This window comes from Pararhizobium sp. LjRoot255, from assembly GCF_964252905.1.
Classification (GTDB): Bacteria; Pseudomonadota; Alphaproteobacteria; order Rhizobiales; family Rhizobiaceae; genus Pararhizobium.
On record NZ_CAXUPQ020000001.1, the window covers coordinates 2,129,046 to 2,350,295 of the forward strand.

Below are 221,250 nucleotides of genomic sequence, written 5' to 3' on the forward strand. Positions count from 1 at the left end.
GAGGACAAGGTGCTGCGCCCCTGCATCCTCTGGAACGATACGCGCAGCTTTAAGCAGGCGGCGGCCCTGGATGCCGATCCCCAGTTCCGCGCCCTGACCGGCAATATCGTCTTTCCCGGGTTCACCGCGCCGAAGCTCGTCTGGGTCGCTGAAAACGAACCGGACATCTTTGCCAAGGTCGGTTGGGTACTCCTGCCCAAGGATTACCTGCGTCTGTGGCTGACAGGCGAGCATATCTCGGAAATGTCCGATTCCGCCGGGACCTCGTGGCTGGATACCGGCAAGCGCGCCTGGTCGGAAAGCCTGCTTTCCGCTACCGGCCTCAAGGAGCGGCAGATGCCGAGCCTCATCGAGGGCACCGAGGCGGGCGGCACGCTGAAAAGCGATCTCGCCGCCAGGTGGGGTATGGGCTCGGGTGTCGTCGTTGCCGGCGGTGCCGGCGACAATGCGGCGTCCGCCTGCGGCATGGGCACGGTCGGCGAGGGCAATGCCTTCGTTTCGCTCGGCACGTCCGGCGTTCTCTTCGCTGCCAATTCCAGCTATCTGCCAAATCCGGCCAGCGCCGTTCATGCCTTCTGCCATGCACTGCCCAGCACCTGGCATCAGATGGGCGTCATCCTGTCGGCGACCGATGCGCTCAACTGGCATTCGGGCGTTACCGGCAAAAGTGCCAGCGAGCTAACGGGGGAACTCGGAGACACGCTCAAGGCGCCCTCCGGGTTGACCTTCCTGCCTTATCTTTCCGGTGAGCGCACGCCGCACAACGATGCCGCCATCCGCGGCGTCTTCGCCGGGCTCGGCCATGAAAGCAGCCGCGTCGTCCTGACCCAGGCTGTGCTCGAAGGTGTGTCCTTTGCGCTCCGCGACAGCCTGGAAGCTCTCAAGGCCGCCGGCACCGCTCTGTCCCGCGTTACCGCCATCGGCGGCGGTTCGCGTTCACGCTACTGGCTGAAGTCGATCGCGACCGCGCTCGGCATCCCTGTCGATATTCCGGCGGACGGCGACTTCGGTGCGGCCTTTGGTGCTGCCCGCCTCGGCCTCGTCGCCGCGACCAAAGCCGATCCATTGTCGGTTTTCACCGCCCCCGTCACCGCCGAAACCGTTCAGCCCGACGCATCGCTGCGGGCGGCGTACGAAGATGCCTATCAGCGCTATCGCCGGCTCTATCCGGCGATCAAGTCCGCAGCATTCTGACGATGGTCGCCGGCCCCTCATCCGCCCTGTCGGGCACCTTCTCCCCGTTCTGACGGGGAGAAGGGACAAGCGGCAAACTCGGTTGTCCCCTCTCCCCGCGTGCGGGGAGAGGGTCAGGGTGAGGGGCAGGCCGCGCCTAGACGATCAATTGAGACAACAACCAAGGAGACAACACCATGAGCACCGGTTTCTTCGGCGATATCGCCCAGATTAAATATGAAGGCCCCGACAGCACCAACCCGCTGGCCTTCCGCCACTACCAGCCGGACGAGATCGTCCTCGGCAAACGCATGGAAGATCATCTGCGCTTTGCCGTCGCCTACTGGCACACCTTCACCTGGCCGGGCGGAGACCCCTTCGGCGGCCAGACCTTCCTGCGTCCGTGGTTCGAAGACACGATGCAGGCCGCCAAGTTGAAGGCCGATGTGGCCTTCGAATTCTTCTCGCTGCTCGGCGCGCCCTACTATTGCTTCCACGATGCCGACGTGCGTCCGGAAGGCAAGAACTTTGCCGAGAACACCAGGAACCTCAACGAGATCGTCGATTATTTCGCCGAGAAGCAGGCCGCGACCGGCGTCAAGCTGCTCTGGGGCACGGCGAACCTTTTTTCCAACCGCCGCTTCATGTCGGGTGCCGCGACCAATCCCGATCCGGACGTCTTCGCCTTCTCGGCTGCGACGGTGAAGACCTGCATGGATGCAACGCAGAAGCTCGGTGGCGAGAACTACGTTCTCTGGGGCGGCCGCGAAGGCTATGAAACCTTGCTCAACACCGACCTGAAGCGCGAGCTGGATCAGCTCGGCCGCTTCCTCAACCTCGTCGTCGAGTACAAGCACAAGATCGGCTTCAAGGGCACGATCCTGATCGAGCCGAAGCCGCAGGAGCCGACCAAGCACCAGTACGACTACGACGTCGCGACGGTTTACGGCTTCCTCAAGAAGAACGGTCTCGAAAACGAGGTGAAGGTCAATATCGAGCAGGGCCATGCGATCCTGGCCGGCCATTCCTTCGAGCATGAGCTGGCGCTCGCCAACGCGCTCGGCATCTTCGGCTCGATCGACATGAACCGCAACGACTACCAGTCCGGCTGGGATACCGACCAGTTTCCGAACAACGTTCCGGAAATGGCGCTCGCCTACTACCACGTGCTGGCAGGCGGCGGTTTCAAGACCGGCGGCACCAACTTCGACGCCAAGCTCCGCCGCCAGTCGCTCGATCCGGCGGACCTTTTGATCGGCCATATCGGCGGCATGGATTGCTGCGCCCGCGGCCTGAGGGCGGCAGCGAAGATGATCGAGGACAAGGCGCTGTCCCAGCCGCTCGCCGAACGCTACGCCGGCTGGGATTCTGCCGAAAGCCAGAAGATGCTGCGCGGCGAATATTCGCTGGAAGAGATCGCCCACCACGTCGAGACCAGGGACATCAACCCGCAGCCGAAATCCGGCAAGCAGGAACTCCTGGAAAACGTCGTCAACCGCTACGTCTGATGCAGCCTTGATTTCAGGGAGAGAGCCGGGAGCGAGAGCTTCCCGGCTCTTTTTTCGACCTGATGTGGCGATGCTGCGGGCTAGGTTGCGAGAGGGCTGCGGCAGCTGTGTGCCGGACGCGGACGCTCTGGAAAGGAATTGCCGCACGCCGCGATGATGCCTTAACCGCGCCGAGCCGCTTCGATTACCCCCACGTCGATCTTCCTCATTGTCATCATCGCATCAAAGGCGCGCTTTGCTTGATCACCGCCTGCCGCGAGCGCTTCGGTCAGTACGCGTGGCGTGATCTGCCAGGACACCCCCCACTTGTCTTTGCACCAGCCGCATTCACTTTCCTGGCCGCCATTGCCGACGATCGCGTTCCAGTAGCGGTCGGTTTCCTCCTGATCGTCAGTTGCGATCTGAAACGAGAAGGCTTCGTTGTGTTTGAACGCGGAACCGCCGTTCAATCCGATACAAGGAATACCCGCGACAGTGAATTCTACGACCAATACGTCTCCCTCTTTACCGTCGGGATAATTTCCAGGTGCACGAATGACAGCCCCCACGGCACTGTCGGGAAATGTTTCGGCGTAGAAGCGGGCGGCGGCTTCTGCGTCTTTGTCGTACCATAGGCAGATCGTGTTCTTCGTCATTGTGTGTTCCTCCGTATTTAAAGCCTGATTTTCGCCTTGCCATCTGCGCGCGGGGCGTTCCGTCCAACCCAAATTCGTAGATTGAATGCGCGCGTGCGCCGAACGTTCCTGCGGCAGCGCATGAAAGGTTGTGCCGCTTCGCGACCGAATGCAAGCGTGCCGAAGTCCGGCGACGGCGGCTCACCGTCTCCCGGGCGACTGCCTGAATGACCGGCTGGAAACCGAAATGGAATTTCCGCACGGATCCTTGGCGTTGGCGAACACGTAGCTGTCGGCTCGGTGCAGCGATCCGAATTCAAGTCCATCGCCGGCGCATTTGGTACAGAAAGCTTCGACATCCTCGACGTCGAAGACCAGTTTCACCAACGATTGGCCCATCTTCTGGGCCTGGCCCGCCGGATGAATCATCAGATTGGCGCCGCCATCCGATGCAACGAGCTCGATGATCCGGTCGTTCGCCTGCCGGAGTGGCTTGAACGCGAAATGCTTTTCATAGAAGCCGACCATGGCCTCCACGTCCCGCGCATAAAGAACAAGTCGGCCCAGTCGCAAAGCCGCGCTCCCTATCGCCATATGCGCGACGGTGCCGAAACCGAATTGCGCACGACGAGATCGGGACGCAGCAGGATTTCCGTTTCGGCTGGGCGCCCGTCGGACAGCAGTTCCAACAAAAGCGCCATTGCGTGCTTGCCGATCAACGTGCGCGGCTGGCGGATGGTCGTGAGGGCAGGGCTCATGAAGACCGCCTGCGGCACATCGTCGAAGCCCGTCACTGAAAAGTCCCGCGGGATATCGTAGCCGCGCGCCTTGAGGCCGATCATCACGCCGATGGCGGTCTGGTCGTTGACGCACATGAAGGCGGTCGGCAGCGTGTCGCGCATGAAAAGCTGCTCGACCGCCAGCCTTCCGCTTTCGATCGTGCCGTCGCCTTCGAGCACGATGCGCAGATCGGCACTGACCCCGGCTGCGTCCAGCCCTGCCTCATAGCCCATGCGCCGCCGGCTGTAGGCAAGGCGGGTACGGGAATCGCCGATGAAGGCGATCTTGCTGTGACCCTCGGCAAGCAGAAGGTCGACCGCCTTGCGGGCACCTTCGATATCATCGACGCCGACATAGGGTATGCCGCCGTTGAACACCGGTTCGAAGACGCCGACGCTGGGCGGCAGGCGCGCGGTCATGGCCTGGTGGCCGAAGGGCAGAATGCCGGTGAACAGGATGAGCCCGGCCGCCTGGTTGGAATTGAGAAACTTCAGATATTCCAGCCCGCGCTGGGCGTCGTTCTGCGTGTGGCCGATCAGCACGCCGTAGCCATGCGATCGCGCCTCGTTCTCGAGCCCGACCAGAATGTTGGAGAAGTTCGGGTCACCGATGTCGGGAGCCACGACGAGGATCATGTTCGACCGGCCCAGCCTCAGGCTGCGCGCCATGGCATTGGTCGTGTAGCCGGTAACGGCAATTGCCTGGTTTACCTTGAGCCGCGTCGAGTTCGCCACCTTCTCCGGCATGTGGATTGCCCGCGAGACCGTCGCGATCGAAACCTCGGCGATGCGGGCGACGTCCTCGATTGTTGCCGGCGTGGAATTCGACACTGCGTTCTGCCCTGGGTTCAGTCTCGGCGGGACACTACACAGACTTGTCCGGTGGTCAAAGCCCGCCTGGAGAAATTCTCTGTTATGTCCAGATGTAAACCTTTACATGATCTATGTAAAGGTTTACACAACATCCAAGCGGATGGGAGCCGCAGGGAGGGACGTGATGGGTTCGGAGACCGTCGACGCCGGCACGGTGGTGCTGTCCGCGAGGCGAATAAGCAAGTCGTTCAGTGGCGTGCAGGTGCTCTTCAGCGTCAATTTCGACCTGCGTGCCGGCGAAATCCACGCACTGATGGGCGAGAACGGCGCCGGCAAGTCGACGCTCGTCAAGATCCTGTCCGGTTTCGAACAGCCGACCTCCGGCGAAATCATTCTCGATGGCAATCCGGTCAAGTTGCCGCCCAACGGCGCGGCCGAAGCGCTCGGCATCGTCATCATTCACCAGGAACTCAACCTCGCCGAACACCTGACCGTCACCGAGAGCCTGTTCCTCGGCCGCGAAGTCACCCGTTTCGGCGTGCTCGATCGCAAGTACATGCGCTCTGAGGCGCGCCGCGTCCTTGATCTTCTCGGCTCGCATGTCGATGAAAACGCGCTGATCAGCACGCTTTCGATCGCCGACAAGCAGATGGTCGAGATTGCCAAGGCCATCAGCCGTGATGCGCGGGTGGTGTTCATGGACGAGCCAACCGCCGTCCTGTCGCGCGCGGAGACCAATTTCCTGTTCAGGCAGGTGCGCAAGCTGCGCGATCAGGGCACGAGCTTCGTTTTCGTGTCCCACAAGCTCGACGAGGTCATGGAACTGACGGACCGGGTGACGGTCCTGCGCGACGGCCAGTGGATCAAGACGTCGCCGACGGCGATGCTCGACGGAGAATCGATCGCCCAGCTGATGGTCGGCCGCGAGCTGTCCAAGCTCTATCCGGCCAAGCGCGAGCCGGATGTCGACGAAGAGGTCATGCTCAGCGTCAACGCGCTTTCGACCGGCTATGTCCGCGATGCGAGCTTCGACGTGCGCAAGGGCGAGATCCTCGGCTTCTCCGGCATGATCGGCTCGGGCCGCACGGAGTTGATGGAGGCGGTTGCCGGGCTCAGGTCTCGCGCTTCCGGCGAGGTGGTCATCAAGGGGGAAGCGGTGCCGTCAGGCGATGTGCACGCGGCAAACCGTTGCGGCCTCGCCTACATGACCAAGGATCGCAAATCCAAGGGACTGCTCCTCAATTCGCGCATGACCGCCAATCTGACACTGCAGTCGCTGGAGAGGCACGGCAAGCTCGGTTATCTCAGCCCCGCCAGCGAGGCATCTGCACTGGAGCGGGCGCGCCGGCGCTTCGACATCCGCGTGCGCGACGGCAATGTGGTCGCCGGCCGCATGTCGGGCGGCAACCAGCAGAAGCTGCTTCTCGCCAAGGTCATGGAGATCGAGCCCGATATCATCATCATCGACGAGCCGACCCGTGGCATCGATGTCGGCACCAAGCAGCAGATCTATCACTTCATCTCGGCGCTCGCCCGCGACGGCCGCTCGATCATCGTCGTCTCGTCGGAAATGCCTGAGGTGATCGGGCTTTGCACGCGCGTCGCCGTCATGCGCGAAGGCCGGATCGTCGGCATGCTGGAGGGGGACGAAATTTCCGAACAGGAGATCATGCGTTACGCGGCGGGATTGAAGAAGAAGGCGGTAGCCTGACTGCGCGGAAAGACGCACGGGGCCCTTGAAGCGAATTCCCATGGATCATGGGACGGGAGGTTGATTTGGATATGAGCGTGAATGAGGAAACCCGGGAAATCCGGCGCCGGACCTGGCGGGATATCGATCTTCGGGCTGTCGCGCCCTTTGCAGCATTGGTGCTGCTCCTGATCCTCGGGGCGATCGTCAACCCGAATTTCATCGGCATCACCAACCTCGCCAACGTCGCGACCCGCAGCGCCTTCATCGCCATCATCGCCGTTGGCGCGACCTTCGTGATCTCCTCGGGCGATCTTGATCTGTCCGTCGGTTCGATGGTTGCCTTCGTCGCGAGCCTGATGATCCTGTTCATGAATTCGGGCGTCATCGCCGATCCCGCCCTGATGCTGACCGCAGCCGTTCTCTTCACGGTCATTGCGGGCGCCCTCTGCGGCCTTGCGAACGGTCTGATCACCACAGTCGGCCGGATCGAGCCATTTATTGCGACGCTGGGCACGATGGGCATCTATCGCGGCCTGACCACCTGGCTGTCGCAGGGCGGGGCGATCACGCTGCGCGAGCCGGAACTCCAGGAAATGTATCGGCCGGCCTATTTCGGCTCAATCCTCGGCATGCCGGTTCCGATCGCGGTGATCCTCGCCGTCACCGGCGTTGCGGCCTTCGTCCTTTACCGCACGCGCTATGGGCGGCATGTCGTGGCGGTCGGCTCCAACAGCGACGTCGCCCGCTATTCCGGCATCCCCGTCAATCGTGTCCGCACCATCGCCTTCGTGATCCAGGGCCTTTGCGTGGCGATCGCGGTTCTCCTCTACGTACCGCGCCTCGGCTCGACCTCGGCAACGACGGGTATCCTCTGGGAGCTTCAGGCCATCACCGCCGTCGTCGTCGGCGGCACCGCGCTCAAAGGCGGGGCGGGACGTGTCTGGGGCACGATCTGCGGCGCCTTCATCCTCGAGCTTGTCGGTAACATCATGCTGCTTTCCAACTTCATCAGCGAATATCTGATCGGTGCCATCCAGGGCGCGATCATCATCATCGCCATGCTCGTTCAGCGCTCGCTGGTGCGGAAATCGTGAATAACCGGGTTCATGGGTCGCCCGGTCTCAAGAAAAAAGACCCGCATTTACCAGGGAGAGAGAAACATGCGTAAAGGACTAATGGGCGTTGCAGCCGTCGCCATGATGGCGCTGACCGGCGTGGCCCACGCGCAGGAGGAAAAGAAGGTCACGATCGGCGTTTCGATCCCGGCCGCCGACCATGGCTGGACGGCAGGTGTCGTCTTTCACGCCGAGCGTGTCGCCAAGCTCCTGATGGAGCAGCATCCGGGCCTCAACGTCATCGTCAAGACGTCGCCGGATCCGGCAAGCCAGGCGAATGCCGTGCAGGATCTCGAGACCCAGGGCATCGACGCGCTCGTCATCCTGCCGTCCGATCCGGATCCGCTCGTCAACGCCATCAAGGAGGTCAAGGGCAAGGGCACGTTCGTCGCGCTCGTCGACCGCGCGCCGAGCGTCAATGACAACACGGTCCGCGACCTCTATGTTGCCGGAAACAACCCGGCACTCGGCCAGACGGCTGGCGAATATATCAAGGCAACGACGCCGGATGCCGAAGTCGTCGTCATCCGCGGTCTGCCGATCCCGATCGACCAGCAGCGCCAGGACGGTTTCGACAAGGGCATCGAAGGCTCCAATGTAAAGGTTCTCGACCGCCAGTTCGGCAACTGGAATCGCGACGACGCCTTCAAGGTCATGCAGGACTATCTGACCAAATACCCGAAGATCGACGTTGTCTGGTGCCAGGACGACGACATGGCCGTCGGCGTGTTGCAGGCAATCGATCAGGCCAAGCGCACGGACATCCAGTATGTGGTGGCCGGCGCCGGCTCGAAGGATATGGTCAAGAAGGTCATGGAGGGTGACAAGATGATCCCGGTCGATGTGCTCTATCCGCCGGCAATGGTCGGTACGGCGCTCGAGATGACGGCTGCCCATTTCTACGGTCAGGTTCCCGTTCGCGGCGTCTACACGATCGACGCGACGCTGATCACCAAGGATAATGCGAAGGATTTCTACTTCCCGGATTCACCCTTCTGATCCGGATTTGACACTTGAGCTGCCTGTCGCGCGATGCGGCGGGCAGCTTTTCATTTTCACGGCAGTTTCTCAAAAACTTGCGATGAAACGGTTGCCCGGCGGGCCAGACATGATAGCTTCCCGGCCGTCCTGCAACGTTTCAGGTCAGGCCGTTGCTCCTGTATCGGTGCGCGACGGAGAGGTATTTCAAGCTTTGACCGATGTGGCCGGGGTGAGCGGCCCTTCTTTTGACGGAGGAGACGACAGATGAAGACTATCAAGGGCCCCGCGCTCTTTCTCGCACAATTCGCCGGTGACGCCGCCCCGTTCAATTCCTGGGGAGAGATCACCAAATGGGCCGCCGATTGCGGTTACAAGGGCGTGCAGGTGCCGAGCTGGGACGGACGCCTGATCGACCTGAGACAAGCCGCTGAATCCAAGGCCTACTGCGACGAGTTCACTGGGACGGCGCGCGACAACGGCATCGAGGTCACCGAACTTTCTACCCATCTGCAGGGCCAGCTCGTTGCCGTGCATCCAGCCTATGACGAAGCCTTCGACGGCTTTGCCGCGCCCGAAGTCCGCGGCAACCCGAAGGCGCGGCAGGCATGGGCGGTCGAGCAGGTCAAGCTCGCATTGACGGCGTCGAAAAATCTCGGCCTCGACGCGATGGCGAGCTTTTCCGGCGCGCTTGCCTGGCCCTTCGTCTATCCCTGGCCACAGCGCCCGGCCGGCCTCGTCGAGACCGCCTTCGATGAACTTGCCCGACGCTGGAAGCCGATCCTCGACCACGCCGAAGATTGCGGCGTCGATGTCTGCTACGAGATCCACCCCGGCGAAGACCTGCATGACGGCATCACCTACGAGATGTTCCTGGAGCGCACCGGCAACCACGCGCGCGCCAACATGCTCTACGACCCCTCGCACTACGTGCTGCAGTGCCTCGACTATCTGGAAAACATCGACATCTACAAGGATCGCATCCGGATGTTCCACGTCAAGGACGCGGAGTTCAATCCGACCGGTCGGCAGGGCGTCTATGGTGGCTATCAGGGCTGGGTCAACCGGGCCGGCCGTTTCCGTTCTCTGGGCGACGGCCAGGTCGATTTCGGCGCGATCTTCTCGAAGATGGCGGCCAACGATTTTGCCGGTTGGGCCGTGGTCGAATGGGAATGCGCCCTGAAGCATCCGGAAGACGGCGCGCGGGAAGGCGCTGAATTCGTCAAGCATCACATCATCCGCGTCACCGAAAAGGCCTTCGACGACTTCGCCGACAGCGGCACCGACGAGGCGGCCAACCGGCGCCTGCTGGGGCTTTGAGAGTTTTGCCCCTCACCCTAACCCTCTCCCCGCGAGCGGGGAGAGGGGACGTGCCCTAATTTGGCTGAGGAGCCTGCGGGACCGTCCTTCTCCCCGCTTGCGGGGAGAAGGTGCCCGATAGGGCGGATGAGGGGCCCATCGACATCAATTGATTTTCAGGAGCAAAACATGGCAATTGAAGGAACCACAGAGGTTCGCGAAAAGCGTATCCGGCTCGGCATGGTCGGCGGCGGTTCCGGTGCGTTCATCGGCGCGGTCCACCGCATGGCAGCCCGTCTCGACGATCATTTCGAGCTGGTCGCCGGCGCGCTGTCGTCCACGCCGGAAAAGGCCAAGGCCTCCGGCGCCGAACTCGGTCTTGACCCCACGCGCAGCTATTCGGATTTCAAGGAAATGGCGATCCGCGAGGCAAAGCTGAAGAACGGTATCGAGGCCGTCGCCATCGTCACGCCGAACCATGTGCACTATGAGGCTGCCAAGGAATTCCTGAAGCGCGGCATCCACGTGATCTGCGACAAGCCGCTGACTTCGACGCTATCGGACGCAAGGAAACTGAAGAAGCTGGCCGACGAGAGCGATGCCCTCTTCGTGCTGACGCACAATTACACCGGCTATCCGATGGTGCGGCAGGCTCGCTCGATGGTCGCGAACGGCGATATTGGTGCGGTCCGGCTGGTGCAGATGGAATATCCGCAGGACTGGCTGACGGAAAACATTGAGCAGTCTGGCCAGAAGCAGGCCGCCTGGCGCACCGATCCGTCCAAGTCCGGCGCCGGCGGCTCGACCGGCGATATCGGCACCCATGCCTATAATCTCGGCGCCTTCGTCTCGGGCCTCGAACTGGAAGAGCTTGCAGCCGATCTCGACAGCTTCGTCAAGGGCCGCGCGCTCGACGACAATGCCCATGTGATGATGCGCTTCAAGGAAAGGGACGGCCAGCGCGCCAAGGGCATGCTCTGGTGCAGCCAGGTTGCCCCCGGCCACGAGAACGGCCTGATGGTCCGCGTCTACGGCACCAAGGGCGGTCTCGAATGGACGCAGAAGGACCCGAACTACCTCTGGTACACGCCGTTCGGCGAGCCGAAGCGCCTGATCACCCGCGCCGGCGCCGGTTCCGGCCCCTCCGCCGCCCGCGTCTCGCGCATCCCGTCGGGCCATCCGGAAGGCTATCTCGAAGGCTTCGCCAACATATATACCGAGGCCGCCCGCGCCATCTATGCCCGGCGCGTGGGCAAGGCCGTCGATCCGGCGGTCCTCTATCCGACGATCGATGATGGCATGAAGGGCATGGTTTTCGTCGATGCCTGCGTGCAGTCGTCCAAGCGTAACGGCGCCTGGGTGAAGGTCTGATCATTTTTGATCGTATCAGGCGCTGTCGCGGACATTTCGCGGTAGCGCCAGTTTCGTGGTGCTTCGTTTTGGCCTGGGCGCCGCTGTGTGGGCGCGAACCGCCCAGTAGGAGAGCATATAGGCGTCTTCCATGACCTCGGCCGGCACTTCATAATAGCTTGTGACCGTCACCTTTTCCGAACTGCTCGAATATTGAAAGGGCAACGCGCCCATTGCTTCGAAGGTTGCCCTCCCTTCGCCGTCCACTCTCAGATAGAGAGAGCCCTTCATGACGAAACCGAACTGAACACCGTCCGCCTTCAGCGCAACCCCGCCGAAAAACCGCGATGTCGAAACCGGTCCGACGCCGTGAATGCGATCTGCAAAGTCGCGGGCCAAATCAAACGCGGAGGCGATGCTCACGCTTGGACGCCTTGCTCCGCAGGATAGAAGAAGCCGCTGATATGATGCAGGCGGCCATCGTCTGTCAGCGTTGCAAAGCTCGTGCCTGTCTGCAGTATGCCACCATCGGGTCCGTGCAGCGCCCAGTTGGCGAGTGACCGGCCGTGATGGTGGTGGACCGATCGAATCTGGAAGTGTCCACCCGGCGCGCTCTGCCGGAAATGACCCATATATGTCGAAAGTTCTGCCGGTCCGTGGATGAGGCCATTCGGATCGCAATAGGTCGCGTCGCCGGCGAGGCAGGTGGCAAGCTCCGTTTCGCGCCCGTCGCCCTCCATCGACCAAACCGCCGCATATCGTTTCCACAGTGCTTCAGATGTCATGGTGAGCCTCCAATTGGTGAAATTCCGCGGCCACGAGCCGCTCAAGCGTCTGTTTGTCCTGGCCCGCGCGGACGAGGACCAAAAGGCCCTGATAAAGGGCGAGCAACTTCGTGGCTGCCAGGACGGGATCGGTGCCGGCGCGCAGGGTGCCATCCTGTTGTGCTGCGAGCAGCCGCTCGGCGAAAACCTTCAAAAGCATCTCCATGCCGAAGCGCACGTGACGGTAGGCGTTCTCGTCGCGGCCAAGTTCCACCGCGGAATTGGTGATCAGGCAGCCGTAGCTTTCGCCGTTCGGCTCATGCATGAGCGACATGAAAAGGTCACGCAGACCAGTAGTGCCGGCGGCAGCCGGGGCAAACCGGTCGATCCGACCGCCAAGGACGGTCTTGTTGTAGTGCTCGAAGGCGGCATCGAACAATCCAGCCTTGTCGCCGAAGCTGTTGTATATGCTGCCAGCCTTGAGACCGGTCGCATCTTCGAGATCCCGAATCGAGACCCCCTGATATCCATCGCGACGGAAAGCATGCATGGCGCCATTCAGCACGGACGATTGGTCGTAGGAGCGGGGACGAGACACGAAGGACCTCTTTTTTGAATGGCTATTCTAGAATAGAAATTCAAAAATAATCTGTCAATCCATTATTTGCTCGGCACGTATTTGTCCGGAGCGCCGGCGAGACGGCTCCCGAGGCAAAAATGGACGTGTCCGACATAAATCTGTAACGTTACAGACTTGCCATATACGCTCTGTACAAGGCCAGTTCACTTGGCTAAACCCGCTGCCGAATGCGGGCGCTGCAGCCCTGACGAATGTAGATCGGAGATTTTCATGATCGATCCAAAAACCCTTGCCGCGCGTTTCCCGGGCGATTTCATCTTCGGTGTGGCGACTGCCTCCTTCCAGATCGAGGGCGCCACCAAGGCCGATGGCCGCAAGCCCTCTATCTGGGACGCCTTTGCCAACATGCCGGGCCGGGTCTATCAGGGTCACAACGGCGATGTCGCCTGCGATCACTATAACCGGCTCGATGAAGACCTCGACCTGATCAAAAGCCTTGGCGTCGAAGCCTATCGCTTTTCCATCGCCTGGCCGCGCATCATTCCGGAGGGCACCGGCCCGGTTAACGAAAAGGGTCTCGATTTCTACGACCGCCTCGTCGATGGTCTGAAGGCGCGCAACATCAAGGCCTTCGCGACGCTCTATCACTGGGACCTGCCGCTGGCACTGATGGGCGACGGCGGCTGGACGGCGCGTTCGACGGCCTATGCCTACCAGCGCTATGCCAAGACGGTGATCTCACGCCTCGGCGATCGGCTGGATGCCGTCGCGACCTTCAACGAACCCTGGTGTTCGGTCTGGCTCAGCCATCTCTGGGGCATTCATGCGCCGGGCGAGCGCAACATGGTTGCAGCACTTCGCGCGCTGCATTTCACCAATCTCGCCCATGGCCTCGGCGTTGCCGCTGTGCGCGAGGCGCAGCCGAAACTGCCAGTCGGCATCGTCATCAATCCCATGCATGTCTATGCCGGCAGCGACAGCGCCGAAGACAAGGCTGCGGCCGAACGCGCCTTCGATTTCCACAACGGTGTCTTTTTCGGCCCCATCTTCAAGGGCGAGTATCCGGAACGGTTCCTTTCTGCGCTCGGCAGCCGCATGCCGGCGATCGAGGATGGCGACATGGCGACGATCAACCAGAAGACCGACTGGTGGGGTGTCAACTACTACACGCCGATGCGTGTCAGCCACGATCCGGCGAAAGGCGCCGAATTCCCGGCAACGGTCATCGCCAAGCCGGTCAGCGACGTCAAGACCGATATCGGCTGGGAAGTCTTCCCGCAGGCACTCGGCGACCTGATCCGCACGGTGAATGCGCGTTACGAACTGCCGGATTGCTACATCACCGAGAACGGTGCCTGCTACAATATGGGCGTCGAAAACGGCGCGGTCGACGACCAGCCGCGCCTCGACTATATCGCCGACCACCTATCCGTCACGGCCGACCTGATCGCCGAAGGCTATCCGATGAAGGGCTATTTCGCCTGGAGCCTGATGGACAATTTCGAATGGGCGGAAGGCTACAGGATGCGTTTCGGCATCGTCCATGTCGACTACGAAACGCAGGTCCGCACCATCAAGAAGAGTGGTCACTGGTACAAGGAACTGGCAGGGCAGTTTCCGAAAGGCAATCACAAGGCCGGGTGACAGCGCCGCGCCAAACTGCATCATGGCCGGGCTTGATTCTATAGCGGAGAACAGGATGCCCGGCCCATTGGTCCTATACGCGCTCTGCGGAAGCCTGCGAAAGGTTTCGACGAATCGTGCCCTGCTGGAAGCACTGCGCGATATTGCTCCGCCGGACCTCAGCATCGAAATCTGCGACCTGATCGGCGATCTCCCGATCTTCAATCCGGACCGCGAGGCCGATGACATGCCGGCCTCGGTGCTGGCGCTGGCTGCCAAAATCCGCGCCGCCGATGGGCTGATCATCGCCTCGCCGGAATATGCTCATGGCATTCCCGGCGGGTTGAAGAATGCGCTCGACTGGCTGGTCTCCCGCGATGAAATTCCGCATAAACCCGTGATGCTGGTGCACGCCTCCCATCGGGGCGATGATGCGCTGGAGGCGCTGACGGAAGTGCTGAAGACCATGTCCGTTCGGCGGGTCGAAGCGGCTTTCTTCCGGATCAATCTTCTTGGCAAAACGCCGGAACAGCGTGAGGAGATTTTGGCGGATTCCGGAACTCAAGCTATCCTTGGCGAACATCTGCAACGGTTCGTGCGGGAGATCGTTCACGCGGAGGTTGGGCAGGTGCACTCTGTCGAGTCGGTGACCGCCGCACTTGACGAGAGCCGCTCGCGCTAGGCGGTGTCCGGTGCATTGGCCACCCTGAAAAGCCAGACGAGGGCTGCTTAAACCGATTGCGGACGGAAAAACGCTTCGCCCTGGATTTGCTCTAACTTCCGAGGTGCCGCTCGCCGCGCTTCTTGGCGAGCTCGATCTGCTGCTGGCGCTGGCGGTAGCGCATGCGGTCTTCCTCAGTGCGCGTGTCGTAGCAGTGCACGCAGGAAACGCCCTCTTCGTGGTGCGGCGACGTCAGCTCTTCTGGCGTCAACGGCTGGCGGCAGGCGTGGCAGAGGGTGTGCTCGCCCTCTTTCAAACCATGCGTCACCGAGACCCGGTCGTCGAAGACGAAGCAGGCGCCGTCCCATAGGCTCTCCTCCTGCGGCATCTCTTCCAGATATTTCAGTATGCCGCCCTTGAGGTGGTAGACCTCCTCGAAGCCCTGCTCCTTCATGAAGGCGGTGGCTTTCTCGCAGCGGATTCCGCCGGTGCAGTACATGGCGATCTTCGGCTTGTTGTGCAGGCCGGTATTGTTCTTCACCCACTCGGGAAAATCGCGAAAACTCTTGGTTTTCGGATCGACAGCACCGCGAAAGATGCCGATCGCCGTCTCGTAGTCATTGCGGGTGTCGATCACCAGGGTGTCCGGATCGGAAATCAGCGCGTTCCAGTCCTTCGGCGCGACATAGGTGCCGACCACCTTGTTGGGGTCGATATCCTCGACACCCATGGTGACGATCTCCTTCTTCAGCCGCACCTTCATGCGCAGGAAGGGCATGGAGGATGCCCAGCTTTCCTTGTGCTCGAGAGTTTTGAATTCCGGCTGGCTGCGAAGAAAGGCGAGAACGGCCTTTATGCCGTCCGGTGGCCCGGCGATCGTGCCGTTGATGCCTTCGTGAGCGATCAGCAGCGTGCCCTTCACCTGATTGTCGTCGCACGTCTTCTGCAGCGGCTGCCGAAAGTCGGCGAACCGTTCGAAGGAAACGAAATGATAAAGCGCCGCCACCAGAAACTGGCCGTCGGCTTCCAGGAAGGCGGTTTCCGGGCGCGGGGTTTGGAGTATGTCTGTCATGCGGCGTGAAATACAGCTTTCGGCTCTTTCGCGCAATCCGCATCGCGGCCCAGCGGTTCAGGCCGGGCCGCGGCATTTCGTGTCAGATGCCTTCAGGCGTGAAGACGCGTAGGCGGTGGCCGTCCGGGTCGGCGCCGGTGAAGGTATAGCCGAAGTCCATCGCCACCGGTTCCTGCAGGATGGTGATGCCTTTTTTGCTCCATTCGGCATGCAGCGCATCGACCCGCTCGCGGTCGTCGACGGAGATTGCCAGTTCGCTGCCGCCGGCATCGACGACGACCTTGGGTTCGATGGTCTTTCTGGACCAGAGGCCGAGCTTTGTGCTTTCGTTCATCTTGAAGAGTGCGAAGGTCGGCGAAAGCTCTATGGGCGTCGTGCCGAGAACGACCTGATAGAAATTGGCGCTCTCGGCCGGGCTGTCGACGGCGAGCAGGACATAATCGGCTTTCATGATGGTCTCCTTGGTGGTTTGCGGAGACCTTTCTATTTGGGCCTGCTGTCAGTTTCTGGCAGTAGGATCACATGTCGCTTTTCACGTTATGAACCCGGCGCCATTCCGCCAGCAAATGCTGTCGCGTCTGCGGAACGCGGATATCGGTTACGATCATCGATGCAATGCGTTCGGCCCGAAAATGGCGGAAATCCTCACGCAGTTCGCACCAGGCAGCGAGAACCCGGGTTTCCTCGAAATAACCCAGCGCAAACGGCCAGATGCGCCGGTTCGTGGATCGGCCGTTTATGTCCGCATAGCCGATATCGAGCTTGAAGCCCTGCCGGATGGCTTCGCGGACCGCCGCCAAATCCGTGCAGCCCACGATGGGTTTTCTGGCCGAGGAGACAAGCAGGGAATTCGTCTCCAGCTCGCGCCTAAGGTCGGCCGGCAGCACGGCGGCGATCTTGGCCAGCGCATTGCGGGCGGCGTCTTTCAGTTCGTCATCGGTTCGCGCCGCCACCCAGCGCGCGCCCAGCACAAGCGCCTCGATCTCCTCTTCGCTGAGCATCATCGGCGGCATCAGGAAACCGGGCTTCAGCACATAGCCGAAGCCGGGCGCGCCCTGGATGTCGGCGCCTTGCGCCTGCAGCGTGGCGATGTCGCGGTAGAGCGTACGGATGCTGATGCCGAGGCGCTGCGCGAGTGCTGCGCCGCTCACCGGGCGGCGGTAGGTGCGCAGAAGCTGGATGAGGTCGAACAGGCGGGTCGAGCGGGACATGCCGGACCGTACTGCCACGCGATGGCAGCATCAATCCCAAAACGAATGGGCGCCGTCAGGCGGCATCACGCCACAACAGCTTGATTTTCCGGCTTTCGGCCATCGGCTTTTCGCGAAAAACCTGCCCCGCGGCGTCAAGGCTTGCTTTCCGCAGCGCCTCCTGCCGTGAGATCACCGCCGAAAGTAGATGGGCCAGATCCTCGCTCTTGCCGAAAAGGTCCGGCTGCTCGTTGACGAGGGAGGAGAGGAGCGCAAGGTCGTTGTGATGGCCGAGCAGATCGACCAGCTCAGTTGCCTCGACCCTCTTTGCATGCAAGGCCGACGGCCAAAGCGGCTGCAAGAGATCGAGGTAGTAGCGGTAGTCCTGGCAGCGCTTGCGCAGCTCGTGAAACAGATGCGCGTCCGTCGTGTCCTTGCAGGCGTCGCGTGCCGCAGCCGCACGCTTCAGCATCCGGCGCCAGCCCTTGGCGAGGTGTTTGGCGCTCTTGTTGCCACCATCCTCGAACGTGAGATGCGACAGCGCTTCCACCGCTTGGCCGCAAGTCGCAATCGCTTTCGCCACGCTTTCTTCGAGTGGCTGCTCGTCGGCCGCTAGCCTATCGCGTCGGACCGTCAGGATCTTGCCGATCCGTTTCAATGCTGCGCGCTCCTCGTTGTTTTCGGCATGACCCTGCACATATTCGCTGACCTCGACGAGCGCCGTCGCGTCGCGAAACGTCGAAAGCGTTTTTGCCATGTCGCGTATGCGCGCGTTTTCGGCCTGTCTGAATGCCGGCGCATCGGTGGCGGCGAGGCGGTAGAGGGAGCGCAGTCGCTTGAAATGTTTGCGCGCTTCATGGACCGCTTCCAGCAGTCCGTCTGGTCGCTCGGTCAGGGCCGCGATGGCAAGCTCCAACTGCTCGCTGCCAACCGCCCGGAATTCCTGCGTGAAGTTCTCAGAAGGGTGAATATGATAGCTCATGGTCGTTCCTCGAAGCCAACGGGTTGGTGGCCAGAAACTGGTTCGAATAGCGCGGGTCGCCGGTTACCTCGGTGCCAAGCCAGGCCGGAAGCTCCGGCGTATCGCCTTCGGCGCTCAGTTCGACTTCGGCGATGACGAGGCCTTCATGCGCGCCGCGGTAGACATCGACTTCCCAGACAAAGCCGCCATGGATCACTTCATAGCGCGTCTTCTCGATGACGAGGCCGATCGCCTTCGACATCAGTTCTTTCGCATCATCGACCGGGATATCATATTCGAATTCGTCTCGCGTCATGGAGCCGTTGCCGATCTTGATCGTCAGCTTGGCCCGCGCATCGTCCATCAGCCGCACACGGGCGGAGCGATCGTCCATCGTGACGATATAGGCCTGCAGCAGGTTAGTGCCGCCATCCGCCTCTTCGCGCCATCCATCGGAGGCCACCAGAAACTTGCGCTCTATTTCCTTGGCCATCGCATCGCCTCGGTTGATTTCGTGTAGACTACAGATTTGTGGCACGGGAACAAGCAAGCACTTCGGGCTAGGGGCGGGTATCGCCGGGCGCCGCGGCGCCCGTGTCAAGCCTGTGTCACCATGCTCGAATAAGCTCGAAAACGCCCGTTTGGTCTCGACAAAAGCAGACGGGAAGAGTATTCGAACAGCGATTTCAATCGTTTTAAAGCAAAGGCGGCCGGCATGAGCAAGAAAACCGACACACTTCTTTCCGTCCTGAAATTGCAGCCGGTGGTGCCGGTGCTGATCATCGACGACGTCGCAACCGCAGTGCCTTTGGCGCGGGCGCTCGTTGCCGGCGGCTTGAAGGCGATCGAGATAACGCTGCGCACGACGGCCGCGCTCGAAGCGATCCGCGCCGTCGCCAATGAAGTCGAAGGCGCTGTCGCCGGCGCCGGCACCATCCTCAATGCGGCCCAGTATCAGGCGGCGGTCGAGGCCGGCTCTCAGTTCATCGTCAGCCCCGGCACGACGCAGGAGCTGATCGACGCCGCCAATGATTCCGACATCCCCCTCTTGCCCGGCGCCGCCACCGCCAGCGAAGTCATGGGCTTGCGCGAAGAAGGCTACGAGGTCATGAAATTCTTCCCGGCCGAACAGGCCGGCGGCGCGGCTTACCTGAAGGCGCTGTCCTCGCCGCTTGCCGGCACGCTGTTCTGCCCGACCGGGGGCATCTCGTTGTCGAATGCCAAGGATTACCTGTCGCTGCCGAACGTCGTCTGTGTCGGCGGCTCCTGGGTCGCACCGAAGGACCTCGTCGCCAAGGGCGACTGGGCCGGCATCACCAGGCTTGCCGCCGAGGCTTTTGCCCTGAAGGGCTGATTGCCGCGCATGGACGCACTGGAGAGGCCGCTCCCTTGGGTGCGGCCTTTTTCGTCTTCGCGTTTGTATTCTTTTCGTCGCATTCCTATGTCTCAATCCGGGTTCAATCGGCCAAGGGAGTGCGACCGAATGTTTGACGCGAAGAAATTGCTGGATCAGTTCCTGGGCTCGCAAATCCCGGGTGCGGGCGGCACGGTGCGCGATCGCGCGGGACAAGTGACGCAGATGGCCAAGGACAATCCGCTTGCCGCCGGCGCCATCGCCGCCGTGTTGCTTGGTACGGGAACCGGCCGCGAAGTCACGGGTGCTGCGCTGAAGCTCGGCGGTCTCGCCGCGATCGCCGGCCTCGGCTATCAGGCCTACAAGAATTATCAGGCCGGCAAGGAGCCGGCCGCGCAGCCCGAAGCGCAGCCGCAGCCCGAGCTCCTGCCGCCGCCGGCCGATTCCGGCTTCAGCACGGAACCCGCCGTCGTCCGCAACGATTTCGTGCTCGTCCTTGTCCGTGCCATGATCGCCGCCGCCCGCGCCGATGGTCATATCGACGATGCCGAGCGCGCCCACATCATGGACAAGGTCAGGCTCTCCGGCCTCGATTCCGAAGCCAAACAGTTCCTCGATGACGAGCTGAGCAATCCGGTCGATCTCGACGCCATCGTCGCAGCCGCAAGGACGGAAGAGGAACGTGTCGAACTCTACACCGCGTCGCGCCTCGCCATCGAGCCGGACGGCCGCGCCGAACGCGGTTACCTCGATCTTCTCGCCGGACGCCTCGGCCTTGCCGATGCACTGGTCGATCATATCGAGGCGACGGTCTTGGCCGCCAAGACGCCCGCTGCCGAGCCAAGAACGTCGGTTCCCCAGACGGGCGAACCGCCGATCAAATCGCCGTGGTGATCCATCCATCACCACTTTGCATTTGTGCGGATGCCTGAGCTGTCCTATGCCAGCGTCAAAGTTTCGGGATCGGTCCCGGGGATCCCGGGCCGATCCCAAGCTGGTGGTTTGGTCTCTCTGGAGAACAGCAGATGCGCGATTTGACGAACTGGACCGGTTGCCCGGCCCCGAAGCCGGTAACCCTCGAAGGCCGCTATGTCCGCATCGAGCCTTACGACCGGGCAAGGCATCTGCAGGCCCTGTGGCAGGCCTTTGGCGGGCTCGATATCAATGGACGCCTCCAGTATTTCTCGCAGGATGATTTCCGCGCCATCGAGGATTTCGATGCATGGCTGACCGCGGTACAGAAATCCGGCTGGATCACCGAAGTGTTCTATGACAAGGCCACCGGCGATGTGGTGGGCATGGCCAACTACATGCGCCCCGATCCGGCAAACGGGGTGGTCGAAGTCGGCGGCGTCGCGCATTCCCTCGCGATGGCCCGCTCGCCGCTCTCGACCGAAGTGCACTACCTGATGGCCAAACATGTCTTCGAGGATCTCGGTTATCGCCGCTACGAGTGGAAATGCGATAACCGCAACGAGGCAAGCAAGAGGACGGCGGGCCGCCTTGGCTTCACCTTCGAAGGCGTCTTTCGCCAGCATATGATTTCCAAGCGGGCGAACCGGGATACGGCCTGGTTTTCGATGATCGACGGCGAATGGCCGTTGCTCAATGCAGCCTTCGAGGCCTGGCTATCGCCGGACAATTTTTCAGGCGATGGAACACAGAAACGCAAACTCGACGATATTCGCGCGGCACTCGCGCAGAAGGAGACGGCATGACCGCGCCGGAAAAGAACGACCGCTCGCCGGCCATTGCCGCTGCCATCATCCTCGCCGTCGTCGGGTTCGGCTTCTTCATCCTGCCGAAGATCATGCTTTCCCTCGGTGATATCTCGCCATGGCTGGCAGCCGTCGTCGGCACCCTGTTCGTGCTCGGTTTTTTCCTGATCTTCTGGCTGCGTGCCCGCCATCAGCGCCGACGCGGGCTTTAGAGCAATTCCAGGAAAAGTGTGAAACGGTTTTCCGTCCGGAATTGCGTCAAAACAAAGCGATGCCTAGCCCTGCAGCGACGCCCCGAGCAGCACGACGCCCAGTACCAGCACCAGCAATGCGCCCGAGATTTCGATGCCGTTGCTGATCCGCATCGCCGCGTTTCCGCTTGAGGCATAGCGCACGGCCAGATCCTTGGCGGTTACGGCCAGCGTTGCCAGCGCCGAGACGGTGATGGCGGTGCCGATCGACATGGCGAAGACCGAGAGCACGCCGCCGAGATAAAGCCCGTTCAAAAGCGCGAAGCTCAGGACGATCAGTGCGCCGGAGCAGGGCCGCAGGCCGACCGCGATGACGGCCGACCAGGCCTCCCGCAGCGCGAAGCGATCGCCCTTGAGCATCGACGGATCGGGCGCGTGCGCATGGCCGCAGGTGTCGCAGACCTCGCCCGGCCCATGGCTGTGGCCGTGGGATTGATGTGCGTGGTCATGGTGGCCATGATCGTGCTCGTGAGCGCTGTGATGGGCATCTTGCGCCAATGCCGGCGCCAGCCGGCGCTGCCGCAGACCGCGCAGCTTGCGAAACAGCAGCCAGCCGCCGAACGCCGCGATCAGGGCGTAGCTCACCACTTCAAGAAAATGCGTCGCCTGCGTCATCGAGATCGAGGACCCGCGCAGCACGAGGTAGGCAGCGCCGACGAGCAGGATGGCGACCCCGCCCTGCATCATCGAGGAGAGAAACGAGAGCAGCACGCCGCGCTTCAGCTCGGTCTCATTGGCAATCATGTAGGAGGAGATCACCGCCTTGCCGTGGCCGGGACCGGCCGCGTGGAAAACGCCATAGGCGAAGGACAGCCCGATCAGCGACCAGAGCTGCCAGGGGTTCTCCCGCATGCCTTTGATCGCCGCCGTCAGCGTGTGATAGAAACGCTGCTGCTCCATGTTCACCCAGGCAAAGAAACCGCCGAAGATGCCTGTCGTCTTGAAGGCCGGCTCGGCGGTGCCGATGCCGAGCGGCGACTGGGCATGCGCCACGGCGATGCCTGCGATGGTCAGCATCAGCGCAAGCCCCACCAGGCGGCCGCTGTTCCGTGACATCAGCATTTGAACTCGATCCTCGTCGCAAACATCTTCGACATGTCGGTCCCTGTCGGGTCGTTGAAGAAGGCGTCGGTCAGGGTCGCCTGATTCTGAGCCAGCACTTCGTCCGGATCGGGCCGCACGACCTTGTGCTCACAAGCCTTCAGCTGATCACCGACCGGAACCAGGTCCTCATCGGTTGGGAAATCCATCGCCGTATACATGGTCGGATCGTAGACGCCGAACGCCAAGCTGCCCTTGAGCGGCATCACCTCGGCCGGTTTGACGGCAAACATCAGAAGCAGCTGGCCGTCCTTGTAGTCGGCCGTGATCGCATCGGGCTTGTTGACCTTGATGGTTTTGCCGTTGTCGGTGATCGTCGTGTAATAATTGTACTCTGCGAGCGAATCGAGAACGGTCTGGCCGACCTCCTGCAACTCGTCCGGATCGAGCTGGGCATTCGAATTCTTGTCGAAATCCATCACGACACTGGATGAAAACAGCTCGTCGAACCGCCAGACATTGCGCAGTTCGGTGATCTGGTTCGATCCATCCGCAACGATTTCGAGGCGCGCTTCGGCAAAGATATGCGGATGCGCGAGCGCGGCTGAAGGGGCAAGACATGCCGCGACCGCCAGGATCAGGGACAATGGTTTCATGACGTCGTGCTTTCCTTCGCTATATCGGCGCAGCCGATATATTCGGCCCAGTATTTTCTGCCCAATATATTCTGCAATGTATGTCAAATGGGACGGAATTGGGACTTTGCACCTGCGGCAAAGTCGTCAATTTCACGTGTTCTTGCGGAACCAGTTGTAGAGGAAATCGACGAAAGTCCGCACTTTCGTCGGCAGGTAGCGCCGATGCGGATAGATCGCATAGATGCCGCGGTCCTTGGGAAGATAGGTCTCCAGGATCGGAACCAGCGTGCCGGCAGCAATCTTCGGCCGGGCGATGAATTCCGGAACACCGGATATCCCGATGCCCGATTCCGCCGCACGCACGGCGGCAAGCGGGCTGTTGACCTCGATCGGCCCGCCGACAGGGACGCTGAAATGGGTTCCATCCGGCTCGACAAAGCGCCAGTTGCTGTAGGAGCGGCCATTGGTGTCGATGATGCAGGCATGCCGGGATAGTTCGGAAGGATGGTTGATTGGTCCGGTTCTTTCGAGAAACTCGGGCGAGGCGCAGATCTGGACCTGGAAATCGTCCAGCTTGCGGGCGATCAGCGTCGAATCCTCGAGTTTCGTGATGCGGATCGCGACGTCAAAACCTTCCTCGACCAAATCGACGAAGCGGTCGTCGGAGACGATTTCCAGCGACAGTTCCGGATGCGCCTTGCCGAAATCGATCAGCGACTGGCCGATCTCCGCATCGACGAATGTGCGCGGTGCGGAAATGCGCAAGCGGCCCTTGAGGTCCGAGTTGCTGGCGCGGACGAGATCGGCGAGGTTGTCGATCTCCTTGAGGATTTCCGACGCCGTCCGGTAATAGGTGTGCCCGGCCTCCGTCAGCGAAAATTGCCGGGTGGTGCGGTTGAGCAGCAGCGCGCCGAGTTCGTCCTCGAGTTCGCGCACGTACTTGGAAAGCAGCGCCTTCGAGCGCCCGACACGGCGGGCAGCAGCGGAGAAGCCCTCGGCATCGACCACATCGATAAAGGCGCGAATGCGAGTGAGAGTATCCATCGGTCCATCATTCCCTCTGCATCTGCGATCGCGACTTACGTGCTCGATTCGCGCCCTCGGTTGGCCGACCGCATTGCACCATCCAGACGCACGTCTTTTGCGCTCTCGATACCTCTTATCGCGATTGGCGAAAAGGGCATTAATTTTCTGAAAGGAAATCGATTGGAATCAACGACTTGACCAATCCTAATCGAAGCCTCTCATTGTTCATTAAATGTGAACGAAATGATTGTTTCCGTCTCAGATAAAAATTCAACAGCGAAATCGAAAAAACGCTTGATTACGACAGGGTTTTTTCTTATCTCCCACTCAGCCCAAAGTCGCACGTGCCCATGGGTGTCCGCCGAACCCTCGAATTGGTGAGGAAATCGGTAAGGTACCTGGAATTAACCCCTCCAGTCGCTATTCCGGCCAACCGGAAAATGCGAGGACATCTGAAGCAACGACGGTGCGGGCCTTTTTGTTCTCTTCCGGCTTTCCATCAGCCGGGGTTACTGAAGAGGCACACCTTCATTGCCGGAAGTGCGGTAGGGTTCTCCTTCCAATCAATGGCAGACAAAGCCGAACAAAGCTCTTGGCGGGGCGTTGTTCACCATCCGCGCATCGTGCGCATGTCTGGTTCCGGGGTCTCCACCGGCTGGTGCCAGGACGTGTTCGCATATGCCCTTTGTCCTCCGGTTTTCCGGAGCATACTGATTGGGGAATGAACCATGACGACTGCACGTATCATCGACTTCCTGAACACCCGACGTCCCGAAGGCCCTTGCCTCGTGGTCGATCTCGAAGTCGTGCGCGACAATTTCAAGGCTTTCCGTCATGCCCTGCCGGACAGCTCCATCTACTATGCCGTCAAGGCCAACCCGGCGCCGGAAATCCTGCGTCTGCTCGCCAGCATGGGCTCCAACTTCGATTGCGCGTCCGTCGCTGAAATCGAAATGGCGCTCGACGCCGGTGCGACCGCTTCGCGCATCTCCTTCGGCAATACCATCAAGAAGGAACGCGACATCGCCAAGGCGCATGCGCTCGGCGTTTCGCTCTTTGCCGTCGATAGCCACGAGGAAGTCGAAAAGATTTCTCGTGCCGCTCCGGGCGCGCGGGTGTTCTGCCGCGTCCTGACCGATGGCGAAGGCGCCGAATGGCCGCTGTCGCGCAAGTTCGGCTGCGTCCCGCAGATGGCCGTCGACGTTCTCGTCTACGCCCATCAGCTCGGCCTGACCTCCTATGGCGTCTCGTTCCATGTCGGTTCGCAGATGACCAAGGTCGATGCCTGGGATTCGGCCCTTGCCGATGCCAAGCGCGTCTTTGTGCAGCTGGCGAAGCAGGGCATCGAGCTCAAGATGGTCAACATGGGCGGTGGTTTCCCGACCAAGTACCTGCGCGACGTGCCCTCCGCCGAAGCCTATGGCAAGGCGATCTTCGGTGCGCTGCGCAAGCACTTCGGCAACAACTTGCCCGAAACCATCATCGAGCCGGGCCGCGGCATGGTCGGCAATGCCGGCGTGATCAAGTCGGAAGTCGTCCTGATTTCGAAGAAGTCGGACAACGACAACCACCGCTGGGTGTTCCTCGACATCGGCAAGTTCGGTGGTCTCGCCGAAACCATGGACGAGGCGATCCGCTACCCGATCCGCACCGCGCATGACGCCGACGAAATGGAGCCTTGCGTTCTCGCCGGCCCGACCTGCGATTCGGCCGATGTGATGTACGAGAAGAACATGTATCCGCTGCCGATTTCGCTGACGATCGGCGACGAAGTTCTGATCGAGGGCACGGGCGCCTACACGACGACCTATTCGGCCGTCGCCTTCAACGGTTTCGAGCCGCTGAAGTCCTACGTCATCTAAGGCACGCTCCGGCTTTGGCCGGAGCGGCCACTCACAATTTGTTATAACCACCGCTGATAACGGTATTGGGTACGGGAGGCCAGGATGGCCGCTGTTCTTGATTCTGTCCGCGCGTTCTTCGCGCAGAATGCCTTCACCATCGACGCCGAGAATCCCGGCGACGTCGTCGCGCGGGAAAGCCTGCTCGATCGCGCCATGGGGCCGAACCGTCGCCGCAAGTCGTCGGAAGCGCTGCGCCTCGGCCGCGTGCCGGCCGAAGGCCTGGCGCTGGTTGCCCGCGATCCGCACGGCCATGTCATCGGCACGGTGCGCCTGTGGAACATCGAAGCCGGCGTCAGTCGCGATGGAACGCCGGTCGATGCCCTGTTGCTCGGTCCGCTCGCGGTCGATGCTGCCCATGAGGGCAAGGGCATCGGCGGCGCCCTGATGCGGGCTGCGATCGGCGCGGCGAAGAGCCGCGGCCACGGCGCCATCCTGCTCGTCGGCGATGCACCCTACTACGAGCGCTTCGGCTTCTTCGCCGTGAAGGCGCAGCATCTCGTCATGCCCGGCCCGTTCGAGCGCAACCGCTTCCTGGGCCTGGAACTGAAAGAGGGCTGGCTGGATGGTGCAGCCGGCATGCTGGTCGCCAGCGGCCGCAAGCTCGCCATGCCGAAACTGCGCCGGGCCGCCTGAATTTTTCCCCGCTGATCCCCGCCCTGAAAAACCGTGTCATTCTTTGACTGTCTTCAGGGCGGGAAACCGGGTTCGCGAACCGGCCTTGCCACCCGGCGCGGTCCGGTCCTGAAGGCGGTATCGGGAGTAGGGTAAATGCCCGAAATTCCGGTACCGGCAGGCAGCAAAGCCTGACACGTCTACCAAACCGATACCGCTGCCTGCCTTTTCCTGAAGCAGCGCCGCTCCGGAGTCCCGACTGGCTCCTGAGCGGGGTTTCGGCGCACCTGAAATTTGACAGCGCCGCCGGGATGAACTACACGCCATGGCAACGGGTGAGAGCCCCGGCCGTCCGCAAGCTTCCAAGCTTTTGGTGAAGTCTCTCTTTCCCATTCCGGTCGTCCATGATTGTGGCGTGCGAACGGTGGCAATGCGGGCTCCCTCCGAAAGACTGCACGCTCCATGTCGGAGACCACTCATGCGCGGATCAGTCCCGCTTCCATCCCTCGATGCCCTGAAGGATCAGGCGAAACGGCTGCGTGCCGGCCTCGCCGCCGAAGGTCAGGACATCACCCACTCGAAATCTCTCGAACTTCTGGCCAAGCAATACGGCTTTCGCGACTGGAACACGCTTCACGCGGTCGCCGGTAATCGCCCGCCGCTCGATCCCTGGATACTCGGATCCCGCGTCAAGGGCCATTATCTCGGCCAGCCCTTCGAGGCGAAAATCCTCGGCGTCCAGGCGGTCACCGCACAGCCCGGCCGCTATCGGCTGACCCTCGATCTCGACGAGGCCGTCGATGTCGTCAGCTTCGACAGCTTCTCGGCTTTTCGAAAGCGCGTCCATTGCACTATCGACGAAACGGGCCGGACGATTGAGAAAACCTCGAACGGCCGGCCGCATGTGGAATTGATGTGGTGAAGGGGAGCGAGAAATCTGTGGCGCGCTGATCTGCGCCACAGATTGAATGGCCTCAGCCTGCAATATCGACCACGCCGCAATCGCCCGCTTCACTACCGAAGGCCAATTGCCGGCCGTTCCTGCTCCAGGCCATGGCGGTGATCGCGCCTTTGCCGGGGCGGCGCAAAAGCACTTCCTTGGCATCGGCGAAGCGAACGACAAGGATCATGCCGTCGGCATAGCCGATCGCCGCGATCTCCTCGATCGGATGGCAGGAGACCTGGGTGACCATGATATTGGCGCGGGTGCCGAGTTCGAGCGGCGCCTTGCCCATCGGCCCGTCCTTGGCCTGGAAGGGCCAGACGATGGCGGCCGGTGCGCCGGAGGAGGCAAGCCATTTGCCCTTGGCCGACCAGGATATGGATTTCACCTTGGCCGGATAGCCGGTCATGCGCATGTGGCGTGTTTCAGCGCCGGGCTTGGTGTCGAGCTTCCACCCGTGCAGGGCATTTTCCTGCATGCTGGTGACGACGAAGCGGCCGTCGGGCGAGAAGGTCACGCCGGTATGGGCGCCTTTCCATTCGAGGTCCACCGGCTGTCCGGCCATTGCGACCCAGTGCAGCGAGACGCCGTTGTAACGGGCAAGCGCGATGCGCATGCCCTTCGGCGCGAAGGCGATGCCTTCGACGGTGCGTTCCTCGGTGAATTCCTTGACGGTCCCGTCGGTAAGCCGGACATGCGCGGTCTTGCCATAGGCATAGCCGACTGCGCCCTGCGGGCCGGCGGCGACCTGCGAGATCCATTTGCGGGGAACATTGGCGATTTCAGTGATCGTCCCGTCCAGCTGAACGCGCAGCACCCTGCCGTCCTCGCCGCCGGTCAGCAGCGTGTCGGTCGCTTCGTCGCGCACGCAGGAGAGCAGGCCCTCATGCGCTCCAACAGTCTTGTGGCCGTGATCAAGACGGTGGACCAGGCCGGATGATTCGGCAAAGAACGGCACGTCACCCAAAAAGGCCACGCCTGCCACATGGCCTTCGAGATCAAGAGGAGCGACTGTCGGCATCAGTGTGCTGCGGCCTCGGCGGGAGCGGCCTCGCAGGCCTTGAAGGTGCGCTCCAGCTTTTCGCGGTCAAGCTCGCGGCCGATGAAGACGAGGCGGCTTTCGTGCTTCTCGCCGTCCTTCCACGGACGCTGGTGATCGCCTTCGATAATCATGTGCACCCCCTGGACGACATAACGTTCCTCGTCGCCCTTGAAGGCGATGATGCCCTTGAGCCGCAGGATGTTGGGGCCTTCCGTCTGGGTGATCTTCTGGATCCAGGGGAAGAAGCGGTCCGGGTTCATCTCGCCGCCGCGCAGCGAAACCGACTGCACCGTGACGTCATGGATCGGCGAGGGGGCGTGGTCGTGGTGATGGTGGTCATGATCGTGATGGTCGTGATCATGGTGGTGGTGATCATGGTTGCAATCCGGGCCACATTCATGATCATGGTCGTGATCATCCTGATCGAGGAAATGTGGATCGTTTTCCAGCGCCCGTTCCAGATTGAAGGCGCCCTGGTTCAGAACGTTCGCCAGGTCGATCTCGGAGCGCACGGTCCGGTGGATGCGGGCGGACGGGTTAATGACGCGGACGGTCGCTTCGATCCTCGCCAGCTCTTCCGACGTCACCAGGTCGGTCTTGTTCAAGAGAACGACATCGGCAAAGGCGATCTGGTCTTCGGCTTCGCGACTGTCCTTCAAGCGCAGCGGCAGGTGCTTGGCGTCGACCAGGGCGACGACGGCGTCGAGCTCGGTCTTGGCGCGCACGTCGTCATCCATGAAGAAGGTCTGGGCGACGGGCACCGGGTCGGCAAGACCGGTGGTTTCGACGATGATCGCATCGAAACGGCCGGGGCGGCGCATAAGCCCCTCGACGACGCGGATCAGGTCGCCGCGCACGGTGCAACAGACACAGCCATTGTTCATCTCGTAGATTTCTTCGTCGGATTCGACGATCAGGTCGTTGTCGATGCCGATCTCGCCGAATTCGTTGACGATGACGGCATACTTCCGGCCATGATTCTCGGAAAGAATGCGATTGAGCAGCGTCGTCTTGCCGGCGCCGAGATAGCCGGTGAGCACGGTAACGGGAATGGGCTTGGCTGTGGTTTCGGTCATGGGAAAACCTCGAGAAATCGGATGCGTTCGGCATCGGGGTGGTGTTGATATAGGAGATGGAACGCGCCAGCGCAAATGCCAGGCCCGGATTCTTCACGCTGTTTTGCCGGTGCCGATCATGCGTGTCGAACCGACGCCCGGCACTACCGCAGGCTAGATGGATCGAAGGCCGCGACATCCTCCAACAGCTCGATAATCCCCGAAACGGCATGAGCAATCAATTGCTCGCCCCGCTCGGCCGTTGCCACGGAAGCATCGCCGGCCACGCCCTTTTCGTTGAGGTCCGACATCTTCCAGCCAAAGGCGTGCGGGCCATAGGCGCGCAGGTGCTTGTAGCGTACGGCAAAATCGCTCTGGCGGGAGCCGAAGCGCGCCGCTTTCGCCATATCCACCTTGTCGGGATGAAGCGCCAGCATCACCGACGTCTCGATATCGCCGCCGTGGATGTCGATCGCCTTGTCTTGCGGCTTGATCCAGCCGTCCGGCTGCCCAAAGCGCGTCCAGCTCGTGGCGACCGCCAGCATGCTGAACCGCACCCGGGCTTCCGTCGCAACGATCGTCATCAAAGGCGAATTGCCGCCATGGGCATTCAGCATGACGAATTTGCGGATGCCCATTTGGTGCAGTTGCTGCGCCATCCCGAGCCACTGTCCTACCGCCTCGTCGTAGGCGAGCGATCGGGTGCCGGCCACGTCCATGTGCTCGATCGAATAGCCGACCGGTTCCGCCGGCAGGAAGGTCACGGGCAAAACGGGTGGCAATCGCGGGATCAACCGCTCGACCAGTCCTTCGGCGATCAGCGTGTCGGTGTCAAAGGGCAGGTGCGGTCCATGCTGCTCGGTCGCGCCCAGTGGAAGCACGGCAATCCACTCTTCCCGGGCAGCAGGCGGAAGATCGGAAACATTGTCTTTCCAACGGGGTGCCGGGAATGCCATGCTTGCTTCAGTCCTTCGCTTGTACTTGCGGCCGGGGTGTTAATCGAGTCATACAGTGCAAGAGTGGCCGTGCAAGAAATTTGGTGGAGGACCGATGGGAAAGAAGAGCAAGGCCGAGAAAAAAGCCAAGGGCAACAAGAAGAAGAACCACGACGTTGCCGTCGAGGCTCAGGATCTTGCCTCCGTGCTGGTGCAGGCGGCGCGCTCAATGCGCACCGTGCTGTCGCGTAATCTGATCGAAAGCGGTCTTTATGCCGGTCAGGACGGCGTGATGCTGGCGCTCGCCGAAACCGACGGGCTGACGGCAGGCGTGCTGGCCATGAAGCTTGGCGTCAAGGCGCCGACCATGACCCGCACGATCGGCCGCATGGAAGCCCAGGGTTTTCTGGAACGGCGGGCTGACGACGAGGATGCCCGTCTGACGAAAGTCTATCTCACCACGCTCGGCCGCACTCGGCTCCAGACGATTGCCGCCGCAGGCAAGACCTCGGAGGAAATTGCCACCAGGGGGCTGAGCGAAAAGCAGATCAAGACGTTGATGAAGCTGCTGCGCGCCGTCGACGGCAATCTCCAGAGTACGGACGCTGCGGAATGATTCTGGAAAATCGCCTGTAATTTGGCGATTGCAGCGTCAATTTAAACAGTTTAAAGAGGATTTAAAAATACGGGTGCCAAGCCGGCCGAATTGATGGGGGAAACGTGGCGCAGAAGATCAAGCTCTCAACCATTGCCGAAACGCTTGGGGTGTCGACGGCGACCGTATCACTGGCATTGCGCGACAGCCCGCTCGTTGCTGCCATGACCCGGGACAAGATCAAGGACCAGGCGCGGGCGCTTGGTTATATCTACAACCGCCGTGCCGCCAGCCTGCGCACATCCCGCTCCGGCATCATCGGCGTCGTCGTGCACGACATCATGAACCCCTTCTACGGCGAAATCCTCAAGGCCATCGAGGCAGAACTCGATCGCGACCGGCAGACGTTCATTCTTTCCAATCACTATGATTCCGTCGAAAAGCAGCGCGCCTTCATCGAGACCCTGCTGCAACTGGGCGGCGACGGCGTCATCATGTCGCCGGCCATCGGCACGCCGCCGGAAGATATCCGGCTTGCCGAAGACAACGGCATGCCGGCGGTGCTGATCGCCCGCTCGATCGATGGGCTGGACGTACCGATCTTCCGCGGTGACGACGCCTACGGCATTTCGCTCGCCACCAATCACCTGATCAGCCTCGGGCACCGCGTGATTGCCATGGTCGGCGGCACGGACCTGACATCGACCGGTCGCGACCGCTATCAGGGCTACGTCAATGCGCTGCGCAAGGCCAATATCGATGTCGATCCCGACCTGCGCATTCCGGGTCCCCGCTCCATGCAGGGCGGTTTCGAGGCGGCGGTGCATCTGCTTTCCCTGCCGCAGAAGCCGACCGCGGTCGTCTGCTGGAACGATCTCGTCGCCATCGGCATGATGAACGGCATTGCCCGAGCGGGTCTTGTTCCCGGCCGCGACGTGTCGGTCACCGGTTACGATGATCTCGAGGAAGCGTCGATCTCCACGCCCGCATTGACCACCGTCTGGAACGGACAGTCGGACGTGGGCCGCAGTGCTGCGCGCGCGCTGCTCGACAAGCTCAACGGCAGCCACGAGCCGGACGGTATCCATCTGATCAAGCCCGAAATGCGGATTCGCCAGTCGACCGGCCCGCTGCGGCCCAATTCATCCGAATAAGGCGATCCAATCCCGGAAGGAGCGAAAGATGCCGCATGGCCGTCCCCGTATTCTTGTGCCCGGAAGGATGAGCAAGCGTGTGCTCGATCGTCTGCCGGATCACTTTGCGCCGGTCTTTGTCGCTGCCGCCGATCCCGCGCTGATTACCGCTGGCATGGCTTCCAGTGTCTCGGGTGTTGCGGTGCAGGGTAAACTCCCCGCCGATTTCATGGATGCGTTCCCCAGCCTCGAAATCATTGCCAATTTCGGCGTTGGCTATGACGGCGTCGATGCCGCACATGCGGCGAAACGCGGTGTCGTCGTCACCAACACGCCGGATGTGCTGACGGAAGAGGTGGCGGATACGGCGATCGGCCTGCTCATCAATACGGTGCGTCAGCTTCCCGCCGCCGAGCAGTGGCTGCGGCAGGGGCGCTGGGCTAAGGAGGGCGCCTTTGCCCTGTCGCCGCTGACACTGCGCGGCCGCACGGTCGGCCTCTACGGGCTCGGCCGTATCGGGCTGGCAATCGCCAGGCGCCTCGAGAGCTTCGGACTTTCCATCGCCTACCATACCCGCACGCCGCGCCCGGGCCTCTTTTACCGGCATTTTTCGACGCTGAAGGCAATGGCAGAGGCGGTGGACACGATCATCGTGATCGTGCCGGGCACCGAAGCCACCCGCAGAACCGTCAATGCGGAGGTTCTGCAGGCGCTCGGACCGCAAGGCGTGCTGATCAATGTCGGGCGTGGCACGACCGTCGATGAGGCGGCGCTTGCCGATGCGCTGCAGCGTGGTGTCATCGCCGCTGCCGGCCTCGACGTGTTCGAAAATGAGCCTTATGTGCCGGACGCTCTTCTGGCGCTGCCGACCGTTTCGTTGCTGCCGCATGTCGGATCGGCCTCGCAGGCCACGCGCAACGCCATGGCTGACCTCGTCGTCGACAATCTGATCGCCTGGTTCGAGACGGGCGCTGCGCTGACGCCGGTCGACGAGACACCGTTCACCCGCAAGACGGCCTAAAAGGACCGTGCGTCAGGCCGTAACCTTCGAGGCCGCATAGGCGCGAACCGCGTCGCCGAAAGCCTGAAACAGGGTCGATGAGGGGCGGTCCTGGCCAACCCAGTATTCCGGGTGCCATTGCACGCCGACGGCAAAGGCCTTTGCATCGATCACCGACACGGCCTCGATCGTCCCGTCTTCTGCGACGGCCTCGACGGCGAGACGCGGCGCTGCCTCGGAGATCGCCTGCCGGTGCAGCGAATTCACCTGCACCTCGCCGGTGCCGAGGACGGAAGCAAGGCAGCTTCCTTCCTTGACGATGACCTTCTGGCGGATGCCGTAGGCGATATCGAGCTCCTGCACGTCCGGCTTGCGGTGATCCCACATGCCGGGCCTGTCCTGGATTTCGCTCGCCAGCGTGCCGCCAAGCGCGACGTTGAGCTCCTGTATGCCGCGGCAGATGGCGAGCAACGGCACGCCGCGCTCAAGCGCCCGCCGGATCAGCGGAAGGCTCGTCGCATCGCGGCCCGGATCGAAGGGCCCGTCCGTTTCGGTTGCCTGCTTGCCGTAGAGCGACGGATGCACATTGCTGCGCGAGCCGCTGACGAGCACGCCGTCCACGCGGTCCAGAATTTCATCTGCGTCGTTGCCCGTCTCGAGTGCCGGCACCAGGAAGGTCATCACGCCGGAGCCTTCGACGGCAGCGCGGACATACTGATGTGGCGTGGCATGCCAGACGTTGCCGTCGAAGGTCCTGAAATCGGCCGGTATGGCAACAACAGGTTTGGGCATTGCGGGTCTCCAGCTGCGGCTTCAGTCACGTGGTCTCGCCGACTCGAAGCCTTGTTTCGCGTCATATTGCCATTGCTCTCAGGCGCGGGGCAAAGTCAACTCTCCTCGTCACCAGGAGGTTTCCGCCCCTCGTGCAGAGACGGGTCAGATTTGGCCTTGCTGTCCCCCCTGTCCTTATGAGCAGGGTCTGCTTGCCAACTCTCCGGCGTTTCCGTGACCCTCGCTTGTGTTCCTTATGTCGCAGGCGTCCCTCCCGGTTTTCGTTGCGCTTAGCCGTCACATTGTGTAAGGGCAGCTATGCGCAATTGGCAGCTTGCGGCGCGTGGACGCGCATGCAATGAATTTTGAGACGAGGCATGGTGTGCGTGAGCCTGGTAGGCGCGGCGTCATGGTATTTCAGGGAGACATGCATCATGGCTGAACATCATTCAGGACCACTCGAAACGGGCGCTCCGATGGATTATTCCGAACACGAGAAGACCTACAACTTCTTCCTCGAAGCGACGAAGTTCGGAACGCTTTTCTGCGTGGCACTGCTGGTCGCCATGGCAGCCGCTTTCTTCACGACTGCCGGCTTCTTTACCGCGCTCGTGCTGTTCATTCTCCTCAACGTTGCCGGCTTCGTGCTTCTGCGCTGATCGGCTTTCCAAAGTTTTGACGAAGACGGGCACCTGGGAGTGAGGTGCCGGTTTTTCCGTGGCCCGGCAGTTCGGGCCTGGAAGAGCATGCGCGCTACCGCCATTGACGGCTTTGCGCGACTATCGAATGTGCGGGTTGAGAGGCTGGCGATTGCCCGGTACCTGAAACCCTCTCGGGGAGGCACCTGTGGCAGAGACCGTATTCATACCGCTGGAAAACGTGGGGGACGAGAGCCGTGTGGCCGCGTCGCCCGAAAGCGTCAAGAAGCTCAAGACACTCGGTTTCGACGTCGTTGTCGAGGCGGGCGCCGGGTTGCTGTCGCGTATACCTGACGGCGAGTTCGAGAAGGCCGGTGCGCGGATCGGCTCTGCCGCGGATGCGGCGAGCGCCGATGTGGTGCTGAAGGTACGCCGGCCGTCGTCGTCCGAGGTCGCCTCCTACAAGTCCGGCGCCATCGTGCTGGCGATCATGGATCCCTACGGTAACGGTGAGGCGCTGGATGCCATGGCCAGGGCCAATGTTTCCGCCTTCGCGATGGAACTGATGCCGCGCATCACCAGGGCGCAGTCGATGGACGTCTTGTCGAGCCAGGCGAACCTAGCCGGCTACCAGGCGGTGATCGACGCGGCCTCGGAATTCGACCGGGCAATGCCGATGATGATGACGGCGGCAGGCACGGTGCCGGCGGCCAAGGTGTTCGTCATGGGCGCCGGCGTTGCCGGCCTGCAGGCGATCGCCACGGCACGACGTCTCGGCGCCGTCGTCTCCGCCACCGATGTGCGTCCGGCCTCGAAGGAACAGGTCGCCTCGCTCGGCGCCAAGTTCATCGCCGTCGAGGACGAGGAATTCAAGGCAGCCGAAACCGCCGGTGGCTACGCCAAGGAAATGTCGGCTGAATACAAGGCCAAGCAGGCAGCGCTGACGGCCGAGCACCTGGCCAAGCAGGACATCGTCATCACCACCGCGCTGATCCCCGGCCGGCCGGCGCCGCGGCTGATCACGCGCGAGATGCTTAAAAGCATGAAGCCCGGCTCGGTCGCCGTCGATCTCGCCGTCGAGCGCGGCGGCAATATCGAGGGCGCGGTCGCCGATCAGGTGGTCGAGGTCGAGGGCGTCAAGGTCGTCGGTTACTTGAACGTGCCCGGCCGCATCGCCGCCTCGGCCTCGTCACTCTACGCCAGGAACCTCGTCACCTTCCTCGAGACGATGGTGAGCAAGGAAACCAAGGCGCTCGCGCTCAACGCCGAGGACGAACTCGTCAAGGCGACGATGCTGACGCATGGCGGCGCGGTCGTGCATCCGAATTTCGCGCCGGCCCCGGCCGCAGTCACCGCTTGAAAATTGGAAAGGGCGGTTCCGGCGCTTCGGGGGAAGTGCTGCCGTCCAAGGGAGATGTTTGATGGCCAATGACCTTCTCGACAAGGCGATCGGCGAGCTCGACCGGGCGGTCGAAGCGGTGCGCACGGCAGCCGAATATGTGCCGGATGCGGCGGGCGTCGCCGCCCACGGGCTGACCAGTGGGGCGATCGACCCCTTCGTCTTCCAGCTGGCGATCTTCGTGCTGGCGATCTTCGTCGGCTATTACGTCGTCTGGTCGGTGACGCCTGCCTTGCACACCCCCTTGATGGCCGTCACCAATGCGATCTCCTCGGTCATCGTCGTCGGCGCACTTCTGGCGGTCGGCATCTCGGCCTCGGGCCTTGCCACCGGCTTCGGCTTCGTCGCGCTGGTCCTCGCCTCGGTCAACATCTTCGGCGGTTTCCTCGTCACCCAGCGCATGCTCGCCATGTACAGACGCAAAGACAAGTGAGGGCCTGAGCTGATGTCACCCAATATCGCAGCCTTCCTCTACCTCGTCTCCGGCGTGCTGTTCATCATGGCGCTGCGCGGCCTGTCGCACCCGACCACCTCGCGCCGCGGCAACATCCTCGGCATGACCGGCATGGGCATCGCCATCGTCACGACGCTGCTTCTGGCGACGCCGTCGTTTGGCGGGTTTGTCCTGATCGTCGTCGGCCTTGCGATCGGCGGCGGTGCGGGCGCCTATATCGCCCGCTCGATCGCCATGACCTCGATGCCGCAGCTGGTCGCCGGCTTCCACTCGCTGGTGGGCCTTGCCGCCGTTCTGGTAGCAGCCTCGGCGCTCTATACGCCGTCCTCCTTCGGCATCGGCGAGATCGGTTCGATCCATGCCCAGGCTCTGGTCGAGATGGCGCTCGGCGTCGCCATCGGCGCCATCACCTTCACCGGCTCGATCATCGCCTTCCTGAAGCTCGACGGGCGCATGTCGGGCAAGCCGATCATGCTGCCGTTCCGGCATCTCATCAACATCGCGCTCGTGCTGCTGATCGTCTTCTTCATCACCGGCCTCGCCGTCTCGGAAAGCCATTTCGACTTCTGGGCGATCGTCGCCCTGTCGCTGGCGCTGGGCGTGCTGTTGATCGTGCCCATCGGCGGCGCCGATATGCCGGTTGTTGTCTCGATGCTGAATTCCTATTCCGGCTGGGCCGCCGCCGGCATCGGCTTCACGCTCGGCAATCTGGCGCTGATCGTCACCGGCGCGCTGGTCGGCTCGTCCGGTGCGATCCTCTCCTACATCATGTGCAAGGGCATGAACCGCTCGTTCATCTCGGTCATCCTTGGCGGCTTCGGCGGCGACAACGGCGCTGTTGCCGGCGATGATGGCGTCCAACGCACGGTCAAGCAGGGCTCGGCCGACGATGCCGCCTTCCTGATGGCCAATGCCTCCAAGGTGATCATCGTGCCGGGCTACGGCATGGCGGTTGCCCAGGCGCAGCACGCGGTGCGCGAGCTTGCCGATGCGCTGAAGAAGAACGGCGTCGAGGTGACATACGCCATCCATCCGGTCGCCGGCCGTATGCCCGGCCACATGAACGTGCTGCTCGCCGAAGCGAACGTGCCCTATGACGAGGTGTTCGAGCTGGAGGACATCAACTCGCAATTCGCCCAGGCCGACGTCGCCTATGTCATCGGCGCCAACGACGTCACCAACCCGGCGGCGCGCGACGACAAGACCTCGCCGATCTACGGCATGCCGATCCTCGACGTCGACAAGGCCAAGACCTGCCTGTTCGTCAAGCGCTCGCTCGGCTCCGGCTATGCCGGCATCGACAACACGCTGTTCTACAAGGACGGTACGATGATGCTGCTTGGCGACGCCAAGAAAATGACCGACGATATCGTCAAGGCGATGAACCACTGAGCTGGCGACGGCCATCAAAGGTAAAATGCCCGCCGGCGAGGCGGGCATTTTTGTGACTGGAGATCAACAAGATCAGATCGCAGCTGGGGCCAGCGTCATCTTTTCGACGCCGATGGCGATGTTGAGTCCTTCCTGGACCTGAATATTGACCGGCTGCAGAACGAAATTCTTGTTCAGCCCGCCGCCGAGCACCTTGGCTCCGGCGCCGACGGCAAAGCTCGCATCGGCGCCGATGCCGTAATATTCACCGCTCAGCGGAAATTCGGCGTCGCTTACACCCGTCTTGGCGAGCACTTCCCAGATCATGACACTCTTGCCGGTCTGGCCGACGTCGATGCCAAATTTCTCGATTTTGCCGTCATAGATTGCGGCAGGACCGCCGGCGGCTGGCGTATAGGTGCACCTTAATGCCTTTTCGGAACTGATGATCATGCCCACTCCGCCTTGCGACTCGCAGACCAGCCGGCCGAGGGTCATATAGTTGGCGGCGCTGACTGGCACGGCCAACAGGGAGGCGAGGGCAGCGGCGATGATTGCTCGTTTCAACATGATCTTTACTCCTGTTCGAGCGGCGACCCGCCCGTCTGGGTGGGCCGGCAAAATCTCGACTTTGGGTGCTGCGCATGCCCACGCCTTTGAGGGGCGTGGCCAGAGGCATGCGGCAAATGACGACCCGTTAACGGCCGGGATCGGCGATGGTTCCGCGTTGCGGCAAATGCGCGGCAACAAAAAACCCGCCGGTGGCAGCGGGTTTCGTTCGATCCGTCGGTGATTGACGCGTGCGCGGAAGGGGTTTCTTCCGTTACGCACCGGCCTTGACGCGGGCGAGGCCTGTGCGGGCAAGCTCGTATTTCGGGTCGAGCTTGAGGGCATAGGAGTAGGATTTCGCAGCCTTCGCCTTGTCGCCGCGGCGCTCATAGACGAGTGCCTGGTTTGCCCAGGATTCGGCAATCTTGCCGTTCAGGGTGATCGCCGTGTTGAAGTCCGAAAACGCATTGTCGTCGTCGTTCATGGCAACATAGGAGATGCCGCGGCCGTTATAGGGCTCGGGCGAATTCGGCGCCAGCGAGATGGCGGTCGAGAAGTCTTCGATCGCCTGCGTGTGCTGTTTGCGCGCCTGATAGATCAGGCCGCGATTGTGATAGGCGCGCGGGTCGGTGGTGTCGAGTTCGATCGCCTTGTTGAAATCGTTGAAGGCCTGATCGAGCTGGCCGGCCTGGCGGTAGAGGTTGCCGCGACCGATGAAGGCGACGTCGTATCGCGGATTGAGCTGCAGGGCCATGTTGTAGTCGGCCTGCGCGGCTGCCTGGTCGCCCATGTTGCGCTCGACCAGCGCCCGGTTGGCGTAGGCCTGGTAGAAGCGCGGATTGAGCTCGATCGCCTTGTTGAAGTCGGCAAGCGCCCGGCGGAATTCGCCGGCGCGGCCGTAAGCCGAGCCGCGGACATTGTAACCTTCCGGATCGCTCGGATTGGCCGAGATCACGCCGGAGAGGGAGGCAATGTTTTGCTCGGACCCTTGAGCCCGCTCGACGCGCATCATGTCGCTCGACGTTTCCGCCGTCGTGCAGCCGGAAAGCGTCAGTGCCGCGGCGACCGCCAGCAGGGAGACAAGAGCAAAACCGCTCCGTTTGGCACGCGCGGCGCAAAGGCCGGAATGATCGGAAAAATCCGCAGTCTTGGCAGTTAATGTCAAGATTGGTCCCTCAATAAAGCGAAGCCTCGGGCGCATGCCCTAAACCTCAAGAGGCGCATCGGGCGAATATGCGCAGTTTCAAACTCGAGGAGCAACTCATAGCATCGCCGTCGATGCCAGCTCCTTGTCCGCAGACATTGCGGCACGCCAGGCGCACCATCCGCATGCGTCCGAATGTTCATCCGGCCACACAAGGTTTGAGCCGGCCTGAAGCGGCGGGTTCAAACAGAAACGGCGGCGGCGACCATGTCGCCCCCGCCGGGACTTACGCGTGTTATGTGCGGGAAGCGCGGATCAGCGTGCCGGAGCCGCAGTGCGGCCGCCCGAAACCAGACCTTCGCGCTGTGCGCGCTTGCGAGCCAGCTTGCGAACGCGGCGAACGGCTTCAGCCTTTTCGCGGGCGCGCTTCTGGGACGGCTTCTCGTAGTAATCGCGCATCTTCATTTCGCGGAAAATGCCCTCGCGCTGCATCTTCTTCTTGAGTGCGCGAAGCGCTTGATCGACGTTGTTGTCGCGGACTAGTACCTGCACGTTAATCCCGTTCCTTTGGTTTCGAGTGATCGCCTCATGAAGTCAGGTCAACGAGGCAATAAAATAGGTTCGCAGAGCCAGAAGCCCTACGATTGAAAAGAGCGGATACCAGATCGATCCGCCAAAGTCCAGACACGACTTGCGCAGGCCCATGAATTTTGCGGGGCAGCCGTGGTTTTCCGGCGAAACCCGGTCTTTGGTCATGACGGTGCCATATGGCGCGTGTCAGGTCCGGTTCGTTCGAGCGACAGATCGTGATCGAAAATCAATAGGCGGCATGTCGCAACTCGTGCGACTCGCGCCGTCTCGCGTCGCAAAAGAAACGTTGCGGAAGTTCGGGATTTGCGATTTCTAGCGTCGACCAAGGAAATTCACCGGCCTTACGGCGGGACCTACGGAGTGTGAAGGCGGATGCGCAAATATTCGGTTTTTGCTGTCGCTCGCGAAGCGATGCGCGGCCACAGGGGATGGGAGGCGCAGTGGACGTCGCCCGAGCCGCGCAAGGAGTATGATGTCATCATCATCGGCGCCGGCGGCCATGGCCTCGGCACTGCCTATTACCTCGCCAAGGAGCACGGCATCACCAACATTGCCGTCCTGGAAAAAGGCTGGCTCGGCGGCGGCAATACCGGCCGCAACACCACCATCATCCGCTCCAACTATCTCTATGACGAAAGCGCCGGGATCTACGACCATGCGCTGAAGCTCTGGGACGGCCTGAGCCAGGACCTGAACTACAACGTCATGTATTCGGCGCGCGGCGTCATGATGCTGTCGCACAACATCCATGACCAGCAGGTGTTCAAGCGTCATATCCATGCCAACCGGTTGAACGGCATCGATAATGAATGGCTGACGCCGGAACAGGCCAAGGAGTTCTGTCCGCCGCTCGATATTTCCCGCACCGCCCGCTACCCGATCAACGGTGCTGCCCTGCAGCGGCGCGGCGGCACGGCCCGCCACGATGCCGTCGCCTGGGGTTATGCCCGCGCTGCCGCCGACCGCGGCGTGCACATCATCCAGAACTGTGAGGTCACCGGCCTTCGCCGCAACGCCAACGGCTCGATCGCCGGGGTCGAGACCAACCGCGGTTACATCGGCGCGAAGAAGGTCGGCGTCGTCGCCGCCGGCCATACGTCGGTGCTGATGGAAATGGCCGATGTGCGCATGCCGCTGGTCAGCTATCCGCTGCAGGCGCTGGTGTCGGAGCCGGTCAAGCCGATCTTCCCCTGCGTCGTCATGTCGAACACGGTGCACGCCTACATCTCCCAGTCCGACAAGGGCGAACTCGTCATCGGCGCCGGCACCGACCAGTATTCCTCCTATTCCCAGACCGGCGGCCTGCAGATCATCACCCATACTTTAGACGCGATCTGCGAGCTCTTCCCGATCTTCCGCCGGATGAAGATGATGCGCTCCTGGGGCGGCATCGTCGACGTGACGCCGGACCGTTCGCCGATCCTGGCCAAGACCCCGGTTCCCGGTCTTTACGTCAATTGCGGCTGGGGCACCGGCGGCTTCAAGGCAACGCCGGGCTCGGCCAATGTCTTTGCCCACACCATCGCCAACGACGCGCCGCACAAGATCAACGCGCCGTTCACGCTGGAACGCTTCCGCACCGGCCGCCTGATCGACGAAGCGGCCGCCGCCGCTGTTGCGCACTAAGGGGAAAACACCATGCTTCTGATCTATTGCCCCTATTGCGAGGAAGAGCGCTCCGAGCTCGAATTCCGCCAGGCAGGCGACGCCCACATCGCCCGTCCCACAAACATGACCGAGATGACCGACGAGGAATTCGAGGCGTTCTTCTTCCTGCGCGACAACGTCAAGGGCCTGACCTACGAGCGCTGGCGGCACCTGAACGGCTGCGGCCGTTTCTTCAACGCAGCCCGCGACACGGTCAGCGACAAGTTCGTGACGACCTACAAGGCCGGCCTGCCGAAGCCCGATATCAGCACGCTACGCCCGGCCACGGAAGCGACAGTCGAAACCTATGAAGCCACGGAGTCCAGTGCGAAATGAGCGGCGCCAATCGTATCCCCGGTGCAGGCCGTCTCACCCCTGCAAAGACTGCGCGTTTCTTCTTCGATGGCAAGAGCTATGCGGCGCTTGAAGGCGATACGGTCGCCTCGGCGCTTCTCGCCAACGGCGTCCATCTCGTTGGCCGCTCCTTCAAGTACCATCGCCCGCGCGGCATCGTCTCGGCAGGGGTCGAGGAGCCGAATGCCCTGATCGGCGTGGAGCGTGATGCTGCCCGCAAGCAGCCGAACGTGCGCGCCACGGTTCAGGAAGTCTTCGACGGCATGAAGGCGATTTCGCAGAACCGCTGGCCGTCGCTCGCCTTCGATGTCGGCGCGGTCAACAACCTGTTGTCGCCCTTCTTTGCGGCCGGTTTCTACTACAAGACCTTCATGTGGCCGAAGCAGGCCTGGAAGCACGTCTATGAGCCGCAGATCCGCGCCGCCGCCGGTCTCGGCGTCTCGCCGACCGAGGACGATACCGACCATTATTCCAGCCGCTACGCCCATTGCGACGTGCTGGTGATCGGCGCCGGTGTCGCCGGCCTTTCGGCAGCGCTTGCCGCCGCCAGGACCGGTGCGCGCGTCATCATCTGCGACGAGCAGGGGCAAGTCGGCGGTGCGCTGCATTTCGACAAGAGCGTCACCGTCAACGGGCTCGAGGGCTATACCTGGGCTCAGGCGACTGCTGCCGAACTGGCGCAGATGGAAAACGTCACCGTCCTGCCGCGCACGACCGCCTTCGGCTACTACGCCCAGAACTTCGTCGGCCTGACGGAGCGCGTCACTGAACATCTGGCCAAGCCCGACAGGAAGCTGCCGCGCGAACGTCTCTGGCAGGTCCGGGCCAAGCGCGTCATCATCGCCACCGGCGCCATCGAGCGTCACATGGTGTTCGCCAATAACGATCGTCCCGGCATCATGCTGGCGTCTGCCGCCCGTACCTTCCTCAATCATTTCGGTGTCGCCGTCGGCAAGAAGATCGGCGTCTATACGGCCAACGATTCTGCCTATGAAGCCGCCTTCGACCTCAAGCGCGCCGGCATCACGGTTGCGGCGATCGTCGACAGCCGCGAGAAGCCGGGTGAGGCGGTTCTGGCCGAGGCGCGCAAGCTCGGCATCGAAGTTCTCGCCGGCCATGCCGTCGTCGATACCGCCGGCAAGCTGCGCGTCTCGTCGATGTCCGTTGCCCGCAACGGCGGCGGCCGTGCCCGTTCGATCGCCATAGACGCCCTCTTGGTTTCGGCCGGCTGGACGCCTTCCGTCCACATGTTCTCGCAGTCACGCGGCAAGGTCGCCTACGATTTCGAAAGCCAGCGCTTCCTGCCCGGCACCTACGCGCAGGATTGCCTGTCCGTCGGCGCCTGCAACGGCACCAACGACCTGCAGGCAACCATCGAGGAATCGCTGGCGGCCGGCGAACTGATGGCGAATGCGTCAGGCTTTGCCGCATCACAGAAGATCGAGGTTCACGGCAGCAACGCCTTTGCCTGGACCGGCGGCATGGCGGGGGCCGCCGAAGGGGCCGGACCGGACACGACCGTCAAGGCCTTCATCGACTTCCAGAACGACGTCTGCGCCAAGGACATCCGCCTTGCCGTGCGCGAAGGCATGCACTCGATCGAGCACATCAAGCGCTTCACCACCAACGGCATGGCGACGGACCAGGGCAAGCTGTCCAACATCCATGGCCTGGCGATCGCTGCCGAAACGCTCGGCCGCGAAATCCCGAAGGTCGGTCTCACCACCTTCCGTGCGCCCTATACGCCGGTGACCTTCGGTGCGCTGATCAACCATTCGCGCGGCGAACTGTTCGACCCGACCCGCAAGACGCCGATGCACGCTTTGGAAGAAGCCCAGGGCGCGATGTTCGAGGATGTCGGCCAGTGGAAGCGCGCCTGGTACTACCCGCGCGCCGGCGAAGACATGCATCAGGCGGTCAACCGCGAATGCAAGACCGTGCGCGACGTTGCCGGCGTCTTCGATGCGTCGACGCTCGGCAAGATCGAAGTGGTCGGCCCGGATGCCGCTCAGTTCCTCAACCTGATCTACACCAACAGCTGGGATACGCTGAAGCCCGGTCGTTGCCGCTACGGCATCATGCTGCGCGAAGACGGCTTCATCTATGACGACGGCGTCGTCGGCCGCATGGCCGAGGACCGCTTCCACGTGACGACGACGACGGGCGGCGCTGCCCGCGTCATGAACCACATGGAAGACTATCTCCAGACGGAGTTCCCGCATCTCAACGTCTGGCTGACATCGGCCACCGAGCAGTGGGCCGTCATCGCGGTGCAGGGTCCGAAGGCGCGCGAGATCATCGCGCCGCTGGTGGAAGGCATCGATCTTTCCAACGAAGCCTTCCCGCATATGAGCGTTCGTGAGGGCAAGATCTGCGGCGTGCCGACCCGGCTGTTCCGTATGTCGTTCACCGGCGAAACCGGCTTCGAAGTCAACGTGCCTGCCGACTTCGGCCCGGCCGTCTGGGCTGCGATCTGGGAGCGGGCGGAACCGATGGGCGCCTGCGCTTACGGCACCGAGACGATGCACATCCTGCGCGCCGAGAAGGGCTACATCATCGTCGGACAGGACACCGACGGCACGGTGACCCCGGACGATGCGTCGCTCAACTGGGCGGTCGGCAAGAAGAAGCCGGACTTCGTCGGCATCCGCGGCCTGCGCCGCCCCGATCTGGTGGCAGATGGCCGCAAGCAGCTCGTCGGCCTGCTGACCAAGGACCCGAAGGTGGTGCTCGAGGAGGGCGCACAGATCGTCGCCGATCCGAACCAGGCGCTGCCGATGACGATGATCGGGCATGTCACCTCGTCCTACTGGTCGGAGAATTGCGGCCGGTCGATCGCGCTGGCGCTGGTTGCCGGCGGCAAGGCGATGCTCGGCCAGACGCTCTACGTGCCGATGCCGGACCGGACGATCGCCGTCGAGGTGAGCGACATGGTGTTCTTTGACAAGGAAGGAGGCCGCATCAATGGCTGATCTGATTGGGGCTGATCTGGCAACCCGTACCCTGCCGCTCGCAGGCTTCCATGGCGGCTCCGGCGCTGCAACACTTTCGGCTGCAGCCCCGGCTACCCGCCTGTCGTTGCGGGCCAAGCCGGACGCCGTTTCGGCGCTTTCCCTCGCGCTTGGCCTGTCGTTGCCGATGAAGGCCAAGAGTTCGGCCTCTGCGCATGGCCGCCACGCGCTGTGGCTCGGTCCTGACGAGTGGCTGATCATCGACGAGAACGGGGCAGACCTGATGACAGCGGTCGCATCGAGCGGCGTGCTCCATTCGGCGACCGATATCTCCCACAGGAACACCGCCGTCATCGTCAAGGGGCCGGGCGCGGAAGTCGCGGTCAATGGCGGCTGCCCACAGGATCTGTCGCTGGCGGTCTTCCCGGTCGGCGCCTGCTCGCGCACCGTTCTCGGAAAGGCGGAAGTCGTGCTTTTCCGCACCGCCGAGGATACGTTCCGGGTCGAGTGCTGGCGGTCGTTCTCGCCTTACGTTTCCGGGCTTCTCAGCGAAGCCGCCGAGGATGCGGGCAACTGATACGTCATGCCGGGCTCATACGGGTTCCGGTTAGATTGCTGCAACACGGCCTAAACAGCGAGCCCCTCATCCGCCCTGTCGGGCACCTTCTCCCCGTAAACGGGGCGAAGGGACAAGCGGCGAACACTGTTATCCCCTCTCCCCGCTTGCGGGGAGAGGGTTAGGGTGAGGGGCATGGCATTGGCCACGATATCGGAGCCGATCAGTCTCACTGCAGGCAGGGCCAGCCGATCCATTCCACCCAACGGCCATGAAAATCGGCGCGGCCGATCGGGTGTTTTTCGCCTGACGGCCAGACTTGCAGGCTGAGCGCCGCGCTGTGTTTCTGATCGTCCGCCTCCATCTGCAGCCGCGCAAGCGGCGCACTCTCAGTTGCGCGCGCTCCGGCGGCAGCGATCAGCGCCTCGCCTTTTTCCTGCAATGGTTTCGGCAGATATTGCCACGCGATCGTGTGGTAGATCACATGAACCTGATCCTCGTGAACGGGCTGGAGCCGCCGCGCCAGCCAATCCACCGCATCGGCGCACTCCACGATCTGGCGGTTTGCGGCGGCGATCGCCAGGGCAAGGCGCGTGCGTTCCAGCCGGTCGGTCTGGTCTGCCCAGAGATAGGCGAGAAGCCGCAGGGCGTCGTCCTCGCGTGCCGGGTTTAGCGGGTTGAGATCGCAGCCGGCGCGGCTGGCGATCTCAACGGGGACGTTGGGCGGCGTCGGACCGGTCCACTCAGGCGCAATCAGGACCGGCGACGGCTGTAAGGCCCAGGACATGTCACCCAACCGGTAGGCATAGTGGTCCCAATACAGATTGAGCCCGGCGCTGGCGCCTACTTCCGACAGCACCAGCGGTTTGCGGAACAGGCTGGAGATCGTCAGGAAGCCGGGAAGCAGGGCTGCGGAGCGGCGCACCTCGTTTGTCTGCGGCGCCGATTTCAGGCGATCGAGGATGAAGGCGACATGCGTGCGGCAGGCATGTTCTACGGCGTTCCAGAGATCGTCCGGCGCTGCGGCATTGGGCGGATAGACAGCCGCGAGCTGCGGGTCGGCGCCGGCCAGCACCAGCGCATGCAGTGCGCCGGCGAGGCGAAGCGGCACGGAATCGCCGTAGGGAGAGGGATCACCAAGCCACGAAAGGATTTTTTCGCCGACTGGATGGGCGGCCGTCAACCGCTCGGCGGCGAGCGTGCATAGGGCTGCAGTGAAGGGCGAACCGAGGCCCCGGCAGGAACTTGCCTGCTTGACGAAAGCGAGACGGACCGTTTGCTCTGTCGTCTGGGCGTCAGGCATCGTGCGGCCGGTCCTTCGGGTCGAACTGGATGATCGTCAGCCAGTTGGCGGTCAGTGCAGGTTTGCGTTCGCCCTCGATGTCGACGGTGACGTCATAGGTGACCATCAGCATGCCGGCGCCGCGGAAGCGGGCTTCAGCCATGGTGAAGCGGCCGCGCACCTTCGCGCCGCACTTCACCGGCGTCATGAAACGCACCTTGTCGAAGCCGTAATTGATGCCCATGGTCTGCTCGCGCACCGTGGGCAGGCAATTGTAGTTCATCGCCGACAAGAGCGAGAGCGACAGGAATCCATGCGCGATCGTGCCGCCAAAAGACGTTTCGGCTGCTGCCCGCACCGGGTCGGTGTGGATGAACTGGTGGTCGTCGGTGGCGTCGGCAAAACCGTCGATGGTCTTCTGCGTTACCGTGATCCAGTCGGAGACCCCGATCTCCTTGCCGACCAGATCCGTGACGTCAGACAGTGAAATTTCTCGCGGCATTCTCTTTCCCGATCAAAAACATCCCCGCGCTTCTATATGCCGCTCTTTTGAAAAACGGCAATCAGGCGCGCGGTATAGGTTCATAAAATTTCGACGTGGAAACCGACGCTGCGCGCCGCGATCATGCCGAGACCGGCGCCGGCCGAAGGTAGAAGGCTTTGCCACCAGGCACCTTGCCGTACCGGCAGCTGGAAGGGATGCGGGGCGTGGCTGCGGTTGATCACGACGGCAAGGCGGGTGCTTCGGTTCTGCACGGCGTCGCGGGTCACAAGCACCATCATCAGGTTATCGGTCGCGGGGCTTTCCCAATCGCCGATGGTAATCGGCTGACCGTCGAGCCTGAGCCATTCGACATCACCGTTTCCGGTGAAGAAGGCGGTGGCGCGGAAAACGTCGAAGCGCCGGCGGATCTGTGCTAGGGCAGCGGTGTGGGTAATCAGGTCCTCGTCCAGCGCCGTCCAGTCGACCCACGTGATCTGATTGTCCTGGCAATAGGCATTGTTGTTGCCGTGCTGGCTGCGGCCGGCCTCGTCGCCCGCCGTCAGCATGACCGTGCCGCGCGTGGCAAACAGTGTCGAGAGCAAGCCCATGACGTCGCGGCGGCGGAAATCGAGGACCTGCGGATCGTCCGTCGGCCCCTCGGCGCCGTTGTTCCAGGAGTGATTTTCGTTGTGGCCGTCGCGATTGTACTCGCCGTTTGCCTCGTTGTGCTTTCCGGCATAGGAGACGAGATCCATCAGCGTGAAGCCGTCATGGGCGGCGATGAAGTTGACGCTGCGCGTCTCGGTGCCGTTGCGCGAGAAGATGCTCGAGGAGCCGGCAAGCGCCGTTGCCAGATCTCCGATGACGTGCCGGTCGCCGCGCCAGGTGCGGCGCAGGTCGTCGCGGGCGCGGTCGTTCCATTCGAGGAAGGGGGCCGGGAAATTGCCGAGCTGATAGCCGCCGGGGCCGATGTCCCAAGGCTCGGCGATCAGCACGCGGTCCTTGAGGAGCGGATCGGCCAGCATTTCCGTCAAAAGCGCGGCATCGCTGCGGAAGCCGTTCAGGTCGCGGCCGAGGATGGAGCCGAGATCGAAGCGGAAACCGTCGACGCCGGCGGAGAGGACGAAGTGGCGCAGGCTGTCGAGGATGAGGCGGCGCACGATGGGGTGGTCGCAGGCGATGGTGTTGCCGCAGCCGGTATCGTTGACCAGTTCGCCGGGCTGGCCGCTGGCGTGGCGATAATAGGTGTGATTATCGAGGCCGCGCATGGAGAGCGTCGCACCCAGCCGGTCGCTTTCGCCGGAATGGTTGAAGACGAGGTCGAGGATAACGCCGATACCTTCCGCATGCAGGACTGCCACCGCGTCCCGAAGCTCCGCCATACCGCCGGGCACCAGGCGCGGATCGAGCGCCATGAGGGCGATCGGATTGTAACCCCAGCCGTTGGTGAGGCCGAGCGGCGGCAGATGCCGTTCGTCGATCCAGGCGGTGATCGGCATGAGCTCGACGGCCGAGACGCCGATCCGTTTCAGGTGGGTGATGATGGACGGATGCGCCAGCGCGCCGATCGTGCCGCGCAGGTTCTCGGGAATCTCGGGGTGCAGAATGGTGAAGGGGCGGACGGCGACCTCGTAGATCAGGCCGCCGGCCTGGAAAAGCGGCGCGGCTATTTGGGCCGTCACCGGCTTGGTCACGATCGCTTTCGGCACAAGATCGGCGGTGTCTTCGCCGAAGACCGACAGGCGCGGATCGTGGCGGAAGGGGCGGTCGAGTTGGCGGGCGTAAGGGTCGACAAGCAATTTAGCGGGATCGAACCAGAGGCCCTGGTCCGGCGCGTAGGTTCCCCAGGCGCGGAAGCCATAACGCGTGCCGGCGGCTGCGTCGGCGACGGTCAGGCTGTGAACGCCGTCCTCGTTGCGTTGCATCGGCAGGCGGCGCAACTCGATGTCTCCTGTTGCATCGAAGAGGCAGAGCTCGATGCCTGCAGCAGAAGTGGACCAGACTGCGAAGGTCGTGCCGTCATCTCCGATCGTGGCGCCGAGGGGCGAGGGGGCGGGCGGGTTCGGCATCGGGGTCACCTTGGGACTGCTGGCGGGAACGAAGATTGGATATCAGCTTGGTTTGACAGCGATTTGCCCCTGCTTTGAGCCGGGTTGCAAGCGGATTGTTGACATTCCTCTCAAGGGGGAGGTGGATCTCCCTCTTCTCCCCGGCGGGGAGAAGTGCCGAGCGCAAGCGAGGCCATAAGGGGGGCGGCAGGCGGGGGAGCAAGCGGCTCTTGCTCATCCGGCGCCTTGCGCCACCTTCTCCCCGCTGGGGAGAAGAGGGAGCAAGCAAACACGTTCGCCACGTCCGAGAAATCCGTCGTGGTAGGCGGCTACACCAGCCGAGGAGATAAATAATGCTACGCGGTAGACGAAACGGGGGCTGCCTTGGTTTCGCGCAGGGCTTTCATGACCTCCCTGAGGCCGCGCGTGAGATGCTTGTCGCGACGAACGACGATGCCGAGGCGGCGCACGAGCTTCGGGCGCACCGGGCGGGCCTCCAGAAAATCCGTGCGATCCCGCTTCAGGGACAGTCCGGGCAGGATAGACCATCCGAGCCCGGCCGCGACGAGTTCCTTGATCGCCTCGACGCTGCCGAATTCCATGGCGGGCTTCAGCCGCACACCGCCGGCGGACATCCATTCCTCGATGCTCCGACGCGTATTGCCGCCTTCATAAACGAGGAGCGTCTTTTCGCTCATGAATGCCGCATCCGGTCCCGCTGCGGGCATCTCGGCCCCTTTCGGCGCGACCGCCATAAGTTCGTCCTCGTAGAACGCCTCGACCTCGAGCGATCGTCCCGATGCCGGCATCGTTACCACCGCAAGATCGAGCGAATTTGCCTCCAGATCGCGCAGGATGTCATCGGCATTTCCGATGCGAACCGTGATATCCAGCCCCGGCATTCTGGCCTTGGCCTTTGAAATGGCCAGGGGCAGGAGGTGGATGAAGGCCGTGGCGCCGCTTCCGATCCGGACGCGTCCGGCGACGCCGCTCCTGTGGGGTACCATCGACTCCTCTGCATCGGCCAATTCCTGGATGATTCTCCTCGCGTGGGTGAGGAGCTCAAGGCCCGCCGGGGTCGGCTGCGCGCGCCTGCCGACACGCTCGATCAAACGGACGCCAAGCCGCTGTTCCAGAAGCTTTATCTGCAGGCTGACGGCGGGCTGGGTGAGCGCGGCCTTTTCGGCGGCGGCGGTGAAGCTTCCGAGTTCGGCAACATGAACGAAGGACTGAAGCTGGTCGAGGTTCACCAAAGAAATCCTTATGAGATGCATAAAGATCATAAGCTTCTTTAAGGATCAAATCCAGTGCATCGTGAGGAGGATCGAACGGAGATTGACCGAGATGACGATAAACATACCCAATCACGCAACGGAGTTGCTGGCGCCGGATCGCGTCCGGTCACGCTGGATATTGATGCCAAGCCGAGGGCTGGCTTTCCTGTCGCTCGCGGCGCGTTACTTCGAAAAGCGCAGCAGCCGGCTTGCGCTTTCGGAACTCAGCGACGAGCAACTTCACGATATCGGCGTGACGCGCTCAGAAGCCAGAAGCGAGGTCTCAAAGTCATGGTTCCTGGTGTGAGGCTGCCGGAACCGCGGGCGCGCCAGTCCCACCTCACGCCTGGCAGCATGTCCGATGGCGGCCGTGGCAGGTCGAGCTTGTGTAGCCGTGACAGGCAGCTCCGACGTCCGACGTCACCCTGACTGCATGGTCATTCCGGTGGAGTTTCATGCGGAGGTGGCGTGACCCGGGACCGGTGGCAATTCGGGCGCATCCAGCCCTTTGAAAGGATCGCGCCAGGCGTCGATTGCTTCGAGCTGACGATACCAGCGGCCGACAGACGGGTAATCCTCGAGCGGCAATCCGGCGACATCGTTGAAGGGAAGAAAGGCTGCCATGCGGAAGTCGGCATAGGAAACCGAATTTTCAACCAGCCATCCTCGCTCGGAAAGCTCGGCCTCAAGGATCGCCGCGGCCGTGCGGAAGCGTCTCAACCCCTCCTCAACCCGGTCCTGATCAATCGGGCCAAGCCCGTACCGCTGTTTTGTCCCGCGTTCGAAATGGACGATGTCACAAGCTCTTGCGAAGTTCTCCTTGCCCCAACTGAGCCATCGGATCATCTCGGGTTCGTCGTCGCCGGTGCGCCAGAAATCAGAATGGGCGTCGCGTGAAAGCCGGCAGGCTATGGCGTCGGCCTCCCAGAGGCTTTTTCCCGAGCCTGTGAGTATCGGCAATGACAGGTTTGGATTGAGCGGGCGATATCGCTCAGCCTGTCCCTTAGCGAAGGGCGAGGCATATTCAAACTCGACGTCCGCGTCGAGATGGCGTGCCACCGCGACCGCGAGGCGAGGATTGGGATTGCGGCTGAAGAACAGTTTCATTCCATGCCAGTCCTTAAATGATACCGGTTCGACTTTCGCACAGACACGGATACCGTTCGGCCTGTGCGTTGCCGGGATGTCGGCCAGAGGCGCCAGACGCGTCACCGTCCGAACAGGATCCAGGGGCTTGTGTCCGACGCCACCTTGCCGGAGAGCTTCCGTGTACCCTGCCACCCCCAAGGGGACGACGTCGCGGAGTTGCCGTTTCGTCCCCTCTGTCCGTGGCTTACGTAATGACCGTCGGTTCCGTCCGGCCCGTGCGGCTCTTGATGCCTGCGATCTCGTCGGCAACGGCGATCAGGTCGGCGAGCGCTTCCTGGGTGTCGAAGTTGTGGCGGGAGGCGTCGGGTTCGTAGCGTTCGATATAGACGCGCAACGTGGCGCCGGAGGTGCCGGTGCCGGAGAGACGGAAGACGACGCGGGAGCCGCCTTCGAACAGGATGCGGATGCCCTGGTTGCTGCTCACCGACTTGTCGACCGGGTCGTTGTAGGAGAAGTCGTCGGCTGTGGCGACCTTGAGCTTGCCGAAGGTCTTGCCGGGCAGGATGGAGAGCTGGTCGCGCAGTGCGCTCACCAGGCCGTTTGCGGCGTCGGTATCGACTTCTTCGTAGTCATGACGCGAATAGTAGTTGCGGCCGTAGGTGGTCCAGTGCTGGCTGGCGATATCGGCGACGCTTTCCATGCGCACGGAAAGAATGTTGAGCCAGAGCAGCACCGCCCAGAGCCCGTCCTTCTCGCGGACGTGGCTGGAGCCGGTGCCCGCACTTTCCTCGCCGCAGATCGTGACCATGCCGGCATCCATCAGGTTGCCGAAGAATTTCCAGCCGGTCGGGGTCTCGTAGATGCCGATGCCGAGCTTTTCGGCGACCCGGTCGGCCGCAGCACTGGTCGGCATGGAACGGGCGATGCCGGCGAGCCCCTTCGAATAGCCGGGGGCAAGTGTGGCATTGGCGGCAAGGATGGCGAGGCTGTCGGACGGGGTGATGAAGATGCCCTTGCCGATGATCAGGTTGCGGTCGCCGTCGCCGTCGGAGGCGGCGCCGAAGTCGGGGGCGTCCTCGCCCATCATCTCCTCATAGAGGGCGCGGGCATGGACGAGGTTCGGGTCCGGGTGATGGCCGCCGAAATCGGGCAGCGGGATGAAGTTCAAGACCGAGCCCTTGGCGGCGCCGAGGCGGTTTTCGAGGATTTCCTTGGCATAGGGGCCGGTGACGGCGCTCATGGCATCGAAGACGATGCGGAAGCCGCCCGACAGCAGGCGGCGGATCGCCGGGAAGTCGAACAGCTCTTCCATCAGTTCGGCATAGTCGGCGACCGGGTTGATCACCACGACTTCCATGCCGTCCACGTCCTGGCTGCCTTCGATGTCGAGATTGACGTCCGGAACGTCGGCGATCTTGTACTGGTCGATGGTCCTGGTGCGGGCAAAGATGGCGTCGGTGACCTTTTCCGGGGCCGGACCGCCATTGCCGATATTGTACTTGATGCCGAAATCCTCGGTCGGGCCGCCGGGATTGTGGCTGGCCGACAGAACGATGCCGCCGAAGGCCTTGTATTTGCGGATGACGTTGGAGGCGGCGGGGGTCGACAGGATGCCGCCGCGGCCAACCAGCACGCGGCCGAAGCCGTTGGCGGCCGCCATCTTGATGGCGATCTGGATGACCTCGCGGTTGTAGTAGCGGCCGTCGCCGCCGATCACCAGGGTATCGCCACTGAAGCCTTCGAGCGAGTCGAAGATCGACTGGATGAAATTCTCGGCATAGTTCTTCTGCTGGAAGACTGGCACCTTCTTGCGAAGGCCGGAGGTTCCCGGCTTCTGGTCCAGATAGGGCGTTGTCTGCACGATTTTGGTCATAGGTCTTAGCCTTTCGCAAGAAGACTGGAATAGAGATCGGCATAGCGATGCGCGCTCAAATCCCAGGAAACGTCTGATTTCATGCCCTGGGCCTGGAGGCGGGCCCAGACTTTCGGTTGCCGGTAGGCGGCAAACGCGCGCCGAAGCGCCTGGCGCAGGCTCGCAGCAGAAACGGGCGAGAATTGGAAGCCGGTGGCGACGCGTGCCGCAAGTGCCGCTTCATTGGCGTCGATGATCGTGTCTGCAAGGCCGCCGGTATGGGCGACGATCGGCACGCAGCCGTAGCGCAAGCCGTAGAGCTGGGTCAGGCCGCAGGGCTCGAAGCGCGAGGGGATGATGATCGCATCGGCACCGGCCTGCATCAGGTGCGACAGCGGCTCGTTATAGCCGGTGACCATGCCGACCCGGCCGGGATGGCGGGCGGCGGCGGTCAGGAAGGCGCTTTCGAGCGACGGATCGCCGGAGCCGAGCACGGCAAGCTTGCCGCCATTGTCGACGATGTCGTCGATCACCTCGGCGAGCACGTCCATGCCCTTCTGCCAGGTGAGCCGGCTGACGACGCAGAAGATCGGGCCGGGCGCATTGTCGAAGCCGAAATGCTCCGACAGGGCCTTGCGGTTGATCTCGCGCTTCTTCAGCGTCGTGGGGCCGTAGTTCGCGGCGATATGCGTGTCGGTCTGCGGGTTCCAGACATCGGCGTCGATGCCGTTGACGATGCCGCTGAGATGGGAGAGCCGCGCCGTCAGCAGGCCCTCGAAGCCCATGCCGAACTCGGGGGTAAGGATTTCCTGGGCATAGGAGGGGCTGACGGTGGTGATGGCGTTCGCCGTCTGCAGGCCGCCCTTGAGGAAGCCGACATCCCCGAAATATTCGACGAAGCTGATGGAAAAGGCCTCCGGCGGCAGCGCAAGCTCGGGAAACACGTCAGAGCCAAACTGGCCCTGAAAGGCGATGTTGTGGATGGTGAGCACCACCGGCATGCCATGGGCCGGGCCAAAGCGCATATAGACCGGGGTCAGCGCCGCCTGCCAGTCGTGCACGTGAACGAGCTCCGGCTTCCAGCTCGGCAACAGCCCCCCTGCGATCTCGGCGGCTGCCAGCGAAAGCGCTGCGAAACGGCGGAAATTGTCGATGTAGTCCAGGCCCTGCCGGTCGACATAGGGGCCGCCATCGCGATCGAACAGTTCCGGCGCGTCGAGGATGAGAAGATCGAGGCCCTCGTGATTGACAGCGAGGATCGAGGCGGGATGGCCGAAGAGATCGTCGAAGCCGCCGACCTTCTGCGGCTTCTTGAGCTTGTGCATGACGATCGGATAGCCTGGCATCAATGTGCGCATGCGGACACCGTGCGGTTTCAGGGCCGCCGGCAGGGCGCCCGCCACGTCGGCGAGACCCCCTGTCTTGATCAGCGGAAAGACTTCCGAGGCGACGGAAAGAACCTCCATGCCTTACATGTCCAGCTTGTCGATCATCGCCTGGGTGATCAGGCAGATGCCGTTTTCCGAGCGGCGGAAGCGCTTGGCGTCGAATTCCGGATCGTCGCCGACGACGAGGCCTTCGGGGATGACGACGCGGCTGTCGATGACGACGTTCTTCAAATTCGCATGCCGGCCGATCCTGACGTTCGGCAGGATCACCGCACCGTCGAGGCGCGAGAACGAATTCACCCGGACGCCGGTGAACAGCATGCTGCGGTTCAGCGATGCGCCGGAAATGATGCAGTCGCCGGAGACCAGCGACGAGGTTGCCGAGCCGCGGCGGTTCTCGTCGTCATGGACGAATTTTGCCGGCGGCTTGATTTCCGCGAAGGTCCAGATCGGCCAGGTGCTGTCGTAGATGTCGAGTTCCGGCGTGACGTGGGTGAGGTCGATATTGGCCTGCCAGTAGGCGTCGATCGTGCCGACGTCGCGCCAATAGGCCTCGCGCTCGAAATCGGAGCGGACGCAGGACTGGTTGAAGCGGTGGGCGACGGCTTTGCCGTTCTGGACGATATAGGGGATGATGTCCTTGCCGAAATCGCGCGAGGAGGAGGGGTCGGCCGCATCGCGGCGCAGGACGTCCATCAGGAACTTGGTGTGGAAGACATAGATGCCCATCGAGGCGAGCGCCATCTCCGGATTGCCGGGAATGCCCGGCGGATCAGCCGGCTTTTCGACGAAGGCGATGATCTGGTCCTTGTCATCGACGTGCATGACGCCGAAGCCGGTCGCTTCCATGCGCGGCACTTCCAGGCAGCCGATGGTGACGTCGGCGCCGGAATCGACATGCTGCTGCAGCATCAGTTCGTAGTCCATCTTGTAGATATGGTCGCCGGCAAGGATGACCATGTATTCGACGCCGTGATCCTCGATGATGTCGATGTTCTGGTAGACGGCGTCGGCGGTGCCTTCGTACCACTGCGTTTCGGACACACGCTGCGACGCCGGCAGGATGTCGAAGCTTTCGTTTCGTTCGGGGCGGAAGAAGTTCCAGCCGCGCTGCAGGTGGCGGATCAGCGAATGCGCCTTGTATTGCGTCGCGACGCCGATGCGGCGGATACCGGAATTGAGCGCATTCGACAGCGCAAAATCGATGATGCGGGCCTTGCCGCCGAAATAGACCGCGGGCTTGGCGCGGCGATCGGTCAGTTCCTTCAGGCGGCTGCCGCGGCCGCCGGCAAGGACATAGGCCATGGCGTCACGGGCAAGGGGCTGGCTGCGTTTTTCCATTGATTTTTCCTCCCGATAGTATGGTTCCCGGAGAGGTCTGCCGTAGACCGGCATATTCTCCAAATATTCTTCCTCTCACACCGCCCCGACAGGCCTCATGAGCCCGCCTTGCCGTGCGTTAATCCTGCTCCAGCATCAGTGTCGCCAGAGGCGGCAAGGTGATGGTGGCCGTTGTGACGCCTGCGCTGTTTTTCGTTGCCTGGACGGCTCCTCCGTTGCCTTTCCCGCTGCCGCCATAGATTTCGGCGTCGCTGTTGAGGATTTCCTTCCACCGCCCCTCCACGGGCAGCGGTATGGTGTAGCTCTCCCGGTAGACCGGGGTCAGGTTGGCAACGACGGCGATCAGTTTTTCGCCAGGCGCCTTGCGCAGCCACGCAAAGACCGAGTTGTCGCGGTCGTCGGCGATCAGCCATTCGAAGCCGTCACCCTCGCAATCGCGTCCGTGAAGAGAGGCTTTGCTGCGATAGGTGCCGTTCAAGTCGCGCACCAGCCGGCGCATGCCCTCGTGCAGCGGATATTCGAGCAGGTTCCAGTCGAGCGCGCGATCTTCCGACCACTCGCGCCACTGCGCGAATTCCTGTCCCATGAACAAAAGCTTCTTGCCCGGATAGCCCCACATGAAGGTGTAGTAGGCGCGCAGATTGGCGAACTTCTGCCAGTCGTCGCCGGCCATCTTGGCGATCAGCGCGCCCTTGCCGTGCACCACCTCGTCGTGAGAGAGCGGCAGCACGAAATTCTCGCTGAAGGCATAGAGCAGGCCGAAGGTCAGGTCGTTGTGGTGAAACTTGCGGTGCACCGGCTCGCGCTGGAAATATTGCAGCGTGTCGTGCATGAAGCCCATGTTCCACTTGAAGCCGAAACCGAGACCCCCGGTATGAACCGGATGCGAGACCTTGGGCCAGGAGGTGGATTCCTCGGCAATGGTGATGATGCCGGGGTGGCTGCCATAGACTTGTTTGTTCATGGTCTGCAGGAAGCGTACGGCATCGAGATTCTCGTTGCCGCCGTATTCGTTCGGCACCCACTCGCCATGCTTGCGAGAATAGTCGAGGTAAAGCATCGAGGCGACGGCATCGACCCGCAGTCCATCGAGGTGGAATTTCTCGGCCCAATAGAGCGCATTGTTGACGAGGTAGGAGAACACCTCGGCGCGGCCGAAATTGTAGATCGCGGTGTTCCAGTCAGGGTGGTAGCCCTGACGCGGGTCCTCATGCTCGTAAAGTGCGGTGCCGTCGAACCAGCGCAGGCCATGGGCGTCTGTCGGGAAATGCGCCGGCACCCAGTCGAGGATGACGCCGATGCCGACCTTGTGGGCGCCGTTGACGAAGCGGGCAAAACCCTCCGGTTCGCCGAAGCGGGCGGTCGGCGAATAAAGGCCGGTCGTCTGGTAGCCCCAGGAGGGATCGAAGGGATATTCGGTGACGGGCAAGAACTCGATATGGGTGAAGCCCATGTCGATGCAATAGGGGATCAGCCGGTCGGCGAGCTCGTCCCAGGAGAGCATCTCGCCGTTATCACCGCGCTGCCAGGAGGCGGCGTGAACCTCGTAGATCGAGATCGGCTGGCGGCGGGCGTCGACGCTTGCCCAGTGCCGCCGGTGTGCCTCGTCTTCCCAGGCCTGGTCGATTTCGCCTGTTGTCATCGAGGCGTTCTTCGGGCGCAGTTCCGAGCGGCGAGCGAAGGGATCAGCCTTCAGCGGCAGGACTTCGCCATTCTTGCCGACAATCTCGTATTTGTAGATCGCGCCTGCCTGGATATCCGGCACGAAGATTTCCCAGATGCCGGTGTCCTGGCGCAGCCGCATGACGTGGCGCCGGCCATCCCAATTGTTGAAATCACCAACGACGGAGACACGTCTGGCATTCGGCGCCCATACGGCGAAGTGAAAGCCGTCCGCACCCTCATGCTTCAGCGGATGTGCGCCCATCTTGTCGAAAAGACGCAGATGCGAACCTTCGCGGATGTAATAGTCATCCATCGGCCCGAGCACCGGGCCGAAGCTGTAGGGATCCGTGACGGTCCATTCGCCGCCCTCGTTACGGGCGCGGTAGCGGACCGGCTGGATCTTCTTGAGGGCGACGGGGCCTTCGAAGAAGCCGGCATCGTTGCGATGGGCAAGCGCACCGATCTCCTTGCCGGCCAATGTTTCCACGGTCACCGTTTCGGCGCCCGGGATGAAGCAGCGAGCGACGAACTCCTTGCCCACCGGATGCACGCCGAGAACGGCAAAAGGATTGTTGTGCGTGCCGGCGAGGATCGCCGCAATCTCCTCCGCCGACAGACTGGCTGGCGAAACGGCAGGCGTGGCGTCGTTCGGCACTACTGTCATCCGGCTCTCCAGATTTCCCCGGCATATTGCCGGATTGTGCGGTCGGAGGAGAACCAGCCCATGCGCGCGGTGTTGCGAATGGTCTTGGAATACCAGCCGGCCGTGTCGGTCCAGATCGCATCCACCTCACGCTGGGCCTTGGCATAGGCGTCGAAATCGGCCGCCACCATGAACCAGTCGTGATTGTAGATGCCGTCGATCAGGCTGGAGAAGCGGTTGCGGTCGTCGGGCGAGAAAACCCCCGAGGCGATCGCCTGCAATGCCTGGGAGAGTTCGCGCGATTGCTCGATGATAGCGCGGGGATTGTGACCCTCGGCGCGGACGTTGGCGACCTCTTCCGCTGTCATCCCGAAGATCTTGATATTCTCTTCGCCAACCCAGTCGCGCATTTCGACATTGGCGCCATCCAGCGTGCCAATGGTCAGCGCACCGTTCAGCGCGAACTTCATGTTCCCGGTTCCGGACGCTTCCATGCCGGCCGTCGAGATCTGCTCCGACAGGTCGGCGGCGGGGACCATGATCTCGGCGAGCGAGACGTTGTAGTTGGGGATGAAGACGACCTTCAAAAGGCCGCGCACGGCGGGGTCGTTGTTGATCACGCGGGCGACGTCATTGGCGAGCTTGATGATCAGCTTGGCATTGTGATAGCTCGGCGCCGCCTTGCCGGCGAACAGTTTCACCCGCGGCACCCAGTCCTTTTCCGGATGCGAGCGGATCTGGTCGTAGAGCGAGATCGCCTCGACGATGTTGAGCAGCTGGCGCTTGTATTCGTGGATGCGCTTGATCTGGATGTCGAACATCGCCGACGGATCGAGGCGGATGCCCATGCGGCTCTGGACGAGCTGCGCAAGCCTCACCTTGTTGGAACGCTTGATCCTTGCGAATTTCTCCTGGAAATCCGGCTTGTCGGCGAAAGAATCGAGCGCCTTCAGGGCCTCGGCATCGTCCACGAATTCGTCGCCGATCGCCTCGCGGATGAGACCGAACAGCTCCGGATTGCACTGCATCAGCCAGCGGCGCGGCGTAATGCCGTTGGTCTTGTTATTGATGCGCTCCGGGTAGAGCCGGTGCAGGTCGGCAAAGACGGTTTGCTTCATCAGTTCGGTATGCAGGGCCGAGACGCCATTGATCGAGTGCGAGCCGACAAAGGCGAGATTGCCCATGCGCACGCGGCGGTCGCCGCTCTCGTCGATCAGGGAAATATTGCGGACTTCCTGATCGCTGTGGGCTTTCTGCTTGCGGGCCTCGAGCAGGATCTTGGCGTTGATGGCATAGACGATCTGCATGTGGCGCGGCAAAAGCCGCTCGAACAGCGGCACCGGCCAGGTTTCGAGCGCTTCGGGCAGCAACGTGTGGTTGGTATAGGAGAAGGTGTGGCGGGCGATGTCCCAGGCCGCTTCGAAGTCCATGCCGTGGACGTCGGTCAGCAGGCGAACGAGCTCGGCGACCGACACGGCCGGGTGGGTATCGTTGAGCTGGATGGCGACCTTGTCCGGCAGCGACGTGAAGTCGGGATATTGCTGAAGATGGCGGCGCAGGATGTCCTGCAGCGAGGCGGAGGAGAAGAAGAACTCCTGGCGCAGGCGCAGCTCCTGGCCGGCAGGGGTGGCATCGGCCGGATAGAGCACGCGGGCGAGACTTTCCGCCTTGTTGCTTTCGCGCAGCGCGCCGATGTGATCGCCGGCGTTGAAGGCGTCGAGCAGGATCGGGTCGATCGGATGGGCGGTCCACAGGCGCAGCGTGTTGACGCGCTTGGCACGCCAGCCGACCACCGGCGTGTCGCAGGCGGTGGCGATGACGCGCTCGGCCGGCTTCCAGACGTAGCGGGTCACTTCCTCATCGACATTGACGGTCTCGACCGAGCCGCCGAAGCCGATTTCGTAGGAACTTTCGCGGCGCTCGAACTCCCAGGGATTGCCGTGGGCAAGCCAGGTTTCCGGCAGTTCCACCTGCCAGCCATCGGCCATCTGCTGGCGGAAGAGGCCATGCACATAGCGGATGCCGTAGCCATAGGCCGGGATATCGACGGTCGCCATCGATTCCATGAAACAGGCAGCGAGACGGCCAAGACCACCATTGCCGAGCGCTGCATCCGGCTCCAGCGTGGCGATGACGTCGAGATCGACGCCGAAGGAGGCGAGCGCATCGCGCAGCTCATCCATCAGGCCGATATTGGTGACGGCGTCGCGCATCAGGCGGCCGATGAGGAATTCCAGCGATAGATAATAGACGCGCTTGGCATTGGAGGCATAGGTCTTGCGCGTCGATTCCATCCAGTTGTCGGTGATGCGGTCGCGCACAACCAGGATCGCGGCGGTCAACCAGTCGTGTGGTTTGGCGACTTTCGGGTCCTTGCCGATACGGTAGGTCAGGCGCTCGATGATTTCCTGGGCAAGGACTTCGGAGTTCGATTCCCTGGGGGCGGCGCTCGGAATCTTTTCGTTGTGCAAACGATCGATCATGAAAAAGGTTTAACCTCTGCTTGCGGTTTGGGAGACCGGAGGCGAACACCAACGGGGCATGGGAGCGATTTATGCACCGATACGAAGCGCTTGCAATAGCGTTTTCAATAAGATGAAAATTGGATGGGGGCGACTTACCAAACGGCTTGCAAATACTTGCAGGCATTGCGGAAAACGCCAGGGCCGGCCGCGATTCTTCAGGACGGGCCTTTTGGCAGGACTGTTGAACGGCCTTATTTCGTCAAGCGTATCGTTATCGCCGCGGCCTTCTCGCCGATATATTTGACAGTGGCGTTCAGCTGTTTGGCATTCCCGGCGGCAAAAAAATGATCGCTGGATTCAGCAATCCGGCCGTCAAACCGTAAACGCGGCCCGGGGCCGTGGGTGGGCTGTGCAAAAGGAAGACGCCGGGCGTTGCCGTTCGGATCACTGCAACGGAATGACGTCCACGGCCTGCTCCGTCTTGTGCGATCCGTAGCTTTTCAGCACGCCAATGACGGGTGCCACGTCGCTATAGTCGCGGCCGTGGCCGACGACGATGTGGTCCATTCCGGCAAGAATATTGTTGGTCGGATCAAGCTCCAGCCACCCGATGGTGGTTCCGCACCAGAAACGCACCCAGGCATGCATGGCATCGGCCCCTTCGAGACGTTCCTTGCCCGGCGGCGGGATGGTTCTGAGGAAGCCGCTGACATATCCTGCGGGTATGCCAAGGCTGCGCAGCGCGGTGATCATCACATGGGTGAAATCCTGGCAGACGCCGCGCTTCAGCTTGAAGGCCTCGCGCGGCGTCGTATCGACGGTCGTCGCCTTCGGGTCGTAGGTGAAATCCTGGTGGATCTGAGCACAGATGGCGGTTGCGATCTGGCGGATGGTCATGCCCGGCTTGGCGATGCCACGCGCATAGGAGGCAATGGCGGTATCTTCGGGAAGGCGGGGGCTGGCCCCGAGGAAATGATGCGGCGAGTTGGCGTCCAGCGACCAGACGGTGGCGATTTCGGCGGGAAAGGCTGCAAGGTCCGGTGAGAAATCGGCGGTAAGCGGCTGCGGCTCGAGCTGGACGCGGGCCTGCATGCGGATCACCAGTTTTTCATGCTGCTTGCGAAACAGGATCGAGGTCGACGGATTGGCGAAGAAATCGATGCTGTCCCTGCGTTCCTCCGGGCCCGGAGTGCAGGTGACGGTGCCTGCCACCAGCCGCTGGCGATCGGGCAGCGAGACGGGCAGCACGCGCACGACATGCCTGCCGCCGGAAACCGGGACTTCGTAGGTATAGGTGATCCGCAGATTGATGTCGTAGAGCATGGAACTCTCAGTTTCGGCGCAGCAGGTCAGTCATATCCTATCCGAGATAGGTTTGCGCGAGGATATCGGAGAAGCGCCCCAGTTCCTGTTCGAGGCGATTGTAGACCAGGGCGTTCATCGCTTCCGGCGTCATGACCGCAAGGCCGGCGTGGAGGCGCATGGCTTCGCGGTAAAACGGCGACATCTGGCCGTTCGAGAAGGCGTTCGGCAGTTGTTCGACCTCGGTCTTGATCTCGTTCAACTGGTAGAGGATCGAGCGCGGGTTGAGCGGATCGAGGGCAAGAAGGTCTGTTACCGTGAGCGCCGCGGTGTTGACGTTGTAGCGGCGACGGTGGGTCATGACGCTGTCGCCGATTTCAAGCAGCATGTCATAGGCGCCGTCCGGCGCATCCTCGCCGGACATATGGCCGAGCAGCCGGGTCATGTGCAGGCCGCGCTCGAGATAGCGGCCGATCGACAGGAAGCGCCAGCCGGTGAAGCGGTACATGTTTTCATGGACGAGACCGGCAAAGCCCGCAAGCTTGCGCAACAGTATCGTCATCGCATGCGTGGCGTCGTCCCCCGCCTGCACCGTCGCCTGGAATTTGCGGGCGGTTTTGGCGAGATCGTTGAGCGCCAGCCAGCCATCGGCCGAGAAGCGGTCGCGGATGTTGCTGGCCGAAAACAGCGCGCTGTTGATATTGATGACCAGGCTTTCGGGCACCGCCTGCCTGGTGTCGATATCGAGACCGGCCAGATAGTCGGTGATGTCCTTCAGGAGTGGCATTTCGGTATCGGCGGTTTCGGCAAACCGCCCGTGCCAGGCGCGCAGGATGCGCAATGCGCCTTCCGCCCGCTCGATATAGCGGCCGAGCCAGAAGAGGTTGTCGGCCGCGCGGCTCGGCAGACTGCCGGGCAGGATGCGGATGAAGCTCTCCTCGGCCGGCAGCAGCGTCATGAGCTCCACCGGTTTCTGGCTGACGATCCAGACATCGGCCGCCGAACCGCCCGCCTGCATGGCGATCGCCGCCGCATCGGCGCCCGAGCCGATGCGGGCAAAGCCACCCGGCATGACCTGCCAGCCATCGCGGGTGCGGGCAACGTAGACGCGCAGGCTCATCGGCCGCGGCGTCAGCTTGCCGTTGACCCAGGCAGGCGCCGTCGACAGCGTCACGACTTCCTGGCCGACGAGCTGCGTACCGTCGCTCTGCAGCCATTCCGAAACGGAGACCTTGGCGGTATCGCGCAGCGACGAGCCCAGAACAGAGCGGCCATTGTCGTCGAAGAAGGGCCTGGTGGAATAGGCGGGGCCGATCACCATCTTTTCGATGTTCCCTGCCACCTGATCGCGCTCCGGCTGCTGGCCGCACCACCAGGTGGCGATGCTCGGCAGGATCTGGTCTTCGCCGAGCAGATGGCGACAGATTTTCGGAAGGAAGGCAAGGAAGGCGCGGGTTTCGAGGATGCCGGAACCGAGTGAGTTGACGATCGAGACCGAGCCGGAGCGCAGCGCCTCGACCATGCCCGGCGTGCCGATATGCGAGTTCTGGTTCAGCTCGAGCGGATCGGCGAAGGCGGCGTCGAGGCGGCGCCAGAGCACGCCGACGGGCTTCAGGCCGGCGACGGTGCGCACCATCACGCGGCCGTCGATGACGGTCAGGTCCTCGCCCTCGAGCAGCATGAAGCCGAGGTAGCGGGCGATATAGGCGTGCTCGAAATAGGTCTCGTTGGCGACGCCGGGGGTCAAGACGGCGATGCGGTCGTCCGGGTGCTTCTTGCGCAACTGCAGCGCATCGCGGAAAGCGCCGAAGAAGCCGGCAAGGCGATGGACGTGCGTTTCGGCGTAGAGATCGGAGAAGGCGCGGGTGGTCGCCACCCGGTTTTCAAGCGCGAAGCCCGCGCCCGAGGGGGCCTCGGTGCGGTCCGACAGCACCCACCAATTGCCGTCCGGTCCGCGGCCGATCTCGAAGGAACAGAAATGCAGGAAATGGCCGTCGGCGGGAAGCACGCCGACCATCGGGCGCAGGAATTCCGGATTGCCGGCGACCAATGACGGCGGCAGGAAGCCTTCGGCGACGAGCCGGTTGGGACCGTAGATATCGGCTGCGACGCGCTCCAGCAGTTCGGCGCGCTGAACAAGCCCCTTCGAAACGGCCTGCCATTCGGCATCGTCGATCAGGACCGGAACGTGGGACAGCGGCCAGCTCCGCTCCGAATTCTCCTTGGTGCCATAGGCCCGGTAAAAGACGCCGGCGTCACGCAGATAACGGTCGGCGCGGGCGAAGCGGTTGGCAAGCTCCGTCTCGTCCATACGGCCGATGGTGGAAAGAAGATGCCGCCAGACCGGCCGGACATTGCCATGCGTATCGAGCATTTCATCGGCAATGCCGGGAAGCGCGCGATAGCCGAAAACCGGATCGTTTTCGTCCCGGTTCTCTGCACGTATCGCTTCTGCCGTCTGCTTCTTTGACATAAAGTCCCTAGGCTCCTGCCGGACGCCGCAAATCCAGCGTCAGGGGAAATTCTGCTGATGGGGTTTCCGGCACGAGGGCGTAAGCGCCGGCTGTGTGACCCCACGGCTCGAAGCGTGCCAGCCTGCGGGCTTCCGCCTCGTTGCCATTCACCGGGAACGTCTCGTAACTGCGTCCGCCCGGGTGGGCAACATGATAAATGCAGCCACCGATCGAACGTCCTGACCATGTATCATAAATGTCGAATGTAAGCGGCGTATTAACCGGCAAAGTCGGGTGCAAACCCGACGCCGGCTGCCAGGCCTTGTAGCGCACGCCGGCAACGGAGACACCGTTTATTCCTGTCCTGGTAAGTGGCAGCGCACGGCGGTTGCAGGCGACGGTATAGCGTTCCGGATTGGCCGTCTCCAGTCTGACCTGCAGGCGCTCGACCGAACTGTCGACATAACGCGCGGTGCCGCCAACGGCGCCCTGTTCGCCCGTCACATGCCACGGCTCCAGCGCCTGTCGCAATTCGAGCCTGGCGCCCTCGTATTCGACCTCGCCGCAGAAGGGGAAGCGGAATTCGAGCTGCGCCTCGAACCATTCCGGTCTGAGATCGAAGCCGTTGGAACGGAGGTCGGCAAGTACGTCGAGGAAATCCTGCCAGACGTGGTGCGGCAGCATGAAGCGGTCATGCAGCGTGGTGCCCCAGCGGACGAGCTTGCCTTCGGCCGGATTCTGCCAGAAGCGGGCGATGAGGGCGCGCACCAGCAATTGCTGGGCAAGGCTCATGCGGGCGTTAGGCGGCATTTCAAAGCCGCGGAATTCGACGAGGCCGAGGCGGCCGGTCGGACCATCCGGCGAGAACAGCTTGTCGATGCAGATTTCCGAGCGGTGGGTGTTGCCGGTGACGTCGGTCAGGAGATTGCGGAACAGGCGATCGACCACCCAGGGCAAAGGCCGCGGGGCCAAACCGGGCATCGGCACCTGCGACATGGCGATCTCCATCTCGTAGAGCGTGTCGTGGCGCGCTTCATCGATGCGCGGCGCCTGGCTGGTCGGGCCGATGAACATGCCGGAGAAGAGATAGGACAGCGACGGATGCCGCTGCCAATGCAGGATGAGGCTTTTCAACAGGTCCGGCCGACGCAGGAAGGGACTATTGTTCGGATTGTCGCCGCCGACAACCACATGATTGCCGCCGCCGGTGCCGGTGTGGCGGCCGTCGATCATGAACTTGTCGGCGCCGAGCCGCGTCTGGCGGGCCTCTTCGTAGATCGCCGTCGTGATGGCGACGCAATCGGCCCAGTTGGATGCCGGATGGATATTGACCTCGATGACGCCCGGATCGGGCGCAACGCGCATGACGTTGATGCGCTCGTCCTGAGGCGGCGAATAGCCCTCGATATGGATCGGCAGGCCGAGATCGGACGCGGCCTTTTCGGCCGCCGCGATCAGGTCGAGATAGTCCTCGATGCGCTCGACCGGCGGCATGAACACGCAGAGCCGGCCGTCGCGCGGCTCGACGCTGAGCGCGGTGCGGACAGCGCCGCGGATGTCGCCCGTCGATCCGGCGATGTTCTGCTCGTTGCGGCCCTGGCTCGGCTCGCTCGCCGTGCGGGACGCTTCCGCCAAGGCCCGTGCAGGGGCGCTGTAGTCGGGCAGCGGACCGCGCGGGACCGATGGATCGGCCTGGTGGATGTAGGGATATTGCGACGGCGGCACGTAGGGCAAGGTTCCGAGCGGCATGCGAAAGCCGATGGGCGAATCGCCGGGGATCAGGAAAATCTTGCCGCGGCGGGTACGCCATCTTTCGCTCACCCACCGGCGTCCCTCGGCCTTGGCATTCCAGGCCTGGACGGGGAGGATATAGCCGGTCGGGGTCGTCAGTCCGCGCTCGAAGACCTTGGCGATGCGAGCGCGTTCTTCCGGGCTTTCGAGCCTGGAATTGGACGGGTCGACGTTTTCCGGCAGGCTGCCTTCCTTGATGATCCATTCCGCCGGGTCCTCAAAGGCCGGGATGATCATGTCGGGCTCGATCTCAAGCTCGGCGGCGATGCCGGTCAGGAGTGCTTCGGCCTCCTTGTCGCTCACCTGAGTGTCCTGGCCTTCGGCTGCGATGAGCTTTGGATCATGCCAGATCGGCTTGCCGTCCTTGCGCCAGTAGAGCGAGAAGGTCCAGCGCGGCAGGCTTTCGCCCGGATACCACTTGCCCTGACCGTAATGCAGGAAACCGCCGGGGGCGAAGCGTTCGCGCAACCTGCGGATCAACTGGTCGGCCTTGTCGCGCTTGGTCGGACCGACGGCGCCGGTGTTCCATTCCTCCGATTCGAAATCGTCGATCGAGACGAAGGTCGGCTCTCCGCCCATGGTGAGGCGCACGTCGCTGGCATTCAGCACCCCGTCGACATGCTTGCCGAGCGCATTCAGCGCCTGCCAGCTTTCCTCGGAGAAGGGCTTGGTGATGCGTGGATGTTCGGCGACGCGCGCCACCTTCATGTCGAATTCGAACGTCGTGTTGGCGTCGCCATAGAGGCCGCCGGAGATTGGCGCGGCGTTGCGATAATGCGGCGTGGCGGAAAGGGGAATATGGCTTTCGCCGGTCAGCAGACCGGAGGTCGGATCGAGACCGACCCAGCCGGCGCCCGGGATATAGACTTCGCACCAGGCGTGCAGGTCGGTGAAATCGACCTCGGTACCGGACGGGCCATCGAGCGCCTTGAGATCGGGGGCCAGCTGGATGAGATAGCCGGAGACGAACCGGGCGGCGAGGCCGAGATGGCGCAGGATCTGCACGAGCAGCCAGCTCGAATCGCGGCAGGAGCCGAGCGCCAGCTGCAACGTCTGTTCCGGGGTCTGGACACCGGGTTCCATGCGGATCACGTAGTTGACGGTCTGCTGCAGGCGGGCGTTGAGGCCGACGATGAAATCGATGGTTCGCAGCGGCGTCAGGTCGATGGACGCGACGTAGTCGGCCAGCGCCGGGGTTATCGGCTCCGGCTGCATGTAGATCTTCAGATCGTCGCGAATATCCTCGGGGTACTGGAAGGGGAATGTCTCGGCCTCTTCCTCGATGAAAAAGTCGAACGGATTGTAGACCGTCATGTCGGCGATCAGATCGACCTCGATCTTCAGCTCGGTCACCGGATCGGGAAAGACATAGCGGGACAGGTAGTTGCCGTAGGGGTCCTGCTGCAGCGTGACGAAATGATTGGACGGCGAGACCTTGAGGGAGTGGCTGATGACCTTGGTCTTGGAATGCGGCGCCGGCTTCAGCCGGATGATCTGGGGCCCGAGCCGAACCGGCTTGTCGTATTTGTAATGCGTCAGGTGATGAATGCTTGCTTTGATCGCCATGCGGATTTTTATCCCCTTGATGGTGGGTCTTTGCCACCATTAAAGCGACTTTGTGCAATGCGAAGAAAGATTGCAAGGCTGAATTCTTCCAGGGAAGGTTCATTTCCCCCGAGGGTATTTAATGCGACGATGCGAGGGCCGGGGCGACGGCGCGGCAGGTCAGTGTCCAAGGCTGTCAACGGCGGCGATGATCTCTGCCGCGGCCGGGAAGGTGCCGAGGCCGCTCGGCCCGTCGCGCGCCTCGATTTGCGCCCAGCCGATAACGCCGGCCGTATCGACCAGGAAGTGCCCGACGAGCTGCGTACCGTGTTTCGCAAAGATCGCCTGGTCCGCTTCGTCAAGCTCGAAGCCGTCCTTGGCGTTGAGGACGACGTTGGCTTCCATCGGCTGCAGAGGTTCAGGCAGCTCGCCGGTAGGATTGATGCGTGCCGCCCCGAATTGCTCCATGGTTGTGCGAGTGGGCCATTCGGGGTGCTCGCTGCTGTCCTTGGGCAGGAACTCGGCGCGTGGCACGCCGAAGGCGCGGTGCGTGTGGCAATCGGGGTCGCATAGAAGCATGACCGGCGTCGGCTGGTAGCGGAAATACAGGCGGGCGCGCTCGACCGGCGTGTTGATCACGGCAAGGATCTCCACCCCGGCGGCGCGCAGGGTCGGCTGCAGGCCGGCAAGCTGCCCAAGCTGCCGCCGGCAGAACGGGCAGTGCAGGCCGCGAAAGAAGCCGATCAGGAACGCGCGGCCACGCAAGCTCTCGAGAGTGACCAATCCTTCGAAATTGGCCGCGGGAAGGGCGAATGACGGCGCGGGCTCTCCAGGTTGCAGCGGGCGTATCTGGTCTCCCATGGAATATTTCCTTTTTGCGCTGTGAACGACGGAAATTCGACCATATCACGTCTCGCGAAATGGCACCGTGCTCGATGTCGTCGCCGCGAATGTGGCTCGGCGCTACGCACTCCCGGGCGACATGGGTTCGCCGGTGCCCGAGCGGCTGCGATGGCCGGCAGTTATCGTAGCGGCAGCCGCGAACCAACGGCGCGAGGACGCGCAGGCAGGGATCTGCCGGCGCGTCCTCCTCCTGCGGAAGCGACGTTTCAGCGCTTCATCGATACCAGGCTGAAGTGGGCGCCCTGCGGATCGACGGCGCCGATCACCCAGGCGCCTCCGGGCACTTCCATCGGCCCCATGACGACCTTGGCGCCTCGCGAGGTTGCCCGCTCGACTGCAGCGTCGAGAGCGTCGACGTTGAAGTAGTATCCCCAATAGGGGGAGGGGATTTCGGCCGGTTTCGTCATCATGCCGCCGATCTGCGCGCCGTTGTGGGTGAATAACTGGTAGACACCCATCGCGCCCATATCCATCGCCTCGTCCTTCCCCCAGCCGAACATCTTCTGGTAGAAGGGGAATTCGACGGAAAGGTCACCGGCCATCAGCTCGTGCCAGCCGACATTGCCATTGGCATTCCGGGCGAGTTCGGGCATTTCGCCATCGCCGGTGCCCTTGAACAGGGCAAAAACCGCGCCATGCGGGTCGGCGACGACGGCGAAGCGGCCGATGGTCGGAATATCGTCCGGCTCGCGATGAACCTTGCCGCCCAGTTCGGCGACCCTCTTTGCCGCGGCATCGACGTCATCGACGCCGATATAGCCGATCCAGGCCGGCGGCGCTTTCATCTGCACGGCGCCTTCGGGGATTGTCATCAGGCCGGCAACGCGCACACCGTTCGCCAGGAAAAGCGTATAGCCGGCGTCCGGCATGCCAGAATCCTCGGACGTCCAGCCGACGACATCGTTGTAGAACCCTTCGGCCGCCTTGGTGTCGGTGGTCATCAGCTCGTACCAGACGAACGCTCCATGTTTGTCGCTCATTGCATCCTCCCTTTGATGTTTGCAGGCTCTAAGCCCGAAAAGGCAGAGTATCAGACTGCGGAAATGCGTTTGTAGTCGGAAGACATGACAGACTTCCAAGTACCGTCGGCATTTTGTCTTCGGGACGAGAAATTTCTCGTGTTCTCGTCCTTGATCGTAATGATGTCCTGATACCGCGCGGTTCCGCCGGTATTCTCGAAATCGGGGCCCTCGCAGTCGAGCGTCAGCACCTTGCCAGTCTCGTCGAGCGACCCTTCGTAGACCCAGAGATAGGTCATCGCCGAACTGATGAAAGAGCCGACATACCGTTTTTTGGCGGGATCATAGCCGAGTGTCATGATGTTCGTCGCGATGCTGCCGTCCGGCATGATGCCGGTCGTCTCGGAGACGATCCAGGTGCCGCCCAGCGAGCGGGTTTCCTCAATCCATGCTCCCTCGGATGCCGGTTCACCGATGCCAGCGGGCATGTCGAAGGTCACGCGCCACTTGCCCGTGAGCTGCTCCAGCCAACGGTGTTCTTCCAGAATTTCAGCTTTCATCACATCGTTCTCCTTGTCGGCGCGATTGACCCGGTCAGACCGGGTCAGGCGCAGCAGGATTGCGCCCCGGACGAATCCTCATATTCGTCATGGCGCTTCACGAAGCTCAATGTTGACGTCTCATTGCGGCCTTTTGGTGCCCGGTCGAGGATCATCAGCGTGGTCAGGATCTCCTCGCCGCCACGGGCATAGTCGGAATAGGTGTGGTAGACATTGCCGGCGTCGTCGCGGGCAAAGGCGCTCATCCCCGGAAGCTCGTCATTGGCCTGGTCGCTGGATACTTCGCGGAAGTTGTAAAAGACCTTACCGCTTTCCAATTCTTCCTTGGTGAAGGAGACGTGGAAATCGAAGTTGAAATCGCTGCCGAAGGACGAGACCCAAGGGAATTTCCAGCCCATGCGCTTCTTGTAGGCCTCGATCTTGGCAAGCGGCGCACGCGAAACGACGACGAAGGTCACGTCGTGGTTATTGAGATGGGCAAGCGTGCCGTCGATATGGTCGGCGAGGAAGGAGCAGCCGGGGCAGCCGGCCTCCCAGTCGGGACCGAACATGAAGTGGTAGATCATCAGCTGGCTGCGGCCGTCGAACAGGTCGGCAAGCGTCTTCTTTCCCGTCGGCGTGTCGAAGGTATAGGTCTTGCCGATCTTGACCCAGGGCAGGTTCTGGCGTGCTGCACGGATCTTGTCGCGCCGGCGCGTTTCTTCCTTTTCCTGCAAGAGCAGCGCCCTGCGGGCTTCGAGCCATTCCTCGCGGGATACAATCGGATTCGTCAACATCGTTCATTCCTCCTCAAGAATTCGTGTTTCATTCCGCTTGACTAAATACGTTGATATCAACATTATTATGCCATGTCAAAGCCTGTCGCCATTCCTTTCGAGACCACCCTTCATGTGCGCGACACATGCCTGTGCCTTCATGTGCAAAGAGCGGCGCGGGCGCTGGCGCGGAAATTCGACGAGGCGCTGCGGCCGCTTGACCTGACCAATGGGCAGTTTTCGCTGCTGATGTCGCTCAACCGGCCGGAGCCGCCCGGCATGGGCCCCGTCGCCCATCTGCTCGCCATGGACCGGACGACGCTGACGGCGGCGTTGAAGCCGCTGGAGAAGCGGGGGCTTTTGGAAACGATGACCGACAACAAGGACCGGCGCCTGCGCCGGATGAAGTTGACGCCGGCAGGGTATGCCCTACTTTTGAGGGCGGTGCCGATCTGGACGAAAACGCATGCCGAGGTCGATGACGCGCTGGGCGAAGGCCGGCCGGACCGGTTGCGTGCGGACCTTCTGGCGCTCGCCTGAGCGTTTTTTTCTTCCGCTGAGAAGGCGGACAATCCCCACAACCAAATAGGAGACTGTCAATGAGGATGATTTTCGTGAACCTGCCGGTCAAAGACGTTTCGCGTTCAAAAGCATTTTTCAGCGGGCTCGGTTTCAGTTTCAACCCGGAATATTCGAACGACGATACGCTCTGCATGATCGTCGAGGAAAACATCTTCGTCATGCTGATGCATGAGGCACGCTTCAGGGAATTCATTATCGACGAGATCAGCGATACGAGTAAAGTGACGGAAGTGCTGACCGCACTCTCCGCCGGCAGCCGCCAGGAAGTGGACGAGACGCTGGCCAAGGCGCTGTCGCTGGGCGGCAAGGAATGGCGGCCGGTGATGGACTACGGCTTCATGTATGGCTGCAGCTTCCAGGACCCCGACGGCCATGTCTGGGAACTGGCCTATATGGAGCCGCAGCAGACGAACTGAAGCGTGACATGCGGCTATCGAGGGCGCCGGCACTAACTGGCGCCCTTATTGTTTTGCCGGCAGTGCTTCCCTTGCGAGCAGCTGCTGGTTTACCTGCAGGCCGGCACCTTAGCGGCTTGCCTTCCCCTTCGGACGGGCGAGGCCGTCCAGCACCCGGGCAAGGAGTTCCGTCGCGGTGCGTAGATCCCCGGTTCCAAATTCGGCGCCGAGCGCATCCGCCCAGACGGCCTGCCTGATCTGGATGTCGTGCAGCGTCGCCTCTCCTTCTGGCGTCAGCACCAGCAGCTTGGCGCGCCGGTGTACCGGATTTTCCTCGTAACGCACCAGCCCCTCGGCCTCCAGGATATCGGCGATCCGCTGGACCCCCTGACGGGCGAGCCCGAGAATGCGGCCGATCTCCGCAACCGACATGGTGGCGTGGCCGGCTGCCGCCAGCACCTGCCAGCGGGCGCTGGTCTGGCCTGAGGGTTTTGCGAGCGCATCGCCCTCGCTGCCCAGATGGGCGGCAAGGCGGATGACGGAAATCGAAAAAGCGGCGAAGGCGTCGCCGGCTGCGGTACGGTCAGGTTTTTTCATATTGACAACATATTGTCACTCTGTAGGATGTGAGTATGACAATAAGTTGTCATATCGTGATGCATCACGCAAGGGAGAGCCGGGATGAAAATGACCTACAAGGGAAGCTGCCACTGCGGCAAGGTGCGTTTCGAGGCTGATATCGATCTCGATGCGGGAACGGGCAAGTGCAACTGCTCGATCTGCACCAAGCGGCGCGCTTGGGGTGCATTGATCAGGCCGGAGGATTTCCGTTTGCTGGCGGGGGCGGATGACCTGTCGGACTACCAGTTCGGCACGATGAGCGGCCATCACCGCTTCTGCCGGACCTGCGGCGTCGCGCCCTTCAGCGACGGCTATGTCGAGCAGATCGGCGGCGCCTTTGTCTCGATCAATCTCGCCTGCCTCGACGATACCGATCCCTCCGTGCTGGCCGAGGCGCCGGTGAAATATTCCGACGGCCGCAACAATGTCTGGTGGAACACGCCGGCGGAGACGCGGCATTTGTGAGGGGCGGGGTTGCGCATTTTCCGTCATTCCTGTGCCTGTCACAGGAATCCAGTCACCGACGGACGCCGCACCGCAGACGCGGCGCTGCTGGATCCCCGCCACAACGGCGAGGATGACGGAGAAAAATCGATGCCCCGTGATCTCGGGTCTGCCGCACGTCTTTGAACCGGGCCAGCATTCCCAACAAAATCAAGGGGCTCCCGGAGGAGCCCCCTTATCCCTCAGTCTTCGCCCAAATCACGCACCGCTCCGCGGTCGGCGGAGGTGGCGAAGGCGGCGTAGGCTTTCAGCGCCGTCGTGACCTTGCGCTTGCGCTGCTCGACCGGCTTCCAGCCCTTGGCGTCCTGTTCGGTGCGGCGGGCGGCGATTTCGGCGTCGTCGACGCGCAGCGAGATCGTTCGGTTCGGGATGTCGATGTCGATCATGTCGCCTTCGCGGACGATGCCGATCAGGCCGCCATTGGCGGCTTCCGGCGAGACGTGGCCGATGGAAAGACCCGAGGTGCCGCCGGAGAAGCGGCCGTCGGTGATCAGCGCGCAGGCCTTGCCGAGGCCCTTCGATTTCAGGTAGCTGGTCGGATAGAGCATTTCCTGCATGCCGGGACCGCCCTTCGGGCCTTCATAGCGGATGACGACGACGTCGCCGGCCTTGACCTCGTTGGCAAGGATCGCCTTGACGGAAGAATCCTGGCTTTCGAAGACGCGGGCGGGGCCGGAGAATTTCAGGATCGATTCATCGACGCCGGCGGTCTTCACGATGCAGCCGTTGAGGGCGATGTTGCCCTTGAGAACGGCGAGGCCCCCGTCCTTCGAGAATGGATGCTGGGCGTCGCGGATAACGCCCTTTTCGCGGTCGAGATCGAGTTCCTTCCAGCGAGCGCTCTGGCTGAAGGCGACCTGCGTCGGTACGCCGCCCGGAGCTGCGCTGAACAGTTCGAGCGCTGCGGGATTGTCGGTGACGGCGATATCCCATTTGGACAGGGCATCGCCCAGCGTCTTTTCGTGGACTGTCGGCAGGTCGGCGTTCAACAGGCCTGCCCGGTTGAGTTCGCCGAGGATCGCCATGATGCCGCCGGCGCGGTGCACGTCTTCCATGTGGACGTCGGCCTTGGCCGGTGCCACTTTCGACAGGCACGGCACCTTGCGCGAGAGACGGTCGATGTCGTCCATGGTGAAATCGACTTCGCCTTCGTGAGCGGCGGCCAGGATATGCAGGACAGTGTTGGTCGAGCCGCCCATGGCAATGTCGAGCGCCATGGCGTTTTCGAACGCGCCTTTGCTCGCGATCGTGCGGGGAAGGGCGGTGACGTCTTCCGCTTCGTAATAGCGCTTGGCGAGCGAGACGATCTCCCGGCCGGCGCGCAGGAACAGCTTCTCGCGGTCGGAATGGGTGGCAAGCGTCGAGCCGTTGCCGGGCAGCGACAGGCCGAGCGCCTCGGTCAGACAGTTCATCGAATTGGCGGTGAACATGCCCGAGCAGGAGCCACAGGTCGGGCAGGCGGAGCGCTCGATGATCTTGACGTCCTCGTCCGAGACCTTGTCGTCGGCAGCCGCGACCATGGCGTCGACCAGGTCGAGCGCGTGGATCTTGCCGTCGGAGAGCACGACCTTGCCGGCCTCCATCGGGCCGCCGGAGACGAAGATCGTCGGAATGTTGAGGCGCAGCGACGCCATCAGCATGCCGGGGGTGATCTTGTCGCAGTTGGAAATGCAGACCATGGCGTCGGCGCAGTGCGCGTTGACCATGTATTCGACCGAGTCGGCGATCAGTTCGCGCGACGGCAGCGAATAGAGCATGCCGTCATGGCCCATGGCGATGCCGTCATCGACGGCGATGGTGTTGAATTCCTTGGCGACACCGCCGTTCGCTTCGATCTCGCGCGCGACCAGCTGGCCAAGGTCCTTCAAGTGGACGTGGCCAGGCACGAACTGCGTGAACGAGTTCACGACGGCGATGATCGGCTTGCCGAAATCGCTGTCCTTCATGCCCGTTGCACGCCACAAGCCGCGAGCGCCGGCCATGTTGCGGCCGTGGGTGGTGGTGCGGGAGCGATAGGCGGGCATGGACGTCTTCCTTGAACGTTAAGCCTGGGTAAGGGCGGATATGGGGAGCAGGGCTTACAATTGCAGCGGTTCCTATCGCAAAACTGCGCCCGCGTCACGATTTTCGTAACAATCTTTCGTGTTTTTTCAGCGACGCAGCATCGAGCCGGTCCTGGGAGAAGGCACTCGACAAATATAGCTGCTGCCGGACGGTTGCACCGGCAGTTTCCTACGCAAACATTCTTCCCGGCCGCTCTCCGGCAACGGGGACGGCTTTTTCATTTTAGACCAGCGGGCTTTCGCGGCCGGCGAGGTAATCCCTGTTCAGCGCGTTGGCAATGTCTCTCGCATCGTCATGTTCAAGGCCGGTCAGATCACGCCCGTCCGACGCTGCCGGCAGGCGGGTGATAATGTCGACCACGGTCCATGTACCGTCCGTCTCCTGGCGCAGGCTGTAGCGGGGTTCGTTCATCGGCTGATGTCCTACTGCATTTGTCCTTAAATCGTAGCCGATTTAAGGACAAAAACATGCAGCAATTCAAAGTGCTACAGCGTCCTTTGTGCGTCTGAAAAGACGCACGGCGCTGTAGTGGCGCCGTGTTATTGAGGACTGGTTTCAACTGCGATGGCAACACTACATGGTATGATCCGCCGGGAAACGGCAAAGTCAATTGGCGGCGACGGCACGTCTGGAAGCGGCTCTTGAAAATCCAGGCAAGATCATCAGCGGAGGTGAAATGCAGTCGCACCCATGCTGCCGGCCCGCATGCTGGCGCCACAGGTTCTGCGGATGACGGCGAGCCGGGTCGCGCGATGCCGGTGTCGCATGAAATAGCTTTCCCCGCCGGCCGCATATCCGGCGGGGCCGGTTCGATCGCCCTGATCGTCAGGTGAGACCGCCGCTCGGCTTATAGCCCCACAATCGAACGGCCGCGCCTAGCCCTGCTCTGAGCTGAGTGCGTGATGATCCCGCGTGGGCGGTATTCGCTGATGATATCCATAACCCTAAGGGGCTATTTTTGCTTGCGCTCAGAGCGACGACTGTCTTCTCCGCCGAATTTTCAGTGTAGTCTCAAAAATCATTTTGTTGCGATAAGTAAGAAAAGGCGCCGGGGCATTTCGAAGGGCGGCTTCCATGAGTTTTTTTCTCATATAATGAACTGCCGCCTCCAATTCTTCAGTCCCGACGCTTGGATCTGCGGCTAATTTCTTGGCCACGGTTTTGGGCATCATGCTCTCCATCAAGCCGCATCATGCGGCCAGCGGAGACTATAGATCGCACAAAATTGATGGGAAGAGTCAAGAATGGCGGAAAAATGATTGTCGTTACCAAAGGATAAATCATGCTCCAGAAGGAGGCAGTTATCGATCGTCGAGGGTTCGCTTTTGGCTTTCCAACGGCGATCGCAGCGCGACGACGCTTGCCACCTCTCGCTGAGGAGTTTCAAGTTCCTCAACGATCAGGCGAAGTTTGTCGCGTCTGCGCCATCCGCCGTTGCTGCTCGTCAGGTGCCGCAATCGGATTCGGAGTGACCAAGTGCAGTGAACGACGGCACATTTGTCGGCGGCAGGCCGCGCGCGCAGGGAAACCCATGCTTGCCCCTTCGGTTGCCCCTTGCATCAGATGCTGCCGGTCATGCGGCTTCATCTGCACCATCCAGTTCGGTGAACATGCGGGAAAGGTTGAGGAAACAGATCATTCCGCTGTCGTGCGTGATAATGCCTTCGGCAACGCTCCTGTCGAAGGACGCGGTGATTTCGGGAACGGGCTGAACCTGATCGGCGCGGATCGTCAGAATGTCCGAGACGCCATCGACGACCAGACCGACAACCGTGTTGTGCACTTCTGCAACGACGATTGCACTGCGTTCGGTGGCTTCCGTGCTCGTCATGCCGAGTTTGTAGGCCAGATCAATGATCGGGATCACCGATCCCCTGAGGTTCATCACCCCGATGACGTCCGCCGGTGAATGCGGCACCGGGGTCGAGGGAGCCCACCCGCGGATCTCGCGGATGGTGGTCGTCCTGACACAGAATTCCTGATCACGGATCCGGAAGGCGATGATTTCGAAGCTTTCGCTGCCGGTTGCGCCGTGCAGCTGGACGGGGCCAGGCATCAAAACTCCTCCCACGAGCTTTCGGCCAGAGCGGCATTGCCATGCGTTGCGTAGGCTTTGGCGAGCTTGCCCCGGAGTTCGCGCGCGGGGGAGCTTTGCGGCTTGGATGAACCGCGCGTCTGCCGTTGCGGCGCGCGGGACGCCGATGCCTTGCCGATATTGAATTCGCTCAGCATCTGCGCGATCCGGCTGACTTCCTGAACGAGCGCATGGCTGGCGGCGGTGGATTCCTCCACCATGGCGGCATTCTGCTGCGTGCCCTGGTCCATGGTGTTGACGGACGTGTTGATTTCCTGAAGCGCTATCGATTGTTCACGGGCGGCATCGACAATGGCATTGATGTGCCGGTCGATCTCCTTGACCTCGTCGACGATGATCGTCAGCGCGCTACCGGTTTCTCCGACGAGAGCAACGCCGCTTCTGACCTGTTCTCCGGAATTGTTGATCAGTTCCTTGATTTCCTTTGCCGCCTTGGCGGAACGCTGGGCAAGCTCGCGGACCTCCTGTGCGACGACGGCGAAGCCCTTGCCGGCATCTCCGGCGCGTGCCGCTTCAACGCCGGCGTTCAGCGCCAAAAGGTTCGTTTGGAAGGCGATTTCATCGATCACACCGATGATGTTCGAGATCTCGCGCGACGAGGTGTCGATCGCGCTCATGGCCGCCACCGCCTGCTGGACGATCTCTCCGGATTTCTCCGCGCCGACCTTGGCCTTGGCGACCAGCAGGCCGGCTTCTTCCGCCCGCCTGCTGGAATCCTTGACGGTCGTCGTGATCTCTTCCAGCGCTGCCGCGGTCTCTTCGATCGACGCGGCCTGCTGTTCGGTGCGTTTGGACAGATCGTCGGCTGCGACACGGATTTCCTCGGCGCCGGCATGGATCTGCGAGGCGCCGGCATCGATCTGCTGAATGGTGGCGGACAGCTGCTCCAGCGCATTGTTGAAATCGTCGCGCAGGCGATGATAGGCCTCCGGCAGGTCATCGTCGATGCGGTAGCTGACATCCTTTTCGACGATGGCTGCCATGGCCTTGCCGAAACAATCGCATACCAGCTTCTGCTCGGCCGCGATCGCTTCTGCCTGCGCCTTCTGCTTGGTAATCTCGGCCTCGTCGATGTAGACGGAAATGGCCAGATCCATGTCGAGCATTGCGGCTTTGACCAGACCGGCGAGCGCCTTGCCGAACTCCGCCGGCTTCATCGTCTTCTTTGAGAACATCCCGCCCTTGGGAAAGATTTCCTCGACAGCGCTGTTGATCAGGTGATCGAGAATGATCGCATAGCCGCCGATGTACCATTGCGGCTCAAGGCCGATGCGCGCATGAACCGAGCCGATCGTGCGAACCTTGTTGACATAGTCTTCATTGAAATTGCCGTCGGAGATATTGACCCAATGGCCCTGCTGCGCCCCCTTGGCCCGGGCGATATGGTCGTCGGAGGAGAAGAACCGCTTGACCTCCGGGCTCTTGCGAAGCGGGGCATAGAATTTGTCGAGACCGTGCGGCAGTTCGCGCTCGACCAGTGCTTTTAGCGAGCGGATGCTGGCTCTACCCTGCGCGTCGAGCTGCATGAACTCCAGGCGGCGCTCGATGTTCTGGCTTTTCGATGAGGCGCCGCTCGATCCAGCGGTTGAACCGTGGTGAGCGTGATGGCCGGTATGCGCATGGGAAGAGTTCGACATTATATTCTCTGAAAAGGGGGCTTCGGAAGTTGTGACGCGCGGCAATGCACCGCCCCGAACCCCGCCGTCATGGCGGTAAGAGATGCAGACCGCACCCCATCGGACGCCCCAAAATTTGGGGCCGGATGGTTTAGAAAGTGTAAATATTTTAGCAACATCGCATTTGTTCAGCGCTTTTCGGATAGGCATGCGCATTTTGGTCCCAAAAATTGCGCCCTGCTGCCGGCCGAGACTATAAGAGCGGGCGCGGCGCAGCCGGAAGCCCGCCACGCCGGTTCCGCGGTTCTCGTTGCGGCGCCGCACGCAGCACCGGCTCGCCATCGGGAAGAGTAATTCGGGCCATGCGGGAATTGGGGCGTATCCGCGTGTTCCCGTTTGCTGCCTACAATGCGCTTACTGGCAATTCCGACAAAAACAAAGGGCTCGCCAATCTCTTGGCAAGCCCTTTGTTCTGGTAGGCAATTGGATGGTGGGCGTGACAGGGATTGAACCTGTGACCCCTACGATGTCAACGTAGTGCTCTCCCGCTGAGCTACACGCCCATCCGATGTCGGCGCATAGATCACAAAACCTCTTGTGGCGTCAATAGGCTTTTATCGGCTTTTTGACAGGAAGTTTTGCGACCTGGGGACGCCTTGCAAACCGGGCTCAGGCGGCCAGCATCTTGTTCACTTCGTCGACGAGATCGCGCAGGTGGAACGGCTTGGACAGCACCTTGGCGTCCTTCGGAGCCTTCGAATCGGGGTTCAGTGCGACGGCGGCGAAGCCGGTGATGAACATCACTTTCAGATCCGGATCGAGTTCGGTCGCCCGGCGGGCAAGCTCGATGCCGTCCATTTCGGGCATGACGATGTCGGTCAGAAGGAGCGAGAACGGTTCTTCGCGCAGGCGGTCGTAGGCGCTTGCGCCATTGTCGAAGGACAACACCTTGTAGCCGGCCTTTTCCAGGGCTTTTACCAGGAAGCGGCGCATGTCGTTATCGTCTTCGGCGAGGAGAATTTTTGGACTCATGGATAAAGCCGTTGCACCTTACGTGTCGATGTCGGGAATTGCGGTGACGTCAATGAAACCGCATGCGAGTAAATATCCGGTGAAGACAAGAGATCAAGCTCCGTTCGCTGGCAGGAAACGACTATGGACATGAATGCTGCCTGCTGGCAACATACACGAAGCACCAAGATTGTGACATGGTAAAAAAGGGCTGCGATGGCGCAGAACGTCAGCGAAACCGAACAGTTCGAAGTTCGCGAGCCGGAGATGCAGCGCATTCCCTTTGTGTTCAATTCGCCCCATAGCGGCCGGATTTATACCCAGTCCTTTCTCGAGCAGTCACGTCTGGACGACCTGTCGATCCGCCGCTCGGAGGATCATTTCGTCGATGAGCTGTTCCACTCGGTGACGGATCTCGGCGCGCCGCTGCTTCTGGCGCATTTCCCGCGTGCCTTTCTCGACGTCAACCGCGAGCCTTATGAACTCGACCCGCGCATGTTCGATGGCGCCCTGCCGCCGCATGCCAATATCAGTTCGATGCGGGTGGCCGGCGGGCTCGGGACGGTGCCGCGGCTGGTGGCGGAAAACATGGAAATCTACCGTGGCCGCTTTCCTGTCGCCGAGGCGCTGGAGCGGATCGAAACCATCTACAAGCCTTATCATGCCTGCCTGCGGCGGCTGATCGCCCGCACCCACGTCCAGTTCGGGCTGGCGGTGCTGATCGACTGCCATTCGATGCCGGGCAATATCCGGTTGGCAGGCACCGGACAGCGGCCGGATTTCATCATCGGCGACCGCTACGGCACCAGCGCCGCTGCCGACCTGTCGCGCACGGCCGTCTCGCTCCTCGAGGATCTCGGCTTTTCCGTCGCCCGCAATAAGCCCTATGCCGGCGGCTTCATCACCGAGCATTACGGCCGTCCCGCGCGCGGGTTGCACGCCCTGCAGATCGAGATCAATCGCGGTCTCTATGTCGATGAGGCGACGCTGCAGAAGAAGAAGGACTTTCCGATGCTGGCTCAGGCCATAGGCATCTTCCTTGGCGGCCTTGCGGCGCATGTGGAAAAATACGCCGGAAATTCTTCGCTCGCGGCCGAGTAGCGCCGCTGCCCTTTCCCCCCAAAAAACGGGCCCCAAAAAACGGGCAAAAAAAACCGCGCTTGTGGCGCGGCTAAGTCTAGGGAGGAAACACCCAAGGAGGGTATTTACAGCCACAAGTGACTGTAGGGAAAGGTTAATATTGCAGTGCACAATTGTCAAGGCGAAATCTTGGTTGGTTTGCTGCGGTGCGCCATATGCGGATCGCAGGAAATTGGCAAAATGGCGCGATTTCGAAGCGCTTTGGGCATTTTGATGTACGTTCTTCGGATTTCTGACGAAATGTTGCTTTCTCGCGGGCGAATCCGCCGCATTTTTCCTAATTTTCGGGGACAGGCTTCTTTTTTAAAAAAATCTGCAATAAGCACGTTAAGCATCCCTTTTCCTCGATTTTCGTGAGGCTTCATGCTGCCGGACCGTGAATTTTTCGATCGCCTCGCCGACGCGGCCAAGGCGGAAACCCTGCCGCGATTCCGCACCGGCATCAGCGTTGCCAACAAGGAAGCGGCCGGCTTCGATCCGGTGACGGAAGGCGACCGTGCCGCCGAAGCGGCGATCCGCAACCTGATCGAAAGCCATTTTCCCGATCATGGCATTCTCGGCGAGGAGTTCGGCAATGTCGGGCTTGACCGGGATTACGTCTGGGTCATCGACCCGATCGACGGCACCCGCGCCTTCATCTCCGGCCTGCCGGTCTGGGGTACGCTGATCGGCCTTTACCATAAGGGCGAGGCGGTGATGGGGCTGATGGACCAGCCCTTTACCGAGGAACGCTACTTCGCCGACGGCAAGGATGCGTTTTATCGCGGCCGGGACGGCAACAGGAAGATCGCCACACGCCCCTGCGCCGACCTCGGCCAGGCGATCCTGTTCACCACGTCGCCGCATCTCTATACCGGCGACATCAAGACCCGCTTCGAAGCCGTTCAGAGCAAGGTGCAGCTCGCCCGCTACGGCTGCGATTGCTATGCCTTCGCGCTGCTCGCCTCCGGCCATATCGACCTGGTCATCGAATGCGGCCTGAAGCCCTATGATGTCGGCGGGCTCATCCCGCTGATCGAACAGGCCGGCGGCATCGTCACCGACTGGAACGGAGGGCCCGCGGAAATGGGCGGCGAAATCATCGCCGCCGGCAGCGCCGAGGTTCACCAACAGGCGCTGGCGATCCTAAAGGGCTGAGTGCTCGACGCTCTCGCCGGATGGCTCGTCCACGTCCGTCATCGCCATATCGGCGCTGCTGCCGGGAATGAAGGCTTCGATGGCAGCGATGGCCTGGGCGCGGTAGTAATCTGCCTCCTGCAGCAGTTCGTGGCGGGCACCATCAATGGGAATCATGTGGCCGGCGCGGAAGTTGCGGGCGAGGTTCTCGACGGCAAGGTGCGGCACGAGCTGGTCCCGCGTCGGGGCAAGGATGATGGTGGGCACGCGGATCTGCGTCAGGTGCTCGCGGCTGGTAGTGCGCTTGATCGCCTTGAAGGTTTCATGCAGCCAGCGGGCGGTCGGCGGCCCCAGTGCCAGTTCGGGATGCGTGTCTGTCAGCGCCTTGTTGCGGGCAAAGCGCCGGGCATCCGACGTCAGCGGGTTTTCCGAAAACGGTAGTGAACCATTGTCGCGCATCAACGGCAGGAAGCCGAGCCCGCACAAGCTGAAGGCGGCTGCGAGACAACTGATCGTGCCGTGTCCCAGCTTCTGGCCGCCAAGCGCAACGAAGGGCGCCAGGATCGCCAGGCGATCGATGCGGCTGGCGAGCAGCGGCGCCTGCGACAGGGCGATCAGCGCGCCCATGGAATGGGCAAGCATGAAGAAGGGCAGGCGTGTATCGGGCAGCACGATCTTGTCGAGGAAAATGGTGAGGTCGCGCTCGTAGTCTGAAAAGCGGCGGACATGGCCGCGGCGGGGCGTCCTCAGCAGGCGTTCCGAACCCGCCTGGCCGCGCCAATCGAAGGTCGCGACCCAGAGGCCCCGCGCCGTCAATTCGCTGATGGTCTCGGCATATTTCTCGATCGACTCGTTGCGGCCCTGGAGAAGCACGACAGTGCCCTTGGCAACCGGCGCATCGCATTTAAAAATCGCGTAGCGGATTTTCTTGGCCCCGATGCCTTCGAAGAAGCCTACGGTGTGATTGCCGGGGATCGGATTGTCCGGGGTGGAATGAAGGGTGGGCGTCATGGGCAAGATCGGTCCGGCGGGTCTCCGCAAGGTGTGCGCTGATAACAGACCCCATCCTTGGGGGATTCCGATTAAGGAAGGGTGCAGGTCACAGCATTGGCACCAAGGGATAGGCGAGCAGGCGCCGGCCGTCAAAGAAAAAGGGCCGGAAACGGGGGGGGATTGATTTACCGTTCCCGGCCAGAGACAGTCGGTCGGCTGAAAGCGGGCAGCGTGCGGGAGAAGGGACGTTCACCGTGCTGCCTGCCTTGTCTTCCGATAATGCCAAATTAGCGCATGGAAGCTGAATGCCGCCGGAACCATCCGTTCATCCTGCGTTTATCGAAAAGGCCGCGTTTTCCGGCGGCGGAACCTGATTTCAGGGTCTTGAAGGCCGGAAAAACAATTCCCATCTCATCCATGCGGGCGCCGAAGACGGGCCCGTTTAACCGGCTTTGCCCTCGCCGCTTTCGGGATGACAAAGCCATGATCGCTAACAGTTGCTCTCAAGAGGACATCATGCGTCACGTTGATTTTTCCCCCCTCTACCGTTCCACGGTCGGCTTCGACCGTCTCTTCACCATGCTTGACAGCCTCGGCCAGCCGGACCAGTCGCAGACCTATCCGCCCTACAATATCGAGCGGACCGGTGAAGACACCTACCGGATCACGATGGCCGTCGCCGGTTTCGACGAAAGCGAGCTTTCGATCGAAGCGCGCGAGCACACGCTGACCGTCAAGGGCGAGAAAGGCGAAGAAAAGGCACCGGAAAACCAGTTCCTGTATCGCGGCATCGCCAAGCGCGCCTTCGAGCGCCGCTTCCAGCTCGCCGATCACGTGGAAATCCAGTCCGCTTCGCTGAAGAACGGCCTGCTTCACATCGATCTCCTGCGCGAGATCCCGGAAGCTGCCAAGCCGCGCAAGATCGGTATCACCGTTGCGCAGTCGCAGCCGAAGCAGATCGAAACGACCCAGGTCGAAACCGCTGAGATCGAAGCCGCTGCCAAGTAAGCGCTCAAGCACCGATCAAGAGATGGAGAAACGGCGTCCGGGAGGGCGCCGTTTTTTATTTGGGCTGCCGCAGGCAGGGCTTAGCAAGCCGCGATAAATCGCTCCACGTCCTCTTTGGTCGTCGCGAAGCTGGTGACCAGACGATAAAGGCCTTCGTCGGCCGCGATCGATCCTGCCAATGTGTGTGGCACGGGCCAGTCGTAGAAGACGGCGCCCTTTTCTTCCAGCTTTTTCGCCGTGTCCTTCTTCAGGATTACGAAGAGTTCATTGGAACCGCTCGGCCAGGCAAGCCGTGCGCCCCGCGATGCTTCGATACCTTCGGCCAGCCGGTTCGCCATGCCGTTTGCGTGCCGGGCGAGGTCGAGCCAGAGGCCACCTTCGAGATAGGCATCGAACTGGGCGGCGATGAAGCGGGACTTGGAGAAGAGCTGACCGGAGCGCTTGCGCAGATAATGCATCTGACCGGCCTTTGCGGTGTCGAACAGGATGAGCGCCTCGGCGCACCAGCAGCCGTTCTTCGTGCCGCCGAACGAGAGCAGGTCGATGCCGCGTTTCCAGGTCATTTCAGCCGGGCTGACGTCAAGCGTCACCAGCGCATTGGCAAAGCGCGCGCCGTCCATGTGGAGAGGCAGTTTGAATTTCCTTGCGATGTGCGCGATCGTGTCGATCTCATCGAGACTGTAAACCGTGCCGGCCTCGGTGGCCTGCGTCATCGTGATTGCCATCGGCTGTCCGCCATGGACGAAGCCGGGCGGGAAGCGCTTGATCTCGGCCTCCAGTCTCACGGGATCGATCTTGCCGAGCGGGCCATCGACCGGGGTCAGGCGGCTTCCATGAGAGAAAAATTCCGGCGCGCCGCATTCATCGACATTCACATGCGCTTCGCGATGGCAGAAGATGTGGCCGCCCGGGCGGTTGACGCTGGAAAATGCCAGCGAATTGGCTGCCGTTCCGGTCGCGACGAAGAAGACGGCGACGTCGCGTTCGAATACGTCGGAAAGTGTCTTCTCCACCTTTTTATCGAGGTCGCTGGTGCCGTAGGCGGAGGCGAAGCCGCCGGCCGCCTTGACCAGGCTTTCGGCAATCACGGGATGGGCGCCCGCCCAATTGTCGGAGGAGAAGATCATCGATGTGTTCCTGTGGTTTCCGGGCGCAAGCTCCGGCGGAATTGGGTGGCGTCGACCATAAAGATGCTGGAGCGGCAATCAATCCGGAACTGCCGAGATAAGGACAATGTCAGACCAGTTTGAAACCAAATCGAAGAAAATGGCGGGTTGGCGAAAGAAAATTACAAAAATGCGAAATTAACCGCAATGTTCAGCAAAATCGCCCAGAATATTTTATATTGGTACCCTTGCGGTCTGGGGAGCTTTCTGGCATAGAGCCTATGAAATAGGACAGCAAGACTGTCCTATTTCGGTCTCAAGACCGGAAAGACGCCGGTAAGCCCGCACAAAGCGGTGGCCGGCTGACGATTGTCAACCGCGCCGGACGCTCGATTGTCCGGGCTGACGTGGCAATTGCGATGGTCGCGAGCACTCTTTGCCTGATGCAGTAAATGCTTCATTTGCGACCGGATCAGGATCATGCAACGATAATGCCGGCGCCGGCCTGGAACGGGTAACCTGCCCGCAAAAGCCTGCCTCGACTGCGGAAAATCCGGTCTCAAGCCGGGTCAACAGGAGGAAGACGATGACGGACTTTACGCCATCCACCGAAACTGGACTCAACACTGTGCGCCAAACGGCGACGGTTGAGAAAAACGCCGCATTCCCGTCCGGCCTGCCGAAAAAACAGGGCCTTTACGACCCGAAGAACGAACATGACGCCTGCGGTGTCGGCTTCGTCGCGCATATGAAGGGTCAGAAGTCGCACCAGATCGTCAAGGATGGCCTGTTCATCCTGGAGAACCTGACGCATCGCGGCGCCGTCGGGGCCGATCCGCTGATGGGCGACGGCGCAGGCATTCTGGTACAGATCCCCGACCGCTTCTTCCGCGAGGAAATGGCTCTTCAAGGTGTCACGCTGCCGAAGGCCGGTGATTATGCTGTCGGCTACCTGTTCATGCCGCAGGACGAGGCCCAGATTGTCCATTTCAAGCAGGTGATCGCCGACGTCGTCGCCGAAGAGGGGCAGACGCTGCTCGGCTTCCGCGAAGTGCCGGTCGACAATTCCTCTCTCTCCAAGGCGCCGGAAATCGCCGGAACCGAGCCGCATCACCTGCAGGTGTTCATCGGCGCCGGCCGCCATGCGGCGACCAATGCCGAGTTCGAACGGCGCCTTTTCACGCTGCGCAAGGTGATCTCCAACCGTATTTATGATGCCTTCCATGGCGCCGAGACCGGCTTCTATCCGGTGTCGCTGTCGTCGAAGACCATCGTCTACAAGGGCATGTTCCTCGCCTATCAGGTGGCTGCCTATTTCAAGGATCTGGCCGACCCGCGCTTCGAATCGGCAGTGGCGCTGGTGCACCAGCGGTTCTCAACCAACACCTTCCCCTCCTGGAAGCTGGCGCATCCGTACCGCATGGTCGCCCATAATGGCGAAATCAACACGCTGCGCGCCAACGTCAACTGGATGGCCGCGCGGCAGGCATCGGTGTCCTCGCCTTTGTTCGGCGACGACATCTCCAAGCTCTGGCCGATCTCCTATGAGGGCCAGTCGGATACGGCCTGTTTCGACAACGCGCTCGAATTCCTCGTGCAGGGTGGCTATCCGCTGTCGCACGCTGTCATGATGCTGATCCCGGAAGCATGGGCCGGCAACCAGCTAATGGCGCCGGCACGCAAGGCCTTCTACGAATATCATGCCGCCCTGATGGAGCCGTGGGACGGTCCGGCTGCTGTCTGCTTCACCGACGGCAGCCAAATCGGCGCGACACTCGACCGCAACGGTCTGCGCCCAGCCCGTTATCTCGTGACCGACGACGACCGCGTCATCCTGGCGTCCGAAGCCGGCACCTTGCCGGTGAAGGAAGAAAGCATCGTCAAGAAGTGGCGCCTGCAGCCGGGCAAAATGCTGCTGATCGACATGGAGGAAGGTCGCATCATCTCCGACGAGGAGGTGAAGTCGAACCTTGCCAACGCGCATCCCTACCGTCAGTGGCTGGACAACACCCAGCTCATTCTGGAGGATCTGAAGCCTGTCGAGCCGCGGGCGCTGCGCCGCGACGTGTCGCTGCTCGACCGCCAGCAGGCGTTCGGCTACAGCCAGGAAGACACCAAGATCCTGATGTCGCCGATGGCGACGACCGGCCAGGAGGCGATCGGCTCGATGGGTACCGACACGCCGATCTCTGCTATGTCGGACAAGGCGAAGCTGCTCTACACCTATTTCAAGCAGAATTTCGCGCAGGTCACCAACCCGCCGATCGATCCGATCCGCGAGGAACTGGTGATGAGCCTCGTCTCCTTCATCGGTCCGCGCCCGAATATTCTCGATCATGCCGGCATGTCGCATGCCAAGCGGCTGGAAGTGCGCCAGCCGATCCTGACCAATGGCGACCTGGAAAAGATCCGCTCGATCGGCCACACCGAAGACCGGTTCGACACCAAGACGCTCGACTTCACCTATGACGTCGCGCGTGGCGCCGAAGGCATGCCGGAAATTCTCGACCGGCTCTGCGAGCGGGCGGAAGCGGCCGTCCTGGGCGGTTACAACATCATCGTGCTCTCCGACCGCCAGATCGGCCCGGACCGCATCGCGATCCCGGCGCTTCTCGCGACCGCCGCCGTGCACCATCACCTGATCCGCAAGGGGCTGCGCACCTCCGTCGGTCTTGTCGTCGAGAGCGGCGAGCCGCGCGAAGTGCACCATTTCTGCCTGCTGGCGGGCTACGGCGCCGAAGCGATCAACCCCTATCTCGCCTTCGACACGCTCACCGACATGCATAAGCGCGGCGAGTTTCCGAAGGAAGTCGATGGCGGCGAAATCGTTTATCGCTACATCAAGGCGGTCGGGAAGGGCATTCTCAAGGTCATGTCCAAGATGGGCATCTCGACCTACCAGTCCTATTGCGGCGGCCAGATCTTCGACGCCATCGGCCTCTCGTCGGAGCTCGTCGACCGCTATTTCTTCGGTACCGCGACGCAGATCGAGGGCATCGGCCTTACGGAGATCGCGAGCGAAACCTTCAACCGTCACAAGGCGGCTTTCGGTTCCGATCCGATCCTTGCCAACACGCTCGATATCGGCGGCGAATACGCCTACCGGATGCGCGGCGAAGGCCATGCCTGGTCGCCGGACGCCGTTGCCTCGCTGCAGCACGCCGTTCGCGGCAATGCCGTCGACCGCTACCGCGAATTTGCCGAGATGGTGAACGGCGAAGCACTGCGGATGAACACCATTCGCGGCCTGTTCTCGGTCAGGCAAGCCGACGCCATCGGCCGTAAGCCGATCTCCATCGATGAGGTGGAGCCGGCCGTCAACATCGTCAAGCGCTTCTCGACCGGGGCGATGTCCTTCGGCTCGATCAGCCGCGAGGCCCATACGACGCTGGCGATCGCCATGAACAGCATCGGCGGCAAGTCCAACACCGGCGAAGGCGGCGAGGAAGCCGATCGCTACTTCCCGCTGTATGACGGCTCGCCGAACCCCGAGCGTTCCGCCATCAAGCAGGTGGCGTCCGGTCGTTTCGGCGTCACGACCGAATATCTGGTCAATGCCGACATGCTGCAGATCAAGGTGGCGCAAGGGGCAAAGCCCGGCGAGGGCGGCCAGCTGCCCGGCCACAAGGTCGATGCGACGGTTGCCAAGACCCGACATTCGACGCCGGGCGTTGGTCTGATCTCGCCACCGCCGCACCATGACATCTACTCTATCGAGGATCTGGCGCAGCTGATCTACGACCTGAAGAACGTCAACCCGGAAGCGGACGTTTCGGTGAAGCTCGTTTCCGAAGTCGGGGTCGGTACGGTTGCGGCCGGCGTTGCCAAGGCGCGCGCCGATCACATCACCATCTCCGGCTATGACGGCGGCACCGGTGCCTCGCCGCTGACCTCGCTGAAGCATGCCGGCTCTCCCTGGGAAATCGGCCTTGCCGAGACCCATCAGACGCTGGTGCTGAACGGGCTTCGCTCGCGTATCGCCCTGCAGGTCGATGGGGGTCTCAAGACCGGCCGCGACGTTATCATCGGTGCGCTGCTGGGTGCCGACGAGTTCGGCTTCTCGACGGCGCCGCTGATTGCCGCCGGCTGCATCATGATGCGCAAGTGCCACCTCAACACCTGTCCGGTGGGAGTGGCGACGCAGGACCCGGTCCTGCGCAAGCGCTTCAAGGGTGCGCCCGAGCACGTGGTCAACTACTTCTTCTTCGTCGCCGAAGAAGTGCGCGAAATCCTCGCCTCGCTCGGCTTTGCCAAGTTCGACGACATCATCGGCCTTTCCGAACTGCTCGAGAAGGACGCGATGATCTCGCACTGGAAGGCCAATGGTCTCGACTTCTCCCGCATCTTCCACAAGGTCGATGCGCCGAAGGAAAAGACCTACTGGACCGAGAAGCAGAACCATCCGATCCACGACATCCTCGACCGCAAGCTGATTGCGGCCGCGCAGCCGGCGCTGGAATCAAAGACCCCGGTCTCGATCGAGGTCGACATCAGGAACGTCGACCGTTCGGCTGGCGCCATGCTGTCGGGCGAAGTCGCCAAGCGCTATCGCCACAAGGGGCTCAAGGACGACACGATCTCGGTGAAGCTGCGCGGCACGGCCGGCCAGTCCTTCGCGGCCTTCCTGGCGCGCGGCATTACCTTCGAGCTGATCGGCGACGGCAACGACTATGTCGGCAAGGGCCTCTCGGGTGGCCGCATCGTCGTGCGCCCGCCGGAAACCTCGAAGATCGTCGCAGCCAAGTCGATCATCGTCGGCAACACGGTGCTCTATGGCGCCATCTCCGGTGAATGCTACTTCAACGGTGTGGCCGGCGAACGCTTCGCGGTGCGCAACTCCGGTGCCATTGCGGTCGTCGAAGGCGTCGGTGATCACGGCTGCGAATACATGACCGGCGGTGTGGTCGTGGTTCTCGGCGAGACGGGCCGCAACTTCGCGGCCGGCATGTCGGGCGGTGTCGCCTATGTGCTGGACGAGAGCGAGGATTTCGCCATGCGCTGCAACATGGCCATGGTCGAGCTTGAGCCGGTTCCGGAAGAGGATGACATGCTGGAGAAACTGCATCATCACGGCGGCGATCTCATGCACAAGGGCAGGGTGGACATATCCGGCGACATGACGCGCCATGACGACGAGCGGCTCTATCAGCTGATCTCGAACCATCTGCACTACACGGGTTCGCTGCGCGCCAAGGAGATTCTCGACCACTGGGTCGAGTTCCGGCCGAAATTCCGCAAGGTCATGCCGGTCGAATACCGGCGTGCGCTGGAGGAAATGGAGCGCATGCGGATGGGCATCGCGGCGGAGTAATGCCGCGCGGCGCTGCCATTCATTGGGTGATTTCGACGGGTGTCGCGATCGCTGTTCCAGCGGTTGCGTTCATGGTGAACGGCGAAATCAATATGGAATTTATCGTGCTGGGGGCGCTGATCGGCTTCGCCTACTGGTACTGGGGTCCCGCGTGGCCTCCTCTATGATATAAGGGACGAAACATGGGTAAGGTTACAGGTTTCATGGAAATCGACCGGCAACTGGCGAAGTACCAGCCGGCGTCGGACCGCATTCGGCATTTCCGCGAATTCACAATCCCGATGTCGGACCCGGAAGTGCAGAAGCAGGCCGCACGCTGCATGGACTGTGGCATCCCCTATTGCCATGGCCCGACCGGCTGCCCGGTGCACAACCAGATCCCCGACTGGAACGATCTCGTCTACAACGGCAACTGGGACGAGGCGATCCGCAACCTGCACTCGACCAACAATTTTCCGGAGTTCACCGGCCGCATCTGCCCCGCACCCTGCGAGGAAGCCTGCACGCTCAACCTCGAGGACGCGCCGGTCGCGATCAAGACCGTCGAGCAGGCGATCGCCGACAAGGCCTACGAGATGGGTTACATCGTGCCGCAGCCGGCCGTGACGAAGACCGGCAGGAAGGTTGCGATCATCGGTTCCGGCCCGGCCGGCATGGCGTCGGCGCAGCAGCTCGCCCGCGCCGGCCATGAGGTTCATGTCTATGAGCGCGAAAGCAAGCCCGGCGGCCTGCTGCGTTACGGCATCCCCGACTTCAAGATGGAAAAGAATTTCATCGACCGGCGCGTCGACCAGATGCGCGGCGAGGGCGTGACCTTCCATTGCGGCGTCAATGTCGGCGTCGACCGCACCGTCGACAGCCTGATCGAGGAGCATGATGCCGTGCTTTATTGCGGCGGTTCGGAAACACCGCGCAACGCCGGCATTCCGGGTGTCGATTTTGCCGGCGTACATGACGCGATGCCTTATCTCGTCCAGCAGAACCGCCGCGTCGGCCGCGAAAACATCGACAGCGTCGGCTGGCCGTCCGATCCGATCCTGGCCGGCGGCAAGCATGTCGTCGTCGTCGGCGGCGGCGATACCGCGTCGGACTGCGTCGGCACCGCTTTCCGCCAGGGCGCCGTCAAGGTCACCCAGCTCGACATTCGGCCGATGCCGCCGGAAAAGGAAGACAAGCTTGCCGTCTGGCCGTTCTGGGCAACGAAGATGCGCACCTCCTCCTCCCAGGCCGAAGGCGCCGTGCGCGAGTTCCAGGTGGCAACGCTCGAATTCGTCGGCGAAGACGGCATGCTGACGGGCGTCAAGTGCTGTCAGGTCGATGAGCGCCGCAAGCCGATCGCCGGCACGGAATTCGTCATCAAGGCCGATCTTGCCTTCATCGCCATCGGCTTCAGCGGCCCGTTCACCGACAGCGTGCTGAACGATCTCGGCGACAAGCTGACGATCAACACCGACCGCCGCGGCTCGACCAATGTCGTTGCCAATGACAAGGACTACCGCACTTCGCTCGACAAGCTCTGGGTGGCCGGCGACGTGCGCCGCGGTCAGTCGCTGGTCGTCTGGGCGATCCGCGAAGGCCGCCAGGCGGCCCGCGCCATCGATGAGGCGCTGATGGGCTCGACGGTGCTGCCGCGGTAGGGTAAGGCGTTGTAAGGGAACGACTGAGGTAACTCGATCAACGGCATGCGGTGCTCCCACGAGAAGCGCCGCATGTTCATGTTCGCGATAGGGTTCGCGTGTTTTCCTGCCACGATCAAGCGAAGCCTAAGAACAGAGCCATCGACCGATTGACGGCAATCATTGTTTCGTCGTCGATCCGGCCGAACGCCTCTCCAAGTCGGTCGCGCTTTACGGTCATGATCTTGTCGATCATGACCTGTGACGTCTTGCGGAGGCCATTTTCAAGTGTTGGTTCGGTGGTCAACCGGATCAAGGGCGCGTCAACCAGCGTGCCGGAGACCAGCAGGACGGTGACGGTAGCGTTCCTGTCGAATTGATCCGACTGAATGACAAGGGCGGGACGGGGCTTACCAAAATCGCCGGGCATCGCGACTGTGACAAGGTCGCCCCGCCTCATGCGTTGTCGCTATCCAGATCGGCAAGGGCCGCATCCATGAAGTCCTGTAACTCTTGATCGATCGCATCGGCCTTCGCGACCAACAGCGATTGACGGCGGCATTCCTCGGCGAATCCTGGTCGCCGTGTGTCGGGAACCCATATCTGCAAAGGCCGCAGTCCTGCCGCGCGCAGACTCTCCCGGCGCTTTTGGACTCGCTGATTGACAGGTGTCGGCATGGCTCACAGTCCTTCGGATTTCGTTACATGTAACGAAATCCGGCGCCTTTGTCAAGTCAACAACCCCGGTTGCGGGGTTCGCGGCACGCCACGAGGTCTCCTCAGTTCCTCATCACCGGATTGCTGATCACAGTCTCCGGTTTTGCCAGCCGGAAATCGTCCACCCGCCCGACCGGAGCATCGGCGATCTCGCCCTTTTCGACCAGGCGGTCGCGCGGGCTCTTGCCGCTGGTGAGCGGTGCCGTGCCGCCGAGAAGGGTCGCGCCGCCATCGAGATCGGGATCATCGAGGCTGATCGGCTGGGTCTGGAGGATGTCTTCGTTGGCGGTGGGGGCAGCCACGACGAGGTCTTTCAGCCCGTCGGCACCCGGAACGTCCTGCGTCGAGGCGGCCGCGTCGCCGAGCAGTTTGCGGATATCCTTCTCGACGTAGAAGGCAAGCTTGCGCTTGCCGGCCTTGGTCAGGTTGATACCGTCCGAGCCGCGCAGGCGAACCTGCTGGCCGTTGATGTCCGACCCGGTCATGACGAATTTGCCGCCCTCATCGACAAAACCGTCCCAGATATCGATGAAGGTGCCGCCGACTTTTTCAGTTTCCGCACGAAAGATGCCGTTCAGGGTGACCATGTCGGCGGTCATCGCGGTGGACTGGAAGGGCGGCATGCCGACCCAGAGCAGGGGGATATTCTCGCTGCGGGCGAGTGCTGCGAAGGCGCCGGTACGGCGCGTGTATTCGGCAAGCCAGCGGTCGGTACGGAATTTTTCCTTTTCCCCGCCGATCGACATCTGCTGGCGTTCGTTGGCACCGAGGCTGACGATGATGATCGATGGGGTCACCTCGGCGACATAAACCGGCAGGTTTTCCGGCCAGTTGAAATAATCCTCGCGAACCAGGCCGGAGGAGCCGTTGGCGCGTGTTTCGATGACGACACCGGGCGTCGTCTCGAAGGCAACTTTCAACCCGTCACCGAGACTGCCGGCCATGAAATCGCCGACGACCAGAACCTTCTTGGCATTTTCCAGTTTTTCAACCACGACGGGGGCGGGCTCGACCGGAGCGGGCTTGGCCTTCTGCTTTATTTTTCGTGGCTTCTGGCGCTGTTGCGGCTGCCTCTGCCGGGGCTCGTAGATCGGAACGTCTTCATAGACGGGCGGTGGCCGCCGCCGGCCGAAACCGAACAACATGTCGATGATCGATCGGCGCTCCTGGGCACCGGCCTGTCGCGGTGGCTCCATCACCAATGCCGTGGCGCCGACCGCGATGACGATCAGGCCATTGAGCAGCCAATTCACGCCGCGTCTGAATGCCGTTTTCGTGCTCATGAAACTGTCCAGGGCGTCTTTCGCGCTAAAGCCAATGCGCACCGGCATGGGCATTGGCTGCCTTCTGTATCCGCCGATCGTGGCGCAGGAATGCGCCGCAATTGAGGGCTAGTTCCGCAGAGCCTTCAACAGATGTTGCGTCGGTTCGCCGTCCGGTGCGAGACCGTTGCGGCTCTGGAAGGCCTGGATGGCGGCCTTTGAACCGGAGCCGAAATTGCCGTCGACTTCGCCGTCATAATAGCCGAGTGATTTCAGGCGGGACTGCAACTCGAACTTCTGCTTGATGTCGAGCGAACCGTCCGGGCGGCTCCAGGCCTGCAGCATGCCGCCGTAACCGGCGATTTCGTCGGCAAGCAGGCCGACGCCGAGCGCATAGGAATCCGACGCATTGTAGCGCTTGATGACGAAGAAGTTCTTGGTCATCAGGAAGCCGGGACTGCCGGCGCCACCGGGCATTTTCAGCTCCGCGCGCTGGTCGCCGTTGCGGAAGCCCTTGCCGTTCGGGCGGGTGAAGCCGAGGGCGGCCCATTGCGCCAGCGTCTTCGTCTGGCCGGCATATTTGCCGGCTTTCTGCGATGGCGCCACCTCATAGCCCCAGGTCTGGCCCGGCTGCCAGCCGTTCTTCCTCAACAGATTGGCAGCGGTTGCCAGCGCATCCGGCACGGAGTTCCAGATGTCCTTGTGGCCGTTGCCGTCGGCGTCGATGGCGTAGAGCAGATAGCTGGTCGGGATGAACTGCGTGTGGCCCATGGCGCCTGCCCAGGAGCCGTTGAGTTCGCGCGGGCTGATGTCGCCGTTCTGCAGGATCTTCAATGCGGCAATCAACTGGGTCTTGGCATATTTGGCCCGTTTCGGATCGGCATAGGCAAGGGTCGCCAAGGCGCGCGGAACATAATGGAGGCGCTCGTCCTTTGCCAAGACCGCTCCATAGTTGGATTCCATCGACCAGATCGCCAGAAGGATGGTCTTGTCGACGCCGAAGTGGCGCTCCAGGGCGGCGAGCGTTCGGCCATGCTTGACCGCCATCTCCTGTCCGATCTTGCGTGTATAGGGGTTTACGCGGCTATCGATATATTCCCAGATCTTGTGCTTGAATTCGGGCTGATAGCGTGCTTTCTCAAGCACGTCCGGATCGGGCGTCTTGATACCTGCGAAAGCCTGGCGATAGGTGGCCTTGGTGATCCCGCTCTTTGCCGCGGTGGCATAGAAGCTGTTGATCCAGGTCTCGAAACCGGCATCCGCCGAGGCGGGCGACGAGGCAAACAGGGCTGTGGCTGTGATGAACGCGGCTGCGGCACGGCAGAGGAGATTTTTTCGGGTCTTTGTCATCAGCTGTCGGTTCCGTTGGTCGGCGCTCCGCATAAGATCGGATTGATGGCGGTGCGCAAATTTACAGTCTTAGAGCCAGCTTCACGCATAGGTTACATGCATGTGGTTCCATTTTCGGGCCGTTCAGCCAAAAGCCAACCGCCAGAGTGGGGATCTTACGAAAATGAAGTCAACAAATTCTTTACCATGAATGGTTGGTGCCGTCTTCCTTCGCAAAAAAATAGCAATTTGCCGCTTAATCCCTATTGATAACAATTTGACCCGTTTTAAATCGCAATGGCGTGATTCTGGAGATGTCAATGACTGACAAGCGTAAAGTTCGTAAGGCCGTTTTCCCCGTGGCCGGTCTTGGAACAAGATTTCTGCCGGCGACCAAGGCCGTTCCCAAGGAAATGCTGACGGTCGTCGACAAGCCCATCATCCAGTATGTCGTCGACGAGGCGCTTGAGGCAGGCATTGAACATTTCGTTTTTGTCACAGGCCGCAACAAGCATGTGATCGAGGACTATTTCGACATTCATTTCGAGCTTGAGCAGACGCTGCGCGAGCGCAGCAAGAAGGCCGAGATGACGCTTCTGGCCCAGCAACTGCCGAAGGCGGGCTCGGTAAGCTTTACGCGCCAGCAGGAGCCGTTGGGGCTCGGTCACGCCGTCTGGTGTGCCCGTGAGATCGTCGGCAACGAACCCTTCGCGCTGCTTTTGCCCGACATGATCATGCGTGGCGAGCCGGGCTGCATGAAGGGGATGATCGACCTCTATTCCGAGAGCGGCGGCAACATCATCGCGGTGGAGGAGTGCGAACCGGACCAGGCGCACAAATACGGCATCGTCGGCGTTGGCGAGAAGATCGGCGATGGCTTCCGCATCACCGGTATGGTCGAAAAACCGGCCAAGGGCACGGCGCCGTCAAACTTCTTCATCAACGGCCGCTACATCCTGCAGCCGGAAATCTTCTCCATCCTGGAAAACCAGGAGCGCGGCGCAGGCAATGAAATCCAGCTCACGGACGGCATGCTGAAGCTGCTCAACTCCCAGGATTTCGCCGGTTATGTCTTCCGCGGCGACACCTACGACTGTGGTGCCAAGGATGGCTTCATTCTTGCCAACGTTGCTTTTGCGCTTGAGCGCGCCGACATACGCCCGGCCGTCGAAGCACAGTTCAAGGCGCTTGTTTCGAAGCTGCAGTAAGTTCGGGCCGAATGGGGGAGCCCCGCTTGCAGCAAGGCAGGCGGGGTTTTACGTGTTTAACGTCGCAGCGTAAGGCCGACACCTACGCGTGCGACATTGGTCGCGGCGCCGGTATCCTGCGTGGTGCGCTCGTAGCCGACATCGCCGGTCAGGGCGAGATAGCGGTTCAGGTCCCAGGTAAGGCCAGCGCCGGCGAGCCAGACCCTCTGGTCCTGCGAGACGCTGCCGGACGGATAGTTGCGGAAAGTCAGGCTGTTCGACAGGCGGGCCACCAGGTTCGAGCGGAGCTCATGCGTCGCTTTGCTGCTCAGCGCATAGGCGAGCGCACCGCTGTCGCCGGGCGTGGTCGAAGGTTCGATGCCGGTCGAAATGCCGTAGGTTATGTTGGTGCCGCGCTGGGGCGACCAGTTGAGCAGGCCGTCGATGGTGAAGCCGCTCAGATTATCGAGGCGATTGTCGTCGAAACGGTAGGTCTCGTAGCCGAGCGCGATTTCGCCGCTGAGCTTTTCGCCGAGATCAACCTCGACGCCGGCCCGGCCGCCGTAGCTGTCATAGGAGCGCTCGAAACCGGACGTGTCTGTTCGCAGATCGTAGATCGATTTTCCGGCGGACGCCTCGATGAACGGGACGAGTGCCGGGGACAGCTCGTAGCCCGCCCGCAGGGTCACCGCACCGGCATGGCGGTTCCGGTCCTCCTGCGACAATGTCGAGCCGTCGCTGAGATCCACATCGCCATAGACGTAGCGATCGTAATCAACCTTGGCGGAGCCGCGCAGGATGCCGAAGTCATGTGCAATGCCGGCGCCGAGCGTATATTGGTTGACGCCCGATTGCGTACTCGCACCGCTGATCGCGTTAGGATCCGTCGCATCCTCGCGTTCGAAATGGTAGCCGGCCTTCAGCGTTCCCGTTGTGTTGTTGCCGATGTCGAGGCGAAGGGCAGCCTCGAGGTCGGCGGTCGGTTCGGTCTCGCCGGAGCCGGAGAGGTTGCGCTGCCAGGTGCCTTCGCCGGTCACGGACAGCTGGTGACGCGACCAGTCGGAGGTCAACGTGCCTTTCAAACCGGTTTCGAGATAGCTGCGGCTTTCCTTCGAACTGCCGGTCCTGGTGCTTTCGAAGTTGAAGCTCTGGCCGAGGGTCGGCTTCAGGATGAAGCTGCCGAGCCGGATGCCGGGCGCGTCGTTGCGTTCGAGATCGAGCTGCGACCGCAGGCCATCGACGGTGTTTTCGCGCAGATTGGTGCGGGCCATATCCTCATCGATTATCGGATCGTTGAGCAGCGGTTCGCCTGCATCGGTGCTGATCGAGCCGGTGGTGAGGGCATCCTGGCCGGTCGCGGTTCCAGCGGCTGCGGCAGCGTTCGCATTCGTCGTGCCGGGTGTGGTCGTTTCAGGGTCATCGCTGGAAGCCGTTGTGCCGGTACCGGAGGATGCTGGAACAAGAGCTTGAGCGGAAACGATGCAGGGCGAGAGCATCGCGCAGCCGGCAACGAGCCAGGCGGCGGCCGCCGGGCGCAGGACGCAAGTCCTCTTCGTGCGTGGAAAGAATGGCGTCATATGCCCGGAAATCCGTTTACCAGTATTTAGCAACGGTAAACGGATGTAGTTAACCGTTCCTTTCCGAAACGGCTTTTCGGCTTTAATTTCAGGCGCTTTCCACGGTCAGTTGGCCGCCGCTGCTGCCGGTCACCTTGACGCGGGCGCCGGCGGGCAAGTCCGGCCCGCTGACGGTCCATGTCGTGTCGTCGAGCCGGATCCGGCCGCGGCCTTCTGTGATTGGTTTTTCAAGCACGGCTGTGCGGCCGATCAGGCGGGCACCGCGCTGGTTGAGGAGCGGTTCGTCAGACGTATCGGCGGAGCGGGCAAGGAGGCGCCGCCCGGCGAAAACCGCGGCGACAGAGAGAAGGGCGAAGAACACCAGTTGTGCCTGCCACACCCAGACGCTGGTTTCCCAGAGCAGCAGGGAGACGGCACCGGTCAGGATGGCAGCAATGCCGATCCAGACGAGGAACATGCCGGGCGCGACGATTTCGGCTGCCAGCAGCATGAGACCCAGCGCCCACCAGCCCCAGGGGCCGAGTTCAAGGATGATGCGCTCGATCATGGATCAGCTTTCCTGTTGGGGTGTTGCAAAGGGATTGCGGACGGGCGCCGTGCGTGGCGTCGTCTGCCGCACGGGGGCCAGCGAATTGCCGCCATCGCCGAACACGTCCCTGGCAATCGCGCCGATACCGCCGAGCGAGCCGATCAGCGAGGAGGCTTCCATCGGCATCAGGACGATCTTCGAATTCGGGGCGGTGCCGATCGCCGCCATGGCTTCCGTGTATTTCTGCGCGACGAAATAGTTGATCGCCTGCACGTCGCCGGCGGCGATCGCCTCCGACACCATCTTGGTGGCCTTGGCTTCGGCTTCCGCCAGGCGTTCACGCGCTTCGGCGTCGCGGAACGCTGCCTCGCGCTGGCCTTCGGCCTGCAGGATCGCCGATTGCTTGGCGCCCTCGGCGCGCAGGATCTGCGCGTTGCGCGAGCCTTCGGCTTCGAGCACCTGGGCGCGTTTCTCGCGCTCCGCCTTCATCTGCCGCGCCATGGCATCGACCAGATCCTTGGGCGGCTGGATATCCTTGATCTCGACGCGGGTGACCTTGATACCCCAGGGGCCGACAGCCTCATCGACGACGCGCAGCAGCTTGTCGTTGATCGTGTCGCGGTTGGACAGGAGCTCGTCGAGGTCCATCGAGCCCATGACGGAGCGGATGTTGGTCATCGTGAGGTTCAAAATGGCGGTCTGCAGGTCGGAGACCTGATAGGCGGCCTCGGCGGCGTTCAGCACCTGGTAGAAGGCGACGGCGTCGGCCGACACGCTCGCATTGTCGCGGGTGATGACCTCCTGCGTCGGCACGTCGAGCACCTGCTCCATCACGTTCATCCTGGCGCCGATGCCGTCGATGAAGGGAATGATGATATTGAGGCCCGGCTCAAGCGTCTTCGTATATCGGCCGAACCGCTCGACCGTGTAGCGATAGCCTTGCGGGACTGTTTTGACCCCTTTGAAAATGAGAAGAACGGCGAGCACCACAAGTACAACAACGGCAATATCCAGTCCGGCCAGTGGCATTAGGTGTTCTCCTGTTGGGTGCGTGCATCCTGTTGTTGAACGCACTTTAGGATAAGACGTGGCAGTTGGCTGCCCTATTTGCAAGGATTGCGAGAATTTCGTGCGGCGATGTTCTGGTTTCGCTCCACCTCCCCCTCAAGGGGAGGGTGGTCAGTCAAGCCCAGCCCATCAATTCCCGGCGCACCACATCCTCCAGCACCCTCATGCCGCCCGGGCTGTCGTTGAGGCAGGGGATATGGGTGAACTTCTCGCCGCCGTTGTGATGGAAGCTCTCGGCGGCCTGTTCGGCGATTTCCTCCAGCGTCTCCAGGCAATCCGAAACGAAGCCGGGATTGATGACGGCGATCCGCCTAGTGCCTTCCTGAGCCAGTTTCTCGACCGTCTTGTCGGTATAGGGCTGCAGCCATTCCTCGGGCCCGAAGCGGGACTGGAAGGTGACCTGCAGTTTTTCCTTCGGCCAGCCGAGCCTTTCGCGCAGCAGACGCGCGGTCTTCTGACACTGAAGGTAATAGGGATCGCCCTTGTCGAAATAGGATTGCGGGATGCCGTGGAAGGAGGCAAGCACCACCTCCGGCTCCCAGTCGAGCGTGGCAAGGTGGCTCGTGATCGAATTGGCCAAAGCGTCGATATAGACGGGATCGTCGTGATAGGGTGCTGCGGTGCGCAAAGCCGGCTGCCAACGCATTTTCAGGAGCGCCTTGAAGGCTTCGTCATTGACGGTCGCCGTGGTCGCTGCCGCATATTGCGGATAGAGCGGGAAGACGAGGATTTTTTCGCAGCCGTCCTTCTGCAGTTCCTCCATCTTCGACCGGATCGACGGCTGGCCGTAGCGCATCGCCCAGTCGACCCGCACGTTCGGAAGGTCGGCGAAGGATTTCGCCATCCGTTCCGCCTGGTTGCGGGTATAGGTACGCAGGTAGCTCTCATTGAGGTCCTTGTTCCAGATCGTCTCGTAGGCCTTGCCGACCTTGGCGGGACGCGTGTTGAGGACGATGCCGAAGAGGATCGGGTACCAGAAGAACGGCGACCATTCGATAACGCGCCGGTCCATCAGGAATTCCTTGAGGTAGCGCCGCATCGAGGTCTTGTCGGTGCCGTCCGGCGTGCCGAGATTGACCAGCAAAACGCCCACTTTTCCAAATTTGACGGGCGGATGGTTCGGAGCGGTGATGTCGGTCGCGGTCATTCGGGTATCCTGCGGGGTAAGATGAGCGTGCCTCTTATACGGCAAGGCGGCCCTGCGGTGCATGCCGTTCTTAAAAAGAAAAACCGGCCCGGGAAAGCCCGGACCGGTTGTTCGACAAGAGACATATTGTCTTACTTGGCGGGAATCTGCAGTTCCTTGCCGATTTCCAGCTTTTCCGGAACCGGATTGCCGTTGGCCGCGGCGATCGTTTTCCAGAGTTCGCCATTGCCGTAGATGGCCTTGGCCAGATCCCAGAGCGTATCGCCCTGGACGACGACGTGCTTGGTCTCGGCCGCTGCCGCGGTTTCTGCCGCAGGTTTGGCTTCCGGCGTCGTGGTTTCCGTTTTGGTCTGCTCGGCCGGCTTCGCGTCGGGGGTCACTGTCTTTGCGGCCGTGTCGGTGCTTGCCTGCGCCGAGGGCTGGGTCTCGGTGGCAGCGGCGATTTCGGTGATGCGGCCGTCGGTCATCGGTTTGTAGGGATTGTGCGCCGCGAGGTAGTCGGCGAGAACCGTCTCGAGGCCCGGGCCGTAGTCATAGGCGTTTTCGGCCTTGGTCTTGAAGACGCTATAGCCGTCGCCGCCATTGCGCATGTAGTTGTTGGAGACGACATTGTAGGTCTTGACCGGATCAAGCGGCGCGTAGGCTTCGCCCTCCTTGACCTCGACCTTCGAAACGCGGCTGCCGACCGGCTCGGACTTGTCGAAGGAAAACGTCATACCCGCCACCTGCGGGAAGCGGCCGCCGCCTTCCTCGATCTGGCTCAGGCCGTTTTCGAGTGCCGCCGTGATGTCGGCGCCCTTCAACTGGAATGTCGCAACCGTGTTCTGGAACGGCAGGACGGTGATCACTTCGCCCATCGAGACGTCGCCGGCGTCGATCGAGGCTCTGAGGCCGCCACCGTTGGTGATGGCGATGGTGACGCCCTGACCCCTGACGCGGTCAAGCATGGCGTCGGTCACGAGGTCGCCCATCTCGCATTCGCGGGCGCGGCAGGTTTCGCGGCTTCCATCGATCGGCGCGTCGGTCTTGCCGATGATCTTGGTCTTCAGTCCCTCGATCGGCTTTGCCAGTTCCTTGATGCGGGCAAGGATCGTCTCGTCCGGCTTGATCTTGGAATCGATCAGGATCGGATCGCCCTTGGCCGACTTGACGACGCCGCTGTCATCGAAGGTGACGACGAGATCGCCGAGATACTTGCTGTAGGACCCGGCCTGAACGACAGGTACCTTGTAGCCGCCGGGATTGTCGACCATCGTCGGATATGGACCTTCGGCCTTCTCGTCCGTGTTGGACAACAGGCTGTGCGAGTGGCCGCCGACAACCACGTCGACATCGGGGATTTTTGCGATCACGGCAAGGTCGCGCGGATAGCCGACATGGGTGAGCGCGATGATCTTGTCGACGCCCTGCTTCTTCAATTCCTGTACAGCTGTGGTGATCGTATCGACGTCGAGCCCGATCAGCACATTGTCGCCGGGCGAGGAGATTTCGGCCGTGTCGTTGGCAACCGCGCCGACGATGCCGACCTTCTGGCCGCCGACATCAAGCACCAGCGACGGCTTGATACGATCGATCAGCTTCGACTTGTAGCCGGCCAGCACGTTGGAGGAGAGAACCGGGAAAGTGACCTTATCGAGGAAGGTCGCCAGCCCGTCTTCGCCTTCATCGAATTCATGGTTGCCGATGGTCATGGCGTCGAACTTCATCAGGTTGAGAAATTCGGCTTCGGCCGCACCCTTGTAGGTCGTGAAGAACAGCGAACCCTGGAAGTTGTCGCCGGCATTCAGAAGCACCACATTCTTGCCGGTCAAGTCCTGGCGCTTCTGGTCGATCGCCACCTGCAGCCGGGCCGCGCCGCCGAAGCATTCGTTCTTGCCTTCTTCCTCGGCCGTGCAGGTGGAATCGAACTTGTTGATCGATTCGATGCGGGAGTGGAAATCGTTGATGTGCAGGATGTTCAATTCATAATCGGCGAAGGCGGCACTGGTTGAAAGCGCAAGGACCGAGGCCGTCATCAGCCCGGTTCGCAAATGTCTTATCATATATGTCTCCTGTTTCTCACGAAGTGTCCTGTCGCGCCGTCACAGGAATGGACTGAGATTGCCATCACCACGTGACGATTGTGCTGCCCGCGATGGTTTCATCAGATGCCGCAGACATCAAGCGGCAAAAGTCAACTTATTGCGCCCACTTTCCAGCAGGGTTAAAAACCAGCGGTTGAAACAAAAAAAGCCTCCGCGGAGGGAGGCTTGTTGTCTTGTCCCCCCTCACTCAGCTCCTGCGGACAAGCGAGAACTGGGCGCCGGAATCGGTGGTGCAGTTGAGCTGCGTCTGGCTGACCATGGCGCAGTTGACCTTGGACTGGGTGTTGCGGACCATCGAGGTCATGTTGATTTCGACCAACGTGGGCGAGAGATTGACATAGTTGCCGGAGGCCAGGACCTGATTGGTGTCGGTGGTCCGTGTCGTGAAGGTGCCGCCCGCGAAGGTTGAGACGATGCCGTTCGGATCGGCCCACGCGCCTTCAACACCTGCCGGCGCCATCTGAGCGGGCGGCATTTGGCGCACTTCGCGCGGGCCCATGCAGGAGGCCAGCGCCGCCGCTGCGGACAGAAGGGTCAGGATGGCGATCGGCTTCATATATGTCTCCCGGATTGCTGCGCGGAAAGCTGTCTTTCAGTTGAAAAAACCATGCCGTGATCAGGAGTTGAATGCAAGAGTGGGGCACGAGCACGGCGGGATTATTCGCAGGTCGACGAAAAACGCCCGGGGATCGTTCCCCGGGCGTCGAATTTTAAAGCCTAATCAGACAGTTCAGCGAAACAGGATGTTCTTGAACTGCCACGGATCCTTGGTGTCGAGTTCTTCCGGGAACAGGCCCGGACGGCCGTCGAGCGGGGTCCAGTCGGTGTAGTGGCCTTCAACCGGTCCGAGATAGGGCATCTGCACTTCGAGGCAGCGCTTGTAATCGATCTCGTCGGCTTCGACGATGCCGGCTTGCGGGTTTTCCAGTGCCCAGACCATGCCGGCGAGGACGGCGGAGGTCACCTGCAGGCCGGTCGCGTTCTGGTAGGGGGCGATGCGGCGGGTTTCCTCCAGCGACAGGCGCGAGCCGTACCAATAGGCGTTCTTGTCGTGGCCGTAGAGCAGCACGCCAAGTTCGTCGATGCCGTCCTCAAGCTCGTTTTCGTCGAGCACGTGGTGGATCGGCTGCGCGTTGCCGCCATTGCCGAACATTTCATGCAGCGACAGCACGGCGTCGTTGGCCGGATGATAGGCATAGTGGCAGGTCGGACGGTAGGTCACGTCGCCATCCTTGCCGCGCACGGTGAAGTAGTCGGCGATCGAGATGGATTCGTTGTGGGTGACGAGGAAGCCGTACTGCGGACCAGGCGTCGGGCACCAGGTGCGAACGCGGGTGTTGGCGCCCGGCTGCTCGAGATAGATGGCCGCCTGGCAGCCCTTCTTGTGCTTTTTGGCGTTCTTCGGCATCCAGTTTTCGTGTGTGCCCCAGCCGAGTTCAGCCGGCTGCAGACCTTCGGAGATGAAACCCTCGACCGACCAGGTGTTCCAGAAGACGTTGAGCGGCTTCGGTTTCTTGGTGAGCTGCGTGTCGCGTTCGGCGATGTGGATACCCTTGACGCCGACCTTCTTCATCAGCTTGGCCCAGCCTTCGCGATCATGCTGATCCGGCTCGTCGAACTTCACGTCGAGATCGTTGGCGAGGTTGAGCAGCGCCTGCTTGACGAACCAGGAGACCATGCCCGGATTGGCGCCGCAGGTGGAAACGGCGGTCGCGCCGCCCGAGTTCTTCGCCTTTTCCTTGCGCATGGTTTCGCGCAGCGCATAGTTGGTGCGGTCGGCATTGCTCATGGTTTTGTCGAAATAGAAACCGAGCCAGGGCTCGACGACCGTGTCGATGTAGAGGACGTCGAGTTTGCGGCAGAGCTTCATCAGGTCGACCGACCCGGTATCGACGGAAAGATTGACGCAGAAACCCTGGCCGCCGCCTTCAGTCAGAAGCGGCTTCAGGAGCTCTTTGTAGTTGTCCTTGGTGACATGCGACTTGATGTGCCTGACGCCGTGCTTTGCCATAATTTCGGTGTGGTCTGCGTCGTCGCGCGGGTCGATGACAACCATCCGGCTCTTGTCGAATTTGAAGTGGCGCTCGATCAGGGGCAGGGTGCCGCGGCCGATGGAGCCGAAGCCGATCATCACGATCGGCCCGGTGATTTCGCCGTAAACCGGGTAGGTTGTTTCTGTCATTTTGCTTTCTCTCCTGGAGACGGGTTCTTTTGACTGTTTAACGGGCGGATTTCGCCCTGTCATGCCTCGAATGGCCCTAGAGCATAGATTTCTGTCACAATAAAGAGGCCGGAAAGCGCGCGCGGGCGAGATCGCGAAGCGGCCAGCAGGAGTTGCTGGGGGCCGCGCGACGCCGTTCGCAGGCGTTGTGCCGTTTCACGGACCTCGAGTGATTGAAGGAGAATAAAGAGGCGTCAATACAACGCGCTACGCGTTCGGCGCGTTCTGGTGGCGCAGGATGCCGCAGGCGCTACTGCGCAATCATGTTTTCGCGCCCGGGTCAACCGGGACCGTTTCCCAGTTCTGGCCGGCAAAGACCACGCAGCTGCGACCGCTGACGTTGGTCACCAGCATCGTCCAGCTGCCGCTTGCGGCGACATAGACCTCAAGGATGGCGCCCTCGTTGATCAGGCCGACGGCCACGAGTGTCTCGGAATAATGCGAGCCGAGGAATTCGACGACCTTGGAATGTTCGGCGCAATTAAACATCTGCTGCGCCGCCGCCGGATGCGCCATCGCCGCAAGTGCCATAAGTGCGGTCCCGGTAAGGATGCGGATCAGTTTGCGTGCCATGACGCACCTCCTTTCGCCGGTAGTCTGGCGGAAAAGGAGATTGGTTCGACCTATCCTGCCGGGCCGGCATTCCTATGGTCGGAACCTAACGCGACACGCGTAAATGGTGCCGCCACACGTGGATTATGGCAGAAATTTCATGATTTTTCAAAATATTATTGGAGACCGGCAGGGCGGCCGACATTGAAGCTTTCCCCGTGCGGGGCAATCGCATGTGGTGATCAACGGCCGCTAACGCGGTTTGGCATTCGAGATCGCGACTTGATCCGGATGCGCGCGCGCAAATGCCGGAAGACGCTCGCATTTCTCCGCGATCGCCATGGTACGCGGGCAGGCGGAAAGATCGGCGGTCCACCGGCGGGCATTGTAGACTTGCGGTACGAGGCAGAGATCGGCCATCGTTGGTTGGTCGCCGTGGCAGAATTCGCCGGTTCCGGGGTTGTCCAGCATCCGTTCGAAGGCGCCCAGACCCTCGCCGATGAATTTGCGCATCCATGCAGATCGCGCCGTGTCGGGGTCTTGTGATTGCTGCATGACATGGAAGACGACGCCGAGATTGCAGATCGGATGGATATCCATGGCAATCGCGTAGGACAGCGCCCTGACGCGCTGGCGGGCCACTGGATCGGAGGGCAGCAGGCTGGAACCGGGCCGCGTCTCTGAAAGATATTCGATGATCGCCAGCGACTGCGTGAGTATTTGCCCATCGATTTCAAGCGCGGGAACCAGGCCTTGGGGATTGCGGGCGAGATGCTCCTGCTGTTTGTGTTCTCCAGCCAGGAGATCGACGGCTACGGACCGGTAGGGGATTGCCAGCATGTTGAGCGCGATCCGCACGCGGTAGCTGGCCGATGAGCGCCAGTAGTCGAACAGAACCGTTTCGCCCATGAAAGCCACCTCAATCTCTTTCATACTTCGTCACGGTCTGTTCGATCGCCCCGAAGATCGAGTGTCCTGCCTCGTCCTTCATCTCGATACGAACGGTGTCGCCGAACCGCATGAACGGCGTGATCGGACCGCCTGTTTCGATGGTTTCGATCATGCGGATTTCGGCGATGCAGGAATAGCCGGCGCCGCCTTGCGCGACCGGCTTTCCCGGTCCGTCTTCGAGCTTGTTGGAAACCGTGCCCGAGCCGATGATGGTGCCGGCGCAGAGCGGCCGGGTCTTGGCCGCGTGCGCAATGAGTTCGCCGAAATCGAAGGTCATGTCGACGCCGGCATTGGCGCGGCCGAAAGGCTTGCCGTTGAGATCGACATGGAGCGGCAGGTGCAGCTTGCCGCTGTCCCAGGCACTGTCAAGTTCATCCGGCGTCACCGCAACGGGCGAGAAGGCAGAGGATGGTTTGGACTGGAAGAAGCCGAAACCCTTGGCGAGTTCGGCTGGGATCAACCCGCGCAGGGAGACGTCGTTGACGAGCATCACCAGTCGGATCGCCGCGCGGGCCTCCTCGATCGTCGCTCCCATCGGCACATCGTCAACGATGACGGCGATCTCAGCCTCCATGTCGATGCCGAAGGATTCGTCGGCCATGACAATCGGATCGCGGGGGCCGATAAAGCTGTCCGAGCCGCCCTGATACATCAGCGGGTCGGTCCAGAACGTCACCGGCATTTCGGCGTTGCGGGCCTTGCGCACCAGTTCGACGTGATTGACATAGGCCGAGCCGTCCGCCCACTGATAGGCACGCGGCAGCGGCGAGGCGGTGTCGTGTTCATGAAACCGCATCGACGGCTGGGCGCCGGCCTCCAGCCCTTCAGCCACCGCGGCGAGACGTGGCGCCACATGCTCCCAGTCATCCAGCGCAGCCTGCAAGGTGCGAGCGATGTGGCCGACCTCGGAGCAGCGGGTCAGATCCCGGGAGACGACGACGAGCCGGCCGTCCCGGGTGCTATCCTTGAGGGTTGCAAGTTTCATGGTTCTCTATCTCGCTTTTCGAGTAATCGATTGGCCTCAGTTGTCGCGCCCGACGTCACTTGATGCCGGGCGTGCCGTCGAACCTGCGCTCCAGCCCGTCCCAGCATTCGAGATAGTCGTCCTGCAGCGTCTCAAGTTCAGCGGCGTAGCGTGTCAGTTGCTGCGGGTAGCGGGTCTCGAACATGAAGGCCATGGTGTGGTCGAGTTTCATCGGTTTCAGCTCGACATTGGAGGCCTTTTCGAAACCCATCGCATCCGGGCCGTGCGGCAACATCATGTTGTGCAGGCTGATGCCACCCGGCACGAAGCCTTCTTCCTTGGCATCGTATTGACCATGGATCAGGCCCATGAACTCGCTCATGATGTTGCGGTGGTACCACGGCGGGCGGAAGGTGTGTTCGGCGACCAGCCAGCGCGGCGGGAAGATGACGAAATCGACATTGGCGGTGCCCGATTCCTCGGTCGGCGCCGTCAGCACGGTGAAGATCGACGGATCGGGATGATCGAACAGGATGGCGCCGACCGGCGAGAAGGTCCTCAGGTCGTATTTGAATGGCGCGTAATTGCCGTGCCAGGCGACGACGTCGAGCGGCGAATGGCCGATCTCGGTGACGTAGAACTTGCCGCACCATTTGACATGCACGCGGCACGGCGTTTCCTTGTCTTCATAAGCGGCAACCGGCGTCTTGAAATCGCGCGGATTGGCGAGGCAATTGGCACCGATCGGGCCGCGATCCGGCAGCGTGAACTTGGCGCCGTAGTTCTCGCAGATATAGCCACGCCACTCGGGCCCCTCGCCGAGGCGCGAGACCTTGAACATCATGCCGCGCGGGATGAGGCAGATCTCGGATGGTTCGACATCGATGATGCCCATTTCGGTAAAGACGCGCATGGCGCCGAGCTGCGGCACGACCAGCAGTTCGCCATCGGCATTGAAGAAATAGTCGTCGACCATGTCGTCGTTGAAGGCGTAGACATGCGCCGCCATGCCGACCTGGGTCATCACGTCGCCCGCGGCCGTCATCGTGCGGATGCCGGCGAGGAAGTTGAGCTTTTCTGTTGGCGCCTGGATCGGGCTCCAGCGCAGCTGGCCGAGCGGCAGGGAGTGATCGTCCAGGCATGGGGCCGATCTCCAGAAGGGATAGCCCGCATTGGAAAACCGGCGGGTGTGCCGCACGCTCGGGCGGATGCGGTAGAGCCACGAGCGCTCGTTGGTGCCGCGCGGTGCCGTGAAGGGGGAGCCGGACAGTTGCTCGGCATAAAGCCCGTAATTGCATTTCTGCGGACTGTTCTGGCCTTGCGGGAGGGCTTCGGGCAGGGATTCGGTCTCGAAGTCGTTGCCGAAGCCCGGCATGTATTGCGGGCTGTTCGCCACGGCATCGACCGCGGTATTTCGGGTTTTCTCCAGCATGGCTTGCACCTCCTCAGCAGATATGGTTACAAATGTAACTGTCAATTTTGTAACTATCAAGGAAGTCATGGACCCCAAGAATGTCATAGGCGACTTCGATCTCGAACAGTTCTTGCCGTTTCGCCTCAATCGCGCCGCGGAGTTCATCGCCTTGCGCTTCGCCGCCGCCTACAAGGCGGAATATGGCCTGACGCGGCCGGAGTGGCGGACACTGGCGGCACTTGGGAGCTCGGGGCGCATGACGGCGACCGAGGTCGGCGTTCATTCGACCATGCACAAGACGAAGGTCAGCCGCGCCGTCTTCGCACTGGAGGAACGCCGGTGGCTGAAGCGGACGCAGCATGAGGAAGACCGTCGCGTCGAACATCTGGAACTGACGGCTGCAGGGACCAAAGCCTATCGGGAGCTGACACGGCTTGCGCGCGACTATTCGGCGGAGTTGGAAACGCTCCTGGGGACGGATGGCCTGCAGGCCCTGTCATCCGGGCTGGCCGCTGTTGAAAACGCCATGGCGAAACGGCGCAGCTGAGGCACGCTCAGTATTTACCGCGCTGGCGGACCGGCAACCCCTGAAAGTCCTTCAACGTCGCCAGCACGATCGAGGTCTTTACATGTTGCACGCTGTCATGCGGCAGGAGCACGTCGTTGACGAAGTGCGATAGCCCGGCCAGATCATAGGTCACGACCTTGAGGTGATAGTCCATCTCGCCGGTTAGCGCGTAGCATTCCAGCACCTCCGGCAGATCGGCTATCAGGGCTGCGAAACGCTTGGCATTGTCGCGGTTATGGGTGGCAAGGGTGACGGCGATCACGACCATCAGGTCGAGCCCAAGCCGGCCGCGATCGAGCACGGCGCGGTAGCCAAGAATGAAGCCGTCAGCCTCCAAACGTGACCGGCGGCGCGAACATTGAGACGGCGACAGGGCGATCAATTCCGACAGTTCGTTGTTGGTCAGCCGGCCGTCGCCTTGCAATTCGGCAAGGATCTTCAGGTCGTAACCATCCATCTGTTCCATTCGTGCATACCTTCGTCAAATTTCGCACAGATCATGCATTGATCTGGTTATATCACGCAAGAATGCAAGCACAATGCATGGGATTTGCGCCATGATCGCCTCAACATTCGAGGAGTTCAGAGGAGAGAACCATGGGACCCTTCCCGCACGATGCACCCCCGTCCGGCATCACCGCCGAAAACCCGGCAGGGACGGACGGTTTCGAGTTTGTCGAGTTTTCTCACCCCGAGCCGGAAAAGCTGAGAGAACTTTTCACGCGCATGGGCTACACCTGCGTTGCCAAGCACCGCACGAAGGACATCACCGTCTGGCGCCAGGGCGATATCAACTATCTGCTCAATGCCGAACCGGGCAGCCATGCCATGCGCTTCGTCGCCGCTCACGGCCCCTGCGCGCCGTCCATGGCTTGGCGCGTCGTCGATGCCAAGCACGCTTTCGAGCACGCCGTGTCGAAGGGCGCGACGCCCTATGAAGGCAAGGACAAGGCACTCGACGTTCCGGCCATCGTCGGTATCGGCGGGTCGCTGCTTTATTTCATCGAGATCTACGGCAAGAAGGGCTCGCCCTATGAGGCCGAGTTCGAATGGTCGGGCGAGCGCGACCCGAAGCCGGAGGGTGTCGGCTTCTATTATCTCGATCACCTGACCCATAACGTCTATCGCGGCAACATGGACAAGTGGTGGGACTTCTATCGCGAGCTCTTCGGTTTCAAGCAGATCCACTTCTTCAACATCGACGGCCGCATCACGGGTCTGACAAGCCGGGCGATCACCTCGCCCTGCGGCAAGATCCGCATTCCACTGAACGAATCCAAGGACGATACCAGCCAGATCGAGGAATATCTGCGCAAGTACAAGGGCGAAGGCATCCAGCACATCGCGGTCGGAACGGAAGGCATCTACGACGCCACCGACAAGCTCGCCGCCAACGGCCTGAAATTCATGCCGGGCCCGCCGGATACCTATTACGAACTCTCCCATGAACGCGTGCATGGGCACGACGAGCCGATCGAGAGGATGAAACAGCATGGCATCCTGATCGACGGCGAAGGCGTGGTGGATGGCGGCACGACCCGCATTCTCCTGCAGATCTTCTCGAAGACGGTGATCGGCCCGATCTTCTTCGAATTCATCCAGCGCAAGGGCGATGAAGGGTTCGGGGAAGGCAACTTCCGTGCCCTCTTCGAATCGATCGAGGCAGACCAGATCCGCCGCGGCGTGCTGCACCCGACGGCTGCGGAATAACGGGAAATCTTCGCAGTTTTGCCAAGCCCCGCCGGTTTCGCGCCGGCGGGGCCATTTTTTACCTAGACCAGCTCCGCCCTGATCAACCCACGGAGTGAATTGCCCACATAAAGTGTGCCGTTTTGTAGATCTTCGAGAGAAAGGCGCTGCACGCGGGCGCGGCGGGCGCAAATCAGTTCGGTCCTGAGCACGCCTGCGAGCAGACCGCAGGATATCGGCGGCGTCTTCAACATGCCCGAACCATCATCGAGGAAGAGCGACGTGATCGTGCCCTCGCAGGGCTCGCCCTTCTCGTTGAGCAGCAGGACTTCGTCGGCAGCGGCAGCTGGATATTCGCCCCGCGCCGCCTCGTAGATCTCGCGCCGGGTGGTCTTGTGGCGCAGGAGCTTGTTGGCCGAATCGAGGCGGGCAGCCGCGACCGCGACGCGCCAGATGGTGTTTTCGGGAAGCGGTGTGAACGGCGCGGTGGTGACGGCGATCCTGCCGGAGGGACTGAGCGTCAGGCGAACGCGGAGGGAAGCTTTTGCAGCGTTTGCGGTTTCACCCCCCTCTGCCCTGTCGGGCATCTCCCCCTCAAGGGGGGAGATTGGACCTGCGGCTGCCTCGATGGTGCGTTGTTGGGGTGTGGTCGCGCCAGCCTGATCTCCCCCCTTGAGGGGGAGATGTCCCGAAGGGACAGAGGGGGGTACCGCTCCAAGTATTTCAGCCAGACGTGCCTCTGCTTTGTCTGCCCCGGCAAATCCCAGCCGCCCGGCCGAGCGCTTCAGGCGGGCGAGGTGCAACCGCAGGCGGACGATGCCGGTGCCCGGTTCCCATCGCATCGTTTCGATCAGCGAAAACTCCGTCATCGCTCGATCCAGGCGTCGCCGACGGCGAAGCGCGCTTTCAGCAGGCATTCCTCATATTCCGCTTCGGCGGTCGAATCGAAAACGATGCCGCCGCCGACGTTGAAGATGGCTTCGCCATCCGGAAAGAGCGACAGCGTGCGGATGGCGACGTTGAAACGCATGATACCATCAGGCGCGATGAAGCCGATCGAGCCGCAATAGGCGTCGCGCGGGCCGGCTTCCAGATCATGCAGGATTTCCATTGCCCGCATTTTTGGCGCGCCGGTGACCGAACCGCACGGGAACAGCGCTTCGAAAATTCGGCTGATTCCGACGTCCGGCAGCAGTTTGGCCCGCACGTGGCTCACCATTTGGTGCACCGTCGGGTAGGTCTCGATGTCGAAAAGGCGCGGGACTTCGAGCGTGCCAACCTCGGTGATGCGGGAGATGTCGTTGCGCAGCAGATCGACGATCATCCTGTTTTCGGCCTGCGATTTCGGATCGGCACGCATCTCGCGGATGATTTCCTGATCCTCCGCCGCGCTTGCGCCGCGCCGGGCGGTGCCCTTCATCGGGTGTGTCTCGATCCAGCCTTCCTTGTCGACCTTGAAAAAAAGTTCCGGCGAGCGCGACAACAAGGTCGGGCCGTCGAGCGAGACGAGCGCGCCGTATTTCACCGGCTGCCGCTCGATCAGCGACCAGAAGGCGGCGAGCGGATCGCCGTTCCAGCGGGCAGCGACCGGCATGGTGAGGTTCGCCTGGTAACAATCGCCCTGTCGCAGGTGCTGGTGCAGGCGGTCGAAGCGCTGCCTGTAGGCATCAAAGTTCCAGTTTGCGCGGGGCTCGGTGATGAACGGCTCATTTTCCATGCGGCGCCGGGGCTCGGAAAGCGGATGTGCCTCGGCCGGTCCGTCGAAGACACCGAAGGACATGAGCGGCGTGCGGCGGTTTTCCTCGGCAAAGGGAGCGAGCTTCTGCTCGAAGAGATGGCCCGCCTCATAGCTCATGAAGCCCGCAAGCCATTTTCCGGCGCTGTGCGCGGCTTCCATGTCCTCGAGCCCGCGCCAGAACTCGGCCTTCGTCCGCGCCGTGATCACATGCGAAGGCTCGGCGAAGACGGTCGTCCTGTCTTCGCTGTCGTCGCGGAAAAGGACAAAGGGGCCGGTGTCGGTCATGCTGCTCACGTCGGTGTCCGCATGGATCCTCGGGTTAAGCCCGAGGATGACGGGAATGGGGTTACCTAATCAATGCTGGTAGCGGCTTTTCAGTGAGCCAGATCCCCAGATTTGTCATCCTCGGGCCTGACCCGAGGATCCATGCCGAGATCCAGGAAACTTGCTTCCATCCCGTACCCGCCGAAAATTAAGCCTGCCTATCAAGCGCCTCAAGTTCGTCGATCAGCCCCTCCAGCATCGACAGGCCCTGTGCCCAGAACGACGGATCGGTGGCGTCGAGGCCGAAGGGGGCGAGCAGTTCGGCGTGATGCTTGGTGCCGCCGGCCTTGAGCATCTCGAAATACTTCTGCTGGAAGCCGGTTTCGGCCTTCTGGTAAACGGCGTACAGCGAGTTTACCAGGCAATCTCCGAAGGCATAGGCGTAGACATAGAAGGGTGAATGGATGAAGTGGGGGATATAGGCCCAGTAGGTCTCGTAGCCCTCGGAAATGCGGATAGCCGGCCCAAGGCTCTCCCTCTGAACCGACAGCCATAGTTCACCGATGTCGTCGGCGGTCAGTTCGCCATTTTTGCGGGCGGTGTGGATCTTGCGCTCGAATTCGTAGAAGGCGATCTGGCGCACGACCGTGTTGATCATGTCCTCGACCTTCTGGGCGAGCATGGCCTTGCGCTCGCGCTTGTCCTTCGTCTTGTCGAGAAGGGCGCGGAAGGTCAGCATTTCGCCGAAGACGGAGGCGGTTTCAGCAAGCGTCAACGGCGTCGAAGCCATCAGCGCACCCTGCGCGCCGGCGAGAACCTGATGCACGCCGTGCCCGAGTTCATGGGCGAGCGTCATCACGTCCCGCGGCTTGCCCATGTAGTTGACCAGCACATACGGATGCGCCGAAGGCACGGTCGGATGTGCGAAGGCGCCGGGCGCCTTGCCCGGGCGAACCGGCGCATCGATCCAGCCGCCGTCGAAGAAGCGGCCGGCGATATCCGCCATTTCCGGTTCAAAACTGCGATAGGCGGACAGCACGGTTTCCTTGGCATCAGCCCAGGGGATGAGCGAGGTCGGCGTTTCCGGCAGCGGTGCGTTGCGATCCCAGAATTCCATCTGTTCCATGCCGAGCCACTTTGCCTTCATCGCGTAGTAGCGATGCGACAGGCGCGGATAGGCGTCCTTCACGGCGGCGGCCAGTGCGTCGACGACGTCGCGCTCGACCCGGTTGGCCAGATGGCGGCTGTCGGCGATATCTTTGAAACCGCGCCAGCGATCGGAGATTTCCTTGTCCTTGGCGAGCGTGTTGGTGATCAGCGTGAAGGTGCGGATGTTGGCCTTGAAGGTCTTGGTCAATGCCTCGGCTGCCTTTTTCCGGACGGCCGGGTCGGCCTCCTGGAGCATGCTGAGTGTCACTTCGAGTGGCCGGTCCTCACCGTCGATATTGAATGTCAGCGACGCCATCGTCTCGTCGAACAGCCGGTTGAAGGCGCTGGCGCCGGTCATCGATTTTTCGAGGAAGAGCTGTTCCAGCTTGTCGTCGAGCTGATAGGGCTTGTCCATGCGCAGATCGACGATCCACGGCTTGTAATGGCCCGCCAGCGCATCGCTTTCGAGCGCGGCATCGATGACGGCATCGTCGATCCGGTTCATTTCCAGCGAGAAGAACAGGAGATGGCTCGCCATATCCGTCAGTTTCGACTGGGCATCACCGTAGAGCTTGCCGTGGGCCGGATTGGACGTGTCGGAGAAGTAGGTGAGGCCGGCAAAGGAGCCGATCTTGCCCATCAGGTCTTCCAGCGCCTCATACTCGCGCACAGCCGCGCCGATGCCGTCGCCACCGGTCCGCGTGGCAGCATCGGCCAGCTTGCCCTTCCATTTTTCTTCGAAAGCCTTCGCCGCGGCCTCGGCCTTGTCCAGGTCGCCGAGATATTCCTGCGACGTTGCCGATGGGTACAGATCCTCCAGTTTCCAGGACGGCAGGTCGCCAAGCTGCGCTGCTTCCGCAGCGCCTGAAGCAGCGGCATGGGCGATGCGGGAAGATGTCCGGAAGGATGGAAGATGGTGCATGAGCGTTCACTCTTTTCAACGGGTGCGGCCCGGATTCGGGTGGCGAAGCAAAGGGCGGATATGGGGCCATGACCTAACGTCGGCAATGGTTAAAATGCAAGCATTTCTCAAAAGAGGATTTTCAGGCCTTTGTGGGACGAATGCTTCTCACGACGCGGCACATGAGGTGTCGTTTTGGTTCTATCAGAGAGCAGGAGGCCTTCATGACATCCCAAATTCTCGTCATCGACGATGATCCGGTCCAGCGCCGCCTGCTGACGAACATGATCGAACGTCTTGGCCATGTCGCTCATCTGGCCGACAACGGTCGCAGCGGTCTGGATCTGCTGGAGCGCAAGCGCGGTCTGATCAGCGTCATTCTGCTCGATCTGATGATGCCGGAAATGAACGGTCATGGGTTCCTCGAAGCGATCGCCGAGCGCGGCATCGATACGCCAGTGATCGTGCAGACGGGACAGGGCGGCATCGAGACCGTCGTTCTCGCCATGCAGGCCGGCGCCTTCGATTTCGTCGTCAAGCCGGTTTCGCCCGAACGCCTCAGCGTTGCGATCACCAACGCGCTCAAGATGGACCACCGCGAAAATCGCGGCCGCGCCACGAAGCGATCGCGCAGCGGTGCCGTTGGTTTCGATGATGTGGTTTCGGCAAGCCCTGCCATGATCCGGGTGCTCGATCTCGCGCGCCGTGCCGCGCAGTCGAATATCCCGATCGTGCTGGAAGGTGAATCCGGTGTCGGCAAGGAAATGGTCGCCCGCGCCATCCAGCACGCCAGCGAGCGCGCCAGCAAGCCCTTCGTCACCGTCAATTGCGGCGCCATCCCGCACAATCTGGTCGAAAGCATCCTCTTCGGCCATGAAAAGGGCGCGTTTACCGGCGCCACGGAAAAACACTCCGGCAAGTTCGCCGACGCCGATGGCGGCACGCTGTTCCTCGACGAGATCGGCGACCTGCCTGTCGAGGTCCAGGTGAAGCTCTTGCGCGCGGTGCAGCAGGGCGAGATCGAGACGATCGGCGCGCGCCATCCGCAGAAGGTCAACGTCCGGCTGATTTCCGCGACCAACAAGGACCTGATCAACGAAGTGCGCGAAGGCCGCTTCCGCGAAGACCTGTATTACCGGCTGAACGTCTTCCCCATCGCCATGCCGGCACTGCGCAAGCGCAAGGAAGACATCCCGGTTCTGGTGCGCACCTTTGTCGAGCGTTTTTCGCTGGAACAGCGGCTTGCGGCGCCGCTGACGGTTTCAAGCGGTGCGTTGGCATTGCTGACCGCCTATGACTGGCCCGGCAACATCCGCCAGTTGGAAAACGCCATCTTCCGGGCGGTCGTGCTTGCCGAAGGGGCGGAACTGACGGTCAAGGATTTCCCGCAGATCGCCACGCAAATCCCCGGCTATGTCGTTGCCGAGAAATCGGGTTTCAGCTGGGAAGAGACCGGGCCTTCGAAAATTCAGGTGACCGACGCCAGTCACCTGCCGCCGGTCTATCCGCATTTCGGCTCAGCCGAGAGGGCGGAAGTGCGAAATGCGGTTGCGGATACGCAGCCTGAAAATGCGATTGCGAGCGTCGATGATGGCGGAAATGTGCGCAAGCTGGCCGAAGTGGAAGAGGAACTGATTCGTTTTGCGCTCAAGTTCTACCGCGGGCAAATGAGCCAGGTGGCCCGAAAACTGGGAATCGGAAGGTCGACATTGTACCGTAAACTCAAGGATTATGGCATTAATCCGGACGATCCGTTCAGTGAGGCCGCATAAAACGAGGGATAACAAAGCTTAACGATCCGTCGTATTTGGCTGTTGTCGTTTAGACCTTGTTAGTGAACCATTCACTATATTATAAGGATAACCGATGACTGTGGCATATTTGCCATGCTGTCACCGCAATTGACAGTCATCTGAGCAGCCACGGGACGCATTGTCCGTCGGACGGGGATTGAGTTTGCAAAATTTGTTCGGATTCAAGAAGCCTGACGGCTCCGTGATAACCCGCTTTTGCGCTGCAGTGGCCCACAAGATGCCGCGTGTCCTCGCATCGCTCCTGATCGCGGCCGCAATGGTCACGCCCGGCATGGCTCCGCCGGTGGAGGCCGCAGGCCAGACCCGCACGCTCAAACTCTATTTCGTTCACACCCGGGAAAAGGCGTCGATCACGTTCAAGCGCAATGGTCGCTACGATGCCAAGGGCCTGCAGCAGGTCAATCGTTTCCTGCGCGACTGGCGCCGCAACGAACCGACGAAGATGGACCCGCGCCTTCTCGATCTTGTCTGGGAAGTCTACCAGAAGAGCGGCTCGCGCGACTATATCCACGTGGTTTCCGCCTACCGCTCGCCGGCCACCAACGGCATGCTGCGGTCGCGTTCCAAGGGTGTGGCCAAGAAGAGCCAGCACATGCTCGGCAAGGCGATGGATTTCTACCTGCCCGACGTCAGGCTGAAGAATCTGCGCGAAATCGGCATGAAGTTCCAGGTCGGCGGCGTTGGCTATTACCCGACCTCCGGTTCGCCTTTCGTGCACATGGATGTCGGCGGCGTTCGCGCCTGGCCGCGCATGAGCCGCGGCGAACTTGCGCGCCTCTTCCCCGACGGCAAGACCATGCACGTGCCGGCTGACGGCAAGCCGCTGCCGGGTTATGAACTGGCCGTGGCCGATTACAAGCGCCGGGTCGGCACCAGCGCCATTGAAGTGGCTGGCGGCGGCGCCAAGGGACCGGGCGACAAGGATACGAAACGCAAGGGCAACCTCTTCGCCATGCTGTTTGGCGGTGGTGATGAGGATGAAGAACCGAATGCAATTGCCAGCGGCGAGCTGGAAGGTGCGGACGAGCAGCCGGCTGCCAGGGCCAAGGTCACGGAAGTTGCTGTTGCCGAGGCTCAGCAGGCTCTTCCCGGCGTCGATGGCTCGGAACAGGCCCCGGAGAAAGAAGTGGCCGCGCCGGTGCCAGGCGCAAGACCGGCCTTCAAGGATGTACCGGCAGACGCGGGCGTACAGATGGCGCTCGTTGCTCCGACCAAGGAAGCGGCCCAGGATGCCTGGACCGCGGCTCTGCCTGAACCGGCCGCAACCGAAGGCGAATATGCCGATCTGAACGGCTACAAGATTCCCGTGCCGCAGATGCTTGGTAAGCGCGGCTTGAACGGCGATGCCGGCAGCGACACGCTGATGGCCTCGACCGATCCGAATGCCGCGGTGCTGGGTGAGGAGGTCGCAGCGCTTGGTTTTGTGCCTGTGCCGGCCATGCGCCCGGCAGACGAAGCCTCCCTGATGGCCGTGGCCGACGCCAATGTCGTGGTGCCGTCCTTTGCCGAACGGGTTGAGCAGCCGCAGGCAGTGGCCGAGGCGGAGCAACCGGTTGAAGCTGTTGCCGAGGCACAGACACGTGTGGCGCTTGCACAGCCGACGCCGCAGGAGCGGCCGATTGAGCTGGCGGCCTACGTGCCGCCGTCGAGCGCCGAAACGCGCGCTGCGATCTTCGAGGACGTTTTCGATGCGACTGCAGAGGCACCCGCCAAGGGCAAGCGTCCAAACAAGCAGGAGGCCGATGCGGCGACCCGTTCATCGGTCCGCACCGAACCGAAGCTGACCCAGCAGATCATTTCCACCTGGGCGCTGTCGAACGGCCGCATGGCGACCTTGTCCAAGCCGGTGAAGGCGCCGCGCTTCGTCAGCAAGACGTTGCGGGCTTCGCCGACTACGGTCTATTCGGCCGGTTTCTCGAACGAAGCCGGTTCCGTAGACACGGCACGGTTCAGCGGAAGTGCGGTCAATTTCCTGGAAGTGAAGAAGTTCAGCACGAACTGATCAGATCCATCACGGATGCGTCACGAAAAAACCCGCCGGAATGGCGGGTTTTTTGTTGGTTGCGGGCGCCGTTTATTCGGCTGCCGGCGCGTCGATCATGCCGAGCGCTGCGAGGTAGGTGTCGAGGATGGCTTCCTGCTCCATGCGCTCGTCCTTGTCCTGCTTGCGGATGGCGATGACTTTTTTCAGGATCTTCGTATCGAAGCCGGTTCCCTTCGCCTCGCCATACACATCCTTGATGTCGTCGGCGATGGTCTTTTTTTCTTCTTCCAGCCGCTCGATCCGCTCGATGAAAGAGCGAAGCTGATCGCGGGCGACGCCGTGGGCATCCGACATGGTTTTCTCCTTGTTGGGGGACTGAATTTGCGAGGCTGTGACCTGCCGCGAAGTCGCTTCAAGGTCAAGTGACATTGCGTAACGCCGCACCGATTTCGCGGCTGCTTTCAGCAGCGTCTGCTATTCCTTGGGCTTGTTCACCTCGAAGGCGGCCTTCTGTTCGCTGGCCGCCTCCTTCTGGTAAAGCGACCGCCATTCGTCATAAGGCATGCCGTAGACGATCTCACGGGACTGGTCTTTATCCATCGGCACGCCAGCGGTAATGGCGGCATCGCGATACCAGTTGGACAGGCAGTTGCGGCAGAAACCGGCAAGGTTCATCAGGTCGATGTTCTGGACATCGGTGCGTTCGCGCAGATGGGTGATGAGGCGGCGGAAGGCGGCTGCCTCGAATTCCAGCTGCTGCTGTGGCGTCAAATCGGTCATCGTCGTTTCTTTCAGCCGTTTTTTAGAATGCATAAGGCCCGGTGCGGGAAGGATATCGCCTGAATTCGTGCAATTCAGGGCGTTCGTTCAGGCTGGCGAGGATCGGTCCAAGCCGCTCATCCCATTCCGCCACGCCGATATCGTCTCCAATCAGGTCCTGTCGAACCTCGATCAGTGCGTGGGCGAGGCCGGGTTCCATGCAGTGACGGAACATCGTATCGCCACGCAGGGCGCCGTCGTAGGGCTCGTTGTTGCCGACAAGGACATCGCCCGAAGCCTCCAGCGCTTCGATCAGCGGGCTGACCGCGCGCGGATCGCTGTCCCAGAGGACGGCGGCATGCCAGGGGCGGGGCACGCCCTTCCAGGCGGGCGTGTAGGAATGAAGGGAAATCACCAGCGGTGCCGTGCCGCTTGTCGAGCCGACCGCAGCGATGGTTTCCGAGACGGCGCGATGATAGGGCCGGTGAAAGCGGTTGAGACGGCGTTCCCATTCGTCCGATGAGATGGGATGATTGCCGGGAACGATAGCGCCGTCCGATATCTTCATGATCAGCGTCGGATCGTCCTCGCCGCGGTTCGGATCGATCAAAAGCCGCGAAAAGCAGCTGAGGACGGCGGGAACGTCAAGCCGGGCAGCGAGCCGGCGGACCAGAGCCTCGACGCCGATATCGTAGGCGATGTGCCGTTCGAAGGCACTTTCGGGAAGGCCAAGCCTGCCATATTCCGGCGGCAGCCGGTTGGTGGCATGATCCGCCAGGAGCACCAGCCCAGCGGCATTGTTACCCTCAATGATCTCGAACGGTGATGTTTCCCGCATGCAGTATCAACTCGATTCATGAATGACGAAATTTGATGGCATGCTGCGGCGCTTATCGCAAGGTGAAGGGCATTTTGTGACATTTCGGTCAACAGAAAGCCTAATATAATCGATTAGAGTCGCGTTGACTTTCCCGGCCTACCGTCGCAAGAAAGTGCACGACAAATCACAATGGAGACCCATTGGAAACCGTGTCCAGATATCCTCTTTCCAGGCTGAACGTCCGGAACTGGTCCTTGAGTGCCGGTATTGTTTTCATTCTGGCGGCGTTCTCGCCGGTTCTGATGGCGAGCGAAGCGCGGGCCGAGTTCCGGGTCTGCAACGGCACCCAGAATCTTGTAGGTGTGGCCATCGGCTACCGGGCCAAGGAAGGCTGGATCACGGAAGGCTGGTGGCAGGTTCCTGCGACCACCTGCGCCACCCTGATTCAGGGTGAACTTCTATCACGGTACTATTACCTCTACGCTGAGGATGCGGCCCGCGGCGGTCGTTGGACGGGCGGCGTCAACATGTGCGTCGCCGAAAACGAGTTCAAGATCACCGGCGTGCAGGATTGCTTCGCGCGCGGTTTCCAGCGGATGGGGTTCAAGGAATACGACACGGGGCGTCAGGGGAGCTGGATGGTTCAGTTGTCCGATACTCCAGGGACCCAGGAAAGCCACAACTGATGAAGCGGAATAGAAAAGTCAAAATCCTCGCGACGCTTGGACCTGCATCCAACGAAGAAGAGATGATCCAGAAGCTGCATGAGGCGGGCGCCGATCTTTTCCGGATCAACATGAGCCATGCCAGCCATGACATGATGCGCACGCTGATCAAGCGTATCCGCAATGTCGAGCAGCGCTGCGGCCGCCCGATCGGAATTCTTGCCGACCTTCAGGGCCCGAAGCTGCGCGTCGGCAAGTTTGCGGATGGCAAGGTCGATCTCGTTCCGGGCCAGACTTTCACGCTCGACAACAAGGACGAACCGGGTGACAACACGCGTGTCTTCCTGCCGCATCCGGAAATTCTCGAAGCCGTCAAGCCGGGTCACCGTCTGCTGATCGATGACGGCAAGCTGCATCTGCGCGCCGACAAGTCTGACGGCAAGAGCATCGTCTGCACCGTTGTCGCCGGCACCAAGATTTCCGACCGCAAGGGCGTCAGCCTGCCCGATACGCTGCTCGGCGTCGGTGCACTGACCGAGAAGGACAGGGCCGATCTGGATGCCGTGCTCGAGACGGACGAAGTCGACTGGGTTGCCCTGTCGTTCATTCAGCGTCCGGAAGATCTCTCCGAAGTCCGCAAGGTCTCGCGCGGTCGCGTCGGCCTGATGTCGAAGATCGAGAAGCCGCAGGCGATCGAGCGGATCGACGAGATTATCGAACTCTCCGACGCCCTGATGGTTGCGCGCGGCGACCTTGGTGTCGAAATGCCGCTGGAAGCGGTCCCGGGCCTGCAGAAGCAGTTGATCCGCGCCTGCCGCCGTGCCGGCAAGCCGGTCGTTGTTGCAACGCAGATGCTGGAATCGATGATCTCGGCGCCGGTCCCGACCCGCGCCGAAGTGTCGGACGTTGCGACCGCCGTCTTCGAAGGCGCCGATGCCGTCATGCTGTCAGCCGAATCCGCCTCCGGCGAATATCCGGTCGAAGCCGTGTCGACCATGGCGTCGATCGCCAGCAAGGTCGAACTCGACCCGCACTATCCGGGTATCATCTACGCGCAGCGCACGCCGCCGGAAGCGACCGGCGCGGACGCGATTTCGCTTGCCGCCCACCAGATCGCCGAGACGCTGAAACTGTCGGCGATCGTCTGTTACACCTCCTCGGGCAATACGGGTCTGCGCACGGCGCGCGAGCGTCCGCAGGTTCCGGTGATCGCGCTTTCGCCGGTCATTCAGACCGCCCGCCGTCTTTCCGTCGTCTGGGGCCTGCACAGCGTCGTCACCAATGACGCGACCGATCTTGACGACATGGTCAACCGCGCCTGCCGCATCGTCGCGACCGAAGGCTTCGGCAAGCCGGGCGACCGCATCATCATCTCGGCGGGCGTGCCGTTGGGGACGCCGGGCGCGACCAATATGCTGCGCATCGCCTATATCGGCTCGGATGGCCTGAGCGGCGTCTGAATCTGACAGCATGCCTTCTTGGGACGCCGCGCTTCCAGCCGGAAGCGCGGCGTCTTTCATTCGGCCTTGTCGCCGGCTATCCGCGCCGCCCGGGCCGCCAGTTAAACCATCACTCAATCTCAGCGCGGTTTGTGCGCATGCGCAACTGATCTGACAGTTCAATACCGTCCGATACGAGAAAGAGCGACCGGCGGTTTCGCCGGCGCAGACTTATGTGCGATTGCCGGCGAGCTTTTCTTCGAGGTTGCCGAGCTGCTCCTGCGCCTGACGATCGGCAGGGTAGATCTCGAGAAACTGCTCCCACGCCCTCAGCCCCAGTTCGTCCTTGCCGGCTGCGGTGAGGATAGACGCCATGCCGGCGAGTGCGCCGAAATGCCGGGGCTCGATCGCCAGCACCTGGTTGATGTCGGACATGGACTTCCGATAGTTGCCCATCCGGTAGTGCAGCGTCGCGCGCTGGTTCCAGCCCTCGACATATTGTGGCGAGAGATAAATGACCTGATCGAAGATATCGAGCGCGGTTGCCTTACGATCAGCCTCGAGCGCTTTTGTCGCCCATTGCATCAGGAGATTGACGGAGGCGCTGCCGGAATCCTGCCATTCGACACGGATGCGATCGGAGATTTCACGCGCCTTTTCGGGGTCGCGTTCCCGTTTCAGATCGGCAAAAAGCGCGTCCAGCCGCTGCTTCGGCGTCGTCAGTTCCGATGTCGCCGAAGCCGGTGCGGTGTCCGCTGCGAGAAGAGAGGGTGCGCCAGTGACCGACGCCGAAAGCGCGATCACGAGAGTCAGACTAGAAGACATAAGTTTAACCATGGCAGATAAGGTAGTCCGCCATGGCCGAAGATCAAAATCAAATTTGAGGTATCAATTCGATGAACCGTCCGAGCCCGTTTCTCAGAAGAGGAAGGCTCAAGCGCTTTCATTCCATTCATGAACGGGCCGGAAACGTCCGTTTCCGGTTCGCAGAATGGATCAGCCCTGACGGGCCTTGAAGCGCGGGTTCAGCTTGTTGATGATGTAGACGCGGCCCTTGCGGCGCACCAGACGGTTTTCGCGATGGCGAGCCTTCAGCGACTTGAGCGAATTTTTGATCTTCATTTTTCTGATCCGCAGTTTTGGCGAATCCGAATTCGCCGGTCTTTAACAATCAAAAGCGCGCTTGCAGACCGTTCGGGCCGAGCGCGCTCTTAGGGTGGCAGGCAAATAACCCGGCATCGCAAACGTGTCAACCACAGAGAGCCGGTTTTAACGCCGGCTTTCGGCTTTTCTGTGGGTTAACCCCTTATCGAAGCCAGGTGACATGGCCCATCTTGCGGCCGGGCCGGGCTTCGGACTTGCCATAGAGATGGACCAGAGCGTTCGGCTTGGCGAGCCAGCCCGGAACGTCGTTGATGTCGTCGCCGATCAAGTTCCGCATCACGCAATCGGAATGCCGGGCGCCGTCCGATAATGCCAGGCCGGTGACCGCGCGGATATGCTGCTCGAACTGCGAAACCACGCAGGCGGCTTCCGTCCAGTGGCCGGAATTGTGGACGCGGGGTGCGATTTCGTTGACGATTGGCGTTCCATCGGCGAGCACGAAGAATTCCACGCCGATGACGCCGACATAGCTGAGCGCCTCAAGGATGGCGCCGGCTGCGGTGCGGGCCGCCGCTGCGGTTGTTTCACCGACTGAGGCTGGGACCGTTGAGGTATGAAGGATGCCGTTGCGGTGGATGTTCTCCGCCGGGTCGAAGCAGGCGATCGAGCCATCGGTGCCGCGCGCGGCAATGATCGAAATCTCCCGTTCGAAGGCAACGAAGCTTTCGAGGATGAGCGGCACGTCGCCGAGCGCCATGTAGGCGCCAGTTGCAGTGTCGCTCGCGCCGCGGAAGACGCGCTGGCCCTTGCCGTCATAGCCGAGACGGCGAGTCTTCAGAACACCAATGCCGGAAAAATCGGCAAGCGCCCGTTCGAGCTCATCCTGGCTGTCGATGGCGTGAAACCGGGCGGTCGTGATGCCACAGCCGTTGAGGAACTGTTTTTCCGCTACCCGGTCCTGCGACACTTCCAGTGCTCTGGGCGGGGGGTAAACCGGCAGCGAGCGCGCAAGCAGTTCTGCTGCGGCGACCGGGACATTCTCGAATTCATAGGTGACGAGGTCGCAGGCTTCCGCGAGTTTCGCCAGTGCCGCCTCGTCGTCATAATTGGCGATGATCTGGCCGTTGGCCACCTGGGCGGCGGGACAGTCGGGCTGCGGCTCGAGGATGATGGTGCGAAAGTTGAGCCGGGCTGCCGCCATGGCGAGCATGCGGCCGAGCTGGCCGCCGCCGATGATGCCGATCGTTCTCATGCCTGATCCACGGGGTATTCGGCTACCGCGGCGCTCTGCTGTTCGCGCCAGTCGTCGAGACGGTCGGCCAGATCCGGATCGCTGAGCGCCAGGACGGCCGCGGCAAGAAGGGCTGCATTGACGGCGCCGGCGCGACCGATCGCCAGCGTACCGACAGGGATCCCGGCCGGCATCTGGACGATCGAAAGAAGGCTGTCCTGGCCGGAGAGCGCCTTGGACTGGACGGGAACACCGAATACCGGAAGCGGCGTCATCGCCGCCGTCATTCCGGGCAGATGAGCAGCACCGCCGGCACCGGCGATGATCACCTTGAAGCCTTCGTCCCGGGCGCCCCGGGCAAAATTGATCAACCGGTCCACCGTGCGATGTGCCGAGACGATCCGGGCATCATAGGCGATGTCGAGGGCGTCGAGCGTATCGGCGGCATTCTTCATCGTCTCCCAGTCGGACTGGCTTCCCATGATGATGGCGACGGGCGGAGGAGATGTTTTCGTCACGGTGTTCGTTCCGCTTTGTTGCAGGGCCGAAATTCTCTGCCGGCGCGATCGATTCGAGCGCGGCGCCGGCTCAGGCGATAATGTCTGGAATGATCTGATCCTCGATCTTGGTGATCTTGTCCTTGATGATCAGTTTCTTCTTCTTCATCCGCTGTATGCGCAGGGCATCGCAGCCTGTCTGGATCATTGCGTTGATCGCGACATCGTAATCTTCATGTTCCTGTCTCAACCGCGCTACGCTTAGTCTGAGTTCGGCCTGATCCTGATCTGGCATGCACTGTTCCCCGTCGGCGCCGGCAGCATGGTTCTGCTATCCGCATAAATCGAGCGTCGCTCTAGCACAGAATTGTCGGTAACGGGAAGTTATCCTTCGCCACGATTTCGCCTTCGACAAATGAAAAATAGAGTGGCACACTCACTCGGTTAACGTGGAACATCCGGCTTTGCCCGCCGGGTGCAAGCAAAAGGAAGGGACTGCCACATGACAATTGAGGCTCATCTTGCAACGCTTGAGAAAAAACATGGTGTTCTGGAGCAGGAGCTCCATACGGCTCTTCTGCAACCCTCCGCCCAAGACCAGCACATCGCGGACATCAAGCGTCGGAAGTTGCGCTTGAAGGACGAAATCGAAAAGATTCGTTCCTCAACTCACTGATTAGATAAACAATCTCATTCATCGGGAGGCTCTCGTTCCAGCGCAGAAATTGATGTCCGGACAATCAGGACGAACTTGAAGACCGCGCTGTTGATAAGCGGATTTTGGCGCAAACATGATGTTTGCCAAAGTGCTGCAGGTAATGAGTTTCCCGATGTCTGGCCCCTCAGGGCCGGCACATCCTCAAGACCAGAACTGATCCAGCCACAGATTGACCCGGTCGAAGCCCGGCTTGTTGATCGCGTAAATCCGTCTCGTGCCGCTAGCGGAAACGGAGACGAGGTCGGAGTCCAGCAGGGCCTTCAGATGCTGCGATACAGCCGGGCGGCTGATGGGCAGCCCCTCGGCGAGTTCATTCACCGTCCGCGGCGCGCGCCGCAGTTCCTCCAGCAGATAGCGCCGGTTCGGATCCGAGATTGCATCAAAGGGATCAGCGTTTGACATGCGTAAAAGCTAGGAGAATTCAAAGCGCTCGGCAAGCAAATTGTGCAATGCGGCATAAGAATTTTGCTTTGCGGGATGCAAGCGCGGCGTGTAACCGTGTTTCGACTTGAACGTAAGCCGCCATCGCGCGTGACAGGCACGCCTTACGATCCGGCGGCAAGCACCACCAGGCCATCATACGCAAGTTTCAGGCCGGCGAGGAAAGCCATCGTGTACATGAACGGATAAAAGACCTGCGGCTGCATCCGCCGAACGACCCAGGCGCCGGCCATGGTTGCCAGCATCGCCAGCGGAAAAAGCGTCAGCGATGTCGTCAGATTGCTGAGATCCAGTTGTCCGAGTGCAAAATATGGAATGAGCTTGACGGCATTGAGGATGGCGAAAAAGCGCACCATGGTGCCGGTATATTCGCGCGGCGGGAGCTTCAGCGGCAGGGCGTAGATCTGGAAGGGCGGGCCACCTGCATGCGCGACGAAGCTGCCATAACCTGCAAAGGAACCGAGAAAGCTCGCCTGTAGCGGCCGGTGTGGCTTTGCCGGAATGATGATGCCGCGCCGGGTGCGCCAGACGTTGTAGACGTAACGCAGCACGAAGAGGATGGTGATGACGCCGATGATCAGCCGCAGCCCATCGCGGGGCACATAGGCGGAAGTCGCCCAGCCGATGGCGATGCCGGCAAGCGCACCGGGCAGAAGGATCGTCAGCGTCTTCGTGTCGCCGTGCTGGCGCCACATCCACAGCGAGACGAGGTCCATGGCGATCAGGATCGGCAATAGCAGTGCTGCCGCCTGCACCGGAGAAACGGCGAGCGACAAGAGGGGCACACCCATCAGGGACAGCGCTTCGCCCATGCCTCCCTTGCTGAAGCCGACGAGCACAACGGCGGGAATGGCGATGGCATAGAACTGAAAATCGGGAAGCATGGGTATCGGTTGATCCTTTTGCCCACAGGGTCTATCGCTTTTGCGGATCGAAATCGAGTAGGGGTGGCGCACGACGCGCATTTCACCGGAAACAGAGACATTATGAGCAATACAGACAACCGCTGCCGCCTTGTCCTCATCGCGCCTGATATCGCCGATGTCGAAAGCCGCGTGCAAATCCTCGGCGATGCGTTGCGCGGCGGCGACGTGGCGTCAGTCATCGTGCCGCAATACGGACTGGACGATCATGCATTTCAGAGGCACGCCGAGGCGCTTGTTCCAATCATTCAGAAAGCGGGTGCTGCGGCGCTGCTGGCTGGCGATACCCGGGTTGCCGGCCGCGCCAAGGCCGATGGCCTGCACGTGACCGGCAATGCGGCGGAACTTGCCGAGGCGGTCGAGAAATTTTCACCGAAACTCATCGTTGGCGGCGGCAATGCCACCGACCGGCACCACGCGCTGGAAATGGGCGAGATCCGCCCGGATTATGTCTTCTTCGGCAAGCTCGACGGCGACATCAAGCCGGAGGCGCATCCGAAGAACGTTGCGCTTGCCGAGTGGTGGGCCTCGATGATCGAAATTCCCTGCATCGTCATGGGCGGCACGGATCCGCAATCGGCGCTCGCCGCTGCTGAGAGTGGCGCGGAGTTCGTTGCGCTGCGCCTTGCCGTGTTTGCCCAGGCGGACCAGGCGGCGGTCATTGTTGGGCAGGTCAACGCACTTCTTGACGAAAAAGCGCCACGGTTTGAAGATTAAGACATTTCCATGTTGATCCGTCCTTTCCCATTGCGGCATAGCCTTCCGCTTCTCCTGATGTGCGCCATGTTCCTTGGCGCGCCCGTCTGCCTGCGTGCGGAAGATGCTTTGCCCGGCGTGAACTCGGCCACGCCGGCACAGGAGGCTGCGACGCCGGCGGCGCAAGGCGAGATCGACGAGGGCGCTGTCGCCAAACGTGGCCGGATCACGCCCTTCAACGGTGCGGCCCTGCCGGAAGGCGAAATACCGAAGCTGCAATCTCCGGACGAGGCCAAGGAGACGGATGCAAGAACGCTTGAGCCGTCGAGCGGCGTCAATGTGCTGGACCGGATGGGCGCGGAACTGCCGGCCCTGCCGCAGGAAAAGGCATTCGCCGGCAAGGCTGACGATGCCTATGGCGCATTTCAGCGCGGCTACTATCTGACCGCGATGGAACTGGCCCTGCCGCGGGCGCAGCTCGGCGATGCGGCGGCGCAGACGCTGGTCGCGGAAATCTTCGCGCAGGGGCTCGGCGTTGCACGCAACACCAAGGATGCGGCTTTCTGGTATGGCCAGGCGGCCAATGCCGGCGATCCCGGCGCCATGTTCAAATACGCACTTCTCTTGATGGAAGGGCGCGATGTTCCGCGCGACAAGAAACGGTCGGAAGAGCTGATGAAGAAGGCTGCCAACCTCGGCAATCCTTCCGCCCAGTTCAACTACGGCCAGTTGCTGGTCGCCGACATGCCGGGCGAAAGGGGTCTGAAGGCAGCGCTGCCCTATTATGAGAAGTCGGCCGAGCAGGGCATCGCCGATGCGCAATATGCGCTGTCGCAGATTTATTTGAACGTCGACGGCATCGATGAGAACAAGCGGGCAAAGGCGCGTGACTGGCTGTTGCGCGCTGCCCGTGCCGGTTTTGATACCGCGCAGCTCGACCTTGCCATCTGGCTGGTTGACGGCATCGGTGGCGATCGCAATCTCGACGAAGGCTTCAAGTGGATGCGGCGCGCTGCCGAGGGGGGCAATGTCGTCGCGCAGAACAAACTGTCGCATCTCTATATCAATGCGATCGGCACGCGTCCCGATCCGGTCGAGGCTGCCAAATGGTACGTGCTGTCGCGCCGGGCCGGATTGAAGGATCTCGCGCTGGAGGATTTCTATCTCGGGCTGACCGAAGAACAGCAGAAGGCGGCGTTGAGCGCTGCCAACAAATACCGGACGTCCTGAGCGAGTTTTCAGCGCAAGGCTTGAACTTTCGGGGGTTTTGTGGTCTTGAAGCGCCGGATTGGCTGGCCGATGGGCGCGGCCCGGACTTCTTTAGGACATGCTTCCCATGAAAATCAGCGGCAGCGAAATTCGCCCTGGCAGCGTCATCGAGCACAATGGCGGCCTTTGGGCTGCGGTCAAGAGCGTCACGGTGAAGCCGGGCAAGGGCGGCGCCTTCAACCAGGTCGAGCTCAAGAACCTGATCGACGGCACCAAGCTCAACGAACGTTTCCGTTCGTCCGAAACCGTTGAACTGGTCACCCTCGATCTCAAGGACTTCCAGTTCCTTTATGAAGAGGGCGATGCTCTGGTATTCATGGATGTCGAGAGCTATGAACAGCTGGAACTGCAGAAGGACTTCGTCGGCGATCGCGCCACCTTCCTGCAGGACGGCATGATGGTCTCTGTCAGGCTGTACGACGAGAAGCCGATCGGCATTTCGCTGCCGGATCAGGTGGTCCTGACCATCGCGGAGGCCGATCCGGTGGTGAGGGGGCAGACGGCCGCGTCGTCCTACAAGCCGGCGATCCTGGAAAATGGCGTGCGCGTCATGGTTCCTCCGTTCGTCGAGGCTGGCGAGCGCATTCTGGTCGATACCAATGAAATCGCCTATCTCCGCCGCGCGGACTGATCCGCAGCGGCACGTTTAAATTTCTCCGGCCGTTGCCGCGGCCGGTTTTCTGTTTCGAAGGAAAGCCAAAATGGCACGCTCAGCACTTCTCAATGTCATGGTTCAGGCCGCTTTCAAGGCCGGCAAGTCGCTGGCGCGTGATTTCGGCGAAGTCCAGAATCTGCAGGTCTCGCTGAAGGGACCGGGGGACTACGTTTCGCAGGCCGATCGCAAGGCCGAAAAGCTGGTCCGGGAAGAGCTTCTGAAGGCGCGTCCGACCTATGGCTTCCTTGGTGAGGAGAGCGAAGAGATTATCGGCACTGACGGCGCCCATCGCTGGATCGTCGACCCGCTGGATGGCACGACGAACTTCCTGCACGGCCTGCCGCATTTCGCGATTTCGATCGCACTCGAGCGTCAGGGCGAGATCGTTGCCGCCGTTGTCCTGAACCCGGCGACCGACGAGCTTTTCACGGCAGAACGGGGTGGTGGCGCCTTCCTCAATGATCGCCGTCTGCGTGTCGCTGCCCGCAAGAACCTGTCGGATGCCGTCATCGGCACCGGCACCCCACATCTGGGCGTTGCCAACCACGGCACCTATCTCGTCGAGCTGCGCCATGTAATGGGCGAAGTCGCCGGTGTGCGCCGCATGGGTGCCGCCTCGCTCGACCTCGCCTATGTCGCCGCCGGCCGTTTTGACGGCTTCTGGGAGCGCGGTCTGTTTCCTTGGGACCTTGCAGCCGGAATCCTGCTGATTCGCGAAGCCGGCGGGTGGGTCGCCGATATCGACGGCGGCAACAAGCCGATGGACGATGGCTCGATCGTTGCCGGCAATGAATATATCCGCAAGGCGCTGCATGAGGTTCTGCACCGCCCCATTCCGGGAAAATAAGCCGGAAAGCCTGAACAGGCGGCTGTTTCATCCTGTTGATGTTGCCCGTTGTTTCCCCTTCAATTTGGCACAAACTTCCTCTAGTCTCCGGCGCAAGCATAGCTTTGTCCGCGTGTGCGGGCAGGCTGCAGCACGTGAAAACCGGAGAATAACCCCATGGCGAAATTGGAACTGTCGGGATGGGATACCGGCGGAGCTTTGAGTGAGGGTTATAATCCCAACAAGCTGACGAGCCCGATGGTTTTCTTCTGGACGATGGTGATCTTCCTCATCATCGTCGGGTTTGTCGCTGCCATCCTGTTTCGCCAGGCGCACGCCGCCTTTGCGAGCAATCCGGGACTGAACGGCCTTATTCTCGGCGTTCTGCTGATCGGCATTCTCTTGGTTTTCAATCATGTCCTCAGGTTGCGCCCCGAGGTTCGCTGGTTCAATTCCTTCCGCGCCGCCGGAAGCGCCGAGAAGGTTGGCCGCGACCCGGTCCTCCTGGCGCCGATGCGCGCCCTCATCGGCCAGCGCCACTCGATGGCGATCTCGACGACGGCGCTGCGGTCCATCCTCGACTCGATCGCCACACGCCTCGACGAATCGCGCGACACCTCACGGTATCTGACCGGACTTCTGGTCTTCCTCGGCCTGCTCGGCACCTTCTGGGGCCTGCTCGGCACCATCGGGTCGATCAATACGGTCATTCAATCGCTCGATGCCGGGACGGGAAGCACGCAGGATATTCTGGCCGCTTTGAAGACCGGCCTGTCGGCGCCGCTGTCGGGCATGGGGACGGCCTTCTCGACTTCGCTTTTCGGCCTCTCCGGTTCGCTGATCCTCGGCTTTCTCGACCTACAGGCTGGGCGGGCACAGAATCGTTTTTACACCGAACTTGAAAACTGGTTGTCATCGGTGACGGATGTAAGTTCCGATGTCACAGTGACCCCCGGCAAGCCGGCGGTAGCGCCTGTCGAAGAGCTTCGTCAACTCACCGAGCAACTTGCCCGCCTCAATCACGATGGCGGCATGAACCAGCGCACGACCGCCGCCATGGCGAGCCTTGCCGAGGGCATTCAGGGGCTGGTGAAGAACATGCGCGGCGAGCAGCAGATGCTGCGCGACTGGATCGAGGCGCAACAGGATGAAGCAAAATCGATGCGCAAGACGCTGGACAAGCTTTCGGCGCGTATCGGTCACACGGACAAGATTCCCGTTCATCCGGAAAGACCGCACAAACTCGCGCGCATCGAAGACGCCGGGGGGGAGTGACAGATGGCACTTGCGCGCAAGGGCCGGACACAGAGAACCGTTGATTACTGGCCGGGTTTCGTCGATGCCCTTTCGACGTTGCTCCTGGCCATCATGTTCCTGCTCTCCGTTTTCGTGCTGGCGCAGTTCCTGCTCAGCCGCGAAATCAGCGGCAAGGAAGATGTGCTCAACCGGCTGAACAGCCAGATCAACGAACTGACCCAGCTTTTGGCGCTGGAAAAGGGCGGCAAGCAGGATCTGGAGGATTCGCTTGCCAACCTGCAGGCGTCCCTGGCCTCGTCGGAGGGCGAGCGCTCGCGGCTGCAGGCGCTGCTCGACCAGGGGGCCGGCAGTTCCGATGTCGCCAACCGGCAGATCGGTGATCTCACGGGAAAGCTGGATGAGGAAAAGCAGATCAGCGCCCGGGCGATGAGCCAGATCGATCTTCTGAACCAGCAGATCGCTGCACTGCGCAGCCAGATTGCTGCGATCGAGGGAGCGTTGCAGGCCTCCGAGGCCAAGGACGACGCGTCGCAGACGAAGATCGCCGATCTTGGCCGGCGGCTGAACGTGGCGCTGGCGCAACGCGTGCAGGAACTTAACCGTTACCGTTCCGATTTCTTCGGGCGGCTGCGCGAAATCCTGTCCGATCGCGAAAATATTCGTATTGTCGGCGACCGCTTCGTCTTCCAGTCGGAAGTGCTGTTTCCGTCTGGTGGCAATGAATTAAACCCGGAAGGACAGGCCGAAATGGCCAAGCTCGCCTCAGCGGTGCTCGACCTTGCCAAGGAAATTCCCTCGGAGATCAACTGGGTGCTCCGGGTGGACGGGCACACGGACAATGTTCCGCTTTCCGGGACAGGGCGTTACGCCGACAACTGGGAGCTTTCCTCGTCCCGCGCGACATCCGTCGTCAAGTTCCTGATCTCCAGGGGCGTTCCGGCGTCTCGACTCGCCGCGGCGGGGTTTGGCGAATTCCAGCCCATTGCCGAGGGCGACAGTCCGGCCGCGCGCTCGCAGAACCGCCGCATCGAACTGAAGCTGACCGAAAAATAACCGGTTCGGCGCAGGTCCGAATCGGCATTTCTTCCGCATAAACCGGTGTTTTGTCGGCCAGTTTCTCCATTGCCCTGACGTTTACGTATGCGTAATGTCGGGCAGGGTGGAGTTGCTGGAGGACAGGCATGGATTGTGATGTTCTGGTGATCGGGGCGGGGCTTGCCGGCCTCGTCGCGGCGGTGGAAGCTGCCGACCGGGGGCTCAGGGTCATCATTCTTGATCAGGAAGGCGAGCAGAATTTGGGCGGACAGGCCTTCTGGTCGCTCGGTGGCTTGCTGTTTATCGATAGCCCGGAGCAGCGGCGCATGCGCATCCGTGACAGCCTCGACCTGGCGCGGCAGGACTGGATCGGGTCGGCGCAGTTCGACCGGCCCGAAGATTATTGGCCGCGCCGCTGGGCCGACGCCTATCTCGATTTTGCCGCTGGCGAAAAGCGCACCTGGCTGCATGGCCAGGGCATGCGCTGGTTTCCGGTTGTCGGCTGGGCAGAGCGCGGAGGTGGTCTTGCGCACGGCCATGGAAATTCGGTGCCGCGCTTTCACGTGACGTGGGGCACAGGTCCAGGCGTGCTGGCGCCGTTCATCGCGCGGGCGCGGGCAGCCGAAAGCAGGGGGCGTATCCGTTTCCGCTTCCGTCATCGGGTGGACGAACTGATCATGGCGAATGGTGCCGTGACAGGCGCAAGGGGATCGGTTCTGAAGAGCGACGGCGTGCCGCGCGGCGGGCGCAGTTCGCGCGAGGTCGTCGACGAGTTCTGGTTCGAGGCCGGCGCCGTCGTCGTCTCGTCCGGTGGCATCGGCGGCAATCATGATCTGGTGCGTAAGCAATGGCCGGTCGACCGGCTCGGCCCGCCACCGAACTTTATGGTCAGCGGCGTGCCGGATTATGTCGATGGGCGCATGGTCGAGATTGCCGAACAGGCGCGCGGTTCCGTCATCAACAAGGATCGCATGTGGCATTACACCGAGGGCCTGCGGAACTTCGATCCGATCTGGCCGAACCATGGCATCCGCATCCTGCCCGGGCCGTCCTCCTTCTGGTGCGATGCCGACGGCAACCGTTTTGCCGCGCCCGCCATGCCGGGCTTCGATACGCTCGGCACCTTGAAGGCGATCCGCAGGACGGGCGCTGACTACAGCTGGTTCATCCTGACCAAGGCGATCATCAGACGAGAATTCGCGCTCTCCGGTTCCGAGCAGAATCCCGACCTTACCGGCAAGGATATCCCGCTGCTTCTGAAACGCCTCGGCAAAAATCCGCCGGGCCCGGTACAGGCCTTCATGGACAGGGGCGAAGACTTCGTCATCCGTGATCGGCTGGAAGAGCTGGTCGAGGGCATGAATGCGCTCACCGGCGAGGGGCGCCTTTCGCTCGCGCATCTGCGCCACCAGATCGAGGCGCGCGATCGCGAGATCGACAATCCATTTTCGAAGGACGCGCAAGTCACTGCCATCCGCGGCGCCCGCAATTATCTCGGCGACAAGTTGATGCGAACGGCCAGGCCGCACCGGCTGCTCGATCCCAAGGCCGGGCCGCTGATTGCCGTGCGGCTCAATATCCTGACGCGAAAGACGCTGGGCGGCCTGCAGACCGATCTCAGCGGCCGTGTGCTCGAGCTCTCCGGCGAACCTGTGCCCGGCCTTTATGCGGCGGGCGAAGTTGCGGGTTTCGGCGGTGGCGGCATGCATGGCTACAACGCGCTGGAAGGTACGTTCCTGGGTGGCTGCATCTTTTCCGGGCGTGTTGTGGGCCGCAGCATCGGCGCTTGATGCTCGGCCGAAAAAGCTCTCCGGGCAACCCGGAGAGCTTGGGGATATCAATCCATCTGAACGTTGGCGTTCTTGACGATGGGACCCCATTTCGCCAGTTCGGCTTTGACATGCGCGGCAAGCTCATCCGGCGTCGAGGCAACGATGGTGGCGCTGAAGCCCTTCATCTTCTCGGCTACGGCCGGGTCCGCCAAGGCCTTCCTGGCGGAAGCATTGAGCCGATCGATCACTTCCTTCGGCGTGCCTGCCGGGGCAAACAGTGCGTTCCAGGTATAGGTCTCATACCCGGGAATGGTTTCGGCGATCGTCGGCACATCCGGGAAAGAGGACGCGCGCTCCTTCGTCGTTACGGCCAAAGCCCTGAGCGTGCCGGATTTGATATGACCGGAGGATGAGGGCAGGTTGTCGAACATGATCGGCACCTGGTTGCCGATGACATCGTTCAGCGCGGGACCTGATCCCTTGTAGGGCACATGCTGCATGCTGACGCCGGCCATGTTCTTGAACAACTCGCCGGAGAGATGCAGCGGCGTGCCGTTGCCGGAGGATGCGTAGGAATATTGGTCGGGCGCCGCCTTCAGAAGCGCCAGAAGCTCGGCGACATTCTTTGCCGGAAGCTCCGGATTGACCACGAGCACGTTGGGCACGAGCACCAGCAGCGAGACCGGGGCGAAGTCCTTTTCCGGGTCGTAGGGCTTTGTCTTCAGGATCAGCGGATTGAGCGCGTGGGTCGCTACCGTTCCCATCAGGATCGTATAGCCGTCCGGCTCGGCCCGCGCCACCCGATCGGCGCCGAGATTGCCGCCGGCGCCGGCGACGTTTTCCACCACCACCTGCTGGCCGAGATCGTCGGACATCTTCTGTCCGATGATGCGCGCAACCACGTCGGTCGAGCCGCCGGCTGCAAAGGGGACGACCAGCGTTACCGGGCGATCGGGAAACTCCTGCGCCTTCGCTTCACCGCCGAAAACCAGCGCCGATGTCGCCATCAACACGAGGCCAAGTGCCATGCGCCGCTTCAATAAGGATAATGCCATTCAACTCTCCTCCCAGGACGTGCCAGTCAACAAAACAGCAGAACGCCGTTTCCGCGGCAACAATAGCGTCGCCGCATCGAAGGGCAACCTCGGGAAAAGGACAACGGTTGTCCTCAATCGATTTTATTTAGAGGGCGTCTCACCCAAGTGTCACGACATTGCCTGCTTCGGGACTGTCATAGTCGAATTGCAGCCGCGCCAGCTTGGCATAGAGCCCGCCTTGGCGAACGAGCGACGCATGCGTGCCTTCCTCGACGATCCTGCCCTGGTCCATGACCAGGATGCGGTCGGCCTTGAGCACGGTGGCCAGCCTGTGGGCGATAACGAGCGTCGTGCGCTCCCGCATCAGCCCGTCGAGTGCCTTCTGTACCAGCGTTTCGCTCTCCGCGTCGAGTGCCGAGGTCGCTTCGTCGAGCAGGAGCACCGGGGCATCTTTCAGGATCGCACGCGCGATGGCGATGCGCTGGCGCTGGCCGCCGGACAGCGTGATACCGCGCTCGCCGACCTGCGTATCGTAACCCTGATCGAGCCTTGCAACGAATTCGTCAGCCTGGGCGGCAATGGCAGCGGCACGCACCATGTCGCGCGATGCGTTGGGCAGGCCGAAGGCGATGTTGTCGTGGATCGACGCGGCAAAAATGGTGACGTCCTGTGGAACGATGGCGATACGGCCGCGCAAGGCTTCAGGATCGACCAAGCGGATGTCGACGCCATCGACGCGGACTGTGCCCTTGGCCGGGTCGTAGAACCGCAAGAGCAACGAGAAGACGGTGCTCTTGCCGGCGCCGGAAGGGCCGACGATGGCTACCGTCTCGCCCGGCTTGACGGCAAAGCTCAGGCCCTTGACGCTCTTGTAGCCCGGACGCGAGGGATAGGCGAAATGGACGTCGTCGAAGGCCACTGCTCCTTGCGGCGGTTCCGGCATGGCGACCGGATTGGCGGGGGCGGTGATGTCGGGCTGCTCGGCCAGCAATTCGCTCAAACGCTCGGCTGCGCCTGCGGCCTGCGAGAGTTCGCCCCAGACCTCCGACAACGCGCCGAGGCTGCCGGCGGCGAAGACCGAGTACAAGAGAAACTGGCCGAGCGTGCCGGCCGACAGCGTGCCGGACAGAACATCCTGCGCACCGAACCATAGGACCGCGACGACACTGCCGAAGATCATGGTGATGGCAAAGGCGGTGAGGATGGAACGGGCCTTGATGGCGGCGCGCGCTGCCTCATAGGCATTTTCGACGGCGCTGCCATAGCGTGCCTGTGCCGCTGCCTCCCCGTTGAAGGCCTGGACGGTGCGGGAAGCGGAGATGGCTTCGCCGGCATAGGCCGACGCGGTGGCCAGCCTATCCTGTGACTCGCGTGACCGCCGCCGCACCGAGCGGCCGAAGCCGACGAGCGGAAAGACGATGACCGGAATTGCGGCGATCACGAGGCTCGACAGCTTCGGGCTGGTATAGACCATCATGCCGATGGCGCCGAGACATAGAATGGTGTTGCGCAGCGCGACCGAGGCGGTGGCGCCGACGGCGGATTTGATCTGCGTCGTATCGGCGGTCAGCCGCGAGACGATCTCGCCGGACTGGTTCACATCGAAGAAGGACGGGGAAAGCCGAGTGACATGATCGAAAACCTCGCGGCGCAGATCCGAGACGATGCGTTCACCGAGCGTGATGACGAAGTAGTAGCGGGTCGCACTGGCCACCGCGAGCACGATCGCCAGAACCATCAGCATCGAAAAATAGGTATTGATGAAGCCGGAATCGGAGGCGGAAAAACCGTGGTCGATCATCCGGCGCACGGCCATCGGCAGCGTCAGCGTCGTGACGGCTGCAACGACGAGCGAAATGCCGGCACCGATAACGAGATTGCGGTAGCGCCGGACATACGGCAACAGCTTTGCCAGCGGGCGCACGGACCTGCGCCCCACCGGTTGAACGACCTCATTCGACACATGACCTCCAATACCGGAAGAAGCGGCAAAACTCGCACAAGTCTTCTCCGGCGGTACTTGTTATCCAGACGACCATCATGTATAGGCACGGCATCAAATTGGGAAGCCGTGGTCCCTTGAGTGGTCTGCGGCTTCATTTACGTGTTCGGTCCCCATGCCGCAATGGCCCGCAAATGGCTTGCGACAATTGGACCCTTGAACTTGCAGGAAGATAGTTATGAAGGCTGATATCCATCCCGCTTACCACATGATCAAAGTTGTCATGACTGACGGCACCGAATACGAAACCCGCTCGACCTGGGGTTCGGAAGGCCAGACCATGAACCTCGAAATCGACCCGAAGTCGCACCCGGCGTGGACCGGCGGCAACCAGCAGCTCATGGACCGCGGCGGCCGCGTCTCCAAGTTCAAGAAGCGCTTCGAAGGCCTCGGCCTCTAAGTTTCCATTGCTGGATCGTGATTTTGGGAAAGCCCGGTTCGTCCGGGCTTTTTTGCGTTTTGGGGTTCCGGGCGAGGCGACACCGTGATTGTCGGTCCGGGCGGGGAGTCTAGCTTCCTTCGAAAAAAAAGATTAGTGTTGACTTATCAATTAGTATCGACTATTTGATTCTCCATGAACGAAGCCGCAAATATCACCACCGTCCTACGCACACTCGCCGACCCGACGCGGCGCGCCGTGTTCGAACGGGTCGTCCAGTCCGACGAGATTACCGTGGTCGAGCTGACGCGCGGGAGCGGCGTGACGCAGGGCGCCATCTCCCAGCATCTCAAGTCATTGAAGCAGGCCGGTCTGGTTGCCGAGCGCCCGGAGGGTCGCAACGTCTATTATCGCGCTGAGCCCGAGGGTCTCGCCCCGCTCGTCGATTGGATGAGCCATTACGGCGTCTTCTGGCGCGAACGCTTCGCAAATCTCAGAACCTTGCTCAAGGAGATCGATCCATGACCGACGCCGCTTTGAAGTCCGACACGCAAGATATCGTGGTCGACGAGGTCTTCCCGCATGCGCCGGAGACGATCTGGGCGGCGCTGACATCCGGCGAACTTATGGCTCGCTGGATAATGGCGCCGACAGGATTCGAGGCCGTGGAGGGCAAGCAGTTCACGTTCCAGACGACGGCGGCCGGCGCCTGGGACGGTGTCATTCGCTGCCAGGTGCTGGAAGTGATACCTTACGAGCGCTTCGTCTATGCCTGGAAAGGCGGACACGAGGGCAACGTCGGATATGGCTCACGGCTGGACACCGTCGTCACGTTCATCCTTTCCAGGGTTGAAAGTGGGACGCGTCTTCGCCTCATCCACTCCGGTTTCGTGCTGCCGAAGAACGACACTGCCTTCAGGAGCATGAGCGAAGGTTGGAAGAAGGTTGTCCGAAACCTCGACGCCGTCGCTGCGGAACAGGCAACCTCGAAGCTACGGCACTGACGCGGGTCTGCGAAAGCGAGTTCTATAGGCGCCCGGCAGTTCGACCGGAATGGACCGCCTCCATGCAACAAGCATTTCGACAAACAGGAGGAAACCATGCAGCATCAAGTCGTTTCTCGCGATGAGTGGCTGGCGGCCCGCGTCGCACTGCTCAAGGAGGAGAAGGATCTGACGCGGCGCAGCGACGCGCTCGCGCGGCGACGGCAGGAGTTGCCGTGGGTCCGGATCGACAAGGAGTATCGTTTCGAGACTGCCGAGGGGAACGCCTCGCTGTCAGATCTCTTCAGAGGGCGCTCGCAGCTCCTCGTCTATCACTTCATGTTGGGGCCTGACTACAAGGCTGGATGTCCGTCTTGTTCGGCGATCGCGGACGGGTTCAACGGCTTCGTCGTCCACCTGGAGAATCATGACGTCGCGTTTTCTGCGGTATCGCGGGCGCCGCTCGCGAAGCTCCAGGCCTACAAGCAGCGGATGGGGTGGACGTTTCCCTGGGTGTCCTCGTTCGGCAGCGACTTCAACTACGACTTCAACGTGTCGTTCACCGAGCAGCAACAGCGCGACGGGACAGTCGAATACAACTACCGGCGCGAGCCGGCGTCGCAACGCAGCGGCGGTGAGGCGCCTGAGATACCGTCCCGTTCGACACCCGACGGGCCTGCGACCGCAGCGGCCATGAGCGGAACCGACGCAGCCACGTTCACGCGCGAGAGGCCGGGCATGAGCGCCTTCGTTGTCGAAGACGGTGTCGTCTATCACACCTATTCCGCCTATGCGCGCGGACTGGATGGCCTCTGGGGCATGTACCAATGGCTCGACCGCGCGCCCAAGGGGCGCAACGAAGAGGGCATGTGGTGGCGCCGCCACGACGAGTACGACAAAGGCTGAGCGAGCGGATATCGTGGCGTGATCGATTGGGTCTGCCTGCAATGCATTTAGGCCAAGGGCGGCTTGGTCGCCCTAAGCGAGTGCTAACGCGTGGCCAGATGGTTCTGCCGAAACCGCTCCATACCTTCGGAACATTCCAACAGCACTTTATAGGAGAGACGATATGAGCAGAGCTTATACGGGCGGATGCGCCTGCGGTGCGATCCGCTATGAAATTTCGGCCGAACCGTTGGTGATGAACGATTGCCAGTGCCGCGACTGTCAGCGCAAGAGCGGCACCGGGCACGGATCCTACCTGACCTTTGCGGACAAGAGGAACGTGAAACTCGAAGGCGAAGCGAAGCATTGGGACATCGTTAGCGACAGCGGTAACGTCAAGACACGCGCGTTCTGCCCCAGCTGTGGGTCACCGGTGTATTTGACGTTCTCAGCGACGCCAGACCTTTTCACCGTGCACGCCGGGAGTCTCGACGACCCAAGCCAATACAAGCCGCAGCTGGTGACGTATAACGTGCGCGGCTACGCATGGGACCACGTCGATCCAACCCTGCGGAAATTCGACAGGATGCCGTCGGCGTGAAAAGCGTGATCCTGCTCGCACCAAGTCGGCCGGACCGGGCAACGCTTCACTGCTGTTGGTCTGTCTTGCGCCGCTTGAGCCAAAAACACAAAAAACCCGGCACGATGGCCGGGTTTGAAGCATTCGGCTGCCTGACAGGCTCCGATCAATTGGTCCCAAATGCGGTCTGCAGCAGGGTGAGTTGCGCCTTGACGCCGTTCTGGTTGTCGGGCGTGAAGTTCTGGGCTTCCTGCGGGCGGTAGATTTCGCGATCGAGCAGGGCGACGCGGTTCTGCAGGCGTAGCGAGCGGTCGATCAGATCGCGGAAACCTTCCGGCAGGTCGTTCCAGCCCGGCGCCGTGCGATCGACGTTGAAACTATCAAGACGGACCTTGTTCTTTTCCGACAGGACCTGCTCGCGGTTCATCTCGCCATTGTTGACGGCGCGCTGCAAGAGCAGCCAGGATGCCATCTGCATCAGGCGGGTGGTGAGGCGCATCGATTCCGCTGCGTAGAGAACTGATGCCATGCGCGGCAGAACTTTGGAGGCGGCGCGACCGGGGCCGTCGAGATAGCTCGCGGTTTCTTCAACCAGACCCATGCCTTCCGCGTAGAGAGCCTTGAACTGCGCCGAAGACGCAGCGTGCCCCGCGAAGCTCACAGTATTCAATCCCCGTTCGGACATGGTGTGCTTTCCCTGGTTAAACGCATCAACTCAGTCAGGTAACGAGCGGGTCAACAGGAAGTTTCCGGCCGCTCGTTCTATTGTTGGAACATGAGCCCATAGCGCATTTCGCGCAAGCCTATTCTTAATAAAGGGTTAATCTCCACAATTCTTTGACGGTTAGGAAAAAAAGGCAAAAAAAAGAGCCGCAAACGCGGCTCTCAAGGTAAAACAGGGAGAAAAATCAGACCATTCGCCAAACCTGGAAATTGTCTGAGTCCAGAGCGATCTGGATGCGTTAGTAATAGCTTATAATGCTTAATGAAGCGTTACGGCTGCCGGATTCACGACGATATATCATCCTGTTACCGGCAATCGGATTGGACTTCATATCAGCCAAGCCGGGGCTCACGAACGAAAGAAACCTTCGGCCGCCGATTTACTTGCCGACTTGTTTGCTCTTTCCTTCTCAAGCCGCTCGATCTCCTGTTTCAGCGCGTCGATGCGCGCTGAAAGTTCGTCGGCCGAAAGAAGCGAGAGGTCACAGCCGATCTCGTGGGTCGGCTGTTTCTTGGGACCGTCGTCGTCAAACAGGCTCATGCGGACCTCCGTTCGCGCTCGTCGTCGCTTCTTTCCTCGAGAGGGGCTGCCCGCGGCGACAGTTGCAGGCTTTCCGGCGTCGTCAGGGTGCCGGGGTTGATGGTCGAGTAGGCGTCGCGTTCCGATGCCGGCACTGCGGCACGCATGCGGCTGCGGAAGATCGCGTAAGCCGTGATCAGCACATGGGCGCAGGCCGTGATCATGAACAGGCCGTAGGGGCCGGTGACGGTCATGATCGGGCCGCCGATCGTCGGGCCGATGATGGTGCCGATGCCATAGAGCAAGAGCAGGCCGCCGGAAATCTTGACGAAGTCCTCCGGCGTGGCGAAGTCGTTGGCATGCGAGACGGCGATCGGATAGAGCGCATTGGCGGTTGCGCCATAGACGCCGACCAGCGCGATCAGGAGTACGACGCCGGTCGGCTCGACCAGGAAGATCAGTGCGCCGGCAAGCGCGGCGACGGCGGCAAGCGCGGCCAGCACGTAGCGGCGGTCGATCATGTCCGAGAGGCGCCCGGCGGGGAACTGCATCACGGCGCCCGCGAAGATGGTCGTACTCATCATCAGCGCGACGTTGCCATCGGTAAGTCCCACCTGACGGCCGAAGACAGCGCCGAGCGTACCGTAAGCACCGTTGGCGATGCCGACGAGCAGGATGCCGAGAAAGGAGATCGGCGAGTTTCGATAGAGCGCCGGCAGGTCGAGGCTGACCTGCTTCAGCGGTTGCGGCAAGGCGGCAGTCGACAGAAGCGTCGGCAGCATGGCCAGGCAATAGACGATGCCGGCGCACATGAAGAACAGCGTCGTCGATGTATCGCCGAAGGGGATCATCAGCTGGCCGCCGACGACACCCATCAGGGTAATGGCGATGTAGAGCGAGAAGATCGCGCCGCGGCTTTCGTTGGTGGCGCGCTCGTTCAGCCAGCTTTCGATGATCATCGAGGTTCCGGCCGTCGAGAAGCCGGTGAAGGCGCGTAGCACCACCCACCAGATCGGATCGACGAGAATGCCTGTCAAAAGCGCGATGATCGCCAGGATGGAGGCAAAGCAACTGAAGGCGCGCACATGGCCGGCGCGCTTGACGATGGTCGGCGCGAGCAGGCAGCCGAGCACGAAGCCGCTTGCCCAGGAGGTGCCGAGCAGGCCGAGCAGCGTCGTCGAATACCCTTCCGTCGTGCCGCGAACCGGCAGCAACAGGCTGTGCAATCCATTTCCAAGGAAGAGAAACAGCGTCCCAAGCAGAAGAGAGGTGACGGGAAGAAGGTTTTTTCTCATGTGAAATCCGCTGGTTCCGGGTTGCGCCGAAAGGTAGGGCGATGCCACCACAATTGCCAGCCGGAAATTTTTGTTGAGTGAGATTGGAAAAGACGTTCTAACCCTGTTCGCGCGCAAAAGTGACGCGCGTGTGACGGCTTGAAGTCCTGCCGAGTTCTTTTCCACAAATGAGAAAAAACGATGTCGAAAGTGTTAACGGTGCTCTTGCTTCTGGCCATGGTGATCCAGTTGCTGAAGCCGCTCAACCTGCCGGGACTGCGCCAGCGTCGCGACTTCTGGAAGATCGCTGTTTTCGCGATCGGGGTAATGATGGTAACGGTGCTCGTCCGCCCCTAAAGGCTGAGGTTGCCGCGCATGACTGCCACGCAGCGCCCGGCCATCCGAACGCTGCGAACCAACCCGTCCGATTTATGCACGTTCAATTCTATCAGGCTCCGGCGTCCCATTTCGACGCCCTGCTCGACAGTGATGTCGATGTCGACGTCGCTGGCCGGCTGCAGCGAGGCGAGAAGCGCGCCCAGGGCCCCAGAGGCGCTTCCGGTCGCCGGATCCTCGATGACGTTGTCGAGCGGCGCAAACATCCGGGCGCGCAGGTGCCACGGAGTGTCGGGCAGGCGCGTATAGAGAAACAGCGCGAACTGCTCGCCCTCGCGCGAGAATCGCCGGTCGGCCTCGGCAAAGGCAGCGGTGTTGGGGCAGGCGCGCGCGAGCGTTTCCAGGTCTGAGACCTCGGCGAACGCGAATGGCAGGCCGACGGAGGCGATGACGGGGGCATGAGTCTCCGTGCGAATCTCGCCGGCGCTGATGGAGGCGCAGCGGGCGACGGTGTCGCTGTCGATTTGCCGCCCCACCGATAGCGGCTGCGGCGCGAGAATGCTGGCACCGGCGACGCGTCCGTCGTCGCGAAGTAGCGCCGCCTCGACGATACCCGCCTTTTCTTCGAAACGAAGGACATCCCCAAACGCCTTTCCGAAAACATCCGTCTGGCCGCCGAGCACGAAGGCGGTACCGACATTGGGATGGCCGGCGAAGGGGATTTCCATCGTCGGTGTGTAAATCCTCACCCGCGCCGTGTTGGCGGGATCTTCCGGCGGAAGCACAAAGGTAACTTCGGAATAACGGAATTCAGCGGCGATCTGCTGCATCTGCGTATCGGACAGCCCGCGCGCATCGGGGATCACCGCAAGCTGGTTTCCGCAAAACCGTTCACCGGCGAAAACATCGACGGTTACATAGTTGATGCTGTCCATGGCTGCCTGCTCCCGTTCCGGCTGAGACCAGTTCAAGGAGATAAAGCAGAGCGAAAGCCGGGCGAAGCGCGTTCTTGTCACCCGGACAATTGAGGTTCGCGTTCGTTGAAGGACGGCGCGGAGACGATCAAGTGCTATCAGAAAGCACCGGCAGATGCCGATAAAGAAAGCCCGGCCGCTTGCACGGACCGGGCCTTCTCCCCTCCCTGTAACTTTAAATCAGGCGGCCCGTTCGAATTCCTTCTTCCAGCCGCCCGTTGCAGCAAGGCCGCACATCTTTGCGCGGTGCGTAAAAGCGCGCTGGCCGGCAGCGACGTTTTCCGGCTTGCCGCTCCAGGCCGTCAGAGCCTCGGTCTGCAATGCACGGCCATAGGAGAAGGTCATGCCCCAGGGCAGGTCGGAGCCGGCCTTCATGGCGGAGAGATGCGCCGTGGCCTCTTCCGTCGACTGGCCACCGGAGAGGAAGGCGATGCCGGGAACGGCGGCGGGAACGGTGCGCTTCAGGACTTTCAACGTGCGCTCGGCGACCTCGGCGACCGATGCCTGCCGCGCCTTCTTTCCATCGATGACCATGCTCGGCTTGAGGATCATGCCTTCGAGGCTGACGCGGGCATCGCTCAGTTCCTCGAACACGATGCGCAGCGTCTCTTCGGTGACTTCTTCTGAACGGTCGATCGAATGGTTGCCGGGTGCGCCGTCCATCAGCACCTCCGGTTCGACGATCGGCACGATGCCGGCTTCCTGGCAGAGGGCTGCGTAACGGGCCAGCGCCTGCGCATTGGCCTTGATCGCGCCGAAGCTCGGCAGGATGTCGGATACGGAGATCACGCCGCGCCATTTGGCGAAACGAGCGCCGGCGTCATAATAGGTCTTCAGGCGGCCGGCCAGGCCGTCGAGGCCTTCGGTGATCGTCTCGCCCGGGAATTTTGCCATCGGCTTTGCGCCGGTATCGACCTTGATGCCGGGAACGGCACCCGCGGCGCGGATGATGTCGACGAAGGGCGTGCCGTCTGCCGCCTTCTGGAAGAGGGTCTCCTCATAGAGGATCACGCCCGAAATATAGGCCTTCATGGCCTCGTCGGCGCGAAACAGCATCTCGCGATAGTCGCGGCGCGATGTTTCGGTCGATGCAAGGCCGATCGTGTCGAAGCGCTTGCCGATCGTCGCAGTGGATTCGTCTGCTGCCAACAGGCCCTTGCCGGTCGCCACCATGGCTGCTGCAATGTCTTCAAGTCTTTCGCTCATATGCGTTCTCCTGATTGTCCTACAGCTCGCCGATAGCAGAAGAATAGGGCAAGGAAAACGAAAGTTAAATTCTTTAAAACGATTAAAATTAATTTAATCGTTTGAAATGTTGAGATTATTTTGCACCGCGTCCAAATACATATGCGGTGCAACAAAAAACCCCCGGCGCCGGCCGGGGGGTGATGGAAGCGGTTGTTGCAGCGACACTTGCTTATTTCTGCTGGTGAAGGATGTCGACGCCGGGGAGCGGCTTGCCTTCCATCCATTCGAGGAAGGCGCCGCCTGCGGTGGAGACGTAGCTGAGATCGTCGGCCACCTCGGCGTGGTTCATCGCCGAGACGGTATCGCCGCCGCCGGCGACAGAGACGAGCGCGCCGCTCTTGGTGCGGGCAGCCGCGTGCTTGGCAACGGCGACGGTGGCTTTGTCGAATGGTGCAATCTCGAAAGCGCCGAGCGGGCCGTTCCAGACGAGCGTTTCGGCCTTGCTTACCCAGTCATTGACGGCCGCGATCGACTTCGGCCCGACGTCGAGTACCATGGCGTCGGCCGGGATCGCTTCGATATCGACCACTTCATTGTCGGCGCCAGCTTTGAATTCGCGGGCGACGACGCCGTCGACCGGAAGCACGATGGCGCAGCCGGCGGACGCGGCTTCCGTCATGATCTGCTTGGCGGTGCCGGCAAGGTCATGTTCGCAGAGCGATTTGCCGACATTGGTGCCGCGGGCGGCGATGAATGTATTGGCCATGCCGCCGCCGATGACGAGGGCATCGACCTTCTTCACGAGGTTCATCAAGAGGTCGATCTTGGTCGAGACCTTGGCGCCGCCGACGATGGCAACGACCGGACGCTTCGGATTGCCGAGACCTTTTTCGAGAGCCTCAAGCTCGGCCTGCATGGTGCGGCCGGCATAGGCGGGCAGCAGATGGGCAAGGCCCTCCGTCGAGGAATGCGCGCGGTGGGCGGCAGAAAAGGCGTCATTGACGTAGATATCGCCATTGGCAGCGAGCGCCTTGGTGAAATCCGCGTCGTTCTTTTCTTCGCCCTTGTGGAAGCGGGTGTTTTCCATGAGGAGGACATCGCCGTCGTTCATGCCTGCCACGGCCGCCGCTGCGTTCTCGCCGATGCAGTCGGTGGCGAAATGGACGCGCTGGTCGAGAATATCCTCGACGGCGGGCGCGATCAGCGACAGCGACATGTCGGCCACCGGCTCACCTTTCGGGCGGCCGAAATGGGCAAGCAGGATGACCTTGGCACCCTTTTCCGAGAGTTCGCGGATCGTCGGCACGACGCGCTCGATGCGGGTTGCGTCCGTCACGTGGCCGTCCTTGACCGGAACGTTGAGATCTACGCGCACAAGCACGCGCTTGCCAGCGATATCGGTGAGGTCGTCGAGGGTCTTGAAAGTCATGATCGGTCTCCGGTCACAGTCTCTGGAAAAGGGTGGGATAATCCGTCACCAGCCCGTCCTCGTCCACCGGCAGATCCGCAGTGAAGGAACGATCTTCCGCCTCGTAGCGATAGAGCCGGTCTTCTGCGAGGCAAGCGTAGTTCTGGCCATCGGGAAAGGGCTCGAACGTGTCGAAGGGCACATAGAGCATGGTGAGCTTGGCGGTGCCGTCCTGAGGCTTCAGGCCGAGGCGGCGAATGGGCAGCGTGTTGGTAAAGGGCGTTCCGGCAAGATCGATATCGATGCAGCCGTCAAAGGCAGGGAGGGCGCTACCGTCCGCATCACGCCAGTGGCCCTTGCCGTCGGACATGAGTGAAAGCCGTTGGCCTTCGGTTGTTTCGATGGTGAAGGCGAGGACGATCCAATGCGGATCACAGTAGACAATATAGCGGACGCCATAGGGTCGGCCGCCGCGCTCGCCGATCAGCACGCTCGACGCGCGGATGCCCGCACTGTCGACCGGCGCGATCGTCAGATGTTCGAGCCCTTCCCCCTCAAGCGGACGCCAGCGTACCGTTGTTGGGGAAAGGGCGCGAAACATGACTTTAGATCAGCTTTGCCATTGCAACGGCCGTGTCGGCCATGCGGTTGGAGAAGCCCCATTCATTGTCGTACCAGCTGAGGATACGCACGAACTTGCCTTCCAGAACCTTGGTCTGGTCGTTGGCGAAGATCGAGGAATGGCTGTCATGGTTGAAGTCGCGCGAAACCAGCGGCTCGTCGGTGTAGCCAAGGATACCCTTGAGCGCGCCGTCCGAGGCTGCTTTGATCGCACCGTTGATTTCCGCAACCGTCGTGTCGCGCTTGGCGACGAACTTGAAGTCGACGACCGAGACGTTCGGGGTTGGGACGCGGATCGAAGTGCCGTCGAGCTTGCCCTTGAGGTGCGGCAGGACGAGGCCGACGGCCTTGGCGGCGCCGGTCGATGTCGGGATCATCGACAGGGCGGCTGCGCGGGCGCGGTACAGATCCTTGTGCATCGTGTCGAGTGTTGGCTGGTCGCCGGTATAGGAATGGATCGTCGTCATGAAGCCATGGTCGATGCCCACGACGTCGTCCAGGGTCTTGACGACCGGAACCAGGCAGTTGGTCGTGCAGGATGCGTTGGAGATGACCAGGTGTTCCCTGGTCAGTTCGTTGTGGTTGACACCGAAGACGACCGTCAGGTCAGCACCGTCGGCCGGTGCCGAAACGATGACGCGCTTGGCGCCGGCCTGAAGATGCAGGGCGGCCTTGTCGCGGGCGGTGAAGATGCCGGTGCATTCGAGCGCGATGTCGACGCCCATTGCGCCATGCGGCAGTGTTGCCGGGTCCTTGATCGCCGTGACCTTGATCGGCTTGCCGCCGGCAACGATGATGGTGTCGCCTTCGACCTTCACGTCCGCCGGAAACTTGCCGTGGATCGAATCGTAGCGCAGCAGGTGCGCATTGGTCTCGACCGGGCCGAGATCGTTGATGGCAACGACTTCGATGTCGGTGCGGCCGGATTCGACGATGGCGCGAAGGACGTTGCGGCCGATGCGGCCAAAGCCGTTGATGGCAACTTTTACAGTCATTTCAGGTCTCTCCCTGTCTAAGGTCTCGGTGTGGAAAACAGGGCGCGCTGGGTGGCGCCCTGTGAAGGAAAATCAGGCGAGCTTCTTTTCGGCGGCGGCGACGATCGCCTCTACCGTGATGCCGAAATGCTTGAACAGATCCTTGGCCGGGCCGGATGCGCCGAAGGAGTGCATGCCGATGAAATCGCCATCCGAGCCGATGAAATAATCCCAGCCCTGACGGACAGCCGCTTCGGCGGCGATCTTCACCGGTGCATCGCCGATGACGGCCTTGCGATAGGCTTCCGGCTGTTCGGCGAAGAGTTCGAAGCAGGGCACCGAGACGACGCGGGCAGCGATGCCCTTGCCGTTCAGGTCGGCCGCTGCCTTGACGGCGAGCTCGACTTCCGAACCTGATGCGAAGATCGAGACCTTGGCATTGTCGGCGGCAACCAGTTCATAAGCCCCCTTGGCGCAGAGGTTTTCAGCCTCGTAGTTCAGGCGGGACGGCGCAAGGTTCTGGCGGGTGAGCGCCAGACCGGACGGACGATGCTGCTCCTTGAGCGCCAGCTGCCAGCATTCGGCGGTTTCAACCGCGTCTGCCGGCCGGAACATCAGGAGGTTGGGGATGGCACGCAGGGCGGCCATGTGCTCGATCGGCTCGTGCGTCGGGCCGTCTTCGCCGACGCCGATGGAATCGTGCGTCAGGACGTGGATGACCCGGATGCCCATCAGCGCCGCAAGGCGGATCGACGGCCGGCAATAATCCGTGAAGATCATGAAGCCGCCCGAGTAGGGGATGAGACCGCCGTGCAGCGCAATGCCGTTCATGGCGGCAGCCATGCCGTGTTCGCGGATACCCCAGTGCATGTAGCGGCCGGAGAAATCGGTCGGGGTGATCGATTTCATCTGGCTGGTCTTGGTGTTGTTCGACGGCGTCAGGTCGGCCGAGCCGCCGAGCGTCTCGGGCAGTGTGCCGTTGATGACTTCAAGCGCATCTTCGGAAGCCTTGCGGGTCGCGACCGTCGGTGGCGCGTCGGCGATCTTCTTCTTGTAGGCGTCGATGGCGGCATCGAGGTTGCCGGGCAGTTCCCCGGCGAAGCGGCGGGTGAACTCGGACTTCTTGGCCGTTTCAGTCGCGTCCAGGCGGCCTTCCCACTCCCTGCGCGCGCCAACGGAACGTTTGCCGGCTGCGCGCCATGCTTCGAGAATGTCGGCCGGGACGGTGAAGGCCTCGGCTTCCCAATCGAGCGCCCTGCGGGTTGCGGCAATTTCCTCGGCCCCGAGCGGGGAGCCGTGAACCTTATGCGTGCCGGCCTTGTTCGGCGCGCCGAAGCCGATGACGGTCTTGCAGGCGATGAAGGTCGGGCGATCGGACTTCTGTGCAGCCTCGATGGCGGCTGCGATCTCCTCCGGATTGTGGCCGTCGACGCGTATCGTGTTCCAGTGAACAGCCTGGAAGCGGGCAATCTGGTCGGTCGAATCCGAAAGTGATACGGCGCCGTCGATGGTGATGTTGTTGTCGTCCCAGAAGAGGACGAGCTTGTTGAGCTTCAGATGGCCGGCAAGCGCGATCGCCTCGTGGCTGATGCCTTCCATCAGGCAGCCGTCACCGCAGAGGACATAGGTGTAGTGGTTCTGCAGGTCGCTGCCGAATTCTTCGGCGAGCTTGCGCTCGGCGATCGCCATGCCGACGGCATTGGCAATGCCCTGGCCGAGCGGGCCGGTGGTCGTCTCGATACCGGACGCATGGCCATATTCCGGGTGGCCGGCGGTCTTCGAGCCGAGCTGGCGGAACTGCCTGAGGTCCTCCATCGTCATGTCTTCGTAGCCGGTCAGATGGAGCAGCGAATAGATCAGCATGGAGCCGTGGCCGGCCGACAGCACAAAGCGGTCGCGGTCTGCCCAGAGCGGGGCTTTCGGATCGAATTTCAGGTAACGGGAGAATAGAACCGTTGCCACGTCGGCAGCGCCCATCGGCAGGCCGGGGTGACCGGAATTGGCCTTTTCGACGGCGTCCATGGAAAGGAAACGGATCGCATTTGCCATCCGGTCGTGTTGTTTGCGAGAGATCATTGACTGTTCCGCTTGAGTTCGGTGGACAGGGAACGGTCTCTATCCTCCAAAGACCGTACAAGAAAGCGGGTGACACATAGCACCTGCTTCGTCGGAGTCAACAAATACGGCCATTTTGAGCACCTCGGCAGAGCCTTTTTCGACCGCTCTCCATTGGAGAAGATCAGTGGCCGCAAGCGATGCAAATCGACCTGAAGGAACGTGATCCACAGCTTCTGCGGAGCTGCGAAGCCCTTTCCGTTGTGGAGAGATGCCGAATGGGTCTAAGAATGTAACGAGCTTGAAATACAGAGGCCGGACGGCGATTCGAGGCGGTCTGGTGCGTATCGGGAAAGCGTGATGACGGCAGGAAAGACAGTCAAGGCGGCGATCGAGGAGTTGCGCAGCGCAGTCAGCAGCCTCGAGAATGCCATTGACGGGCGCTTCGACCGGGAGCGTGACCGCGGTGAAATCGAAGGCGAGGTTCGCCGGGTCAATGTCGACCGGTCAAGGCTGGCGCAGGAGCTCGACCAGTCGCAATTTCGCGCCAACCGTCTCGAGGAAGTCAACCGTGAAGTCTCGCGCCGTCTGGTAACGGCCATGGAAACGATAAGGGCAGTGCTGGACCGCTGACGCGTGGGTCCGCCTGCGGGCAGGTGACGGAATGGCGCAAGTAACGGTGACGATCGACGGCAAGGCCTATCGCATGGCATGCGAAGAAGGCCAGGAAGATCATCTGACGGACCTCGCCAACCGCTTCGACCAGTATGTCAGCCATCTGAAATCCCAGTTCGGCGAAATCGGCGACCTCAGGCTGACCGTCATGGCCGGCATCATGGTGATGGACGAACTCAGCGAAGTGAACCGCAGGCTGAAAAGCCTGCAGACGGAGACCGACAATCTAAGGCAGGGACGCGATGCGACCGTGGCCGACCAGCAGAAGGCCGAGGAGGCGCTGGCCGCGGTGCTTTCAGAAGTCACCTCGCAGATCCATGGGATCGCGGCAAAGTTATCCGGCAAGGCTGCTCCAGCCAACTGAACTTGAGAAGTTGGGCGTGGGTACTGGCGCAAGCCTCCAACGCACTCTATATTGCCGCTGCGGTCTGCGCTTCCCGACAGGACACCACAATCCCTGGGGCCATACTCGATCCACGGGAGCTGTCCCTGACCTGGCCCGTGGGCTAGGTCACATGGCGCCCACCTACGTTTGTAGGCACCCAGGATCGTAAACCATCCACCGGCTGTGTGGATCGCACTCTTCTCTTTTTCCGACGAAGTCAGCTATGGGCCGCCGGCTGCGCACGGAACGCGTCGCGAATGGCGTTGGCCATGCTTTCGACAATCCTGTTGTTCGCATTTCTCGCCCTGGTTTTCAGCACCACATTCGAAAAGTCGATGACGTCGTAGCCGTCGGCGGCCGTCAGTTCGCGGCACCCGGCGGGGATGCTGCTGCGGGTGAGCGGAGCGATGGCGAGGCCGGATGTCACGGCGGCGATCAGGCCGTTGCTGGTGCGGCTGATATAGGCCACGCGGCTTTCGATGCCGCGTCTCTTCAGGTTCTTCAGCGCCAGAGCGTCGCACCATCCGCCTTTCAGATAGGTGTAGGTGGCGATCGGCACGGGATGGCGCTCGTGGATCTGCTGCTGGTCCGACGTCACCCAGACGGTGGGATCCACCATGAGGACCTCGTTCTTCGCGTGGCCGCCGGGTTCGAACACGACGGCGATATCGATTTCGCCTGCCTCGAGTGCGGCCAGGTTGGACATCGAGACGCCCTGCTGCACCGTGACCTCGACGCCCGGGTGGATAGCGGCGAAAGCGCCGAGCGCCTTCGGCAGCGTCGAGTTGATATACTCCTCTGAAATTCCGATCCTCACCGAGCCGTCGAGGGCGGGCAGCCGGATGGATGCCGCCGTATCGTCAAGAAGGGCGACGATGCGGCGCGCATTGTCGAGAAGCCGCGCACCGTGGCCCGTCATGTTGACGCCGCGCGATCCGCGCTCGAACAATGGCTCGCCGAGAATGTCCTCCAATTTCTTGATCTGCATGCTGACGGCCGATTGGGTTCGGCCGACCGTCTCCCCCGCCTTCGTAAAATTGCCGCTGTCGGCCACGGCAACGAAGGTTCTCAGAAGATCGCTTTCGAGAGGAGGAAACATCGCGTTCGCCATCAGGTTTTCTAATGACAGACATCTTCGCAATTCGTTGGCTTGATGTCAACGCAAGTCCGATACTCTGCGAGAACATCTCGGAGTTTCGGATATGAAGCACGATCGCAGGGCACGGCGACGGTCCGTCAGAATGACGGAGTATTTTTGGCGCGGCATTGAGGAATGGCGGGCAGGGCGCCTGGCGCGGCAAGCCCTGGCCGAGATATCACGCCGCCAGAACGCGCATCTGCTCGATGATATCGGCATCGACAGCGCAGACGTTTGCAGGCGCGATCGCATGCAACGCCACTGCTTCTGGATGTTATGAAATCAGGTTCATGGGGGCGGCGCGAAAAATCGCTTCGGCGACCTTGCCGGCCTGCAGCTCTTCCAAGGCCGTATGGAAGGCTTCCTCGCTATGGCATGCCAGATTGAGAAAGAGACGGCTTCGTCGCAAAAAGTTGTAGAAGCGACGGCGGCGCGGTTTCCCTCTGCCGGTTGGATGCACTAGAAATAGACATTCGCTGTAAGAGGGTATGTGCATGACACCGAGGGAACTGAAGGCTGCGCTGCGAATGGAGCGGCTGGCGCTGCGCGATGCGATGACGCCGGACGCGCGCATGAAAGCCAGCCTTAAAATGCTCGACCATGCCGGCGACGTCATCGAGTTCGAGCCCGGGCAGGTGATTTCCGGCTTCTGGCCGATCCGCTCGGAAGTCGATATCCGGCCGCTGATGACACGCCTGCGCGAGCGCGGTGCGCGGCTGTGCCTTCCCGTCATTCTCGACAAGAAGACCATTGTCTTTCGCGCGCTCGTGCCCGGCGCTGCGATCGTAGAAACTGGTTTCGGCACGGCCGGGCCGGGCGAGGACGCGCCGGTGCTCGATCCCGACATCATGCTGGTGCCGCTGTCGGCTTTCGACAGAACCGGTCACAGGATTGGTTATGGCGCCGGATATTACGACCGTGCGATCGAACGTTTGCGCCGGAAAGGCCATATGCCAAGGCTGATCGGGATTGCATTCGACTGCCAGGAAGTGGCATCAGTGCCCGCAGAGCCACATGACGTGGCACTGGACGCCCTGCTGACCGAAAGCGGGCTCAGGATCTTCGGGCTAGGAATAAGCAAATATGAGACTTTTGTTTCTGGGTGACATGGTTGGCAAGACCGGCCGAACGGCGGTCTGGGACCGATTGCCCGGCCTGATCAGCGACCTGAAGCTCGATTTCGTCATCGTCAACGGCGAGAATGCAGCCGGCGGCTTCGGCATCACCGAGGATATCTTTCTCGAAACCATCAATGCCGGCGCCGATGTCGTGACCACCGGCAACCATGTCTGGGACCAGAAGGAGGCCGTTACCTTCTGCGAGCGGCACGACCAGTTCCTGCGCCCGGCCAACTATCCCGCAGGTACGCCCGGTCGCGGCTCCAATCTCTATTTCGCCCGCAACGGCGCGCGCGTCCTCGTCGCCAATGTCATGGGCCGCGTGTTCATGCATCCGGAACTGGATGATCCCTTCAAGGCGGCGGAAGCCATTCTTGACGCCTGTCCGTTGAAGGAACAGGCCGACGCCATCATCTTCGATTTCCACGCGGAAGCGACCAGCGAGAAGCAGTGCTTCGGCCATTTCGTCGACGGCCGCGCCAGCTTCGTCGTCGGCACCCATACGCATGTGCCGACCGCCGACCACCAGATCCTCAATGGCGGCACGGCCTATATGTCGGATGCCGGCATGTGCGGCGACTATGACAGTTCGCTCGGGATGGAGAAGGAAGAGCCGCTGAACCGCTTCATCTCGAAGATGCCGAAAGGCCGCTTCGAGGCGGCGTCCGGCCCGGCCACCATCTGCGGCGTCGGCGTCGAGATTTCCGATCGCACAGGCCTTGCGGAAAACATCGCGCCGCTTCGGATCGGGCCGCGGCTGGCGGAGACGATACCGGCGTTCTGGCGGTAGAACAATATCTTGCGGGCGAATCCGTCATTGGCTTTAATAGAGCATGACGTTGGATGACTTCAAAATCGGAACTCTGTTTGACTGCAGCGAGAAACGTTATCTCTGCACAGATATAGGAACGCGAACTGTTGTTGCCATTCGGATCGATCGCATCGAAAAATCGACGCACAATCCTGATGGCACAGTCTCTCACGAAATTCTGAATTTCGAGGTTGCTCAATCTGAGGGATGGTTTTCTGGCCCACCATATGCCGTCAGCGAGATCGTGTTCGATGAAGACGATCTCAAGGCGTGCAAGCCCATTATGGGGGCATGAGTTATTGTCGATCGCAATGACGCGATTGTGAGCAGCCGCACACAATCGCTGCTGGACGTAGCTTTCATCGTGCCTATCCTCAAGGCCCATGCAAATCCTTGACTGCGGGTGCATGATGTTGCGATATCTCCTCCTCCCATTTGCCGCCATCGCGGTTTTGCATGTTCTCTGGCTGACGCCGGCCCATGCGCAAGTAGTTCCGATCAGCCAGTGCCAGGCGATCGCTCAGACGCTTCCCGACGTCGCCTTTGCCAGTTTCAAGCCGCAGAGCGCGTTCAATGTGCAGGCTTTGGCGAGCGATGAGGTGAAGATCACCTATATCGGCCACTCGACTTTTCTCATCGAGACGCCCGGCGGTGTCTCGATCGCGACCGACTATAGCGGCTGGTATGTGCCGCCGAAGACGCCGGATGTGGTGACGATGAACAAGGCGCACTCCAGCCATTATACGCTGGCGCCTGATCCGGCGATCAAGCATGTGCTGCATGGATGGGGTGACGACGGCGAGCCGGCGGATCATGATGTCGTCGTCGGCGACACCTATATCCGCAACGTGACGACCGACATTCGCGCTGGTGGCGGGATGATGGAGCCGGACGGCAACTCCATCTTCATTTTCGAAGTTGCAGGTCTCTGCATCGGCCATCTCGGCCACCTGCATCATGAACTCGACGATACCGACTATGCCGAGATCGGCCGCCTGGACATCTTGATGGTGCCCGTCGATGGCGGCCTGACCATGGGTGCGGAAAGCATGAGCCGCGTGGTGACGCGGCTACGCTCTGCGCTGATCCTGCCGATGCACCGGCGCGGGCCGCCGGTCACCAATTTCCTGCAGATGTTCGGGGATGGTTTCGACAAGAGCTTTGCGCCGGAAGCGAGCGTCATGGTTTCGGTGCGTTCCTTGCCAAGAAAGCCCTTGATTTATATCCTGCAGGGCGTGTGACTTCGGGGATATACAATCAGGAATCATGGAATGAGATTTTTCGCCGTCTGTACGCTTGCCCTCCTTTCCATGACATCCCTTGCTCAGGCCGACGGGGCGCCACCGCCGCGCATGCCGACGGCAGAAGACGACAAGCCTATCACCGTGCCGGAAACCAAACCCCTCGGCCGACAGGAAGGATTTGTGCTGCCATCCGGCAATATCGGCTGTGTTTACACGCCGGAGGGTGGAACGGAGGTCTACCAGCCAGCCGACGGCGGCCCGGAACTTTCCTGCGACCGCGTCGCGCCGCGTTATGTTCGGGCGACGCTGTCGCGCAACGGTGCTGCCACCCTCTTTCACGATGTAGGCGACCGGAGCTGCTGCTCCGCCAGCCCGGTACTCGATTATGGCCAGACCTGGACGGCGGGACCGTTCTCCTGCCTCTCCACCCGCAGGGGCCTTTCCTGCGAGCGCGATGGCGGGCACTCCTTCTTTCTCAGCCGCCGGCGGATCGACGCCAACTGAAAAAAGGTGGTGCCTGCTGGACGCAAAGCGCCAATGAAACTATAAGGCGCCCAAATCCAAACATGACAAGTATGCGAAGAGGGCGCCATGGCCGGCCATTCACAGTTCAAAAACATCATGCACCGCAAGGGCCGTCAGGACGCCGTGCGGTCGAAAATGTTCTCCAAGCTTGCGCGGGAAATCACCGTCGCGGTCAAGGGCGGCCTGCCTGACCCGACCATGAACGCGCGCCTGCGCCTGGCGATCCAGAACGCCAAGGCACAGTCGATGCCGAAGGACAACATCGAGCGCGCCATCAAGAAGGGCTCCGGCGCCGATGGTGAAAACTACGAGGCGGTGCGTTATGAAGGTTACGGTCCCGGAGGCGTTGCCGTCATCGTCGAGGCGCTGACCGACAATCGCAACCGTACCGCCTCCAACGTCCGCTCGACCTTCACCAAGGCCGGCGGTGCGCTTGGCGAAACCGGGTCGGTTTCCTTCTCCTTCGACCGCGTCGGCGAAATCGCCTACAAGCTGTCGGTCGGCAGCGCCGACAAGGTCATGGACGCGGCGATCGAAGCCGGCGCCGAAGACGTGACGACCGACGAAGACGGTCACTATATTATCTGCGGGTTCGAGGATATCGGCGATGTTTCCAAGGCCTTGGAAGCAACGCTCGGCGAAGCAGACATGGTCAAAGCGATCTGGCGAGCCCAGAACACCGTGCCGGTCGATGAAGAGCGTGCCCAGTCGCTGATGAAGCTGATCGACACGCTGGAAGACGACGACGACGTGCAGAACGTCTACACCAACTTCGAAGTGTCCGACGAAGTGATGGCCAAGCTTTCGGCCTGATCAGTCAATCATTTCATGGAAGGGCCCGGTTTTCCAGCCGGGCTTTTTTATGCGGCCTTCGCCAATTCCTGTTGCGCATCCGCAAACAGCCGTACCGATTTCAGCCGTGCCTCCATATCGTAGATCGGCATGGAAATGATCAGTTCATCAGCCTTCGTCTGGTCGAGGAACCGGTCGAGCTTTGTCCTGATCGCCGCCGGGCCACCGACGACCGCGTAGGTCATCGCGTGATCGACGAAGATCTTTTCCGTCTCGCTCCACAACCCGTCCATGGAGTCCACCGGCGGCGGAAACTGGCCGCGCGCATTGCGACGGAGGGCGACGAAGGATTGCTGCATCGAGGTGAAGAGATGGCTGGCTTCGTCGTCGGTATCGGCAGCGACGCCCATGATGCCGACCATGGCATGCGGCTGATCGAGAAGTTGCGACGGCTCGAAACGCTCGCGGTAAATCTCCAAGGCTGACAAGAGCATATCGGGCGCGAAATGCGAGGCGAAAGCGAAGGGCAGGCCGAGCATACCGGCAAGATGGGCGCTGAAATGGCTGGAACCGAGCAACCAGATCGGCACGTTGCTGTCGGCGCCGGGAACGGCGATCAGAGCCTGATCTTCCTTGGCCGGGCCGAGCAAGGTCTGCAGTTCGACGACGTCGTTCGGGAAATTGTTGGCGCTCGTCTCCATGTTGCGGCGAAGTGCTGCGGCGGTGCGCATATCCGTTCCGGGTGCTCGGCCGAGACCGAGATCGATGCGGCCGGGATAAAGTGCTGCCAGCGTTCCGAACTGTTCGGCGATCACCAGCGGTGAATGGTTCGGCAGCATGATGCCGCCGGAGCCGACACGGATCGTCTTCGTACCTGCCGCAACATGGGAAATGACGATCGAGGTTGCGGCACTGGCAATGCCTCTCATGCCGTGATGCTCCGCCAGCCAGAAGCGCTTGTAGCCCGCCGCTTCCGCCTCTTGCGCAAGCCGGCGTGAATTCTGCAGCGCCTGGGAGGCGTTTGACCCTTGTGTGATCGGGGAAAGGTCGAGGATGGAAAAGGGGACCATGATAAATCCTTCGATCAACGATTTTGATAGAGGCCTATGTAAGATCGAATTTCGTAAATCCAAGCCTGCCGGAGGAGAGGGGTGCAGATCAGTTCCCGCTAAATCATGGGAATGTTTTTGTTTTGTTCACATTTTGCTGGCAGCGTCCCACCATCGGGAATAGGATTTGAGCATGCAGAATACGATTCGCATTATCGGTATCGACCCGGGACTTCGCCGCACCGGGTGGGGCATCATTGACACGCTCGGCAACTCCTTGCGGTTCGTCGCCTCCGGCACCGTCACATCCGATGGCGAGATGGACCTTGCTTCGCGCCTTTGCCAGTTGCATGACGGATTGGCGGAGGTGATCCACAGTCACAAGCCAGATGAGGCGGCGGTCGAGCAGACCTTCGTCAACAAGGACGCCGTGGCGACGCTGAAACTCGGCCAGGCGCGCGGCATCGCCATGCTGGTACCGGCGCGGGCTGGGTTGCGGGTCTCCGAATATGCGCCGAATGCGGTGAAGAAGGCGGTGATCGGCGTTGGCCACGGCGAGAAGCAGCAGATCCACATGATGCTGAAAATCCTGATGCCGAAGGCTGAGTTCAAGGGCAATGACGCGGCCGATGCGCTGGCAATCGCCATCTGCCACGCGCACAATCGCGGCGCTGCACGGATGCGGATGGCGGCGCTTGCAGGCTGATTTGTTCTTGACTTGTTCCGTTTGGACGGCTAAGTAATACTACAGAGGTATTACCATGCGTGTTACTGAAAAAGGTCAGGTCACCATCCCGAAGGAAATCAGAGACCGTCTAGGCATCGTGCCGGGATCGGAAGTGGATTTCGTTGCGTCGGATAACGGCGCATTGCTGGTGCGCGTCGACAATCCCGAAGATCAAAATGTCATACGGGATTTCGACGACTGGGCCGCGCGCGTCAAGGGAACATTTGATACCGGTGGCATGACGACGGACGAGTTTATGCTTTGGCTGAGGGGCGAGCGTGACGATCTCCACTCTCGTTGATACGAATGTCTTTATCGATGTTCTTGGTCCTGAAACGCCTATTCGCAATTGGTCGCTGAGGGCCTTGCGGCAGTCATTGCGTGATGGAATTTTAATCCTTAGTCCCGTCGTCTGGTCGGAACTTGCCGCATCGCCAATTTCCGAAGGCGAGTTGCTTGCCGCATTGGGATGGCTGGACGCGAAGCGTGAAAATATACCCTTCGAAGCCGCTTTCCGTGCGGGAAAGGCGCATCGCGCCTATTGTCTCGCGGGTGGTCAGCGGGAAAGAACCTTGCCCGACTTCCTGATCGGCGCCCATGCAGACTGGCGGCGCTATCGTCTTTTGACGCGCGATGGAGCCAGATACAGTTCCTATTTTCCCTCCGTCGAACTGATCACGCCGGAAACCCACCCATGAAGGATTTTGCGCCATGATCGGCAAACTCAAGGGAACGATCGACGAGATCGGCGACGACCACGTGGTTCTCGACGTACACGGCGTCGGCTATGTCGCCCATTGCTCGTCGCGCACACTGTCGAAGCTCGGCTCTCCGGGCGAGGCCGTCATCCTGTTCATCGAGACCTATGTGCGCGAGGATCAGTTGCGGCTGTTCGGCTTCCTGACGGGGCTGGAGCGGGAGTGGTTCCGACTGTTGCAGGGCGTACAGGGGGTCGGCTCCAAGGTGGCGCTGGCGGTACTCTCGGTTTTGACGCCCGGCGAACTGGCGAATGCGATCGCCTTGCAGGACAAGACGTCCGTGTCGCGGGCACCGGGTGTCGGCCCGAAGGTCGCGGTGCGGATCGTCACCGAACTCAAGAACAAGGCGCCCGCCTTTGCCGGCGAGGCGGCCGCCAATATCGGCTTGAAGCAGGAGCTTGGCGATGGTGTCGCCGCAGCACCTGTGGCAGACGCGGTCTCGGCGCTGAGCAATCTCGGCTACTCCCGCGATCAGGCTGCAAACGCGGTAGCCGCGGCGCTGAAGAATGGCGGCGAGGGCGCAGATAGCGCCAAGCTAATCCGGCTGGGGCTGAAGGAACTGGCACGTTGATCGGTCATTTGTGCGGTTGGCAGAAATTTGGTAGAATTTCCCGCAAAATGAGTTCCGTTGGAAGGATAGCGGTATGTGGTGGGAAGTTACGCTTTCGCCGAAGGGCCAGGTGACCATCCCGAAGGAGATGAGGGAGGCCCTGAAGCTCCGCCCCGGCGATCAGTTGATCTATTCCGTCGTTGATGGCGAGGTCGTCCTTACCCCGAAAAACATCGATTTCAACGATCTTGCCGGTCTGCTGGGAAAGCCGCCGAAAGGAAGGGCGACATTGGAGGAAATCGACGCTGCGGTCCTGAAGGGTGGCGGTGCGAATGTCGTCGATACGCAAGACGACGATGAAGCGGACGCCGCCGCATGATGGTATTCGGGCTCGACACGAATATTGTGATACGGCTTTTCATCAATGACGATCCGGTACAGCGTGCAGCAGCACTCCAGTTCGGGGAAGGTCTTGGACGGGACTATTCGGCTTTTGTCACACTTATCGGATTGCTGGAGCTTGATTGGGCCCTTCGGTCGCAATACGGGTACGACAGGAAAGATGTCACGTTTGCCATTGACCGGTTGCTCCACACGCGCGGGCTCATCGTCGAGAATCATACGCTTGTCGTAAAGGCTCTTCGACTTGTCGAAAAAAACAATGCAGACTTTGCAGACACCGTAATTGCCTGCCGCTCGTTTGACGAAGGTTGTCACTCCACCAAGACCTTCGATGTGAAGGCCGCCCGCAAAGTCCCCGGAATGGAACTCCTCGCATGACCGATGCCGCACGTCTGATCACACCGGAAAAGCGGGGCGAGGACCTCGATACGACACTGCGGCCGCAGTCGCTGGACGAATTTACCGGCCAGGCGGAGGCGCGCGCCAATCTCAAGGTGTTCATCGAGGCGGCGAAGAACCGTGGCGAGGCGCTCGATCACGTGCTATTCGTCGGGCCGCCGGGCCTCGGCAAGACGACGCTGGCGCAGATCCTGGCCAAGGAACTCGGCGTCAATTTCCGCTCGACCTCGGGTCCTGTGATCGCCAAGGCGGGGGACCTTGCGGCGCTTCTGACCAATCTCGAAGACCGCGACGTGCTGTTCATCGACGAAATCCACCGGCTCAACCCGGCGGTCGAAGAAATTCTCTATCCTGCGATGGAGGATTTTCAACTTGATCTGATCATCGGCGAAGGGCCGGCGGCACGCTCAGTGAAGATCGACCTGTCGAAGTTCACGCTTGTCGCCGCCACCACCCGGCTCGGCCTCTTGACCACGCCATTGCGCGACCGTTTCGGCATTCCGGTGCGGCTCAGTTTCTATACCGTGGAAGAACTGGAATCGATCGTCCGGCGCGGCGCCCGGCTGATGGGGCTTGGCATCACCGACGACGGCGCCCGCGAAATCGCCCGCCGTTCGCGCGGCACGCCGCGTATTGCCGGCAGGCTGTTGCGCCGGGTGCGGGATTTCGCCGAGGTGGCAAAAGCCGAGGCGGTGACCAAGAAGATCGCCGACGAGGCGCTGACGCGGCTTCTGGTCGACAATATGGGCCTGGATCAACTGGACAAGCGCTATCTCACCATGATCGCGCTCAATTTCGGCGGCGGTCCGGTCGGCATCGAAACGATCGCCGCCGGGCTTTCGGAACCGCGCGATGCGATCGAGGACATCATCGAGCCCTATATGATCCAGCAGGGCTTCATCCAGCGCACGCCGCGCGGGCGTATTTTAACCGCAAACGCATGGAAACACCTTGGATTGCAGGTGCCGAAGGATCTGGAAACCACCCAGTTCCGCCTGTTCCAAGAGGATGATTGAGTGATCACACGGCGCGGCTTTCTGAAGTTTCTCGGCGGCAGTGTTGGCGGGATGATGGCGCTGGGCGGTTATGCCTTCGCCTTCGAGCCGCTCGTCAGGCTCAATGTCACGCGCTACAAGCTGACGCCACCGGGCTGGACGCCAGGGCTCAAGCTGCGGGTCGTTGCCCTGGCGGACATTCACGCCTGCGAGCCCTGGATGTCGGCCAGTCGCATTGCGTCCATTTGCGCCCATGCCAATACGCTCGGCGGTGATGTCACGGTTCTTCTCGGGGATTATGCCACGGGCATGAATCTGGTCACGCGCTACGTGCATTCAAGCGAATGGTCGAAGGCGCTTGCAACCTTGAACGCGCCTCTCGGCGTCCACGCTATCCTCGGCAATCACGACTGGTGGGAAGACAAGGCCGCTCAGAAGAGTGGCGGCGGCGATACCTTCGGGCACCGCGCCCTGAGAGATGTCGGCATCCCGGTTTACGGCAATCAGGCGGTCCGCCTGGAAAAAGACGGGCATGGATTTTGGCTCGCCGGTCTTGAGGATCAACTGGCCCTTCTGCCGGGCAAGACGTGGAACCGCCAATACATGACGGGTCTTGACGATCTTAGCGGAACGCTGGCGCAAGTCAGCGATGATGCGCCTGTCATCCTGCTCGCGCATGAGCCTGATATTTTTCCCGAGGTTCCAAAACGGGTTTCGCTGACGCTGTCGGGACATACCCACGGTGGGCAGGTGCGTTTTTTCGGTCGTTCTCCTGTGGTGCCGTCGCGGTTCGGCGATCGTTATGCCTATGGCCATGTTGTCGAGGATGACCGAAATATCATCATTTCGGGCGGCCTCGGCTGCTCGATCGCGCCGATCCGTTTCGGTTCGCCGCCGGAAATCGTCGTTATCGATCTCGGATAACTTTAAGCTAATTGTTCGATCGTCCGCTGTAGCAGGTCCCTGCCACCTGGCCTCCAGCCCAATGCTTCGATCTTGCAGGTTCCCATCCGATTGTAGCTTTTGCTCTCCGCTGCTTCCGGCAGCGGATGCGGACAGCGGGTGACCCGTTGAAGGATCGAGAGAATTTCGCGGTTACCGGTCAGGATATCCGATATGTTGAACGTCCCGCCATTGATCCGCACCGTATCGACCTCCAGCATCAGCCGGACGGCCTTGGCGACATCTTCGCCATGCACTTCAGTCCCGACACGGGGGGAAACGGCCTTTCCCGACAAGTAGTCCTCGAAAAGAGAAGCCCATTTGTGCATGCGGCCCGGACCTGCGGGACCGTAGATTCCCGTAGCCCGTAAGCTGGCGGTGATAAAGCCATGGCCGCAAAGCGAAAGCAGGCTGCGCTCGGCCTGCAGCTTGACTTCGCCATACAGCGTATCGGGCTTGGCAAGCATGTCTTCCTCCAGCAGGGCGCCGGATGCTTGCGGGCCGTAGACGGCGCGGCTCGACAGGAAGACGCAGCGGCGAACGCCGGCATCGCGTGCGGTTTCGAACAAGTGCACGGTCCCATCCAGATTGGCGCGGCGGAACCCGTCCGGATCGTCGCCTTCGCCGCCACGATATTTCCCCGGCAGGTGATCGAAGGCGGCGTGGACGAGATAGTAGATATTGTCGAAGGCTTCGATCTGGTCTGCTTCGGGATCGAGGATCAGGGGAACGAAGGGAACGTCCTTCGAAAAGAAACCCGGTTCAGGCGCCGTGCGGCCACCGACGGTGACTTTATAGCCGCGCTCCAGCAGGTGTTCGACGATGAAGCGGCCGGCATAGCCGGTGCCGCCGGAAACGAGAACGCGGGTCATGAACTTCCTGAATTCAGTCGAGGTTTGGCGACCCCGGATTTGGCAGGTCGGCGATCGTCGGAATGTTCTCGCCAGTGAAGAAAGCATGCCAGACATCAATCAAAGCTTGCAGCTTTTCTTCTTTCGGATGGTCCTTTTCCCAAGGTTTTTCATATTGGTAATGCAGCACGCCGATCGATGCCCAGTCCCACAGCGCCGGCATGTTGAACCAGACATATTGCAGCATGTTCATCGTGACGGGCAGGCCGTGCCAGTCGGGGAAGAAATTCTGCAGAAAGGTCTGGTCGGTGCGTGGCCAGAAGGCATCGGGTGCATCCAGCCGTGTCAGCATGGCTTCGAACGTCCGGCGTGAAGGCTGGGCGACGAAGACGCCCGAGTTCAGCCGGTGAAAGTCGGCAAGGCTTTCATAAACATTGGGTGCTGCAGAAAATTCGGGATAACCAAAATAGCGGTCGATGTTCTTCAGAACCAGCGCGTCGGCGTCGATGAAGATGCAGCGGTCGTATTCCGTCAGCTGCCAGAGCCGCAGCTTGCAGAAATTGTCGAGCGGTGAATGGAAGCCGGGCTTGCGGCCCTTGGTGAAAGGGGCAGTGTCATGGACATTCTTGCGGGCATGACGCTCGTTGAAGGCGTCCGACAATGGCAGGAGATCGGTGGCGACGAGGCGGCAGCCGAGCCCGGCAAGCGGGACGAGCCGATCGGGTTGCACGCCGCCGGTGTGAAGGACGACGATATCGGCGCTGGTGTCCGTCAAGCGTATGGAGCGGGCAAGGGCGGTGGCTCCCATCGCGTAGTCGGCGTTCGTCACGAGCGTGACGAACGCATTGCACGATCCGGCGGGACCGGAAGGTGAAATGCCTTCTGAAACCAAACCGGATTGCGTCATGAAACCGATTTCAGCCTCCGGCCTTCCGGATCGTGATTGATCTTGGTGGCAATGTCTTTCGTCCAGGCCGAAACGGCAGGGACGCGGCTGCGATCGACGCGGTAGGCGTATTTCTTGCCAACATCCACGATTTCCGCAAGCAGACCGTCCTGAAGCGTGGTCGGATTGAGACCGAGCTCACGGAACTTCTTGTTTCGAACGACGAGATCGTTTTCGGCAGCTTCCTTGCGCGGATTGGGCAACCAGGCGATCTCGGAGCCGGTCAGGCCGGCGATTATTTCCGCCAGGTCGCGGATGCGGTGGGTCTCGGTCATCTGGTTGAAGATTTCCACGCGGGCGCCGCGCTGCGGCGGGTTCATCAAAGCGAGCTCGATGCAGCGCACCGAATCCTGAATATGGATGAAGGCGCGGGTCTGGCCGCCGGTGCCGTGCACCGTCAGCGGATAGCCGATCGCCGCCTGGATAAGGAAGCGGTTGAGCACGGTGCCATAGTCGCCGTCATAGTCGAAACGGTTGATCAGCTGGGTGTGGCGGCGGGTCTGTTCGGTGTGTGTTCCCCAGACGATGCCCTGGTGCAGATCGGTGATCCGCATGCCGTCGTTCTTGGCATAGAACTGGAACAGCAGCTGATCGAGGCATTTGGTCATATGATAGACAGAGCCGGGATTGGCCGGATAGAGGATTTCCTGGGCGACGGTGCGGCCATCCTCAGTCTGGATGCCGACCGGCAGATAGCCTTCCGGGATTGCGGCGCCGACGGTCGAATAGCCATAGACGCCCATTGTGCCGAGATGAACGAGATGCGCGTCGAGGCCGATCTCGACCAAGGCGTTCAAAAGGTTATGGGTCCCGTTGACGTTGTTATTGACCGTGTAGTTCTTGTGCCGGTCGCTCTTCATCGAATAGGGCGCTGCGCGCTGTTCGGCGAAATGGATGACGGCGTCGGGGCGGTTTTCGGCGAGCCAGTTTTTCAGGAGTTCGTAGTCGCGGGCGAGATCGATCAGGTGGAAATGGATGCGGCGGCCGGTTTCGGCGTGCCAGATGCGGGTTCGTTCCTGAATGGAATCCATCGGAGTGAGCGACTGGACCCCGAGCTCGGTATCGATCCAGCGGCGCGAGAGATTGTCGAGAATGTGAATGTCATGCCCGGCATCGGACAAATGCAGGGCCGTCGGCCAGCCGACGAAGCCATCACCGCCAAGGACAGCAATTTTCATGCAGGGAATCTCCTTCACGTGGAAAATTATGTGACGGTGATAGGGATGGAATGTGACAGGACGACAATGCTTGCCAAACGGCATTTGTTCCGCCACAGGAAAAAGAAAACTTCCGAGGTTGTGAATGACGTTGATCGCGCTTTCCGGCGAACTGACAGATCACGGGCACCGGCTGGTGCAGCGGGTCTATTATGAAGACACCGATTTCTCCGGCGTCGTCTATCACGCCCGCTACCTGCATTTCATGGAGCGGGCCCGCACCGACTATCTGCGGCTTTTGGGTGTCGAGCAGGCGACGCTGGCGATCGAGGGGGACGCCGAAGGTCTCGTCTTCGTTGTTCATCGCATGGAAATCGACTTCAAGGCGCCGGCGCGCATGGACGACATTCTGACGATCACCACGACGACGGAAAAGGCCGGCGGTGCCAAGATGGTGCTGGGCCAGGAAATCCGCCGCGAGGGCACGCTGCTGATCGCCGCCAAGGTAATCATTGCCGTGATCAACGGACAGGGCCGACCGAGGCGGCTGCCGGAGGCGCTGGGCAAGAAGTTTTTGGGGCAGGGCTGATCAGCTCTCGGCACCCGCCGCTTTCAGCATCGCCCTGGTCAGGCTCTGTTTCCAGTCCTTTGCCTCAGCCCACGGGTCGCTTCCCTTTTCGATCCTGCCGAGGACATCCGGAATATGGAAGCTGTTGGCGGCGTCGAGTTCGGCGAGTTCCTCCCACGTCACCGGTGTCGCGACCGGACCGCTCTTGCGGGCTCGGATGGAATAGGGAGCGACGGCAGTTGCGCCGCGTTCATTGCGCAGCCAGTCGATGAAGATGCGGCCCTTGCGTTTCGCCTTCGACATGGTGGCGATGTAGTGGTCCGGGTCCTGATCGGCGATCTTGACGGACAGCGCCTTGGCAAAGGCCTTGGCGTCTTCCCACGGCGCGTTGCGGGAAAGCGGCACGATGACATGTATGCCCTTGCCGCCCGAGACCATGGCGAGCGATTTCAGGCCGATATCCTCCAGTGTCTTGCGCAGATCGTCGGCCGCCGTCTTCACGGTTTCAAATGTCACGCTCGGATCGGGATCGAGATCGAAGACGAGGCGGTCGGCGGCATCGAGCCTGTCGACGGTCGAGCCCCAGATGTGGAATTCGACCGTGCCCATCTGCACGGCAGCGACGAGGCCTTCCGCGTTATCGACATAGAGGTAGTTGGCCACGTCGCCGTCCAATTCCTCGATCGGCACCTGATGGATTTCGTCCGGAAATCCTTCGCCGGCGTGTTTCTGGTAGAAGCATTGATGATCCGGCCCCTGCGGGCAGCGCAGGATCGAGGCCGGGTGCCTGGCAGCAAACGGCAGCATGCGGTCGGCAACGACGCCGTAGTAGCGGGCGAGGTCGATCTTGGTGATGTCCGGATCCGAAAAGAGCAGGCGGTCGGCATGGGAAATGCGGATGCCGAGCACATCGCCCTCGGCATCGGTTTCCTTGCGTTTTGGCGTCGTGTTGCTCGCGGAGGCGGTTGCGTCCGAGGGCGCTTTGAGCTTGGCCGCTTTCTTCTCAGCGGATGTCGTCGGGACAGGTTTTTCCGATTCCAGTGTCACGGCGGTTGCCTCCTTGTCCTCGCGCAGGCCCTCGAAGGCCCCGTGGCGGATATGGCCATCATCGGTAAATTCGGTGAAATCGATCTCGGCGACAAGTTTTGGTTTGAGCCAGACGGCGCCACGCGCGATCTCGCGCGGTACCGTCTCGAAAGCGGGTTTCTCGATTTTCAGCTTGGCAAAACGGGACGCCAGATCTTCCATCGTGCCTTCATCGAAACCGGTTCCGACACGGCCCTGATAAACGAATTTGCCACCCTGATAGGCGCCGACGAGCAACGAGGCGAAGGGGCGGCCGCGTTTGTCGGAGGGCGAATAACCGCCGATGACGAACTCCTGCCTTTTGGTGCATTTGATCTTCAGCCAGCTGCCGACGCGTCCCTCGCGATAGAGCGCATCCGCTCGCTTGGCGATGATGCCCTCCTGTCCGGCCCGGCACATGGCCTGGAAAACCTTCTCGCCGTTGCCCTGGACATGCTCGCTATATTGGACCGACCGGCTGCCGCCCAGCGTCTCGATCAGCGTTTTGAGCGACCGCTTGCGCTCGATCAGCGGCTTCTTGCGCAGATCCTTGCCGTCAAGAGACAGCAGGTCGAAGGCATAGAACCGCGTCTCCCCACCGCCCTTCAGTGCCTTCTGCAGGGCGGAAAATTTGGAGCCTTCTCCGGAAGCGGCGACCGCTTCGCCGTCGATCAGTGCACTCCTGCAATCGAGGTCGGAAAACCCCCCGACGATGTCGGGGAATTTTTCCGTCCAGTCGAGGCCGGTACGGGTGAAGCAGGTGACGCCCCCCTTGCCGATGGCGATCATCAGCCGGTAACCATCGAATTTTGTTTCGTTCAGCCACTCATCGCCATCCGGGGCGTTGGAAACCAACGTCGCGAGTTGCGGCCTTTGAAACGCCGGTTTTATGCCCGTCTGCATCTTTGCGCTCGGGCGGGGCGGTTTTTCCTGCGTAGCAACGGCACCCGCCTTGACGTTTTCGGCAGTTGTTTTGTTGGACTGCCAGATGCGGGCCTTCTTTTCGCCCCGGCCCGCGGCGATCTCTTCCATCGACCGGCCGGTCTTGACGCTGGTCAGGTTTTCCATGAGCAGGCTTTCGCCGTCGGGGTCAGCTTCCTCGTCGTCTTCCTTGATCAGCAGCCAGTTCTCGCGTTTTTCGCCCTCGCGTGGTTTCATGCGCACCAGCGTCCACCCGCCGCGCAGGCGCTGGCCGTGGGTGTGGAATTTCAGCTTGCCTTCCTCCAGCCCTTCGTCCGGGTCGTTATCCGGCTCCCACCAGCCGGTGTCCCACAGCATCACCGTGCCGCCGCCATACTGCTCCTTCGGGATGGTGCCCTCGAAGTCGCCGTAGGCCAGCGGATGGTCTTCGGTGCGCACGGCAAGGCGCTTGTCTTGCGGGTCGAGGCTCGGACCACGCGTAACGGCCCAGCTTTTCAGCACGCCCTTCCATTCCAGCCGGAAATCATAATGCAGCCGGGTTGCATCATGTTTCTGGATCAAAAAAAGTCTGCCCGACTTGGATCGCCTGGCCGCGCCCTTCGGCTCCGATGTCTTGGTGAAGTCGCGCTTGCGATTGTATTCGGTCAGGGAATCGTTCTGCTGAACCATGATGGTGCCTCACGCGGATTTTTTCTTAGGCGTGGTTTTCTTCGGCGCGTGGGATTTCCCGCCGCCCCCTTCGAGGCTCTTTTTCAGGGCCGACATCAGGTCGACGACATTGTCGCCGCGTCTGCCCTTGTCCTCTTCCTCATCGACCTCGATCTTGGTTTTCTTGCCCTTGAGCTTTCGCTGAACCAGTTCCTTCAGCGCGGTCGAATAATTGTCCTTGAAGGTCGTCGCGTCGAAAGGGGCGGTCTTGCGGTCGATGAGGGCGGTTGCGACCTCCAGCAGTTCCTCGTCGGCCTTCTTGCCGGAAAGGCCCGAGAACATCGGGTCAGCCTTTCGCAATTCATCGGCATAGTGCAGCGTTTCGAGCAGCAGACCGTCGCCGCACGGCTTTATGGCGGCAATGTACTCGCGCCCGCGCAATGTCAGTTGGCCGAGCCCGACCTTGCCGGCGGAACGCAGCGCATCGCGCACGACGCGATAGGCATCCTCGGCAAGGTCGTCGGCAGGCACTAGATAGTAGGGCTTGTCGTAGTAGATCGGTGAAATCTCGCAGGCATCGACGAATTGGACGAGCTCCAGCGTCTTCTTCGTTTCGAGTTTGACGGCGTCGATTTCCTCCGGCTCGAGCAGGACATATTTGCCGCTCTCGTACTCGTAGCCCTTGACGATTTCGTCCATGTCCACAGGACCGACGCCCTCGACAACCTTGTCGTAATGGACAGGCTTGCCGGTGGGTTCATGGATCTGGCGGAAGGAAAAGCGGGCGCCGGATTTCGTCGCGCTGAAGACCTCGACGGGTATGGAAACGAGGGAGAGGCGCAACTGCCCTTTCCACAATGCACGCGATGCCATGTCTCCACCTTTTGCGTTTCAAGGGGGCTAGTGCGAAATGTTCCTGGTGTTCGTGTCGCGGGCGAGAAGCCGCTCGAGGGCTGCCACATCCTCGCTGGTGATGACGGGGACGGGGTCGGACATCATGGCCTGCAGCACCTCGGGCGATATCGCGTCGTTCTCGATCGCCCATTCCAGCGCCTCGCGGGTTTCCCGCTCGGCCCGGAGCTGCGCGTAGAGTGCAAGGATCAGGCGGTCGCGGTGATCGAAATGCGGCCGTGCGGGACGTTTTTGTGATTTCTTCGGTGTGTTGACGCTCATGGCCGGCTAACGCGGGCGGCGGTGGAATGTTCCCGGAGCGGTCTGCCGCCTGCTATCGTCCGTCGCGATTGCAGCGCAATAAAGTAACACTCCCTTAACCATAATGATGTCTTAATGCCGCTATTAGGATTTTGTGCGGTGCACGTCATCCTTTCACCAAGATTGAAAGCAAGAAGGCAGACAGGAAGCTTAAAGATCGGCATGAGGCCGGTTATCGGCAGCTGCCGGGTCAATCTTGCAACAATGACGTTTGAGCTACCTGGCTGTGAGCATGAGACTGCTCTTGCCGGGTGTTTGGATTCGGGGATTTGAGACTATGGAACAGGTTGGATTGGCTGCGGCGACGACGGACGTAACGCTGTGGTCGTTATTCATGGAAGCGGGCTTCGTCGTCAAGCTGGTGATGCTGGGGCTGATTGGTGCCTCCGTCTGGACCTGGGCGATCGTCGTCGACAAGACGCTGAAATACGGCAAGGTACGCCGCCAACTGGACGCCTTCGAACAGGTATTCTGGTCGGGTCAGTCCCTTGAGGAGCTCTACCGGACGCTGTCGGACCGGCAGACTTCTGGCATGGGCGCGATCTTCGTTTCCGCCATGCGCGAGTGGAAGAAATCGTTCGAGCGCGGCGCCCGCTCGCCGATTGGTCTGCAGATGCGCATCGACCGGGCAATGGACGTCACTCTTTCGCGCGAATCCGAAACGCTCGAGGCGCGACTCGGTTCGCTCGCCACCATCGGCTCGGCCGGTCCGTTCGTCGGCCTGTTCGGAACCGTCGTCGGCATCATGACCTCGTTCCAGGCGATCGCCGGTTCGAAGTCGACCAATCTTGCGGTTGTCGCGCCCGGTATCGCCGAGGCGCTGCTTGCCACCGCAATTGGCCTTCTCGCCGCTATCCCGGCGGTTATCGCCTACAACAAGTTCTCCGCCGACGCCGGCAAGATCACCTCCCGCATGGAAGGCTTTGCCGACGAATTCTCGGCCATCCTTTCCCGCCAGATCGACGAGAAGCTGCAGCAGCCGCGCCAGGCCGCGCAGTAACCGGGCCGAAGAGACGGAGTATTTGCTATGGGTATGGCAGTAGGCGGATCGAAGGGCTCGGGCGGCGGACGCCGCCGTCGTGGCCGCGGCAAGGCGATCATGAGCGAAATCAACGTCACGCCCTTCGTGGACGTGATGCTGGTGCTGCTGATCATCTTCATGGTCGCGGCGCCGATGATGACGGTCGGCGTACCGATCGACCTGCCGGAAACGCAGGCAAAGGCGCTCAATTCCGAAACGCAGCCGATCACCATTTCGGTCAAGAGTGACGGCCAGGTCTTCCTGCAGGAAACCCCGATCCCGGTCGAGGAGGTCGCCGCCAAGCTCGAGGCGATCGCCACGACAGGCTATAGCGAGCGCATTTTCGTGCGCGGCGACGCCACCTCGCCCTACGGCGTGATCGCCGACGTGATGTCGCGTATCCAGGAGGCCGGCTTCAAGAACATCGGCCTCGTGACCCAGCCGAAGAAGGACCAGTAGAGCGCTGCGATGAAGACCAGTCTCGTCACATCCGCTGTGCTGCACGCCCTGGTGCTGACCTGGGCGCTGGTTTCGCTCGGCAGTCCGGCAGATTTCGAGGTCGCCGATGTCGAGGCAATGCCTGTCGATATGGTCCCCATCGAAGAGTTGACCAAGTTGCAGCAAGGCGACAAGGAAGCGCCGAAAGCCGAAATTCCGTCGGTAACGCCAACCAAGCGCCCGGATACCGTCGAAAACGCGGAGCATGTCGGCGAGAACAAGGTCGACATAAAGACCCCGCCCAAGCCGGATGCCAAGCCGAGCAATAACGAATCGGCGGCTGCGCCGGAAAAGACCGAAAAGGCTCTACCGACGCCCGATCCGGTGAAGGAAGACAGCAAGGAAATTACCGAGGAAAAACCCGCTTCCGAACCTGCGACGGAAGTCGCATCTCTTCCTGAGCCCAAGCAGGAGGTGAAGCCGGACCCCAAGCCCGAGGAGCAGCCGGCAGAGGAGCAGCCTGCGGAAAATCCCGAAGCTGAGGCGTTGCCAGACAAGGTTCCGACGCCGGTGGCTAAGCCGAAGGTCGAGCAACCGGCCCAGACCGCAAAGACGCCTGAGCGCAAGAACGAAGAAAACAAGAAAGAGAAAAAGAAGGCGTCGTCGGCCAAGGAATCCGACTTCAACTCGGATGAGATCGCAGCCCTCCTCAACAAGCAGGATCCATCCAACGGCGGCGCCAAGAGCGGCAAGACCGAGAAGGCTTTCGGAACCTCGAAATCAACGGCCAACACCCTGTCGCAAAGCGAGATGGATGCGCTCACCGGCCAGATTCAGAAGAACTGGTCCGTCCTCGCCGGCATCGCGGATGCGGGCGACGTCAGGGTCAAGGTAACAATGCAGCTTGATCCGCAAGGGAATCTTGTAGGCGAGCCCGAGGTCGAAGCGACGGGCGGTTCCGAAGCGGCGCGACGGACGATTGCCGGCGGTGCGCGGCGCGCGATTCTCAAATCCTTGCCGTTCCAAGGTCTGCCCGCCGAAAAATACGACTCGTGGAGCGAAGTGGTCGTTAATTTCGATCCGAGCTCGATGATGATCCAATGACACGAAATGAATGAATGGCTGAAAGGCTTCGATATATGCTGAAACGCAACCTTTTCCGTTTTCTCGTCGCGCTCGCGGCGGTGGTCACATTGTCGACTTCGCCTGTTTCCGCGCGCGTCGAACTGAACATCAACAAGGGCAATGTCGAGCCCATGCCGATCGCCGTCAGCGATTTCCTGCAGGGTGAACTGGGGCAGAAGATTTCCGACGTGGTGGCGGCTGACCTGAAGCGGTCCGGCCTGTTTGCGCCGATCGACAAGGGAGCCTTCATCGAAAAGATCACCAATCCGGACGCGGCACCCCGCTTCGAGGACTGGAAGGTCATCAATGCGCAGGCGCTCGTCACCGGCCGTGTGACCCAGGAAGGCGATGGCCGCCTGAAGGCCGAGTTCCGTCTGTGGGATACTTTTGGCGGCCAGCAGATGACTGGCCAGCAGTTCTTCACCCAGCCGGAAAACTGGCGCCGCGTCGCCCATATCATCGCCGATGCCATTTACGAGCAGATCACCGGCGAAAAGGGCTATTTCGATACCCGCATCGTCTATGTCGCTGAAAGCGGTCCGAAGACGGCGCGCAAGCGGCAGCTGGCGATCATGGACCAGGACGGATTCAACGCCCGCGCGGTCACCAATTCCAACGATATCGTGCTGACGCCGCGCTTCTCGCCGAACAAGCAGGAAATCACCTACATGTCCTTCGAGGGCAACGAGCCGCGCGTCTATCTGCTGCAACTCGAGACCGGACAGCGCGAGGTCGTCGGCAATTTCCCCGGCATGACCTTTGCGCCGCGCTTCTCGCCGGATGGCCAGCGGGTCATCATGAGCCTGCAACAGGAAGGCAATGCCAATATCTATACGATGGACCTGCGTTCGCGCACGACGACGCGCCTGACCTCGACGGCCGCGATCGACACTTCGCCCTCCTATTCGCCGGATGGCAGCCAGATCGTCTTCGAAAGCGACCGTGGCGGCCGCCAGCAGCTCTACGTCATGAGCGCTTCGGGTGGCGGGCAGAACCGCATCTCCTTCGGCGACGGTTCCTATTCGACCCCGGTGTGGTCGCCGCGCGGGGACCTGATCGCCTTCACCAAGCAGTCGGGTGGCAAGTTCTCGATCGGCGTGATGAAGCCGGACGGTTCGGGCGAACGCATCCTGACGACGGGCTTCCACAATGAGGGCCCGACCTGGGCACCGAACGGCCGCGTCCTGATGTTCTTCCGTCAGAATGCCGGTGCCGGTGGCCCGCAACTCTACTCGATCGATCTGACCGGCTACAACGAGCAGCTGATCTCCACCCAGGGCTTTGCATCCGATCCAGCCTGGTCGCCGCTGCTCGAATAGCGTTGTTGCGATGCGGCAGGAAAGTGACTAGGCCGCCGCTTTCTCGCCGCAAAAGGCTGATCTAGCAGCCTTCATGCGTATTTTGACACTCTGTTAACCATACTTGTTGAAAGTCGATTAACCGCTTCCGGTTACAGTCTGGCAACCCTGAATTTAGACACCCAAGGAGACCGGCCCATGAGCCGCATTCACGCCAAGGCCGAAGGCCGCATGCAAACCCTCGCTCGCAATCCGGTCATGGTTGCCCTCGTCATGACGCTCGCCATTGCCGGCTGCGCCTCGAAGAAGAACAATCTGCCGAACAGCGCTGGCGAACTCGGCCTGAACGCAGCGACACCGGGCTCGGCGCAGGACTTCACGGTCAATGTCGGCGACCGCATCTTCTTCGATACCGACTCTACCTCGATCCGTGCCGATGCGCAGGCAACGCTCGACAAACAGGCTCAGTGGCTGCAGCGTTACCCGAACTATGCCATCACGATCGAAGGTCACGCCGACGAACGCGGCACCCGCGAATACAACCTTGCACTCGGCGCACGCCGCGCTGCTGCCACCCGCGATTACCTCGCTTCGCGCGGTATCGCGGCCGGCAAGATCAAGACGATCTCCTACGGCAAGGAAAAGCCGGTCGCCGTCTGCGACGACATTTCCTGCTGGTCGCAGAACCGCCGCGCCGTTACGGTTCTCGGTGGCGCCGGCATGTAATTGCCGACATTCGAAAAATCTTATGGAAAGGGCGGTCTTCGGGCCGCCCTTTCTTTTTTGTCACACTTTCACCGAACTCCGTTGCTTTTTGAGGCCAATTGGAAAACTGTGCGGCAATCACTCGAAGGCCGATTTGCACCGGCTGCGGGCGAGAGTGGAATATTCAAACGGGACACATGACATGAAACATTTTGTCGTGGCGGGAGTGATCGGCCTGACCGCCTTTGCGGGCTTTGGCCAGACAGTCACCGCCATGCCGCTTGCCGCACTGTTTAACCGCGCAATTCACGGCGAGACCCAGTCGCCGGAAAAGGCGCCGCTGCTCAAAGTGCAGTCCAGCGAAGTTGGACGCATCGGGCAGCTCGAGGAACAGATCCGCTCACTCAACGGGCGCATCGAGGAAATGAGCTTCCAGCTCCTGCAGATGCAGGAACAGATCCGCAAGTTCCAGGAAGACAACGAGTTCCGTTTCCAGGACCTGGAAAGCGGCAAGTCGGGCTCGACCAAGAAGAGCCAGGCGGACACGCCGGCTTCAAACGACACTGCATCCACCGGCGTGCCGGCAACGGATGATCAGGCAGCAGCAACCGATCCCAATGCAGGTTTGGGATCGGATACGACTGCGGGCGGTAACGCGGGAGCTCCACCCACGACGCTCGGCGAAATCGTGTTTGATGAGAACGGCAATCCTGTTGCGGCAAATCGAAACACGGCCAGTCTTGAAGAGACGCTACCGGGTGTCGATCAGGGCATCAACCAGACGCCGGACAGCCAGCAGCAGACGGCGGCGCTCGACAATCCCGGCGATCTCTACCAGTCCGCCTACGGCCATGTCCTGACTGGCGACTACAGCCAGGCCGAAAACGAATTCCGCGACTATCTGGATGTCTTCCCGAATGGCGAGAAAGCCCCCGACGCCAGCTTCTGGTTGGGTGAAGCACAATATTCGCAAGGCAAGTTCAACGACGCGGCCAAGACCTTCCTGAATGCGCACCAGACCTACAGCAAGTCGCCAAAGGCGCCGGAAATGCTGTTGAAGCTCGGCATGTCGCTCGCTGCCCTAGACAACAAGGACACGGCCTGCGCGACGCTACGCGAGGTCAACAAGCGCTATCCCAAGGCTTCTTCTGCGGTGAAGGCCAAGGTTACCAGCGAACAGAGCCGCCTTGCCTGCTGAGGCAGATAGCGCTCCGCCGCCCGCCGTTGTCGAAGCGGTGAAACAATTTCTTTCGGCCTTCAAGATACCTGGCATGATCCTCGCCGCCGTTTCCGGCGGCAGCGATTCGAAAGGGCTGCTGCTTGCGCTGCACGAAGCGATTGCGCATGGGGGCTTTTCCGCCTTTTCCCTGTCTGCCTGCACCATCGATCATGGCTTGCGGCCGGAATCCGCCGATGAAGCGCGTGCCGTCGCGCATTTTTGCACGGACAGGGGAATCCCCCATGTCACCCGCCGGTGGCTGGGCGAAAAGCCGGCGGCTGGCCTTCAGGCTGCAGCCCGCGAGGCGCGTTACGTCTTGTTGACTGACGCCGCGGAGGAGATGGGTGCGCAGTGTATCGTGACCGCTCACACGGCCGATGATCAGGCCGAAACGATTGCGATGCGGAAAGACCGCTCGCAGCCAGGTGCATTAGGCTTGGCGGGAATGGCGGCTGGACTGCTTGTCGATCGCCGCGTCTGGGTGCTACGGCCGTTTCTGAGGCAGCGCCGGGTCGATATCCGCAGTTACCTCACACGGCGGGGCGAAGACTGGTTCGATGATCCGAGCAATGCCAATCCTCGCTTCGAGCGCGTCCGGGTTCGCCAAGTGCTCCATGAAGACGCTCCGCCGGCCGTCGATCAATTCGTGGCCGCGGCCGAAGCGCGGTGCCGCTCCAGCGCACGCGTTGCTGATCTGTTGGAGCGGCATGTCGCTGTCTTCGGGCGGCTTGCCGCGCGGATCGATCCGGCGCTTGCCGGAGATATGTCCGATCCGGATTGGCGCCGTGCAATCCTGTCGCTCACGGCAGTCATCGGCGGCAGGCAACATCGGCCGGGGCGCGAGACGGCGGCGCGGCTTGCCGCGTTTTTGGCCGAGGGGGCGGATGGCCGGATAACGGCCGGGCGGGTGGTTTTCGACCGCCGCCGTTCGGGCCTGTATCTCTATCGGGAAGCAAGGAATTTGCCGAAAATCATTGTTCGGCCTCGTCAGAAAGCGATCTGGGACGGCCGTTTCATTGTTTCGAATATCGGGGAAGAGCCACTGATGGTCGCCGGCGGTGCCGACACCAGGGAACTTGCGGCGAGACCGATTGCCGCAGGTCTCACCGAGGCGATTGTCAAACGCGCGGCCAAATCCGCCCCGGTCTTCTCTGCGGCGGGGCAGGGCGCCTTGTCGTATGAGCCCTTGGTCGAAAGCAGTATCGGCCTTTACGACACCTTTTTGCCGCGTTTCGACCTGATGATGGCAGATAGCATCGCTGCGCTCTTTGGCCGGGAACGGTATCTTGCTCCTCCGGTCCACGATGTTTTGACGGAAAAGACAGGTTGAACCTGAGTTTACCTTGGCAAGCCCGTCGCGCAACCCTATGTTAGAAGTAAGAATGCAGCCGCAAATCATTGAGGGTTGCCACAGGTTCCGGGGAGTTCGATGAACCCTAATTTCAGAAATTTTGCCCTTTGGGCAATCATTGCCCTGCTGCTGATCGCGCTGTTCAGCATGTTTCAGCAGCCGACCGAGCGCACCGGGTCGAAGGATATTCCCTTTTCCCAGTTCCTGAAGGATGTTGATGGCAGCCGCGTCAAGGAAGTGCTGATCACCGGCAACAAGGTGATCGGTTCCTATACTGAAAGCGGCGCGACCTTCCAGACCTATGCGCCTGCAATCGATACGGCTTTGACCGAACGCATGGAAGCCAAGAACGTAACCGTGACGGTTCGCCCCGAAACCGACGGTTCCTCCGGTTTTCTCAGCTATGTCGGCACGCTTCTGCCCATGCTTCTCATCCTCGGCGTCTGGCTGTTCTTCATGCGGCAGATGCAGGGCGGCTCGCGGGGCGCAATGGGTTTCGGCAAGTCCAAGGCGAAGCTGCTCACCGAAGCGCATGGCCGCGTGACGTTTGATGACGTCGCTGGTGTTGACGAAGCCAAGCAGGACCTCGAGGAAATCGTCGAATTCCTCCGCGATCCGCAGAAGTTCCAGCGCCTTGGCGGACGCATTCCGCGCGGCGTGCTGCTCGTCGGCCCACCCGGCACCGGTAAGACGCTGCTTGCCCGCTCCGTTGCCGGCGAAGCCAATGTGCCCTTCTTCACCATCTCTGGCTCTGACTTCGTCGAAATGTTCGTCGGCGTCGGCGCATCGCGTGTGCGCGACATGTTCGAGCAGGCAAAGAAGAATGCGCCCTGCATCATCTTCATCGACGAAATCGATGCCGTCGGCCGCCATCGCGGTGCCGGTCTCGGCGGCGGTAACGACGAACGTGAGCAGACCCTCAACCAGTTGCTGGTCGAGATGGACGGCTTCGAAGCCAATGAAGGCATCATCCTGATCGCCGCGACCAACCGTCCGGACGTTCTTGACCCGGCGCTGCTGCGCCCGGGCCGCTTCGACCGCCAGGTCGTCGTTCCGAACCCCGACATCAACGGTCGCGAACGCATTCTGAAGGTGCACATCCGCAACGTGCCGCTGGCGCCGAATGTCGATCTGAAGGTTCTCGCGCGCGGTACGCCCGGCTTTTCGGGCGCCGATCTCATGAACCTTGTCAACGAAGCCGCACTGATGGCTGCGCGCCGCAACAAGCGCGTCGTCACCATGCAGGAATTCGAAGACGCCAAGGACAAGATCATGATGGGCGCGGAACGCCGCTCCTCCGCCATGACGGAAGCCGAGAAGAAGCTGACTGCCTACCACGAAGCCGGTCATGCCATCGTTGCGCTGAAGGTGCCCCTTGCCGATCCGCTGCACAAGGCGACGATCATCCCGCGCGGCCGTGCACTGGGCATGGTCATGCAGCTTCCCGAAGGCGACCGCTATTCGATGAGCTACAAGTGGATGGTGTCGCGCCTGGCGATCATGATGGGCGGACGCGTTGCCGAGGAAATTACCTTCGGCAAGGAAAACATCACCTCCGGCGCATCGTCCGATATCGAACAGGCAACCAAGCTCGCCCGCGCGATGGTGACGCAGTGGGGCTTCTCCGATGAGCTCGGTCAGGTCGCCTATGGCGAGAACCAGCAGGAGGTCTTCCTCGGTCACTCGGTTTCTCAGACCAAGAACGTCTCTGAGGCGACGTCGCAGAAGATCGACGTCGAAATCCGTCGCCTGATCGACGAGGCTTATTTCGAAGCCAAGCGGATCATCACCGATATGCACACCGAATTCGTTGCTATCGCCGAAGGCTTGCTCGAATACGAGACGCTGACGGGCGACGAAATCAAGGCGCTGATCCGCGGCGAAAAGCCGGCGCGCGATCTCGGCGACGACTCGCCTCCGCATCGCGGCTCTGCCGTTCCGTCGGCAGGCGTGAAGAAGGATGGGTCCGTCGGCCACAAGGGCGACGAGGCCGAAGGCGGGTTCGAGCCGCAGCCGCAATAGGCTGACACCGAGCACAAATGCCAATTAAACCGCCGCGTCGAAAGATGCGGCGGTTTTCTTTGTCCTGAATAATTTGGTAACGCGCTGTAATGAATTCTGATGATACCACGGGATGTTGTTGCGAAGGTTTTATGGCAATAAAATACCCATGCGCAATTTTCCGCATGATCGCAGTTTGAGGTCGCCGTGCCTGCAAACGCGATCCGGAAAGCCGGTGTTGCGGAAAAGCGGCTCCCTGGCGGGCCTGTGACTGACGTTGCGCTGGCGCTTTTGACAAGAATTGGAGTTTTTATGAAGCGCAAATATTTCGGGACGGATGGCATCCGCGGACAGTCGAACCTGTTTCCGATGACGCCGGATCTCGCCATGCGCGTCGGCGTTGCCGTCGGTACGATCTTTCGCAATGGCGCGCACCGGCACCGCGTGGTGATCGGCAAGGATACGCGCCTCTCGGGCTATATGCTGGAAAATGCCCTGGTGGCCGGTTTCACCGCCGCAGGTCTCGATGTGTTCCTGCTGGGACCCATACCAACCCCCGGCGTCGCCATGCTGACGCGCTCGCTGCGCGCCGATATCGGCGTGATGATCTCCGCCTCGCACAATCCTTTCGAGGACAACGGCATCAAGCTGTTCGGCCCGGATGGCTACAAGCTGTCCGACGAGATGGAAGGCCAGATCGAGGAACTGCTCGAAAAGGACATGACGGCACAGCTCGCCAAGTCGCAGGAAATCGGTAGGGCCAAGCGCGTTGAAGGCGACATCTATCGATATATCGAACATGCCAAGCGCACTCTGCCGCGCGACGTGACGCTTCAGGGCCTGAGGGTCGCAATCGACTGCGCCAATGGTGCCGCCTACAAGGTTGCGCCGCTCGCACTGTGGGAGCTCGGTGCCGATGTCGTGACGATCGGAAACGAGCCGAACGGCATCAATATCAACCTCGACTGCGGATCGACCCATCCGGAAGCGTTGCAGAAAAAGGTGCATGAGGTTCGCGCCGATATCGGCATCGCGCTCGATGGCGATGCCGACCGCGTGCTGATCGTCGACGAGCACGGCAAGATTGTCGACGGCGACCAGTTGATGGCGGTCATCGCCGACAGCTGGGCAGCCGAAGGCATGCTCAGCGGCGATGGCATCGTAGCGACCGTCATGTCCAACCTTGGCCTCGAGCGCTATCTCAAGGGACGCAGCCTCAACCTGCATCGGACCAAGGTCGGAGACCGGTATGTGGTCGAGCACATGCGCCAAAACGGCTTCAATGTCGGCGGCGAGCAATCGGGCCACATCGTCCTCTCGGATTTCGGCACCACCGGCGATGGCCTTGTCGCCGCGCTGCAGATTCTCGCCTGCGTCAAGCGTCAGGGAAAATCGGTCAGCGAAGTGTGCCACCGTTTCGACCCGGTACCACAGGTTCTGAAGAACGTCCGGGTTTCGTCCGGCATGTCGCTCGAAAACGTCACCGTTCGTCAGGCAATCGCCGACGCGGAGGCGGAGCTTGCCAAGAACGGCCGGTTGCTGATCCGCCCGTCCGGCACCGAACCGCTGATCCGGGTCATGGCGGAGGGTGACGACCGCGAGCAGGTCGAACGCATCGTCGACGACCTGATCAGCGTCATCAGCGCCGTTCGCAACGTCGCCTGACACCTATCGATTTCCGACACATCGAGAAAGGCCGGGTCATGCCCGGCCTTTTTTATCTATTGTTAGGAAAATACCGGGCGTTGCTTTGTCGACAAGCAAACCTATTAATAGTTACGGTAAATGTTTGTAGTTAATTAGGCCTTAACCTTTCTTATTCATGATCATCCTCAACATCCTACGTTGGGTCGCTGTCTCGGCTGACCAAGCAACAAAAAATATTGGAGTGAGGCCATGAAGAGGATTTGGAGTGGCATTGCGGCAGTTCTGCTCGTCAGTACGTCGGTGCTCGCGCAGGAGCCTTATCAGCAGCCGGTAGAGGCGCAGGAGCCTTACCAAGAGCCGGTACCCGTCGCTGCGTCCAGCGGTTGGTATCTGCGCGGTGATGCGGGGTTCTCCCAAAAAAATCTGCGTGGCGCGCACTATTTCCAGGGCTCCAACAGCAACCTGGAGGATTTCGATTCCGCTGAAGTCGATAATTCCTACCTGCTCGGCGTCGGCGTCGGCTATCAGATCAACCAGTATCTGCGCACGGACGTGACGCTCGACTATCTTGGCAAGTCCGATTTCCATGGCAGCACGACCGGCTCGTGTGGCGTGGCTGTCTCCTGCGTTTCGACGGACGTTTCGTCGATGTCGGCCTGGAGCCTGATGGCGAACGCCTATGTCGATTTCTGGAGCTACGGTTCGTTTACGGCCTATGCCGGTGGCGGTCTCGGCGGCACGAAGGTTAACTGGAGCAACCTGCGCAACACGAGCTGCGATACGACAGATCCGACCAATTGCGACCCAACGATCGAGCATGACGGGGAGGACCCATGGCGCTTTACCTACGCGCTGATGCTCGGTGCCTCCGTCGATCTCACCTGCGCGTTGAAGGCTGATGTCGGCTATCGCTACCGCCGCGTCGAAGGCGGAGACATGTTCGGATTTGCTTCGAACGGCGGCCCGGGTTACGACAAGGGGTTCCATCTGCATGAAGGCCGTGCGGGCCTGCGTTATGCGTTCGGCGAAAATTGCGACCCTGTCTATGATCCGCCGGTCGAGCCTGTGGTCTACAAGTAACCTTGAACCAGAATCTCTGATTTCAAAGGCCGTCCGGTTTCCGGGCGGCCTTATTCTATTCCTGCGTCATCCTGGTTAAAAAGCATGGTTAACCGCCGGTTAACCTGGGGCTGCGATAGTTAACGCTCGTAAACGCGGCCGAGGAAGGGTTGATTCCCTGCCGCTGAAGGCATTCCCAAGGACGACACGATGCGGCACATTCTTCTCCATGCATCCGCGCTGGCGCTGCTTTTTGCCGGTGGTCATGCGATGGCGGCGGACGATCTGCTCGATGCGCCGGAAGTCACCATCTCGGCGGCGGAAACCGGAACCCAGGGTTTTTATCTGCGCGGCGATCTCGGCTACGCTGGCTGGACGCAAGAGGGTGATCCGTCGCTTCGTCTGTTCGACGCCGGGACCGGCACGACGGACACGGCCTCTTTCGACGACGCCCGCTTCGGCAAACCGTTCTCCGGCTCCCTGGGTGTCGGCTATCAGTTCAACGACATGTTTCGTGCCGATCTGACTGGCGATTATTTCGAGGGGCGGTTCGACGGTTCGGGTGAGGCGGACATTCCCTGCGCCGGCGAGGCCGCCGGGACCTCTTGTGCCGCAAGCGAACGTGCCGACTACAGGGCGACCGGCATCATGGCGAACGGCTATGTCGATCTCGCGACGCTGGCCGGCTTCACGCCCTATCTTGGTGCCGGTCTCGGCGTGACCCAGTTGCGCTGGAGCGATGTCTCGTTGACAACCGCTTGCGTCGCAGGCGCCGCCGCCTGCTCGGGCGCCGCCGCCACGCAGTCTTTCGACGGCGACAGCAGCTGGCGCCTGACCTATGCGCTGATGGCCGGGGTTTCCTATGACGTGACGGAGCGGCTGAAGCTCGACATTGGCTACCGCTACTCGCAGATTGCCGACGGCGACATGTTCGGCAGCGGCGATACAAGCGGACGCGACGACGGTCTCGGCCGCCATGAAGTTCGCGCAGGTCTGCGGCTGGCGTTGTGGTAGGTTAGGACCTAGTTCCGCCTACCATGCTATCAGCGCCAAAAATCTTTTCAGCAGCGACATAAGTGTGTTGACTTCCTTCCCGGTCCGCAATATTGACGGCGGCAGGCCACCTCTCCCTAACGAGAGGCTTTCTATCTGGAAGGATAGCTCAGATGACGACCCCTGCTACGCCGGACATTCGTCCGCAAAACACCCATTTTTCTTCTGGCCCCTGCTCGAAGCGTCCCGGTTGGTCGCTCGACGCGCTCTCTGATGCAGCACTCGGTCGCTCGCATCGTGCCAAGGTTGGCAAGAGCAAGCTGAAGCAGGCCATCGACCTCACCCGCGAAGTTCTGGAAGTGCCGGCGGATTACCGGATCGGCATCGTGCCTGCGTCCGACACCGGCGCCGTCGAGATGGCGCTCTGGTCGCTGCTCGGTCCGCGCGGCGTCGACATGGTCGCCTGGGAAAGCTTCGGCTCCGGCTGGGTATCCGACGTCGTCAAGGAGCTGAAGCTCCCCGACACCCGCAAGATCGTGGCCGATTACGGCCTGCTTCCGGACCTCTCCAAGCTCGATTTCGACCGCGACGTGGTTTTCACCTGGAACGGCACGACCTCCGGCGTCCGCGTTCCGAATGCCGATTTCATCCCGGCCGACCGCGAGGGGCTGACGATCTGCGACGCGACCTCGGCGGCCTTCGCCCAGGAACTTGATTTCGCCAAGCTCGATGTCGTCACCTTCTCCTGGCAGAAGGTTCTCGGCGGTGAGGGAGCACATGGCATTCTCATCCTGTCGCCGCGCGCTGTCGAGCGGCTGGAAAGCTATGAGCCAGCCTGGCCGCTGCCGAAGATCTTCCGCATGACGAAGGGCGGCAAGATCATCGAAGGCATCTTCCAAGGCGAGACGATCAACACGCCATCGATGCTCTGCGTCGAGGACTATATCGATGCGCTCAACTGGGCAAAGCAGCTTGGTGGCCTCAAGGCATTGATGGCGCGGGCCGATGCCAATGCGCAAGTCATCCACGATTTCGTCGCCAAGACGGACTGGATTGCCAACCTGGCTGCCGTGGAAGAAACGCAGTCCAATACGTCGGTCTGCCTGAAGATCGTCGACAACGACGTCGCGGCCCTCGATGCTGCCGGGCAGGACGCCTTTGCCAAGGGCATGGTGGCGTTGCTTGAAAAGCAGGGCGTTGCCCACGATATCGGCGCCTACCGTGATGCCCCGTCCGGCTTCCGCATCTGGGCCGGCGCGACCATCGAGACCGCCGACCTGAAGGCGCTGATGCCCTGGTTCGACTGGGCTTTCGCGACCCAGAAGGCGACGCTTTCCCAGGCTGCGGCCTGACTGGCTTCTGACCGCGCCACAGGGCGCGGTCACCCATACCCCTTTTCATTTTTGACGAAACCAATGGAGGCCTCTCATGGCACCTCGCGTACTCGTATCCGATGAACTATCGGAAACTGCCGTCCAGATCTTCCGCGATCGCGGCGTCGAAGTCGATTTCCAGCCGAAGCTCGGCAAGGACAAGGACAAGCTCGCCGAAATCATCGGCAATTATGACGGTCTCGCCATCCGGTCCGCCACCAAGGCGACGGAAAAGCTGATTGCGGCTGCGAAGAACCTCAAGGTCATCGGGCGCGCCGGCATCGGCGTCGACAATGTCGATATCCCGGCCGCCTCGCGCCGCGGCATCATCGTCATGAACACGCCGTTCGGCAACTCGATCACGACAGCTGAACATGCCATCGCGCTGATGTTTGCCGTCGCCCGCCAACTGCCGCAGGCCGATATCTCGACCCAGGCCGGCAAGTGGGAAAAATCGAAGTTCATGGGTGTCGAGATCACCGGCAAGACGCTCGGCGTCATCGGCGCCGGCAATATCGGCGGCATCGTCTGCGCCCGCGCCATCGGCCTGAAGATGCACGTGCTTGCTTATGACCCCTTCCTCTCGAAGGAACGGGCGGAAGAAATGGGCGTCACCAAGGTCGAGCTGGACGAACTTCTCGCTCAGGCCGATTTCATCACCCTGCATGTGCCGATGACCGACAAGACGCGCGGCATCCTCAACCGCGAGGCACTGGCGAAGACGAAGCCGGGCGTGCGCATCATCAACTGTGCCCGCGGCGGTCTGGTCGACGAGCACGCGCTCGCCGACGCCATCAAGTCCGGTCATGTCGCCGGAGCCGGTTTCGACGTGTTCGAAGTGGAGCCCGCGACGGAAAGCCCGCTGTTCGGCCTGCCGAATGTCGTCTGCACGCCGCATCTCGGTGCTTCCACCACGGAAGCGCAGGAGAATGTCGCCTTGCAGGTCGCCGAGCAGATGTCGGACTATCTGGTCAAGGGCGCGGTTTCGAACGCGATCAACATGCCGTCGATCACCGCTGAAGAAGCGCCGATCCTGAAGCCATTCATCAAGCTTGCCGACGTTCTCGGCGCCTTTGTCGGCCAGGTAACGGAAAGTGCCATCAAGGAAATCGAGATTCTTTATGATGGTGCCACCGCCGGCATGAACACCAAGGCGCTGACGAGTGCGGCTCTCGCGGGCCTCATCCGCAGCCAGGTCTCCGACGTCAACATGGTTTCGGCGCCGGTGATGATCAAGGAAAAGGGGATCATCCTGTCCGAGGTCAAGCGCGACAAGTCGGGGGTCTTCGACGGTTACATCAAGTTGACGGTGACGACAGCGAACCAGACGCGCTCGGTCGCGGGCACCGTCTTTTCCGATGGCAAGCCGCGTTTCATCCAGATCAAGGACATCAACCTGGATGCCGATGTCGGCAATCACATGGTCTATATCACCAACACGGACGTTCCCGGCATGATCGGCTTCATCGGCACGACGCTGGGGGATGCCGGCGTCAACATCGCCAACTTCCAGCTTGGTCGCCACCACGCCGGCTCGGATGCCATCGCGCTCCTTTATGTTGATGGTGCGGTTTCGGAAGACGTACTCGACAAGCTGCGTGCCAACCCGGCAATCCGCCAGGCGAAGCAACTGGTGTTCAACGTCGAGTGAGCCCCGATACGCGCCGCGTTGAGCGCGCATGAACTCCCAGGACGGGAATAGAGACGCGCCGGATTGATCTCCGGCGCGTCTGTCGTTGACGAGAGTGAATGGCATGAACGAAAAAATCACGGTCTGGCGTCCCGCGGAATTGGCGGACATTCGCGTCATCTATGACATTCAGTGCATCGCCCATGCCCTTCAGCCCGAGGCGCATGATGTGCTTCTGGAACGGCTCACTCTTTGCCCTCAAGGATGTTTCGTCCTCGAAAGGGGCGGCGTGGTTTCGGGCTATGTTCTCAGCCATCCGTGGATCCGCCGCGCGCCGCCGCCGATCGATACGCAACTGGGTGCGATCCCGGTGAAGGCGGACATATGGTATCTCCACGACCTGGCGTTGCTGCCGGGTACGCGTGGCTCCGGCGCTGGCGCCACGGTTTCGGCGCTGCTTGCCGAGCAGGCGCGCCGGGCAGGTTACCGGACGTTGGCGCTGGTGTCGGTCAGTGGATCGCAGGGTTTTTGGGAGCGGCAAGGTTTTTCGGTTCGCATGGATGATGCACTGGCCGCGACGCTCGAGAGCTATGGCGGCCAAGCCGTCTATATGGAGCGAGATTTACCCTGCCGGGGAAATTGAGGGTGTGCTATCTCGCCTCTGCCTCTGCCTCTGCCTCTGCCTCTTGCCGCGGGCGCGGACGGCCACGTTCCGCAACCGCGATGCCGCCGAGCACCAGCACCATGGCGACGATATGGAAGGGCTGCAGGGCCTCGCCGATGAGAGCGATGGACAAAAGCGTGCCGAAGATCGGGATGGTGTTGATGAACAGGCCTGCCCGGTTGGGGCCGATCAGTTCGACGCCGCGCACATAGAGAATCTGCGAAACCAGAGAGGGCAGGAGGCCGGCATAGGCGACGATGGCCCACCCTTGAGCATCGGGCAAGACGAGCCGGTTCGCAGAAAGCTCCCAGATGACGAGCGGAATGCTGCTGACGAGCGCGCCGAAAGCCGATATCGCGATCAGGCTTTTCCAGTGAATGTTCGGTTTCCAGCGCAGTGCCACGGTATAACCGGCATAGACCAGCACGGCGGCCATCATCAGCGCGTCACCCTGATTGAGTTTGAGCGACAGGAGCGTGGTGAGATCGCCATGCGATGCGGTCAGCGCCACGCCAAACAGCGTCAGCGTGAAGCCTGCGATCTGTGCCATCGAGAAGGCCGTGCGGAACAACAGATAGTTCAACACGAAGATCACCATGGGAATGCCGGCCTGCTCGATGACGGCGTTGATGGCGCTGGTATGTTGCAGAGCCGAATAGAGGAATGCGTTGAACGCGGTGAAGCCGACCGTACCGTAGCCGAACAAAAGCAGCCAGTTCTTGCGGATCGCGGGAAAGTCGCGGCGCACCTGTGGTGCCGAGAAAATCAGAAGAACAATACAGGCGACCACCCAGCGCAGGCTCGTCAGCATCATCGGGCTGACATGCCCGACCGCCATCTTGCCCGCAACCGAATTCCCACCCCAGATCAATGTGGTAATGCAAAGAATGACGTATGCTTGGAGGTTCACAGGTGGCGCTTCCCTAGACTGCTTTTCAAGCCTCGTTGTGACCTGAGGCTTCCAGAGGTATCCTGATACAGGCTAAACCGAGTGGATGTCATGCAAAAACCCCAAATCCAAGCCTAAACAGGGTCGCTTTCCAAAAAACAAAACAGTATAGATGCGCGGGTTTGAAGACAGCGCAATGACGGGCGCGTGGAAACAGGAAAACTGAAATGACGAATGTCGTGGTGGTCGGATCGCAATGGGGTGACGAAGGCAAGGGCAAGATTGTCGACTGGCTCTCGGAGCGCGCCGATGTCGTCGTGCGCTTTCAGGGTGGTCACAATGCCGGCCATACCCTGGTAATAGACGGCACCAGCTACAAGCTTTCCCTCCTGCCTTCGGGCGTCGTGCGTCCCGGCAAGCTCGCCGTCATCGGCAATGGCGTCGTTATCGATCCGCATGCGCTGATCGCCGAAATCGAGAAGCTCGACAAGCAGGGTGTGACGATTACGCCGGAAAACCTGCGCATAGCCGACAATGCGACGCTCATCCTGTCGCTGCATCGCGAGCTCGACGGTATCCGTGAGGACGCGGCTTCCAACAGCGGCACCAAGATTGGCACCACCCGCCGCGGCATCGGCCCGGCCTATGAGGACAAAGTCGGTCGCCGCGCCATCCGCGTCATGGATCTCGCCGATCTCGACACGCTGCCGGCCAAGGTCGACCGCCTTCTGACCCACCACAATGCGCTGCGCCGCGGTCTTGGCGAGGTGGAAGTGAGCCATGAGGCGATCATGGCGGAACTGTCCTCCATCGCCGCCCGTGTCTTGCCATTCATGGATACCGTTTGGCTGCTGCTCGACCGTCATCGCCGCAAGGGAGCGCGCATCCTGTTCGAGGGTGCGCAGGGCACGTTGCTCGACATCGATCACGGCACCTATCCATTCGTCACCTCGTCGAACACTGTCGCAGGACAGGCGGCGGCAGGTTCGGGCATGGGCCCGGGTGCGCTCGGTTATATCCTCGGCATCACCAAGGCCTACACGACGCGCGTCGGCGAAGGACCGTTCCCGACCGAACTGCACGACGAAATCGGCCAGTTCCTCGGCGAAAAGGGCCATGAGTTCGGCACGGTGACGGGCCGCAAGCGCCGCTGCGGTTGGTTCGACGCCGCGCTGGTGCGCCAGTCGGTGGCAACCAATGGCATCACCGGCATCGCACTTACCAAGCTCGACGTGCTCGACGGTCTTGATGAACTGAAGATCTGCGTCGGTTACACCTTGGACGGCGTCGAGATCGACCATCTGCCGGCAAGCCAGGCGCAGCAGGCCCAGGCAAAGCCCGTCTACATCACGCTGGAAGGCTGGAAGGAATCGACTGTTGGCGCCCGCAAATGGGCGGATCTTCCGGCCCAGGCGATCAAATATGTCCGGCAGGTGGAAGAGCTGATCGGGGCGCCGGTCGCGCTGCTTTCGACCAGCCCCGAGCGCGATGACACGATACTTGTGACTGACCCGTTTGAGGACTAGTCTTCGCGTTTACGACTGGGCAAGGGTCTGGCGTAAGCACGCCGATTGTATGAGAAAGTTCTGATGGCGGATTTTGTTGCAGTTATTCGAAGGACCGTCGACGGTCTGTCGGACAATGTTCCCGAAATGCGGGCCAAGGTCTATGAAAAGGCCAGGGGCGCCGTCCGCCGTCAACTCGAAAGCATGAAACCTCGTCCCTCGGACGAGATGATCGAACGCCAGATGGTCAAGCTGGAGGCGGCGATCAACGAGGTGGAGAGAGACCACGCCGAAGCGCTTCCTGCACTTGGCGATGAACCGGTCGATTCGGTGGTCGAGGCTGCATCCGAGCCTGCGGAGGCAGTCGCGGAAACGGCAGCCGTCGACGAGGCCGAACCTGTCGAAGAGCCCGTGGCCGAGGAACCCCACGCCGCCGTTGCCGAAGAGCAGCATCATGAGCCGGTGGAAACCCATGATGCCGAACCGGCTCCTGCTATAGAGGAAACGGCCGAGCCCCCGGCCTATGCGGAAACGCTCGCGCACGAGACTGTCTCCGAGCCGGTTGCTGAGGTCGAGGAGATTCCTTCCGGGCAGGACGAATCCGCGCTTGCCACGGAACCTGCATTGCAACAGCCGGAATCCGTCGAGACCCACGAAGCCGTCGAAGCGCCGGCGCATGAGCCGGGCTACAGCGTTATTTCCGAGCAGCCTGACACCGTGCCGGTCGAGGCGTCTTCCCCGGACGATGTCCATGCGGCGGATGATTTGGAAAAGGAGCTCTTCGCGCAGTCGTCGAGAGCCGAAGACAAGCCGATGCCCTCCGCGTCGTCCGAGTGGGAACTGCCGGAATGGAACGATCCTGTTTCCGCCGCCGCTCACAGCGGATCCGTCTGGACCGAGGCGGCGGACGACGTTGCGATCACCGACGAAATTCCCGACCTGTCAGACTATCAGCCGGTCGAAACGGTTGCGCCGCCGCACGCCGATTCCAGCGGCAACGTACAGAAAGCCGCCGAACCCTCGCATTCCTGGGCATGGGACGACAGCGACCCCTTCGCCCAGAGCCCGGCGCCGGTTGCTGCGGATAGCACGGAACCCACCATTTCCGACTGGTCCTGGCCCGTCGAGAAACCCGCTGCTGTCGAGCCGGGGGGCGAGATACCTTCCGGTAACGCCTGGAACGACGTTGATGAACTGCTCGAACACGGCAGCGTCGCAACGGCTGCCGGTGCGGCGGCGGCCTTTCAGCAGAGCAGGGAAGCGGCGGGGGCTATCGCCGAGGACCTGTCGCTACCGTCCAGACCGGTTTCCTATCGCGCCGAGCCGAAGCGCTCGCCCATCAATCTCAAGGTCATCGCAGTTGCCGCGGCTTTCCTTATCGTCGTCGGCGGCGGGGCTTACGCCTATTGGCGAAACCAGGACGCGATCAATTCCTGGGTTGCGGCCACGATTGAGTCCCTGACGGCTGAGGTGCCGGGGCAGAAAACGCCGGATGCAGCCGGGCCGGAAGAGGGGGCCACGGACGTCACCACGCCGGAGACAAGCACGCAGACCGAGACGCCCCCCGGCACCGACGTTGCGTCGCTCGACAGCAACAGCACCAAATTCACGCAACGCCTGCAGGCGGATGGTACCGAAGTTGATCAGGGGCCAGCACCTGCACCGGGAGGGGAAGCTTCTGCCGCGGAAGGCAAATCGGTTGCCGCCCAGACGGAGGCAGGCACGCCGCAGGACACCGTGCAAGCAGCACCTGCAGGCCAGGCCGGAGACGCCCAGCCTGCCCAGCCGGTGCCTGAGCAGCAGACCGCCGCCAATCCGTCGACACAAGAGATCCCAGCCGGCACCCAGAAGATGTTCCTCTATGAAGAACGGCTCGGACAGTCCGCGCCGACGGCGATCGAGGGCAATGTCGCCTGGTCGGTGAAGGAAGAATCTCCGGGCGGCGACGCCAAGCCGGAACCGGTCGTCCAGGCGCAGATCAATGTACCGGAACGCGGTCTGACGGCGCTGATGACGATCAAGCGCAATGCCGACGCGTCGCTGCCTGCAAGCCACGTCATCGAGTTCGTTTTCTCGTTGCCGGAGAACTTCGAAGGCGGCAGCATCGAAAGCGTCCAGCGCGTCGCGATGAAGCGCAACGAGCAGGATCGCGGCGATCCGCTGATCGCTGTGCCCGCGAAGATCACGGAGGATTTCCACATGATCGCGCTGAACGACTTCCCCGAAGCCGTGGCGACGAATACCGAGCTTCTGCGCAGCCGCAGCTGGATCGATATTCCGCTGACCTATCGCAATGGCCGCCGCGCCCTGCTGACGCTTGACAAGGGCCCGGCGGGCACCGAGGCCTTCACCAAGGCCATGCAGGCCTGGAGCCTCGTCGCCAAGCCAAATCCCGCCGGCCAGTAGGGCGTGAAATCCGCATGAAAAAGCCGGCTGGGGAGCAATCCCCAGCCGGCTTTCTTATCCACTGCTTTTCTCTCAGGCGCCTTCGACGACGCGAAGCGAATTCTGTCGCTCGAGCGCTGCCTTGCGGACGGCGTCCTGAACCTTTTCGAAGGCGCGGACCTCGATCTGGCGAACGCGCTCGCGGCTGATGTCGAATTCCGTCGAAAGGTCTTCGAGCGTCACCGGCTCTTCGGTCAGGCGGCGCGCCTCGAAGATGCGGCGTTCACGATCATTCAGCACTTTCATGGCGCTCGACAGAAGGCCACGGCGGTTTTCCAGCTCGTCCTGCTCGATGAGCATTTCTTCCTGGGTGTCGTGTTCATCGACAAGCCAGTCCTGCCATTGGCCAGACTCGCCTTCCCCCGCCTTGATCGGCGCGTTGAGCGATGCGTCGCCAGAGAGGCGCTGGTTCATCGAGACGACTTCGGCTTCCGACACGTTCAGTGTCGTTGCGATATGCTTGACCTGCTCGGGCTTCAGATCACCCTCGTCGAGGGCCTGGATCTTGCCCTTGAGGCGGCGCAGGTTGAAGAACAGCCGCTTCTGATTGGCGGTCGTGCCCATTTTGACGAGCGACCACGAGCGCAGGATATACTCCTGGATAGAGGCCTTGATCCACCACATGGCATAGGTCGCCAGGCGGAAGCCGCGTTCCGGATCGAACTTCTTGACGGCCTGCATGAGGCCGACATTGCCTTCGGACACGACTTCGCCGATCGGCAGGCCATAACCGCGATAACCCATGGCGATCTTCGCCACGAGGCGCAGATGGCTGGTCACAAGCTGATGAGCCGCCTTGCGGTCGTCATGCTCCTGGTACCGCTTGGCGAGCATGTACTCTTCCTGCGGCTCGAGCATGGGAAATTTGCGGATTTCGTCAAGGTAACGATTGAGGCCGCCCTCTCCGGCGGTAATGGACGGTAACGTACTGCGGGCCATGATGCACCCCCCTTTCGCGTTCCGGCCTCCTTCTGGCAAGCCGGGCCTGTGGGTCTGTCCGACCCCACATGCTCCTAGATAAGTGCGGCGAAAGCATGATTCAAGGACTCCGGTTTCACACAGGCGTGAGGCCGGAGAAGCGAAGGCTTCATACGGGTTGCCACATGTAAATCGTGTTCGGTGGCAAAATATCAAGGGCTGAAATTCAACAAATCCGATCTTTTCCGGCCTCGGCAAAGTCGAACTTAAGTCTTCGCCTTCAATGCCTCGACCAGTTCACGCATATCGTCGGGAACCGGCGACTCGAAATGCATGGTTTCGCCGGTCGAAGGGTGCTGGAAGGCCAGCATGAAGGCGTGCAGCGCCTGGCGGGGGAAGCGGTTGACGACGGCCTTTGCCGTGTCAGGCAGCAGGTTGGCCTTGGTCTTGAACGCTGCGCCATAATCCTGGTCCCCGATCAGCGGGTGGCCGATATGGGCCATATGCACGCGGATCTGATGGGTGCGGCCGGTTTCGAGATGGCACTCCACCATCGAAGCGAGTGCGGTCGCATCCGGCTTTTCGTGATAGCGCTCGATGACTTCGTAATGGGTAATGGCTTCGCGTGCATCGTCCGTGCCTTCCTGCTTGACAGCCCGTTTGACGCGGTCGCCCGCGCGGCCGAGCGGCGCGTCGATCGTTCCCTTCAGGCCGCGCGGGCGCCCCCAGACGACAGCCATATAGGCGCGCTCCAGCGGACCGGTGCGGCCATGGTCGGCGAACTGGTCGGAGAGATGGCGGTGCGCCCCGTCGTTCTTGGCAACGACCATGACGCCGCTGGTGTCCTTGTCCAGGCGATGAACGATGCCGGGGCGCTTGACGCCGCCGATGCCCGACAGGCTGTTGCCGCAATGATGGATCAACGCGTTGACCAGCGTACCCGTCCAGTTGCCGGCGCCGGGATGAACGACGAGGCCGGGCGGCTTGACCAGCACGATCAGGTCGTCATCCTCGTATAGCACATCAAGAGGGATATCCTCGCCTTTGGGTTCCGGGTCTTCCGGCTCAGGCAGGCCGATCTCGAAGACATCGCCGGGCTGCACCTTCTTCTTTGCTTCCTTGATGGTCTTGCCGTTGACGGTGACCTCGCCCTGTTCGATCAGGCTCTTGATGCGGTTTCGGGAAAACTCACCGGCCAGCGCCTCGGTCAGGAAAGCGTCCATGCGGCCGCTTGCTTCCTCATTTGCGGTCAGGACTTTCCTAATCGTCGGGGCTTGTTTAAAGGGATCGCTCATTCTTCGTTCCATTCCGCAGGTAAGGCCACTCATGTCTACTCAGAAACCAGACGAACAGGAAGAAAAGCCGCTCGATCCGGTGATGGAGAACGTGCGCCGCAAGATGATCCGTCTGCAGCTTGTCTCGGCCGGTGTCATGTTGGTGATGCTTATGGTCGTGCTCGGAGCGATTGTCTACAAGCTAACACGGCTGAGCGACCAGGATGCGCCGCAAACGGCCACCGTTTCAGTTCCGAGCGATGCGCCACGGACTGCCGTTGCCGCCCTGCCGGCCGGGTTCGAGGTCAAGGATGTGGCCCTGTCGGGCGGCCAGATCCTGTTCTACGGCGCTGCCGGTGGTGGAGACATGAGGGCGATCGTCTTCGATATCGCTGCGGGCCGCATCACCGCGGATGTTGCCGTCAAGCCGAACTGAACGGGATAGTCTCGTGGCGAACGCTTCTGTCCGCATCGACGACCCGGCTGATCCGCGCATCGCCGGCTTCGTGTCGATCAAGGAACGGGACCTCACCGGGCGGCACGGCCGGTTTATCGCCGAGGGAACCGTCGTGCTGCGTATGCTTGCCGCCGCGCATCGCGCTGGCCGCGGCATAGAGGTCGAGGCGATCCTTTTGCTCGAAAACCGGGTCAGCGGTCTCGGCGACATTCTCGCTGAATTTCCGGCGGACATTCCGGTCTATGTCGCCAATACCGCGGTGTTTGATGCCATTGCCGGTTTCCATATGCATCGTGGTGTGCTGGCGCTTGGCAAGAACGACCAGGCGCCTCGAATGGATGCCCTGGTCGGCGGTCTTCCCGCGAAAAGCCTGGTGCTGGCAGCCTGCGGCATCTCCAATCACGACAATATGGGGTCGATGTTCCGCAATGCCGCGGCATTCGGCGCCGATGCGGTGCTGATGGACGAAGCCAGTTGCGATCCCATGTACCGCAAGGCGATCCGCGTGTCCGTTGGTTCGGTGCTGACGGTGCCTTTTGCCCGCGAGGGATCGGCTGCCGGACTTGTGTCGAGACTGCAGGAGGCAGGGTTTTCGATCTGGGGGCTGTCGCCGCGCGGGCAAACCGACCTGCGTGATATTCCGCCATCGCCGCGCACGGCGCTTCTGGTGGGCACGGAAGGCGAAGGATTGCCACAGCATATCCTGTCCTCGATCCGCACTGCGCGTATCCGCCAAAGGCCCGGTCTCGACAGCCTCACGTCGCGACCGCGACCGGCATTGCGCTGCATCAGGTCGCGATGATCAACGGGTTTATTTGACGTCGTTTATGGCTGCTCCGGCTGCAGCATGTTCTTGACGCGACTGGCGAGGCTTTTTTCGCCCCCCTCGGTCCGTGTGCTCGCTGGTTTGAGAAGTGCCGGTATCGGCGAGGCCGAGCCCTCCTTTGCCGCAGTCAAGGCCACCATGGTTGCCGCGATATCGGCAATCTCCTCCCGCAGGGCGTCGTCATGCGACGCTGTTTTCGAATTGACCAGCCGCTCCGACAGCGCAGCCGCCCGGTTGCGGGCGTCATCGGCTGGCACGGTCAGATCGATCGCGACACTTGCGGAGAGGGGATTGCCTGCGGTCGCATTCACGGACAGGCCATCGGCGATAAGATTTTCCGGCAAAGACTGCTTCTCTTTCCGCGCAGGCATCGTCAGGCCGGCAGTGCCGGCATCCCTGAGCTTTGCCTTCAACCGCTCGATTTCCGCTGCACGGCGCTCCAGGAAGCTGTCCTTGTCCGCATTGGCAGCAATTGCCCTTGCCAGCTTGGCTTCGAACTGGCGGATGCGGGTTTCGTCGCGGGCAATGCGGGCTTCCAGCTCGCGCGCTTTGGCGCTTTCCGCTCTCAGCTCGTTGCGCAGGTTTTCGCGCTCGTCCCTCAACCCGGCAATGCGGCTTTTCAGGTTTTCCGCCTCCGTGTCGTAGGTGGCGGCGTCTATCTTCAGGCTGTCCAGATCGCTGGTGAAGTGGCCCAACTGACGGTGCAAGGTCTTGATGTCGGTGTTCTTCTTGACGCTGTCGCGTTCAACATCCGCCAAACTTGCTTTCAGCCGCTCAATCGTCTGCTCCAGTTGGCGGATGGCGGAACGCAGGTCGGCAGCCTCGACATTCATGTCGGCGACCTGGGTATGCAGATCGGCATTTTCGCCGGCGACACGCTGCGCTTCCTTCCGGACGGCATTATTCTGCAGCATGAGCGTGACGTTCTTGTCGCGCTCGCGCTTCAGGACCTGGCTGGTGCGGGCGTTTTCGGCGGCATAACCGGCGCGCGCCGCATCCTTCTGTGCCCGCACTTCCTGTGGAGACAGCGGCATCGTCGCCTTCAACCGGTCTTCGGCGAAACGGACGATGCGCTTGTGGACGACCGGAGCAGCCAGAAGGCCGAGAATAACCGCCGTCAGGAAACCGAGTGCAAACAGGAGTGCGAATTCAATCAAGGGCTGGCCATTTCAATTCGAAGTACGCGGCGACGGTTCTCGTTTCAGTCGCTCGAAGGCATAACGATATCATCACTGCAAGTATTCGCGGACGCGCCTTTTTTGCAAGACGCGTCCGCGCAAGAAATGATGGAAGGTCGCGCGTATTTCTCAGAAGGGGTTCCAGGTAGGCTGCTCGGTGAGCTTCAGATAACCGACGTTGATGCCAAGCCGTGCGCCGATCCCTGTGCGGATGGGCACCAGCACGATGTTGTCATCGGTCAGCACGGTCATGCCGACGCCTGCCACTACATAGGCCGAGCCGGAGACGCCGCCGAAGCGCTTGTAGAGCGAGGGGACGGCTGGAAGATTGTAGACCAGCATCATCGCGCGACTGCCCTGGCCGCCCCAGTCGATGCCAAGCGACGGGCCCTGCCAGAACACGTTGTGCTGGCCCGCATTCTTTGTGTAGAGGCTGCCTTCGCCATAGGTCAGCCCGGCCACGAACGCGCCGGAGCCCTCCTGGCCAAGAATGTAGCCGTTCGGCAGTCCGTATTTGGAAAATGCGTTCTCGATCACTTTGGCAAGGCCGCCGGATGTCGATCCGAAGAAGCCGTGACCGGCGTCAACGATTTCCTGCATTGTGTACTGGCTGCCGTTGGCACTCTGCGCCTGCGAAGCGGATATGAGGCTGAAGACAGCCATCAACGTCACGAGCGCGTGCAGAAGGGTGGTTTTCACGGCATTGGCGATCCGCTGCATAGTTTTCTCCGTAAATCCGGGAGCGGCCGGGCGATTTCATTCGCAGGCCGTTGTCTTGCCCCGTTCCGTCTTGTCGATGGTCCGGGCTGATTGTCAGCAATTTGAACCGATGATCTTAACAATCGGTTTACCAAATGTGGTGTCTTTATGATCTTCGCCCTTGACGCTATGTCCGCGCAATCTTCGCGGGCTACACCGTGCTGGGCAAAAGCATCGCGGAAGGCCGCCTGACCACGCTTATGAGCCGGAAGTCGAAGACGGCTATTGAGGAAACGACATGGGAAAGAACCCGAACCTGACCTTGACCGGTCCTGACCTTGCAGCGCTTCTGTGCAGCCGCGTCTGCCACGACATCATTTCTCCTGTGGGCGCCATCAACAACGGCCTCGAGCTGCTGGACGAGGGCGGGGCGGATGCCGATGCCATGGACTTGATCCGCACCAGTGCGCTCAATGCCTCTGTCCGGTTGAAGTTCGCGCGGCTCGCTTTCGGCGCCTCCGGTTCGGTGGGCGCATCGATTGATACCGGCGAAGCCGAGAAGGTGGCGAAGGATTTCGCCTCCGTCGAAAAGAAGACCGAAGTCACCTGGACCGGCCCGCGCGTGATCATCGCCAAGAACCGGGTGAAGCTGCTGCTCAATCTTTTCCTCATCGCCTATGGCGCTATTCCACGTGGCGGCAAGATCGAGGTCGTGCTGGAGAATCCGGAATATGACGCCGTCTTCAAGCTGATCGCCAGGGGACGGATGATGCGCGTGCCGCCGAAGCTGATCGAGCTTCTGTCCGGTACGCTCGAAGAAGCGGTCGATGCGCACACGATCCAGCCCTATTACACGGTCCTGCTTGCCGAGGAGGCCGGCATGGAGATCGCGGTCGATTCGACACCGGAGGAGATCGTCTTTTCCGCAAAGATGACCGAAGCCTGAGGCGCGTCCCAAGATAAATCTCTTTTTAACCCACGCGGTAACAGAATCTTTGCCAAACCAGCATACGGTTGTTGTTAGGGAATGACTCCCGCTTAGGTATAAAGAAGGAGCTAGAGATGCAACGGTTAATGATTGCCGATGATTCTGACGTCGTACGCAAGGTTGGAAAGCGCATTCTCTCCGGCTTGAATTTCCTGGTGTCCGAGGCCGCCAACGGCCTTGAGGCTCTCGTTCGTTGCGAAGCGGAATTGCCGAATATCATCATTGTCGATGCGGCTCTCGACGGCGCGCTGGACCTCATTGCCAATATCCGCAACCTGCCCGACGGAAAGACCGTGCGCATCTATTATTGCGTTGTCGAAGCCGACCTGAAGAAGATGATGGCCGGCAAGCGGGCCGGGGCTGACGACTTCCTCCTGAAGCCGTTCGACCGCAAGATTCTGACCAGCGTCTTCGGCAGCCGGTCGGTCGCTGCCTGATCACACGTCATCCGCCGATGTCCGCCAGATGAAGCCGCCGCCTCGGGCCGCGGCTTTTTTGTGCATTTTGGGCGCCTTGGGCGACCGTCTCGATTCATCCGGGCCCAAAACGAAAAAAACCGCCATCTCTGGCGGGTTTTCACAGTCATTGCGGCGCGATCGGCCGTGGCGTCACCACATATGCGGAAGGTGGGACGCCGCGAGCCGAAGAGCCGGCAAAAATCAGGCGCTTTCTGCGTAATCGCCGTCCGGCTCGCGCAGCACATAGCCGCGGCCCCAGACCGTCTCGATATAGTTCGCGCCGCCGGCGGCATTTGCCAGCTTCTTGCGCAGCTTGCAGATGAACACGTCGATGATCTTCAGTTCCGGTTCGTCCATGCCGCCATAGAGGTGGTTGAGGAACATTTCCTTGGTAAGGGTGGTGCCCTTGCGGAGCGAGAGCAGCTCCAGCATCTGGTATTCCTTGCCCGTCAGGTGGACGCGCTGGCCGCCGACTTCGACGGTCTTGGCATCCAGGTTGACGATGAGCTCGCCGGTGGAAATCACCGACTGCGCATGGCCCTTGGAGCGGCGGACGATCGCATGAATGCGGGCGACAAGTTCGTCCTTGTGGAAGGGCTTGGTCATGTAGTCGTCGGCGCCGAAGCCGAGGCCGCGAACCTTGTCCTCAATGCCGGCCATGCCGGAGAGGATGAGGATCGGCGTCTTGACCTTGGACAGGCGCAGCGTTCTCAAAACCTCATATCCGGACATGTCCGGCAGGTTGAGATCGAGCAGAATGATGTCGTAATCATAGAGCTTGCCGAGATCGACGCCCTCTTCACCAAGATCGGTGGTGTAAACGTTAAAACTTTCCGACTTGAGCATCAGTTCGATGCTCTGCGCTGTCGCGCTGTCGTCTTCAATCAGTAGAACCCGCATAATTGTCCCCTTTTCCGCCGCCGAAAGGTCGTTGATGGCCCCCTTACGCGATACGGATCCAGTCGTTGCCTGATTTGGAGGCTGCCAGCAAATGGTTAACAAATTCTGATTCACTCTGGCAAGGTGTATCGGAAATGTTAAATATTTTTTGCAGTCCTCTGATTTTGCATGTGAATCTAGAATGACATTCTTAACGCGCCACATTAAGAAAATCGGCTATCTGACTCATCCGACTCAATCTATGCCGAACCTCAAATTTAACATCCGGCATTTACTGACCCTTAAATGATCGTCCCTATGATTAACGATGCCCGTAAACGAAAGGTTACCAGCGGTAGGATTTTGTTAAGATCGCTGGAATTTTTTCATTTTCCGACACGGCAGGTCGGTTGGACGGGCCATAATCCAGTAACCGGGGTCTCGCATCACGGGAGTATTGCGTATGAAGTCACGTGAGAGCCTTGTTCGCCTGAAGGAATTTCAGGTGAAGGAGAAACAGCGTCAGTTGAACCAGCTTCAAATGATGATGGCCGAATTTGAGCGGATGACCAAGGAATTGGAAAACCAGATCACGTTCGAAGAGAAGAAATCGGGGATCTCCGATCCTGCGCATTTCGCCTATCCGACGTTTGCCAAGGCTGCCCGGCAGCGGGCCGACAACCTGCAGGTCTCGGTTCGCGAATTGAAGGTGCAGCAGGATGCGGCGGAACTGGCGCTGGAGGAAGTGCAGGCGGAATTCGCCAAGGCAGCCGCGCTTGAAGAACGCGATAGCAGCGTTCGCATGCGCGCCTGAGGCGTTTCAGCGGCGCACAAAGCTAGAGGGCGCACAAAACGACAGGCCCTTCTGACGGACTTGCCTCAAGTTCGTCAGAAGGGCTGCGTGCGTTTTTGGTGCAGTGCGGGTAGGCGCGTGCGCAATCCTATGCCTGGATGACATCCTGCCATTCGGGATGGCGGTGCGTCTGGGCGCGCATGAACGGGCAAAGCGGAATGATCTTCCAGCCGCCCTTGCGGGCCTCCTCGATCGCATGGGCAGCGAGCGCCTGTCCGATGCCCCTGCCGCGCAGCGCGTCGGGAACGGCGGTGTGATCGATGATGATCAACTGTGACGACGACCTGGAATAGGTCATTTCGCTGGTGTGACCTTCGACCACCACGCTATAGCGGCCGTGCGAGCCGGCTTCCTCAAGTCTGATATCCATGCGTCCACCCATCCGGATTGTCTGCTTGTGGATATTTGGCATGCCGCGAGCAAAAAGCGAAGGTGGCTGGCACCTTGAAAACGCTTCGGGCGGCTGCCGGGTTCGTGGCAACCGCCCGAAAAAAGGTTTCGCCTAGCGCGCGCCGATCAGTGGCGGTACTGCTGGATGCGCGTTGTGCGCAGACCGGCGAGGCCGTGGTCGTTGATGGAGCACTGCCAGGACAGGAATTCTTCGACGGTCAAGGTGTAACGTTCGCAGGCTTCTTCCAGACTGAGGAGCCCGCCACGAACGGCGGCGACGACTTCAGCCTTGCGGCGGATCACCCAGCGACGGGTATTGGCCGGCGGCAGGTCTGCAATCGTCAAGGGGCTGCCATCGGGGCCGATGACATATTTCACGCGGGGTCGTATCATTTCGGTCATTGGACTCTCTACACATACTCAAGACCATATCCGCCCAACCTACCTTGCCACATTTAACATTTGCCTAAGCGCACGGTAACAATTTGCTTACAATTTTAGAGACTTCCGGGACGTTGCTGCCAACGGACCTGAGATTTGTCCGCCCTGCAGTGCTGGCCGAGGGGAGGGGCGTGTGCCGCAAGGCAAATAGTTTTGAATGGCGTCGTCCGGCAAGTGGTGATCGAAATATGAGAAACCCTGACAAGCTGGCCTTGCGGAGCGAGGCGTATGCTGATTTCCTTTCCGGCATGAACAGTTCCGCAATCCAGACGGAGTACGAAGTGCTGCATCTGATGCGCCAGTGCACGGCGCAGTTTGGCTTCAGCCACTTCATGATCGCGCGCCTTCCCTCCGGCGAGCAACAGCGCTTTGCCGAGCGTCTTGTGCTGAGCAGTTGGTCATCCGACATGGTGCGGCAATATGATGCCGCCGCCGTGTTTCATGTGAGTGCGCTGATCGAGCGGCTGCGTCAGACGAGGCTGCCGATTTTCGGCGAAACGGCCGTCCTTCTGAACGCGCAATGTGACAATGCCGTCGATGCCATCGGTGCGCTGTTTGCGGGCCAGGCGATGCGCAACGCCTTTGCCGTCCTCATGCATACGACGTCCGGCGAGGCTTTTGCCATCCTCCTTTCTGGCGCCCGCACCGAGCCCGACAGGGCCGAGACTGCGGATCTCTACCTGACCCTGCTGCAACTCTTCGAGACCCTCGAGCGCACCTTCGAGGCCGGGGTCTCGGCACGCGACAAGCTGTCGGCCCGTGAGATCGAGTGCCTGCGCTGGGCTGCGGCCGGCAAGAGCAGCGACGAGATCGCCATCATCCTCGGTATTTCCGTCTATACGGTCTCGAGCTATTTCAAGACGGCGACGCGCAAGCTCGATGCGGTCAACCGGATGCAGGCGATCGCCCGCGCCCTGCGGATGAAGCTGATCTGAAGCACGTTTTCAGGGTGCTCTTGTCCATATCCTCGCGACTTTCTATATAGCGGGCTTGCGGGTCGGCGCAGTTGCCGGACGCGCTTCGCTGCGGCATTGGCCGTTTGCAGGAAACAGGGTATGGTCGCGCCGCCGAAACCCGCCGATGGACCGGAATGCCGGATTGGAAACCGTGAACAGTCTCGATTTTGATCGCAAGCCCGAAGATACGCGCGTCGTCGTTGCCATGTCCGGCGGCGTCGACAGCTCCGTCGTGGCCGGCATCCTGAAGCGCGAGGGCTATGATGTTCTCGGCATCACCCTGCAGCTCTACGATCATGGTGCTGCCGTGCACCGGGCCGGTTCCTGCTGCGCCGGCCAGGATATCGACGACGCCCGCCGCGTCTGCGAAGTCCTTGGCATTCCGCATTACGTGCTCGACTATGAACAGCGCTTTCGCGAGACCGTCATCAATCCCTTCGCTGAAAGCTACGTCGCCGGCGAAACGCCGATCCCGTGCGTCGCCTGCAACCAGACGGTCAAGTTTGCCGATCTGCTCGCGACCGCGCGCGAACTCGGCGCCGATGCACTGGCGACAGGCCACTATATTCGCTCCCGCGCCAATCCTCAGCCCGGGGCTCCCGGCCGCCGCGCGCTTTTTCGCCCAACTGACGCCGATCGCGACCAGAGCTATTTCCTCTTCGCCACGACGCAGGAGCAGATCGATTATCTGCGCTTCCCGCTTGGCAGTCTCACCAAGGCCGAAACCCGAGCGCTGGCCGAAGACATGGGCCTCGTCGTCGCCAAGAAGGCCGACAGCCAGGACATCTGTTTCGTGCCGCAGGGCAAATATTCCGATATCGTCTCGAAGCTGAAGCCGAATGCGGCGCTGTCGGGCGATATCGTCCATCTCGATGGCCGGGTACTCGGCAGCCATGAAGGCATCCTGCATTACACGATCGGCCAGCGTCGCGGCATCGGCATCGCCACCGGCGAACCGCTTTACGTCGTGCATCTCGACGCGCGCTCGCGCCGCGTCATCGTCGGTCCGAAGGAAGCGCTGGAAACGCGTCGCGTTTACCTGCGCGACGTCAACTGGCTGGGCGACGGCGATATCCATGACGTGGCAGCCAACGGCTTCGCCTGCTTCGCCAAGGTCCGCTCCACCCGCCAGCCGGCAGCCGCTATCCTGCGCGCCGATGCCGGCGGCATCTCCGTCGAGCTTCTGGAGGGCGAGGCGGGGGTTGCTCCCGGCCAGGCCTGCGCGCTCTATTCCGGAACCGGCGAGGACGCCCGCGTCTACGGCGGCGGATTCATCCTGCGCTCCGAACGCGAAGCGGCCGCCGAGGCGGCGCTGAAGGGCCTGCTGCAGAGCTCGGCCGCGGCCTGAGCGGGGCAGGGGCGCCTGCCGCCCCTTGCTCGGCATATTGTTCACGGACCGTTGGAAAACTTCCGATTTTTTAAAACGGCTCGGCTTGACACCGGCATGAACCGCACCTTATAAGCCGCCCACTGACGGCGACGACAGCGGCCAAGGCCGCGTCAAACGTCCCGGCGGCGGGGTAGCTCAGGTGGTTAGAGCAGCGGAATCATAATCCGCGTGTCGGGGGTTCGAGTCCCTCTCCCGCTACCATTTTTCCATGTCCGGCTCGGAGACCTAGGTAACAGCTTGTCCCTATGACATGGGTGACAACCTCGTGCCGAACGGCCACAAGCCTTGATCAGGATTCCAAACCAAGATCAGTCTTCTAAATACCGCTCCGGAGTTGACAAAAAACGCTTCAGCAAGCGAACGCTAGTCAACTCATCATAGCGTTTCTCCCGCGATGCCTTCTGACCCAAGCTCGTAGATCGTGGCTTCTGGCAAAGCCAGCAAAATCGGGGAATGAGTAACGACAATAAACTGCCCACCGTCAACTGACACCCGACGAAGGAGCTGTACAAGCTGAATCTGGTTGCTTGCGGAAAGCGGTGTTTCCGGCTCGTCTAGTAGATAAAGCCCGCCTCCATGTAGACGTTCATACATCAGATCCAAAAAGCTCTCTCCATGAGAGCGGCTATCAATTTCGTTCCCGCGAATAATCGACTTTTTTACTTTCTCGAAATCTAGTGCCTCCGAACCGCTCTGTCTTTCAGTCTCATATCGGAATTCGTCGAGGCGCTCCTCATTAAGTGCCCTTACATATCCCAAGACGTCTTCAGCACGGAAAAACATCTTTATGCGAGGATAACGCATGCGAGAGAAATAATAATTTCTCGCCAATTCTGCAGCGTAAGACAGATAGGGATCATCTATGACCCTACCGCTAAACCCAAGGGCGTAAGCATCGATACCTGCTCCGATTGCTTCAAGAACGGTCGATTTTCCTGACCCGTTCTCACCTGTCAAGAAAGTAACCGGAGATTTGAACTCCAACTTGTCAAGAGACTTAATGCTGGGGACGGAAAATGGGTATTGATCCTCATGCAGCGGCTTTTCGCGGCGAGTCATACAATTCAGATATATCATGCTTTGCCAACTCCGCAGTCAGCGTGCCAATGAACGTTTGGCACGCTGAGATTATCTAGGCTTCTCAAACCCATCCCCCGCTTGAGGATTTCACCCACTACGGGGTCGTATAAACCGCCTTGTTAGTATTCGATCGGCGCCGAAATCCTCAGTCAAATGAGAAAAAGTCCGGCCGGACGCGTTCGCGTCTGATCAGCGTGAGGGAGCGGTCCGGTTCGATCCTGTAGGTCTCGATGGCCATGCGGCCGGTCTCGTCGATGATCTGATTGGTGAATGTGCTGCCGATCGGCGCCTTCGTCAGTTTCGTGCGCGGCTGGTGGCCGCCGTAGGTGATGCTTCCGGGGATCGGCTCAACCCGTGATGGCGTGCAGGATGTGAGTATGATCAATATCGCGCAGCCTGAAATCAGATTTTTCATCATATCGCTCTCCGTCGTGCAAACGCGATACACGTTACTCTGGGAAATACCGCGGGAGAACTGAAACCTGCTGACGTGAGCTTCGGACTTCTCGGGATGCGGCCGGGCGGTTGTCGAGGAACGCAACGGGCTTGCCCGGACCAAAAAGGGCGGACCACCGTCCGCCCCCTTCTGCTCCATGCGATGACCGCTTTTATCGTATGATCTGCACGACCGTGTAGGTCTGCGGGTCGACGATCACACGCTGGTTGTTGACTACCGCATAAGCGTAGCGTGTGTCTTCCGGTACGGGCATCAGCACGACATCGCGCGGGATCGGTTTACCGACCACCAGCGGCTGCTCGATGATGACCGATTGCGGCAGCGGCTGCTGTTCCACATAGGTCACCACCCTTTTCGGCGGCGCATCGATCGCGGCACCGGCCGCCAGGCCGACAACGCCGCCCACGGCAGCACCAACCGGACCGCCGACGATGGCGCCCGTGACCGCGCCGCCGGCGGCACCGGTAATGGCGCCATCCTCTGCGAGCGCAGCGGTGGACATCATGCCGAGAACGGCCGCGGAGGCGATCAGGATCTTGGTTTTCATGGCTCACTCCTTTCGTTTGTCATGGCCATGTGGTTGACAATGCGGGAGGAGGAGGGATCGTTCCGAAAAATATCATCGCAAATTGTTTCGCGAAGTAACGCCGCGTTAGCCAGTTTTCGCGCGGAATGCTGTCAAACGGCTTGGCGATACGGCTGGGAAGGTCATCGCCGCCGCCGGGGGGCGTTGGAAAATGTGCTTTTGAACGTTCGCCAATCGACGGAGCAGCCGCGTGCCCTGCCGGGAAAACGGCACCGCGGCATCAGCGCATGATGAAATAGATCGCTGCGCCCCAGAACAGGACGCCGGCCAACACGGCGGCGGCCAGCGCCTTTATGCGCAGCGTCGGCGAGAAGGCCCCCTTCGCGACTCCAAGGTCCCGATGATCTTCTGCGAACGCCGAATAGCCGTCTCTTCGGTGATTTGCCATCACATGCTCCTCGCCTCTGTGTGCAAGAAAGGTAGGGAAATGCCGTTGAGGAAGTCGTGCGAGAAAGGAGACAATTTTAACGACCGAAAGGATTGGCCCATCGCGACGGCCGCGCGCCAGGCAAGGCGCAGTTCCAATACGCCTCTTGAGCAAGCGTTTTATCCCTCGCTCAGCATTTCCGCACCGCCCGTCAGCCGGTCCATCAGGCTGCGGCGGACGCGACCGACATCGCGCCGCGGCGGCTCGCCGTACTGCCGGGCATATTCGCGGCTGAACTGCGACTGGCTTTCATAACCCACCTGATGGCCCGCCGATCCCGCATCGAGCATTTCTTCCAGCATCAGCCGGCGCGCTTCCTGCAGGCGCAACTGCTTCTGGTACTGCATCGGGCTCATGGCGGTGATTGCCTTGAAATGATGGTGCAGCGAGGAAACGCTCATGCTGACGCGGCTGGCGAGCTCCTCGATCTTCAGCGGCAGGGCGTAATGCTCTTTCAGCCAGACGCAGGCGCGGTTGATCTGGTGCGACTGGCTGTCTGTGACGGCCATCTGGCGCAGACGGCCGCTTTGCGGTCCGGTTAGTAGCCGGTAGATGATCTCCTGCTCGATCAGCGGCAGCAAAGCCGTAACATCGGCCGGCCGGTCCAGCAACCTCAGCAGCCGCGCGGCGGCATCTTCGAGCTCCGGCGTCAGCGTGCTGACGGCCATGCCGCGTTCGGCAGGGGCGGGGCTGCGATCCCCTGGGCTGGCATGTCCCACGAGCCCGGCGACCTTGGCCGTGTCGATCTGGAATATCATGCTGAGATAAGGCTCTTCAGCGGTCGCCTCGATGATCTGGGTGGTGACGGGTAGGTCGATCGAGGTCAGCAGATAGTCGCCGCGGCCGTAGCGATAGACGTCGTCGCCGAGCATGACCTGTTTTGCGCCCTGCGCGATTAGCGCCAAACTCGGCTTGTAGGAGCCGCAGGCCTTGGTTCCCGTCCCAGCGTGCCGATGAACGCTCAAACCCGGGATCGCTGTTGGATGATCCCCATCTTCCTTGGTAAAACGGGCAATGAGATCAATCAGTTCTTGACTATGCGGGCTTCTTGAATCTGTCATAATCCAAAGTCTTTCCAGCTATTTAGATATCCTCACGCAACCCGACAGTTAATCTCTTAACGCGTGTTTGCAAAACTACGGCGACAAGTTTTGCAGGATCGTACAATAATTTTGCAGGATTACTCTAACACCTGTTCGCCGCTGTCTGCATAGTGCGCTTCCGGGGAGAGGCCGTTCGTGCTTCCATCACAATCCCCGCCTCATCACATAAAGGAGTGACCCATGGCCCTGGCAAGAGGATATGCGGCGACGGATGCGTCGAAACCGCTGCAGCCCTTCACGTTCGAACGGCGCGAACCGCGCGAGGACGACGTCGTCATCAGTATCAAATATTCCGGCATTTGCCATTCGGACATTCATCAGGCCCGCAACGAATGGGGCAATTCGATGTTTCCGATGGTTCCCGGCCACGAGATTGCCGGCATCGTAACCGCGGTTGGCGACAACGTGACGAAATTCAAGGTGGGTGACCGGGTCGGTGTCGGCTGCTTCGTCGATAGCTGCACGACCTGCGCCAGCCGCGACCTCGATCTCGAACATTACATGCCGGGCCTCGTTGTGACCTACAACGGCATGGAGGCCGACGGAAAGACGCCAGCGCAGGGCGGCTATTCCGATCACATCGTCGTCAAGGAAGGCTATGTCCTCTCCATTCCGGAGCATCTGCCCTTCGAGGCGACGGCACCGCTGCTTTGCGCCGGCATCACGCTCTATTCGCCGCTGCGCAAGTGGGGTGCCGGTCCGGGCAAGAAGGTGGCGATCGTCGGCATGGGTGGCCTCGGCCATATGGGCGTCAAGCTCGGCCATGCGATGGGCGCGGAGGTGACCGTGCTCAGCCAGTCGCTGTCGAAGAAGGAAGACGGCCTCAAGCTGGGCGCCGATCACTATTACGCCACCAGCGATGCGGAGACCTTCAAGACGCTGGCCGGCACGTTCGACCTGATCCTGTGCACCGTCTCGGCGGAAATCGACTGGAACGCCTATCTCGGCCTGCTCAAGGTGGACGGGACGCTCGTCCTGCTCGGCGTTCCGGAAAAGCCGGTGCCGGTGCATGCCTTCTCGCTCATTCCGGGCCGCCGCTCGATTGCCGGCTCGATGATCGGCTCGATCAAGGAAACGCAGGAGATGCTCGATTTCTGCGGCGAGCACAACATCGTCTCGGACATCGAGCTGATCCGCATGGATCAGGTCAACGAAGCCTATGAGCGTGTCATCAAGAGCGACGTGCGCTACCGCTTCGTCATCGACATGGCGACACTTTAGAAAGAGTTGCCCCTCATCCGGCCTGCCGGCCACCTTCTCCCCGCATGCGGGGAGAGGGTTAGGGTGAGGGGCACTTCTACTGATGAAGCAACGACCCCTCGCCAATCGTCGTCACACCAACGGCAGCGGTCCGTCATTCTTGATCTCTTCCATCACCGCATAGGTGCGCGTCTCCTTGACGCCGGGTAGCGTCCAGAGCACTTGCCCAAGAAAATTCCGATAGGCGTGCATGTCCTCGAAACGGGTCTTGACGAGATAGTCGAAGCCGCCGGCCACCATATGGCATTCGAGCACGGCTGAAGCCTGCTTGATGGCGATCGCGAACTTGTCGAAGACTTCCGGCGTCGTCTTGTCGAGCATGACCTCGATGAAGACGAGCAGCCCGAAGCCGAGCTTGTGCGGATCAAGCCTTGCGCCGAAGCCGGAGACGTAGCCTTCCTTCAAGAGGCGGCGCAGCCGCTCGCTGGTTGCGGTGGGGGACAGGCCGATGCGGTCGGCCAGTTCGAGGTTGGTGATCCGGCCGTCCGCCTGCAGGATGTTGAGGATCCGGCGGTCGATCTTGTCTATTTCATGCATCGGCGCGCTCCCGAAGCCGTCACGCCGCAAGCCGCATTTCAGCGAGCTTCACCCAATAGGAGATGCCGTGCGGGATCGCCTCGTCGTTGAAGTCGTAGGCGGGGTTGTGCAGGCCGGCCGTATCGCCGTTGCCGATGAAGATGAAGGCGCCGGGGCGGGCGAGTAGCATATAGGAAAAGTCCTCGCCGCCCATCATCGGGTCGAGATCGGCCGAGACCTTGCTTTCACCGACAATGCTTGCCGCGGCCGATAGAGCATGGCCGGTCTCCTCCCGGTGATTGACGGTCACCGGATAATTGCGGCCATAGGACACCCGGATCTTGGCGCCGTAGGCGGAGGCGAGGCCTTCTGCAATCTGCTTGAGGCGCGCTTCGGCGAGATCGCGGACCTCCGGCATCAGGGTGCGCACGGTGCCGGCCAGCAAAGCCTGCTCCGGGATGATATTGTGGGCAAAGCCGGCATTGAACTTGGTGACGGAGACGACGACGGAGGCGAGCGGATCGACGGTGCGCGAGGCAATCGTCTGCAGCGCGTTGACGAGTTGCGAGCCGATGACAATCGGGTCGACGGTCTTGTGCGGCTGGGCCGCGTGGCCGCCGCGCCCATCGATGGTGATGGTGAATTCGTCGGTCGAGGCCATGATCGGGCCGACGCGCGTGCCGAACCGGCCGAGCGGCATGCCCGGCATGTTGTGCATGCCGTAGACTTCCTCGATGGCAAAGCGCTCCATCAGGCCGTCCTTGACCATCTCGTTGCCACCGCCGCCGCCTTCTTCGGCCGGCTGGAAGATCACCGCGACCGCGCCCTTGAAATTGCGAGTCTCGGACAGATATTTCGCCGCGCCAAGCAGCATGGCGGTATGGCCGTCATGGCCGCAGGCATGCATCTTGCCGGGCGTTGTCGATGCCCAGGGCTTGCCGCTCGTCTCGGTCATCGGCAGGGCGTCCATGTCGGCGCGCAGGCCGATCGTGCGGCCGTCGCCGTGATTGCCCTTGATCAGGCCGACGACGCCGGTGCGGCCAAGGCCGGTCACGATTTCGTCAACCCCGAATTCCCGCAATTTATTTTCGACGAAAGCTGCCGTATTTTCCACGGCGAACAGGAGTTCCGGCTTGGTGTGCAGGTGTCGCCGCCATTCGGTGACTTCGTTCTGGAGCTCTGCTGCGCGGTTGAGAAGGGGCATTGTGGGTTCCTGTGGGTCCATTGCGGGCATAGGGTATGGGATATTTGGCATCGACGCGGAAGAATGGTCTTTGCCATCACCTCGCCATATAGGTTAAATAGCCGGACGATACGAGGCAATTCCCGAAATTTCGAGGTCTGATTGTGGTGACGAATGGAATCCGGACGAGCGGCAAGGTGAAGCTGATTTCCGTGCTGGCAGGGGCCTGCGCGGCGCTTCTGGTCACTGCCGTGCCGGGCGCTGCCAATCCGAAGCTGGTCGTGGACGTCAATTCGCTGAAGGTCTATGAGCAGCAGGATATCTACCAGAAGTGGTATCCGGCCTCGCTCACCAAGCTGATGACGGCCTATACCACATTCCGCGCGTTGAAGTCTGGTCAGCTGACGCTCGAATCGCCGGTGGTGATCTCGAAGAATGCGGCGGGCGAACCGCCGAGCAAGATGTTCTACAAGCCTGGCCAGGCCGTGACACTCGACAGCGCGCTGAAGATGATGCTGATCAAGTCGGCAAACGACATTGCTGTTGCGATCGGTGAGACGGTTGCAGGCTCCGAGCCTGCCTTCGTCAACCTGATGAATGCCGAAGCCCAGCGGATCGGCATGACCTCCTCGCATTTCATCAACCCGAACGGTCTGCCGGGCGCCGGCCAGTACACGACAGCCCGCGATCTCGCGGTGCTGGCCGTCACCATCAAGCGTGAGTTCCCGCAATACGCCGCTTATTTTGCCTATGAAGGCTTCACCACGGGCAAGAAGAACTATCCCAACCTCAACATGCTGATTGGCCGCTTCGATGGTGCCGATGGCATGAAGACCGGCTTCATCTGCGCCTCCGGCTTCAATCAGGTCTCGTCGGCGACGCGCAACGGCCGTGCCGTCGTTTCCGTCGTGCTCGGTGCCGAAAGCCTCGGCGGCCGGGCGGATGAATCGGCGCGGCTGCTGCAGCTCGGCCTGACGTCGAGCGGTGCCGGCAAACCCGGTCTTGGCCAGATCGCGCCTTATGGCGAAACCCGCGGTATGGTCGCTGATGTCAGCAAGGAAATCTGCAATCCGAAGGCCGCAAAGATCCGCTCCGAAAACCGGGACGAAGTCGGCCGGCAGAAACTGCTGTCGCCCTATATTCATGAGATCAACCGCCCTCTGAACCTCGTTACCGCCGGCCTCATTGCCGGCCGCGATGCCAAGGCAGCTGATGCCAAGGGGCAGCTGGCTGGCGCGGAGGGCGATGTCGCCAATGTGCCGGTCCCGGTACCTCGCCCTGTTTTCTGACCTCCCGCATACCGATCGGATACGATATGAACCCCGTCCTCAATGCTGTGCCGGTGTCGATCCTCACCGGCTTCCTCGGTGCCGGAAAGACCTCACTGCTCAACCGGCTGCTGAAGGATCCCGATCTCACCGACACCGCCGTCATCATCAACGAGTTCGGTGATGTCTCGCTGGACCACCTTTTGGTCGAGGCGTCGAGCGACGGCATCATCGAGCTGTCCGACGGCTGCCTCTGCTGCACGGTGCGTGGCGAACTGGTCGATACGCTGGCGGATCTGATGGACCGGATGCAGACGGGCAGGATCAAACCGCTGAAGCGTGTCGTCATCGAAACCACCGGCCTTGCCGATCCGGCGCCGGTGCTGCAATCGGTGATGGGCAATCCGGTCATCGCCCAAAGCTACAGGCTTGATGGCGTCGTTACGGTCGTCGACGCGGTCAACGGGCTTTCGACGCTCGATAATCATGAGGAAGCGGTCAAGCAGGTTGCCATGGCCGACAGGCTGGTGATCAGCAAGGTGTCGCTCGCGGTACCGGATGCGGTGATCTCGCTGAAAGCGCGCCTGAGAGACCTCAATCCGCGCGCGCCGATGATCGACGGCGACTTGCCTGAAGTGGGAAAGGCCGAGCTTTTCCATTGTGGGCTCTATGATCCGGCGACGAAGGTCGCCGATGTCGGCCGCTGGCTTCAGGACGAGGCCACGGCGGATCACCACCACCACGACCACGACGGCCACCATCATGATGAGCACTGCGGTCACGGCCACGAACATCACCACCATCATCATGACGAAAACCGCCATGGCGCGGATATCCGCTCGTTCAGCATCGTTCACGACCGGCCGATCGATCCGATGGCGCTGGAGATGTTCGTCGACCTCCTGCGCTCCGCCCATGGTGAGAAGCTGCTTCGCATGAAGGCGATCGTTGCCATGTCCGACAATCCGGAAAGGCCGCTGATCCTGCATGGCGTGCAGACGGTGTTTCATCCGCCGCAGCGCATGGCCGCCTGGCCTGACCCGTCCGACCGTCGCACCCGCATGGTGCTGATCACCAAGGACCTGCCGGAGGCCTTCGTCCGTGATCTCTTCGACGCCTTCACCGGCAAGCCGCGCATCGACCGCCCAGACCGGCAGGCGCTGGAGGACAATCCGCTGGCGGTGCCCGGTCTCCGGATGTAGGTTTCGGTAACGAATGGATCGGCTGGCTGAAACGCGGAGCGTTAAGATAAGGCCGCAGAAGGGGCGGTGCCGATAGAGGAGTTCTCCGGAAGAACGGCAGGGTCTGCTCGATCGCGCATGACGAATGTCGCAATGAAAAAGGCCTGACCCAACATCATCACGTAGGCGGCAAGAATGACCGTGCACGGCACGACAAAATTCAGTTGCGGGGCGGCACCAAGTATCACCGGTACGGTCCATGACACGATCGAGACGACGCCACAGCCGATCAAGGCCACCTTGGTACCCGGTTTGATTCCCGTCAGCAACTGGCTGCCGATTCGTTGGCTCATGAACGGCAGGACAAATCGGTGAATAGCCAGTCCATTTATGGTGAGAATGCTCACAATCGTTATCTTGGCCCATATTTTTGGGTTCATCAGCTTTTCTGGCTCCGCTACAAAATAAAGCAGCAGAAATCCGCCACCGGAAATCCAAAGGAGCGCGAGGCCTGACGCGACAAAACGGCTGATCCATTCCACATTGGCTACCAACTCGGTGCTAACAACCGTCCGACGGTGGCGTGACAACATCAAATCGAGAAATATTGCGCCGCCAAATCCAAAAACCAAGCCCGCGAAATGGAACAGCCTCAGGGACGTTCGAATATACGAAACCAGTACTGGCGTCGGCAAAAGAAAGAAATCCAGAACAGCCAATTTTCAACTCCCAATAAGGCGCACCAATACGTTCGCACCCTTGCGAGGGCACGTCCGACTCTAGTGTAAGTTCAAGGTTGGGCCGCCAGATCGAAGGCCAGCGTTAGACTGCGGGCGTTCTATTTAATGATGAGTGCCTTTGTCAACTATGTGGAATCACTAATTGAGTGCTTTTTTTGTGCAGCAGCGCCTCGATCCCGCTTGTGGTCTTGAGTTGAAACAATCAAAAATAATAAATGTATGATTCTAATTAGTTAGCGCGGGGATACCGGGCGAAAACACCACTGATACTTTTTATCATTCCGCTCGCCATTGCTACGCGGTCCCTAGCGTCAGGCCTTCTTGCGGATGACGAACCGATGGCCAACGGCCAGTGCCTCGGAATGCTCCAAACTGTGGCCATCCTCATTGCAGAAATGCGGAATATCGATGATTGCCAGCGGATCGGTCGTCTCGACGATGATCAGCGCGCCGGGAGCAAGGGTTTTCATGCGCTTGCGGGTCTTCAGAACCGGCAAGGGGCATTTCAGCCCCTTGAGGTCATAAATCAGGCTGTCCGCGTCGGGCATCAATTGCCCCAGAGCTTCCAGAACGGGCGCTTCTTCGGCTGCTGTTCGGCAACGACCTGCCCGGCCACGGGTGCGGTCTCGGTTGCGGCTGTTGCCTGTGTCTCGGCCTCAGCGGGCTTCTGTGCGGTTTTGGCTGACGGCTTGGCCGTCGCGACGGCCGCCGCCTGTTGAGCGGTATCCGCAACGGGTTTTTGACCGGCAGGTTGCCGAATTGTGATGTCGGCAGGGGATACGCCGAGCGGCTCGGGTTTCCGTGCATCATCGCCGTTTCTGGAGAAGAGGCGACCCCAGAAACCCTTGCTGGCGGGCGCCTGCCCGGCAACGACCTGCTGCGCCACCGGGGCAGCCTCGGTTGTGGCCCTTGCCTGTGTTGCGGCTTCGACCGGTTTCTGCGTCGTTTCGGTGCCAGCGGGCCGGGCCGTGGCGACTGCTGCCGGTTGCTGAGCGGCATCACCGGGGGCTGCGGCTACCGGATGCAATTCCTGCGCATCATCGCCGTTCTTGGAGAACAGGCCCCCCCAAAAACTCTTCTTGGCAGCCGTCTGTTCGAGCGAGGCCGTTTCGACCGGGCGCGGTAGCGGGTTTTCGGCCGGCACCGGCACAGTCTTGCCGTTGCGGGTGGACTTCTCCAGCTCGGCCTTCTGGATTTCGATCGCCTTCTTGGCTTCGTCCAGTTCGCGGCGGCGGGCTTCCTGCTTTTCGAGGTCGGCGACCTTCATCAGCTTGCCGGCATCGAGCGAGGTGCCGGTCGGCGCGTAGGCCAGTTCCCTGCCGACGCGCTGCTTGGCGACGATCGCCTTGCGCTCAGCTTCGCTCGGCTCGTACCAGACCATGCCGTCGAGCTTCTTGATCGCCTTGGCATAGTCGTCATTGTATTTCTTGTTGTAGGCTGCCAGTGCTCCCTGCATGACCGCAGGCGTCGACATTGCCGGGCAGGGGCCTGTCGGGCTGAACTTGCCGTCGGTCTGCTGGTTGAAGACGTATTTCTTCTCGCAGATGTTGATTTCCGGCGGCCGCTTGGTGATCTCGAACTGGTCGTAGCCGGGCTTCAGCATGTTCCAGAAATCGATGTTCGGGCTGTTGCGGTGCCGCGCCATGTTTTCTGCGGTCATGCGGAAGGGCAGGGCCTGCAGCTGGACCGCCTGCTGACCGCCCTTGTAGGCGTCGCGGGCGAGCGCGAAGATTTCCTGCATCTGCTCGTCGGTCATCGAGTAACAGCCCGACGAGGAGCAGGCGCCATGGATCATCAGGTTCGTGCCGTGACGGCCATTGGCCTGGTCGAAGCGGTTGGGATAACCGGTGTTGATCGCCAGATAATAGCTGGAATGCGGGTTCATCTGGCCGGGGGTGATCGGGTAGAAGCCTTCCGGCGCCTGCCGGTCGCCTTCCTTGACCTTCGGGCCGAGCTTGCCCGACCATGCACAGATCTTGTACTGGCGCAGCATTTCGAAGCGATTGGAGGCATTGGCTTTCCAGACTTCGAGCACGCCTTCTTCCTTGAAGATACGCAGCATGATCGGCGATTCCTTCGCCATGCTCATTGCCTGCATCTTCTGCACGATCTTGCCGGAAAGCTGGTAGTTTACCTTGCTCGAGACCTTCTTGAGATCGACATCGACTGTATCCATCGCCTCATTGGCAGTGCAGCCTGCAAGTAGCGCGGCGATGGCGGCGGTGGCAACAAGATGTGTCAGACGCATCGGCAAAGGCCCATAAAGAAAACTATTGAACGTGACGCTTCCGCAGAGGCGGATGACGGAGAATCAATACGTCCTTATACTTCACAAAATATTAACCTTGCAGATCCGCCTTACGCCAGTCGTTCCAAACGCCAAGATTATGGCCAAGGTTGGACCGCGGGCTCAATCTGCGCGGGTAGCCCGGCGAAATCCGTCGATATGTTTAAAGCTGGCGGCCGATCGCGAGGTATTTCTGCCGGCGGTCGGAGCGCAGCTGGTCGCCGGTGCGACCTGACAGTTCCTTCAGCGCATCGGCGATCACCGTGCCGGTCTTCGCGATCACGGCTTCCGGATCGCGATGCGCGCCGCCGACCGGCTCGCCGATGATGCCGTCGATGATGCCGAGCGACTTCAGGTCCTCGGCGGTGATCTTCATGTTGGTTGCCGCTTCCTTGGCGCGGGTGCTGTCGCGCCAGAGGATCGAGGCCGCTCCTTCCGGAGAGATGACGCTGTAGATCGCATGCTCCAGCATATAGACGCGGTTGCCGGTGGCGATCGCGATCGCGCCGCCCGAACCGCCTTCGCCGAGAACGACCGAGACGATCGGAACCTTGAGGTTGAGGCACATTTCCGTCGAGCGGGCGATGGCCTCCGCCTGGCCGCGCTCTTCGGCGCCGATGCCGGGATAGGCGCCGGCGGTGTCGATCAGCGTGATCAGCGGCAGGCTGAAACGGTCGGCCATCTCCATGACGCGGATCGCCTTGCGGTAGCCTTCCGGGCGGGGGCTGCCGAAATTGTGCTTGATGCGCGACTTGGTGTCGTTGCCCTTTTCCTGGCCGATGATGGCGACCGGCGTGCCGCGAAAGCGCGCAAGGCCGGCCTGGATCGCTTCGTCATTGGCGAACTTGCGGTCGCCGGCAAGCGGCGTGAATTCGGTGAAGAGGCTGGCGGCATATTCCTGGAAGTGCGGGCGCTGCGGATGGCGCGCGACCTGCGTCTTCTGCCAGGGGTTCAGCTTGGAATAGATCTCGGCCATCGCCTCGCGGGCGCGCACTTCAAGACGCTCGACCTCATCCGTCGTGTCGATGCTCTCGTCTTCGCTGGCAATCTTCTTCAACTCGTGAATCTTGCCTTCCAGATCAGAGATTGGTTTTTCGAAATCGAGATAATTGTGCATGAGATGCGTTTCCGATCATAGTGCGCCAATGGCCGCGGACATGCTGATCCCAGTAGTTCCGGCCAAGTGTTCTGGCGCTCCTAATCCTGTTTTTTCGCCTGTTTGGCAAGGGGGTGATGGTTTTGGACCAGCTGATGCAGCCGCTCTTCCAGCACATGGGTGTAGATTTGTGTCGTTGAAATGTCCGAATGACCGAGAAGTTCCTGCACGGCGCGAAGGTCAGCACCATTGGCAAGCAGGTGGCTTGCAAAGGCATGGCGCAGCACATGCGGCGAGATCGCCGCGACGCGGATGCCGGCGCGGGCCGCCAGCCCCTTGAGGTCGCGGGCAAAAACCTGCCGAGGCAGGTAACCGGCCTTGCCGGAGGATGGGAAGAGCCATGGGCTTTCAGGCGGCGGCGTCTTCTGTGCAGCGTTGTCGCTCGCCATTTCGGTGCCATAGGCCTGCAGGGCACGGATTGCCGAATGCGAAAGCGGCACCATCCGCTCCTTGTTGCCCTTGCCGCGAATGACGAGAAAACGGCCATTCCGGGCAAGCACGGAGGCGGGCAGGGCAACCAGTTCGCTGACGCGCATGCCGGTCGCATAGAGCAGTTCGATCAGCGCATGCATGCGCAACCGGCCGATGACATCGCCGTCCACCCGTGCCGCCTCGATTTCCGCCTGCCCGATCAGCTTTGAAACATCGTCGATGCTCAGTACCTTAGGCAGGGTGCGTGCTTTCTTCGGTGCATCGAGAACGCCGGTCGGATCGTCGGTTCGCAGACCCTCGGCATACAGGAATTTGTAGAACTGCCTGAGCGTCGACAGCCGGCGCGCCTGTGACGAAGCCTTGAAACCCTGCTTCGCGAGATGGGCAAGATAGGCGCGCAGATCTTCCGAGGCGGCGTCCGTCGGCTTGATGCCGCGCTGTTTCAGGAAGGAATAGGCGTCCTCCAGGTCGCGCTCGTAGGACAAAAGCGTGTTGTTGGCGGCACCCCGTTCGGCGCTCATCATCTCCAGGAAGGATTCCATATGGGCGGCGGAAAGGTCGATCATTGGGTCTTGTTGATCCGCTCGGAGGGGATGCGGATGGTGACGTCGCGCTCCACCGGGTCGACGAAGGTCACCAGTGCCACCATGCTTGCGTAAATCACCCCGGCGATCATGGCGCAGATGAACAGGAACCGGAAAAGGGTGGGCATTTTAGAACTCCTGGGCTTGGCACGCTATATGACCACGCCCGTTCGCAAGTGCAAGAACTGCCGGTTTTTCTCGAAGCGAAGCATGATTTCGTCCGAAACCCTCTCACAGTTTTTGGCATCATGCTCGAGGTCATATGCAGCCATGTCTTGACGCTACCCGTCGATTTGTCGATACCGGAGCGGAACGGGAAATTGAAACTGAATGAGTGACGTGATCGAACCGGTTTCCGAGGCGCTGATCGAGCGGGCGAAGGCCGCGCTCGGCCGGCGAAACCTCGTCTTCGTCGGTCTGATGGGGGCGGGGAAATCGGCGGTCGGCCGGATGACGGCAGCCGCGCTCAGCATTCCCTTCATCGATTCCGACCATGAGATCGAGCGGGTTTCGCGCATGACGATCAGCGATCTATTCGCAGCCTATGGCGAAGAGGAATTCCGTGCGCTCGAAACCCGCGTCATCAAGCGGTTGCTGAACACCGGCCCGCGTGTCGTTTCCACCGGCGGCGGTGCCTATATCAACGAGCGCACCCGCCGGCATATAAAGAGAAACGGCCTGTCGATCTGGCTCAACGCCGACCTGGATGTGCTGTGGGAACGCGTCAACAAGCGTGACAGCCGGCCGTTGTTGAAGACCGAAAACCCGAAGCAGACGCTCGAGAACCTAATGCACGCTCGCTACCCGATCTATGCGGAGGCGGACCTGACGGTCATCTCCCGTGACGTGAAGAAAGAGGTGATGGTGGAAGAGGTTCTTGCCGCGCTCGCCGCCATGCCAAAGAAGTGAAACCATGACATCTCCTGATCTAACTCCTGTCAAGCGTACCGTCCGCGTCGATCTCGGCGACCGTTCCTATGACATCCTCATCGGCCCCGGGCTGATCGGGACGGCGGCAAACGAAATCGCCAGCCGGCTGAAAGGGCGCAGGATGGCCGTCATCACCGACGAGCACGTCGCGCCGCTCTATCTGGAGCCGCTGATGGCAAGCTTAAAGGCGAAAGAGATAGAGGCCGTTTCCCTCGTCCTGCCGGCGGGCGAAAAGACCAAGAGCTTCGAACATCTGATCCCGGTCTGCGATGCGATCCTCGGTGCACGCATCGAGCGCAATGACGCAGTGATCGCGCTCGGCGGCGGCGTCATCGGCGATCTCACCGGCTTTGCCGCGGGCATCGCCCGTCGCGGGTCGCGCTTCATCCAGATCCCGACCTCGCTGTTGGCGCAGGTGGATTCTTCCGTCGGCGGCAAGACCGGCATCAATTCACCGTACGGCAAGAACCTGATCGGTGTCTTCCATCAGCCCGACCTCGTGCTCGCCGATACCGACGTCCTCGATACGCTGAGCCCGCGGGAGTTTCGGGCCGGTTATGCCGAAGTCGCCAAATACGGCCTGATCGACAAGCCCGAGTTCTTCGCATGGCTGGAGAAGAACTGGCAGGCCGTCTTTGCCGGCGGCGAGGCCCGCATCGAGGCGATCGCCATCAGTTGCCAGGCGAAGGCCGATGTCGTTGCAGCCGACGAGCGTGAAAACGGTGTGCGCGCGCTCCTCAATCTCGGCCATACCTTCGGTCATGCACTCGAGGCTGCCACGCAGTATGATGGCCGCCGGTTGGTACACGGCGAAGGCGTTGCGATCGGCATGGTGCTGGCGCATCAGTTTTCGGCGCGCATGAATCTCGCAAGTCCGGACGATGCGACCCGCGTCGAGGCGCATCTGAAGGCCGTCGGTCTGCCGACCCGCATGAACGACATTCCCGGCACTCTGCCGCCGGCCGAAAAGCTGATGGATGCGATTGCCCAGGACAAGAAGGTGAAGGGCGGCAAACTGAGCTTCATCCTGACGCGTGGTATCGGCCAGTCCTTCGTTGCCGACGACGTGCCTGCCAATGAAGTGCTGCGGTTTCTTGAGGAAAAACACCCGGGATGACCAACGAGACAGTCACGG

Annotated in this window: 219 protein-coding genes, 2 tRNA genes, 1 other RNA gene and 2 pseudogenes (2 of these 224 running past the window's edge); 106 read left to right on the forward strand and 118 right to left on the reverse strand. The window is 61.3% G+C overall.

The window, feature by feature from the left end; translation table 11 throughout:
* Nucleotides 1-1,194, forward strand: the 3' portion of a protein-coding gene (xylB, locus tag ACSQ2W_RS10315; protein ID WP_436086154.1) for a xylulokinase. 261 nt of this gene lie to the left of the window's left edge; 1,194 of the gene's 1,455 nt are visible here — the last part of the coding sequence; the start codon falls outside the window, past its left edge; it ends in the stop codon at nt 1,192-1,194.
* A 176-nt stretch (nt 1,195-1,370) separates the two neighbouring features.
* Nucleotides 1,371-2,681, forward strand: a complete 1,311-nt coding sequence (gene xylA / locus ACSQ2W_RS10320) for a xylose isomerase (protein ID WP_436086155.1) — start codon at nt 1,371-1,373, stop codon at nt 2,679-2,681.
* A 161-nt stretch (nt 2,682-2,842) separates the two neighbouring features.
* On the opposite strand, the gene ACSQ2W_RS10325 is transcribed toward xylA, so the two are convergent.
* From ACSQ2W_RS10325 to ACSQ2W_RS10335, 3 genes are all read right to left on the reverse strand, one after another.
* On the reverse strand, nt 2,843-3,316 hold the full coding sequence (locus ACSQ2W_RS10325) for a VOC family protein (protein WP_436086156.1): 474 nt from the start codon (nt 3,314-3,316) through the stop codon (nt 2,843-2,845).
* A gap of 180 nt (nt 3,317-3,496) precedes the next feature.
* Nucleotides 3,497-3,868 carry a VOC family protein gene (locus tag ACSQ2W_RS10330; protein ID WP_436086157.1) on the reverse strand — a complete coding sequence of 124 codons (372 nt, stop codon included), beginning with the start codon at nt 3,866-3,868 and terminating at the stop codon, nt 3,497-3,499.
* A gap of 11 nt (nt 3,869-3,879) precedes the next feature.
* Entirely contained in the window at nt 3,880-4,905 is a 1,026-nt protein-coding gene (locus tag ACSQ2W_RS10335) for a LacI family DNA-binding transcriptional regulator (protein ID WP_436086158.1), read from the reverse strand.
* A gap of 166 nt (nt 4,906-5,071) precedes the next feature.
* On the opposite strand from ACSQ2W_RS10335, the gene ACSQ2W_RS10340 reads away from it, so the two are divergent.
* The 5 genes from ACSQ2W_RS10340 to ACSQ2W_RS10360 all read left to right on the forward strand — a co-directional run bounded on the left by ACSQ2W_RS10340 (nt 5,072) and on the right by ACSQ2W_RS10360 (nt 11,343).
* Nucleotides 5,072-6,598, forward strand: a complete 1,527-nt coding sequence (locus ACSQ2W_RS10340) for a sugar ABC transporter ATP-binding protein (protein ID WP_436086159.1) — start codon at nt 5,072-5,074, stop codon at nt 6,596-6,598.
* Nucleotides 6,599-6,669: 71 nt separating this feature from the next.
* Nucleotides 6,670-7,674, forward strand: coding sequence for an ABC transporter permease (locus ACSQ2W_RS10345; RefSeq protein ID WP_349435940.1), 1,005 nt, complete (start codon nt 6,670-6,672; stop codon nt 7,672-7,674).
* A gap of 66 nt (nt 7,675-7,740) precedes the next feature.
* A complete protein-coding gene (locus ACSQ2W_RS10350; protein WP_436086160.1) occupies nt 7,741-8,694 on the forward strand; it encodes a substrate-binding domain-containing protein in 954 nt (317 codons plus the stop codon).
* Nucleotides 8,695-8,940: 246 nt separating this feature from the next.
* Nucleotides 8,941-9,993 carry a sugar phosphate isomerase/epimerase family protein gene (locus tag ACSQ2W_RS10355; RefSeq protein WP_436086161.1) on the forward strand — a complete coding sequence of 351 codons (1,053 nt, stop codon included), beginning with the start codon at nt 8,941-8,943 and terminating at the stop codon, nt 9,991-9,993.
* A gap of 168 nt (nt 9,994-10,161) precedes the next feature.
* Entirely contained in the window at nt 10,162-11,343 is a 1,182-nt protein-coding gene (locus ACSQ2W_RS10360) for a Gfo/Idh/MocA family protein (protein ID WP_436086162.1), read from the forward strand.
* A 15-nt stretch (nt 11,344-11,358) separates the two neighbouring features.
* Here the strand turns inward: ACSQ2W_RS10360 and ACSQ2W_RS10365 are convergent, their stop codons facing one another.
* Genes ACSQ2W_RS10365 through ACSQ2W_RS10375 form a run of 3 tightly spaced genes read right to left on the reverse strand, consistent with a single transcriptional unit; the run spans nt 11,359 to nt 12,684 of the window.
* Nucleotides 11,359-11,745 carry a TfoX/Sxy family protein gene (locus ACSQ2W_RS10365; RefSeq protein WP_436086163.1) on the reverse strand — a complete coding sequence of 129 codons (387 nt, stop codon included), beginning with the start codon at nt 11,743-11,745 and terminating at the stop codon, nt 11,359-11,361.
* The gene (locus ACSQ2W_RS10370) at nt 11,742-12,107 is read right to left on the reverse strand and encodes a nuclear transport factor 2 family protein (protein ID WP_436086164.1); all 366 of its coding nucleotides are present in this window, start codon (nt 12,105-12,107) and stop codon (nt 11,742-11,744) included. Before ACSQ2W_RS10370 ends, ACSQ2W_RS10365 begins: the two co-directional genes overlap by 4 nt.
* Nucleotides 12,097-12,684 carry a TetR/AcrR family transcriptional regulator gene (locus tag ACSQ2W_RS10375; RefSeq protein ID WP_436086165.1) on the reverse strand — a complete coding sequence of 196 codons (588 nt, stop codon included), beginning with the start codon at nt 12,682-12,684 and terminating at the stop codon, nt 12,097-12,099. The genes ACSQ2W_RS10370 and ACSQ2W_RS10375 overlap by 11 nt, the downstream gene beginning before the upstream one ends.
* Before the next feature lie 252 nt (nt 12,685-12,936).
* Between ACSQ2W_RS10375 and ACSQ2W_RS10380 the strand changes: the two genes are divergently transcribed.
* The gene (locus tag ACSQ2W_RS10380) at nt 12,937-14,310 is read left to right on the forward strand and encodes a GH1 family beta-glucosidase (RefSeq protein ID WP_436086166.1); all 1,374 of its coding nucleotides are present in this window, start codon (nt 12,937-12,939) and stop codon (nt 14,308-14,310) included.
* A gap of 55 nt (nt 14,311-14,365) precedes the next feature.
* Entirely contained in the window at nt 14,366-14,971 is a 606-nt protein-coding gene (locus ACSQ2W_RS10385; RefSeq protein WP_436086167.1) for an NADPH-dependent FMN reductase, read from the forward strand.
* A gap of 91 nt (nt 14,972-15,062) precedes the next feature.
* Here ACSQ2W_RS10385 and trhO read toward each other — a convergent pair whose 3' ends face one another.
* The 5 genes from trhO to ACSQ2W_RS10410 all read right to left on the reverse strand — a co-directional run bounded on the left by trhO (nt 15,063) and on the right by ACSQ2W_RS10410 (nt 18,666).
* A complete protein-coding gene (trhO, locus tag ACSQ2W_RS10390; RefSeq protein WP_436086168.1) occupies nt 15,063-16,022 on the reverse strand; it encodes an oxygen-dependent tRNA uridine(34) hydroxylase TrhO in 960 nt (319 codons plus the stop codon).
* A gap of 82 nt (nt 16,023-16,104) precedes the next feature.
* Entirely contained in the window at nt 16,105-16,473 is a 369-nt protein-coding gene (locus ACSQ2W_RS10395; protein WP_436086169.1) for a VOC family protein, read from the reverse strand.
* Between the two features lie 67 nt (nt 16,474-16,540).
* Nucleotides 16,541-17,233: a helix-turn-helix transcriptional regulator gene (locus ACSQ2W_RS10400; protein ID WP_436087748.1), complete on the reverse strand. Its 693-nt coding sequence runs from the start codon at nt 17,231-17,233 to the stop codon at nt 16,541-16,543.
* Between the two features lie 55 nt (nt 17,234-17,288).
* Entirely contained in the window at nt 17,289-18,194 is a 906-nt protein-coding gene (locus tag ACSQ2W_RS10405; protein ID WP_436086170.1) for a CHAD domain-containing protein, read from the reverse strand.
* A complete protein-coding gene (locus ACSQ2W_RS10410; RefSeq protein ID WP_436086171.1) occupies nt 18,169-18,666 on the reverse strand; it encodes a CYTH domain-containing protein in 498 nt (165 codons plus the stop codon). Before ACSQ2W_RS10410 ends, ACSQ2W_RS10405 begins: the two co-directional genes overlap by 26 nt.
* A gap of 222 nt (nt 18,667-18,888) precedes the next feature.
* Here ACSQ2W_RS10410 and ACSQ2W_RS10415 point away from each other — a divergent pair, with 222 nt between their 5' ends.
* From ACSQ2W_RS10415 to ACSQ2W_RS10430, 4 genes are all read left to right on the forward strand, one after another.
* Nucleotides 18,889-19,527 (forward strand): 2-dehydro-3-deoxy-phosphogluconate aldolase, encoded by a 639-nt coding sequence (locus tag ACSQ2W_RS10415; protein WP_018327996.1) that lies wholly within the window; start codon nt 18,889-18,891, stop codon nt 19,525-19,527.
* A 129-nt stretch (nt 19,528-19,656) separates the two neighbouring features.
* Complete coding sequence (locus ACSQ2W_RS10420) at nt 19,657-20,421, forward strand: tellurite resistance TerB family protein (RefSeq protein ID WP_436086172.1); 765 nt, start codon at nt 19,657-19,659, stop codon at nt 20,419-20,421.
* 131 nt (nt 20,422-20,552) lie between these two features.
* Nucleotides 20,553-21,245 carry a GNAT family N-acetyltransferase gene (locus ACSQ2W_RS10425; protein ID WP_436086173.1) on the forward strand — a complete coding sequence of 231 codons (693 nt, stop codon included), beginning with the start codon at nt 20,553-20,555 and terminating at the stop codon, nt 21,243-21,245.
* On the forward strand, nt 21,242-21,457 hold the full coding sequence (locus ACSQ2W_RS10430) for a hypothetical protein (RefSeq protein WP_436086174.1): 216 nt from the start codon (nt 21,242-21,244) through the stop codon (nt 21,455-21,457). Before ACSQ2W_RS10425 ends, ACSQ2W_RS10430 begins: the two co-directional genes overlap by 4 nt.
* A 63-nt stretch (nt 21,458-21,520) precedes the next feature.
* Here the strand turns inward: ACSQ2W_RS10430 and ACSQ2W_RS10435 are convergent, their stop codons facing one another.
* The 3 genes from ACSQ2W_RS10435 to ACSQ2W_RS10445 form a co-directional block, all read right to left on the reverse strand.
* A complete protein-coding gene (locus ACSQ2W_RS10435) occupies nt 21,521-22,558 on the reverse strand; it encodes a nickel/cobalt transporter (protein ID WP_436086175.1) in 1,038 nt (345 codons plus the stop codon).
* Complete coding sequence (locus ACSQ2W_RS10440) at nt 22,552-23,193, reverse strand: DUF1007 family protein (protein ID WP_436086176.1); 642 nt, start codon at nt 23,191-23,193, stop codon at nt 22,552-22,554. Before ACSQ2W_RS10440 ends, ACSQ2W_RS10435 begins: the two co-directional genes overlap by 7 nt.
* 132 nt (nt 23,194-23,325) lie before the next feature.
* The gene (locus ACSQ2W_RS10445) at nt 23,326-24,219 is read right to left on the reverse strand and encodes a LysR family transcriptional regulator (RefSeq protein ID WP_436086177.1); all 894 of its coding nucleotides are present in this window, start codon (nt 24,217-24,219) and stop codon (nt 23,326-23,328) included.
* Between the two features lie 710 nt (nt 24,220-24,929).
* On the opposite strand from ACSQ2W_RS10445, the gene odc2 reads away from it, so the two are divergent.
* The 3 genes from odc2 to ACSQ2W_RS10460 all read left to right on the forward strand — a co-directional run bounded on the left by odc2 (nt 24,930) and on the right by ACSQ2W_RS10460 (nt 27,639).
* On the forward strand, nt 24,930-26,063 hold the full coding sequence (gene odc2 / locus ACSQ2W_RS10450) for an ornithine/lysine decarboxylase (protein WP_436086178.1): 1,134 nt from the start codon (nt 24,930-24,932) through the stop codon (nt 26,061-26,063).
* Nucleotides 26,064-26,147: 84 nt separating this feature from the next.
* A complete protein-coding gene (locus ACSQ2W_RS10455; protein WP_436086179.1) occupies nt 26,148-26,738 on the forward strand; it encodes a GNAT family N-acetyltransferase in 591 nt (196 codons plus the stop codon).
* 457 nt (nt 26,739-27,195) lie between these two features.
* Nucleotides 27,196-27,639: a glyoxalase superfamily protein gene (locus tag ACSQ2W_RS10460; RefSeq protein ID WP_436086180.1), complete on the forward strand. Its 444-nt coding sequence runs from the start codon at nt 27,196-27,198 to the stop codon at nt 27,637-27,639.
* A 52-nt stretch (nt 27,640-27,691) separates the two neighbouring features.
* Here ACSQ2W_RS10460 and ACSQ2W_RS10465 read toward each other — a convergent pair whose 3' ends face one another.
* The 3 genes from ACSQ2W_RS10465 to ACSQ2W_RS10475 form a co-directional block, all read right to left on the reverse strand.
* Nucleotides 27,692-28,681, reverse strand: coding sequence for a WD40 repeat domain-containing protein (locus ACSQ2W_RS10465; RefSeq protein ID WP_436086181.1), 990 nt, complete (start codon nt 28,679-28,681; stop codon nt 27,692-27,694).
* Entirely contained in the window at nt 28,681-29,778 is a 1,098-nt protein-coding gene (locus ACSQ2W_RS10470) for a CobW family GTP-binding protein (RefSeq protein ID WP_436086182.1), read from the reverse strand. The genes ACSQ2W_RS10465 and ACSQ2W_RS10470 overlap by 1 nt, the downstream gene beginning before the upstream one ends.
* Before the next feature lie 143 nt (nt 29,779-29,921).
* Entirely contained in the window at nt 29,922-30,713 is a 792-nt protein-coding gene (locus ACSQ2W_RS10475) for a creatininase family protein (protein ID WP_436086183.1), read from the reverse strand.
* A 94-nt stretch (nt 30,714-30,807) separates the two neighbouring features.
* On the opposite strand from ACSQ2W_RS10475, the gene ACSQ2W_RS10480 reads away from it, so the two are divergent.
* From ACSQ2W_RS10480 to ACSQ2W_RS10490, 3 genes are all read left to right on the forward strand, one after another.
* Complete coding sequence (locus ACSQ2W_RS10480; RefSeq protein WP_436086184.1) at nt 30,808-31,308, forward strand: MarR family winged helix-turn-helix transcriptional regulator; 501 nt, start codon at nt 30,808-30,810, stop codon at nt 31,306-31,308.
* A 104-nt stretch (nt 31,309-31,412) separates the two neighbouring features.
* A complete protein-coding gene (locus ACSQ2W_RS10485) occupies nt 31,413-32,441 on the forward strand; it encodes a LacI family DNA-binding transcriptional regulator (protein WP_436080026.1) in 1,029 nt (342 codons plus the stop codon).
* A gap of 28 nt (nt 32,442-32,469) precedes the next feature.
* The gene (locus ACSQ2W_RS10490) at nt 32,470-33,441 is read left to right on the forward strand and encodes a 2-hydroxyacid dehydrogenase (protein ID WP_436086185.1); all 972 of its coding nucleotides are present in this window, start codon (nt 32,470-32,472) and stop codon (nt 33,439-33,441) included.
* Between the two features lie 12 nt (nt 33,442-33,453).
* Here ACSQ2W_RS10490 and ACSQ2W_RS10495 read toward each other — a convergent pair whose 3' ends face one another.
* Nucleotides 33,454-34,212 carry a gamma-glutamyl-gamma-aminobutyrate hydrolase family protein gene (locus tag ACSQ2W_RS10495; protein ID WP_436086186.1) on the reverse strand — a complete coding sequence of 253 codons (759 nt, stop codon included), beginning with the start codon at nt 34,210-34,212 and terminating at the stop codon, nt 33,454-33,456.
* Between the two features lie 413 nt (nt 34,213-34,625).
* Here ACSQ2W_RS10495 and ACSQ2W_RS10500 point away from each other — a divergent pair, with 413 nt between their 5' ends.
* The 4 genes from ACSQ2W_RS10500 (at nt 34,626) to ACSQ2W_RS10515 (ending at nt 38,074) form a co-directional block, all read left to right on the forward strand.
* Nucleotides 34,626-34,850 (forward strand): aa3-type cytochrome c oxidase subunit IV, encoded by a 225-nt coding sequence (locus ACSQ2W_RS10500; protein WP_436086187.1) that lies wholly within the window; start codon nt 34,626-34,628, stop codon nt 34,848-34,850.
* A 187-nt stretch (nt 34,851-35,037) separates the two neighbouring features.
* Entirely contained in the window at nt 35,038-36,189 is a 1,152-nt protein-coding gene (locus ACSQ2W_RS10505; protein ID WP_436086188.1) for a Re/Si-specific NAD(P)(+) transhydrogenase subunit alpha, read from the forward strand.
* 61 nt (nt 36,190-36,250) lie between these two features.
* Nucleotides 36,251-36,661, forward strand: a complete 411-nt coding sequence (locus tag ACSQ2W_RS10510) for a proton-translocating transhydrogenase family protein (RefSeq protein ID WP_436086189.1) — start codon at nt 36,251-36,253, stop codon at nt 36,659-36,661.
* 12 nt (nt 36,662-36,673) lie between these two features.
* Nucleotides 36,674-38,074: an NAD(P)(+) transhydrogenase (Re/Si-specific) subunit beta gene (locus ACSQ2W_RS10515; RefSeq protein ID WP_436086190.1), complete on the forward strand. Its 1,401-nt coding sequence runs from the start codon at nt 36,674-36,676 to the stop codon at nt 38,072-38,074.
* Between the two features lie 72 nt (nt 38,075-38,146).
* On the opposite strand, the gene ACSQ2W_RS10520 is transcribed toward ACSQ2W_RS10515, so the two are convergent.
* The 3 genes from ACSQ2W_RS10520 to rpsU form a co-directional block, all read right to left on the reverse strand.
* Nucleotides 38,147-38,623 carry a DUF992 domain-containing protein gene (locus ACSQ2W_RS10520; RefSeq protein ID WP_436086191.1) on the reverse strand — a complete coding sequence of 159 codons (477 nt, stop codon included), beginning with the start codon at nt 38,621-38,623 and terminating at the stop codon, nt 38,147-38,149.
* Nucleotides 38,624-38,876: 253 nt separating this feature from the next.
* Nucleotides 38,877-39,767 carry a tetratricopeptide repeat protein gene (locus tag ACSQ2W_RS10525; RefSeq protein WP_436086192.1) on the reverse strand — a complete coding sequence of 297 codons (891 nt, stop codon included), beginning with the start codon at nt 39,765-39,767 and terminating at the stop codon, nt 38,877-38,879.
* 294 nt (nt 39,768-40,061) lie between these two features.
* A complete protein-coding gene (rpsU, locus tag ACSQ2W_RS10530) occupies nt 40,062-40,298 on the reverse strand; it encodes a 30S ribosomal protein S21 (protein ID WP_037120916.1) in 237 nt (78 codons plus the stop codon).
* A gap of 411 nt (nt 40,299-40,709) precedes the next feature.
* On the opposite strand from rpsU, the gene ACSQ2W_RS10535 reads away from it, so the two are divergent.
* Genes ACSQ2W_RS10535 through soxG form a run of 4 tightly spaced genes read left to right on the forward strand, consistent with a single transcriptional unit; the run spans nt 40,710 to nt 45,866 of the window.
* Nucleotides 40,710-41,963 (forward strand): sarcosine oxidase subunit beta, encoded by a 1,254-nt coding sequence (locus tag ACSQ2W_RS10535; protein ID WP_436086193.1) that lies wholly within the window; start codon nt 40,710-40,712, stop codon nt 41,961-41,963.
* Nucleotides 41,964-41,975: 12 nt separating this feature from the next.
* Nucleotides 41,976-42,320: a sarcosine oxidase subunit delta gene (locus ACSQ2W_RS10540; RefSeq protein ID WP_436086194.1), complete on the forward strand. Its 345-nt coding sequence runs from the start codon at nt 41,976-41,978 to the stop codon at nt 42,318-42,320.
* Nucleotides 42,317-45,310: a sarcosine oxidase subunit alpha gene (locus ACSQ2W_RS10545; protein WP_436086195.1), complete on the forward strand. Its 2,994-nt coding sequence runs from the start codon at nt 42,317-42,319 to the stop codon at nt 45,308-45,310. Before ACSQ2W_RS10540 ends, ACSQ2W_RS10545 begins: the two co-directional genes overlap by 4 nt.
* Nucleotides 45,303-45,866: a sarcosine oxidase subunit gamma family protein gene (gene soxG / locus ACSQ2W_RS10550; protein ID WP_436086196.1), complete on the forward strand. Its 564-nt coding sequence runs from the start codon at nt 45,303-45,305 to the stop codon at nt 45,864-45,866. The genes ACSQ2W_RS10545 and soxG overlap by 8 nt, the downstream gene beginning before the upstream one ends.
* 208 nt (nt 45,867-46,074) lie before the next feature.
* Here soxG and ACSQ2W_RS10555 read toward each other — a convergent pair whose 3' ends face one another.
* The 4 genes from ACSQ2W_RS10555 to ACSQ2W_RS10570 all read right to left on the reverse strand — a co-directional run bounded on the left by ACSQ2W_RS10555 (nt 46,075) and on the right by ACSQ2W_RS10570 (nt 50,933).
* Nucleotides 46,075-47,148, reverse strand: a complete 1,074-nt coding sequence (locus ACSQ2W_RS10555; protein ID WP_436086197.1) for a DUF2332 domain-containing protein — start codon at nt 47,146-47,148, stop codon at nt 46,075-46,077.
* Nucleotides 47,141-47,629, reverse strand: a complete 489-nt coding sequence (locus ACSQ2W_RS10560; protein WP_436086198.1) for a MaoC family dehydratase — start codon at nt 47,627-47,629, stop codon at nt 47,141-47,143. The genes ACSQ2W_RS10555 and ACSQ2W_RS10560 overlap by 8 nt, the downstream gene beginning before the upstream one ends.
* 80 nt (nt 47,630-47,709) lie before the next feature.
* Nucleotides 47,710-49,680, reverse strand: a complete 1,971-nt coding sequence (gene glgX / locus ACSQ2W_RS10565) for a glycogen debranching protein GlgX (protein WP_436086199.1) — start codon at nt 49,678-49,680, stop codon at nt 47,710-47,712.
* A 335-nt stretch (nt 49,681-50,015) separates the two neighbouring features.
* A complete protein-coding gene (locus ACSQ2W_RS10570; protein ID WP_436087749.1) occupies nt 50,016-50,933 on the reverse strand; it encodes a LysR family transcriptional regulator in 918 nt (305 codons plus the stop codon).
* A gap of 70 nt (nt 50,934-51,003) precedes the next feature.
* On the opposite strand from ACSQ2W_RS10570, the gene ACSQ2W_RS10575 reads away from it, so the two are divergent.
* Complete coding sequence (locus ACSQ2W_RS10575) at nt 51,004-51,240, forward strand: DUF1127 domain-containing protein (RefSeq protein ID WP_436086200.1); 237 nt, start codon at nt 51,004-51,006, stop codon at nt 51,238-51,240.
* A gap of 146 nt (nt 51,241-51,386) precedes the next feature.
* Here ACSQ2W_RS10575 and ACSQ2W_RS10580 read toward each other — a convergent pair whose 3' ends face one another.
* From ACSQ2W_RS10580 to ACSQ2W_RS10640, 13 genes are all read right to left on the reverse strand, one after another.
* The gene (locus ACSQ2W_RS10580) at nt 51,387-52,040 is read right to left on the reverse strand and encodes a glutathione S-transferase family protein (protein ID WP_436086201.1); all 654 of its coding nucleotides are present in this window, start codon (nt 52,038-52,040) and stop codon (nt 51,387-51,389) included.
* Between the two features lie 226 nt (nt 52,041-52,266).
* Nucleotides 52,267-53,895 (reverse strand): alpha-D-glucose phosphate-specific phosphoglucomutase, encoded by a 1,629-nt coding sequence (locus ACSQ2W_RS10585; RefSeq protein ID WP_436086202.1) that lies wholly within the window; start codon nt 53,893-53,895, stop codon nt 52,267-52,269.
* 5 nt (nt 53,896-53,900) lie between these two features.
* On the reverse strand, nt 53,901-55,340 hold the full coding sequence (gene glgA / locus ACSQ2W_RS10590) for a glycogen synthase GlgA (protein WP_436086203.1): 1,440 nt from the start codon (nt 55,338-55,340) through the stop codon (nt 53,901-53,903).
* A gap of 3 nt (nt 55,341-55,343) precedes the next feature.
* Nucleotides 55,344-56,603 (reverse strand): glucose-1-phosphate adenylyltransferase, encoded by a 1,260-nt coding sequence (gene glgC, locus ACSQ2W_RS10595; RefSeq protein ID WP_436086204.1) that lies wholly within the window; start codon nt 56,601-56,603, stop codon nt 55,344-55,346.
* A 118-nt stretch (nt 56,604-56,721) separates the two neighbouring features.
* On the reverse strand, nt 56,722-58,932 hold the full coding sequence (glgB, locus tag ACSQ2W_RS10600; protein WP_436086205.1) for a 1,4-alpha-glucan branching protein GlgB: 2,211 nt from the start codon (nt 58,930-58,932) through the stop codon (nt 56,722-56,724).
* Nucleotides 58,929-61,394 (reverse strand): glycogen/starch/alpha-glucan phosphorylase, encoded by a 2,466-nt coding sequence (locus tag ACSQ2W_RS10605; protein WP_436086206.1) that lies wholly within the window; start codon nt 61,392-61,394, stop codon nt 58,929-58,931. The genes glgB and ACSQ2W_RS10605 overlap by 4 nt, the downstream gene beginning before the upstream one ends.
* A gap of 426 nt (nt 61,395-61,820) precedes the next feature.
* Complete coding sequence (locus ACSQ2W_RS10610; protein WP_436086207.1) at nt 61,821-62,699, reverse strand: transglutaminase family protein; 879 nt, start codon at nt 62,697-62,699, stop codon at nt 61,821-61,823.
* 37 nt (nt 62,700-62,736) lie between these two features.
* Nucleotides 62,737-65,151, reverse strand: a complete 2,415-nt coding sequence (locus ACSQ2W_RS10615; RefSeq protein WP_436086208.1) for a circularly permuted type 2 ATP-grasp protein — start codon at nt 65,149-65,151, stop codon at nt 62,737-62,739.
* Nucleotides 65,152-65,158: 7 nt separating this feature from the next.
* Nucleotides 65,159-68,488, reverse strand: a complete 3,330-nt coding sequence (locus tag ACSQ2W_RS10620; RefSeq protein ID WP_436086209.1) for a DUF2126 domain-containing protein — start codon at nt 68,486-68,488, stop codon at nt 65,159-65,161.
* A 159-nt stretch (nt 68,489-68,647) separates the two neighbouring features.
* The gene (locus ACSQ2W_RS10625) at nt 68,648-69,328 is read right to left on the reverse strand and encodes a redoxin domain-containing protein (protein ID WP_436086210.1); all 681 of its coding nucleotides are present in this window, start codon (nt 69,326-69,328) and stop codon (nt 68,648-68,650) included.
* A gap of 248 nt (nt 69,329-69,576) precedes the next feature.
* Complete coding sequence (locus tag ACSQ2W_RS10630) at nt 69,577-70,350, reverse strand: VOC family protein (protein WP_436086211.1); 774 nt, start codon at nt 70,348-70,350, stop codon at nt 69,577-69,579.
* 50 nt (nt 70,351-70,400) lie between these two features.
* Nucleotides 70,401-70,889 (reverse strand): DUF1579 domain-containing protein, encoded by a 489-nt coding sequence (locus tag ACSQ2W_RS10635; protein WP_436086212.1) that lies wholly within the window; start codon nt 70,887-70,889, stop codon nt 70,401-70,403.
* A 44-nt stretch (nt 70,890-70,933) separates the two neighbouring features.
* Nucleotides 70,934-71,662 carry a DUF899 domain-containing protein gene (locus ACSQ2W_RS10640; protein WP_436087750.1) on the reverse strand — a complete coding sequence of 243 codons (729 nt, stop codon included), beginning with the start codon at nt 71,660-71,662 and terminating at the stop codon, nt 70,934-70,936.
* A 75-nt stretch (nt 71,663-71,737) separates the two neighbouring features.
* Here ACSQ2W_RS10640 and ACSQ2W_RS10645 point away from each other — a divergent pair, with 75 nt between their 5' ends.
* Both ACSQ2W_RS10645 and ACSQ2W_RS10650 read left to right on the forward strand, forming a co-directional pair.
* Nucleotides 71,738-72,184, forward strand: coding sequence for a MarR family winged helix-turn-helix transcriptional regulator (locus ACSQ2W_RS10645; protein WP_436086213.1), 447 nt, complete (start codon nt 71,738-71,740; stop codon nt 72,182-72,184).
* A 59-nt stretch (nt 72,185-72,243) separates the two neighbouring features.
* Nucleotides 72,244-72,642, forward strand: coding sequence for a VOC family protein (locus ACSQ2W_RS10650; RefSeq protein WP_436086214.1), 399 nt, complete (start codon nt 72,244-72,246; stop codon nt 72,640-72,642).
* A gap of 108 nt (nt 72,643-72,750) precedes the next feature.
* Here the strand turns inward: ACSQ2W_RS10650 and ACSQ2W_RS10655 are convergent, their stop codons facing one another.
* The gene (locus ACSQ2W_RS10655; protein ID WP_436086215.1) at nt 72,751-73,218 is read right to left on the reverse strand and encodes a MarR family winged helix-turn-helix transcriptional regulator; all 468 of its coding nucleotides are present in this window, start codon (nt 73,216-73,218) and stop codon (nt 72,751-72,753) included.
* An 84-nt stretch (nt 73,219-73,302) separates the two neighbouring features.
* Between ACSQ2W_RS10655 and ACSQ2W_RS10660 the strand changes: the two genes are divergently transcribed.
* On the forward strand, nt 73,303-73,707 hold the full coding sequence (locus ACSQ2W_RS10660) for a GFA family protein (protein WP_436086216.1): 405 nt from the start codon (nt 73,303-73,305) through the stop codon (nt 73,705-73,707).
* Nucleotides 73,708-73,928: 221 nt separating this feature from the next.
* On the opposite strand, the gene ilvD is transcribed toward ACSQ2W_RS10660, so the two are convergent.
* The 7 genes from ilvD to cpdR1 all read right to left on the reverse strand — a co-directional run bounded on the left by ilvD (nt 73,929) and on the right by cpdR1 (nt 80,553).
* Complete coding sequence (gene ilvD, locus ACSQ2W_RS10665) at nt 73,929-75,770, reverse strand: dihydroxy-acid dehydratase (protein ID WP_436086217.1); 1,842 nt, start codon at nt 75,768-75,770, stop codon at nt 73,929-73,931.
* Between the two features lie 262 nt (nt 75,771-76,032).
* Nucleotides 76,033-76,221 (reverse strand): hypothetical protein, encoded by a 189-nt coding sequence (locus ACSQ2W_RS10670; RefSeq protein ID WP_436086218.1) that lies wholly within the window; start codon nt 76,219-76,221, stop codon nt 76,033-76,035.
* Nucleotides 76,222-76,778: 557 nt separating this feature from the next.
* Nucleotides 76,779-76,979: a hypothetical protein gene (locus ACSQ2W_RS10675; RefSeq protein ID WP_436086219.1), complete on the reverse strand. Its 201-nt coding sequence runs from the start codon at nt 76,977-76,979 to the stop codon at nt 76,779-76,781.
* Nucleotides 76,980-77,383: 404 nt separating this feature from the next.
* Entirely contained in the window at nt 77,384-77,866 is a 483-nt protein-coding gene (locus ACSQ2W_RS10680; protein ID WP_436086220.1) for a chemotaxis protein CheW, read from the reverse strand.
* On the reverse strand, nt 77,866-79,542 hold the full coding sequence (locus ACSQ2W_RS10685; RefSeq protein WP_436086221.1) for a methyl-accepting chemotaxis protein: 1,677 nt from the start codon (nt 79,540-79,542) through the stop codon (nt 77,866-77,868). Before ACSQ2W_RS10685 ends, ACSQ2W_RS10680 begins: the two co-directional genes overlap by 1 nt.
* 467 nt (nt 79,543-80,009) lie before the next feature.
* Nucleotides 80,010-80,084, reverse strand: a tRNA-Val gene (locus ACSQ2W_RS10690).
* Between the two features lie 106 nt (nt 80,085-80,190).
* Nucleotides 80,191-80,553 carry a response regulator CpdR1 gene (gene cpdR1, locus ACSQ2W_RS10695; protein ID WP_018327941.1) on the reverse strand — a complete coding sequence of 121 codons (363 nt, stop codon included), beginning with the start codon at nt 80,551-80,553 and terminating at the stop codon, nt 80,191-80,193.
* 195 nt (nt 80,554-80,748) lie between these two features.
* Here cpdR1 and ACSQ2W_RS10700 point away from each other — a divergent pair, with 195 nt between their 5' ends.
* Nucleotides 80,749-81,633 carry an N-formylglutamate amidohydrolase gene (locus ACSQ2W_RS10700; protein WP_436086222.1) on the forward strand — a complete coding sequence of 295 codons (885 nt, stop codon included), beginning with the start codon at nt 80,749-80,751 and terminating at the stop codon, nt 81,631-81,633.
* Nucleotides 81,634-81,788: 155 nt separating this feature from the next.
* Here the strand turns inward: ACSQ2W_RS10700 and ACSQ2W_RS10705 are convergent, their stop codons facing one another.
* Nucleotides 81,789-82,007: a hypothetical protein gene (locus ACSQ2W_RS10705; RefSeq protein WP_436086223.1), complete on the reverse strand. Its 219-nt coding sequence runs from the start codon at nt 82,005-82,007 to the stop codon at nt 81,789-81,791.
* Between the two features lie 28 nt (nt 82,008-82,035).
* On the opposite strand from ACSQ2W_RS10705, the gene hisN reads away from it, so the two are divergent.
* On the forward strand, nt 82,036-82,809 hold the full coding sequence (gene hisN, locus ACSQ2W_RS10710) for a histidinol-phosphatase (RefSeq protein ID WP_436086224.1): 774 nt from the start codon (nt 82,036-82,038) through the stop codon (nt 82,807-82,809).
* Here hisN and ACSQ2W_RS10715 read toward each other — a convergent pair.
* Nucleotides 82,798-83,799 (reverse strand): alpha/beta fold hydrolase, encoded by a 1,002-nt coding sequence (locus ACSQ2W_RS10715; RefSeq protein ID WP_436086225.1) that lies wholly within the window; start codon nt 83,797-83,799, stop codon nt 82,798-82,800. The genes hisN and ACSQ2W_RS10715 overlap by 12 nt on opposite strands.
* Before the next feature lie 498 nt (nt 83,800-84,297).
* Between ACSQ2W_RS10715 and ACSQ2W_RS10720 the strand changes: the two genes are divergently transcribed.
* Nucleotides 84,298-84,789, forward strand: a complete 492-nt coding sequence (locus ACSQ2W_RS10720; RefSeq protein WP_436086226.1) for an Hsp20 family protein — start codon at nt 84,298-84,300, stop codon at nt 84,787-84,789.
* 80 nt (nt 84,790-84,869) lie between these two features.
* On the opposite strand, the gene ACSQ2W_RS10725 is transcribed toward ACSQ2W_RS10720, so the two are convergent.
* A complete protein-coding gene (locus ACSQ2W_RS10725) occupies nt 84,870-85,916 on the reverse strand; it encodes a threonine aldolase family protein (protein ID WP_436086227.1) in 1,047 nt (348 codons plus the stop codon).
* Nucleotides 85,917-86,481: 565 nt separating this feature from the next.
* Here ACSQ2W_RS10725 and gltB point away from each other — a divergent pair.
* Genes gltB through ACSQ2W_RS10740 form a run of 3 tightly spaced genes read left to right on the forward strand, consistent with a single transcriptional unit; the run spans nt 86,482 to nt 92,843 of the window.
* Nucleotides 86,482-91,206, forward strand: coding sequence for a glutamate synthase large subunit (gltB, locus tag ACSQ2W_RS10730; protein ID WP_436086228.1), 4,725 nt, complete (start codon nt 86,482-86,484; stop codon nt 91,204-91,206).
* Complete coding sequence (locus tag ACSQ2W_RS10735) at nt 91,206-91,373, forward strand: hypothetical protein (protein WP_436086229.1); 168 nt, start codon at nt 91,206-91,208, stop codon at nt 91,371-91,373. The genes gltB and ACSQ2W_RS10735 overlap by 1 nt, the downstream gene beginning before the upstream one ends.
* Nucleotides 91,374-91,388: 15 nt before the next feature.
* Nucleotides 91,389-92,843, forward strand: coding sequence for a glutamate synthase subunit beta (locus ACSQ2W_RS10740; protein ID WP_436086230.1), 1,455 nt, complete (start codon nt 91,389-91,391; stop codon nt 92,841-92,843).
* A 115-nt stretch (nt 92,844-92,958) separates the two neighbouring features.
* On the opposite strand, the gene ACSQ2W_RS10745 is transcribed toward ACSQ2W_RS10740, so the two are convergent.
* The 4 genes from ACSQ2W_RS10745 to ACSQ2W_RS10760 all read right to left on the reverse strand — a co-directional run bounded on the left by ACSQ2W_RS10745 (nt 92,959) and on the right by ACSQ2W_RS10760 (nt 96,151).
* Nucleotides 92,959-93,282, reverse strand: a complete 324-nt coding sequence (locus tag ACSQ2W_RS10745) for a type II toxin-antitoxin system PemK/MazF family toxin (protein ID WP_436086231.1) — start codon at nt 93,280-93,282, stop codon at nt 92,959-92,961.
* Nucleotides 93,279-93,500: an antitoxin MazE family protein gene (locus ACSQ2W_RS10750; protein WP_436086232.1), complete on the reverse strand. Its 222-nt coding sequence runs from the start codon at nt 93,498-93,500 to the stop codon at nt 93,279-93,281. Before ACSQ2W_RS10750 ends, ACSQ2W_RS10745 begins: the two co-directional genes overlap by 4 nt.
* Before the next feature lie 101 nt (nt 93,501-93,601).
* Nucleotides 93,602-94,822, reverse strand: coding sequence for an SGNH/GDSL hydrolase family protein (locus ACSQ2W_RS10755; protein WP_436086233.1), 1,221 nt, complete (start codon nt 94,820-94,822; stop codon nt 93,602-93,604).
* Nucleotides 94,823-94,930: 108 nt separating this feature from the next.
* Complete coding sequence (locus ACSQ2W_RS10760) at nt 94,931-96,151, reverse strand: lytic murein transglycosylase (protein WP_436086234.1); 1,221 nt, start codon at nt 96,149-96,151, stop codon at nt 94,931-94,933.
* 299 nt (nt 96,152-96,450) lie between these two features.
* On the opposite strand from ACSQ2W_RS10760, the gene galU reads away from it, so the two are divergent.
* Nucleotides 96,451-97,338: a UTP--glucose-1-phosphate uridylyltransferase GalU gene (gene galU, locus ACSQ2W_RS10765; RefSeq protein ID WP_436086235.1), complete on the forward strand. Its 888-nt coding sequence runs from the start codon at nt 96,451-96,453 to the stop codon at nt 97,336-97,338.
* A gap of 56 nt (nt 97,339-97,394) precedes the next feature.
* On the opposite strand, the gene ACSQ2W_RS10770 is transcribed toward galU, so the two are convergent.
* From ACSQ2W_RS10770 to hmgA, 11 genes are all read right to left on the reverse strand, one after another.
* Complete coding sequence (locus ACSQ2W_RS10770; RefSeq protein WP_436086236.1) at nt 97,395-98,894, reverse strand: outer membrane beta-barrel protein; 1,500 nt, start codon at nt 98,892-98,894, stop codon at nt 97,395-97,397.
* A gap of 88 nt (nt 98,895-98,982) precedes the next feature.
* Nucleotides 98,983-99,441: an NfeD family protein gene (locus tag ACSQ2W_RS10775; protein WP_436086237.1), complete on the reverse strand. Its 459-nt coding sequence runs from the start codon at nt 99,439-99,441 to the stop codon at nt 98,983-98,985.
* A gap of 3 nt (nt 99,442-99,444) precedes the next feature.
* Complete coding sequence (locus ACSQ2W_RS10780) at nt 99,445-100,452, reverse strand: SPFH domain-containing protein (protein WP_436086238.1); 1,008 nt, start codon at nt 100,450-100,452, stop codon at nt 99,445-99,447.
* A 154-nt stretch (nt 100,453-100,606) separates the two neighbouring features.
* Nucleotides 100,607-101,638 (reverse strand): ferrochelatase, encoded by a 1,032-nt coding sequence (gene hemH, locus ACSQ2W_RS10785; RefSeq protein ID WP_436086239.1) that lies wholly within the window; start codon nt 101,636-101,638, stop codon nt 100,607-100,609.
* A gap of 131 nt (nt 101,639-101,769) precedes the next feature.
* A complete protein-coding gene (locus tag ACSQ2W_RS10790) occupies nt 101,770-103,680 on the reverse strand; it encodes a 5'-nucleotidase C-terminal domain-containing protein (RefSeq protein WP_436086240.1) in 1,911 nt (636 codons plus the stop codon).
* A 229-nt stretch (nt 103,681-103,909) separates the two neighbouring features.
* On the reverse strand, nt 103,910-104,278 hold the full coding sequence (gene omp10, locus ACSQ2W_RS10795; RefSeq protein ID WP_436086241.1) for an outer membrane lipoprotein Omp10: 369 nt from the start codon (nt 104,276-104,278) through the stop codon (nt 103,910-103,912).
* Between the two features lie 174 nt (nt 104,279-104,452).
* A complete protein-coding gene (locus tag ACSQ2W_RS10800) occupies nt 104,453-105,904 on the reverse strand; it encodes a homospermidine synthase (protein ID WP_436086242.1) in 1,452 nt (483 codons plus the stop codon).
* A 300-nt stretch (nt 105,905-106,204) separates the two neighbouring features.
* A complete protein-coding gene (locus ACSQ2W_RS10805; protein WP_436086243.1) occupies nt 106,205-106,516 on the reverse strand; it encodes a hypothetical protein in 312 nt (103 codons plus the stop codon).
* Between the two features lie 231 nt (nt 106,517-106,747).
* Nucleotides 106,748-107,419 carry a maleylacetoacetate isomerase gene (gene maiA / locus ACSQ2W_RS10810; RefSeq protein ID WP_436087751.1) on the reverse strand — a complete coding sequence of 224 codons (672 nt, stop codon included), beginning with the start codon at nt 107,417-107,419 and terminating at the stop codon, nt 106,748-106,750.
* Nucleotides 107,415-108,431, reverse strand: a complete 1,017-nt coding sequence (locus ACSQ2W_RS10815; protein ID WP_436086244.1) for a fumarylacetoacetate hydrolase family protein — start codon at nt 108,429-108,431, stop codon at nt 107,415-107,417. The genes maiA and ACSQ2W_RS10815 overlap by 5 nt, the downstream gene beginning before the upstream one ends.
* 55 nt (nt 108,432-108,486) lie before the next feature.
* A complete protein-coding gene (hmgA, locus tag ACSQ2W_RS10820; protein WP_436086245.1) occupies nt 108,487-109,842 on the reverse strand; it encodes a homogentisate 1,2-dioxygenase in 1,356 nt (451 codons plus the stop codon).
* 67 nt (nt 109,843-109,909) lie between these two features.
* On the opposite strand from hmgA, the gene ACSQ2W_RS10825 reads away from it, so the two are divergent.
* Entirely contained in the window at nt 109,910-110,371 is a 462-nt protein-coding gene (locus tag ACSQ2W_RS10825) for a MarR family winged helix-turn-helix transcriptional regulator (RefSeq protein ID WP_436086246.1), read from the forward strand.
* A gap of 7 nt (nt 110,372-110,378) precedes the next feature.
* On the opposite strand, the gene ACSQ2W_RS10830 is transcribed toward ACSQ2W_RS10825, so the two are convergent.
* Nucleotides 110,379-110,858, reverse strand: a complete 480-nt coding sequence (locus tag ACSQ2W_RS10830) for an Lrp/AsnC family transcriptional regulator (RefSeq protein ID WP_436086247.1) — start codon at nt 110,856-110,858, stop codon at nt 110,379-110,381.
* 131 nt (nt 110,859-110,989) lie between these two features.
* Here ACSQ2W_RS10830 and hppD point away from each other — a divergent pair, with 131 nt between their 5' ends.
* Nucleotides 110,990-112,102, forward strand: a complete 1,113-nt coding sequence (gene hppD / locus ACSQ2W_RS10835) for a 4-hydroxyphenylpyruvate dioxygenase (protein WP_436086248.1) — start codon at nt 110,990-110,992, stop codon at nt 112,100-112,102.
* A 62-nt stretch (nt 112,103-112,164) separates the two neighbouring features.
* Here the strand turns inward: hppD and ACSQ2W_RS10840 are convergent, their stop codons facing one another.
* From ACSQ2W_RS10840 to ACSQ2W_RS10850, 3 genes are all read right to left on the reverse strand, one after another.
* Nucleotides 112,165-112,950 (reverse strand): aminotransferase class IV family protein, encoded by a 786-nt coding sequence (locus ACSQ2W_RS10840; protein WP_436086249.1) that lies wholly within the window; start codon nt 112,948-112,950, stop codon nt 112,165-112,167.
* On the reverse strand, nt 112,947-114,104 hold the full coding sequence (locus tag ACSQ2W_RS10845; RefSeq protein WP_436087752.1) for an aminodeoxychorismate synthase component I: 1,158 nt from the start codon (nt 114,102-114,104) through the stop codon (nt 112,947-112,949). Before ACSQ2W_RS10845 ends, ACSQ2W_RS10840 begins: the two co-directional genes overlap by 4 nt.
* Nucleotides 114,105-114,291: 187 nt before the next feature.
* On the reverse strand, nt 114,292-116,154 hold the full coding sequence (locus ACSQ2W_RS10850; protein WP_436086250.1) for a M3 family oligoendopeptidase: 1,863 nt from the start codon (nt 116,152-116,154) through the stop codon (nt 114,292-114,294).
* A 203-nt stretch (nt 116,155-116,357) separates the two neighbouring features.
* Between ACSQ2W_RS10850 and ACSQ2W_RS10855 the strand changes: the two genes are divergently transcribed.
* On the forward strand, nt 116,358-117,905 hold the full coding sequence (locus tag ACSQ2W_RS10855) for a sigma 54-interacting transcriptional regulator (protein ID WP_436086251.1): 1,548 nt from the start codon (nt 116,358-116,360) through the stop codon (nt 117,903-117,905).
* A gap of 184 nt (nt 117,906-118,089) precedes the next feature.
* Complete coding sequence (locus tag ACSQ2W_RS10860; protein ID WP_436086252.1) at nt 118,090-119,949, forward strand: DUF882 domain-containing protein; 1,860 nt, start codon at nt 118,090-118,092, stop codon at nt 119,947-119,949.
* Nucleotides 119,950-120,021: 72 nt separating this feature from the next.
* Here ACSQ2W_RS10860 and ACSQ2W_RS10865 read toward each other — a convergent pair whose 3' ends face one another.
* The 3 genes from ACSQ2W_RS10865 to ACSQ2W_RS10875 form a co-directional block, all read right to left on the reverse strand.
* Entirely contained in the window at nt 120,022-120,285 is a 264-nt protein-coding gene (locus ACSQ2W_RS10865; RefSeq protein WP_436086253.1) for a DUF2312 domain-containing protein, read from the reverse strand.
* A 120-nt stretch (nt 120,286-120,405) separates the two neighbouring features.
* Entirely contained in the window at nt 120,406-120,711 is a 306-nt protein-coding gene (locus tag ACSQ2W_RS10870; RefSeq protein WP_436086254.1) for a DUF1244 domain-containing protein, read from the reverse strand.
* A gap of 22 nt (nt 120,712-120,733) precedes the next feature.
* Nucleotides 120,734-121,528 (reverse strand): N-formylglutamate amidohydrolase, encoded by a 795-nt coding sequence (locus ACSQ2W_RS10875; protein WP_436086255.1) that lies wholly within the window; start codon nt 121,526-121,528, stop codon nt 120,734-120,736.
* A gap of 284 nt (nt 121,529-121,812) precedes the next feature.
* Here ACSQ2W_RS10875 and ACSQ2W_RS10880 point away from each other — a divergent pair, with 284 nt between their 5' ends.
* Both ACSQ2W_RS10880 and pyk read left to right on the forward strand, forming a co-directional pair.
* The gene (locus ACSQ2W_RS10880) at nt 121,813-122,196 is read left to right on the forward strand and encodes a DUF1036 domain-containing protein (protein ID WP_436087753.1); all 384 of its coding nucleotides are present in this window, start codon (nt 121,813-121,815) and stop codon (nt 122,194-122,196) included.
* On the forward strand, nt 122,196-123,635 hold the full coding sequence (gene pyk, locus ACSQ2W_RS10885; RefSeq protein ID WP_436086256.1) for a pyruvate kinase: 1,440 nt from the start codon (nt 122,196-122,198) through the stop codon (nt 123,633-123,635). Before ACSQ2W_RS10880 ends, pyk begins: the two co-directional genes overlap by 1 nt.
* Nucleotides 123,636-123,845: 210 nt before the next feature.
* On the opposite strand, the gene ACSQ2W_RS10890 is transcribed toward pyk, so the two are convergent.
* From ACSQ2W_RS10890 to ACSQ2W_RS10910, 5 genes are all read right to left on the reverse strand, one after another.
* Nucleotides 123,846-124,439 (reverse strand): hypothetical protein, encoded by a 594-nt coding sequence (locus tag ACSQ2W_RS10890; protein WP_436086257.1) that lies wholly within the window; start codon nt 124,437-124,439, stop codon nt 123,846-123,848.
* Between the two features lie 171 nt (nt 124,440-124,610).
* A complete protein-coding gene (gene ykgO, locus ACSQ2W_RS10895) occupies nt 124,611-124,736 on the reverse strand; it encodes a type B 50S ribosomal protein L36 (protein ID WP_034855034.1) in 126 nt (41 codons plus the stop codon).
* A 184-nt stretch (nt 124,737-124,920) separates the two neighbouring features.
* A complete protein-coding gene (locus ACSQ2W_RS10900) occupies nt 124,921-125,970 on the reverse strand; it encodes a 5-(carboxyamino)imidazole ribonucleotide synthase (protein ID WP_436086258.1) in 1,050 nt (349 codons plus the stop codon).
* Complete coding sequence (gene purE / locus ACSQ2W_RS10905) at nt 125,967-126,431, reverse strand: 5-(carboxyamino)imidazole ribonucleotide mutase (RefSeq protein ID WP_037120781.1); 465 nt, start codon at nt 126,429-126,431, stop codon at nt 125,967-125,969. The genes ACSQ2W_RS10900 and purE overlap by 4 nt, the downstream gene beginning before the upstream one ends.
* Before the next feature lie 106 nt (nt 126,432-126,537).
* Nucleotides 126,538-126,741, reverse strand: coding sequence for a YdcH family protein (locus tag ACSQ2W_RS10910; protein ID WP_018327895.1), 204 nt, complete (start codon nt 126,739-126,741; stop codon nt 126,538-126,540).
* 207 nt (nt 126,742-126,948) lie between these two features.
* On the opposite strand from ACSQ2W_RS10910, the gene ACSQ2W_RS10915 reads away from it, so the two are divergent.
* On the forward strand, nt 126,949-127,122 hold the full coding sequence (locus ACSQ2W_RS10915) for a YdcH family protein (RefSeq protein WP_349435782.1): 174 nt from the start codon (nt 126,949-126,951) through the stop codon (nt 127,120-127,122).
* 183 nt (nt 127,123-127,305) lie between these two features.
* On the opposite strand, the gene ACSQ2W_RS10920 is transcribed toward ACSQ2W_RS10915, so the two are convergent.
* Nucleotides 127,306-127,566 carry a metalloregulator ArsR/SmtB family transcription factor gene (locus tag ACSQ2W_RS10920; RefSeq protein ID WP_113006060.1) on the reverse strand — a complete coding sequence of 87 codons (261 nt, stop codon included), beginning with the start codon at nt 127,564-127,566 and terminating at the stop codon, nt 127,306-127,308.
* Between the two features lie 143 nt (nt 127,567-127,709).
* Nucleotides 127,710-128,489 (reverse strand): sulfite exporter TauE/SafE family protein, encoded by a 780-nt coding sequence (locus tag ACSQ2W_RS10925; protein ID WP_436086259.1) that lies wholly within the window; start codon nt 128,487-128,489, stop codon nt 127,710-127,712.
* 102 nt (nt 128,490-128,591) lie between these two features.
* Between ACSQ2W_RS10925 and ACSQ2W_RS10930 the strand changes: the two genes are divergently transcribed.
* From ACSQ2W_RS10930 to ACSQ2W_RS10960, 7 genes are all read left to right on the forward strand, one after another.
* Nucleotides 128,592-129,245, forward strand: coding sequence for a thiamine phosphate synthase (locus tag ACSQ2W_RS10930; protein WP_436086260.1), 654 nt, complete (start codon nt 128,592-128,594; stop codon nt 129,243-129,245).
* A gap of 9 nt (nt 129,246-129,254) precedes the next feature.
* Nucleotides 129,255-130,454 carry a tetratricopeptide repeat protein gene (locus ACSQ2W_RS10935; protein WP_436086261.1) on the forward strand — a complete coding sequence of 400 codons (1,200 nt, stop codon included), beginning with the start codon at nt 129,255-129,257 and terminating at the stop codon, nt 130,452-130,454.
* A 106-nt stretch (nt 130,455-130,560) separates the two neighbouring features.
* A complete protein-coding gene (gene efp, locus ACSQ2W_RS10940) occupies nt 130,561-131,124 on the forward strand; it encodes an elongation factor P (protein ID WP_436080100.1) in 564 nt (187 codons plus the stop codon).
* Nucleotides 131,125-131,194: 70 nt separating this feature from the next.
* Nucleotides 131,195-131,995 (forward strand): inositol monophosphatase family protein, encoded by an 801-nt coding sequence (locus tag ACSQ2W_RS10945; RefSeq protein WP_436086262.1) that lies wholly within the window; start codon nt 131,195-131,197, stop codon nt 131,993-131,995.
* 156 nt (nt 131,996-132,151) lie between these two features.
* Nucleotides 132,152-133,249, forward strand: coding sequence for a flagellar motor protein MotA (locus ACSQ2W_RS10950; RefSeq protein ID WP_436086263.1), 1,098 nt, complete (start codon nt 132,152-132,154; stop codon nt 133,247-133,249).
* A 3-nt stretch (nt 133,250-133,252) separates the two neighbouring features.
* On the forward strand, nt 133,253-134,284 hold the full coding sequence (locus ACSQ2W_RS10955) for a peptidoglycan -binding protein (RefSeq protein WP_436086264.1): 1,032 nt from the start codon (nt 133,253-133,255) through the stop codon (nt 134,282-134,284).
* 128 nt (nt 134,285-134,412) lie between these two features.
* On the forward strand, nt 134,413-136,056 hold the full coding sequence (locus ACSQ2W_RS10960; protein ID WP_436086265.1) for an FAD-binding dehydrogenase: 1,644 nt from the start codon (nt 134,413-134,415) through the stop codon (nt 136,054-136,056).
* Between the two features lie 47 nt (nt 136,057-136,103).
* Here ACSQ2W_RS10960 and ACSQ2W_RS10965 read toward each other — a convergent pair whose 3' ends face one another.
* Nucleotides 136,104-137,093 (reverse strand): Bug family tripartite tricarboxylate transporter substrate binding protein, encoded by a 990-nt coding sequence (locus ACSQ2W_RS10965; RefSeq protein WP_436086266.1) that lies wholly within the window; start codon nt 137,091-137,093, stop codon nt 136,104-136,106.
* A 139-nt stretch (nt 137,094-137,232) separates the two neighbouring features.
* Complete coding sequence (locus tag ACSQ2W_RS10970) at nt 137,233-139,038, reverse strand: ABC transporter transmembrane domain-containing protein (RefSeq protein ID WP_436086267.1); 1,806 nt, start codon at nt 139,036-139,038, stop codon at nt 137,233-137,235.
* 217 nt (nt 139,039-139,255) lie between these two features.
* On the opposite strand from ACSQ2W_RS10970, the gene rpmE reads away from it, so the two are divergent.
* The 5 genes from rpmE to ACSQ2W_RS10995 all read left to right on the forward strand — a co-directional run bounded on the left by rpmE (nt 139,256) and on the right by ACSQ2W_RS10995 (nt 141,925).
* The gene (gene rpmE / locus ACSQ2W_RS10975) at nt 139,256-139,477 is read left to right on the forward strand and encodes a 50S ribosomal protein L31 (RefSeq protein ID WP_018327882.1); all 222 of its coding nucleotides are present in this window, start codon (nt 139,256-139,258) and stop codon (nt 139,475-139,477) included.
* Between the two features lie 174 nt (nt 139,478-139,651).
* Nucleotides 139,652-139,981: an ArsR/SmtB family transcription factor gene (locus ACSQ2W_RS10980; RefSeq protein ID WP_436086268.1), complete on the forward strand. Its 330-nt coding sequence runs from the start codon at nt 139,652-139,654 to the stop codon at nt 139,979-139,981.
* Complete coding sequence (locus ACSQ2W_RS10985; protein ID WP_436086269.1) at nt 139,978-140,460, forward strand: SRPBCC family protein; 483 nt, start codon at nt 139,978-139,980, stop codon at nt 140,458-140,460. The genes ACSQ2W_RS10980 and ACSQ2W_RS10985 overlap by 4 nt, the downstream gene beginning before the upstream one ends.
* A gap of 96 nt (nt 140,461-140,556) precedes the next feature.
* Nucleotides 140,557-141,345, forward strand: a complete 789-nt coding sequence (locus ACSQ2W_RS10990) for a DUF899 domain-containing protein (RefSeq protein WP_436086270.1) — start codon at nt 140,557-140,559, stop codon at nt 141,343-141,345.
* A 163-nt stretch (nt 141,346-141,508) separates the two neighbouring features.
* A complete protein-coding gene (locus ACSQ2W_RS10995; RefSeq protein ID WP_436086271.1) occupies nt 141,509-141,925 on the forward strand; it encodes a GFA family protein in 417 nt (138 codons plus the stop codon).
* A 145-nt stretch (nt 141,926-142,070) separates the two neighbouring features.
* Here ACSQ2W_RS10995 and rcdA read toward each other — a convergent pair whose 3' ends face one another.
* The 3 genes from rcdA to ACSQ2W_RS11010 all read right to left on the reverse strand — a co-directional run bounded on the left by rcdA (nt 142,071) and on the right by ACSQ2W_RS11010 (nt 144,442).
* Nucleotides 142,071-142,589 carry a protease adaptor protein RcdA gene (rcdA, locus tag ACSQ2W_RS11000; RefSeq protein WP_018327877.1) on the reverse strand — a complete coding sequence of 173 codons (519 nt, stop codon included), beginning with the start codon at nt 142,587-142,589 and terminating at the stop codon, nt 142,071-142,073.
* A 387-nt stretch (nt 142,590-142,976) separates the two neighbouring features.
* A complete protein-coding gene (locus ACSQ2W_RS11005; RefSeq protein WP_436086272.1) occupies nt 142,977-143,168 on the reverse strand; it encodes a DUF1192 domain-containing protein in 192 nt (63 codons plus the stop codon).
* Nucleotides 143,165-144,442, reverse strand: coding sequence for an MFS transporter (locus ACSQ2W_RS11010; protein WP_436086273.1), 1,278 nt, complete (start codon nt 144,440-144,442; stop codon nt 143,165-143,167). Before ACSQ2W_RS11010 ends, ACSQ2W_RS11005 begins: the two co-directional genes overlap by 4 nt.
* 180 nt (nt 144,443-144,622) lie before the next feature.
* Between ACSQ2W_RS11010 and ACSQ2W_RS11015 the strand changes: the two genes are divergently transcribed.
* Complete coding sequence (locus ACSQ2W_RS11015; RefSeq protein WP_436086274.1) at nt 144,623-144,778, forward strand: hypothetical protein; 156 nt, start codon at nt 144,623-144,625, stop codon at nt 144,776-144,778.
* On the opposite strand, the gene ACSQ2W_RS11020 is transcribed toward ACSQ2W_RS11015, so the two are convergent.
* The 6 genes from ACSQ2W_RS11020 to tkt all read right to left on the reverse strand — a co-directional run bounded on the left by ACSQ2W_RS11020 (nt 144,775) and on the right by tkt (nt 151,998).
* Complete coding sequence (locus ACSQ2W_RS11020; RefSeq protein ID WP_436086275.1) at nt 144,775-145,692, reverse strand: PhzF family phenazine biosynthesis protein; 918 nt, start codon at nt 145,690-145,692, stop codon at nt 144,775-144,777. The two genes, ACSQ2W_RS11015 and ACSQ2W_RS11020, sit on opposite strands and share 4 nt — an antisense overlap.
* 219 nt (nt 145,693-145,911) lie before the next feature.
* Complete coding sequence (locus tag ACSQ2W_RS11025; RefSeq protein WP_436086276.1) at nt 145,912-146,937, reverse strand: class I fructose-bisphosphate aldolase; 1,026 nt, start codon at nt 146,935-146,937, stop codon at nt 145,912-145,914.
* 211 nt (nt 146,938-147,148) lie between these two features.
* Nucleotides 147,149-148,348, reverse strand: a complete 1,200-nt coding sequence (locus ACSQ2W_RS11030) for a phosphoglycerate kinase (RefSeq protein WP_436086277.1) — start codon at nt 148,346-148,348, stop codon at nt 147,149-147,151.
* 13 nt (nt 148,349-148,361) lie between these two features.
* Entirely contained in the window at nt 148,362-148,928 is a 567-nt protein-coding gene (locus ACSQ2W_RS11035) for a putative glycolipid-binding domain-containing protein (RefSeq protein ID WP_436086278.1), read from the reverse strand.
* Between the two features lie 4 nt (nt 148,929-148,932).
* The gene (gap, locus tag ACSQ2W_RS11040) at nt 148,933-149,943 is read right to left on the reverse strand and encodes a type I glyceraldehyde-3-phosphate dehydrogenase (protein WP_113004401.1); all 1,011 of its coding nucleotides are present in this window, start codon (nt 149,941-149,943) and stop codon (nt 148,933-148,935) included.
* 72 nt (nt 149,944-150,015) lie between these two features.
* Complete coding sequence (gene tkt / locus ACSQ2W_RS11045) at nt 150,016-151,998, reverse strand: transketolase (RefSeq protein WP_436086279.1); 1,983 nt, start codon at nt 151,996-151,998, stop codon at nt 150,016-150,018.
* A 339-nt stretch (nt 151,999-152,337) separates the two neighbouring features.
* Here tkt and ACSQ2W_RS11050 point away from each other — a divergent pair, with 339 nt between their 5' ends.
* The 3 genes from ACSQ2W_RS11050 (at nt 152,338) to ssrS (ending at nt 153,233) form a co-directional block, all read left to right on the forward strand.
* Nucleotides 152,338-152,610, forward strand: coding sequence for a DUF4164 domain-containing protein (locus tag ACSQ2W_RS11050; RefSeq protein WP_436086280.1), 273 nt, complete (start codon nt 152,338-152,340; stop codon nt 152,608-152,610).
* Between the two features lie 31 nt (nt 152,611-152,641).
* Nucleotides 152,642-153,016: a cell division protein ZapA gene (locus tag ACSQ2W_RS11055; protein WP_436086281.1), complete on the forward strand. Its 375-nt coding sequence runs from the start codon at nt 152,642-152,644 to the stop codon at nt 153,014-153,016.
* Nucleotides 153,017-153,074: 58 nt separating this feature from the next.
* Nucleotides 153,075-153,233: non-coding RNA, 6S RNA (ssrS, locus tag ACSQ2W_RS11060), on the forward strand.
* A 21-nt stretch (nt 153,234-153,254) separates the two neighbouring features.
* Here the strand turns inward: ssrS and ACSQ2W_RS11065 are convergent.
* Complete coding sequence (locus tag ACSQ2W_RS11065) at nt 153,255-154,148, reverse strand: LysR family transcriptional regulator (protein ID WP_436086282.1); 894 nt, start codon at nt 154,146-154,148, stop codon at nt 153,255-153,257.
* Between the two features lie 521 nt (nt 154,149-154,669).
* On the opposite strand from ACSQ2W_RS11065, the gene ACSQ2W_RS11070 reads away from it, so the two are divergent.
* From ACSQ2W_RS11070 to ACSQ2W_RS11095, 6 genes are all read left to right on the forward strand, one after another.
* A complete protein-coding gene (locus tag ACSQ2W_RS11070; protein WP_436086283.1) occupies nt 154,670-155,281 on the forward strand; it encodes a 5-formyltetrahydrofolate cyclo-ligase in 612 nt (203 codons plus the stop codon).
* Nucleotides 155,259-156,083 (forward strand): TIGR00282 family metallophosphoesterase, encoded by an 825-nt coding sequence (locus ACSQ2W_RS11075; RefSeq protein WP_436086284.1) that lies wholly within the window; start codon nt 155,259-155,261, stop codon nt 156,081-156,083. Before ACSQ2W_RS11070 ends, ACSQ2W_RS11075 begins: the two co-directional genes overlap by 23 nt.
* Before the next feature lie 43 nt (nt 156,084-156,126).
* Nucleotides 156,127-156,399: a hypothetical protein gene (locus ACSQ2W_RS11080; protein ID WP_436086285.1), complete on the forward strand. Its 273-nt coding sequence runs from the start codon at nt 156,127-156,129 to the stop codon at nt 156,397-156,399.
* Between the two features lie 112 nt (nt 156,400-156,511).
* A complete protein-coding gene (locus ACSQ2W_RS11085) occupies nt 156,512-157,345 on the forward strand; it encodes an MBL fold metallo-hydrolase (protein WP_436086286.1) in 834 nt (277 codons plus the stop codon).
* Nucleotides 157,346-157,375: 30 nt separating this feature from the next.
* Entirely contained in the window at nt 157,376-157,852 is a 477-nt protein-coding gene (locus tag ACSQ2W_RS11090) for a hypothetical protein (protein ID WP_436086287.1), read from the forward strand.
* 87 nt (nt 157,853-157,939) lie between these two features.
* A complete protein-coding gene (locus ACSQ2W_RS11095; RefSeq protein WP_436086288.1) occupies nt 157,940-158,686 on the forward strand; it encodes a YebC/PmpR family DNA-binding transcriptional regulator in 747 nt (248 codons plus the stop codon).
* 47 nt (nt 158,687-158,733) lie between these two features.
* Here ACSQ2W_RS11095 and ACSQ2W_RS11100 read toward each other — a convergent pair whose 3' ends face one another.
* Nucleotides 158,734-159,735, reverse strand: a complete 1,002-nt coding sequence (locus tag ACSQ2W_RS11100; protein ID WP_436086289.1) for an LLM class flavin-dependent oxidoreductase — start codon at nt 159,733-159,735, stop codon at nt 158,734-158,736.
* Between the two features lie 172 nt (nt 159,736-159,907).
* Here ACSQ2W_RS11100 and ruvC point away from each other — a divergent pair, with 172 nt between their 5' ends.
* From ruvC to ACSQ2W_RS11140, 8 genes are all read left to right on the forward strand, one after another.
* Nucleotides 159,908-160,420, forward strand: coding sequence for a crossover junction endodeoxyribonuclease RuvC (gene ruvC, locus ACSQ2W_RS11105; RefSeq protein ID WP_436086290.1), 513 nt, complete (start codon nt 159,908-159,910; stop codon nt 160,418-160,420).
* 55 nt (nt 160,421-160,475) lie between these two features.
* A complete protein-coding gene (locus ACSQ2W_RS11110; protein WP_436086291.1) occupies nt 160,476-160,742 on the forward strand; it encodes an AbrB/MazE/SpoVT family DNA-binding domain-containing protein in 267 nt (88 codons plus the stop codon).
* A complete protein-coding gene (locus ACSQ2W_RS11115) occupies nt 160,720-161,139 on the forward strand; it encodes a type II toxin-antitoxin system VapC family toxin (RefSeq protein ID WP_436086292.1) in 420 nt (139 codons plus the stop codon). The genes ACSQ2W_RS11110 and ACSQ2W_RS11115 overlap by 23 nt, the downstream gene beginning before the upstream one ends.
* 13 nt (nt 161,140-161,152) lie before the next feature.
* Nucleotides 161,153-161,770 (forward strand): Holliday junction branch migration protein RuvA, encoded by a 618-nt coding sequence (ruvA, locus tag ACSQ2W_RS11120; RefSeq protein WP_436086293.1) that lies wholly within the window; start codon nt 161,153-161,155, stop codon nt 161,768-161,770.
* Nucleotides 161,771-161,843: 73 nt separating this feature from the next.
* Nucleotides 161,844-162,128, forward strand: a complete 285-nt coding sequence (locus ACSQ2W_RS11125; RefSeq protein WP_436086294.1) for an AbrB/MazE/SpoVT family DNA-binding domain-containing protein — start codon at nt 161,844-161,846, stop codon at nt 162,126-162,128.
* Nucleotides 162,125-162,529 (forward strand): PIN domain-containing protein, encoded by a 405-nt coding sequence (locus ACSQ2W_RS11130; RefSeq protein WP_436086295.1) that lies wholly within the window; start codon nt 162,125-162,127, stop codon nt 162,527-162,529. The genes ACSQ2W_RS11125 and ACSQ2W_RS11130 overlap by 4 nt, the downstream gene beginning before the upstream one ends.
* Nucleotides 162,526-163,566: a Holliday junction branch migration DNA helicase RuvB gene (ruvB, locus tag ACSQ2W_RS11135; protein WP_436086296.1), complete on the forward strand. Its 1,041-nt coding sequence runs from the start codon at nt 162,526-162,528 to the stop codon at nt 163,564-163,566. Before ACSQ2W_RS11130 ends, ruvB begins: the two co-directional genes overlap by 4 nt.
* Complete coding sequence (locus ACSQ2W_RS11140; protein WP_436086297.1) at nt 163,567-164,469, forward strand: metallophosphoesterase; 903 nt, start codon at nt 163,567-163,569, stop codon at nt 164,467-164,469. It abuts the gene before it with no gap.
* A gap of 2 nt (nt 164,470-164,471) precedes the next feature.
* Here ACSQ2W_RS11140 and ACSQ2W_RS11145 read toward each other — a convergent pair whose 3' ends face one another.
* The 3 genes from ACSQ2W_RS11145 to ACSQ2W_RS11155 are packed head-to-tail and all read right to left on the reverse strand — an operon-like array spanning nt 164,472 to nt 167,462.
* A complete protein-coding gene (locus tag ACSQ2W_RS11145) occupies nt 164,472-165,359 on the reverse strand; it encodes an NAD-dependent epimerase/dehydratase family protein (protein WP_436086298.1) in 888 nt (295 codons plus the stop codon).
* A 13-nt stretch (nt 165,360-165,372) separates the two neighbouring features.
* A complete protein-coding gene (locus ACSQ2W_RS11150; RefSeq protein ID WP_436086299.1) occupies nt 165,373-166,245 on the reverse strand; it encodes a glycosyltransferase in 873 nt (290 codons plus the stop codon).
* On the reverse strand, nt 166,242-167,462 hold the full coding sequence (locus ACSQ2W_RS11155; RefSeq protein ID WP_436086300.1) for an NAD-dependent epimerase/dehydratase family protein: 1,221 nt from the start codon (nt 167,460-167,462) through the stop codon (nt 166,242-166,244). The genes ACSQ2W_RS11150 and ACSQ2W_RS11155 overlap by 4 nt, the downstream gene beginning before the upstream one ends.
* Nucleotides 167,463-167,586: 124 nt before the next feature.
* On the opposite strand from ACSQ2W_RS11155, the gene ybgC reads away from it, so the two are divergent.
* Nucleotides 167,587-168,030, forward strand: coding sequence for a tol-pal system-associated acyl-CoA thioesterase (gene ybgC, locus ACSQ2W_RS11160; protein ID WP_018327848.1), 444 nt, complete (start codon nt 167,587-167,589; stop codon nt 168,028-168,030).
* On the opposite strand, the gene ligD is transcribed toward ybgC, so the two are convergent.
* From ligD to ACSQ2W_RS11175, 3 genes are read right to left on the reverse strand one after another with little or no spacing between them, the layout of a single operon-like run.
* Nucleotides 168,031-170,664, reverse strand: coding sequence for a DNA ligase D (gene ligD, locus ACSQ2W_RS11165; protein ID WP_436086301.1), 2,634 nt, complete (start codon nt 170,662-170,664; stop codon nt 168,031-168,033).
* 9 nt (nt 170,665-170,673) lie between these two features.
* Nucleotides 170,674-171,516: a Ku protein gene (locus ACSQ2W_RS11170; RefSeq protein ID WP_436086302.1), complete on the reverse strand. Its 843-nt coding sequence runs from the start codon at nt 171,514-171,516 to the stop codon at nt 170,674-170,676.
* 27 nt (nt 171,517-171,543) lie between these two features.
* Nucleotides 171,544-171,816, reverse strand: coding sequence for a hypothetical protein (locus ACSQ2W_RS11175; RefSeq protein ID WP_436086303.1), 273 nt, complete (start codon nt 171,814-171,816; stop codon nt 171,544-171,546).
* 316 nt (nt 171,817-172,132) lie between these two features.
* On the opposite strand from ACSQ2W_RS11175, the gene tolQ reads away from it, so the two are divergent.
* The 14 genes from tolQ (at nt 172,133) to ACSQ2W_RS11245 (ending at nt 188,358) form a co-directional block, all read left to right on the forward strand.
* Complete coding sequence (tolQ, locus tag ACSQ2W_RS11180) at nt 172,133-172,855, forward strand: protein TolQ (protein WP_113004377.1); 723 nt, start codon at nt 172,133-172,135, stop codon at nt 172,853-172,855.
* A gap of 27 nt (nt 172,856-172,882) precedes the next feature.
* Entirely contained in the window at nt 172,883-173,335 is a 453-nt protein-coding gene (gene tolR / locus ACSQ2W_RS11185) for a protein TolR (RefSeq protein WP_018327843.1), read from the forward strand.
* Nucleotides 173,336-173,344: 9 nt separating this feature from the next.
* Nucleotides 173,345-174,418 carry a hypothetical protein gene (locus tag ACSQ2W_RS11190; RefSeq protein WP_436086304.1) on the forward strand — a complete coding sequence of 358 codons (1,074 nt, stop codon included), beginning with the start codon at nt 173,345-173,347 and terminating at the stop codon, nt 174,416-174,418.
* Nucleotides 174,419-174,453: 35 nt separating this feature from the next.
* A complete protein-coding gene (gene tolB / locus ACSQ2W_RS11195) occupies nt 174,454-175,758 on the forward strand; it encodes a Tol-Pal system beta propeller repeat protein TolB (protein WP_436087754.1) in 1,305 nt (434 codons plus the stop codon).
* Nucleotides 175,759-175,935: 177 nt separating this feature from the next.
* Nucleotides 175,936-176,463, forward strand: a complete 528-nt coding sequence (gene pal / locus ACSQ2W_RS11200; RefSeq protein WP_436086305.1) for a peptidoglycan-associated lipoprotein Pal — start codon at nt 175,936-175,938, stop codon at nt 176,461-176,463.
* 181 nt (nt 176,464-176,644) lie between these two features.
* On the forward strand, nt 176,645-177,640 hold the full coding sequence (gene ybgF / locus ACSQ2W_RS11205; RefSeq protein WP_436086306.1) for a tol-pal system protein YbgF: 996 nt from the start codon (nt 176,645-176,647) through the stop codon (nt 177,638-177,640).
* A gap of 73 nt (nt 177,641-177,713) precedes the next feature.
* Nucleotides 177,714-178,991: a tRNA lysidine(34) synthetase TilS gene (gene tilS, locus ACSQ2W_RS11210; RefSeq protein WP_436086307.1), complete on the forward strand. Its 1,278-nt coding sequence runs from the start codon at nt 177,714-177,716 to the stop codon at nt 178,989-178,991.
* A gap of 99 nt (nt 178,992-179,090) precedes the next feature.
* Nucleotides 179,091-181,034, forward strand: coding sequence for an ATP-dependent zinc metalloprotease FtsH (ftsH, locus tag ACSQ2W_RS11215; RefSeq protein ID WP_436086308.1), 1,944 nt, complete (start codon nt 179,091-179,093; stop codon nt 181,032-181,034).
* A gap of 291 nt (nt 181,035-181,325) precedes the next feature.
* Nucleotides 181,326-182,678, forward strand: a complete 1,353-nt coding sequence (gene glmM / locus ACSQ2W_RS11220; protein ID WP_436086309.1) for a phosphoglucosamine mutase — start codon at nt 181,326-181,328, stop codon at nt 182,676-182,678.
* A 231-nt stretch (nt 182,679-182,909) separates the two neighbouring features.
* On the forward strand, nt 182,910-183,740 hold the full coding sequence (locus ACSQ2W_RS11225; protein WP_436086310.1) for an outer membrane beta-barrel protein: 831 nt from the start codon (nt 182,910-182,912) through the stop codon (nt 183,738-183,740).
* Between the two features lie 189 nt (nt 183,741-183,929).
* Entirely contained in the window at nt 183,930-184,733 is an 804-nt protein-coding gene (locus tag ACSQ2W_RS11230; RefSeq protein WP_436086311.1) for an outer membrane protein, read from the forward strand.
* A gap of 152 nt (nt 184,734-184,885) precedes the next feature.
* Entirely contained in the window at nt 184,886-186,064 is a 1,179-nt protein-coding gene (locus ACSQ2W_RS11235; RefSeq protein WP_436086312.1) for a phosphoserine transaminase, read from the forward strand.
* Nucleotides 186,065-186,140: 76 nt separating this feature from the next.
* Entirely contained in the window at nt 186,141-187,736 is a 1,596-nt protein-coding gene (gene serA, locus ACSQ2W_RS11240; protein WP_436086313.1) for a phosphoglycerate dehydrogenase, read from the forward strand.
* 103 nt (nt 187,737-187,839) lie between these two features.
* Complete coding sequence (locus ACSQ2W_RS11245) at nt 187,840-188,358, forward strand: GNAT family N-acetyltransferase (protein ID WP_436086314.1); 519 nt, start codon at nt 187,840-187,842, stop codon at nt 188,356-188,358.
* Nucleotides 188,359-188,365: 7 nt separating this feature from the next.
* Here ACSQ2W_RS11245 and ACSQ2W_RS11250 read toward each other — a convergent pair whose 3' ends face one another.
* Complete coding sequence (locus ACSQ2W_RS11250) at nt 188,366-189,289, reverse strand: DMT family transporter (protein ID WP_436086315.1); 924 nt, start codon at nt 189,287-189,289, stop codon at nt 188,366-188,368.
* A 206-nt stretch (nt 189,290-189,495) separates the two neighbouring features.
* On the opposite strand from ACSQ2W_RS11250, the gene ACSQ2W_RS11255 reads away from it, so the two are divergent.
* Both ACSQ2W_RS11255 and ACSQ2W_RS11260 read left to right on the forward strand, forming a co-directional pair.
* Nucleotides 189,496-190,794, forward strand: coding sequence for an adenylosuccinate synthase (locus ACSQ2W_RS11255; protein ID WP_436086316.1), 1,299 nt, complete (start codon nt 189,496-189,498; stop codon nt 190,792-190,794).
* A gap of 63 nt (nt 190,795-190,857) precedes the next feature.
* On the forward strand, nt 190,858-193,179 hold the full coding sequence (locus ACSQ2W_RS11260; RefSeq protein ID WP_436086317.1) for a hypothetical protein: 2,322 nt from the start codon (nt 190,858-190,860) through the stop codon (nt 193,177-193,179).
* Nucleotides 193,180-193,251: 72 nt separating this feature from the next.
* Here the strand turns inward: ACSQ2W_RS11260 and rpoH are convergent, their stop codons facing one another.
* Together rpoH and ACSQ2W_RS11270 are read right to left on the reverse strand one after the other, a co-directional pair.
* Nucleotides 193,252-194,157, reverse strand: coding sequence for an RNA polymerase sigma factor RpoH (gene rpoH, locus ACSQ2W_RS11265; RefSeq protein ID WP_113004364.1), 906 nt, complete (start codon nt 194,155-194,157; stop codon nt 193,252-193,254).
* Between the two features lie 245 nt (nt 194,158-194,402).
* Entirely contained in the window at nt 194,403-195,431 is a 1,029-nt protein-coding gene (locus tag ACSQ2W_RS11270; RefSeq protein WP_436086318.1) for an RluA family pseudouridine synthase, read from the reverse strand.
* Between the two features lie 31 nt (nt 195,432-195,462).
* Here ACSQ2W_RS11270 and ACSQ2W_RS11275 point away from each other — a divergent pair, with 31 nt between their 5' ends.
* A complete protein-coding gene (locus tag ACSQ2W_RS11275) occupies nt 195,463-195,846 on the forward strand; it encodes a hypothetical protein (protein ID WP_436086319.1) in 384 nt (127 codons plus the stop codon).
* A pseudogene (locus tag ACSQ2W_RS11280) lies at nt 195,824-196,686 on the forward strand (TrmH family RNA methyltransferase). Before ACSQ2W_RS11275 ends, ACSQ2W_RS11280 begins: the two are co-directional and overlap by 23 nt.
* A gap of 6 nt (nt 196,687-196,692) precedes the next feature.
* Here the strand turns inward: ACSQ2W_RS11280 and ACSQ2W_RS11285 are convergent.
* Complete coding sequence (locus ACSQ2W_RS11285) at nt 196,693-197,850, reverse strand: hypothetical protein (RefSeq protein WP_436086320.1); 1,158 nt, start codon at nt 197,848-197,850, stop codon at nt 196,693-196,695.
* Between the two features lie 150 nt (nt 197,851-198,000).
* Entirely contained in the window at nt 198,001-198,534 is a 534-nt protein-coding gene (locus ACSQ2W_RS11290; RefSeq protein ID WP_436087755.1) for a DUF1134 domain-containing protein, read from the reverse strand.
* Nucleotides 198,535-198,868: 334 nt separating this feature from the next.
* Between ACSQ2W_RS11290 and chpT the strand changes: the two genes are divergently transcribed.
* Nucleotides 198,869-199,516 carry a histidine phosphotransferase ChpT gene (gene chpT / locus ACSQ2W_RS11295; RefSeq protein ID WP_436086321.1) on the forward strand — a complete coding sequence of 216 codons (648 nt, stop codon included), beginning with the start codon at nt 198,869-198,871 and terminating at the stop codon, nt 199,514-199,516.
* Between the two features lie 116 nt (nt 199,517-199,632).
* Nucleotides 199,633-199,995, forward strand: coding sequence for a response regulator (locus ACSQ2W_RS11300; RefSeq protein ID WP_436086322.1), 363 nt, complete (start codon nt 199,633-199,635; stop codon nt 199,993-199,995).
* A gap of 222 nt (nt 199,996-200,217) precedes the next feature.
* On the opposite strand, the gene ctrA is transcribed toward ACSQ2W_RS11300, so the two are convergent.
* Complete coding sequence (gene ctrA / locus ACSQ2W_RS11305; RefSeq protein ID WP_018327818.1) at nt 200,218-200,916, reverse strand: response regulator transcription factor CtrA; 699 nt, start codon at nt 200,914-200,916, stop codon at nt 200,218-200,220.
* Nucleotides 200,917-201,358: 442 nt separating this feature from the next.
* Between ctrA and ACSQ2W_RS11310 the strand changes: the two genes are divergently transcribed.
* Nucleotides 201,359-201,709: a flagellar export protein FliJ gene (locus ACSQ2W_RS11310; protein ID WP_436086323.1), complete on the forward strand. Its 351-nt coding sequence runs from the start codon at nt 201,359-201,361 to the stop codon at nt 201,707-201,709.
* Between the two features lie 127 nt (nt 201,710-201,836).
* Here the strand turns inward: ACSQ2W_RS11310 and ACSQ2W_RS11315 are convergent, their stop codons facing one another.
* Both ACSQ2W_RS11315 and sciP read right to left on the reverse strand, forming a co-directional pair.
* Nucleotides 201,837-202,118: a GNAT family N-acetyltransferase gene (locus ACSQ2W_RS11315; protein ID WP_436086324.1), complete on the reverse strand. Its 282-nt coding sequence runs from the start codon at nt 202,116-202,118 to the stop codon at nt 201,837-201,839.
* Nucleotides 202,119-202,264: 146 nt separating this feature from the next.
* On the reverse strand, nt 202,265-202,540 hold the full coding sequence (sciP, locus tag ACSQ2W_RS11320; RefSeq protein WP_436080164.1) for a CtrA inhibitor SciP: 276 nt from the start codon (nt 202,538-202,540) through the stop codon (nt 202,265-202,267).
* 227 nt (nt 202,541-202,767) lie between these two features.
* Between sciP and ACSQ2W_RS11325 the strand changes: the two genes are divergently transcribed.
* The 3 genes from ACSQ2W_RS11325 to ACSQ2W_RS11335 all read left to right on the forward strand — a co-directional run bounded on the left by ACSQ2W_RS11325 (nt 202,768) and on the right by ACSQ2W_RS11335 (nt 205,126).
* The gene (locus ACSQ2W_RS11325) at nt 202,768-203,514 is read left to right on the forward strand and encodes a LuxR C-terminal-related transcriptional regulator (protein ID WP_436086325.1); all 747 of its coding nucleotides are present in this window, start codon (nt 202,768-202,770) and stop codon (nt 203,512-203,514) included.
* A 172-nt stretch (nt 203,515-203,686) separates the two neighbouring features.
* Complete coding sequence (gene mnmA / locus ACSQ2W_RS11330; protein ID WP_436086326.1) at nt 203,687-204,883, forward strand: tRNA 2-thiouridine(34) synthase MnmA; 1,197 nt, start codon at nt 203,687-203,689, stop codon at nt 204,881-204,883.
* 166 nt (nt 204,884-205,049) lie between these two features.
* Nucleotides 205,050-205,126: transfer RNA gene (locus ACSQ2W_RS11335), tRNA-Met, on the forward strand.
* Nucleotides 205,127-205,300: 174 nt separating this feature from the next.
* Here ACSQ2W_RS11335 and ACSQ2W_RS11340 read toward each other — a convergent pair.
* From ACSQ2W_RS11340 to ACSQ2W_RS11360, 5 genes are all read right to left on the reverse strand, one after another.
* Nucleotides 205,301-206,002: an AAA family ATPase gene (locus ACSQ2W_RS11340; RefSeq protein WP_436086327.1), complete on the reverse strand. Its 702-nt coding sequence runs from the start codon at nt 206,000-206,002 to the stop codon at nt 205,301-205,303.
* A 148-nt stretch (nt 206,003-206,150) separates the two neighbouring features.
* Nucleotides 206,151-206,420: a hypothetical protein gene (locus ACSQ2W_RS11345; RefSeq protein WP_436082981.1), complete on the reverse strand. Its 270-nt coding sequence runs from the start codon at nt 206,418-206,420 to the stop codon at nt 206,151-206,153.
* A gap of 193 nt (nt 206,421-206,613) precedes the next feature.
* Entirely contained in the window at nt 206,614-207,009 is a 396-nt protein-coding gene (locus ACSQ2W_RS11350) for a DUF1236 domain-containing protein (protein WP_436080168.1), read from the reverse strand.
* Nucleotides 207,010-207,268: 259 nt separating this feature from the next.
* Nucleotides 207,269-207,436 carry a hypothetical protein gene (locus ACSQ2W_RS11355; protein ID WP_436086328.1) on the reverse strand — a complete coding sequence of 56 codons (168 nt, stop codon included), beginning with the start codon at nt 207,434-207,436 and terminating at the stop codon, nt 207,269-207,271.
* 158 nt (nt 207,437-207,594) lie between these two features.
* A complete protein-coding gene (locus tag ACSQ2W_RS11360; RefSeq protein ID WP_436086329.1) occupies nt 207,595-208,536 on the reverse strand; it encodes an AraC family transcriptional regulator in 942 nt (313 codons plus the stop codon).
* Between the two features lie 222 nt (nt 208,537-208,758).
* Between ACSQ2W_RS11360 and ACSQ2W_RS11365 the strand changes: the two genes are divergently transcribed.
* A complete protein-coding gene (locus ACSQ2W_RS11365; RefSeq protein ID WP_436086330.1) occupies nt 208,759-209,799 on the forward strand; it encodes an NAD(P)-dependent alcohol dehydrogenase in 1,041 nt (346 codons plus the stop codon).
* A 111-nt stretch (nt 209,800-209,910) separates the two neighbouring features.
* Here ACSQ2W_RS11365 and ACSQ2W_RS11370 read toward each other — a convergent pair whose 3' ends face one another.
* Both ACSQ2W_RS11370 and ACSQ2W_RS11375 read right to left on the reverse strand, forming a co-directional pair.
* Nucleotides 209,911-210,375: a winged helix-turn-helix transcriptional regulator gene (locus ACSQ2W_RS11370; RefSeq protein ID WP_018327806.1), complete on the reverse strand. Its 465-nt coding sequence runs from the start codon at nt 210,373-210,375 to the stop codon at nt 209,911-209,913.
* A 19-nt stretch (nt 210,376-210,394) separates the two neighbouring features.
* Nucleotides 210,395-211,558 (reverse strand): M20 aminoacylase family protein, encoded by a 1,164-nt coding sequence (locus tag ACSQ2W_RS11375; RefSeq protein ID WP_436086331.1) that lies wholly within the window; start codon nt 211,556-211,558, stop codon nt 210,395-210,397.
* A gap of 191 nt (nt 211,559-211,749) precedes the next feature.
* Here ACSQ2W_RS11375 and ACSQ2W_RS11380 point away from each other — a divergent pair, with 191 nt between their 5' ends.
* Together ACSQ2W_RS11380 and ACSQ2W_RS11385 are read left to right on the forward strand one after the other, a co-directional pair.
* Nucleotides 211,750-212,826, forward strand: a complete 1,077-nt coding sequence (locus ACSQ2W_RS11380) for a D-alanyl-D-alanine carboxypeptidase family protein (protein ID WP_436087756.1) — start codon at nt 211,750-211,752, stop codon at nt 212,824-212,826.
* Nucleotides 212,827-212,852: 26 nt separating this feature from the next.
* Complete coding sequence (locus tag ACSQ2W_RS11385) at nt 212,853-214,007, forward strand: CobW family GTP-binding protein (protein ID WP_436086332.1); 1,155 nt, start codon at nt 212,853-212,855, stop codon at nt 214,005-214,007.
* Nucleotides 214,008-214,048: 41 nt separating this feature from the next.
* Here the strand turns inward: ACSQ2W_RS11385 and ACSQ2W_RS11390 are convergent, their stop codons facing one another.
* The 6 genes and pseudogenes from ACSQ2W_RS11390 to ACSQ2W_RS11415 all read right to left on the reverse strand — a co-directional run bounded on the left by ACSQ2W_RS11390 (nt 214,049) and on the right by ACSQ2W_RS11415 (nt 219,313).
* Nucleotides 214,049-214,705: a hypothetical protein gene (locus ACSQ2W_RS11390; RefSeq protein WP_436086333.1), complete on the reverse strand. Its 657-nt coding sequence runs from the start codon at nt 214,703-214,705 to the stop codon at nt 214,049-214,051.
* Nucleotides 214,706-215,037: 332 nt separating this feature from the next.
* Nucleotides 215,038-215,274, reverse strand: a complete 237-nt coding sequence (locus tag ACSQ2W_RS11395; protein ID WP_436086334.1) for a sulfurtransferase TusA family protein — start codon at nt 215,272-215,274, stop codon at nt 215,038-215,040.
* 287 nt (nt 215,275-215,561) lie between these two features.
* Nucleotides 215,562-216,974, reverse strand: a pseudogene (locus ACSQ2W_RS11400) (L,D-transpeptidase family protein); the annotation flags it as partial.
* Nucleotides 216,975-217,176: 202 nt separating this feature from the next.
* Nucleotides 217,177-218,130, reverse strand: coding sequence for an acetyl-CoA carboxylase carboxyltransferase subunit alpha (locus ACSQ2W_RS11405; protein ID WP_436086335.1), 954 nt, complete (start codon nt 218,128-218,130; stop codon nt 217,177-217,179).
* Between the two features lie 80 nt (nt 218,131-218,210).
* Nucleotides 218,211-219,167 carry a site-specific tyrosine recombinase XerD gene (gene xerD / locus ACSQ2W_RS11410; protein ID WP_436086336.1) on the reverse strand — a complete coding sequence of 319 codons (957 nt, stop codon included), beginning with the start codon at nt 219,165-219,167 and terminating at the stop codon, nt 218,211-218,213.
* Entirely contained in the window at nt 219,164-219,313 is a 150-nt protein-coding gene (locus tag ACSQ2W_RS11415; RefSeq protein ID WP_113007294.1) for a hypothetical protein, read from the reverse strand. Before ACSQ2W_RS11415 ends, xerD begins: the two co-directional genes overlap by 4 nt.
* Nucleotides 219,314-219,515: 202 nt before the next feature.
* On the opposite strand from ACSQ2W_RS11415, the gene ACSQ2W_RS11420 reads away from it, so the two are divergent.
* The 3 genes in view from ACSQ2W_RS11420 to ACSQ2W_RS11430 are tightly spaced (at most 4 nt apart) and all read left to right on the forward strand, a layout consistent with a single transcriptional unit that may run on beyond the window.
* Nucleotides 219,516-220,094: a shikimate kinase gene (locus ACSQ2W_RS11420; RefSeq protein WP_436086337.1), complete on the forward strand. Its 579-nt coding sequence runs from the start codon at nt 219,516-219,518 to the stop codon at nt 220,092-220,094.
* Between the two features lie 4 nt (nt 220,095-220,098).
* The gene (gene aroB / locus ACSQ2W_RS11425; protein WP_436086338.1) at nt 220,099-221,232 is read left to right on the forward strand and encodes a 3-dehydroquinate synthase; all 1,134 of its coding nucleotides are present in this window, start codon (nt 220,099-220,101) and stop codon (nt 221,230-221,232) included.
* Nucleotides 221,229-221,250: the start of an HlyC/CorC family transporter gene (locus ACSQ2W_RS11430; RefSeq protein ID WP_436086339.1), read on the forward strand. The gene runs 1,295 nt beyond the window's last position; only the first 22 of its 1,317 coding nucleotides appear in the window; its start codon is at nt 221,229-221,231; the stop codon falls past the right edge of the window. Before aroB ends, ACSQ2W_RS11430 begins: the two co-directional genes overlap by 4 nt.

Excerpts from the sequence above, each read along its gene's own strand:
- xylA (WP_436086155.1), top strand. The coding sequence starts at position 1,371 with ATGAGCACCGGTTTCTTCGGCGATATCGCCCAGATTAAATATGAAGGC.
- ACSQ2W_RS10325 (WP_436086156.1), bottom strand. The coding sequence starts at position 3,316 with ATGACGAAGAACACGATCTGCCTATGGTACGACAAAGACGCAGAAGCC.
- ACSQ2W_RS10340 (WP_436086159.1), top strand. The coding sequence starts at position 5,072 with ATGGGTTCGGAGACCGTCGACGCCGGCACGGTGGTGCTGTCCGCGAGG.
- ACSQ2W_RS10345 (WP_349435940.1), top strand. The coding sequence starts at position 6,670 with ATGAGCGTGAATGAGGAAACCCGGGAAATCCGGCGCCGGACCTGGCGG.
- ACSQ2W_RS10350 (WP_436086160.1), top strand. The coding sequence starts at position 7,741 with ATGCGTAAAGGACTAATGGGCGTTGCAGCCGTCGCCATGATGGCGCTG.
- ACSQ2W_RS10355 (WP_436086161.1), top strand. The coding sequence starts at position 8,941 with ATGAAGACTATCAAGGGCCCCGCGCTCTTTCTCGCACAATTCGCCGGT.
- ACSQ2W_RS10360 (WP_436086162.1), top strand. The coding sequence starts at position 10,162 with ATGGCAATTGAAGGAACCACAGAGGTTCGCGAAAAGCGTATCCGGCTC.
- ACSQ2W_RS10370 (WP_436086164.1), bottom strand. The coding sequence starts at position 12,107 with ATGACATCTGAAGCACTGTGGAAACGATATGCGGCGGTTTGGTCGATG.
- ACSQ2W_RS10380 (WP_436086166.1), top strand. The coding sequence starts at position 12,937 with ATGATCGATCCAAAAACCCTTGCCGCGCGTTTCCCGGGCGATTTCATC.
- ACSQ2W_RS10385 (WP_436086167.1), top strand. The coding sequence starts at position 14,366 with ATGCCCGGCCCATTGGTCCTATACGCGCTCTGCGGAAGCCTGCGAAAG.
- trhO (WP_436086168.1), bottom strand. The coding sequence starts at position 16,022 with ATGACAGACATACTCCAAACCCCGCGCCCGGAAACCGCCTTCCTGGAA.
- ACSQ2W_RS10395 (WP_436086169.1), bottom strand. The coding sequence starts at position 16,473 with ATGAAAGCCGATTATGTCCTGCTCGCCGTCGACAGCCCGGCCGAGAGC.
- ACSQ2W_RS10400 (WP_436087748.1), bottom strand. The coding sequence starts at position 17,233 with ATGTCCCGCTCGACCCGCCTGTTCGACCTCATCCAGCTTCTGCGCACC.
- ACSQ2W_RS10405 (WP_436086170.1), bottom strand. The coding sequence starts at position 18,194 with ATGAGCTATCATATTCACCCTTCTGAGAACTTCACGCAGGAATTCCGG.
- ACSQ2W_RS10410 (WP_436086171.1), bottom strand. The coding sequence starts at position 18,666 with ATGGCCAAGGAAATAGAGCGCAAGTTTCTGGTGGCCTCCGATGGATGG.
- ACSQ2W_RS10415 (WP_018327996.1), top strand. The coding sequence starts at position 18,889 with ATGAGCAAGAAAACCGACACACTTCTTTCCGTCCTGAAATTGCAGCCG.
- ACSQ2W_RS10420 (WP_436086172.1), top strand. The coding sequence starts at position 19,657 with ATGTTTGACGCGAAGAAATTGCTGGATCAGTTCCTGGGCTCGCAAATC.
- ACSQ2W_RS10425 (WP_436086173.1), top strand. The coding sequence starts at position 20,553 with ATGCGCGATTTGACGAACTGGACCGGTTGCCCGGCCCCGAAGCCGGTA.
- ACSQ2W_RS10430 (WP_436086174.1), top strand. The coding sequence starts at position 21,242 with ATGACCGCGCCGGAAAAGAACGACCGCTCGCCGGCCATTGCCGCTGCC.
- ACSQ2W_RS10435 (WP_436086175.1), bottom strand. The coding sequence starts at position 22,558 with ATGCTGATGTCACGGAACAGCGGCCGCCTGGTGGGGCTTGCGCTGATG.
- ACSQ2W_RS10440 (WP_436086176.1), bottom strand. The coding sequence starts at position 23,193 with ATGAAACCATTGTCCCTGATCCTGGCGGTCGCGGCATGTCTTGCCCCT.
- ACSQ2W_RS10445 (WP_436086177.1), bottom strand. The coding sequence starts at position 24,219 with ATGGATACTCTCACTCGCATTCGCGCCTTTATCGATGTGGTCGATGCC.
- odc2 (WP_436086178.1), top strand. The coding sequence starts at position 24,930 with ATGACGACTGCACGTATCATCGACTTCCTGAACACCCGACGTCCCGAA.
- ACSQ2W_RS10455 (WP_436086179.1), top strand. The coding sequence starts at position 26,148 with ATGGCCGCTGTTCTTGATTCTGTCCGCGCGTTCTTCGCGCAGAATGCC.
- ACSQ2W_RS10460 (WP_436086180.1), top strand. The coding sequence starts at position 27,196 with ATGCGCGGATCAGTCCCGCTTCCATCCCTCGATGCCCTGAAGGATCAG.
- ACSQ2W_RS10465 (WP_436086181.1), bottom strand. The coding sequence starts at position 28,681 with ATGCCGACAGTCGCTCCTCTTGATCTCGAAGGCCATGTGGCAGGCGTG.
- ACSQ2W_RS10470 (WP_436086182.1), bottom strand. The coding sequence starts at position 29,778 with ATGACCGAAACCACAGCCAAGCCCATTCCCGTTACCGTGCTCACCGGC.
- ACSQ2W_RS10475 (WP_436086183.1), bottom strand. The coding sequence starts at position 30,713 with ATGGCATTCCCGGCACCCCGTTGGAAAGACAATGTTTCCGATCTTCCG.
- ACSQ2W_RS10480 (WP_436086184.1), top strand. The coding sequence starts at position 30,808 with ATGGGAAAGAAGAGCAAGGCCGAGAAAAAAGCCAAGGGCAACAAGAAG.
- ACSQ2W_RS10490 (WP_436086185.1), top strand. The coding sequence starts at position 32,470 with ATGCCGCATGGCCGTCCCCGTATTCTTGTGCCCGGAAGGATGAGCAAG.
- ACSQ2W_RS10495 (WP_436086186.1), bottom strand. The coding sequence starts at position 34,212 with ATGCCCAAACCTGTTGTTGCCATACCGGCCGATTTCAGGACCTTCGAC.
- ACSQ2W_RS10500 (WP_436086187.1), top strand. The coding sequence starts at position 34,626 with ATGGCTGAACATCATTCAGGACCACTCGAAACGGGCGCTCCGATGGAT.
- ACSQ2W_RS10510 (WP_436086189.1), top strand. The coding sequence starts at position 36,251 with ATGGCCAATGACCTTCTCGACAAGGCGATCGGCGAGCTCGACCGGGCG.
- ACSQ2W_RS10515 (WP_436086190.1), top strand. The coding sequence starts at position 36,674 with ATGTCACCCAATATCGCAGCCTTCCTCTACCTCGTCTCCGGCGTGCTG.
- ACSQ2W_RS10520 (WP_436086191.1), bottom strand. The coding sequence starts at position 38,623 with ATGTTGAAACGAGCAATCATCGCCGCTGCCCTCGCCTCCCTGTTGGCC.
- ACSQ2W_RS10535 (WP_436086193.1), top strand. The coding sequence starts at position 40,710 with ATGCGCAAATATTCGGTTTTTGCTGTCGCTCGCGAAGCGATGCGCGGC.
- ACSQ2W_RS10540 (WP_436086194.1), top strand. The coding sequence starts at position 41,976 with ATGCTTCTGATCTATTGCCCCTATTGCGAGGAAGAGCGCTCCGAGCTC.
- ACSQ2W_RS10545 (WP_436086195.1), top strand. The coding sequence starts at position 42,317 with ATGAGCGGCGCCAATCGTATCCCCGGTGCAGGCCGTCTCACCCCTGCA.
- soxG (WP_436086196.1), top strand. The coding sequence starts at position 45,303 with ATGGCTGATCTGATTGGGGCTGATCTGGCAACCCGTACCCTGCCGCTC.
- ACSQ2W_RS10555 (WP_436086197.1), bottom strand. The coding sequence starts at position 47,148 with ATGCCTGACGCCCAGACGACAGAGCAAACGGTCCGTCTCGCTTTCGTC.
- ACSQ2W_RS10560 (WP_436086198.1), bottom strand. The coding sequence starts at position 47,629 with ATGCCGCGAGAAATTTCACTGTCTGACGTCACGGATCTGGTCGGCAAG.
- glgX (WP_436086199.1), bottom strand. The coding sequence starts at position 49,680 with ATGCCGAACCCGCCCGCCCCCTCGCCCCTCGGCGCCACGATCGGAGAT.
- ACSQ2W_RS10570 (WP_436087749.1), bottom strand. The coding sequence starts at position 50,933 with ATGCATCTCATAAGGATTTCTTTGGTGAACCTCGACCAGCTTCAGTCC.
- ACSQ2W_RS10575 (WP_436086200.1), top strand. The coding sequence starts at position 51,004 with ATGACGATAAACATACCCAATCACGCAACGGAGTTGCTGGCGCCGGAT.
- ACSQ2W_RS10580 (WP_436086201.1), bottom strand. The coding sequence starts at position 52,040 with ATGAAACTGTTCTTCAGCCGCAATCCCAATCCTCGCCTCGCGGTCGCG.
- ACSQ2W_RS10585 (WP_436086202.1), bottom strand. The coding sequence starts at position 53,895 with ATGACCAAAATCGTGCAGACAACGCCCTATCTGGACCAGAAGCCGGGA.
- glgA (WP_436086203.1), bottom strand. The coding sequence starts at position 55,340 with ATGGAGGTTCTTTCCGTCGCCTCGGAAGTCTTTCCGCTGATCAAGACA.
- glgC (WP_436086204.1), bottom strand. The coding sequence starts at position 56,603 with ATGGAAAAACGCAGCCAGCCCCTTGCCCGTGACGCCATGGCCTATGTC.
- glgB (WP_436086205.1), bottom strand. The coding sequence starts at position 58,932 with ATGACAGTAGTGCCGAACGACGCCACGCCTGCCGTTTCGCCAGCCAGT.
- ACSQ2W_RS10605 (WP_436086206.1), bottom strand. The coding sequence starts at position 61,394 with ATGATCGATCGTTTGCACAACGAAAAGATTCCGAGCGCCGCCCCCAGG.
- ACSQ2W_RS10610 (WP_436086207.1), bottom strand. The coding sequence starts at position 62,699 with ATGCTCTACGACATCAATCTGCGGATCACCTATACCTACGAAGTCCCG.
- ACSQ2W_RS10615 (WP_436086208.1), bottom strand. The coding sequence starts at position 65,151 with ATGTCAAAGAAGCAGACGGCAGAAGCGATACGTGCAGAGAACCGGGAC.
- ACSQ2W_RS10620 (WP_436086209.1), bottom strand. The coding sequence starts at position 68,488 with ATGGCGATCAAAGCAAGCATTCATCACCTGACGCATTACAAATACGAC.
- ACSQ2W_RS10625 (WP_436086210.1), bottom strand. The coding sequence starts at position 69,328 with ATGGGAGACCAGATACGCCCGCTGCAACCTGGAGAGCCCGCGCCGTCA.
- ACSQ2W_RS10630 (WP_436086211.1), bottom strand. The coding sequence starts at position 70,350 with ATGAGCGACAAACATGGAGCGTTCGTCTGGTACGAGCTGATGACCACC.
- ACSQ2W_RS10635 (WP_436086212.1), bottom strand. The coding sequence starts at position 70,889 with ATGAAAGCTGAAATTCTGGAAGAACACCGTTGGCTGGAGCAGCTCACG.
- ACSQ2W_RS10645 (WP_436086213.1), top strand. The coding sequence starts at position 71,738 with ATGTCAAAGCCTGTCGCCATTCCTTTCGAGACCACCCTTCATGTGCGC.
- ACSQ2W_RS10650 (WP_436086214.1), top strand. The coding sequence starts at position 72,244 with ATGAGGATGATTTTCGTGAACCTGCCGGTCAAAGACGTTTCGCGTTCA.
- ACSQ2W_RS10655 (WP_436086215.1), bottom strand. The coding sequence starts at position 73,218 with ATGAAAAAACCTGACCGTACCGCAGCCGGCGACGCCTTCGCCGCTTTT.
- ACSQ2W_RS10660 (WP_436086216.1), top strand. The coding sequence starts at position 73,303 with ATGAAAATGACCTACAAGGGAAGCTGCCACTGCGGCAAGGTGCGTTTC.
- ilvD (WP_436086217.1), bottom strand. The coding sequence starts at position 75,770 with ATGCCCGCCTATCGCTCCCGCACCACCACCCACGGCCGCAACATGGCC.
- ACSQ2W_RS10670 (WP_436086218.1), bottom strand. The coding sequence starts at position 76,221 with ATGAACGAACCCCGCTACAGCCTGCGCCAGGAGACGGACGGTACATGG.
- ACSQ2W_RS10675 (WP_436086219.1), bottom strand. The coding sequence starts at position 76,979 with ATGCCCAAAACCGTGGCCAAGAAATTAGCCGCAGATCCAAGCGTCGGG.
- ACSQ2W_RS10680 (WP_436086220.1), bottom strand. The coding sequence starts at position 77,866 with ATGCCTGGCCCCGTCCAGCTGCACGGCGCAACCGGCAGCGAAAGCTTC.
- ACSQ2W_RS10685 (WP_436086221.1), bottom strand. The coding sequence starts at position 79,542 with ATGTCGAACTCTTCCCATGCGCATACCGGCCATCACGCTCACCACGGT.
- cpdR1 (WP_018327941.1), bottom strand. The coding sequence starts at position 80,553 with ATGAGTCCAAAAATTCTCCTCGCCGAAGACGATAACGACATGCGCCGC.
- ACSQ2W_RS10700 (WP_436086222.1), top strand. The coding sequence starts at position 80,749 with ATGGCGCAGAACGTCAGCGAAACCGAACAGTTCGAAGTTCGCGAGCCG.
- ACSQ2W_RS10705 (WP_436086223.1), bottom strand. The coding sequence starts at position 82,007 with ATGCTTAACGTGCTTATTGCAGATTTTTTTAAAAAAGAAGCCTGTCCC.
- hisN (WP_436086224.1), top strand. The coding sequence starts at position 82,036 with ATGCTGCCGGACCGTGAATTTTTCGATCGCCTCGCCGACGCGGCCAAG.
- ACSQ2W_RS10715 (WP_436086225.1), bottom strand. The coding sequence starts at position 83,799 with ATGACGCCCACCCTTCATTCCACCCCGGACAATCCGATCCCCGGCAAT.
- ACSQ2W_RS10720 (WP_436086226.1), top strand. The coding sequence starts at position 84,298 with ATGCGTCACGTTGATTTTTCCCCCCTCTACCGTTCCACGGTCGGCTTC.
- ACSQ2W_RS10725 (WP_436086227.1), bottom strand. The coding sequence starts at position 85,916 with ATGATCTTCTCCTCCGACAATTGGGCGGGCGCCCATCCCGTGATTGCC.
- gltB (WP_436086228.1), top strand. The coding sequence starts at position 86,482 with ATGACGGACTTTACGCCATCCACCGAAACTGGACTCAACACTGTGCGC.
- ACSQ2W_RS10735 (WP_436086229.1), top strand. The coding sequence starts at position 91,206 with ATGCCGCGCGGCGCTGCCATTCATTGGGTGATTTCGACGGGTGTCGCG.
- ACSQ2W_RS10740 (WP_436086230.1), top strand. The coding sequence starts at position 91,389 with ATGGGTAAGGTTACAGGTTTCATGGAAATCGACCGGCAACTGGCGAAG.
- ACSQ2W_RS10745 (WP_436086231.1), bottom strand. The coding sequence starts at position 93,282 with ATGAGGCGGGGCGACCTTGTCACAGTCGCGATGCCCGGCGATTTTGGT.
- ACSQ2W_RS10750 (WP_436086232.1), bottom strand. The coding sequence starts at position 93,500 with ATGCCGACACCTGTCAATCAGCGAGTCCAAAAGCGCCGGGAGAGTCTG.
- ACSQ2W_RS10755 (WP_436086233.1), bottom strand. The coding sequence starts at position 94,822 with ATGAGCACGAAAACGGCATTCAGACGCGGCGTGAATTGGCTGCTCAAT.
- ACSQ2W_RS10760 (WP_436086234.1), bottom strand. The coding sequence starts at position 96,151 with ATGACAAAGACCCGAAAAAATCTCCTCTGCCGTGCCGCAGCCGCGTTC.
- galU (WP_436086235.1), top strand. The coding sequence starts at position 96,451 with ATGACTGACAAGCGTAAAGTTCGTAAGGCCGTTTTCCCCGTGGCCGGT.
- ACSQ2W_RS10770 (WP_436086236.1), bottom strand. The coding sequence starts at position 98,894 with ATGACGCCATTCTTTCCACGCACGAAGAGGACTTGCGTCCTGCGCCCG.
- ACSQ2W_RS10775 (WP_436086237.1), bottom strand. The coding sequence starts at position 99,441 with ATGATCGAGCGCATCATCCTTGAACTCGGCCCCTGGGGCTGGTGGGCG.
- ACSQ2W_RS10780 (WP_436086238.1), bottom strand. The coding sequence starts at position 100,452 with ATGCCACTGGCCGGACTGGATATTGCCGTTGTTGTACTTGTGGTGCTC.
- hemH (WP_436086239.1), bottom strand. The coding sequence starts at position 101,638 with ATGACCGCGACCGACATCACCGCTCCGAACCATCCGCCCGTCAAATTT.
- ACSQ2W_RS10790 (WP_436086240.1), bottom strand. The coding sequence starts at position 103,680 with ATGATAAGACATTTGCGAACCGGGCTGATGACGGCCTCGGTCCTTGCG.
- omp10 (WP_436086241.1), bottom strand. The coding sequence starts at position 104,278 with ATGAAGCCGATCGCCATCCTGACCCTTCTGTCCGCAGCGGCGGCGCTG.
- ACSQ2W_RS10800 (WP_436086242.1), bottom strand. The coding sequence starts at position 105,904 with ATGACAGAAACAACCTACCCGGTTTACGGCGAAATCACCGGGCCGATC.
- ACSQ2W_RS10805 (WP_436086243.1), bottom strand. The coding sequence starts at position 106,516 with ATGGCACGCAAACTGATCCGCATCCTTACCGGGACCGCACTTATGGCA.
- ACSQ2W_RS10815 (WP_436086244.1), bottom strand. The coding sequence starts at position 108,431 with ATGAAACTTGCAACCCTCAAGGATAGCACCCGGGACGGCCGGCTCGTC.
- hmgA (WP_436086245.1), bottom strand. The coding sequence starts at position 109,842 with ATGCTGGAGAAAACCCGAAATACCGCGGTCGATGCCGTGGCGAACAGC.
- ACSQ2W_RS10825 (WP_436086246.1), top strand. The coding sequence starts at position 109,910 with ATGGACCCCAAGAATGTCATAGGCGACTTCGATCTCGAACAGTTCTTG.
- ACSQ2W_RS10830 (WP_436086247.1), bottom strand. The coding sequence starts at position 110,858 with ATGGAACAGATGGATGGTTACGACCTGAAGATCCTTGCCGAATTGCAA.
- hppD (WP_436086248.1), top strand. The coding sequence starts at position 110,990 with ATGGGACCCTTCCCGCACGATGCACCCCCGTCCGGCATCACCGCCGAA.
- ACSQ2W_RS10840 (WP_436086249.1), bottom strand. The coding sequence starts at position 112,950 with ATGACGGAGTTTTCGCTGATCGAAACGATGCGATGGGAACCGGGCACC.
- ACSQ2W_RS10845 (WP_436087752.1), bottom strand. The coding sequence starts at position 114,104 with ATGACCGACACCGGCCCCTTTGTCCTTTTCCGCGACGACAGCGAAGAC.
- ACSQ2W_RS10850 (WP_436086250.1), bottom strand. The coding sequence starts at position 116,154 with ATGCACCATCTTCCATCCTTCCGGACATCTTCCCGCATCGCCCATGCC.
- ACSQ2W_RS10855 (WP_436086251.1), top strand. The coding sequence starts at position 116,358 with ATGACATCCCAAATTCTCGTCATCGACGATGATCCGGTCCAGCGCCGC.
- ACSQ2W_RS10865 (WP_436086253.1), bottom strand. The coding sequence starts at position 120,285 with ATGTCGGATGCCCACGGCGTCGCCCGCGATCAGCTTCGCTCTTTCATC.
- ACSQ2W_RS10870 (WP_436086254.1), bottom strand. The coding sequence starts at position 120,711 with ATGACCGATTTGACGCCACAGCAGCAGCTGGAATTCGAGGCAGCCGCC.
- ACSQ2W_RS10875 (WP_436086255.1), bottom strand. The coding sequence starts at position 121,528 with ATGCGGGAAACATCACCGTTCGAGATCATTGAGGGTAACAATGCCGCT.
- ACSQ2W_RS10880 (WP_436087753.1), top strand. The coding sequence starts at position 121,813 with ATGGCGAGCGAAGCGCGGGCCGAGTTCCGGGTCTGCAACGGCACCCAG.
- pyk (WP_436086256.1), top strand. The coding sequence starts at position 122,196 with ATGAAGCGGAATAGAAAAGTCAAAATCCTCGCGACGCTTGGACCTGCA.
- ACSQ2W_RS10890 (WP_436086257.1), bottom strand. The coding sequence starts at position 124,439 with ATGTCTTCTAGTCTGACTCTCGTGATCGCGCTTTCGGCGTCGGTCACT.
- ykgO (WP_034855034.1), bottom strand. The coding sequence starts at position 124,736 with ATGAAGATCAAAAATTCGCTCAAGTCGCTGAAGGCTCGCCATCGCGAA.
- ACSQ2W_RS10900 (WP_436086258.1), bottom strand. The coding sequence starts at position 125,970 with ATGAGAACGATCGGCATCATCGGCGGCGGCCAGCTCGGCCGCATGCTC.
- purE (WP_037120781.1), bottom strand. The coding sequence starts at position 126,431 with ATGGGAAGCCAGTCCGACTGGGAGACGATGAAGAATGCCGCCGATACG.
- ACSQ2W_RS10910 (WP_018327895.1), bottom strand. The coding sequence starts at position 126,741 with ATGCCAGATCAGGATCAGGCCGAACTCAGACTAAGCGTAGCGCGGTTG.
- ACSQ2W_RS10915 (WP_349435782.1), top strand. The coding sequence starts at position 126,949 with ATGACAATTGAGGCTCATCTTGCAACGCTTGAGAAAAAACATGGTGTT.
- ACSQ2W_RS10920 (WP_113006060.1), bottom strand. The coding sequence starts at position 127,566 with ATGTCAAACGCTGATCCCTTTGATGCAATCTCGGATCCGAACCGGCGC.
- ACSQ2W_RS10925 (WP_436086259.1), bottom strand. The coding sequence starts at position 128,489 with ATGCTTCCCGATTTTCAGTTCTATGCCATCGCCATTCCCGCCGTTGTG.
- ACSQ2W_RS10930 (WP_436086260.1), top strand. The coding sequence starts at position 128,592 with ATGAGCAATACAGACAACCGCTGCCGCCTTGTCCTCATCGCGCCTGAT.
- ACSQ2W_RS10935 (WP_436086261.1), top strand. The coding sequence starts at position 129,255 with ATGTTGATCCGTCCTTTCCCATTGCGGCATAGCCTTCCGCTTCTCCTG.
- efp (WP_436080100.1), top strand. The coding sequence starts at position 130,561 with ATGAAAATCAGCGGCAGCGAAATTCGCCCTGGCAGCGTCATCGAGCAC.
- ACSQ2W_RS10945 (WP_436086262.1), top strand. The coding sequence starts at position 131,195 with ATGGCACGCTCAGCACTTCTCAATGTCATGGTTCAGGCCGCTTTCAAG.
- ACSQ2W_RS10950 (WP_436086263.1), top strand. The coding sequence starts at position 132,152 with ATGGCGAAATTGGAACTGTCGGGATGGGATACCGGCGGAGCTTTGAGT.
- ACSQ2W_RS10955 (WP_436086264.1), top strand. The coding sequence starts at position 133,253 with ATGGCACTTGCGCGCAAGGGCCGGACACAGAGAACCGTTGATTACTGG.
- ACSQ2W_RS10960 (WP_436086265.1), top strand. The coding sequence starts at position 134,413 with ATGGATTGTGATGTTCTGGTGATCGGGGCGGGGCTTGCCGGCCTCGTC.
- ACSQ2W_RS10965 (WP_436086266.1), bottom strand. The coding sequence starts at position 137,093 with ATGGCATTATCCTTATTGAAGCGGCGCATGGCACTTGGCCTCGTGTTG.
- rpmE (WP_018327882.1), top strand. The coding sequence starts at position 139,256 with ATGAAGGCTGATATCCATCCCGCTTACCACATGATCAAAGTTGTCATG.
- ACSQ2W_RS10980 (WP_436086268.1), top strand. The coding sequence starts at position 139,652 with ATGAACGAAGCCGCAAATATCACCACCGTCCTACGCACACTCGCCGAC.
- ACSQ2W_RS10985 (WP_436086269.1), top strand. The coding sequence starts at position 139,978 with ATGACCGACGCCGCTTTGAAGTCCGACACGCAAGATATCGTGGTCGAC.
- ACSQ2W_RS10990 (WP_436086270.1), top strand. The coding sequence starts at position 140,557 with ATGCAGCATCAAGTCGTTTCTCGCGATGAGTGGCTGGCGGCCCGCGTC.
- ACSQ2W_RS10995 (WP_436086271.1), top strand. The coding sequence starts at position 141,509 with ATGAGCAGAGCTTATACGGGCGGATGCGCCTGCGGTGCGATCCGCTAT.
- rcdA (WP_018327877.1), bottom strand. The coding sequence starts at position 142,589 with ATGTCCGAACGGGGATTGAATACTGTGAGCTTCGCGGGGCACGCTGCG.
- ACSQ2W_RS11005 (WP_436086272.1), bottom strand. The coding sequence starts at position 143,168 with ATGAGCCTGTTTGACGACGACGGTCCCAAGAAACAGCCGACCCACGAG.
- ACSQ2W_RS11010 (WP_436086273.1), bottom strand. The coding sequence starts at position 144,442 with ATGAGAAAAAACCTTCTTCCCGTCACCTCTCTTCTGCTTGGGACGCTG.
- ACSQ2W_RS11015 (WP_436086274.1), top strand. The coding sequence starts at position 144,623 with ATGTCGAAAGTGTTAACGGTGCTCTTGCTTCTGGCCATGGTGATCCAG.
- ACSQ2W_RS11020 (WP_436086275.1), bottom strand. The coding sequence starts at position 145,692 with ATGGACAGCATCAACTATGTAACCGTCGATGTTTTCGCCGGTGAACGG.
- ACSQ2W_RS11025 (WP_436086276.1), bottom strand. The coding sequence starts at position 146,937 with ATGAGCGAAAGACTTGAAGACATTGCAGCAGCCATGGTGGCGACCGGC.
- ACSQ2W_RS11030 (WP_436086277.1), bottom strand. The coding sequence starts at position 148,348 with ATGACTTTCAAGACCCTCGACGACCTCACCGATATCGCTGGCAAGCGC.
- ACSQ2W_RS11035 (WP_436086278.1), bottom strand. The coding sequence starts at position 148,928 with ATGTTTCGCGCCCTTTCCCCAACAACGGTACGCTGGCGTCCGCTTGAG.
- gap (WP_113004401.1), bottom strand. The coding sequence starts at position 149,943 with ATGACTGTAAAAGTTGCCATCAACGGCTTTGGCCGCATCGGCCGCAAC.
- tkt (WP_436086279.1), bottom strand. The coding sequence starts at position 151,998 with ATGATCTCTCGCAAACAACACGACCGGATGGCAAATGCGATCCGTTTC.
- ACSQ2W_RS11050 (WP_436086280.1), top strand. The coding sequence starts at position 152,338 with ATGACGGCAGGAAAGACAGTCAAGGCGGCGATCGAGGAGTTGCGCAGC.
- ACSQ2W_RS11055 (WP_436086281.1), top strand. The coding sequence starts at position 152,642 with ATGGCGCAAGTAACGGTGACGATCGACGGCAAGGCCTATCGCATGGCA.
- ACSQ2W_RS11065 (WP_436086282.1), bottom strand. The coding sequence starts at position 154,148 with ATGGCGAACGCGATGTTTCCTCCTCTCGAAAGCGATCTTCTGAGAACC.
- ACSQ2W_RS11070 (WP_436086283.1), top strand. The coding sequence starts at position 154,670 with ATGACACCGAGGGAACTGAAGGCTGCGCTGCGAATGGAGCGGCTGGCG.
- ACSQ2W_RS11075 (WP_436086284.1), top strand. The coding sequence starts at position 155,259 with ATGAGACTTTTGTTTCTGGGTGACATGGTTGGCAAGACCGGCCGAACG.
- ACSQ2W_RS11080 (WP_436086285.1), top strand. The coding sequence starts at position 156,127 with ATGACGTTGGATGACTTCAAAATCGGAACTCTGTTTGACTGCAGCGAG.
- ACSQ2W_RS11085 (WP_436086286.1), top strand. The coding sequence starts at position 156,512 with ATGATGTTGCGATATCTCCTCCTCCCATTTGCCGCCATCGCGGTTTTG.
- ACSQ2W_RS11090 (WP_436086287.1), top strand. The coding sequence starts at position 157,376 with ATGAGATTTTTCGCCGTCTGTACGCTTGCCCTCCTTTCCATGACATCC.
- ACSQ2W_RS11095 (WP_436086288.1), top strand. The coding sequence starts at position 157,940 with ATGGCCGGCCATTCACAGTTCAAAAACATCATGCACCGCAAGGGCCGT.
- ACSQ2W_RS11100 (WP_436086289.1), bottom strand. The coding sequence starts at position 159,735 with ATGGTCCCCTTTTCCATCCTCGACCTTTCCCCGATCACACAAGGGTCA.
- ruvC (WP_436086290.1), top strand. The coding sequence starts at position 159,908 with ATGCAGAATACGATTCGCATTATCGGTATCGACCCGGGACTTCGCCGC.
- ACSQ2W_RS11110 (WP_436086291.1), top strand. The coding sequence starts at position 160,476 with ATGCGTGTTACTGAAAAAGGTCAGGTCACCATCCCGAAGGAAATCAGA.
- ruvA (WP_436086293.1), top strand. The coding sequence starts at position 161,153 with ATGATCGGCAAACTCAAGGGAACGATCGACGAGATCGGCGACGACCAC.
- ACSQ2W_RS11125 (WP_436086294.1), top strand. The coding sequence starts at position 161,844 with ATGTGGTGGGAAGTTACGCTTTCGCCGAAGGGCCAGGTGACCATCCCG.
- ACSQ2W_RS11130 (WP_436086295.1), top strand. The coding sequence starts at position 162,125 with ATGATGGTATTCGGGCTCGACACGAATATTGTGATACGGCTTTTCATC.
- ruvB (WP_436086296.1), top strand. The coding sequence starts at position 162,526 with ATGACCGATGCCGCACGTCTGATCACACCGGAAAAGCGGGGCGAGGAC.
- ACSQ2W_RS11145 (WP_436086298.1), bottom strand. The coding sequence starts at position 165,359 with ATGACCCGCGTTCTCGTTTCCGGCGGCACCGGCTATGCCGGCCGCTTC.
- ACSQ2W_RS11150 (WP_436086299.1), bottom strand. The coding sequence starts at position 166,245 with ATGACGCAATCCGGTTTGGTTTCAGAAGGCATTTCACCTTCCGGTCCC.
- ACSQ2W_RS11155 (WP_436086300.1), bottom strand. The coding sequence starts at position 167,462 with ATGAAAATTGCTGTCCTTGGCGGTGATGGCTTCGTCGGCTGGCCGACG.
- ybgC (WP_018327848.1), top strand. The coding sequence starts at position 167,587 with ATGACGTTGATCGCGCTTTCCGGCGAACTGACAGATCACGGGCACCGG.
- ligD (WP_436086301.1), bottom strand. The coding sequence starts at position 170,664 with ATGGTTCAGCAGAACGATTCCCTGACCGAATACAATCGCAAGCGCGAC.
- ACSQ2W_RS11170 (WP_436086302.1), bottom strand. The coding sequence starts at position 171,516 with ATGGCATCGCGTGCATTGTGGAAAGGGCAGTTGCGCCTCTCCCTCGTT.
- ACSQ2W_RS11175 (WP_436086303.1), bottom strand. The coding sequence starts at position 171,816 with ATGAGCGTCAACACACCGAAGAAATCACAAAAACGTCCCGCACGGCCG.
- tolQ (WP_113004377.1), top strand. The coding sequence starts at position 172,133 with ATGGAACAGGTTGGATTGGCTGCGGCGACGACGGACGTAACGCTGTGG.
- tolR (WP_018327843.1), top strand. The coding sequence starts at position 172,883 with ATGGGTATGGCAGTAGGCGGATCGAAGGGCTCGGGCGGCGGACGCCGC.
- ACSQ2W_RS11190 (WP_436086304.1), top strand. The coding sequence starts at position 173,345 with ATGAAGACCAGTCTCGTCACATCCGCTGTGCTGCACGCCCTGGTGCTG.
- tolB (WP_436087754.1), top strand. The coding sequence starts at position 174,454 with ATGCTGAAACGCAACCTTTTCCGTTTTCTCGTCGCGCTCGCGGCGGTG.
- pal (WP_436086305.1), top strand. The coding sequence starts at position 175,936 with ATGAGCCGCATTCACGCCAAGGCCGAAGGCCGCATGCAAACCCTCGCT.
- ybgF (WP_436086306.1), top strand. The coding sequence starts at position 176,645 with ATGAAACATTTTGTCGTGGCGGGAGTGATCGGCCTGACCGCCTTTGCG.
- tilS (WP_436086307.1), top strand. The coding sequence starts at position 177,714 with ATGATCCTCGCCGCCGTTTCCGGCGGCAGCGATTCGAAAGGGCTGCTG.
- ftsH (WP_436086308.1), top strand. The coding sequence starts at position 179,091 with ATGAACCCTAATTTCAGAAATTTTGCCCTTTGGGCAATCATTGCCCTG.
- glmM (WP_436086309.1), top strand. The coding sequence starts at position 181,326 with ATGAAGCGCAAATATTTCGGGACGGATGGCATCCGCGGACAGTCGAAC.
- ACSQ2W_RS11225 (WP_436086310.1), top strand. The coding sequence starts at position 182,910 with ATGAAGAGGATTTGGAGTGGCATTGCGGCAGTTCTGCTCGTCAGTACG.
- ACSQ2W_RS11230 (WP_436086311.1), top strand. The coding sequence starts at position 183,930 with ATGCGGCACATTCTTCTCCATGCATCCGCGCTGGCGCTGCTTTTTGCC.
- ACSQ2W_RS11235 (WP_436086312.1), top strand. The coding sequence starts at position 184,886 with ATGACGACCCCTGCTACGCCGGACATTCGTCCGCAAAACACCCATTTT.
- serA (WP_436086313.1), top strand. The coding sequence starts at position 186,141 with ATGGCACCTCGCGTACTCGTATCCGATGAACTATCGGAAACTGCCGTC.
- ACSQ2W_RS11245 (WP_436086314.1), top strand. The coding sequence starts at position 187,840 with ATGAACGAAAAAATCACGGTCTGGCGTCCCGCGGAATTGGCGGACATT.
- ACSQ2W_RS11255 (WP_436086316.1), top strand. The coding sequence starts at position 189,496 with ATGACGAATGTCGTGGTGGTCGGATCGCAATGGGGTGACGAAGGCAAG.
- ACSQ2W_RS11260 (WP_436086317.1), top strand. The coding sequence starts at position 190,858 with ATGGCGGATTTTGTTGCAGTTATTCGAAGGACCGTCGACGGTCTGTCG.
- rpoH (WP_113004364.1), bottom strand. The coding sequence starts at position 194,157 with ATGGCCCGCAGTACGTTACCGTCCATTACCGCCGGAGAGGGCGGCCTC.
- ACSQ2W_RS11270 (WP_436086318.1), bottom strand. The coding sequence starts at position 195,431 with ATGAGCGATCCCTTTAAACAAGCCCCGACGATTAGGAAAGTCCTGACC.
- ACSQ2W_RS11275 (WP_436086319.1), top strand. The coding sequence starts at position 195,463 with ATGTCTACTCAGAAACCAGACGAACAGGAAGAAAAGCCGCTCGATCCG.
- ACSQ2W_RS11290 (WP_436087755.1), bottom strand. The coding sequence starts at position 198,534 with ATGGCTGTCTTCAGCCTCATATCCGCTTCGCAGGCGCAGAGTGCCAAC.
- chpT (WP_436086321.1), top strand. The coding sequence starts at position 198,869 with ATGGGAAAGAACCCGAACCTGACCTTGACCGGTCCTGACCTTGCAGCG.
- ACSQ2W_RS11300 (WP_436086322.1), top strand. The coding sequence starts at position 199,633 with ATGCAACGGTTAATGATTGCCGATGATTCTGACGTCGTACGCAAGGTT.
- ctrA (WP_018327818.1), bottom strand. The coding sequence starts at position 200,916 with ATGCGGGTTCTACTGATTGAAGACGACAGCGCGACAGCGCAGAGCATC.
- ACSQ2W_RS11310 (WP_436086323.1), top strand. The coding sequence starts at position 201,359 with ATGAAGTCACGTGAGAGCCTTGTTCGCCTGAAGGAATTTCAGGTGAAG.
- ACSQ2W_RS11315 (WP_436086324.1), bottom strand. The coding sequence starts at position 202,118 with ATGGATATCAGACTTGAGGAAGCCGGCTCGCACGGCCGCTATAGCGTG.
- sciP (WP_436080164.1), bottom strand. The coding sequence starts at position 202,540 with ATGACCGAAATGATACGACCCCGCGTGAAATATGTCATCGGCCCCGAT.
- ACSQ2W_RS11325 (WP_436086325.1), top strand. The coding sequence starts at position 202,768 with ATGAGAAACCCTGACAAGCTGGCCTTGCGGAGCGAGGCGTATGCTGAT.
- ACSQ2W_RS11340 (WP_436086327.1), bottom strand. The coding sequence starts at position 206,002 with ATGATATATCTGAATTGTATGACTCGCCGCGAAAAGCCGCTGCATGAG.
- ACSQ2W_RS11345 (WP_436082981.1), bottom strand. The coding sequence starts at position 206,420 with ATGAAAAATCTGATTTCAGGCTGCGCGATATTGATCATACTCACATCC.
- ACSQ2W_RS11350 (WP_436080168.1), bottom strand. The coding sequence starts at position 207,009 with ATGAAAACCAAGATCCTGATCGCCTCCGCGGCCGTTCTCGGCATGATG.
- ACSQ2W_RS11355 (WP_436086328.1), bottom strand. The coding sequence starts at position 207,436 with ATGGCAAATCACCGAAGAGACGGCTATTCGGCGTTCGCAGAAGATCAT.
- ACSQ2W_RS11360 (WP_436086329.1), bottom strand. The coding sequence starts at position 208,536 with ATGACAGATTCAAGAAGCCCGCATAGTCAAGAACTGATTGATCTCATT.
- ACSQ2W_RS11365 (WP_436086330.1), top strand. The coding sequence starts at position 208,759 with ATGGCCCTGGCAAGAGGATATGCGGCGACGGATGCGTCGAAACCGCTG.
- ACSQ2W_RS11370 (WP_018327806.1), bottom strand. The coding sequence starts at position 210,375 with ATGCATGAAATAGACAAGATCGACCGCCGGATCCTCAACATCCTGCAG.
- ACSQ2W_RS11375 (WP_436086331.1), bottom strand. The coding sequence starts at position 211,558 with ATGCCCCTTCTCAACCGCGCAGCAGAGCTCCAGAACGAAGTCACCGAA.
- ACSQ2W_RS11385 (WP_436086332.1), top strand. The coding sequence starts at position 212,853 with ATGAACCCCGTCCTCAATGCTGTGCCGGTGTCGATCCTCACCGGCTTC.
- ACSQ2W_RS11395 (WP_436086334.1), bottom strand. The coding sequence starts at position 215,274 with ATGCCCGACGCGGACAGCCTGATTTATGACCTCAAGGGGCTGAAATGC.
- ACSQ2W_RS11405 (WP_436086335.1), bottom strand. The coding sequence starts at position 218,130 with ATGCACAATTATCTCGATTTCGAAAAACCAATCTCTGATCTGGAAGGC.
- xerD (WP_436086336.1), bottom strand. The coding sequence starts at position 219,167 with ATGATCGACCTTTCCGCCGCCCATATGGAATCCTTCCTGGAGATGATG.
- ACSQ2W_RS11415 (WP_113007294.1), bottom strand. The coding sequence starts at position 219,313 with ATGCCCACCCTTTTCCGGTTCCTGTTCATCTGCGCCATGATCGCCGGG.
- ACSQ2W_RS11420 (WP_436086337.1), top strand. The coding sequence starts at position 219,516 with ATGAGTGACGTGATCGAACCGGTTTCCGAGGCGCTGATCGAGCGGGCG.
- aroB (WP_436086338.1), top strand. The coding sequence starts at position 220,099 with ATGACATCTCCTGATCTAACTCCTGTCAAGCGTACCGTCCGCGTCGAT.